Origin of the sequence: Litoreibacter sp. (genome assembly GCF_039974535.1) — a bacterium.
Lineage (GTDB): Bacteria > Pseudomonadota > Alphaproteobacteria > Rhodobacterales > Rhodobacteraceae > Litoreibacter.
On record NZ_JBDWIU010000011.1, the window covers coordinates 1 to 227428 of the forward strand.

Genomic DNA, 227428 nt, shown 5'->3' on the forward strand with positions numbered 1-227428 from the left:
GCATCGCGGATCAGGTCGCGGTTGTCGTCATAGGCCAGCACCTTGTCCGCGACGAGGTAGCCGACCGGACCAGCGCCCGCGCCTTTGCCGTTGCGGAAGAACTTGATCAGCATCGGTGGGACGCCTCGATGATCTGGGCAAGCTGACGCTCGATGGTCAGCAAGCGGCGGGCAACGGTGAGGGCATCGAGGTCAACGCGCCCCGCCAGCATCGCACGGTTCAGCCAGCGGGCGATCTGGTTGAGGTTGCCGCCGATGCGCCCGACGGCCAGAACCAGCGCCGGGTCGACGCGCGGGATAGGCTTGCGACGGCGGGCTTCGGTCAGGCCAAGCGCCTCGCGCAGCAGAGTCGCGGCGGGCAGGCCTGCGGCCTCCGCTTTGGCGCGCAACTGGGCCTTTTCTGCGGCGCTGCACCGGAAGACAAAAGTCTCGGTCAGCGGCTCTTTGGTGCGGGCTTTACCCGCACCGGTGGGGTTCGAAGGGGAGGCTTGCCGCCCCTCGCAAGGTCCCGTGTCAGCAGCGCCAGCGTATGACATGGGTCGCCTTGCTGTTTGCTCTTCAGTGGGATCGGTAGCGGTCATGATCTGAGGCCAGCGGCTTGGATTTGGGCCTGCGTCACCAGCTTCGACGCCAGCAATCCGTCGATCTGCTTTGCCGTGATGTGTTTGCACATCGGGCTGCGATCACTGATCCAGCAGGCCAGACGCGCGTGGTGATCAGCTTGCAAAGCTGCCGCCTTTTCTCGGTCTTCTGCCTGTTTCTCGACATAGCCCTGCCAACGCCGCGACTGAAACCAGTTGTCCGAAAAACAGACCTTAGAGCGGGTGAAACCTGCGCTTTCGTTCGCGTAGGCTTGGACCGCCTGCCGCAAGTCCTCCGGTGCGATCCCTTCCTTCACGGCCTTTTCGATATCGGCACAGCAGGCTGCTCTACCGCGTACCCGGTCTGGTGGATACGCCGCTAAAATCTTCTCATCCGCCGCCGCCTCGCGCTCGCGCGAAGGAGGTTCTTTCTTAGGTTCAATGGTAAGGTTCGTGTCCCGATTTGAGACTACCCCCGTCTCACCCTTGGGACTTTTCCCCCTGTTTTTTGAGACGTTTCCCCCCGTCTCATTTTGAGACACAACCCCATTGGGACCGCTCGCCCCGCCCTTCGGGCGCGAACTGGGGCCAAGGGTAATATCGAGGTGCAGCTCGTATTGGTTAGACCCTCGCCCGCCATCACCATCTCCACGAGCATGGCGCGTGACAAGCCCGCACTCCTCCAACGTCGTCATGTGACGAAACAGCGTTGCGCGGCCCATCTCACATTCGTCCGCCAACCTCTTTGCGCTTGGGTTACACTGACCAGTCTCTTTGTTGTGGAAGTCTGCCAGTTGGATCAGCACGATCTTCGCGGCAGGTTTCAAACCTTTGACATTCGCGGCCCAGATCAATGCCATGCCACTCATGGCTTTGAACCGCCGAACGAATGCGAAAAAAGGTTCGTCACATGTCGAATAATCGCAATGATATCAAAGGCCGTGTTTTTGCAGTTCGTCAGCCTAACATATTGTTCTCGTGAATTTGTGCTCTGCCTGCCGGGCCTACCACTCACCCTATCGCGGAAGCACCAACTCCGCCTTTAGGCCGCCCAGCTCCTTACTATCGCCCAATCGCAGCGTCCCGCCATGCGACCGCGCCACATCCGCCGCTATGGCCAGCCCAAGCCCGACGCCCGAGCCCGCGTTCTGATTTCGCGACGCGTCCAAGCGTGAAAATGCCTTAACCGCCTGCTCCCGCTGCGCGGCGGGAATTCCGGGCCCGTTGTCTTCCACGCTAATCCGAAGGGCCGTTTCAAGAACTGCCACCTCCACCTGCGCCTTTGAGCCATAGCGCACGGCATTGTTTATCAGGTTCTCGATCGCGCGTTGCAGGGATAACGGGCGCAACTTCATCGTAACTTGCTTTGGAAGCCCCCCAACAATTTCAACCGCCTTGCCCGCCCGTTGAGCGTTGGCAACAAGGTCTTTCAACAAGGACACTGGATCCGTTTCTTCCAACTCTTCCAGCGCGTCAGCCTTGGAAAAATCCAAGAAGGCCTCAATTAGACGCTCCATCTCGTCAACATCACCAATCAAATCTTGGGTGTCATTGCTATCAGGTTGCATCGACAGGCCCAGTTTCAGGCGTGTCAGTGGCGTACGCAAGTCGTGGCTTACACCGGATAGCATAAGCGTGCGTTGCTCAATTTGGCGCTCAATGCGCGCGCGCATATTCAAGAAAGCCGAGCCGGCAGAGCGCACTTCGGTAGCGCCACTGGGGTGATACGGCTCGTTGCGTCCTTTACCAAAGGCCTCAGCTGCGCGGGCGAGCCTACGAATTGGCCGGATTTGGTTGCGTAAAAATAGATACGAGATGATTGTCATCAAAATGGCCGTGAACAGCATCAAAACCAAAAGCTGATGTGGGTTCGTCGCCGCCACGCGCCTGCGCGAGAATGAGACGTCCAACACCCCCTTCGATGTCCCCAAGCTGGCTTGCACGGTCTTGTCGATGCTGACCAAATCAACTGCGAGTAGCGTATCAAATTGCTCCGCCAAGGTTTCGCGTATGGCTTTGCCCGACAGATCGGCAAACCCCACACGCGCCTCAACCTGCCCTCCGGGCAAGGTCGCGATCATGTCTAAGGCCTTCGCCGTTTGCAGCACTTGAACGCGCGCAACCTCTTCCCCTTCGGCCTCCTCGATGACGTCCAAAAGCAACTGTAATTCCACCGAGATGTTTTGCGTCATCTGCGCGGTCACGTCTTCGTAAAGACGTTGAATAAAGGCGAAGGAAACCACAAGCTGGATGGTAATGATCGGCACCAACAAGATCAGGGCCGCCCGCCCGTAGAGGCTGCGTGGTAGGTAGCGCTTGATTGAGAACCGTGCCATGTTTGAGACCGTAACCCTGCTTGCGCAAAAGGAAAAGAGCGATGGCACCTAAGAAGCCCGACACCCGCAAAACGGGCAAGCCTATTTCCCTAGCCCCCGGACTGCGGTGCATACTTGCGCCCAATGCCTCGCCAATGACCTATACAGGGACGAATACCTATCTTTTAGGGACCCGCGACATTGCCGTCATTGACCCCGGCCCGCCTGACGAATCCCATATGGAAGCGATCATCACGGCCTTGGAAGCCCATCAGCGCATCAGCCACATCTTTGTAACCCACTCCCATGTAGACCACTCGCCTTTAGCCATGGTCCTTGCGCAAGTCACCGGCGCGAAAATTCATGGCTTTGGCCCCAGCACCTCAGGTCGTGCGCCGATCATGAGCTCCTTTGCGGATTTGGGCGGCGGCGAAGGCATTGACGAAACCTTTATGCCCGATGTCACCCTTGCCCATGGTGACCGCGTGGATGGCACGGATTGGAGCCTGAGCGCCCTACACACCCCCGGACATATGGGGAACCATCTGTGCTTTCACTGGCATCAAGGCGATGCGTTGTTCAGTGGGGATTTGGTGATGGGATGGGCCACATCGATGGTCTCGCCTCCTGACGGGCATTTAACCGATTTTATGGCCTCCTTGGAGATGCTGTCGCTGCGTAAAGGGGATGCGACCTTTTACAGCGGACACGGGCTCCCCATCGATGCCCCCCTCGTGCGGGTCCAAGAGCTGCTTGCTCATCGCCGAATGCGCGAATCTCAAATCCTCAAAGCCCTGACCAACAGCCCCCTAACCGCAAAAGAGCTTACGGCGCGGATATATACCGACGTCGCGCCCGCGTTACTGCCTGCGGCGCAGCGAAATGTCATTGCCCATTTGATCGATCTTGCGGGCCGAAATCGCGTAAAATCAGAGGAAATGTTAAGTGCCACCAGCCGGTTTTCAGTTATCTGAATTATTTGCACAAAACCCTCTTTACGACCGGAATCGCGCTTGCTATACGCCCATCACCGTTCCGACGTAGCTCAGCGGTAGAGCAGTTGACTGTTAATCAATTGGTCGTAGGTTCGATCCCTACCGTCGGAGCCATTTCCACCACAGAGTGATAAAAACAAGGCTTATAGGAATTAGCTTCCATTGCTTTGCCTAGACGGTGAACGTCCGACGAATTTGACCTTCACATTATAAATTAACTCGACATGGCAAACCTAACCTAGGCACAGGATGCAGCGAATGGCGGCAATGAACCCGTTGTGACCGAATTTCTGCAATGCAGTGAGCGCCTTGTGTGGAGGCATGGCCAAAAACGTTAACAACCACTTGGGTTTTGAACGAGGTTTGTGGGAGCATCAAACGAGGACTTTTACAGCCCTTCCAAAAACGAGGGTTTTTGGAAGGCATACCAATGGCCGTTAGCTTTAGAGTGATTGTGAAGGCTTCATAAGCTGCGACGCTTGTACAAAAACTAACGTGTATATTCCCAATTGACTTTATTCGGTGACCTGAGCGGTTGCAGCCCAATTGCGGCCATCGCTTCTGAGATAGATACGTTTACTCGGGGTGGCATTTGCTGTGGGAACGCCCCTCTTCCCTGAAGGCGCAAAACGTCTCCATCTACAACTTCATCAGCAAGTAACGTCAAAATAGCCGGTGTACACTCCCAGTTTCCGCCTTTGCGACGTGTCACAGGGTTATACGAACCCGTACCATATAGGTAGCACATCTGCGGCTGCCCGTTTGAAGATTGAAGCTGCCATTGTCCCTGAACTGCGCGCGTGTTCCCTGGATAAACCAACCAAGTTCGACCGTCTGTACTGTGATATTCAATCTGAGTGCCATGACGATCATCCCAGTCTTTAATTGTTGTATTTGAAAGAAAGCGCGAAAGCTCTTCAGGGTTTTCGAGTAGAGACTGAACTCGTGTCTTATCATCTTCGACCATAAACGTTGTCAACGTTGAGTTTAAAGCAGCTCCACATGCAGAGATTGTGGTTAGGGTCAGACCCAACATCAAAAGCCTTTTCATTAATAGGTTCTCCATTTTAAAGGTCGATCTCTGCGTATTCAGTCAATGCAATTGTCAGTAAAAGACCTGTGGTCAGGCGGTCCTTGTTTTCAATGTAAAGCTATTTGCCGTGGTTTGCACTGCAATAAAAAGTGGTTCAGGTTCGAAACGAAGCTATCCCGCTCTCTCCCAAAAACCACCGTTTTTGACAGAGTTAACTTCACTCATTCAAGCGTGTTACACGAGACTTTCAAAAAAGGTTTTACCTCTTTCCAGCGCGACGATTAAAAGAGTGAGACCGAATGCTTGAAGGTAAGCTTTGAGTTTCACGTCACGCCACTTCGTTTCAGTTGGACAAAAATGTAAACCTAAAGAGGTTGCTGCCTGCCAACATGCAAATGCTCCAATTAGAAACCCTACGGATGCGGTAGCGTAAGAAATGGCATCAAGTGAACCGGTCCAGACAACATAAACACCCGAAACAAGCATTACTGCGACAGAGGCTTTTGCTAAACCAGTGCCTCTGACGGCAAATTTCGATGTGCGAACTTCTGCGGACTTGGTGTCCATGCCTCGAACAACACCAAGTATCAAGGCCAACCAGCACACATAAAACACAAGGCAGAGGCTAGATACTACAGCGGTGAGAAACACTATTTCAGTCATTTTTACGCGATACAGGAGGGGTAGTTATACAGTCAATAGGTCAGGCGAACCGTTCACCCCACTGAAACGACCTTTAGACGGGCAAACGCTTAATCCCTACTCTCAAGCAAGTCTTCGCGGACCTCATCAGTTGGGGTGCGCTTAACCACCCTTGCGACGAATTCTTTGACCTTCACCGATTTCCGGACCAGAAATCTTGCGATCTCCCATAAGGGCGCGAAGTAAATTGTCTTGAGGTCTGTCGCAGAATGCCCCTCAGATTTGGTCAGGCCAAACTTGAAGTCCCCCTGCCCCTCCGAGACATGCAAAGACCCGAATATCCAATCCCACACGGCCAAGGCCCCCCCGAAATTTTTGTCATAATGTTTGGCAGCGATGGAATGGTGAATTTGATGTTGAGCGGGCGAGATGAATATATGCTCCAACCAACGCGGGTAGCGGATGTCGATATGTGAGTGTCGCAGGTTTGACCCCGTCACATGGAAGATGAACACGATCACATTGACCCCTACGACGGTGTAGAGGTCCACCTTGCTGCCAAACAGGAAGAAGAACAGCGATATCACCGATCCCTGCGCCACAACCCCGCGCATGGCGTAAAGCACGCCCTCTAACGGATGGACGCGGTACACGGTGATGGGCGACATCGTCTCGGCCCCGTGGTGGACCTTATGGATAAACCACAACATGGGCCAATTATGCATCCAGCGATGCACCAAGTATTTGGTGAAATCATCAACCACGAACATCGCGACCGAGAACAGCGCTATGACAACCGGCTTGGAGACCCCTGCCATCCCTCCCCACGGGATAATGTCACTTCGGACCAGCGCCATATAGACGGCGGTCGCGATGGTAACTTGCGTCAATAAAAGTGGGGAGATGAACCCAGTGAACACCCGGTTGATCACGAAGATCTTGTAGTCCGCGAAGGCGGATCCGGAGAACAGGATTTTGGGGTCAAAAATACGGCGAAGCGACGATCCAATGGAGGCTCTGCGCACGATCACAAGCCAGCCAAAGGCAATAAGCGCTGAGATGCCGATGTAGCCTAGGAAAATCCGCTTCTTCGGGTTGGAGAAGTCAGAGAACAGGCCAAAAAACTGGTCTAGCAGGTCCATGAAATCCTCAATTCCTCAGGAATGGTGGCGCCCAAAAAGAGCGCCACCAAAGTATTTAGTCAGTTTCTGCGCCACCGCTATCGGTGTCCAGCTCTTTAACCAAGTTGGCCAAGTCCTCGGTTGCGTCGTTTGCACGGGCTTCGACTTCAAACTCTTTGATCAACAGGTCTTGTACCTTCAGCATGTTCAGCTGGTACGCGTTCCACGACATTTTAGCGTCTTTTACGAATTTGCCATCCGCATCAACACCAGTGACCACTGTCTCGTCCATAGTGACTGGGCTAAAGCCGATCAGGCGGTTCAAACGCACCGCTGTGCCGCCAAGGTTTTCCCGCCCCGTTTGCAAGGCCAGCGTGAAGCCTTTCAGCTCGCTCCAGTGCTTTGCGTAGTCTGCATAAGCCTCAGCATCATCGTCGCTGTCGTCTGCACGCAATGTGGTGATGTCTTTGTAGACAGAACCCGCATATTTGAATGCCGCTTCAGCCAGAACTTTTGTCCACTCGGTTTCAATAACCATTGCGTAGGCTTGCAGTTGTTGCCGTTGCGCGTCTGTCAGTGCTTCGCCGTCAGCGGATGTGATCAACTTACGACCCTCGATGAAGGCCGTAGTGATTGTCACCATGTAGTCGGTTTTGCCGCTACGGTCTGCACCGGCAGCGTAGTATGCGTTGCCGAAAACCATTTCGGTTTTCAGATCAATTACACCATCGCCATTCGCGTCAGCTGCTGCGCCATCTTTTTTCTTGTTGATGTTATACGCTTGATCAGGCGTCAACGAAGTACCATGTGCCGCGACACCGAAGTAGCCGAATGCCTCATCCCACGAGTGCTCTTTGCCCGTGTAGGCCGCACCTTCGCTATAGGGTTGGTTGTTAGGCTTTTTGTCTGCGCCCAAGTTTTCGTCGAGGTAATTGTCGACAACTTGATTAAAGCCCATCGCGCCCAGCGAGAACTTTTGGATCAACTGGCCCCATACCATCCCAGTGTCAGCGTCGAAGCCTCCGTTGGAGACGGACGCGCGTGTGATCATGTCTTCCAGAACCTCTGGCCCCGTCAGGTTGCCGGGCCAGCCAGGAACCAAACCTTTGTAGGTTTTGCCCTTAACATTCTTGCCGGAAGAGATTTCATTGATAGTGGTTTGCTTGATGTCAAAGCCGTCTTTGTCTGTGACAGCGATGATCGGCAGGTCTTCTTCGGAACCTGCGAAATACGCCATCATCTGCGCTTTCAGCTCTGCCGCGTTGCCACCGCCATCGCCCTTGCCTGCAAGCGACTTCAGGCTTTCGACCAGTACGTTGCGTGCAACTTGACCAGAGTAGGAAACGGAGTCGGTTTTATCACCGGAATAACTTTTCTCAGTGATCGGGAATGGACCGTAGGAGTCGGCAAATGCCATGCTCGACAGCAAGCCAGCCGCCAATACAGTTGACCCAAGTTTCAAGGAACGTTTCATTTTCACCCTCACAAGATTGATTTCCGATAGAAACAATCGGAATTATTGATGTCGCTATATGCACTGATAACTATGAGGGCTGTCAAGGGCGTCAGTGATGAAAAAAATACATTAAACAAACACATTAATCATCGGAATATAAACAAATATATAGAAAATCAAACAAGCCATCCAACTTTCCATTCCGCAAAAGTTGACAATTTTTATAGGAATCAAGTTGAGACCGTCAATCAACCTGAAAAAATAAGGCCCGCTAAGTTGCGGGCCTTACCTTGTTCTTAATACCAACCAACTTGGTTGAAGATTTTCTGCGCCAAGGGCACGTTCTTCGCGACCTTACTTAAGTCCACGGCATCGGGCCGAAACAGCCCTAACTGAGCGACCGACGCGCTCAACCCGACACCCGGTACGGACGGATATTCATCATTGCCGCCGCTGAAGTGCTTTTGCGCTGAATCGCTGGCAAGATACTCCAGAAATTTGATCGCGTTTTCGCGGTTAGGCGCATGGGCGGTCACCCCCGCACCGGACAAGTTCATATGTGCCCCTTCCGCGTTTTGAGCAGGAAACACCCACCCAATGTTAGGCAATGCTTCCGCAGGAATGCCTTTGACCCCTTCACGCAACGCCCGCGCAAAGTAGTAGGTGTTTGCAACCGCTATGTCGCATTCGCCCGAAACCAAAGCCCGCAGCTGGTCGGTATCCCCGCCCTGCGGTTCTCGGGCAAAGTTGATAACCATTCCGTCAGCCCACTTACGCGCCGCTTCCTCACCGTGGTTTTCGATTATCGCCGACAGCAATGTTTGCGAATACGCGTTGGATGAGGATCGATGACAAACCAACCCTTGGAATTCGCTATCCGCAAGGCTCAGGTAATCCAGCGGCGGTTTTGTGACATCCGCCTTATCATAGAAAATGATCCGCGCTCGCTGCGAGAACCCGAACCACTGGTTTTCAGAATCTTGCAAGCTCGCTGGCACGCGGGCCTCAAGGACTGGGCTATCAATGCTCTGTAGAATTCCGGCCGTCTTGGCACGCTCCAAACGTGACGTATCGACGGTGACGAAAATATCGGCAGGCGAATTGCGCCCTTCCGCTTGCAGGCGTGCGATCAACTCATCGCCCTTGCCTTCGATGCGGTTCACTGTGATGCCGGTTTGCTCTTCAAAGTCCGAATACAGCCGCTCGTCGGTGTCGTAATGTCTGGAGGAGTAAATGTTCACCTCCCCATCCGCAAAAGCGCTTGAAACGGATGCAATGCATACTGCCGCGCATAGGGCCAATTTTGTGGTCACGTTCATTCTTTGGGCTCCTAACTGATGGCGCAGCTCAAACACCTTGTGCTGCTAGCGCCGCTCAGTTTCTGACTTTTTCTATCGGGTTTAATTAATCCTCTGATAGGACATTGGCAAGGCCATCTTGTGCATCAGAAAATAGCCCCGCCAGCTTGAGCGGGTCGGCAACGGCCTCGATTAGCTCAAACTGAAACTACATTCTTTAGAGGGGAAAACCCTGCACCAATCTGCAAAACATGAGCACCTTTGCAGGAAAAATCTATATATAGTGGCGCTGCAGGCAGAAACTGCTCGATGTCGATTTTTATGCTGTTGCCCAAAATCCCCGACATATTTTCGCCACAATTAAGTCCCCTCTCCGACACTATTGAGTGGTGGCCTGAGGCTGTAACGAGCAACAAATCCATAAAAGGAGGTCAACAAAATGGCCTATGAAGCACCTGCCCCTACACCACAGGACACCAAGTCTCCTCATCCAACACCCCCAAACGGATTTTCCGACTGGGCGAGCCTGTAGAGGCTTCCACACCATAAGACTTTGCGGCTAATACTGTGGCATGGCTGATCCCGTCTCCTCTATCCGCAATCTAGGCCCCGCCTATGAGAAAAGTCTTGCCCGCGTTGGCATAAACTCCGCCGATGAACTCAGAGAAATTGGCGCAGACGCCGCCTACGCAAAACTATTGGCTGCCGGTGACCGCCCGCATTTCATCGGTTATTACGTTTTGGTCATGGCACTTCAGGGCCGCCCTTGGAACGACTGCAAAGGGGCCGAGAAAGATGCATTAAGGATCACCTTTGACGCGTTGAAGTCTCGCCATGTCAATCACGACATGAATGCACTGGAAACCGTGCTAGATGTCATTGGCACCGGCGTGCGCAGATAACACAGATCGAGTAGAAACAAAAAAACCCGCACCGGATTACTCCGACGCGGGCTCTTTAATTGTCTGGTTAAAGACTTAGCCTACCAGCTCAAGACCGGAGAAGAAGAACGCGATTTCTTCTGCTGCGGTCTCAGGAGCGTCGGAGCCGTGTACCGAGTTTTCGCCGATCGACAGAGCGAACTCTTTACGGATTGTGCCCGCGTCAGCGTCTGCTGGGTTTGTTGCGCCCATAACTTCGCGGTTTTTCGCGATGGCGTCTTCGCCTTCCAGAACCTGAACAACAATCGGCTCGGAGATCATGAATTCGCACAGCTCGCCAAAGAACGGACGCTCGGAGTGCACACCGTAGAACTGCTGAGCTTGCGCCAAAGTCAGCTGAATACGCTTGGATGCAACGATGCGCAGGCCAGCTTCTTCGAATTTAGCGGCGATTTTGCCTGTCAGGTTACGCTTAGTTGCGTCTGGTTTGATGATCGAGAACGTACGTTGGATAGCCATGATGCTGGTCCTTAAACTAGAGTGAATTTGGGGCGCACCTAACATGGGTTAGACGACATGGAAAGCGCCCAATTGACACCCCTGCCCGCATAGGCGACACGCATACGCATGTTAAGTATCTCAGAACTCCGCTACGCCGTCGAAGGTCGCTCTCTCTTTGAGGGCGCTTCTGCCAATATCCCCACTGGCCATAAGGTTGGCCTTGTCGGGCGCAACGGCACGGGAAAAACCACACTTTTCAAGTTGATCCGTGGAGAATTGCAGCTTGAGAGCGGCAATGTCACCATGCCGGATCGCTCCCGAATTGGGGGGATCGCGCAAGAGGTGCCGTCCAACGAAGTGTCGCTGCTGAACACGGTTTTGGCCGCTGACAAAGAGCGCGCAAGCCTGATGGCCGAATCTGAGACCGCAACCGACCCCAACCGCATCGCAGACATCCAAACCCGTTTGGCCGATATCGGCGCATGGTCCGCCGAGGCGCGGGCGTCCTCCATCCTTGTCGGCCTTGGCTTCACCACCGAAGAAACCCACCGCCCCTGCTCCGACTTCTCGGGCGGGTGGCGTATGCGAGTGGCTTTAGCGGCGGTCCTGTTCTCGGAGCCTGACCTGCTGCTGCTCGATGAGCCGACCAACTATCTGGACCTTGAAGGCGCACTTTGGCTGGAGCACTACCTGACCCGCTACCCGCACACGGTTATCATCATCTCGCACGACCGCGAATTGCTGAACCGCTCGGTCAACGGCATCCTGCACCTCGAGGACAAGCAGCTTACCTTCTACTCCGGCAACTACGACCAGTTCGCCCGCCAACGCGCCGCCCGCCGTGCGGTGCAAGCGGCCGCTGCCAAGAAGCAAGACCTGCAACGTGCGCACCTGCAATCCTTCGTTGACCGCTTCAAGGCCAAGGCCTCTAAAGCCAAGCAAGCCCAGTCCCGCGTCAAAATGCTGGAAAAAATGGAGACCATCACGGCGCCCGAAGATGCCGCCCGCGTGGTCTTCACCTTTCCCAAACCCGAAGAGCTGTCGCCACCCATTATCAGCACCGAAAGCGCGTCCGTTGGCTATGATGGTACCGAGATTTTAGGCAAGCTGAACCTGCGCATCGACCAAGATGACCGCATTGCTTTGCTGGGCCGAAATGGCGAGGGTAAATCCACTCTTTCCAAGATGTTATCGGGTCGTCTTGAAGTGATGGGGGGCCGTATGTCAACCTCCAGCAAGCTGCGTATTGGCTTCTTCGCACAGCACCAAGTGGACGAGCTGTTCGTGGACGAGACCCCACTGGAGCACCTCATTCGTGAGCGCGCTCATGAAGGCCAAGCCAAGCTTCGCGCACGCCTTGCCAGCTTTGGTCTTGGGCCTGATCAAGCAGACACAGAAGTCGGACGTCTATCTGGTGGTCAAAAGGCGCGTCTGTCGCTGCTGCTGGCCACCCTGCCCGCGCCGCATCTGCTGATCCTCGATGAGCCGACCAACCACCTTGATATTGAGAGCCGCGAAGCACTTGTGCAGGCCCTGACCGCGTATTCCGGTGCGGTCATACTGGTGTCGCACGATATGCACCTTCTGTCCTTGGTGGCTGACCGCTTGTGGTTGGTCAAAGATGGGCGTGTAAACCCGTATGACGGCGACTTGCCAAGCTACCGCAAGTTGTTGCTGGCCCCGCCGGACAAGCCCGCCAAGGACAAGCCGAAAGCCAAGGCCAAAGTGGTATCGCGCGATGACATCCTTTCGATGCGCTCCGAGGTTCGCAAATGCGAGGCCCGCGTCGCCAAGCTGTCCGAGATGCAGGATGAGCTTGCCAAACGCTTAGGTGACCCTAAGGTTTATGAAGACCACATGGCCGACAAACGCGCCGTCTGGCAGAAAAAGTATTCCGAGGTCATGGACGCAATGGACCGCGCCGAGTCTATGTGGGTCAAAGCCCAAGAAAAGTTAGAAAAAGCAGAGCGTTAACGCATGGAACTCGACGTCGCCATCACCGCATTTGTCACCCTGTTCGTGATCATTGACCCCATCGGCATGGCGCCGCTGTTTTTGGCAATGACCGCTGGCACCAGCTTCAAACATCGTTTGCGCATCGCAATCCGGTCTTGCCTCGTGGCCGCAGCATTGTTGACCCTTTTTGGCTTGGCTGGCGAAGCTTTGCTGGACTTTATCGGCATTTCGATGGCCGCTTTTCGCATCTCGGGCGGGGTGTTGTTGTTCATCACCGCACTCGACATGCTGTTTGAACGCCGACAACAACGCCGCGAAGACCAAGCCGACGGACCGCAGGAAGACGACCCTTCCGTATTCCCCCTCGCGATGCCGCTGATTGCGGGTCCTGGCTCCATGGCCACAATGATCTTGTTGACCGGCGCACCGGATGCGGATTGGACCTATGTAGCGGCTATTCACGGCGTCATGTTTGCAGTGATTGCGGTCGTGTTCACCTTTTTCTTGATGGCTGGCTTGATGGAGCGGGCGGTCAGCGACACTGGCATCAAGGTGATCACTCGACTTTTGGGCATGTTGCTTGCCGCCCTATCAGTGCAATTCATTCTCGATGGCCTGCGCGAATTTGGGGTGGTGGCAGCGAGCTAAACCTGCCCCTATATGTGACTTATGGATAGCGAAGATACAGCCCGCCTCATTTACCTCGTTTTGCTTGGCTCCGTCATTGGCGGGTACTTTTTAATCTCAAACCGAGACCGCATGGGGGAAATGACCCGTCAGGCCGCCTTGTGGGGGTTCATCTTTGTAGGCGTCATCGTGGCTTACGGGCTATGGAACGACATCTCACGCACCGTTTTGCCAACCCAAAGCGCCTTCGAGAATGGCCGCGTTGAAGTTCCGCTTCGTAATGACGGGCACTTTCACCTGACGCTTCACGTCGACGATGTGCCTGTCCAATTTGTGGTAGATACCGGTGCAACAAGCGTGGTCCTGACCAAGGATGACGCCGAGCGTGTGGGTATAGACACGGACGCATTGATCTTTGGCGGACGCGCCAGCACCGCAAATGGCGAGGTCCGTACCGCGCGGGTAACATTGGAAAATGTCAGCCTAGGCGAGTTAGATGAAGGTGATTTACGAGCCTTCGTGAATGAGGGTGAGCTGAGCACATCCCTGTTGGGCATGTCCTATCTGCGTCGCTTTGGCAGTGTAGAGCTCACGCCGGATCTTTTGATCCTCAAACGCTAAGTCAGCTCTCAGCTTTCTTTTCCCATCGCCCGCTTTCTTGCGACCAATACTGCGCTGAGCATCCGGCGTCGGTCAGCGCCTTCCATTGCACACGCGCCCGCGCGACGGCCTCGCCATCATTCCCGTCAAACAGGATCATCGTGCGATCAGAACCGTTGACCTCGTCCGCGCCGATGTCAGCGCCATCAAGGCTAACAAGACAGCTTGCCCCATTCGCCAGCGCGTCCTTATCAGTCAATAAGATCGGTTGGTCCGCATCATGCGCCCCGCCCGCGCGACCATGGGCAAGAAAGCCGTCGCCTTCCCACAATTTCAGATCAAGATGATCCAACCGCGCGGTATCGCGGCCCCTAACAGCCACACGCCACCCAGCCCCACGCGCCTTGCCCAATAGCATGGGCAAGGTCACCTCCACGGGCTGCGTGGTCATGTGGTAGAAAAAGGCCGCACCCACGGTTATTCGCCCTCGAAGTTGTCCGCGATCAAGCGGTTAAGCGCGCGAACGCCCCACCCTGTGGCTCCTTTGGGTGCGAAGTCAGTGGGCGATTTCACCGACGCCACACCGGCAATATCGAGGTGGATCCACGGGGTTTCAGGCTTCACGAAGCGCTGTAGGAACTGCGCGGCTGTGATGGAGCCGGCAGGACGCCCGCCCACGTTCTTCATATCCGCAATGCGGGATTTCAGCTGGTCATCATAGGCCTTGCCCATCGGCATCCGCCACGCGCCCTCGTCCTCGACACTCGCCGCTTTCAAGAAGGCATTGGATAAAGGATCGCTGTTGGAGAAGACACCCGCATTCTCGTGGCCCAAACCAATGATGATGGCACCTGTCAGTGTTGCGAGGTTGATCATGCCCAATGGTTCGAAGCGTTCTTGGGCGTACCACAGCACATCCGCCAACACCAAACGGCCCTCGGCGTCGGTGTTGATTACCTCAATGGTGTCGCCCTTCATCGACGTCACCACGTCGCCCGGGCGCACCGCGTTGCCCGATGGCATGTTCTCGACTAGCCCCACAAGGCCCACCACATTGGCCTTGGCTTTGCGCATCGCCAGCGCCTTCATCACGCCCGCGACAACGCCCGCGCCGCCCATGTCCATGGTCATGTCTTCCATGCCGCCCGCAGGTTTGAGCGAGATACCGCCAGTGTCAAACACCACGCCCTTGCCGACAAAGGCGAACGGTTTCTCGTCCTTGGCACCGCCCTCCCATTGCATCACCACAACCTTGGATGGACTGTCGGAGCCTTGGCCCACACAGAGCAGGGACCCCATGCCAAGCTTCTCTAAGTCTTTTTCCTCAAGAACCTCGACCTTTAGGCCTAGTTTTTCTAGGTCGCTCAATTGCTTGGCGAATTCGGTAGTAGTCAAAACATTCGCAGGCATGTTGACCAGATCGCGGGTGAAGAACACGCCTTCGGCCAATGCATCAAGCCCGTCGAACGCGGCTTTTACGTCGTCAGGGGCATTGACCATAAGGCCTAAGCCGTCATGCGCGGTATGCTCCGCCGTCTTTTGGTCGGTGTACTCATAGGCCCGCAATGACGCGCCATAAGCCACCTCTTCGGCACGGCGAAGGTTGCCGCAAAGAGCCGTGATCTTTGACTTGCCGCCAGCCTTGATCAACGCCGCACCAGCTTTGCGTGCTTCAGACACGGTGGGGCGACGCGCGACTTTCACGATAATCACGGCTTCGGCTGGAATGTTCACAGGGAAGGACAACACAAGCGTGCCGCCATCTTCCAGTTTCTCAAATGTCTCGCTGTTCACCGCCCGCGCGATGGAGCCACGGGTCAAACGGTTCACGCGCTTGGCTGTTGTGTCCAGCGTGCCCGCAGGTGGCACGAAGATGGCCAAACGCCCCTCCAAATCCTTGATGGCGTCGATGTCGGTGGCGGCGAAGTCTACGGGGATCAAAGCGGTCATGTGTCTGCCTGTTCTATGTGGTTTCCCTATTGCTAGCGCGGCACGAGGGTAATGACCAGAACCCCCTGTTCCACCCCCACATTTTGCGTTAAAAAGCGGGGCAATAACTAAGGAGGACAGGGCGTGGCACGATTCGACAGATACATGCTGTCGCAATTGTTGATCCTGTTCGGCTTTTTCTCCCTTGTTTTGGTGTCGGTTTACTGGGTCAATCGCGCAATTGGACTGTTTGATCAGCTGATCAGTGACGGCCAATCCGCCTTGGTGTTCTTGGAATTCACGCTGCTGACCCTGCCCTACGTCATTTTAATTGTCCTGCCGATCTCGGCCTTTGTGGCGGCGGTTTACGTAACCAACCGCCTGAGCGCGGATTCGGAGATGGTCGTTTTACAAACCGCTGGCGCATCCTCCCTTCGTATCGGGCGGGCTGTGATATTTTTCGGCGTGCTCGTTGCACTATTAGTCGCCATTCTGGCACATTTCCTTGTTCCAGCAGCGCGGACAGAGCTCGCGAACCGCAGTCAGGAAATATCAAAAGACATCACCGCCCAGTTCCTCAAAGAGGGTCAGTTCCTGCATCCGACCTCCGATGTCACCGTCTACATCCGCAACATCACCGAGCTGGGCGAGCTGGAGGAAATGTTTCTTGAGGATAACCGAGATCCGAGCGCAAAGGTGACCTACACAGCCGAACGCGCCTTTCTAGTGCGGGCCGAAGGCGGCCCCAGACTTGTGATGAACGACGGCTTGGCCCAAACCTTTCAGCCCGAGACCGGACGGCTCTCAACCGTCGCGTTCGAGACCTTCGCCTATGACATTGGTGCCTTGATCAAAACGGACAATGGCCGAAACCGCGATCTACGCGAATTGCCCACCACCACACTCTTGGCCCCCTCCGAAGCTGATTTGGCCTCTGCATCAGGGGAGCTTCCCGATTTCTTGTTTGAGGCGCATGACCGTTTTGCAAAATCACTTCTTGCGATTGTAGTTCCCCTGATGGGCTTCGCGACTTTGATGTTGGGCGGATTTTCGCGCTTTGGGGTCTGGCGGCAAGTCATCATCGCGGTGGTTTTAATCATTCTGGTTCAAATGGTGTCAAACGTCGCCGAGGAAACCGCCCGAAAAGACGCGACCTTGTTTTGGCTGGCCTATGCTGGACCGGCCTTTGGCGCAGTTATTGCGGCAGCCCTGCTTTATTCAACATCTATGAAGCGTTTGCGCGGGCGCACACCTAAAGGGGTGCCCGCATGAGGTTGGACCTTTATTTCGCCCGTCGCTTTATCTGGTCGTTCACGCTGGTCTTCGGCGTATTCTTTGGCATTGTTTTACTGATTGATTTGGTCGAGCAAATGCGGCGCTTCGACAGTGAGCAAGTTGGGGTGGCCGAGGCGGCGCAACTTGCCCTTTTGAACGCCCCAGACACCATGTACCGCATGCTGCCGCTGCTTGTCGTCTTGGCCACAATCACCTTGTTTTTGGGGCTTGCCCGCACATCGGAATTGGTGGTCACACGCGCCTCCGGCCGCTCGGCTTTGCGCTCGCTCGCGGCCCCAGTTTTGACCGTGTTGGTGTTTGGAGCATTCGGGGTTGCTGTTTTAAACCCGATCGTTGCCGCAACCTCCAAGCAGTTCGAAGTCGTTTCCAGCGAATACGCCAACACCGGCGGCTCAATCAGCTCGGTGTCTGACAAAGGCCTGTGGCTGCGCCAAGCCAGCGCCGAAGGACAAGTTGTCATTCGCGCGGACCGCTCCAACCTCGACGGAACTCGATTTTTTGGGGTCACCTTTTACGGCTTTAGTGCAAACGGCGCGATTGATTACCGGATCGAAGCCGCTGAGGCCCTGCTTGGGGACGGGAACTGGGTCTTATCGAAAGCCAAGCGCTGGACATTCTCAGACCTAGAAAACTCCGAGAGCGGCGCGGTAGAGCATCCCCAACTCAACATCCCATCAGATCTGACCCGCGACCAAATTCGCGACAGCTTTGGGAACCCATCTGCAATTTCCATCTGGGAGCTTCCTAAGTTCATTCGCCAGTTGGAGCACGCAGGATTTTCCGCCCTACAGCACCGCGTTTGGCTGCATATGGAGCTCGCAAATCCGGTCCTTTTGGCTGCAATGGTGCTCATCGGCGCGGGCTTTACAATGCGCCACACCCGCTTTGGGCGGACGGGGCTTATGGTGCTCTTTGCCGTTTTGATGGGCTTTGGCATTTTCTTTTTACGAAACTTCGCTCAGGTCCTTGGCCAGAATGATCAAATTCCGGTACTTGTCGCGGCATGGGCCCCACCGCTCGCGGGAATATTCCTATCGTTGGGCCTATTGTTGCATACGGAGGACGGCTGACATGCGTGCGGCCCTGTTTGGTTTACTATTGGCGGCGACACTTGCGGCCCCCAGCTTTGCCCAAGACGCGAGCGGCACGGCTAGCCTTGTCGCGGACGACGTTACCTTTGCCAATGGCACGCAAGAGCTGCGCGCCTCCGGCAATGTGGAGATACTGCAAGATGGGACCCAATTGCGAGCCCAGTCCATCACCTACAACGGGGCGACCGACACTTTGGTCGTCACTGGTCCTATCTATATCAAAGACGGCAGCGACACATTGATTGCGGCGGATTTCGCCGAGCTTTCGGGCGATCTGCAAACTGGTGTTCTCAAAAGTGCCCGTGTCGTTTATGCACGCCAGCTGCAACTCGCGGCCACTCAGATCAAACGCACGGAAGGCCGCTACACCCAGTTCTACAAAACGACGGCCTCCAGCTGTCACATCTGCGAAAATAATCCAAATCCACTTTGGGAAATTCGCTCAAAACGGGTGGTTCACGACGCACAAGAACGCCAGATCTACTTTGACCACGCAACCCTGCGCGTCTTGAATGTGCCAGTATTCTACACCCCCTACTTGCGCCTGCCCGACCCCTCTGTTGAGCGCGCAAGCGGCTTCCTGTTTCCCGAACTGCGGTCGAACGGTGACATTGGTGTCGGGATACGTACGCCGTATTTCTTCACATTGGGCGATCATGCCGACCTAACCTTGACGCCTTGGCTTACAACAAAAGGCGCAAAAACGCTTGAAGCACGGTATCGCCAAAAGTTCGCCAAGGGCGAGATCGAGATCGAGGGCGCAGTTACCGACGACAACGTAACCGACGCCGACTTGCGCAGCTACTTGTTTGCGGACGGGACATTTGCTTTGGGTCATGGCTTCACAGGCAAGTTTGACGTCGAGTTAGTTTCTGACCCGGGCTACCTGCTGCTCTATGGGTATTCCGATAAGGACATCCTTGATAGCGCAATCTCTGCGGATCGGGCCAAACGCGACGAATACATCGGCGCCGAGCTTATTCACTTCAACTCTTTACGTGATAGTGATGACAACTCGACCCTTCCGTCCATCGTCGGGGATGCCACATATATCAAGCGCTTTGCACCATCCCACATTGGCGGCCTTGCGACTTTAAGTGCAGAAGTACACGGTCATTATCGCCGCGCAGATACGGATCCAACTGATGAGGGGCTGTCTCGCGATGTGGTCCGTGTAACAGCTTCGGCGGAATGGCGCAGGGATTGGGTTTGGCGCAACGGCATGGTTCTCGCGGCCGAAGGCGCCTTGTTTATTGACGGCTACAAAATTCGGCAGCCCCGCCCTACGGCCTCATTGGCCTTTGACGACACAATTGAAGTTACCCCATACGCCGTACTTGAGTGGCGCTGGCCAATGTTGCGCCAAGGGGTGCTGGCCAACCACCTGCTCGAGCCTGTTGTTCAAGTCGTTCTATCCAAGAGCAGCGACAGCGCAGACGTGGACAACGAGGACAGCCAGTTGGTGGAGTTCGACGAGGCGAACATCTTCGAGTTCTCCCGCTCCCCCGGTGCAGACGTCCGTGAATTGGGCAACCGCGTGAACCTTGGGCTTACCTACACCCGTGAAAGCCACTCGGGCTGGCATCTTGGGCTGACGGTCGGGCGCATTCTACGGTCCGAGGATTTAGGTCAATTCTCAAACTCATCTGGACTGACAGGCAGCAAATCCGATTGGCTTTTGGCCACGCAACTGAAGGTCGGGGAAAACTTCGACCTGATCAACCGCGCGCTATTCGACGATCAATTCTCCTTCGCACGCAATGAGATGCGCATGGCTTGGACCACGGACACCTACCAGCTGTCCTCGACCTATGCGTGGCTGGAGGCTGATATTAGCGAGGGCCGCGACGAAGACACCTCCGAGTTTGGATTTGACGGGGCATACCGCGTGTCCCGCCACTGGACAATTTCCAGTGAACTTATTTACGATTTCGTGAATGATCGTACAACCGAGGCGGGCCTTGGGGTAAGCTACCAAAACGAATGCGCGAAAATGGATCTTTCGGTCTCGCGCCGCTTTACGTCTTCGACTAGTGTGTCGGCGACAACGGACCTTAATCTATCAGTCCAGCTGGCGGGCTTCGGCGCGCGAGGGATTGGCGGAGACAGCTTCGCAAGACAGTGCAACGGATAAGAACAGAGCAGATAATATGATGCCGATACATGCGCGCCTGACACGATTTTTCGCCCTTTCACTTGCGGCCCTTGCCTTAACGGCCCCCTCCGCGAGCGCTCAGCAACAAGGGTTGTTTCAAACGGCGATCACCGTGAACGATATGGTGATCACCAATTACGAACTGCAGCAACGCGAATTGTTCCTGAACCTGCTTCGCGCCCCCGGGAACCCAAAAACCGAAGCGCGCAATGGCCTAATCGATGACCGCCTGCGTCAACAGACAACTCAACGCGCTGGCATCACCCCGTCGGAAGACCAGATTGTGCAAGGCATGGAAGAGTTCGCCGCACGTGCGAACCTGTCAGCTGAGGAATTTATCACCGTTGTTGGCCAAGCAGGCGTAGCGTCAGAAACCTTCCGCGATTTCATCAACGCAGGTCTGGCTTGGCGTGAGTTCGTGCAAGGGCAGTTTGGCCCACGTAGTCAGGTCTCTGAGCCTGAGATCGATCGCGCAATTGCGCTTCAAGGATCAATCGGTGGCGCACGTGTTCGGCTGGCGGAGATCATCCTGCCTTTGGCCCCACGTACCGCTGAGCGCAACCAAGCATTGGCGCAGCGCCTATCAGATACAATCAGCACGGAAGGCGCATTTAGTGCCGCCGCACGCCGTTACTCGGCCTCTCCAACGCGCAACAGGGGCGGTCTTCTGGAATGGATGCCGCTGGGCAACGTACCGCCACAAGTTCGCGCGACCCTGCTCACCCTTGCCCCTGGTGAGGTTAGCGCGCCGCAGAACCTAGGGAATGCCGTCGCGGTTTTCCAACTCCGGGATTTGGAAGACAGTGCTGCCGTATCGCCCGAAACCCAAGCTTTGGACTACGCAACTGTGTTGTTCCCCGGCGGTCGCACCTCCGAGACACTTGCCCAAGCACGTGCCTTTCAAGCCGAACACGACACCTGTGACGATCTCTACACCACAGCCAAAAGCCTGCCGCCCGAGTACTTTGAGCGTCAGGTCCTCCCAGCGGCCGACGTCCCAGCCGACATTGCACTGGAATTGGCCAAGCTCGACAGCAATGAAGTGTCCACCACTCTGACACGACAAAATGGGCAGTTCTTGGTTTACGTCATGCTGTGCGGCCGCACCCTAGAAATCCCGCTCGACGAGAATGGTGAAGAAATTGATCAACGCGCCAGAGTGCGGGATAGCCTGTTCAACCAACGCATTTCCTCGTTTGCCGACAGCTTCCTCGACGAACTGCGCGCCGACGCGATCATCATCGAGCAATGAGCCCCCTTCCCCCCGTAGTGATGAGCTGCGGCGAGCCTGCGGGGGTTGGCCTAGAAATCGCACATACGGCCTATGATGTGTTGCGCGGTGAGGTCCCAATGGTACTGCTTGCGGACCGCCGCCATGTGTCGGGTCCCGTGGTCGAAGTTGACCACCCCTCGCAGGTCACAGGCCAAGAAGCCAACCTGCCTCTGCTGCACCATGAATTCGCAGGCGACGCCGTTCCGTCTCAGCCCGACCCACGAAACGCCCAAGGGGTGATCGACGTGATTGCCCGTGGTGTCGATCTTGTGACGAGCGGTCAGGCCTCGGCCCTGTGCACCCTGCCCATCCATAAGAAAGCACTGAAAGACGGCGCTGGCTTTCAATACCCTGGCCACACGGAGTACCTAGCGGCGCTCGCAGGGGTGGAGCGCGTCGTCATGATGTTGGCCTGCCCGGAGTTACGCGTGGTTCCCGTGACCATCCATATCCCCATCAAGGATGTCCCGCGTGAACTGACGCCAGAGCTGTTGGAAGACACCTTGCGCATCACCAAGGACGCGTTGATCCGCGACTTTGGCATACCCGCGCCGCGCATGGCCGTGGCGGGTTTGAACCCTCACGCCGGCGAAGGTGGTGCCATGGGAATGGAGGAAATCGACATGATTTCCCCATTGCTGCAAAGGCTCGCGAATGAGGGTATGCAACTCCTCGGCCCCATGAGCGCGGACACGATGTTCCACGCCCAAGCCCGTGCAGGTTATGACGCGGCGATCTGCATGTATCACGACCAAGCCCTAATCCCGATCAAGACGATTGATTTCGCAGGCGGGGTGAATGTGACCTTGGGGTTGCCGTTCATCCGAACCTCCCCTGATCATGGAACGGCCTTTGACATCGCGGGCAAAGGCATCGCTGACGCGACCTCAACCATCGCGGCACTTCGCATGGCTTGGGATATGGCGGGCAAGCGCCAGTGACGTTCACCGTGACACGCAAGACAATGGAGACTGAACAATGGCACAAATAGACGGGCTGCCACCGCTCTCTGATGTGATCCGAAAGCATGAGTTATCCGCAAAGAAAAGCCTTGGGCAGAACTTCTTGTTGGACCTGAACCTCACTTCCAAGATCGCGCGGCAAGCGGGGGATCTTACCGGATGTGACGTGCTAGAGGTTGGCCCCGGCCCCGGCGGCTTGACCCGTGGGCTTTTGGCCGAAGGCGCGCGCAAGGTGCTGGCCGTCGAAATGGACCCGCGCTGCCTTCCCGCCTTGGCCGAAATCTCGGACGCCTACCCGAACCGCTTGCAAGTGATCCAAGGCGACGCCCTGCAAGTGAACGCACTGGAGCATTTGACGCCCCCCATCCGCGTGGCCGCCAACCTGCCCTACAACGTGGGCACGGAACTGCTGGTGCGATGGTTGACCCCCAAGGAGTGGCCTCCCTTCTGGCAAAGCCTGACCTTGATGTTCCAACGCGAGGTGGCGGAGCGCATCGTGGCCGCCCCCGGCACCAAAAAATACGGGCGCTTGGCTTTGCTGGCGCAATGGCGAGCCGAGGCGCGGATTGTTATGGAATTGCCGCCCGAGGCCTTCGTACCTGCCCCAAAGGTGCATTCCGCCGTGGTGCATTTGACTGCGTTGGAAAAGCCGCGCTTCGAGGCGGACGCCGCCATCTTGTCGCGCGTGGTGGGTGCTGCCTTCAATCAGCGCCGCAAAATGCTGCGTGCTGCCCTGAAGGTCATGGGCCCCGATATCGAGGACCGCCTGCGCGCGGCAGGTATTCCGCCCACGGAGCGGGCGGAGCAAGTCTCATTAGAAGCGTTCTGTGCGTTGGCGCGTGAGATGGCCCGCGACTGATTACTCAGCCGCTGGCTTTTCGTCCTTAGGCGCCTCATCCGTAGGCTTTGCCTTGGGCTTGCGCGTGCGTGGCTTGCGGGCAGGCTTTGGCGCGGCTTCAGCCGTCTCGACCAGATCGCTGCCAGCGTTGTCGCGACCTTCGTTCAGGTCGATTACGTCGGGTTGCTCACCACTGCCAGCGCGGGCTTCTGCGGCGGCTGCAAGCGCGGCGGGCGACATGTCATCCACGGCAACGATTGGCTGTGAGTCTTCCTTGCGCTCGCGAGGTTGGTCGCGGTTTTGGTTTTGCTCGCGTTTCTCGTCACGCTTTTGCTGCTGCTCACGCTGGGCTTGCTGCTGCGCCTCATGGGCCACGCGGCGGGCTTCTTGTTCTTTCATCGCCTCGCCTAACATGCGGGCGTAATGCTCTGCGTGTTGCGCGAAATTCTCGGCGGCAACGCGGTCATTGGCCAGTTGTGCATCACGGTGCAACTGCTGGTATTTCTCAATAATTTGCTGCGGGGTACCGCGCACCTTGCCCTCTGGGCCGGAACTGTCGAACACTCGATTGACGACGTTAACGCCGGACCGGTTGTTGTTGTTATTACGGTTCTTACCGCGCGAGCGGGACTTCGATGATCTCATGAGTTTTGGGTTCCAGCCATTAGCGCTTTGGTCTTGCTTCGATCCTGACCGCTTCTTAGCTCGCGGCGTCCCCATGACATTAGGATCGAGACCTTATTTTGGGCTTAAGCGTAGGGGGCGATTATCGCCTGCGTCCTACTGGGGATGACAAAAGCAGCCAAGCCCCAGTTTTGCAAGATGATTCTACGAATTATCGGCAAAAGCCGCACAAAAAAGTGACTATCTCGGCGCTTTCGCCCGTATGACACGGTCTTTGCCATTCAAGTCTGGGATGCAGGCCACATCCCTCCAGCCCGTCGCTTTGAATATTTGTTGCACGCTGTCCCCCTGATCGAAGCCTATTTCAAGCAAGACGTAGCCGTCATCGGCCAAATACGCCGCCCCATCGCGCGCGATCAAACGGTAGGGCGCTAAGCCATCCCCACCGGGCGTTAAGGCGATGCGTGGCTCAAACCGCTGAACCGTGGGGTCCAGCTCGTTGTAGGCCTCTTCAGTTATATAGGGCGGGTTAGAGGTAATCAGGTCGAACCGCCCCTCAATTGCGCCAAACCAATCGCTTTCAACCAACTCAAGGCGATCCAGCGTTTCGGTGACAACAGCATTGCGCGCAGCGACGCTCAAAGCCTCGGGCGAGATGTCTGCCCCTACCCCGCGCGTCGTTGTGCGCTCCGCCAATAGCGAGCAGATGATGCAGCCAGATCCAGTGCCCAAATCCAACACCGTGTCGAACGGCAGGCTCAACGCCGCCTCAACCAAGGTTTCCGTGTCAGGGCGCGGGTCCAAGACGTCCGCCGTTACCACGAAGTCATGGTTCCAAAAGGCCCGACGTCCCTTGATGTGCGAGAACGGCTCATGGGTGGCACGCCGCGCCACAAGCTCCTCAAAGTCGCGGCCCTGCTCGATGGCCAAGGCCTCCAGCCGCCTTGCCTCGTTGCTTGGGTCGGGAATGCCCGCTTCATGCAACCGAACGACAGCAGACGACAGCGGGTCGCTCATAGGCCTTGTTCGGCCAGCATCTGAGCCTGTGCATCAGCCGTAAGCGCATCGATAGTTTCGTCCAAGTCGCCCTGCATCACCTGATCAAGCTTGTAGAGCGTCAGGTTGATCCGGTGGTCCGACATGCGGCCCTGTGGGAAATTATAGGTGCGAATACGCTCCGAGCGGTCCCCGCTGCCGATTTGGCTTTTGCGGTCAGCAGAGCGTTCATCGTCAAGCTTTTGGCGCTCCAAATCATACAAACGCGCGCGCATGACTTGCATCGCGATCTCGCGGTTGCGGTGTTGGGATTTCTCGGCGCTGACAACGATGATGCCGGTTGGAATGTGGGTGATACGCACGGCGGAATCCGTGGTGTTAACGTGCTGCCCGCCCGCCCCTGACGCACGCATCGTGTCGAGGCGTAGATCGCTTGCGGGAATGTCGATGTCGACCTCTTCCGCTTCGGGCAACACCGCAACTGTTGCAGCCGAGGTGTGAACCCGTCCGCCACTTTCGGTCACAGGCACACGTTGCACACGGTGCACGCCGCTTTCAAACTTCATACGGGCAAATACGTTTTGCCCCTTGATATGGGCCGTCACGGCCTTCACGCCGCCCAGCTCGCTTTCCTGATATTCAATCAGATCAAAGGTCCAGCCACGCCCCTCGGCGTAGCGGCGGTACATGTTCAGCAAATCGCCTGCAAACAGCGCGGCTTCGTCCCCGCCAGTACCCGGGCGTATTTCCAACATCGCAGGTTTGGCGTCAGCCGCGTCGCGCGGCAGCAAGGCCAACTTGATCGAGGCCTCAGCGTCAGGCAGGCGTGCCTCCAAGAGGGGCAACTCGTCCACCGCCAACTCGCGCAGCTCAGGGTCGTCCATCATGGCGCGGGCTTCATCTACATCCGCTATAAGCTGGACATAGGCCGTGACCTCATCCGCCACGGGTTTCAACTCGGAGTACTCGCGCGAGATGCCCGCGAAGTCTTCCGTGTCGCCAGATGCAAGCCGTGCCTCAAGATACTCAAAGCGCTCGGTGATTTGTTGTAGTCTGTCTAATGGAACCATGCGGTGTTGATGGACATTTGGTGCATTGGGGTCAAGTGTGCTAAGCTCGCGGCATGTGGAAATATGCAGCGGCTTTTACCGTGCTGGCCCTACCAATTAGCGCGGACGCGACATCGGCGTCGGTAAAGACTGTCGAATGTTACTGTACTGATAAGGCTGGCGGCCGCGTTGAGTTGGGCGAAAACCGATGTCTGAACGTCGGCGGGCGTGTCTTTATGGCCCGCTGCGAGATGTCGCAAAATGTGCCGATGTGGCGCGAGGCCGAAGGTGGCTGCGTAACCGGTTAGCACTATTCACGAAGGTCGCTTGATCGGGTTGCCGAAGCTATCCTTCATGGGCAGCGCATAAAGTTGGTCAATCCAGTCCTCAATACGCGCCTTGTTCACCCCCATATCCGACTTGCCATAGATTAACCGTCCATAAATACGCACATATGCGCCCATGTTGGTTGTCTCGACCTCAATCGTGGTCACATCCGGAAAGCCCCACAACGCTGAACGGGTCACATAGGTCGCATGGCTCACCAGCGGGTTGCCCCCCTCAACAAGCGATCCTGAAAGGCGCGTCGTGCGCGGGGTTCCCTCGACCACATCAGCAATATTTTTCGCAATGTCCCCTGCATTTACTGCAAGTGACAGGGTCTCATAATGCCCCGAGACACCGGCGCTGAAGTCATCAGCCCTCACCAGCTCGCGTAGATTGATGTGGTGGGTGTCCGCTGCCAAAGGCCGCAACCGCACGATGGCAGCAATGCAAATCACCAATGCCAGCAGGATCAAGCCGATGGCTTTACCCATTTACTCAGCGGCCTCGGTTGCCATTTCAGCCTCAATGGCGCTGGCGCGTTCTTCAACTTGCTCGACGATGTGATCGACCATCTGATCATTGCTCAGCTTATGGCTTTGCTTGCCCGCCAGATACACCATGCCGGACCCCGCCCCGCCGCCGGTGAAACCAACATCTGTCATCAAGGCTTCGCCGGGGCCGTTCACCACGCAACCAATGATGCTCAGGCTCATGGGGGTTTTGATGTGCTCGAGGCGTTTTTCCAGTGCTTCCACGGTTTTGATCACGTCAAATCCTTGGCGCGCACAAGATGGGCAAGAGATGATGTTCACGCCGCGGTGGCGAAGGCCAAGTGACTTTAGGATTTCATAGCCGACCTTCACTTCTTCCACTGGATCGGCAGATAGGGACACGCGAATGGTGTCGCCGATGCCGCTCCACAGCAGATTGCCCAAACCGATGGCAGATTTAATCGTGCCTGCGGTCAGCGCGCCCGCCTCAGTGATGCCAAGATGGATCGGTGCGTCCGTGGCTTCGGCCAAACCTTGGTAGGCGGCGGCGGCAAGGAAAACGTCAGAGGCTTTGCAGCTGATCTTGAACTCGTGGAAGTCGTTGTCTTGCAGAATACGGATGTGATCCAAGCCGCTTTCGATCATCGCATCGGGGCAAGGTTCTGCATATTTATCAAGGAGGTGCTTCTCTAAAGAGCCAGCATTCACGCCAATCCGAATGGAACAGCCGTGATCTTTCGCGGCCTTGATCACTTCGCGCACCCTTGAGGCGTCACCGATGTTGCCCGGATTGATCCGTAGGCAAGCGGCCCCCGCTTCGGCAGCCTCAATGGCACGCTTATAGTGGAAGTGAATGTCAGCCACGATAGGTACGGGGCTTTCCTTAACCACTTCGCGCAAAGCCTTGGTGGAACTCGCGTCGGGGGTCGATACACGAACGATGTCAGCCCCCGCCTCGGCACAGGCTTGCACTTGCGCCACCGTCGCGGCCACATCCGAGCTGTCCGTGTTGGTCATCGTTTGCACGGTAATCGGCGCATCGCCCCCTACAGGTACGTTTCCAACCATAATTTGGCGGGACTTGCGGCGCTCGATTTGGCGCCAAGGACGGATCGAATGAAGGGAGGACATGGGCGACAAGCCTTATGAAGCATTGCTATTGGTTGGAGATATACCCCTCAAGGAAGCGGGTCGCAATGAGCGGGTCGAATTAATCCGCCGCCTACTCTGTCGCAGGGGCGTCAGGATCGACGACTGGCGCCGAGGCCATTGCGGTCAACGTCTCGGACAGCAAGCTGTCTGTCGTATCGGCGACCGCATAGTTTTCTGTAATTATATCAACGCCCAGTGCCACGTTCTTAGCAACCGATGTACCTGGTCCAGCTGGGCCGTAAGTTTCACCCTTCACATTAAAGAACAAGGATCCAGAGTTGCCTGCCCGCAAAACGGGGACTTCGTCGGTTTGTGGCAAGACATATGTCTCCCCCGCGTCGAGCACCTTCTCAAACAACACACTGCCGTCGGCGTTGGAAATACGGATCCAAGCGGGGCGCGTTGCGAAGAGCACGACATCGGGCGCATTCTCGGCGAACACTTGAGGTGTATCTAGCGCCGAGGCATCATCGGTTGCGCTATTAATCACTGCCGCGGCCAGACGATAATCCGGCTCACTCACAAGCGCACCGATCGAGTTGGGATCAAGCGCTGCAATAGGTCCATCCCGCGCAGTAAGCACGGGCGCGTCAAGAGCTTGAGGGCGATACAATCTATCCAACGAATCCGGTGCCGGTGCGACATAACCGGTTGCGGTCTCGCCCCCGCCCGAAGGTTGCTCGATCGTCGAAAGAGAGGCAACTTCGCTCGATATGCTTGGCGACTGGTCTACAGGTGCGAACTCTACGCGTTGAATTTCTTGCAACACGGAGTAGCCGCCATAGCCTATAAGGCCAATGAGGCCGAACAACACTGCGACGGAGCCAATTGCACCCGGTTCGATCTTCGAGAAAATGCTTTCCCCAGTTGGCGCATAGGGGGCAACGGGCCGTATAATCGCCTCTTCCCCTACGGCCGGCTTGCTGCGCGCTTTGTTGGCCTTGGCAGTCCCAGCGGAGGCGCCGGACAGCCCTTCAACACCAGAAAATCCGCTCTCGTTGCAGAACCGCTCAAAAGCCCAATCGGGGTCCATCCCCAAATAACGCGCGTAGGAGCGCACGTAGCCCGCAATAAAGCCTGGTGTCTCAAACACGGATGGATCGGAATTCTCGACAGCGGCAATATAGGTGGCTTTAATCTTCAACTCTCGTTGAACGTCCAGCAGCGACTTCCCAAGCGTCGCACGCTCGCCGCGCATCATGTCGCCTAGGCGCATTTCAAACGCGTCAAAACCCCGAGTTTCCTCGGTTTTTGTAGATTTGGGCTGTTTATTTCGCCCCAACATACACGCCTGCCTGCTCGTTCAATTTGTCCCAAATGTGCGCTGCCGATTCGTCCCCACAGCGCCGCATTGGATGCACACTAACACATCACGACAAAGTAATGCAGCGCCGAAAAACGGTTAACCCGCTAAGTCGGCACGATTCAGCGCACAATGGGACCACAGCCCGTCTAAAGCATCTACCAACGCATCAACCTGTTTGGGGCCGTGCACGGGAGATGGCGTAAAGCGCAATCGCTCCGTGCCGCGCGGAACAGTCGGGAAATTGATCGGCTGGACATAGATGCCATGATCATCAAGCAGCCGGTCTGAGATCATTTTGCACTTCACCGGATCCCCAACGTGAACCGGCACAATATGAGAGCCGTGATCAATCAACGGCAGCCCAAGCCCCTTCAAGCGCAGCTTCAATGCCGCAGCACCTTCTTGATGTTTCTTGCGCAATTCAGTGTCGGTTTTCAGATGCGCAACAGAGGCCGCGCCCCCTGCCGCAACGGCGGGGGGAAGCGACGTCGTAAAGATAAAGCCCGGCGCGTAAGATCTTATAGCATCACACATTTTCTCAGATGCGGCGATGTAACCGCCCATCACGCCGTAGGCTTTTGCCAACGTGCCATTGATAATGTCGATGCGGTCCATCAAGCCATCACGCTCGGCCACGCCTGCGCCGCGAGGGCCGTACATGCCAACCGCGTGAACTTCGTCGATGTAGGTCAGCGCGTTATACTCGTCCGCGATGTCCAAGATCTCCTTGATGGGGGCAAAATCGCCATCCATCGAATAGATGCTCTCAAAAGCAATCAGCTTTGGAACATTCGCAGGCACCGCTTCGAGTTGGGCACGCAGGTCATCCAAATCATTGTGTTTGAAGATGCCTTTCGCTCCGCCGTTGCGGCGAATGCCTTCGATCATGGAGGCATGGTTCAGGCTATCGCTCAGGATCACCAATCCAGGGAAAAGTTTAGGCAAAGTCGACAGAGTCGCGTCATTGGCGATATACGCAGATGTAAACAGCAGCGCCGTGTCCTTGTGGTGCAGGTCGGCCAGCTCGGCCTCCAGGCGCTTATGATACACTGTCGTGCCGGAAATGTTGCGCGTCCCGCCGGAGCCTGCCCCTGTTGCGTCAATCGCTTCATGCATGGCAGCCAAGACAACCGGATGCTGCCCCATTCCCAAATAATCGTTGCCACACCAAATAGTTACGTCCTGCTGGCTACCGTCAGTTTTCGTCCAAACCGCGTTAGGGAAATTGCCACGTGCGCGTTCAACATCAATGAAGGTTCTGTAGCGTCCTTCGTCGTGGAGGCGTTGAAGGGCGATATCAAGTGCAGATTCGTAAGTCACAGGTTTAACAGCCTTTATTGCGGGGCATTAGAACAGTTCTATCGCATGTAACGCGTTTGTGCCAACCAGAATAGGTTACAAATTGACGCCCCACGAAATTGTTAGACGACCGTCGGTCAAGCATGCCTCTCATCAGAAACAATGATGTTTAAGCTGTGTTAATCCGCAACGACAACTGTGCAATCAGATGCGCCCTCGCCCGCTTTCGCGCAGGCATCTAACGCTCTCGCCCCATCACCGCCTGCAAAACCAAATGTACCTTGGCTCTTAGATATAGCGAAAGCTTTTGGGCTTCCGAGTTTACGGTACTCTTTTCGAAAGGTGTCCGTCGCGTCGGCTGACAGGCTTAAGATGGCATCTGCATCGTGGCCTTTCGGCGAAACTTCCAAAACCACCACACAGCCTGCCGATTCCGCTTTGCGGTTCGCGTTACAATAGTCGAGCGCTGCGGTTCGTGCCGCATCCAACGAATGGTGCTGCCCAGAGGCGCTTAACCAGTCCACGAACAGCCCCTCATCAGCCGTCAAAGCCAACGCGCCGTAAAATGGGATAGTGTCCTTCAGCGACAACACAATGGCTTGCTGCTTTTCATCAAGAAACGAGGTGTCGGGCAGCTCGGCCACGACACGTGAACCTTTGGGCAAAATCTTGCGAACCTCTTTGAAAGTCAGCGACTCGGCGCTGGCGATTCCCCCAAAAGATGCGACTAAAATTGCGAGTACGCTGCTACGCATAGTGTAATTCATGCAAATTACCCCAATATACAGATGATTGTTCACCGACATTACGCGTCAAATCGGCCTCAGTCTCAAGGGGGAAATATCATTGTTTCGATACCGGCGAAAGCGGGCGCTTGACGCTAGACAGTGCCTGCCCGCCTGTTAACTTAGTGCCCACATAACTCAGCATGGGGGCTGACACAGAATGACACTGAACGCAGTATTGGATCAGGTAGATGGAGATTTGGAATCATCCGTCGCCCGCCTGTTGGAGCTTCTCCGCATCCCATCAATCTCCACCGATCCCGCCTATAAAGGGGATTGCGACACAGCCGCTGAATGGCTGGTGGATGACCTGCAAAGCATTGGGTTTGACGTCTCGAAACGCCCGACCACGGGTCATCCGATGGTTGTGGCCCATGCCGAGGGCGAAGGCCCTCACGTCCTGTTCTATGGCCATTATGATGTGCAACCTGTGGACCCGCTTTCCCTATGGGATAACCCGCCGTTTGAGCCACGCTTGGAAGACACCGACAAAGGTCCAGTGATCCGTGGCCGCGGCTCGTCCGACGACAAGGGGCAGCTGATGACCTTCGTTGAGGCCTGCCGCGCGTGGAAAACCGTTCATGGATCACTGCCCGCCAAGATCTCCTTGTTCTTTGAGGGTGAAGAAGAAAGCGGCTCGCCATCGTTGGTGCCCTTCATGCAAGACAATGCGGATGAGCTGAAAGCCGACATCGCGTTGATCTGCGACACGGGCCTATTTGGCGAAAGCACGCCCGCCATTGTGACCCGCCTGCGCGGCTTGTTGGGCGAGGAATTGACCATCACTGGCCCCAACAAAGACCTCCATTCCGGCATGTATGGCGGGATTGCACGCAACCCGGTTCGCGTTCTGTCCAAGATCATCGCCAGCCTGCATGACGCCACGGGCAAGATTATGGTGCCAAACTTCTACGACGGCGTCGAAGAACTGCCCACGAATATCGCGCAGCAATGGAATGATTTGGGCTTCGAGGACGCTGAATTCCTTGGCGAAGTTGGCTTAGGTGTCCCTGCTGGCGAGGACGGGCGCACGGGGCTAGAAATGATCTGGTCGCGCCCCACCTGCGAGGTCAACGGCATCTCTGGTGGCTACCAAGGCGACGGCTTCAAAACTGTCTTGCCGTCCGTTGCGAGCGCCAAAATCTCCTTCCGCTTGGTCCCAGGACAAGACCCGCTCAAACTCCGCGAGAGCTTCCGTGCCTTCGTCCAAGCGCAATTGCCTGAGGATTGCACGGTTGAGTTCAAGGCGCACGGGGCATCCTCGGCATCCGAGATGTCGACCCAGCACCCAGCGTTCGAGCAAGCCCGCGCCGCCCTGTCCGACGAATGGCCCAACCCCGCAGCTTTCGTTGGCTGCGGCGGCTCCATCCCGATTGCGGGCCACTTCAAGGACATCTTGGGCATGGACGCCATGTTGGTGGGCTTTGGCAAAGACGACGACCAGATCCATTCGCCGAATGAGAAATACGACCTGTCGAGCTTCCACAAGGGCATCCGCTCTTGGGTGCGCGTGCTTGACGCCATGTCCAAGTAACCAATGGGCGGCGGCTATCTAAGCCGCCGCTTATTCTTACTGCGTACAACATCAGAGTTTTCCATCTACGACAAAAAACCGTCGTCACCGACGGTTTTTCAACCATCATGGAAGTCAGCTACACGGATTTAATTGCCATTCACTGCGACTGCGAGAACGGCCGATTTCTGCACTTTGCAGCGTGAACGGGCATCTCAAATGCAATTCATCTTTTTGTGGATTGCCATTTATAGCGAGTTGCTTATCATAAGGCATGTCTTATGATAAGCAACTGAGCGCCTTCTCGCATCCATTACGTCAACAAATTCTGACTCACCTCGCATTGCGTTCGATGTCTGTGCGCGAGCTAACCGATGCAACCAACGTGTCGCAGCCTGTTATGTCGCAGCACCTCAAGGTGTTGAAAGAGGTTGGATTGGTTGCGGCCACATCTGTTGGCGCAAGCAATATCTACGGTCTAGAGGGCGAGAAACTTGAAGAATTGCGCGCGCACTGGACCGCGCATTGGGCGAACTTGCTCGCATCGCTCAACAACTCAAAGGATTAGCACCATGTCACTTGAACCAATCAAAGTTGAAGCGGTTATTAACCGTTCTCCTGCGGAGGTTTTCGAAGCGTTCATGTCAAACGCCACCGATTGGTGGCCGCTGGAAAGCCACTCCATTGGCCCTCATCTTGGGGAACCAGTGCCCGAGGAGGTCGTAATAGAGCGACATGAGGGAGGCCGAATCTTTGAGGTATCTCCTGCTGGAGAGCACCGACTTTGGGGGGTAATTCATGAATTCAAGGAAGGTACAAAGCTATCGTTCTCATGGCATCCAGGAATGGACGAAGCACTTGCTACTCAGGTTACGGTTGAGTTTCAGGCAATAGATAATCGGAAAACTCTTGTTACTTTAATCCACAAGGGTTGGAGCGCTCGTGGTGATGAAGCTACTGCAATCCGGGAAAACTATGTCTCAGGCTGGAAGGACATTATCGAAGTTCGCTTTAGCAATTTCGTGAATAGAAACTAGGGAGTATAGTGTTTTCTCACGTCGACTGGATGGCAGCTTCGCGCAACTTGTGACTGTTAACGGGCCGCGCAGCATCGGTCACTTTGAGCTCGAAGCCTTCATTCGCCCCGACTTCAGCAGGCAGAACGCCTGCGCGTTGTTTACGAAATATAGCACTTGCTGGCGTCAAACGATCATCCCTGATGGCTTCGCCCGTAGCCCCATGTTGATCGAGCGGGCACTCCGCATTCTACAGCGGCAAGGACGTGGTGGATTTGATCTCCTCCATGGACAGCAAGGCCGTCACGTTGAAGATCCGCACCTCAGTGATCAACGCTTGGTAGAACACATCATACGCACGCGCATTGGCCACGCGCACCTTCAAGATGTAGTCGATGTCGCCCGCCAACCTATGGGCCTCCAACACTTCTGGACGCGCACGCAACGCGTGCAAGAACTTGTCCTGCCAATCGCTTTCGTGCTCCGACGTGCGCACCAAAACGAAGAAACACGCTTCCAAACCCAGCTTTTCAGGATCAAGCACAACCGTGTCCTGCTTGATAACCCCAGAGGCGCGTAATTTCTTGATTCTGTTCCATACTGGCGTCTTGGAACTGCCTGTTTTTCTAGCAATTTCATCAAGACTCTGTGAGGCGTCCTCTTGCAGCTGCGCGAGGATGTTCCGGTCCATCGCATCTATCTGAACTTCCATTCCTATATTCCTTCCATTTCAAAACGTCCGTTCTGAATTCACGCTCAGATAGAACAATATTCCTTATCTGTCCAAATGGATAGGCAAAATTGGGAAATTTTCCTATATATTGTTGCAAGCAAACGAAGGACGCCTCTTATGAAGCACTTTCCGATCTTTATGGCCCTAGAAGGCCGCCGCGTTGTCGTCTCCGGTGGAGGCGAGGCAGCGCTTGCGAAATTGCGCCTGCTTCTGAAGACCGAAGCGAACCTTACAGTCGTTGCCGCCGACCCCGCCGCCGAGATCGTATCTTGGGCCGCCGAGGGCCGCGTGGCGCTGATTGAGCGCGCGATGGAAACTGGCGACGCAATCTGCACAAGCCTATTCTACGCCGCCAATGAGGACGACGTCGAGGACGCACGCGTCGCCGCGATCGCCAACCGTGAAGGCGCCTTGGTCAACATCGTCGACAACCTTGCTGACAGCCAATTCATCACCCCCGCCATGGTCGACCGCGATCCGGTGGTTGTGGCCATTGGCACCGAAGGGGCGGCACCTGTGCTGGCGCGCGCCATCAAGAAAGACATCGAGGAGCGCCTGTCGCCCCGCCTTGGCCTGATGGCACGTATCGGCAAAGCCTTCCGCGCTAAAGCCGACGCCCTGCCCTTCGGCGTGAAGCGTCGCGAATTTTGGGCCGACTACTACGCACAAGACGTAGGCTCTGAAGCTGAGGCCTCCGCGACATTGGACACTTTGCTCGACCAACACCTGTCGGCACACGCCAAGGAAGGCCGCGTGGACCTCGTCGGCGCAGGCCCCGGTGATCCGGAATTGCTGACCTTAAAGGCGCGCAAGGCGTTGGACGCTGCCGATGTGGTCATTTACGACCGCCTCGTCGCCCCTGAAATCTTGGAGCTGGCGCGCCGCGAAGCCATCATGTTGTCCGCTGGCAAGGAAGGCTTCGGCCCCTCCGTCACACAAGACACGATCAACGAAATGATCGTCAGCCACGCCCGCTCAGGTGCGCATGTTGTGCGCCTCAAGTCTGGTGATCCAACCGTCTTTGGTCGCCTCGACGAGGAAATCGAGGCCTGCGACGCGTCCGGCATCACTTGGAACATCGTGCCGGGCATCACTTCGGCCTCTGCTGCGGTGGCGGCTTTGGGTCAAAGCTTCACCAAACGCGGACGCAACTCTGGCGTTCGGTTCCTGACCGGCCACGACACCAAGGGCTTTGCCGACCATGATTGGAAAACCCTAGCCCGCGAGGGCGAGGTCGCTGCGATCTATATGGGCAAGAAATCCGCCCGCTTCATCCAAGGCCGCCTGCTGATGCATGGCGCCGACCCGCTGACACAGGTGACGGTGATTGAAAACGCCTCCCGCCCCGAGCAACGCATCCTCGCCACGACACTAGGCGAGCTGGAGCCAACATTGACACAAGCCAACCTGTCCGGCCCCGCGCTGGTCTTCCTTGGCCTTGCCCCACGAGCGGCCCTGAACGCCGCACAACAACAAGAAGAAATGGAGGCTGCGATATGAGCAAGCCATTCACCCCAAAAGTCGTAACGGCAAATGCTTTGCTGGAAGGCGACGTTGTTTACCTGATGGCCAACGACCAATGGTCGCGCCACCTGAGCGAGGCCGAAGTCATCGAAGACGAGGCCCACGGCGACCTGCGCGTTCTACAAGGCAACTCCGAGCCTGACCTCGTTGTTGGTGTCTACCTCGCCGATGTGGCGATCGTAGACGGCAAGCCGCAGCCCACGCACTTTCGCGAAGAGTTCCGCACACGCGGCCCATCCAACTACAACCACGGCAAACAGGCGGAGCTGGTTTAATGTATCAGTATAATGACTTCGACCGCGACTTCCTCGCGGAACGCAACGCACAATTCCGCGCCCAAGTAGAGCGCCGCATTGACGGCTCCCTGACCGAGGACGAGTTCAAGCCTTTGCGCCTGATGAACGGGTTGTACCTGCAATTGCACGCCTACATGCTGCGTGTGGCTATTCCTTACGGCACGCTCAATGGCGGGCAAATGGATGTGCTGGCAGACATTGCCGACAAATGGGACAAGGGCTACGGCCACTTCACCACACGTCAAAACATTCAGTACAACTGGCCAAAGCTGAAAGACGTGCCTGACATGTTGGACGCTTTGGGCGAAGTTGGCATGCACGCCATCCAGACCTCGGGCAACACCATCCGCAACGTCACCGCCGACCACTTCGCCGGTGCCGCCAAGGATGAGATCGCAGACCCGCGCCCAACGGCCGAGCTGTTGCGCCAATGGTCCACGGATCACCCTGAGTTCCAGTTCTTGCCCCGCAAGTTCAAGCTGGCGGTCACAGGCTCCGCCAACGACCGTGCCGTAATCAAGGCACATGACATTGGCATCCGCTTGCTGTCGCGCGACGGCGAAGAAGGCTACGAGATCGTTGTGGGTGGTGGCTTGGGCCGCACGCCAATGATCGGCAAAGTGCTGCGTGAGTTCCTGCCAAAAGCGGACCTACTTCCCTACTGCGAAGCCATCGTCAGCGTCTACAACCTGCTGGGCCGCCGCGACAACAAATACAAAGCCCGCATCAAGATCACCGTGCATGAGAACGGCATCGAGACCATCCGCGACTTGGTGGAAGAGCGCTTTGCGCTGCTTAAACCTCAGTTCGGCGGCGTTGATCAGGAGATGCTAACAGGCATCGAGGCGCAATTCGCCCTGCCCGAGTTCACAACCGGCGCAACTGACAGCTTCACCGCTGCCTATGATGCTGATCCAGTGTTCCGCTCTTGGGTCGACACCAACCTGACCGCGCATAAGAACGATGACTATTCCATCGTGTCGATCTCGATCAAAAAGCACGGCGAAACACCAGGTGACGCGACATCTGCGCAAATGCGCGAGATGGCAGCGATTGCCCGCGAGTTCGGCCACAATGAGCTTCGCATCAGCCACGAGCAAAACGTGATCCTGCCGCATGTGCACAAATCGCACCTGCCAGCGATCCACGCGCGCCTGAAAGCGGCTGACTTGGCGACGGCAAACATCGGTAAGATCTCCGACATCATCGCCTGCCCCGGCATGGACTACTGCGCCTTGGCAACAGCACGCTCAATCCCAGTTGCGCAGCAGATTGCGATCCGCTTTGACGAGCTGAAGCTTGAGCACGACATCGGCGACCTAAAGATCAAAATCTCGGGCTGTATCAACGCCTGTGGTCACCACCACGTGGGCCACATCGGCATCCTTGGTTTGGACCGCGCGGGCGTGGAGAACTACCAGATCACTCTTGGCGGCGATCACACCGAGACGGCCGAAGTTGGCAAGCGCGCAGGTCCGGGCTTTGCCTATGACGAAATCGTGCCTGCAATCGAGCGCCTGATCGGGGCCTACCTTGAGGTCCGCAACGACGAAAATGAACGCTTTATCGATGCCTACCGCCGTCTTGGCTTGGCACCGTTCAAAGCGGCTCTTTACCCGGAGGCTAAAGCAAATGCCGCTTAAGGAACTGGCCGAACGCCGCGCTATTTTGCACGGCAAGAGTGACCCGCAAACGGTCATCAAGCATGCGTTGGACGATGTACAGATTGGCAAGGTTGCCATGGTCAGCAGCTTTGGCGCGGAAAGCGTCGTGTTGCTGCACATGATCTCTCAGATCGATCCTGACGCGCCGATCTTGTTCATCGACACCGAGATGCTATTCCCAGAAACGCTGCAATATCAAAAAGATGTGGCCAAGCACCTTGGGCTGACCAACGTGCAGGTGATCAAGCCATCCCGTGAGAAGTTGCTAGAGAACGACGTCGACAGCATCTTGCACACCATTGACACAGACGCGTGCTGTAACCTGCGCAAGACGCAGCCCCTTGATAATGCGTTGAAAGATTACGACGGCTGGATCACTGGGCGCAAACGTTTCCAAAACGGCCAACGCGCCAGCCTGCCGGTCTACGAGATGGCCGACGGGAAGATCAAAATCAATCCGCTTGCCGGTTGGGACGCGTCGAAGCTGGCCGCCTACATCAAAGAGCACAAACTGCCCAAACACCCGCTGGTTGAGCGTGGGTTTCAATCTCTTGGTTGCGCACCGTGCACAACCAAGACAAAACCCGGCGAAGATCCACGTGCAGGCCGTTGGCGCGGTCAGGACAAATCCGAATGCGGCATCCACATCGTGGATGGCAAAGTCGTTAGACAAAGGAACGCAGCATGAGCGTTATCGTAACCGACACAGGCTTCGCGCCCGACACTTGGGACCGTGGCTTTACCGATCTAGCCGAATTGCCGGCGAACGACACGCCTTGCTGTGTGGACGTACCCTCGGACGCTGATCCAGCAGGCCTGTCGAACCGCCTGAGCGACATCGAGATGATCCGCATCGACTTCCCCAGCTCCGCTGACGGTCGCGGCTTCACCATCGCGCGTCGTTTGCGCTTGATGGGGTTCGCAGGACAATTGCGCGCCAAGGGCCATGTTTTGGCCGACCAATACGCCATGGCGCGTCGGTCCGGCTTTGACGAAGTTGAAATCGATGATGCGCTAGCCGCCCGCCAGCCAGAAGACCAATGGTTGGCCCGCGCGGATTGGAAAGCAAACGACTATCAAGCCCGACTGCGCGGCTGAACGTCCTATTTAACAAACGATCTAAGATCATTAGAAAGGCCGGTGAGGGACACCCCTCGCCGGACAATTGCAATGAATGAAGTAACCAACATGAACGCTCCCGTTAAAGCTGTCCCCACTCTGCCTGACGCGCAAACCGTCACGGAAGTGAAGCACTGGACAGATCGCCTATTCTCTTTCCGCGTCACGCGCCCCGCCTCCTTGCGGTTCCGCTCGGGCGAGTTCGTGATGATCGGCCTTATGGGCGACCCACACCCCGAGACAGGCAAGCAAAAGCCACTGCTGCGCGCCTATTCCATCGCGTCCCCATCGTGGGACGAAGAGTTGGAGTTCTACTCGATCAAGGTGCAAGACGGCCCGCTGACCTCCAAGTTGCAACACATCAAGGTCGGCGACGAGGTCATCCTTCGCCCAAAACCTGTTGGCACCTTGGTTCACGACGCGCTGCTGCCGGGCAAACGCTTGTGGTTCTTCGCCACTGGCACGGGCTTCGCGCCCTTCGCCTCCCTGCTGCGCGACCCGCAGACGTTTGAGGATTACGACGAAATCATCATCACCCACACCTGCCGCGAAGTGGCGGAGCTGGAGTATGGCCGCAAGCTGATCGAAGACATCCGCACCGACGAAATGCTGGTTGAGCTGTTGGGCGAAGAGAACCTTAAGAAGCTGGTGTACTACCCGACGACCACCCGTGAAGAGAGCCCCAAGATGGGCCGCGTTACAGACAAGCTGCGCTCCGGCGATATCTTCGAGGATCTGGGCATCCCACCAATGAGCGCCGAGACAGACCGCGCGATGGTGTGCGGCTCCATGGGCTTGAACACTGACCTTAAAGAAATCTTCGAGGGCTTCGGCCTAGAGGAAGGCGCTAACAGCGACCCTAAACACTATGTGGTTGAGAAGGCGTTTGTGGGTTAAGCCCCTCCCCCAACTGACAAATTAAAAACGCCGCGTCGGATGATCCCGACGCGGCGTTTACTTTTTCGTGCAATGCTTGGGCCGGTTGGGCCCAAGCCACTTGCTTAAGTCTTACAGACCCATAGCCGATTTGATTTGGTCAAGTACGCCAGACAGAAGCTCTGGGTTTTCTTGAGCTTTGCTCAGGCCAGCCTTCAACGTGGTCTTGGTGATCGCGCCCATCTCGGAGCCGTCAACCATCTCAACAACCTGATCGTAGTTGAAACCATCAACCGACAGCAGATCGCTGATACCGGATGTTGCCGTGTCAGTCGCAGCTTCAACAGCTGTATCTGTCGCAGCTTCAACGGCTGTATCTGTCGCAGCTTCAACGGCTGTGTCTGTCGCAGCTTCAACGGCTGTATCTGTCGCAGCTTCAACGGCTGTGTCTGTCGCAGCTTCAACGGCTGTGTCTGTCGCAGCTTCAACGGCTGTGTCAGTCGCAGCTTCAACAGCGGTAGATGCTGCTTCTGTAGCTGTCTCAGTCGCAGTTTCGGTTACAGCCTCGGTCGCAGTCTCAACCGCAGTGGATGCAGCTTCGGCTGCTGTGTCAGCAACTGCAGCAGTCGTGTCAGTCGCAGCTTCAACCGCAGTGGATGCAGCTTCAGTTGCTGTATCGGCAACTGCAGCAGCCGTGTCAGTCGCAGCGTCAACCGCAGTGGATGCAGCTTCAGTTGCTGTGGCGGCAACTGCAGCAGTCGTGTCAGTCGCAGTCTCAACCGCAGTGGATGCAGCTTCGGCTGCTGTGTCAGCAACTGCAGCAGTCGTGTCAGTCGCAGCTTCAACCGCAGTGGATGCAGCTTCAGTTGCTGTATCGGCAACTGCAGCAGCCGTGTCAGTCGCAGCTTCAACCGCAGTGGATGCAGCTTCAGTTGCTGTGTCGACTGCACCTTCAACAGTTTCGGTTACTGCGTCTGTCGCGGTGCTTGCTGCATCGGCTGCGGCCTCAGCGGTCGCTTCAGCTGCGCCTTCAACTGCAGAAGCGGCTTCGCTGGATACTTCCTTAGCAGCTTCCATGACGTCGCTGCCATTGTTCTTCCAAACATACCCACCGACACCAATCAGTGCGATCACGGCGACTGCTATAATACCAGGTTTCATAATTCATCTAGTCCCTATGATTATGCAGGAAAGATCTTCCCTGCTGATGGCGATGAGCTATGACAAAGAATTAGCAGTTACAACGGGGTTTCGTTATTCATTTTCCCCGTCTATAGAAAACAGGCGGAAAACCGACTTGTAGGACGCCGCTCCGCCCTTTAGTTTAGCGTCCTGATACTGTTGAAACCAAAGAAGGACTTCAGGCCATAGCCCGCAGACCACATAATGCGCCACCCGTGCGCGAAACCGGACCGCGCGTCAACGACCGCATCCGCTCAGACGAAATTCGCCTCATTGGCGCAGAAGGTGAAAACGTAGGCGTTGTGACGCCTGCCCGTGCGATGGCCATGGCTGATGAAGCCGGGCTTGATCTGGTAGAGATCTCGCCAAACGCCAACCCGCCTGTTTGCAAAATCATGGATTTCGGCAAGTACAAGTACGAGACCCAGAAGAAAGAGGCCGAGGCCCGCAAGAAGCAAAAGATCATCGAGATCAAAGAGGTCAAGTTCCGCCCGAACACTGACACCAATGATTACGATGTGAAAATGCGCAACGTCTTCAAGTTCTTGGAAAACGGCGACAAGGTGAAAGTCACCCTGCGCTTCCGTGGCCGCGAAATGGCCCACCTGAACTTGGGTCGCGAGCTGCTGGAACGTGTTGCAGCCGACATCGAAGGCTCCGGCAAGGTCGAGAACTTCCCCAAAATGGAAGGCCGCCAGATGATCATGCTGATCGGCCCGCTCAAGACCTAAAGTCACGCAGTCTTACTGCTCCGAATACATTGCCCCGATAGCCGTTTGGCCGTCGGGGCTTTTTGTTTAATTCTCGTTGTTCGGTCGGGCCGAACTCCGTTAAGCCCCCCGCAATGCCTGAACGATTTGCGCCATGATACTGATGGCAATTTCGGCCGGCGACTTCGCGCCAATGTTTAGGCCCACCGGTGCTTGAATACGGGCAATGTGGTCGGTGCTGAACCCAGCCTCTTCCAGCCGCGCGACCCGTTTGGCGTGGGTGCGAGTGGACCCAAGGCTGCCAAGATAGAAGCAGTCCGACCTCAGTGCTGCTTGTATCGCCGGATCGTCCAGCTTGGGGTCATGCGTCAAGGTCACGACCGCCGTGCGTGCGTCAATGCCGAAACTGTCCAACGCCGCATCTGGCCATTCATGCACCAATGCGGTGTCGGGAAACCGCGCGGCACTGGCGAAGGCTTCGCGCGGGTCAATCAACACCGGCGCAAAGCCCGCCGCACGCGCCATAGGGATCAGGCTTTGCGCAATGTGAACGCCGCCGATCACCGCCATACGCAGGGGCGGATTATGGATGCCAACGAATGTGTTGCCCTCAAATCCGGATTTATCAGAGCGGAAACGGGCAAGATGCGCCTCAACCCCTGATAAATCCCTCCGCCAATTTTCAATATCCACCGTATAGGCAATGGGGGTGCTAGCCGAGCGTGCCGCGACCAAATCTGCCAACATGCTCTCTGGTATCGCGGCACCGACAGGTTCCACCAACACGCGGATGGTGCCGCCGCAAGCCAGCCCAACCGCGAAGGCCTCATCATCGGAGACGCCGTATTCCAACAGGCGCGGTTGGCCGTCGTCCAAGGCGTCCATCGCCTCGACCACGACCGCGCCTTCAACGCAGCCGCCCGAGACGGACCCCATGATGTCCCCCTGCCCCGATATGGCCAAAAGTGATCCGACGGGGCGAGGTGCGGAGCCCCATGTCTCCACCACTGTGGCCAAGGCAGCACCCCTCCCGTTTCGGTGCCATTCAAGGGCGATGGAGGGGATATCATTATGGTCAGTCGTCACGGATATATCCTTATTAAAACGCAGGCATGTTTGGCGGAACCAACTTTTCAATGGTAGCAGCGACCCAGTCAAAGAACATGACCCATTCCATCAAATTAGCGCCATCAGGCGTGCCTTCTCGCCCGCATCATCTGGTTGTGAGATCGCATCGGCCAAAGCTTCAAGTGCCGCGATATTATGGCCCGCGCGAAAGCTGTCGACATGGGGCAACATCGCTTTGATGCCACGGGCTTTGGGCGCGAATTCCTCCCAACGCAGCAAAGGATTAAGCCAGATCACCTTTTTGGCCGTCAATTGCAGACGACGCATCTCGGCCACTAGTGCGTCAGGATCATCACGGTCCAAACCATCCGTAATAAGAAGCACCACCGCCCCGCCCCCCATCACGCGGCGCGACCAATCGCGGTTGAATTGATGCAGGCAAGTGCCAATCTGCGTCCCGCCCTCCCAGTCTTGCGCCTGCGCCCCTGCGGCGGCCAACGCGGCGTCCACATCACGGGTCGCCAGATGGCGGGTAATGTTGGTCAACTGCGTGCCAAAGGTGAACGCATGAACCTTAGCCCAACCCGCGCCCTTCTCGTTACTGACCGCATGTAAGAAATGCAGCACCGCGCGGGAGTATTGCGACATGGAGCCGGAAATATCGCAAAGCGCCACCAGATTAGGCCAGCGCTCGCGGCGAGCTTTGGGCGCGAATTTTTGTATCTCCCCACCTTGGCGCATGGCCGCGCGTAGGGTTTCGGGACCGTCAATCATGCGCCCGTTGGCAGTGAGATGCGTACGGCGCGATTTCAGCGGCTTGATCGGCAAGCTCAGTTTGGTCAGCATCCGTTTGGCGGCGGCCATTTCCGCATTGCTCATCAACTCAAAGTCCAATGAGCGAAGGCGCTCTTCGCGCGACATCGTGCGCGAGGCATCGATTTCGATTTCGGTCTCGCCTTCGCTTTCCTCCACCTCCGGCACATCCCGCTCCACCCCGTCTAAAAGGGCTTCGGCGGCACGCTTTTGGGCTGGCTTGGCCTTTTGCTCGTCTTGCACGCCGCGGATCATTGGGCTGAGCGCTGCAATCATATGTTCCAAATACTGCGGATCGCGCCAGAACAGCTTGAAAGTTTGCGCAAATATAATGCGGTGCTCTGGGCGTGAAACAAAGCAGGCTTGCAGAACGTAAAAGAAATCTGGTTTGTGGGTGAACCCGACAGTCTCCACCGCGCGGATGGCGTCGATCACCCGCCCCGAGCCGACTGGCAGACCCGCGGTGCGCAACGCCCGCGCGAACCATGTGATATTGTCGGCGAGCTTGCCGTCTTCGGGGATTTCTAAGGGGGGGAGTTCTACCATAGGTCCGTTGATTGGGGGCCAGCCCCCAAGCCCCCGAGGTATTTTTGAAGCAATGATGGGGACAGACGGATCATGCGAGTTCTGCGCGGACCTCTTCGAGGATACGTTTTGCCTCCGAGCCTTGGATTTTTTGGATGTCGTCTTGGTATTTTAAGATGGCACCAAGTGTGTCTGCGATCACCTCTGGGCTCATGGTGATTGCATCGAGCGCAAGCAAACATTTGGCCCAATCGATGGTCTCCGCCACACCGGGGGCTTTGAACAGATCTTCTTTGCGTAGACGTTGTACGAAGCCTACGACTTCGCGGCTGAGGGCGTTTTGCGCCTCGGGGGCGCGGGCTTGCAGGATTGCCATTTCGCGGTCGAAATCAGGGTAGTCGACCCAGTGATAGAGGCAGCGCCGCTTGAGCGCGTCATGGACTTCGCGGGTTCGGTTAGAGGTCAGAATGACAATTGGGGGTTCTGGTGCTTTTATCGTGCCCAGCTCTGGGATCGTGACTTGGAAGTCCGACAGGGCCTCCATGAGGTAAGCTTCGAAGGGCGCGTCGGTGCGGTCCAATTCGTCGATCAGCAAGACTGGCGGCCCGCCGTCTTGGGGCTGCATCGCCTCCAGCAAGGGGCGCGCGGTGAGGTATTCGTCGCTAAATAACTCCGATTGCAGCGCCGCGCGGTCGGTGGCGCCTGTGGCCTCCGCCGTGCGGATGGCAACCATTTGAGCGGGGAAGTTCCATTCATAGACCGCAGAGGACGCGTCCAGCCCCTCATAGCATTGCAACCGGATCAGACGGCGACCAAGTGCGGCCGCAATGGCTTTGGCTATCTCGGTTTTCCCAGTGCCTGCCTCGCCTTCCAAAAACATCGGGCGCCCCAGCTTAAGCGACAGGTAAACCACCGTCGCCAAAGACCGCCCACAGATGTAGTTTTCTTGGGCAAGTAGCGCGATGGTCTCGTCAATGGACTGGGGCAGTTTTGGCATTAAGGTCTCCTCTGTGGCCCATAGCTGCATCTACACCGCGCGTCGTCAAGCATTGCCCACAAACAAAGCGCGACTATAGTCAAATGCGAATCCTGCATTTGGAGCCTACCTATGAACGTGACCACCCCGATTTCCGCCAAAGACGCGCCAGACATGGCCCGCTTTGACTGGGAAGACCCCTTCCGTCTTGAGGATCAGCTTAGCGAGGACGAGCGCATGTTGCGCGACGCGGCCCGCAGCTTTGCTGAAACCACGTTGGCGCCGAAAGTCATCGACGCCTACCGCGAGGAAACCGTGGACCCCGACATGTTCAAAGCAATGGGATCGGCGGGATTGTTGGGTCTGACCGTGCCGGAGCAATACGGCGGCTTGGGTGCGTCCTATGTAACCTACGGATTGGTGGCGCGCGAGATTGAGCGTGTGGATTCGGGGTATCGCTCCATGATGTCGGTGCAATCGTCGCTGGTGATGTACCCGATCTATGCCTATGGCTCCGAGGAGCAACGGCAAAAGTACCTGCCCGGCTTGGCCTCAGGTGACTTGATCGGCTGCTTTGGCCTGACGGAGCCTGACGCGGGCTCCGACCCTGCGGGTATGAAGACGGTCGCGGTAAAAACGGACACGGGCTATGTGCTCAACGGCTCGAAGATGTGGATTTCAAACTCGCCCTTCGCAGATGTCTTTGTGGTTTGGGCCAAATCCGACGCCCATGGCGGTAAAATTCGCGGCTTCGTTCTGGAGAAAGGCATGGAGGGGCTGTCTGCGCCCAAGATTGGCGGCAAGCTGTCGTTGCGCGCCTCGACCACCGGCGAGATCGTTATGAAGGATGTGGCGGTGGGTGACGACGCGCTGCTGCCCAACGTAGAGGGTCTGAAGGGACCGTTCGGCTGCCTTAACCGTGCGCGCTACGGCATCTCGTGGGGCGTTTTGGGGGCGGCAGAGTTCTGCATGCACGCCGCGCGCCAATACGGGCTGGACCGCAAGCAGTTCAACAAACCCTTGGCGCAAACCCAGCTGTATCAAAAGAAGCTGGCGGATATGTTGACCGAGATATCATTGGGATTGCAGGCATCCTTGCGGGTTGGCCGCTTGATGGATGAGGGCCGCGCCGCGCCTGAGATGATTTCGATAGTTAAACGCAACAATTGCGGCAAGGCGTTAGACATGGCGCGGGTGTCGCGGGACATGCATGGCGGCAATGGTATCCAAGAGGACTACCAAGTCATGCGCCACATGGTGAACCTTGAGACGGTGAACACCTATGAGGGAACGCATGATGTGCATGCGCTTATTCTTGGGCGGGCAGTGACGGGTTTGCAGGCGTTTTTCTGAGGAAATCCACATATCTGTTCTGAAGTCGGGCGGCCATTTGGTCGCCCTTTTTCGTAGCGGTTAGTGGTGCCCCATGTTTTCTGATTTTTTTAGTCAGATATACTTGCATCTCTCATAAATTACTTTATCAAACTAAAACAGTAAGAATAAGAGAGCTTTGCTGAAAACAGGTCTCCCGACGAGTTTCCAGCAACGACGGGAAAGGCGCAGTGGGCAACCTCTGCGTCTTTTCTTTTGGATATTCTAGAACTTCAAATGTTTCAAAAGAAACTTAACGACTTTATAGACCCTTAATTCGCAGGTGTTTGCTTGGGCTGCGCTCAATAAACTCATCCTCGATCCAACTCAGAACACGTCGCTGGCCGCCGAATGCAACCATCTCGGCAGCTTTATCAAAACTTACCCAGTGATAATCGCTGTGCTCATGATTCAACGACACCTCAGCTGTGGCTTTGACGAAGGCAACAAAGACAGGTGCGATCGTAATAGCATCGCGATCTTCTTCATAGAATTGCTCGCAAATATCCGCAGAATACAACGCTTCCGGCATTAAGCCCGTCTCTTCTTGAAGCTCACGCAAGGCGGCTTGCCAAGCCGTCTCCCCTTCCTCGACTTTACCCGCGACCTGACACCATTCCCCTACTAGGGTTTGCGTTCTTTTAAGCAAAAGAACCTCGTGTCGCGTTTCCGTTTTGCGCAAAGCCACAAGCGACACTATAAATGCGCGTATTGGAATTTCTGCCATGATACAGCTCCCCTCCCGTCAAAATATGTAGAAATCAAATCGCGGGCGATAGCCTGCAACTTAACGCCGGCGCACCTGTCGGCAAATCAGGACCACGGGCAGCAGGCCAATGGCCACGATCACCAAGGAGGGCACCGCCGCCCCCTCTAACCGCTCGTCCGAGGCGAGGCGGTAGGCCTGCACCGCCAATGTGTCATAGTTGAAGGGGCGCAAGATAAGCGTCGCGGGCAGCTCCTTCATCACGTCAACAAAGACGATCAGCAAAGCCGTTAGCAAGCTTGGCCGCAGAATGGGGAAATGCACGCGGCGCAGGGTGCCTAAGGCGGTTTGCCCCAAAGCCCGCGACGCCATATCCATATTCGCGTTTACCGCCACCTGCCCGCCTTCATATGCGCCCAAAGCGGCTGCCAAGAAGCGGATCATATAGGCCGCGACCAGCAGCCAGATAGAACCGGTGACCAGCAGTCCCGTGGACACATCGAACGTCTCGCGCATCCATGCGTCCAGCGCATTGTCGAAATTGGCGAAGGGCACCATCAGCCCCACCGCGATCACGCCACCTGGAACCGCGTAGCCCAAGCGGGCGATGGAGGTGGAAATCTGCGATAATGGCCCGTCGTCGAGCCGTTGCAAGTACCCCAACACCACCGCAGCCGCGAGGGTCACCATCGCGGCCACCGCCGCCAGAGTGACCGAATTCACGGCGAAGGAGATATAACGTGACGAGAACAGGTTTTGCTCACTGCCAAAGCTCATGATCAGCAAGGCCAGCGCGGGAAGGACCCCGCCCAAAAGCACCGGAATGACGCACAGCGTTGTCGCCCCCCATTTGGCCCAGCCTTTCAGCTCTATCGCGGCCATCGGCTCTTGGCGTTTGGAGCTGTCGTGGTATTTTGCCCGCCCACGGCTCGTGCGCTCCAACACCGCCAACACCAAGGCGACCATCAAAATGCCCGATGCCAATTGCGCCGCCCCTGCCCGATCCCCAAGCGAGAACCAGCTGGTGTAGATGCCCGTCGCGAAGGTTTGCACACCGAAGTAAGCGACTGTGCCAAAGTCGGCGATGGTCTCCATCACCGCCAGCAACACGCCCGAGGCAATCGCTGGGCGTGCCATCGGGATCGAGACCCGCAAAAACGCTTGCCACGGGGTTTTGCCCAAGGCCCGCGCCGCCAAGAACGACGTGGCACTTTGCTGCAAGAAGGCCGCGCGCGCCAACAGGTAGACATAGGGGTATAGCACCAAGATCAGCATCGCCGCCGCACCACCGACGGAGCGTATCTCGGGGAACCAGTAGTCGCGCGCGCCCCACCCCGTCACATCGCGCAGGGTCGACTGAACTATGCCGGGGTGATCCAGCAGATGGGTGTAGGCGTAGGCCAGCACATAGGCTGGGAATGCCAAGGGGATCACCAATGCGATCTCTAGCAGCTTGCGCCCGGGGAATTGGGCCATCGTGACCAGCCACGCGGCCCCCGTTCCGATCATCAACGTGCCGACTGACACCAACAACACCAACAGCACAGTGGTCTTGGTGTAGCGGCTCAGGACCGTCTCGGCGAGATGCACCAACGTGTCGCCGCCCCCCGTCAGTGCCGCAATCGCCACGGCAACCATCGGCAGCAAGCAGATGGCGGCCAAGACAACCGCCGCTATGCGCAGGGTTTTGGGGCCTTTCGCGGCCGGAGGGATGACTAATTTCGACATTTCCCTGTCTCTACAAGGGCCGCCCGCTGATGGGAAGGCATGGCCGACAAAAACACTCACCAATAACGTGGCTGTCAGTGGGTGGTTTTTACTTTCTCAACGGTGAAGAAGAAGTCCTCCGGGATGTCCTCTTGCAGGGCCACCTCGTCAGGCACCACGTCTGGGCCTGCCAAAAACACATTCGCGCCGAAGTGGTTGTGCATACGCGCCAAGCGCTCCATCCGCGGGCCAGTGAGATCGCGGTAGAAGTTGGAGTAGTTCTCCGTGGCCTTCAGCTCCTCGATCTTCTCGCGGTGCTTGCCCACGGAATATTCATGGGCCGCACGCAATTCAGGATCAGACATCAAGCGGTCAAACTCAGCCTGCAACATCGGCAACTTCGTTTGTGCGGAATCGTTATGCTCCCAGTTGTTGTTCATGCGGAACCAATAGCTTAGCCCCTGATCGCGGTCCACGTGGTTCACCCGCCCCCGGTCGCGCTTCACAAGGAAGCTTTCGGCGGAGCGCACGGCGTAATGGTTCAGCGATACCAAATCGTAACCATAGCTATCCGTGGTTGAGCGCCAACCGTTGCGGATCAGCTTCTTCGGCATCGGCTTGCCCGACCCGTTGACCCATTTGATCTTATCCCACAGGTCCGGCTTCAAACCTTTAGGGCGGTGAACCCCCATCTTTTTGTAGATGCCAATGTTGCGGAACAGCGTTTTGAAGCCCCACGCCTGATGCGGCTTGCGGCACAGCTCGGGCGCGCACTGGGTGAATTGCGTGACAAGGAAATCATCCGCATATTCATGCACATCCCCATTACCATAGAGCCGCCACGTCAGGGAGATCATATTCGCGTCGCCCACCGCCTTATAAAGGTCGTCCAGCTTACCCTCGCCCACGTGGATGTTGATGAATTCGTCCACATCCATCGAAATCGCCCAGCCCGCGTTCTTGAACACGTCTTCGCGCCCTGCGGCGTCCAGCGCCCAGTGTTGCGGCTTCAAATCGGTGCCCGCAAACTTGTTGTCGCGGCGTTGCAGGATGCCGCGATCTTGCAGCAAGTCCAGCAGCTCGTCCGTGCCGTCGTTGCAGTCGTTGGTGTAGACAAGGAAGTCGTCTACGCCGATGGCCCGGTGGTAGGCGATCCATTCCAGAATGAACGGCCCCTCGTTTTTCATGCAGGTCACAATGGCCGTGCGTCCGCCGTCAATGGCCTTGCCCGACGGCTCCTCCATCTTACTTTCAGGGGGGCGCACCGGCTTGTGATCCCAGACGTCACGCGCCATGGCCAGCAGGTGTTCATCCTCGATCAACGAGGTTTTCGGCACCAGCTCCGCCGCAGAGTTTTTCGGGTGCCGGATCGCCATTGCGCGCAGGAAAGGCATCGCCTCCTCTGGCTTCGGCTCCGCATCGATGATCCGCACAAACCGCCAAACCTTGTCGCTGCCAACCCGCGAAGGGGCCACGCACCAACGGCGGTTCGCACGCGGATTTTCAAATTGGCGGCAAATGTGATCGCCATAACGAGGCTTCTTCTTCGGGCGCACCCGCCAAGGGTAGATGCGTTGCCCCACCAGCGGGATGACCCCGACCGACGAGTTATGCACTGCCTCAAACGGATTGGCGTCTAGTGCGACCAAATCGGTCAGATCAATGTTCATCACCGCCCGCGCACGACCCAAGAACCGCCACTTCGCCCATTCGTAAAGCGACAACTCCGCCAACGGGGACACTTGCGGGTCTGTGGGCAGGTCATCCATGCGATCCTTGCCCGGCGCATCCGGCGCGTTATAGGGATGGTCCGCCGGCGGCAGGGTCACGTCACCAAGAGGCACTTTAGACTTCACATGCACCAGACGTCGCAGACCAACTTCGGCGCTTAGGGCTTTAAGTTTTCGCTCAAACCCTTTCTCATTATTGGGTTTTTCGCGGTCAATCATCAAGACAGCCTGCAATCCATGCCCAACCACATGGTAACGCAGCCACTCCTCAATCACCTCGATGCTTTCGCCGTTTCGCTCCAGCATGCAGACGTTCATGTCCTCGAACAAGTCCGTCTCTGGTTGCTGCACGGGCAGCTTCAACTCGCCCTCTTTCAGCGCCATTTTGATATGGCCCGAAGGCTGCTCTGCAGTGCCGACAAACATCGGCCCGCCATTAATCATCCGCGCCTCGGAGAACTTGGCGCGGCCCTGGCGCGCCTTGGGGTCGAACGGATCGTAGGAGGTGCCGGTCTTGAAGAACACCCGCAAGCCCATGCCCCCGATAGGATCTTCCCATCCGATACAGTCAAGCGCCACAAGCCCTTGATCTTCAACAACATTCAATTCGCGCTTTAGGTAGATGTCAGTTTGAGCCATGGACCTGTCCATAACGCTTGACCAGCTCCAATGCCACCGCATCCGGCAATTGCGCCGATCCTTCGGCCAACAATAATCGCCCGTATAGCTTCAATGCATCAGGTTCACGCATCAATTCACCAAACCGCGCACGGTGCCAATCACGGCACGTCGTCTGCGCTTGCGCCACCCCATCCAGCGCTAGATAGCCCTGCAAAACCGTCTGCGTTGCGGCGGACATATGCGCGATGGAGCGCTCCTCCACCGTGTTAAAATTCCGCTCCACCCAATAGGTCAGGTCGATTTGTTTTTGCTGGTGGTTTGGCAGACCGCGCCCGCGTTTCAGCATGAAATCCGCAGCAGAGCGCACCGAGTAATGGTTCAATTGCACCAAATCACGCGCGATGGGCTTGCCCCAAAGCATGATCTGCCCGTCATTTTCCGCCACAGCCTGCGGCACCGACATGCCCGAGCCATCGACGACACGCGGCACACCGTGGCGTTCCACGTTCTTCTGCTTAGGCCGATGAACCCCCAACTGACGGAACGGGCCGTCGCGGCGAAATAGGGATTTGAAGTAGCTGCCGATTGCTGGGTACAGCAGGTTTTCGGGGGCCGCCTTGGTAAAGCGCTCTGTTGTGGGATCACCCGACAGCGACGCCTGTCCGCTATGGCCAAACAGCCGCCACGGAAGAAGGATCAAATCCGCGTCAGCTCTAGAAATCAGGTCAACAATGGATGACAAGCCATTGGATAGGTTTAAAAATTCATCACAATCCGAACACATCACCCAATCCGCATCAACGACCAACGGGTGCTCCCAAGCCGCCTTTAGCGCACGCCATTGCGGTGGCTTTTTGCCCTCATCCAGCGGCACATGCACCACATCGGGCAACAGCTCCAACAGCGCTTCCGTGCCGTCTTCGCAATCATTGGTGTAGACAAGAAAGTCGGTAATCCCAGCTGCGCGGTGATGAGCGATCCATTCCAGCAAATGCGGCCCTTCGTTGCGCATGGTGGTGACGAGTGTGATGTTCATATGACGCCTTATGCCCTTACCGCACATTTTCCCCGTGAAACGAATCGGTTTTCCTTGCGTTTTAACCCCTCCTTTGCGAGAATCGAAACAATCATAAAAACGAGCGGAGATTGAACTCGCTCATGAGAGGCAAATAACGTGTCCAAAGACTATGCCATTGCCCAGCTGTGGATCGGCGGCAATCTATCCTACATGGAGCAACTGTGCGCCGTGTCATTCCGCGATGCGGGCCATCATGTCAAAATGTACACCTACGGCGACGTGGGCAATATCCCCGACGGGATCGAGATTTGCGACGCCAATGAGATCATGCCCCTTGGCAATGTGATTGCACACAAGCGCACCGGCTCCCCCGCCCCGCAGGCGGATAAGTGGCGCTACAACATGCTGGCCAAGACCGATGACCAGATTTGGGCCGACACGGATGCTTATTGTGTGAAACGTTTCACCTCCTCCAACGGACATTTTCACGGCTGGGAAAGTGATCGCCATATCAACAACGGCGTCGTAGGTCTGCCCGCAGACAGCGACACATTGGCCGGATTGATCGACTTCACATCCGATGAATACGCCATCCCCGATTGGTTCTCCGAGGAGCTAAAAGAAGAGATGCGCCAGAAGAAGGCCGCAGGCGATCCCGTGCACGTGGGCGAGCAGTCTTGGGGGGTTTGGGGCCCGCAAGCCCTGACCCACTTCTTGCACAAAACCGGCGAGCAGAAATACGCCATGCCAATTGAGTCCCTGTTTCCCGTGAGTTTCAAGAAGCGTCGCATGATGCTGAAGCCGAACATGGACCTGAGCCATTACATCACAGACAACACGCTCTCGATCCACTTCTGGGGCCGCCGCATGCGCATGCGCATCATCGAGCGTGAGAACGGCGAGCCGCATCCAGACAGTCTGATCGGTAAGCTGCTGAAGAAGCACAAGATCGTGCCCTCAGATGCGCCGTTGCCAAAGTCGAACCCGCATAAGCCTAAAGAACCGACTATGATCCCCGGCACCTCGATCCCCGAGGTCACCAATGCAGACCGCAAGGGTCGCGGCATCGTCAATTTGACCGATCTGGCCGATGATCGTGGCTTGGATCAAGGCACGGGAAAGCACCGCTTTACCGAGCTGTACCAAATGCTGTTCAACCCCTTTCGTAGCCGCGCCATTCACATGGGCCTTCTAGGGTTAAGTGAACCAGCCAGCGTTGATATGTGGTTGGAGTACATGTCTAAGGCCAAGCTGACAGGGATCGACGCAGACGCCTATTCGGGCGACACCCATGAGCGGTTGAAAACCATCCGCGCGACGTCAGATAGTGTCTCGACGTTGGAACGGGTGGCCGCCAACTCCGAGGCTTTTGATGTCATTCTCGATGACGCCTCACATGCGTCTCATCACCAGCAACATGCCTTCACAGCGCTCTTTCCGAAGCTGAAGTCCGGCGGGCTCTACATAATTGAGGACCTCCGTTTCCAACCCAAACATTTGGAGAAATTTGGGTATCCGCGTACCGCCTTTCTCTTCCAAGCGTATCTACGCGAAGGTGGATTTGCTCATCCTGAAAAAGAAATCCAAGATGCGCTGAACGAAATGCGGGCTGACTTTTCCGGCTGCTTCATATTCCAAGCCAAATGGCACAAAGATAAGCGCGACCAAGTATTGGTGGTGCAAAAACGATGACCCAGAAACACCTGATCCTGACATGTATGAAGAATGAAGGCCCCTACATCCTTGAGTGGGTAGCCTACCACATGGCGATCGGGTTCAACCACTTTCTGGTCTACACCAATGACTGCGAAGACGGCACCGACAAGATCCTGCGCCGTCTTGAAAACATGGGGATCGTCACCCACCGCCGGAACCCTGCACGTGTTGGCGCACGTGCGGCTCATCACGTTCGCGCATTTCGCAAAGCCACCAAGGAGCAGGTCTACAAAGACCACGATTGGGTTGCCGTCATTGACGCAGATGAATTTGTGAACATTCACACCGGTGCGGGCAAGATCACCGATCTGACCGCTGCCGCCCCCGACGCGAAATGCATCTCGCTGGCGTGGCGCCTCTTTGGCAGCGCGGATGTAACATCCTTCCACGACGGCTTTTTGACGGAAACGATGCGCCGTGCGGCCCCTCAACATTGCCCAAGCCCTGCACAGGCCTGGGGCATCAAGTCCATTCACCGCACGGATGCGGTTGATGTTGTGGGCTGTCATCGCCCGAAATCTGTCCCCAACGATGATTGGAACGCGCTCAACTGGGCGGGTCCGGCCGGCACCCAAATGCCCGATAGCTACCACAAGGGAAGCTGGCGTTTGAACCGCGCAACAATCAGTTACGAATTGGGCCAAATCAATCACTACGCCGTACGCACGCGGGAAAGCTTCTTGCTAAAATCTGCCCGAGGTTGCGCCATTGACGAAGCGATGCGCGGAGCGGATTACTGGGCCGATATGAACCGGAACGAGGAATATGATGCCTCAATCCAGCCCAAGCTTAACGCGATGAAAGACATCTACGACGAGCTGATTTGCGACCCTAAGTTGGGGCGTTTGCATGACCGAGCGGTGCAATGGCACCGCGACCAAATTCAGGCGCTGATCGAGACCGAAACAGGCCGCGCCTTGCTCGATGCAATCTCGCCAAAACTAGACCTATTCCCGGGCTTACGCAAAAGGATCGCAGCATGAGCAGCGAAATCGACCTGAAGGCCCCGACAGACAAGATGGGCCGCAAAGCCTGGAATGCCGAGTTGCGTGCCATGGGCAAGGAACATGGGTTTTTCGAGGAGTTGGGGAAGGATCACACCGCCCTATTCGTCAAATCCGGAAAGACCTTGATCGTCACCTTCGAGAACCTCGACCACGTCTTTGAGCACGGCAACCGTTTGCCTTGGGGCTTTGACTTCGTGCAAAAGCAAGGCTGGTCGATCCTTGGCCTGATGGCGCATGACTGGACATGGTACCGCGACGGGGATGTCATCAAATTCTTCAACCGCCTGAAAGATGAAGATTTTTTCGCACAGTTTGACACGGTTGTCTTCTATGGCGCCTCTATGGGGGCCTATGCCGCTTGCGCTTTCTCCGCCGCCTGCCCCAAAGCCACGGTGGTTGCAATCTCCCCGCAGGCAACGCTGGACCGCGACGTGACCTCATGGGAAAAACGCTACCAAAAGGCTTGGAAGCGGAACTTCAACAACGATTACGGCTACGCCCCCGATATGGTGGCCAAGGCCCGTGAGGCCTTCATTTTCTATGACCCGCTGGAACCTGCGGACGCTATGCACGCAGCGTTATTTCGCGGCGATAACATCACTAAGCTGAAATGCCGCTTCCAAGGACACCGCATCGCATCCGGCTTGATTCAAATGGGCCTTTTGAAGCCCGTAGTCGGTGCTTGCGTTGATGGCACACTGACACGCACCAGCTTTTACAAAATGCTACGGGCGCGACGCCAGTTCCGGCGCTATTTGCGTGAGCTAATCCTCCGCATTCCCGAAAAGAAACATCCCCTGCTCATCGCCTTTCTGGCCGAGCGGGTACTAAGCACTGGTAATGGCCCAGTGTTTCGTCGCAGATTAAACGCGGCAAACACGCTTCTAGAGAAGCGTGGCATAACGCCTCCCGGCAAACGAGGGGGCCACAAATGATAAATCAAGGCAAGGCGAGCAGCACACATGGGACAGATTTGGCTTCATATCGGTTCACCTAAGACAGGAACCACATCGCTTCAGAACTTCCTGAACGACAACGCTGACACGTTGCGCAATTCTGGTCGGCTGAACTTCATGACAACTGGGCGTGCGCATATTGCGCACAACCAGCTTGCGGCTTCGGCACGCACCGGCAACGCCACCAAACTGATGGAGGAGATGCTGCGCGAGGCGGATAAAACGCCCGATATGACACAAGTCGCCTCATCCGAGATGCTGTTTAATCTGCATACGGCTCGCAAGCTCTCAAATGCCGCGCCCGAAGAATTCAAGCAACGTATCAAGGTCATCTGCTACATCCGCCGCCAAGACAGCTATCTAGAGGCCTTGTATAAACAACTGCTTAAGAACAGCCGCATCCCGCCAGATCGCCAAGCCTTCTTGGATGATGCCAAGCGCCGCCTGCACTATCTCAACACGTTCAACACCTATGCAGACATGTTTGGTGAGGAAAACGTTATCGTGCGCCCCTTCGGCCCCAAATGGCTGGTAGATGGCGACGTCGTACGTGACTTTGCGCATTATCTTGGCATGCCCATCACCCGTGACCTGCGCGTGGTGGAGGGGTTCTCGAACAAGACATTCTCGGCCGAGATGTCAGAGTTGCTGTCCCAGATGGGCGATCTTACAGATTTCAATACCCGAGAAGTTATTCGCGAGCTAATTGCGATCAATCATCCCGGAACGATTAAGTCCCGCGATGTCTTTTCCCGCTCTGAACGCTTGGGTCTAATGAACCAAGTCAACCGCGAGAACCGCCGTCTCGTGAAGCGCTTCATGCCTGAATACAAAGAGTTTTTCCAAACCCCCGACCTAGAAGGCGAAGACACATCGGAAAGCTATGAAGATCGGTTATGCACCCAGCTTGCGGACCGCGCAGCCGCAACCGAAGCCCTGATGATCGCAATGGGCAACCTACAAAACCGTCGCAAACAAGAGGCCGAACTGGCCACCGCTGCGGAAGAAATTCCCGCGCCAAGCCCTGCCAACGATGCACTAGAGGAAACGCTGGCACCCCCAACGTGGTACCGCGAAATTTATCCAGGCGGCGATAAACGCGGTTGGTTCCACTCTCACGGCAGCTACGCCGCATCCTTCGTGGAGCGCGATACCGACCAACTGGTCGTATCTTTCGACAACCTGTCCCAAGCAGGCAATGACGCCTATGCCCGCGAACCATGGGCCCAGAAATTCTGTGCAGATCGCAACTACTCGCAACTCGGCATCTATGCTCAAAAGCCAACATGGTTCCGCGACGCAGACCTAATTGCTCATCTGGAGCAGCTGCGCGACGATGGCTTCTTCAAAGGCTTCAAGCGGGTGGCCTTTGTGGGCACATCCATGGGGGCATTTGGGGCGCTAACCTTCTCATCTCTCGCCCCTGGGGCAACTGTGGTTGCATTCTCTCCGCAATCCACATTGGACGCATCGAAGGTTCAGTGGGAAAACCGCTTCGGCAAGGGCCGCGCCGCCGATTGGTCCCTGCCCTATTCGGATGCAGCCGAGCAGACCAAAGAGGCCTCCAAGGTCTATGTAGTCTACGATCAATTCCATGAAGGCGACCGCAAGCATGTTGACCGCCTAAATGGCGAAAACATCATACGCCTCAAGGGAGCCGGCTTGGGACATAAGTCCGCCTTGGTGCTCAGCCGCATGAATGTCCTCAAGGAAGTTATGGAAGGCGCAATCGCTGGCACGTTGAAAGAGCTGGATTTCTATCGCGCCATCCGCGCCCGCAAGGACATCTACCTCTATCGCCAAGCCATGGAAGGCTACCTAACCGAGCGCGGTAAAGAAAAACGAGCCGAGCGTTTCGGAAATGCATTCAAAAAGCGCCGCAGACTGCAATCCGCCTGACAATGTAGCAAGATATGCTGGCAAACACGAAAAAGGGCGCGGTAAGCGCCCTTTTATGTTGGATAATGGAAAGGCGTTTTCAGCCAACCATTTTTTAAATGTGGTAAATATCGCGGAAAACGTAGCGCGCGATGTCTTCGCGGCGAAGGCCGATCGCTTTCAGCTCCTCGTCGGATTTAGCGTTAAGTTTATCCATTTGCGCCACACGCGCGTTCACGCTGGCGGACAGATCAATCTTACCAAACATCGAAACGAAAAAGTCACCGACGCGCTCGAGAATGGAATGTGTCTGAACTTGAGTTTGAGTAACATAGGCCATGATATGTCTCCATCTGGGTGCGATGCCCTCTGGCTCGCTATGAAATAAACATAAGTCATGCTGACCTATATGAGCAGTCCTCAATTGCGCATTGCCGCAATGCAGCAAACGCAACCCTCTGTATCAGCAGGAATAAACCTGTGCGGGCAGATCTGTGATGACTTCTGCATCTGGCACCGGATCAAAGACCACTGTGTTGCCCCCCACCTCCTTGGCCCTTTCTTTCGCCGCACGCCGCGCGTCCTTCAAGCCAATGTCCTTCAAGGCGCCAAAGACCCCGGGGATGCCGTGAACGCGCCCTAAATCGGTGCATCCTGCCACTTCCGTCGCATTGCGCTCCACCACGCCTGGAACTTCATAAATAGCGGGGGTACAGGCCGTTAAAACGGCGAGACCAAGGATTGCTACTCTCATGAATTACCTCATACTTCTTATTCTAAGTTGTTTGTTCGCGCTCTAGCACAACACCACGCAAGTCGCTTGGGTTTTCTCGTGAAAGCAGATGTCGCGCTAAAACCCGCCTGCTAATTGCACAAAACGCGCGCCCCCCCTCTGGCCATGCCCGCGCCAAAGCGCTAATCAACCCCGCAGACACCGAGAAGGGCTCCCATGACCAGTTTGACCATCACACGACCCGACGATTGGCACCTACATTTGCGCGATGGTGACATGATGAAGGCCGTGCTGCCCGAGACGGCCCGCCACTTTGGCCGCGCAATCATCATGCCAAACCTGATCCCTCCAGTGATCACCGCTAAGGACGCCGCCGAATACCGCGACCGGATCATGTCGGCCAAGCCGGACAACTCCAAATTCCAACCGCTGATGACGCTCTACCTGACCGAAGACACCGAAGTGAAAGACCTGCGCGCCGCCGCCGAGATCGGGTTGATCCACGCGATCAAGCTCTACCCCGCAGGGGCCACGACGAACTCTGCCTCCGGCGTCGCAGACTTCTCCAAGGTCCAGCGCGTGCTAGAGAACATGGCGCAAATCGGCCTGCCACTTTGCGTGCACGGCGAGGTCACGGACGCCGACGTCGACATCTTTGACCGCGAAGCGGTGTTCATCGACAGAGTCCTCGACCCCATTCGCCGTGCCGTCCCAGAGCTGCGCGTCATCATGGAACATATCACCACCAAGCAAGGTGCGGACTATGCACGCAGCGGCGGCGACAACCTCGCGGCCACCATCACCACGCACCATCTGGTGATCAACCGCAACCACATCCTCGCCGGTGGTATCAAGCCGCATTACTACTGCCTGCCTGTGGCCAAACGCGAAGAACACCGCCTAGCGCTGCTCGAAGCCGCGACATCCGGCGATAAAACCTACTTCCTTGGAACCGACAGCGCGCCGCACACCGACGAGAACAAGCTCCTCCCCTGCGGATGCGCCGGCTGCTTTACCGCAACCAACACAATGTCCATCCTCGCCGAGGTGTTCGAGAAGGAAAACGCGCTCGACAAGCTCGAAGGTTTTGCCTCCCTACACGGCCCCGCGTTCTACCGCTTGGAGCCCAACAAAGACACGATCACACTCACCAAGGGCGATCCTGTCACCTACCCCGACCGTATCGAGACCGCGCAAGGCGATGTCACCATGTTCGATCCGCAGTTCCCGCTGCATTGGCGCGTGACGTAAACCTTATCATTGCTTCCAAAATACCTCCTCCGGAGGATCCGACACTGGCCACAAGGACCGTATCATGATCCCGACCACCTACCCCAGCCGCGAAGAAATCGCCCGCCTGTCCGCCTCGATGCTGCTGGAGGTTGGCGCGATCCACTTCAACGCCCGCGAGCCGTTCACTCATGCCTCTGGCAAGAAGGCCCCTACTTATGTGGACTGCCGCAAGCTCATCTCTTTCCCGCGCATCCGCACGACCTTGATGGATTTCCTCGCCTGCACCGTCATGCGGGACGCGGGCTTTGAGGCTTTCGACAATATCGCCGGCGGAGAGACCGCAGGCATTCCTTTCGGCGCGCTGGTGGCAGAACGCCTAGAGTTGCCCATGACCTATGTGCGCAAGAAGCCCAAAGGCTACGGTCGCAATGCCCGCATCGAGGGCGTGATGACCGAAGGCCAACGCGTGCTTTTGGTCGAGGATATGACCACCGACGGCGGTTCCAAAATTAGCTTCGTCGAGGCGATCCGCGAAACCGGCGCCACATGTGGCCACACGGCTGTGATCTTCTTCTATGACATCTTCCCAGACACCCGTGACGTCTTGGGCGGGCACGGCATCCAGCTGCACTCACTATGTACTTGGTGGGACGTTTTGGCCGTGGCTAAAGAGCAGCAGACCTTCGATGCAGAAACCCTCGACGAGGTGGAAAAATTTCTACGCGACCCTGCCGGTTGGCAAGCCAAGAATAGCTAAAGAATCAAATCTGGTGCGCGAAATTCCGTCCGCGCGCCAGATTTCAACTTACCCGCGTTCATTACGTTGTCGTGGCGTAAACTGTTTTCACTGAGCCAAGATTTTTTATCTAAATATTGACCTAGGCCTTAACCAAACCACAATATAAGCCAACATTTAGCCAACCAGAAGTTACCCACAGGATATCCAGATTGATCCGCCTCGCGTGATCCGTCATTGATCTTGGACGGGGACAAAGGCTGGAACAAGGGGATTGCTATGAATGATTTGAGCGCGGCACCATATGGCGGGCCAGATGCGGAGCCCGATCGCGGTCCACACTCCGGGCCCCACTCAGGTCCGGGTGCCTCTGTCTACGTCGACACGGCCAGCGCTCTTCCCCATAACATCGAGGCAGAACAGCAGCTTTTGGGCGCGATCTTGACCAACAACGACGTGTTTGACCGCGTGGCCTCCGTGATCACCGCCGAACATTTCTACGACCCCGTTCACCGCCGGATCTACGAGACCTCCGCCACCCGTATTCACAAAAACCTGCTAGTCTCTCCCGTCACCTTGAAGCCCTACTTTGAGGAAGACGAAGGTCTGCAAGAACTGGGCGGAGCCGCCTATCTGGTCCGCCTGCAAGGCGCGTCGATCTCGGCTTTTGCGGCGCGTGACTACGCGCAAATGATCTACGACCTCGCCATCCGCCGTGAGTTGATCGAGCTGGGTCAAGAAATCGCCCTGAAAGCCGGTAAGGTCGAAACCGACAGCGACCCTGCCAGCCAGATCGTCGATGCGGAGCAACGCCTCTATGCGCTGGCGGAGGCTGGTCAGGCCGAAAGCGGGTTCCAAAGCTTCCTTAAAGCCGTGACCGAGGCCGTGGAGGTCGCCAACGCCGCTTACCAACGTGAGGGCGGGCTGGCGGGCATCTCCACCGGTCTCATGGATATGGACAAGAAGCTGGGGGGCTTGCACCGCTCTGACCTTTTGATTCTCGCTGGTCGCCCGTCCATGGGGAAGACCTCGCTCGCGACCAACATCGCGTTCAACGTGGCCAAGGCCTATAAGAAAGGCCAAACCCATGACGGCACCGAAGGCGCTGTTGAAGGTGGCTCGGTCGGGTTTTTCTCCCTTGAGATGAGCGCCGAGCAGTTGGCCGCACGTGTGTTGTCCGAGGCCGCCGAGGTCCCGTCCGAGCAGATCCGCAAAGGCGATATGAACGAAACCGAGTTCCGCCGTTTTGTGGAGGCCGCAAAGGCCTTGGAATCCTGCCCGCTGTTCATTGATGACACCCCCGCCCTGCCCATCTCGCAACTCGCTGCCCGCGCGCGTCGCCTGAAGCGTAGCCACGGGTTGGACGTGCTAATCATCGACTATTTGCAGCTGGTGCGCCCCGCGACCGCCAAAGACAGCCGCGTGAACGAGGTGTCGGAAATCACCCAAGGCCTGAAAGCCATCGCCAAGGAGCTAAACATTCCGGTGATCGCGCTATCCCAGCTGTCGCGTAACGTGGAGAGCCGCGAAGACAAACGCCCGCAGCTGTCAGACCTTCGCGAATCCGGCTCGATTGAGCAAGATGCGGACGTCGTGATGTTCGTGTACCGCGAGGAGTACTACAAAGAACGCGAAAAGCCTGCCGACCACGAGCTGGAGAAAATGGCGAACTGGCAAAACGAGATGTCCCACTGCCACGGCAAGGCCGAAGTCATCATCGGCAAGGCGCGTCACGGGCCTATTGGTTCTGTAGAGCTATCGTTTGAAGGCCGCTTCACCCGCTTCGGCAACCTAATCAAACCTTGGCAAGAAGGCGAAGGCGGCGGTGGTGGCGAGTTTTAATTCGCGGTGAGATAGGCGTTGTCTATCAAGTTAACCCGACGCCGGAGCCAGAGTCTGGGCCAGAGCCTATGGGCAACAAACCTGCTGCCCATAGGATTTATTGCTTAGCCGATGTGCTCTTTAACCTTCGCGATCACATCTTCAACGGAAATGCCCAAGCCTTCCAGCATAGACAGATCGATGCCCTTCTCGGCCAACATCGACGTCACGCCCTCGGCATCCAAGGATGTCAACGCGGACAGATCAATGCCGCTTTCCGAGATTTTCGAGACGATATCATCCGCACCGCCCATAGAGCCAAGCGCACCGCCAAGCATGTCACCAATTCCCATAGTTTTTCTCTTTCTGTTAAGTTCTAAGTTTATCTCAGAGCTGAACCTGCCATCGAACAGAGCCGAAAGGAAGGTAGAAACTAGGGGGAAAGCACGGCCAAAATACTCCTGCACCGATCTGTATGCTCGATCATCATATGTGGCCCCTTAACACCATCAGGCCATATACTTCATAAGTGACGTGCAGTTGTTCTTATGTTATCGCTGCGAATGGCAGATTTGGGCCCAACCCGATGGATGCTGCGCGCTGCGCAGGCGGTGGCTTCAGAGTACCGAGCGGATGAGAAAAGTCATCAGTCCTCTCGGGCTTGGCTAACGTAGCCAGCCCTTTCTTGATCCATTGCGGAACGCCAACGTGTGCGTAAAGTCAGCGCAGTTTCTGGTATCCCTTGCTCAAGAGTATCCGCAGAAATCATACGGTCGGTGCGAAAGTAACGAAAGCCATTTCGAAGTTCACACCAAGCCGCCAGAATGCGGCCTGCATCCCGATAACCAAGTAGAATTGGCCAGACGACGCGCTCCGTGCGTATTCCTGAACCGCCTTCGTATACCAACGTTATCTTTCGATGCCTACGGATTGCATTTCTAAGGGATGAGGAATTTACAACCTCAAAGGCTGGAACAACAGGTGCGATACTCGTCGCGGGTTCCAACACGTGTGCCCGTAGGCGTTCGGGTACGACAACTTCGATCTTAGCAAGTAAGTTAAGAGCGGCTTTTGCCAAATCTGGCTCGCCTCGACTTGCAACCCAATGCGCACCCAAAACAGCGGCATCCAGTTCATCGGACGTCAACATCAACGGCGGCATATCAAATCCCTTTTCAAGGACGTAGCCGACGCCAGCCTCTCCTCGGATGGGGACGTCTTGTGCTTTTAATGCTGCGATATCACGATATACGGACCGTTTAGATGACCCCAGCTCATTTGCGATATGCTGTGCAGAAATCGGTTCTCGCGCAAGACGGAGAAGTTGGACAATTTCGAATAATCGCTCGGCTTTGCGCAAAAACAATACCTCATGTTGAATGCTGCCATAATGCTGTCAGCATGCCATATTAATATCTCCACGCAAACGTGTGAGTAAGGTCGTTGAAACAAGAGAGGAACGACTATGATAAAGGGAAGTTGCTGCTGCAAAGCTGTCCAATTTGAGTTAACGAATGAGCCCTCATTTGTTGGTACGTGTCACTGCTCAAGGTGTCGCAAGGTTGGCGCAAGCACCATCGCATTTGTGAAAAAGGAAGACCTCAGGTGGATTGCAGGTAAAGACTGCGTTCAGGTTTTTGAGCCGACCGCTCCGTACATTTATGCACGATGTTTTTGCAAAGTTTGTGGCTCGTCACTTGGCGAGATACTATCCACTGAAGACAGTTTCCCAATCGCGGCAAATGCCCTTGATGGAGATATCGGTCTCACGAACCAATCCCATGAGTTCGTTGGTGAAAAACCTTCATGGTATACGATCTGTGACGATGCGCCCCAGAACCACGGGCATCCAGAAGAGGCCTAAGCGAACACTAAAACGGCCTTATGGGAGGCGCGCTTCGTCCCACAAAGCCCTCACTCACTTGTGTCCCCAATCCTCCGGATCATCCGAGTTGTTAGGCGAAAGCCCCAGCACATCGCCCTTTAATGAGCAGCCCAATCCCAAAACAGTCCGGTTGGCGTAGTTGAAATAGGCCGTCACTTGGTTGATCTCCAATATCTGCCCATCATCCCACCCCGCCTTTCGCAATGCGGACACATCCGCCTCGATCAAATCCGCTGGGGCTTGCGTCAACTTCTGTGCGTAGGCCAAAGCGTGATGGTGAACCTCCTTCAAAGGTGTGTCTTGAGGTGCGCGTGCCTCCAGCGCAGCGCGAATTTCATTGGCATGCAAATCGTCAGCCAACAGGCGTCGCAGCCCTGTGAAATGATGCTCCACACAGTAGTCGCACCCGTTCAATGAACTGATGTACACCCCAATCGTCTCCAAAAACCACTTCGGCACGGTGTTCGACGCATGGTGGATGCAGTTCTTATAGAGAAGCATATGCCCCTCCATCGAATGCGGCCGCAGGGAGTGGGACATCATGATGTTGTCGACGTTGCCATCCGGCCCCGTCACGCGATCATATAGGGGTTTTAGGCGGGCATCAGCCTCGCCGTAGGGGATGGTTTTGATCCAGCTCATCGCGGGGTTCCTTGCATGGGTCATGCAAGCATCCTCAATTCGAGGGCGCGAATCTAGCCAAAATGTGTTATGATGATCCCAGAGACCGGTCCGTCCTGCTCTAATTCCAGGAAAACCCTCTTAACATACAGCAGGTGTGAGGTTTCCATGAACCGCCGCGAACCCAGCGGCGGTTCTGCTATATAAAACCTAGTCCTTGCGCCCGTCGATATGTTTGCGCAGCTTGGAGCGTCCAGGCTTCTTACGCCCCTTAAACGGATTCGCCTCGCTTTGAGAGCGCATGAACAAACGGATCGGCGTGCCGGGCATGTCGAAATCTTCACGCAGTCCATTTACCAGATAGCGCGAGTAGCTCGCGGGCAGCAAATCGGGGTGCGACGCCATCACAACGAATCCCGGTGGGCGGGCCTTCACTTGCGTCATGTAGCGCAGCTTGATGCGTTTGCCTTGGGGCGCGGGCGGCGGATGTTGCTCCAACATGCCAACAAGCCAGCGGTTCAGCGCGGAGGTGCTGACGCGGGTGTTCCACACTTGGTGCGCCTCTAGAATGGCGTCATGCAGGCGCTCTAAGCCCCTGCCCGTCAGCGCGGACACGGTGATCAGCGGCGCGCCGCGAAGCTGCGGCAACAGGCGGCCAAATTGCTCTTTGAGCTGCTTCAGCTTGTCCTGCTTCTCGCCTTCCAAATCCCATTTGTTCACCGCCAAAACCACCGCGCGGCCTTCGCGCTCGGCCAAGTCGGCGATGCGCAAGTCTTGCTGCTCGAACGGGATATCCACGTCCAAAAGCACCACAACAACTTCGGCAAATTTCACCGCACGAAGCCCGTCGGATACCGACAGCTTCTCCAGTTTTTCTTGCACCTTGGCCTTCTTGCGCATGCCCGCGGTATCGAAGATTCGCATCGGTGTGCCGGACCATTCGGTCTTCACCGAGATCGCGTCGCGGGTGATGCCAGCCTCTGGGCCGGTAAGCAAACGCTCCTCGCCAAGGATCTTATTGATCAACGTGGACTTGCCCGCATTCGGGCGACCGACAACGGCAATTTGTAAAGGTTTTGAAGAGGTTGGCGCGATGTATTCAGGTACCTCATCCTCCCCCAGCTCGTCGTCTTCGTCTGTCAGGTCGACGTCAATCTCTGGGGTGTGGTCCTCGGTTGTCTGCTCGGCCAGATCGATCAACGGGCGCAAGGCTGCGGCCAAGTCGGCCATGCCTTCGCCGTGCTCTGCGGACAGGCCAAGTGGTTCTCCCAGACCCAATGAATAGGCCTCGAACAAGCCCGCCTCGCCCGCTTTGCCTTCCGCCTTATTGGCAGCAAGGATCACATGCGCGTTCTTCTTGCGCAGGATGTCGGCGAAGATCTCATCGGCGGGTAACACGCCCGAGCGCGCGTCAACGACGAACAAGCAAGCGTCGGCCATTTCCACTGCGCGTTCCGTCAGCATTCGCATACGGCCTTGCAGCGACTCATCGGTGGCCATTTCCAGACCAGCGGTGTCGATAATGGTGAACTTCAGGTCCCCCAGCCGCGCAGCCCCTTCGCGCAAGTCACGGGTCACGCCGGGTTGGTCGTCGACCAGCGCGAGACGCTTGCCCACCAGACGGTTGAACAGCGTGGATTTACCCACATTAGGGCGGCCCACAATGGCGAGGGTGAAAGACATGACTATTGCTCCGAAGGTCGGTCAGAGGCGCGTCATACAGGCAAAAGCCGTCAACGGAAAGCGGCGAGTTGCCCTTTGTTCGTCACAACGTACATCGTCCCGTTCACAACCACCGGTGCGGTGGCCGCGCCACCCTTCAATTCGGTGGTCCCGACAAGTGCGCCAGAGGCCGGATCATAGCTGCGGATCAGCCCATCGCCGGATGCCACCACAAGGCGGCCCCCTGCCAAGATCGGCCCGAAGTGGGAATAAATCTCGTCCCGCTTCGCCAGCTTACGTTTGGTGTAATAGGGCAGCTCTATGCCCCAGATACGCTCTCCGGTTTCGCGGTCAAGACGCAGCAGCTCATTCTGGTCCGAGACAAGGAACACGCTGTCCGCAGATGGCCATACAGGCGAGTACGTGCCTTCGCGTGCCGTCCACAACCGCTGACCAGAGGAGGCCTGCAACGCCACCACACGGCCCGATTGGTTGCCCGCATAGATAACGCCGTCCATGATCACCGGATCGCCAGTGACGTCAGACACGTTTGAATAGGCAACCCCTTGGCGTCGCCCAGCAACGGAAGACCCCCAAACGCGGATGCCCGATTTCTTTAACGCCCCTGACAACTCTCCCGAGCTGAATGGGAACACCACCAAACGCGACGAGATCGCGGGCCCTGCCCCCCCAGAAATGACCGAATTAGACGGCGTGCCGGGCAGTTGCCACTGAATGCGGCCCAACTTGGTATCAAGCGCCCATGCTTGGCTGTCGCGGCTAACCACGTAGACCATACCGTCATCAATAGTCGGGGCCGACGTCAGCGGTGCGTCTAGTTTTTGACGCCACTCAACCGTGCCTGAAGTTGCCTCAATGGCAAACAGCTCACCAAAGCCCGTGGTTGCGAAAATTTTGCCATCCGCGAAGGCCAACCCGCCGCCACTGGCATCGCCGTCCTTGTCTGTCGCGGGAATTAGCGCGCGGCTCCATAGCGTGGTGCCATCAGAACCGGTGGCCACCACGTTGGAGGCGCTGTCCATAGTAAACACGCGGCCACCCGCCACAATCGGGTCAGCGGTAATCCGCGACTTGCGGCTGTTGCCCTTGCCGATAGCAGAGCTCCAGATCGGCGTTAGCGTCGCATTAAGCGCGGGATGCGTTGTCTTATGGGTCGTGCTGCCACCACGGTGGGTCCAGCTGGTGTGGTTTTGTTGGGCCGGTGCGCGGAACTCCTTGGACTGGTTCACAACCGCGCCGTCTACGCCGGCAACGCCTTCGGATCCGGGCAAGCCCCCACGAACGTCAAAGCGTTCGCCGTCCAGCACCAGCTCTTCTTCGCCGCATGCCGATAAGGCGAGCAAGGCGCATAGTGCGGCACCCGTCAGTGAAGTCTTGGAAAATTTCATGCCCATAGCCTCTGCTGATCCTCTTTTGTCCTGCAATGCCGAACTGTTAGTCGTCCGATCATCTTGTCTTCTTGTCGTCGTTCAAATCAAAGGTGATTATTGCGCGTCGGCAAGCTCGCCACCCAGTGCCACAATCAACTCTGAGGCGCGACGTTGCAACCCTGCAGTGATCTTCGACGATGCCAGCACCCCTTGAAGGGTTGCAATGGCCGCTTCGGAATCACCTTCCTCGATGGAAATCAAGGCAAGCTGCTCTTCCGCCAAAAGCTGGAATGGGGCACCGGAGACGGCCAATGCGTCAAAGGCAGCACGGCGCTCCGCGATTGCGGTCTCCGGTGGCAATGCCAAAGCTCGCTTCAATTGGGCCAACTCGGTGTAAATCTCAGGCGCATCTTGCGAGGCGATAACTTTGTCCAATTGCTCGATGCCAAATTCCGTATTGTCCCCAGCCAGCGCATCTGCGGCGGCCAAATGGCCAACGATTGCAGCTTGTTGCGGCCCAACAGCTGCGATCTGAGCCAAGGAGGCACCATCGTCATCGGCGTCGATACCCGCAAGTAGGGAATCGCCAAAGCTCTCGGCCTCGGCACGTATGTTGGCCTTGCGATATTCGTTGAAGGCAGCTCCGCCCACAATCAGCAGAACGGCCAATATGGCCACCCAACCCCATTTCTTAATAACTGCGAACAGGCGGTCGCGTTGGACCTCTTCGGTTACTTCTTCGATGAAGCTGTCAGTTTGGCTCACAGGGTCTCTCCGTGTATCTGTTGCGCGAGGCATACCCCGAAGGGCTAAACCTTGCCAAGAGCAAAGGCACATGGCAAATTTTACCGCATCACAACCCATCACCACAACTTGCGCACAATTGATGCGCATATCTGTGACGTCGTGCCACTTGCAGTGTCTGTTTTAAGTTGTAAATTGAACTGGTCGGTTTAGTAATTCTAAACTACAACACGACTAGTTTGGCCGATGACGGCACAGGGAATACAATAATGCGCTTTTTTTCGATCATCACCGCAATCGTGGTGACACTCGCCCTTTACCTTATCGTGTTTGAACGCGACCGCTTGTTGTCCTTCGCCTCTGGAGAGACGCCAAACACTGAAGCCGCGATCGAATCCGAACCCGCAGAGCCTCAAGCCCCCGCTTCCGCACAAGCCGCAGATGCTGATGCCGAACGTGTGGTATCCATCGTCGCCATGCGCTCCACCGAGCAAGCAATTGACAACGCGGTGCTGCTGCGCGGGCGAACCCAAGCAGCCCGACAAGTTGATGTCCGCGCCGAGACCTCCGGCCTTGTTCAGACAGAACCTTTGCGCAAAGGGGCCTATGTCGAGAAGGGCCAGCTTTTGTGCGAAATCCAACCCGGCACACGTGAGACCTTATTGGCTGAAGCCAAAGCCCACTTACCCGAAGCCAAAGCCCGCCTACCTGAAGCCGAAGGTCGCGTCCTAGAGGCCGAAGCACGCCTGAAAGAAGCAACCATTAACGACAACGCCGCCAAACAGCTCTCAGCGGACGGTTTTGCGTCCGACATTCGGGTTGCAGGCACTCAAGCGACGGTACAATCCGCCCTCGCCGCCGTAGAAACTGCCCGTGCGGGCGTTGAAAGTGCTCGTGCTGGCATCATCGGTGCCGAGGCCGCAATCGCTGCCGCTGAAAATGAGATCGGCTATCTACAGATAAAGGCCCCGTTTGGCGGCCTCCTTGAAACAGACGCGGCTGAGGTCGGGGCTTTGATGCAACCGGGTGGGCTATGTGCCACGATCATACAACTCAACCCGATCAAACTGGTGGCATTCGTGCCTGAGACCGACGTCGCTAAGGTTAAAGTCGGCGCACGAGCCGGCGGTCGCACAACAGCCAATCAAACCGTTGAAGGCCGTGTGACCTTCCTGTCGCGCTCCTCCGACCCTGAAACCCGCACCTTCCGCGTAGAAATCACCGTGAACAACGATGACCTAGAATTGCGCGACGGCCAAACCGCCGAAATCCTGATCGGGGCCGAGGGCGAGAAAGCCCACCTGATCCCAGCCTCGTCGCTTACTCTGGACGATCACGGCACCCTAGGGGTCCAATTGGCCACCTCCGACAATCGGGCCAAGTTCAATGCCATCACAATCTTGCGCGACACGGCAGAGGGCATGTGGGTATCCGGCTTGCCGAAAGAAGCCGCGGTCATCATCACCGGACAAGAATATGTCACCGACGGGGTAGCGATCGAAACCACCTATGCGGAGTCGAAATCATGACTGGCATGGTGGATTGGGCAAGTAATCACGCCCGCATGATCATCGCTTTCATCGTGATGTCGGTGGTGATCGGGGCCTTCGCCTACACGGGCCTTCCTAAGGAAGGTGAGCCTGACATCGAGATACCGGCGCTATTCGTATCCGTCCCCTTCCCCGGCATCTCTGCCGAGGACAGCGAGAAGCTGCTTGTGAAGGTGATGGAGAACAAGCTGCAAGACCTCGACGGGCTGAAAACCCTGTCGGGCACCGCCTCAGAAAATTACGCCGGTGTGGCGATGGAATTCGAATTCGGTTGGGACAAGACCAAAATTCTGGCCGACGTGCGTGACAAGATGGGTCAAGCTCAGGCCGAATTCCCCGACGGGGCCGAGCAGTACAACCTCGTGGAAATTAACTTTTCCGAGTTCCCGATCGTGATCGTGTCCCTCTCTGGCGACCTGCCTGAACGCACCCTCACCAAGGTCGCCAAAGACTTGCAAGACGTCCTTGAAGGCCTGCCCCCCGTCCTAGAGGCGGGCCTCGCTGGCCACCGCGACGAAATGCTCGAAGTGATCATCGACCCATTGGCGCTGGAGGCTTACAACGTCTCGGCGGGTGAACTGATCAGCGTTGTGACCAACAACAACCTGCTGATCGCGGCGGGCGAAGTGGAGACGGAGCAAGGGGCGTTTTCGGTTAAAATCCCCTCCTCCTTCGACGAGCCATTGGATGTCTTCGAACTGCCTATCAAGGTCAACGGCGACCGCGTTGTGACCTTGGGCGAGTTGGCCGACATCCGCCTGACATTTGAGGATCGCACCGGCACCGCGCGCTACAACGGCAATGACACCGTGGCGCTGCAAGTCGTGAAGCGCAAAGGCTTCAACATCATCGACACCGCCCAATTGGTGCGCGACACCGTGGCGGAGGCTCAAACGAAATGGCCAGACGAGTTGCAAGACTCCATCCGCGTCGACGTGACCTTGGATCAATCCAGAACAGTGGGCAACATGGTGCAGCAGCTTGAAGGCTCGGTCCTGACTGCGATTGCACTGGTTATGATCGTGGTCTTGGCGTCGCTTGGCACCCGCTCCGCCCTTCTGGTGGGCTTCGCCATTCCCACGTCGTTCTTGCTGTGCTTCATTTTGCTGGGGTTGATGGGGATCTCAATCTCCAACATCGTGATGTTCGGCCTGATCCTAGCGGTCGGCATGCTCGTGGACGGTGCCATTGTTGTGGTCGAATACGCCGAAAGCCAAATCGAGAAAGGCGACGGTCCGATGACCGCCTATACTGGCGCGGCAAAGCGCATGTTTTGGCCCATCGTGTCGTCCACAGCCACAACGCTTTGTGCCTTCCTGCCCATGTTGTTTTGGCCCGGGGTTCCTGGTGAATTCATGGGAATGTTGCCGGTTACGTTGATTTTCGTCCTAACCGCATCCTTAGTGGTCGCACTTATCTACCTACCCGTCATGGGTGGCGTCGCAGGTCGACTGGCAGGGTTCATTGAAGTTCAGGCCCTGTTTTTCGCCAAAATGCACCTACTCTGGCATGCGGTTAGCGTTGTGCTTCTGGCGCTTTTGTTGGGCGCGGGTTTCGTGACCGCATCTATGCTATTTGGCAGCTTACCCAGTGTATTCGCAAATCTAGACGGCTCCTCCATACTTGGCTCGGTGGTACCCACGATGCTGATGGCATTGGCCGTCATCGCGGTTGGTTTGATGGGCGTCGGGCTGGCAGTGGCGGGGCTCATTTTCTTCATGTGCTCGATCATTGGCTTCAAGTACCGCGTATTGGCGTTCTGGGCGCGGATCACGGGGCGTGAAGCATATGAAGCGCGCAAAAAAGTCAAATCAGGGTATCGCCGTTCCCTCTTTGGCAAATTCATCGCCTTGATCGCAGGGAACCCCGTTATGCCGCTGGCTGTCATTGCGGCTGTGGTTCTGTTCGTATCTTCGACGTTCTTCATCTTCTCGGCCAACAACAACGGCGTAGAGTTCTTCGTCGAGTCCGAAACCGAGCAGGCCATCGTCTACGTCCGTGCGCGCGGTAACCTCAGCCTGTCTGAGAAAGACGAATTGGTTCGCAAAGTCGAAACTCAGATTGCGTCCGTTGACGGCATCGTATCCATCTTTGCCTTTGCGGGCGAAGGCGGGTTGGACACCAACAACGGCGGCGCAACCGGCCCCCTAGACACCATCGGACAAATCCAGATCGAGCTGGCAGAATGGGGGCATCGCCGCGATGACACGGTGATCTTGGAAGAGATGCAGGCCAAGATGGATGCCATCCCGGGTATCTACACCGAAATCTTGAGCCAAGATCGTGGTCCATCAGGTGGCAAACCGGTCAATTTGCGCCTCAAAGGGGACAATTGGGCCGATCTGCAAGAAGCCACGCGCATTGCACGGGCCAAATTTGACGAAACCCAAGGCCTCATTACCATCGAGGACACCCTGCCCCTGCCCGGCATCGACTGGCAAATCGACGTTGACGTCGAAGCCGCTGGCCGCTTCAACGCCGATGTGGCCACGGTTGGGGCCATGGTGCAACTGGTGACCCGTGGGCTGTTGCTGGATACTATGCGGGTTGACAGCTCCGACGAGGAAATCGAAATTCGCGTGCGCCTGCCCGAAGAAAGCCGCGTGTTGTCGACATTGGACAACCTCAAGGTCCGCACCCCTGACGGGTTGATCCCGCTGTCGAATTTCATCTCCCGCAAACCCGTCTCAAAGCTGGGTCAGATCGACCGAATTGATCAACAACGCTACTTCGATGTAAAGGCGGACGTCGCTCCGGACCTCATGAACGAAGACGGCGAGGTTATGAACGCCAACGAGCGCATCTTGTTCCTCACCAACTGGCTAGAGACCGAGGCCGAGCTGCCCTCATCCGTGTCCTTTGAATGGGCTGGCGACACCGAGGAAGAAGCAGAATCCCAAGCCTTCCTAGGCAACGCCTTTCTGGCCGCACTTGGGCTGATGTTCGTGATTTTGCTGGCGCAGTTCAATTCCTTCTACAACTCCGTATTGGTGCTTCTGGCGGTGGTCTTGTCCACCACCGGTGTGCTGATCGGTATGCTGGTCATGGATCAAGCCTTCTCGATCATCATGACAGGCACAGGTGTTGTGGCACTGGCGGGGATCGTGGTGAACAACAACATTGTGTTGATCGATACCTACCAAGAATACTCGCGCTATATGCCTCGCCTAGAAGCCATCGCGCGCACCGCCGAGGCGCGCATCCGCCCTGTGCTACTGACCACAATCACCACCATGGCGGGCCTTGCACCGATGATGTACGGCCTGAGCCTAGACTTCTTTGGCGGCGGCTATTCCATCGACAGCCCAACCGCGCTTTGGTGGAAGCAATTGGCAACGGCCGTGGTCTTCGGGCTAGGTGTAGCGACCGTGCTGACACTGGTTTTGACCCCTGCGCTGCTGGCGCTTCGTGTTTGGATTTCAACAGGGGCCTATGCTTCCGTGCGCCAGTTACGGGCATTAGCTGGACGCCGTTCTCAAACAGCGCGCGATTTGGCGCTCAGCCGCACAGCGCGTAAGGTTCGTGACCCGCTGATCTTGTGGTCGGACCCAGACCAGTCCGAGGAGTTGGGCACCCAAAGTGTCATCGACGACGCCAAGAAAACCCTAAAGGCTGCAAAGTCCGCATTGACGGAAACTTTAGGCAAGGCTGAAGACGACGTGAATGCCCAAGATAACGTGACAAAGGATGAGCCAAAGGACGGCCCCAAACCCGGTCAACTCAGGGCAGCGGAATAGGGCTTGGCAGATCAAGGGGGCGTGAAACCCCTTGACCTCCCCGCCCCCATGTTTCACCCGTAACTTATGGGAACTGGAAACCTACATATCGACCTAAGTGCGCTGGTGGAAAACTGGCAAGCGCTGGACCGCCAATCCGCCACGAACACCGGCGCGGTTGTCAAAGCTGACGGCTACGGGCTTGGTGCGGGCCGCGTCTCGAAAGCACTGGCCACGGCGGGTGTGCGCACCTTCTTTGTCGCGGCTGTCGAAGAAGCGACGGCCTTGCGGGCCTCGCTTGGACCCGACCCCGTAATTTATGTCTTTTCCGGCCATATGGCGGGCGACACGCAAACCTTGTCCGATCTCGGGGCTGTCCCTTTGCTGAACTCCCCCGAGCAGGTCGCGCGCCATAGCGCCGCGCTGCCCGACCATCCGTTTGGTTTACAATTAGATACCGGCATGAACCGCCTCGGCATCGAGGCCTACGACTGGTCCCCCGAGATGAGCCAAGATGCCTCTTTGGTGATGTCCCATCTCGCTTGCGCGGATGAACCGGAGCACGCGGGCAACAAGGCGCAACTCAAAGCCTTCCTCGACATGACCGCAGGCATTTTGGCCCCCCGCTCACTTGCGGCGACGGGGGGTATTTTGCTTGGGCCGGAGTACCACTTCGACATGACCCGCCCCGGCATCGGCCTTTACGGCGGGCTGCCCTTTAAGGGCGCGAAACCTGTGGCCCATCTGGACCTGCCGGTCATCCAAACCCGCAAAGTAAACGCTGGTGAGGCCGTGGGCTACGGCCATGCCTTCATCGCGGACACCCCGCGCGTGATCGCCACCCTATCGGGGGGCTACGCCGACGGCCTGATCCGCGCCATGTCCAGCACAGCCATGCTTTATGCAGGCGACACGCCCTGCCCCTTGGTAGGTCGCGTCTCCATGGATTTGCTCACGGTAGACGTGACCCATTTGGATGAGGTCCCCGACCACCTGACCATTCTCGGTGCGCATCAAAGCGTTGACCAATTGGCGGATGCGGCTGGCACGATCGGCTATGAGATCCTGACCTCGCTGGCCCATCGCTACAAACGGAGCTACGCATGAACCGTGCCCTTGCCCCAATCGCGCTTATTGGTGCCTTAACCCTGTCAGCCCTTGCGGCATTGGGCCGTATCGCCATTTTCGCAGGCCAGACGTTTTCGCATATGCTGCGCCCGCCGTTCTACCTCAAGGAGTTCGGCGCGGCATTGATGAACGTCGGCTACTTCTCCTTGCCCGTGATCGGGCTGACCACGCTGTTCACCGGCGGCGCATTGGCGTTGCAAATCTACGCAGGCGGCGCGCGCTTTAATGCCGAAGCCGTGGTCCCCCAAATCGTAGCCATCGGCATCGTGCGCGAATTGGGTCCTGTCATGGTGGGCCTGATGATCGCCGCGCGCGTGACCTCCTCCATCGCGGCGGAAATCGCGACCATGAAGGTGACCGAGCAGATCGACGCCCTTGTGACCCTGTCCACCCACCCGATGAAATACCTCACCGTGCCGCGTGTATTGGCGGGCATCATCGTCGTGCCAATCCTCGTGGCTGTGGGCAATATCATTGGCATCATGGGCGGCTATGTGGTGGCTGTGGGCACGCTGGATTTCAACTCCGCCAGCTACTTGCAGAACACGTCTAACTTCCTAGAGGCCTCGGACATCATGTCCTCGCTGGCCAAAGGCGCAGTAAACGGCGGCATCGCCACGTTGATGGGCTGCTACTACGGAATGAATTCTGGGCGCGGCGCGATGGGCGTGGGCAAGGCCACCAAAGGCTCGGTCGAGGCGGCGGCGGTGCTGATCTTGGCGGCTAACTTTATTCTCACAGGGATCTTCTTCACATCATGATCCGCTTTGACAACGTACATAAGTCCTTCGGCAGCAACCAAGTTTTGCGCGGTGTTGACCTGCATATCCCCAAGGGCGAGAGCATGGTCATCATCGGCGGCTCTGGCACTGGTAAATCCGTGGCACTCAAGTCGGTGCTTGGGCTGGTGACGCCCGATAGCGGCACAATTCTGGTGGACGGCAAGGATGCCAGCCTTGGGGACCGCGACGCGTTCCTTGCGCGCTTTGGGATGCTGTTCCAAGGGGCGGCGCTGTTTGACAGCCTGCCCGTGTGGCAAAACGTGGCCTTCCGCCTGATGCGCGGCTCGCTGAAACGCCCCGCCGAGGAGGCCCGCGCCATCGCCGTCGACAAGCTGCGGCGCGTCGGCTTGAAAGAAGACGTCGCGGACCGCTTTCCCGCCGAGCTATCGGGCGGCATGCAAAAGCGCGTGGGCCTCGCCCGCGCCATTGCCGCCGAGCCGGAAATCATCTTCTTTGATGAGCCAACCACCGGCCTCGACCCGATTATGTCAGGGGTTATCAACGACCTTATCCGCGAAATTGTTGTAGAGATGGGCGCCACGGCCATGACCATCACGCACGACATGTCCTCGGTGCGCGCCATCGCCGACAAGGTGGCGATGTTGCATGATGGGGTGATCCAATGGACCGGCCCTGTGGCCGACTTGGATGCCTCCGGCGATCCTTATGTGGCGCAATTCATCTCGGGCAGCGCTGAAGGGCCAATTGAGGCCGTGCGTTAGTTTCCCTTAACCGGAGCACGTGTTGGCAATGACCAAGGTCCACCCTTCAGACCGTCTCCAGAGATGATTCACCCGCATAAACAGCTGGTAGTGTCTCCCCCAGACAAGAAACGCCCGTGTCCTTATCATTTTTTGGAGGCGATGGTGCCTCATTGTTTCCATCCACTGAACAATCTCAATTTTGTCGACCGAAACAGAATGGATTTGGAGTAAATCACGCAAACTTTACAGAAAAATTCCCCGTGTAGTGTCGGCGGAATTCCGCTAATGTGTATAAAGATTTTGTAAACGGTACCTAATTGGAGGGTGTCCAAATGACTGGTGCAAACCAAAGCTGGCTGCAAGTGCAGCAGTTTTTTCAACGCATTGCTCTTGTCGCGGTTGTCTTGTTTTCAATCGTTGTCGTCGGCGCCACGCTTGCCGCGGTCATAGGTGTTGCACCGTGGTTGAGCTTTACTGCCAGTTACGGCGAAACCGTCGTGCCTTACGCCGGTATGATCACTCAGTTGTTCCTTGCAGCGCTCGCCGTGTCGCTGATTTTCTACCTGCCCTCCAACCGCCGCATTCTGGAGCTGGAAAAATCGCACCGCAGCTTCCACATGTCGATGGAAGACGTCACCCGCGCCTATGTCACCGCCCATAAGGCAGATAAGGAAGAGTTGTTCTCGCTATCTTCCGAGTTTGACGCTGTGCGCGAGCGGATCATGCATTTGCGCGACCATCCTGACCTGCACACGCTGGAGCCGTCCGTACTAGAGGTCGCGTCCCAGATGAGCCACGAATCCCGCGACTTGGCATCCGTATACTCCGAAGAAAAAGTCGACCGTGCGCGCACCTTCTTGCGCCAACGTCAGCGCGAGATCGAAGACTACCGCGAACAAATTTCCTTGGCTCAACAGACATGCGCCGACCTGAAGCGCTGGTCCCAGCAAGTTAGCGTTGAGGACAGCGTTGTTTCTGCGCAGATGCAACGTCTAGAGGCCGACTTGGCCGAGGTTCTGCCGTTGATCGGCTACGAAATTGCCGAGCAAGTAGAGCCGGAAAACGTCGTGGCATTGCCCCAAAAGCCGACAGAGAAAACCACAGGGTAACCTCAAACTCCGCTTGAGCTTTTCGCTTTGGCGGAGTTGACTGCGCCTATGTTTTTGAAATTAATAAACCTGTCCCTTTTGGTGCTGTTCCCCATCGCGTGGGTGGCGCCGCTTTTGAAGGCGGGGCTGCTTCCCTTCTTCGCGCTGTCCGAAATCTCCGTGCTAACTGGCGTTCAATCGCTTTGGGAAAAAGACGTGTTTCTAGCCTTGGTGGTGACCTTCTTTGCGTTGGTCGCCCCCTACCTGAAAACCATCGGCTTGGCATTGATCCACTTCCGCCTCGCCTCCCCGCGCTTGCTGCCTGCCATCACGTTGATGGGCAAGCTGGCCATGGCCGACATCTTCTTGATCGCTCTCTACATTGTGCTGGCCAAAGGTGTCGGTATTGGGCGGTTAGAAACCGGATGGGGCCTATATATGTTCACCGCCTGCGTCATCGCCTCGCTCGGCGTCTCCTTCATGAGTGCGCGAAAATGACCGACACCTTGCAACTCGTCATGGGTGTTGGCTCACTCATCCTATTTACAGCCGTCGTTTTGGGTCAAATGGGGTGGCAAGCCTACCGCATTTACTCCGGCCCGCCGATGATAAAGCCCGTGGCCTTCTTTATCATTCTGACCACCCTTGTGATCGCCGCCCCACCCTATGAATACGCCTATCTTGACCGCGCCATCATCGCGACGTTGCTGCTCTTCCCGCTGTGCTTGGTCACATTGTTTGCCGACCCTGGCTATTGGAAACTGCTGTCCTTGGCCTTCTTGATCGCAGCTGGCGTGGCTCTATCTGCATTCGCTTTGGCCACTATTTGAGATCGCCTGAATGCCCTACACATTGATCTTGCTAAGCATCGCAGTCTCCGCCCTGATATTTTGCGCATTACTTTGGCAGATCTACCGCGCCGTGACGACAACAGGCATGATCCGGTGGAATGCAGTCGGGCTTTGCATTGGCACATTGGCCTTTATGGCAGCCGTACCTTTGAAAAACGATTTTTTGTTCCTTATTGGAACCGGCCTGAACCTGCTGTGTTCTCCGCTCGCGACCATCAAGGATCCAAGATGGTCCAAACTGCTGCCACTGGTCCAGCTCGCCATGGCTTTGATCATTATATATCTACTATTTTTCAGTTCCAACTTGCCCGTTGCTGTCACCTAAGCCACAACACCGTCTATGGCCAAGCAACCCACCCATAAATGCACCGAGTGCGGCGCGACCTCGTTTAAGTGGTCGGGCCAATGTGAATCCTGCAAGGCGTGGAACTCCATCGTCGAAGAGTCCCCCCTTACCACCGGCCCCGGCAAGAAGTCCTTGGGCGCCATGCGCGGCAAAACGCTAGAGCTTTCCGACCTTAACGCCAAAGACGACCCACCTGCCCGCACGCCCTCTGGCGTGGCCGAGTTGGACCGCGTGTTGGGCGGCGGCTTGGTCGAGGCTTCCGCCATCCTTGTGGGCGGTGATCCGGGCATCGGGAAGTCCACGCTGTTGCTGCAAGCCGCCGCACGGTTCGCGCGCAACGGGATGGATGTGATCTACGTCTCGGGCGAGGAATCTGCCGAGCAAATCCGCATGCGCGCCGCCCGTCTGAAGCTATCAGAATCGCCAGTGCGCCTCGCCGCCGAGACCAATTTGCGCGACATCCTCACCACCTTGGACAAAGAGCGCCCCAAGCTGGTCATCATCGATTCCATCCAAACCATGTGGTCCGATCAGGTCGACAGCGCGCCGGGCTCCGTCTCTCAGGTTCGCGCCGCGTCTCACGAGCTGGTCACCTTCGCCAAACGCACCGGCACCGCGATCATCCTTGTGGGGCATGTCACCAAGGAAGGTGCCCTCGCGGGGCCTCGGGTTGTGGAGCATATGGTCGACACTGTCCTCTACTTTGAGGGCGACCGTGGCCACCAGTTCCGTGTGCTGCGTGCGGTGAAGAACCGCTTTGGCCCCGCCGATGAGATCGGGGTGTTCGAGATGACGGGGCGCGGCTTGGCCGAGGTGACCAACCCCTCCGCCCTGTTCCTAAGCGACCGCGACAAGCCCGCATCAGGATCGGTGGTGTTTTCCGGCATTGAGGGCTCGCGCCCCGTGCTGACCGAAATCCAAGCGCTGGTCTCCCCCTCGCCCAACCCGCAGGCCCGGCGCACGGTGGTGGGGCTGGACAGCCAACGACTGGCGACCATTCTGGCGGTGTTGGAATCGCGCTGCGGGGTGCCTTTTGCGGGGCTGGATGTGTACCTAAACGTGGCAGGCGGCATGCGTGTGAACGAACCTGCCGCCGATCTGGCTGTTGCCGCCGCGCTACTTTCGGCTCGCGAGGACGTCTCTTTGCCCCCTGAATCAGTGGTTTTTGGTGAAATTAGTCTCTCAGGTGCGCTAAGGCAGGTTACACAGGCCGAAAACCGGTTGAAAGAGGCCTCCAAACTGGGGTTTACCTCCGCCATCGGTCCCGAGCAGAAGAAGCTGCCTAGGGTTGATGGTATGACACTGCGCACGATGCCAGACTTGGCGACCTTCGTGCATGAATTATTCGGCACCGATCCGGCGCCCTAGGAGAGAGACGAGTATGGAAGGTTTCACCATTGTAGACGGCGTAGCGGCTGGGATTATCGTAATCTCGGCAATTCTTGCCTACTCGCGTGGGGTTGTTCGCGAAATCCTGTCCATTGTGGGCTGGGTCGCGGCAGCGGTTGTGGCGTTCATCTTCGCCCCGCAAGCCGTTCCACTTGCAAAAGAAATCCCATACCTCAACACATTGATCGAAGGCTGCGAGCCCGCGACGATCACCGCCTTCGCGCTGGTTTTTGCCGTCGCACTTGTCGTTGTCTCGATTTTCAGCCCGATCCTGTCCGGCGCGGTTCAGCGCTCTGTTTTGGGCGGCTTGGACCAAGGTCTTGGCTTCCTGTTTGGGGTGGCGCGTGGGGCCTTGCTGGTTGTGGTTGCCTTCGTGATCTACGACCGCGTTGTCGCTGATCAGGCGATTCCGATGGTAGACGATTCGCGCACAGCCAAGGTTGTGGCGCAGATGTCAGGCTCGGTTGATGACGTCATTCCGACAGATGCACCCGGCTGGATCGTTGGCACATACGAAGATTTGATCGGCCATTGCACCGAAGCCCCTACTCAGTCTGACGCATAACGACAGTTTTACCTCAATAAACTTGCGTTAACCCACCAGTGCTATATCGCTAGTGGGAACCGCCACATACAGAAGACGGACAGAGCAGTATGTTCCAAGATCGCGTAGCGCCAGAAGCGCTTACCTTGTCAGCCGACGCCCCCGCAAAAGAGTGGATTCGCCATTTGGCAAAGTACCGCGACCCAAGCTCCGCCCGCTCGGGCTTCGAATTGGTTGCGACGCTTCTTCCCTTTATCGGCATCTGGGCCGCAGCATGGGCCATGCTGTCCGTCAGCTACTGGCTCGCTGTGGCATTGGCCTTGGTCAACGGGTTGTTCCTCGTTCGTATCTTCTGCATCCAGCATGATTGCGGGCACGGATCCTTCTTCTCGAACTCCACCCTATCCGACTGGGTTGGTCGTGCGTTGGGCATCCTGACCATCACCCCCTATGACGTCTGGCGCAAAAGCCACGCCACCCACCACGGTGCTGCTGGCAACCTGGACGCGCGCGGCTTTGGCGACATCGATACGCTGACTGTGGCCGAATACGAGGCCCGCTCTCCTTGGGGCCGCTTCAAATACCGTCTGTACCGCAACCCTGTGACATTGTTCCTAGTCGGGCCAGCTTACGTGTTCTTCTTCGAGCAGCGCTTGCCCTTGGGCTACATGACGCAAGGTGCCAAGTACTGGCTGTCCGCCATGGGCACCAACGTCGGCATCGCCATTATATTAGGCCTAATCGTTTGGTTTGGCGGCATCATGCCCCTGCTGCTCGTGTTCATCCCCTCCACCATGATGGCCGCAGTTTTGGGTGTGTGGTTGTTCTATGTGCAGCACCAATTCGAGGAAACGCACTGGGACCACCAAGACGACTGGCAGGTACATGAGGCGGCTCTTCACGGCTCCTCGCACTATGTGTTGCCACCAGTTTTGGCTTGGTTTTCCGCCAACATCGGCATCCACCATGTGCATCATCTTTATTCACGCATCCCCTTCTACCGCTTGCCAGAGGTCCTAAAGGATCATCAGCAGCTGGCAGAATCCAACCAGCTGTCTATCCGCGAAAGCATCAAGACCGTTGGCCTGCAATTGTGGGATGAAAAAAGTCGTCGCTTGATGTCATTCCGTGACGTGCACAAGATGTTCTCAACTGCGAAATAAGCGACAACGGCGGATGCATCTGCTTTAACGCGGCATCCGCCTATAACCGGTAGACCGCGCTCTAGCCGCGTCAAAACTCCATCGTTCGAGATTGGCACCCACGGGCTAAGCACACTTGGATTGCTGACACGAAACACCGAAACGGTTTCAGCGCCGCTTCAAGCGTCCCGCCACTGCCCCTGCTCAATCCCCGCGAGGGACCACTCTCCTACCTGCACACGGATCAGCCGAAGACATGGGTGCCCCACCGCTGCGCACATGCGGCGGACCTGGCGGTTCTTCCCCTCATTGATGGTCATTTGAAGCCAGCTGTCGGCCACTGTTTTTCGCACACGCACGGGCGGATCACGCGGCCAAAGCCAATCCGGCTCGGGCACAGCCCCCACCTTTGCAGGGCGCGTCTTGCCATCCTTCAACACCACACCTTCGCGCAATTGATCAAGCGTGCCGACTTCAGGCACGCCTTCGACCTGCACCATATAGGTCTTGGCAGCTTTAAATTTCGGGTGCGCAATCTTGGCCTGTAATTTCCCGTCATCGGTCAAAACCAGCAGACCCTCGCTGTCTCGATCCAACCGGCCAGCGGCGTAAACCTTTGGCACATTTATGTAATCCGAGAGCGTCGCACGAGATTCACCGTCAGTAAACTGCGACAATACCCCATGCGGTTTGTTGAAAAGTAGGATGCGAGACATAGCACACGACATGCCACGTTCAACTTCTCGTCGCAACGGGGCAATGTCCCGTGACTTCCCCAAGTAAACCCCGTAACAGGTGGCAGATACCTGTCACGCGGATACGGAGCTGCCCAAATGTCGCAAGCGGACCTTGACCAATGTCCTGAGCCTTGGCTCGAAAACCCATTAGATGATGACAAACTCAAAGAAGAATGCGGTGTATTTGGCGTGATCGGCGCGCCAGAGGCAGCAAACTTCGTGGCCCTCGGCCTGCACGCTTTGCAGCACCGCGGCCAAGAGGCAGGTGGCATCGTCACCTACGACACAGACGCAGGCTTCCAACAAGCCCGCCGCTTTGGATATGTCCGCGACAACTTCACCTCCAAGAAAATGATGGAAACGCTTCCCGGTAGCCTTGGCATCGGGCATGTGCGCTACTCCACTGCCGGCAGCAAAGGTCAGACGGCCATTCGCGACGTGCAGCCCTTCTTTGGGGATTTCTCCTTGGGGGGCGCAGCCATCGCGCATAACGGCAATATCACCAATGCCGATGCCCTGCGCAAAGAGCTTGTTGAGCGCGGCTCCATTTTTCAAAGCTCATCGGATTCCGAGTGCATCATTCATCTGATTGCCCGCTCGATGGGGCGCAACATCCCTGACCGCATGAAAGAAGCCCTGCGCCAGATCGAAGGCGCGTTTTCTATTGTGGCGATGACCCGCACCAAACTTATCGGTGTACGTGACCCGCGCGGCATTCGCCCTCTTGTGTTGGGCAAGGTTGGCGACAACGGCCATGTTTTGGCCTCGGAGACCTGCGCGCTTGATATCATGGGCGCTGAGTTCGTTCGCGAGATCGAACCTGGTGAGATGGTCGTCATTACTGAGCAAGACGGCGTCAAAAGCTACAACCCGTTTGAAAAGGTACGTCCGCAGCCTTGCATCTTTGAACTGGTCTACTTCTCTCGCCCTGACAGCATGGTTGGTGATCGCTCCGTCTATGAAGTGCGCCGCGAGATTGGCCGCGAAATGGCTCGCGAAAACCCGATTGAGGCCGACATGGTTTGCCCTGTCCCCGATAGTGGCACCCCTGCCGCCATTGGGTATGCTCAAGAATCTGGTATTCCCTTCGAGATGGGCATCGTGCGCAACCAATATGTTGGTCGCACATTCATCGAGCCCTCCGAGCAGATCCGCAACATGGGTGTGCGCTTGAAGTTGAACGTCAACCGCTCCTTGATGAAGGGCAAGCGGGTCATTCTCGTCGACGACAGCGTTGTGCGCGGCACCACCTCACGCAAGATCAAGGACATGGTTTTGGAAGCCGGTGCAGCCGAAGTGCACTTCCGCATCGCCTCCCCACCCACTGTTTGGCCCTGTTTTTACGGCATAGACACACCCACACGCACGGAACTTCTGGCCGCGAACATGAGCGAAGAAGAGATGCGCGAGTACATCGGCGTCTCCTCCTTGAAGTTCATCTCCATTGACGGCCTCTACCGTGCATGTGGCCAGCCAAATGGCCGCGACCCCAAGCAGCCTGCCTACTATGATGCGGTCTTCACGGGCGATTACCCAATCCCCCCGAAAGACATGATCGCCAAAGGCTTCAAGATGAAAACAGCCGCAGAGTAGCGCCACACTCACACGGACAGTATCTTTACAAGGGACGGGCTTCATCGCCTGTCCCTTTGTCTTTCTGCGAACGGTGCCGCTACGTGGCCTTAACCACTGGGCCGTAAAACCTGTCCTCGGATCCAAACTGAAAACAGTGACCTCACGCTTGAGCGGCCCTACACCCCGCCCAAGTATCGATGCGTCACCGGTGATATGAAGCGCAAGGGTGACCCCCTTGCAAGATGCGCCAAGTGTCGTCTTGGCGTCGTGGGCCACATCGCTTTTCAAGGCGGCCGCCTCTTTTAATCACGTAGAGACAAACGGAAAACGCCGCCCCCAGTTAAGGGAGCGGCGCTAAAATTCGTCGTTGTTAGCAGGGCTTAGGCTTCCTTGGAGAAAGCCTTCATGCCGCCAGCAACCAGCAGGGCCGCGATAACCGCTTTAACAGCGTCGCCCAGCAGGAACGGGCTAACCCAGTACGTCCAGATGGAGGATGCCGAGGAGCCAACCCATTTGCCTTCGATTGCAAACAGCTCTGCGCCGAACATCGGCCAAGCAACGCCTGGGATGTACAACAATGCGGACGCCAGCAGCGCGCCGCCAGCCATGACAACGACGCTCTTGGAACGCTCAGCAGCCAAACCAGCCACATAAGCCATTGCGATGAAGCCGAAGAGGAAACCAGCGGTTGGGCCAACCAACGGCAACAAACCAAAGCTGCCATTTGCGAAAACTGGCAGACCAGCAGCACCCTCAACGAGGTATGCAATCACGGTTGCTGCCCCTAGGCGCGAACCAAAAGACAGGCCAACAAACAAAATGGCCAGCGTCTGCATGGTCAAAGGCACAGGGAAGAAAGGCACGGAGATTTGCGCCGCAACTGCGATCAGAGCGGAGCCGCCCAAAACCAGCAAGGCCTTCTTAAGAAGTGTGTCGGTGCCGAATGCGGCTTGTGTCAGTGTCATGGCTGTTCCTTCAGCGTTAAAACTTTGTGCCGTTTTCGGCAGCGCGGCGAGGTTTGTCAAGCAATCTGCGCTTGAAAAATAAGGGCTGCGGTGAAAGACACTAGCATATGAGCCACCCTATTCACTACCGCCCCCACCACTTCCTTTGCTCGCTAGGCTTTGAGAACAAAGGCTACTCCGACGCCTTTATCGCTAACATGGCGAGCATCGTTGAAGGACAACTGCGTGCGCCTTCGGGGGAAGACAAAAAACTAAAAATCACCTTCCAAGCCGACGACATTTGCGCCCCCTGCCCCAAACGACGTGGAACGGGGTGCTCCGAACAAGCCAAAATTGATACCCTAGACGCCGCCCATGCCAAAGCCTTGGGGTTGTCCGAGGGCGACGTGATCACATGGGGCGAGGCATTGGAGCGCATAAAATCGCGCATCACTCCGCCAGACCTTCATCGCATCTGCAAAGACTGCGCATGGCTGGAATACGGCATGTGCGAGGCCGCCGTGGCGCGGCTGCGTGACGCGGAGGTGCAATCCCCTCTTGATCCCCGAGCACCGGAATGACACCAGAGGCCCCATGACAAATCAACCTACCAAAATTGCGCTGGTCACTGGCGCGTCGCGCGGCCTTGGGGCTGCAATGGCTGAAAACTTGGGCGCGCGTGGCTACCACGTCATAGCCCTCGCCCGCACCGTGGGCGGGCTGGAAGAGCTGGACGACCGTATCACCGCCAAAGGTGGCAGCACGACCTTGGTGCCTGTTGATATCAACGACGACGACGCGATGGCGCAGATTTGCCACTCCATTCACCAGCGGTGGGGCCATGTTGATCTGCTGATCCACGCGGCGGTTCACGCCCCGCCCTTGTCACCGATGGAGCATGTCGACGCCAAAGACCTCGACAAAACGCTGGCAACCAACATTCGCGCCACCGCGCGGTTGATCTTGAACACCACGCCTTTGCTGAAAGCCGCTGAGGCTGGCCATGCGGTGCTGTTTGACGACCCAGAGCAAAGCGACAAATTCCACGGCGCCTACGGGCTGACCAAAGCGGCACAAATGCGCATGGCAACCAGCTGGCGGGACGAAGTCGCCAAATCCGGTCTTAGCATCCACATGCTGACCCCCGCCCCAATGCCCACTGCCACCCGCGGGCGCTTTTATCCAGGCGAGGATCGCAGCAAGCTGGCCGATTGCCACGAGGAGGCCACACGCCTTCTTGATCAATTGCCCCTCTGAGCGCCCTATTCCTGCCAAAATGGGTGCGTAACTCTCGCCTCCATGAAACGAGTTCTCTTTTCCCTATTGTTCATTTGCGCCTCGGCGCAAACCCCGTTGCAGGCGCAAAACGCCGCCTCTCCTCATCAACCATTGGATACGGCCTCAGAGGTTTTGCCTTGGCAGGCTGTTGGCCGTTTGGACTTGGGGCGTTCGGGCTTTTGCACAGGGGCGATGATCTCTCAAAAGCTGGTGCTGACCGCGGCGCATTGCGTCTACGACAAGGGCACAGGCGAGTTACGCGACGCTGAAGAAATCTTATTCAGGGCCGGCTACCGCAATGGCCGCGCCGCGGCAGAGCGCAAAGGCAAGCGGATCGCAGTGCATCCTGATTACACCTACGGTGGCGGCACCAGCACTTACTCCGAAATCTCGAATGATGTGGCCGTGATTGAGCTGTCGCACCCCATCAACAACGCAGCCATTCAGCCGTTTCGCACACACCGTCAACCCACGGCCAATGATCCTGTAACTGTGGTCTCCTACGCGCGGGGTCGCTCGGAAGTCCCCGCTCTTGAGGACGGTTGCAAAATGACCCACGCCGCGCGCGAGGTTTTGCATTACACATGCGACATCGACTTTGGAGCCTCCGGCTCGCCCGTTTTTGTGGCAACAGACCAAGGCCCGCAGATCGCGTCCGTGATGTCATCGGTTGGAACAAGAGGCAGCAACGACATCGCACTTGGCGCCGCGATGGGGCCGTCAGTGGACCGTCTGGTAAGGCAGCTTCAAACATCCAACCCGACCTCCAAATTCGTAACCGTTGGCAATTCAGCACGTGCAACTGGCGTCGTCACCTCCCGCTTACCGCAAATTACGAATTAGCGCTTTCCTCTTTATACCCGCGCCATTTTCTGCTTTGATGTGCTCATTGTAGGAGACGCATTATGACCGATTTGAACACGAAATCACCGCTCGACATCAGTTACGACCAATCCGAGGGACGCCTTGTCATCACGACACCAGGCGGTCTGGTTGTGCATATCGAGGACCCGCGAGAGGCCAAAGCGCCCTCCGACACCCCTGATCTGGTGATCACCCCCGACCAAGACAGCCTGCGCATCAACGCCTCGCAGTCCTTGTCGCTGAACTCCATGGGCCATTTGAACCTATCGGGCCAAGAGGGCGTGACCATCAACAGCGGTGGCGACGTCACATTGGTGGCCGACAACAATGTGACCGCCGCAGCAGCCGAGACCCTGACCTTGAACGCGACCGACATTTCTGCGGACGCGACCAAGACATTCACCGGTTCCAGCAGCGAGGAATCGACATTGATCTCAGACGGCGAAACCATCGTGCGCGGCGCGATGATCCGCATCAATTAAGGAGGCGTTGATATGCCCCCCGCAGCCCGCCTTGGCGACAACCACGTCTGCCCTATGGTCGATCCTGGCCCGAAGCCGCATGTCGGCGGTCCAATCTCCGGCCCTTGTGCCCCAAATGTCCTGATCGGCGGCTCGCCCGCTGCGGTGGTTGGCGACATGTGCGTCTGCGTCGGTCCACCTGACACGATCACGCAAGGCTCCGGTAAGGTCATGATCAACAACAAACCCGCCGCGCGGATGGGCGATGGCACGGCACATGGCGGCAAGATTGTCGTTGGCTTTCCAACAGTCATTTTCGACTGATACGCCATCAGCCTATGAGTTCAGGGGCAAACCAAGCAGGCATTGAACACTGCTCAGTTTGGCTCTGGCTCCTCAAGGCGGGCATCAAACCAGTCAAGCACCCTCGGGGCCCAATCAGAGGGCGAGCCGTGACCACCCGAATGCAGCATCAAATCAATGCGACCAGAGGTGCAGTCTTCCCAATGCTTGAACCACCGCTCACCTTCAACTGCGGAGCGTGACGGCTGACGGCTCGTGCATCCGTTTGCCTCGCGCAGGATTTGCATACTTTGCCACACATCACCTTGCGCCACCGCCCCGTCCCATAACGGCCTGCCCTCTAAGGGGACCGTGCGATCGTTCCAGCCGTGCGTATGAAATAGGTCCACAGGGCCTTCACAAGATGCGGGCAATGTATCCCAGAACGCGCCAGCAGATGGCGCATATGCACGCGCGATTTTTGGGGCGAAACAGGCGACGTCCCAGACCATGGATCCCCCTCGGGAGAACCCTGAAAGTAGCATCCGTGATCGGTCCACACCTTGGGTCTGCGCGACGTGATCCATCACGTCATTCAGAAACGCGATGTCGTCTTTCTCATGACCAAAGTTATCCGCGCGCACGGCCCAATTGTTGGGAAAGCGCGCCGTAGGATGTTCACCGTTCGGTGCAACAAATACGAAGCCCCGCGCCAAAGCCCTACGGGCCATATTCGTCTTGAGCAAACCGCGACCACGCCCACCTCCACCATGCAGCAACACCACTGCCCCCCGAGGTTCCCCCTCGGGCAGTGACATGTGGTAAGTCCCACTCTCAATCTCGCAAGGATTATCCGCCGCGCCGCACGTGTCGGCCTTGGCCTCGAACGCAAATGACGACAGCGCAAGCGTGAAGGTGATTGCGCTGGTTTTAACTGTCTTCGTCATAGTTCTACTGGTCCCTACTTGCGGCTTTATAACTTGTGCCCCGTTTAGGCGCCCACATAGGTTTAGGTTCAAGACACGTTCGCGAGAGCGCATATTTTGATCGACATGGCGTCCTCAGCTCCGCGCGACTATCTAGGCCGCGTCAGCATCCTCTGCGAGTTGGCGGTGCCAAAGCGACGCGTAGCGCCCATCGCGTGCTAACAACTCCTCATGCGTCCCCTGCTCCGCCACCACCCCGTTTTCCAAAACCACAATCAAGTCCGCGTCAGCAATCGTAGACAAACGGTGCGCGATGGTGATCGTCGTGCGGCCTTGCGACATCTCTTGCAATGAGGCTTGGATGTCGGCCTCGGTCTCCGTGTCCAAGGCAGATGTGGCCTCGTCCAGCAGCAATATCGGCGGATTTTTGAGCAAGGTGCGTGCGATGCCCACGCGCTGCTTCTCGCCCCCCGATAGCTTCAGGCCACGCTCGCCCACGGCGGTCTCATAGCCTTCGGGCAGCTCCATGATGAAGTCGTGGATTTTGGCCGCCTTGGCCGCCCCTTCGATCTCGGCGCGGGTGGCCCCTGCTTTGCCGTAGGCGATGTTGTAGAGGATCGTGTCGTTGAACAGCACCGTGTCTTGAGGCACCACGCCGATGGCGTCATGCAGGCTTTCTTGGGTCACGTCGCGCACATCTTGCCCGTCAATCGACAAGCCGCCGCCGTTCACGTCATAAAAGCGGAACAACAGGCGCCCGATGGTGGATTTCCCCGAGCCGGACGGCCCGACAATGGCAACAGTTTGCCCCGCTTGGACCTCCAGCGACACGCCTTTCAAAATGGGGCGTTCCGCGTCATAGCCAAAATGGACGCCGTCTAGACGCACCGCCCCGTCAGTGACTTTCAAAGGCTTGGCGTCGTGGCTGTCGTTTACTTCGGCGGGCTGCTCCAGCAGGTCAAACATTTCAGCCATGTCGACCAAGGATTGGCGAATTTCGCGGTAGACCGTGCCAAGGAAGTTCAGCGGCATGGTAATCTGGATCATATAGGCGTTCACCATCACAAAGTCGCCCACCGTCAGGGTGCCGTCTTGCACCCCCATGGCCGCCAGCACCATCACCGTGACCAAGCCTGCGGTGATCAGCACCGCTTGCCCGAAGTTCAGAAACGCCAGCGAATAGGAGGTCTTCAGCGCCGCCGCCACATAGCCCTCCATCGCGCCGTCGTAGCGCGCCGCCTCGCGCTTTTCCGCGCCAAAGTATTTGACCGTCTCGAAGTTCAGCAGGCTGTCGATGGCCTTCTGGTTGGCGTCCGTGTCTTGATCATTCATCTGCTTGCGGATTTTCACCCGCCATTCGGTGACCGCGAATGTGAACCACGAATACAAAGCTATCGTGACAACTACGGCGACCAAGTACCAGATACTAAACACAAAAGCCAAAACCACTGCGATCATCAACAGCTCTAAGATCAGCGGCCCAATTGAGAACAGCAAGAAACGTAGCAGGAATTCGACACCCTTCACCCCGCGCTCCACAATGCGGCTAAGGCCGCCAGTTTTGCGGGTGATATGGTAGCGCATGGACAGGCGGTGAATATGCACGAAGGTCTCAAGCGCCAGCATCCGCAACGCCCGCTGGCCCACAAGGGCAAAGACCACATCGCGCATCTGCTGGAACCCGATATTCATAACCCGAGCGACGCCGTAGGCCACGGTTAGCCCCACTGCGCCCAAGGCCAGCATCCAGCCCGCGTCACTTGCATCGCCGGATAGCGCATCCACCGCACCCTTGTAGAACACGGGCGTTCCCACCGCGATGATCTTGGACGCTACAAGGAACATCACCGCAATCACCACGCGTCGCTTCACCCATGACTGATCCTCGGGCCAAAGGTAGGGCACGACTTTGCGCACAACATGGAAGCCATCTTTGCGTAGGTCTTGCTGCATTCGGGCGTCGGATACTTCGGTAACCATTGATGGAGGGCTTTCTTCTCAGGCTAGGATCACAACTTAGAGAGCAGCCTGCGGAAGAACCAGTACCCTAAACGCATAAACACCGTTTTCTGGCGCACAATGCGCGCTGGTGGCCCTATCGAGATGGCTATGCCCCAATTTGAAGCGCAATCCCCTGGAAAAACGCCCAAGCTTTCAGCTGCATCACCGCGACCAATCAGCCAGCCATCGTCCCAAACACTGACATAAGTTCACAAACAGATACGAGAGGTTGACCGCTCCTCAATTTGGCGCTCAGCTACGTCTTAGAATGCAACGATAGGACGTGAATATGTGGCGTAATCTTCTCGACAGGTTTCTAACCGAAATGATGGTGGCTGATCGGTTGAGCGTCACCTACCCTGACGGCGACACCTGCGACTATGGACCAGACACTGGCGCCCATGCGCATCTCGTCATCTCTGACCCAGAAATCATGCGTACCCTCATCCTGAACCCCGATCTGGGACTCGGCGAAGGCTACATGGATCAGCGGATAGTGCCAAAAGACTGCACCTTGGACGAGGTGTTGGAGATCATCATTCGCAACCGCTTCATGGGCAGCTTGCCCTCATGGATGCTAACGGCCAACCGCGCGCGGTTTCACCTTCGCCGGTTCATACAACGCAACGCCCCACAAGCTTCGCGCAAAAACGTGGCCCATCACTACGACCTGTCCGACAAGCTTTACGCGATGTTTCTCGACGATGACATGCAGTACTCCTGCGCCTACTTTCGCGAACCCGACATGACGCTGGAACAGGCGCAAGCCGCCAAGAAAGCGCATATTGCCGCCAAGCTGCGGTTGGAGCCAGGAATGCGCGTCCTTGATATCGGCTGCGGCTGGGGCGGCATGGCCCTGACCTTGGCCCGCGATTACGGCTGCGAGGTCACAGGCATTACATTAAGTGAAAACCAACTGGCCACAGCCAAAAGGCGTGCAGAGGCCGAAGGGCTTTCAGGGTCAGCGCAATTCCACCTCGAAGACTATCGGCACACCAAGGGAACATTTGACCGGATCGTATCCGTGGGGATGTTGGAACATGTCGGCGTTCCCAACTTTGACACCTACTTTGGGCGCGTGGCCGAGCTGCTGGACCCTGACGGCGTGGCATTGATCCACTCGATTGGACGATCAGCGCCGCCGATGGCGCATTCCTCTTGGATCAATAAATACATATTTCCAGGCGGCTACGTGCCCTCATTGTCCGAGTTGGCCCCTGCGATGGAACGCTCCGGCCTTTGGCAAACAGACATCGAGGTTTGGCGGCTACATTATGCCAAGACCATTCGGCACTGGCGGGATCGGTTTGAGGCAAATATCGACGAGATCCGCGCCACCTATGACGAGCGGTTCGTTCGCATGTATGAGTACTATCTGACGGTGTGCATCCTCGCATTTGAGCACCAGATGCAAGCGGTCTACCACTTTCAACTGGCCCACAAACGCGACGGCGTCCCGCTGACGCGCGATTACATGACCCAAACCTAATGTCTGGGATGGGGCGATAGAAGCACCGCCCCTCCCCATGCCGCTTATTCAGCCTTCAGGCAACGCGAAGACCTGACCCGGATAGATCAAGTCGGGGTCACGGATCAGGTCACGGTTGGCCTCATAGACCCGCACATATTGCTCACCGGACCCAAAGCGATCACGGGCGATCGCCCAAAGCGTGAAGCCCGGCTGAACAGTGACCGCAGTCGCAGTTTGCGGGTTGGCCGTCGCCACCTCCGGCGCTTCCCGTTGGAACGGTGTCTCCACGCGGCTGGTTACAACACCATCCGCATCGACTTCATCCACGCGCAACCGGTAGACGCCGGCGTCGACGTTCGGCAATGGAGCCTCCCAAGCCCCATCATCCTCGATGCGGCTTGTCTTCACCGGTTGGTCGTTCAAATAGACCCGCACAAAGCCTTGCGAGGCCCCGCGTCCCGCCAGGGCGACATCGCCAATTGCATCATAGGTGATCGTGTCGATCACCACATTCTCCACAACCGGCGCGCCTTCTTCTAGCTGAGGCGCAGAGGGGCGCGGCGCAGGCTGCAACACCGAAACACCAGTGTTGTCTGCTAAAACAACGGCTGGGGCATCGGGGGCGCGTTCGGGCTCAGCCTCGGGTTCAGGCGCGACCTCCGCAGTTTCGACTTCCACCGGTTCGGCTTCAGCCTCGGACACCGGTTCGGCTTCAGCCTCGGAAGCAGATTCTTGATCTGGCGTCGCTTCTACTTCGGGCTCAATCACGGCTTCCGCTACAGCCTCTGGCTCAGGCTCAGGTTCGGGAACCCTAACCGGAGAAATCAAAACCGTCGCTTCAGAGGCAACTTGAGTTCCATCCGCAGCCTCAGCAACGATGGATAATGCGCGCGGGGTGTCAGATGCAGGGAAATCCAGCAAAATGCCAAATTTACCGGACGCGTCGGCCTTCCCACGCGCAATCTCGGAGCCATCGAGCAAGAACACGACATCATGACCTGGCTCAGCGGTTCCTGCGATGACACCGCCGCCATCGGGGGCGACCTGAACGACATCAAACGCCGGAGGTGTCACGGATGGCACATCAGGTGTATCAGGTGTATCAGGTGTATCAGGTTCAGGCGCGACCTCCGCGGTTTCAACCTCCTCCGGTTCGGCTTCGGCTTCGGCTTCGGCTTCGGCTTCGGCTTTGGAAGCTGGTTCTTGATCTGGCACCACTTCAACTTCGGACTCAATCGCGGCTTCCGCTACAGCCTCTGGCTCTGGCTCGGGTTCAGCCACTTGCTCAGCCTCGGCCAATTGCTCAGCCTCAACCACAGCACCCTCATCCACCGCGCCCTCTTGCGGGGATGGCGTCGCAACACCTACCGCGACGCTTTCGTTTGCGGCTTCATTGGCAGCGTCAGGTTCTGGTGCGCCTTGCTGCGTAATCAAATATGTCCCGCCAATTATGACGATAACGGCTGCGGTTCCAGCCGCGGCAGCGGGGCCACTGAGCCCCATTTTAGACCAAATGGCCATGTCTTAGAATTCCTTCTCCCCCAGCCTCGCTAAAAAGGCGTTGTCGCAACGTAGCAGCAGCCATAGAACAAGGCAAAGCCACATATCCGTTAGGAGCTTACAATGTCCTCCACCAAATCCGTCTGCGTCTACTGCGGATCCCGCTTCGGAACAGATCCGGCCTATAAGCAGGCAGCTCTAGACTTAGGGACGTCCTTGGCCAAGAACCATTGGAGACTTGTATACGGTGCCGGCGACGTCGGCTTGATGGGCGCTGTGGCACAAGCGACGCAAGAGGCCGGCGGCGAGACCTTTGGCGTCATCCCCACTCACCTGTTCGAGCGCGAGGTTGGCAAGCGCGACCTCGATACCTTCATCATCACCGAGACGATGCATGAGCGTAAAAAGGTTATGTATATGAATTCCGACGCCATTGTGGTGATGCCAGGCGGTGCGGGCTCGTTGGACGAATTCTACGAGGTCCTGACATGGCGGCAACTTGGACTGCACGACAAACCTATCTACCTGCTGAACACAAACGGCTATTGGGACCCTTTGGTGACGTTAAATACGCATGTCGTGGATCAGGGATTTGCAGACCAAAGTCTGCTTGATTTCGTGACCGTCGCTCCCACCGTCACGGAGCTTACCCAACACTTAAGTGGCGCGTTTCGGTAATCCCATCACTGCTTCATAAATACCTAAATCCCCTGCCCTCCCTCATAATTTGACATCTGAACAAGATGTGATGCCCTCACTTGGTCCATTTTTGCTAGGCTGAGACTAAGGAATCATCACAGGACAGGTCTCATGAAGCTCACCACATTACTCTCGGCGCCGCTGATCGCGTTAGGTTTGGCAGCACCCGCCAGCGCGTCTGAAGGCGAACGCATCCAGATCACCGGCGAAATCATCGACACTTGGTGCTACTTCTCCGGCGTCATGGGTGGGCCAGACGCGGTAACGGGATCTGCACATCACACCTGCGCGCTCTGGTGCTCGGCCGGTGGCATCCCTGTGGGGCTTCTGGGCGAAGACGGTGAGGTCTATATGGTCCTCAAGATCAATGGCGATGACCAAAATGCGTCCGGCAACACCAACCTGAGCCTTGCCTCTCACGAGATCACTGCCGACGGCATGCTCTACAAGCGCGACGGGTTGAACTACCTGGTCGTGGAAGAGGTGATCACAGATCACGGCATCACCAACCTGAACCACGAAGATTATGGCGTCGTGCCAAACTTCGCTGTTCCAAAAGCTGCACGATAGGAGCCGGATAGATGAAACGCATTATTGCAATGGCCCTGATGGCCGCCAGCCCTGCCGCCGCCGCCGACTTCTCTGAAGGCTCCACCGCCAAAAGCTGGAACCTATATGCCGAAAGCCCCGCGTTTTTCGAGGCCAAGGTGGTCGACATAACCTGCGAAATCACCGGCGATTGCGCTGACAACTGCGGAAACGGCCACCGCCAACTTGGCCTGCTGCGCGCCAAGGATGACGTTCTGATCTTCCCGAACAAGAACACCCAAGGCGGCTTCCAAGGCGCGTCGATTGACCTGCTGCCCTACTGCGGGAAAGCCGTCGAGGTGGACGGCCTGTTGATTGAAGACGAAGACATCAAAGGTGCGACAAACATTTACCAAGTCCAAAAGATCCGTGAAGCCGGCGCCGAGGAATGGGTGAAGGCCAATACATGGAGCAAGGATTGGGCGGTAAAGTATCCTGAAGCCAAGGGTAAGGGCCCGTGGTTCCGCCGCGATCCACGGGTTAACGCGATTATCGCGGAATCCGGCTACTTCGGCCTTGGGCTTGAGACCGACGCCGTGGCCATTAAGCAGGCTTACGAATGATGCGTTATGCCCTAGCCGCTCTGGCGACGGCGTTTTGCGTTCCTGCTCTCGCGCAACAATTACCGCTGCCCTTTAACTTGGGCGGCGACTTTGAACTGGTCAATCAGACCGGCGAGCTTCGCACGCAAGCAGACCCCAAAGGGCAGCCACAACTGCTGTTCTTTGGCTACGCAAACTGCCAAGAAATCTGCTCTGCGGTCCTGCCCTTGATGGCGCAGGTCGCCGATGCGGTGGCAGATCAAGGGGTCGCGGTAACGCCGGTCATGATCACCGTCGATCCGGTCCGCGATACGGTCGACACCATTGGCCCTGCGTTGGTTAAGCACCACGAAGATTTCATCGGGCTGACAGGCTCCGCTGAGCAGTTGCAAGTTGCCTATGACGCCTATCAGGTCGAAACCGAAGAGGTCTTCTTTGACCCCGAATATGGCCCCGTCTATTCCCACGGCAGTTTTTTGTACCTGCTGGACGAGAACGGCAAGCTGTTGACCTTGGTGCCCCCGATTGTCTCACCCGAGGTTGCGGCCGAAATCGTCGCTAAATATGCCCTAGGAGAAAGTTAATGGCCAAATTATCCAGACGTAAGTTTCTGACAGGCGGCGCAATCGTTGTCGGCGGCGGCGGCGCACTCTATGCCGCTGGTGGTCAGAACGTCTTTTATTCGATCATCACCGAGGCGTCTGCGGCGACCGCCCTCGATGCACCAACGGCGCACAACCAAGCTGTGGCTGGCGACATCACGTTGATCGACATTCGTCGCCCTGATGAGTGGAAAAAGACCGGGTCTGGTGAAGGTGCACAACGCTTAGATTTGCGTCGCAAGGACTTCACCGACGCATTGCTGAAAATCACCGGCGGCAAAACGGACGTTCCCGTCGCATTGATTTGTGCGCGCGGCGTACGCTCCGCTCGAGTGAGCAATCAGCTGCAAAAAGCGGGCTTCACCAATATCATCGATGTCCCAGAAGGCATGCTTGGCTCCGCAGCCGGCCCTGGTTGGTTGAAACGAGGTTTACCTGTCGTAAAATGAAGTACATTGCCGCTGCGCTTTGCGCTCTGACATCCCCCGCATTGGCTTGCGGGGATGCTGAAACCCCCTGCGAAATTGATCAGGGAAGCTACCACATCAACACCCCAGACAATGCCGAAGGCCCTGTTCCGGCCGTGCTGTTCTTGCATGGCGCTGGCGGCAAAGGCACTGGCATCTTGCGAATGGGTGGCCCAATGCTGGAGCGCGGCTACGCGGTAATTGGTCCCAACGGCATGGATCGGCCCGGCCGGTTTGGCACAGGCTGGTCCTTCCACCCCGACCGCCCACAACAACGAGACGAAATCGAATTCATTCGCGCGGTGATCGATGACGCGGTGGAAAACCACGGCATTGACCGCGACCGCATCCTTCTGGGCGGCTTCTCCATCGGCGGCTCCATGGCGTCCTATCTTGCCTGCGACGCGCCTGATGTGGCCCGTGCCTACGCGCCTGTTGCTGGCAGCTTCTGGCGCCCCCACCCTGCGATGGATTCCTGCGAAGGTCCCGTTGACCTGCTGCACACCCACGGCTGGCGCGACAAAACTGTGCCCCTAGAGGGCCGGCCCTTGCGCAACGGCGTGATCCATCAAGGTGACGTGTTCCAAGGCATGCAAATATGGCGCGAAACCAACAATTGTGCTGGCATGCGCGCGGACACTTTTGAGACGTCCGGCGACTTTTGGCGGCGTAAATGGGAAACCTGCGAGAACGGCAGCCTAGAATTCGTTCTGCACCAAGGTGCGCACGGCATTCCTAAAGGGTGGTCAACGATGGCAATGGATTGGTTCGAGAGCCTCGAGTAGTACCTACTCCGCTGGCATGCTTTCAGCATCTTCCAAAGCCGCGCGCATACGGGAGCGCTCACGCTTGGCGTTGGTAATGATCTCAGGGGCGTTGAACACTTCGGCAGTTCCGAGCTGTCGAGAGGTCCATTTGAACCGCGTGAGCTTCGCCCCGCTGATCAACGACAACGGCACCGCAAAGAGCAAGGATATGGTGATCGGCATCAGCCAAAGCGTGATCAGCCCCTCATAAGCACCCGCCATCAACAACAGGCCAACGGTTGTTTCCACCGCGTGGAACTTCATGACCGTCCAAAACGAGTAGTGGCCCCCTTGTCGCGCTTGCGGGGTCCAGCTTTCCGTATAGCCAATCCAAGTTCGCGCCACGGCGATGCTCTGCTGCACCATCAAAATGGGGGCATAGAGCACCGAGACGATGATCTCAGTCACAAATGATAAAGCAAACTGCGCCGCCCCGCCCAAGTCGCGCAAGGACGGACCTGAACTTAACAGTGCAACCGCCCCCAAGACCTTGGGTGCCAGCAACATCCCATACATGAAAACAAGGATCGCGACGTTGCTAACATGGCTCATTTCCGGCCAAGAAACCTGCGGATTTTCACCGGTGAAGTAGCGGATGACGTTGGCTTCCTCCCCCTTACCGATCAGCGCCCATACTGTCAGAAGCGCGAACCATGCGGGCGACAACAAATACCCCATAGCCCCATGAAACAGATGAAAGCGCGTCACCGGATGAAAGCCCTTAGAGCCCAGAATTTTCAAATGCTGCAAGTTGCCCTGACACCAGCGACGGTCCCGCAGCACATAGTCGATCAAGGTCGCGGGGACCTCCTCGTAGCTGCCTTTGACTTGCGGCACAAACCGCACGCCCCAACCGGCACGACGCAAAAGGCCGGCCTCAACAAAATCATGGCTCAGGATCAGCGCCCCTTTGGAGCGGAAGCCATCCAACCGCGGCAACCCTGCGCAGCTGGCAAATGCAGCCGTGCGGATGATCGCATTGTGGCCCCAGTAGTTGCCATCATGGTCAACCCACCTTGCCAAACCTTCCGCCAAAGCGGCACCGTAAATCGTGTTGGAAAACTGCTGCACACGGCCAAACAATGTCTCCGCACCGAACAGTTGCGGGAAGCTTTGGATCAACCCAGCGGAGGGGTCATGCGCCAATTCGTCCGTCAAGCTGATGATCGCCTTGGCGGACATCAAGCTGTCGGCGTCCAGCACCAACATCGCATCATAGCCCCCACCCCAACGCTCTACCCAATCGGCAAGATTGCCGACCTTTCGATCCGTGTTCTCAAGGCGTCTTCGGTAGTGAATGTGGATGTGATCCGGCAGGTTGTCGCGCAAGTTGGCGAAGGCGCGCAATTCTTGCTCCGCGATCTCGTCGGATCGGGTGTCTGACAGCACAAACAATGTATAGCTGTGTGGGTGATCTGCGCCGTCCAACTGCTCCAACATGGCGTGGGCGTTGCCGAACACATCCCAAGGAACCTCGTTATAAATCGGTGCGACCAAAGCCACGTTCTGGCGCGGCGCGGGCTCATTGGAGCTGACGGCGCGCGGGCGCATCATGTTAAACAAACCCACCGTCACGGTCGAAACTGACAGCGAAATCCAGAAGAATGTGCAGGCAATCAAGGCAATCAAAAGCCCCTCGAAAATAGACAACCCCCCCATAGCGAACCAATCAGTGAAGGCCGCGATCAGCCCTCCGGTTGTGATCAGCGCGGGTAAAAACGTGGCCAGACGCCACATCCGTGTTTTGGGGTTGGAGACCAATTCCGGCGCTGAACCATCAAGGTATTTCGACGACAAATCCTGCACAGGAAACGCCAAAGGTTGCTGCGGCGGCATGAGCGCTATGTTTCCATGAGCGGTCAAGCAGTCCACCTGTACAGCCACACTTCGGTTAGCGACTTCCCGTCTTTGACCAGTTGCACGCGCAGCTCCGCGGAGCCCACATCACCGGGCGTGAACCTGAACGCCAAGCGCACCCCGCCAGTGCCCGGGTTGCGTTGCAACACGCCCTCACTCACCGTGCCACGGTTGGCGCTGATAAAGCGGGTAATGTCGTCTAGGTTTCCGTTGAACACCTCGTGGTCGGCAAAATCAATCGCCATGATCACATAGGCTGTCTTTTTGTCGTAACCTTTACCGATACGGCTGTTGAGAACCCGCGACACAGAGCGCTTATCTTCAGGCTCACCGCCCCATCTCATGTCATAGTTAAAACTATGCTCGGAGCCTGCGGCCATCGGCTCGCGTGGGCGCCAATAGGCCACGATGTTGTCGTAAATTTCCTTGTCAGACGGGATCTCCACCAAGGTGACAGCGCCTTTGCCCCAGCCTTCCTTCGGCATAATCCAAAGCGACGGGCGGTTGTGGTAAAATGCCTCTAGGTCTGCGAAGTCTTCGCCGTGGCGGGCGCGTTGCATCAGACCGAAGCCGCGTGGGTTTTCGTCAACAAAGCTCGACACTTGCAATTCAGCCGGATTGGCCAATGGCCGCCACAGCATCTCTCCCGCGCCGTTCCAGACCAGCAAACCTTCGCTGTCATGCACGGCATCGCGAAAGTCGTCGAAGCGGCTGCGGTTGGTCTGGTCGAACAAAAACATCGATGTCAGTGGCGCAATGCCCACGTGATCCAACTCGGTGCGTGGGTACAGCGTTGCTTCAACCCTTACCTCAGCAGGCAGGCCCGGCGTGATATAGAAGCTGTAGGCCCCAGTGGTCGAGGGGCTATCGAGCAATGCATGCACAATGATTGTTGTGGCGTCGTCCGTCGGGGTTTCGACCCAGAACCTTGTAAACTCGGGGAACTCCTCCCCATCAGCATCAGCCGTATTCAGCGCCAAACCACGCGCAGACAAGCCGTAGTTTTGCCCCGTACCAATAGCGCGAAAATAGCTCGCACCTTGGAAAACCATGAACTCTTCGAATTTCCCAGGCTTGGTCAACTCATGACGCAAACGTAGGCCGGAATAGCCAAGGGCGCGATCATCGGCCCCATCCACCAGCTCTGCGGGGAACTGCTCAAACCGGGTAAACAACGACAGATCGAACCCTAAGGTGCGGGCGCTATCACCCTCGACGATGTTGATTTCAATCGGGCGTGGAAAGTAGAGCCCCGGATGGAAGAAATCCATCTGAAACGCGCGATCTGTGTCGGACCACAATGCCTTGCCAGTATCGAAGACCAACGCTTTGTATTGGTCGTAGCTGAGGTTTTTCCATGACTCGGGCACTTCGGCCATTGGTGCATAGGTCTCTGCGGCCAGCCGTTTGGCCTCTGATTTGAACCAATCGACCGAGAACGGCACGGCCTCGCTTTTGAACACCGGCAATGCAGAGGCAGGACCAGCAATCGCAGCTGCGCCGAGCATCGTTAGAAAGGAGCGGCGAGACAGGCTCATTTAACGGCACCTTTCTTAGGTTTCCAAGGTGCCCCTTTGATCCAGCCTACAAAGTAAGCAACCGTGATCAATGCTCCGACGCCAACAAAGTTAACCAATACTACAGTAGCGGTTTCACGTCCAATCTGGTCCATCACAAAGCCGGAGATGCGTGCGAACACCATAGAGAACACAAAGACTGCAAGGCTTTGCTGCCCTACCCGCATAATGATCTTGACCAGCATGCCCCATGCGTTCGACAGCGCGGAGCCTCCTGATGCGATAAGACGGTGCCCACCGACACCCGCCGCGACCCATGCCAGATAGGCCACCGCCAAGAAGTGCACATAGCGCAGCAACCCGAACGACGATTTATCGATGAACGGCTTATTCGCCACCCGCCATTGAATCACTGGATTGCCGTCGAAGGCTCCGAACCATTCACGGTTGACGGCCCGAATGCCGATGCTCGACAACGGCACATTCGCCAACACAATCACGACGGCCACCGCAATGAGCCACACCTTAACCGGCGGGGCCGGTATCCAGCCGCGCATGAAGGCAAAGCCGGTAAAGAAGACCAATTGCCAGCCAAAAGGGTTGAAGAACCAGTGACGCTCCGACCATGGCTCCGCCGGAAGGCTTAGCCACAGATGTTCCACGCCCATCCAACCTAGCACCCCGCGTTGCGCGAAGAACCAAACGGTGGCAATCACAACCGCCATCAACCACAGGTTAATACGGCTCAGCGCCATGACCGCAGGCATCATCACCAAGATCACCATATACATAGGCAAAATGTCGAAATAGTTCGGCACGTAGCGCAGCGAGAACAGGCCGACCAAATTGTCTGCCGTGGTGGTCACGATGCCCGTAGCGTTGCCAGTGCGCCCCTCAAAGAGCGGCACAAGATTCAGGGAGTTGATGTAGGTTTTCTCAAAAATGCCGAAGCTATCCCACCATGCCATCATCATGGCGATGGTGAAGAACATGCAAATATGCGCCCAATAGACCTGCCAGACGCGGTAGAACACCCGTGCAGTGCCAAGCACCCAACCGGCCCGATCGAATGTCCGCCCAAAGGCAATAGCCGAGGCCATGCCAGAGCAGAACACAAAAATTTCCGTCGCGTCAGAGAACCCCCACCGCGCCGGAATCCAGCTGGTAAAGAAGTTGCCCGGCGTGTGGGCAAACAAGATGATGAACATGGCAATGCCGCGATAGAAGTCCAAGCGCGGATCACGCGTCGTGACCCCAGACGTGCCAGACGCCGCAGGGCTTGCGGCATAGCTTTGTGAGGCCTGCGATAAAGGGGAGGTTGAGTCCATAGTCATATTCTTTGCGCCAGTTCTAATGCGCGCTTATTCCGCAGGGACGCTTGTCACGCAAGAGCTAGCGTCGCGACCTTGCGAAATCAGCGAGAAACGAGCAGCAGCATAGCTGTCTTCCCGCCCTGCCCGCTTGCCCATCCGGTCTTTCAAAATGGTCTCGGCCTCGTCCAAGAAGCCTGCACGAATCCCAGCGTCAATTGTCAGGCGCTCAAACACATCACGTTGGGCGTGCGAGCCGCCAGCGCTTTGCATGGAGTTCCGTGCTCGCGCCAAATTCACGAATGCAGATTTAAAATCTGCCTCGCCAAAGGCTTCCAGTCCAGCGGCCGCATTAAGCCCCGGAGAGGCCATGATCCGATCCATCTGGCTGCGGCAAGACTTGGCATCACGGTGCATGCGCCCCATCAAGGTTGTAATCGCTTGCTTGCGCGACCCGCCGATCAGCGCCAACAAATAGTGCAGGTCGGCAAAGATCAGACAGCCATCCTCGGTTCTGTTGGTTGAGATGTCCGCCAGCTCTTCCCAGCGGTCGCCCACATTCACGCCGTTCAGCTCCAACCTAGACAGCAAGGATGTGGCGTTGGAGATATCGCGGTAATCGTCGGTTTTATCCGCGCGAATTTCCGTATCATAGAGCGCCAGAACTTCTTTGTTCTGCCCCATGTCCAAATGCATCAGGGCTTTGTGCCACCACACGTGGTAGCGGAAGTTGTTGCAATGCGCCCAAGCGGCGTCGCGCCCCTCAAGCCACTTCAATCCACCTTCTGCGTCGCAGGTCATATCATAGACGTGGGCCACGGCATGCAGGCCCCATGCATCGTCAGGACTAACAACCAAACCCATGCGCCCAACAGTCTCGGCACGGGCGTACTCACCTGTCTCCTCCAAGGAAAAGGCGTGGCAGCCCATCAAGTAGCCGCGTCCGGGGTGATCTGGGCCATAGGCGCCCATGACGGCCTCAACAGATGCGCGCATGCCTTCGCCGTCCCCTAGGACGAACCGGATTGCATGGCTTAACTTCATCGCCAACGTATCGGCGGGATGCACCGCTAGAATATCTTCCAGATGCCGAATAGCTTGGGTTAGTGTACCTTCATAAAAAGCCTTCAAGGCGTTTATAAAAGATTGCTCACGGGCTGTAACCGCATTGGACAGCGCTGCGGCTTCTGCCAGCCCCAGTGCTTCGCGCGCGGTGTCGGTCAGTTCGCGACGCCCTAGCAGAAGGTAGAACATCCCCTTCACTGCGTGGCCCAAGGCAAAGTTTGGGTCAAGCGTCAGCGTTTCGCCCAAATGGGTGGGCGTTGAGGCACCATGCGACATGAACGCCATCAGCGTATTGTTCCACGCCCCAAGTGCGTCACGGGAGTTGATGGTGGTGTCTTGCCCGAATACGTCTTGATACATGCGGATACCTTCTTTGATTCTGCCACGCGGGAATTTACCCGTAGCTTCCGTGATAGCGATTAGATGCCACCCGTAAACGGTTCCATCCACACAATAACGCATACGTGAGCGCACGTGGGTCATAGGTGAACAGAAAAGCATCATTCAAGGGGAAAATAGGCGAAATCTCGCTATATTACGGTAGGTTAATTAACCACTTGATTCATGATCCCTAAGTATACACTACGCTCTCATCACGAAAACCCGCATGGATCGAAGAGCCATCTTTTTTCGGCGAAACTTAGCTCAAAAATACAGGGATATTTCAGCAACATGTTTGGCCCATGGACACTCACCGCCATAAGCGCAGGCTACCTTTTGTGGTACGGCTGGCGCGTCTTCGTCAAAGACAAAGGAAGCTTAGGCGGTTTGGGCCTGAGCTTGGCGACGGTTGCTATTCTCGAGATATTTATGTCGCTTATTGATCTTTAGACTGGCGCATTAGCCATCCCAATACGGCCTCTGTGTCTTCGCCAAAATGCGGGGGTGGGCGTCGATAGGTCACTGGCGTCTTCGACAGCTTCAATGGGTTCCCGATCAACGTCACCGCATCATTCGCGACATCATCACGCGACATCTCAATCTTCATCTCGCGGGCCTTCACCTGATCCGAGGCAAACATCTGCCCTAACGTATTCACCGGCCCTACAGGCACTTTACGCGCCTCCAACCCGTCAACGATCTCTTGCGTTGTGCGTTCAACCATCAGACCTTCGATGATCTTCAGCAATTTAACACGGTTGGTGATCCGCGCGGGATTGGTTGCGAAATCGGGGTTCTGCGCCAAATCAGGGCGACCAAGGAACTCGCAGAACCGCTCATACTGACTGTCATTGCCCACCGCGATCAGCACATGGCCGTCCGCGGTCTCAACCGTTTGGTAAGGTACGATCGTCGCATGCTCGTTGCCTTGACGCTTGCGCTCTTGTCCAGTGGTTAGATACGCCACCCCTTCATTGATCGTCCAAGCGATGGAGCTGTCGACCAAAGCCAAATCCACATGCTGCCCCTCGCCCGTCGCATCGCGATGCTTTAACGCGGCCAAAATCCCGACGGTTGCATACATGCCGCACATCACGTCCGCGATGCCCACGGCCACCTTCATCGGGCGCCCTTCAGGCTCTCCTGTTAGGGACATAATGCCGCCAAACCCTTGCGCCATCAGATCATACCCCGGCTTGTCGCGGTTCGGCCCCGTTTGGCCATATCCCGTGATCGAGCAGTAGACCAAATGAGGATGCGCTTTTAGCAGGCTGTCATGATCAAGCCCGTACTTCTTCAACCCATCCGGCTTGAAATTTTCAACAACAACATCGGCTTGCGCTGCCAGCTCATGAATGGTCGCCTGCCCTTCCGGCGTAGAGATGTCTATCCCCACAGACAGTTTGTTGCGGTTAGCGCACATAAAATATGCCGACAAATCTGTGCGCGCGCCATCGGCATCCTCGGCAAACGGAGGTCCCCATTTGCGCGTGTCATCCCCGTCAGAGCTGGGGTTTTCGATCTTCCAAACCTCAGCCCCTAAGTCACCCAATAGCTGCGAACAGGTCGGTCCTGCCAAAATCCGGCTCAGGTCCAAAACCTTCACCCCGTCCAATGCACCTGCCATAGGATCCCTCATCATTGCTTCACAAATACCTCCGCCGGAGGCATTAAAATCTAAATTCTTCGGTCCTAAATGCGCCCGTCATAGGCCTTTCGGTCAATCACTGCTGCGATCACAGTAAACGTGTCGGCCCTTTGCGCCGCCGTCAACGCGGCACGCAACTCCGCGCGCGTCGTCACGGTGTGCCCCTGCCCGCCAAACGCCTGACCGATTGCCGCAAAGTCGTGATCCATAAAATCCACGCCCGCATTTTTCATCTGTCGTTGGCGTTGCTTCAACTCAATCAACGCCAAGGAGCGGTCAACAAACACGACAAAAATTGTGTTCAGCCCATGCTCCTTCGCCGTGGACCACTCGCCCGCGACCATCAGCGCGCCTGCGTCGCCTGAAAAGCTAACCACCGTGCGCTCAGGCGAGGCATATTTGGCCCCCATCGCCAAAGGCATGGCGCAGCCCATCGTGCATAGGGCGGATGATTGCAACAAACTGCGCGCACTGCCACATGTCCACATCTGGGACAGCAAAATCCGATGCGCGCCACTGTCCACCGTGGCAACAGTATCCGCAGGCAGCATATCACGACACTCAGAGATCACCGCTGCAGGACCCCATTCGTCATCTGTCGGGAATGCCTTCCCAAGTGCGGCTTTCACCGCCTCCACTTCACCATCCACCCAACTGCTCCGCGCCACACCTTGCGCCACACCTTGCACCGTCAAGGCCTGCAAAGCCGCGCCTGTGTCACAGATAAAGCTCAAGCCTGCTTGATGCATGTAGTGGTGGTTCGGCTCTGACGTGATGTCTATCACCCGTACCTCATCAGGGCACCAAACTTCGCGCCAGCCCGGGCGCATCTCAATCGGGTCGTAGCCTACGCAAATGATCAAATCAGCTTGGCGCACCAACGGCAAAAGATGCTTGTCCGCCAAGGGCGACAGCCCCGCGCCACCAAGAGACAACTCGTGGGCCTCAGGTATCACGCCCTTGGCTTTGTAGGTCGTAATTACCGGCGCGCCATAGGTCTGCGCGAAATGCAGAAGTGCGCCTTCACTTTCGTCGTAAATAACGTCCAATCCCGCGATGATAACTGGCCGCTCCGCCGCCTCAAGCCAACTCTGCGCCAATGCCAGATCTCCGTCCGAAGGTGCTGTTTTGCTAGCTGGCACACGGCGGCGCAGCTTGGGTGCGGCCATGGTATCAGCAACCGAAATCGGCACGTCAATATGCACCGGCCCGCCGCGACCTTCGCAGGCAATCCCCACAGCCTTATCCGCCACAATATCCGCGCCCTCGGCGGTGAGGGTAAACGTGGCCTTAGTAATTTCATCAAACACACGGCGATGATCCAAAACTTGATGCGTGTAGGTCAAAGCCTCATCTGGGTCGACGCAACCGGTCAGAACAATCATCGGCACACGCTCTTGATGCGCGTTGGCGACCGAATTTATCCCGTTCATCGCCCCGGGCCCAACAGTTGCGACCAAGATAGCTGGCGCACCATTCATGTGGTGCACGCCTTCCGCCATGAAGCCCGCGGCGTTCTCATGTTTGCACAAAACAAACTCGATCCCTGCCTTCTCCAACGCATCTACAATCGTCAGAACTTCACCACCCGGCATACCAAAGGCATGACGGCATCCGGCCTCATAAAGCCGCTCGGCAAGTAAGTCGGCGGCGCGTTTTGGGCTCGTCATAAATGTCTCCTTGAGGCGTAGTTAAGCTGCTATCAACCAGCGGCCGCGTCGGCAATGGCTTTGAACACCACGTCCAATTCTTGCGCGGCCACGCCCAAATCAGGACCGGCTTCTTCCATATAGGGTGCAAAGACAAAGGAGGGTGTTTTGTAGCTCAAAGTCGCACCGGCGTCGGTTTCGGTCACATAAATGCGGATCGGTGCTTCAATCATCGCCGCGGTAGACAGCCCCAAAACGCGCACAGCATAGACGTTGTTAAATACGCCAATCACTCGGTTGCCCGGAATGGTGATCCCACGGCTCCGTGCAGCCCCCGTTGGACCTGCTTGCGTCACCACGCCCATCTTGTTCGCTTTCACGGAGGCCTTAACGTCACTCACCAGCTGATCATAGGACTTTGACGTCTCCACCACGACCCAGCCTTCGCGGGCAACAACATCCGCCTGCACAACTCCAGCCCACAGGCTCAAAACAGCACTCAACAAAACGCGCATGGTCAATCTCCATTTGGTTACAAATACTCAAAAAACTCATGCCAGAGACCAACCCACTCCACCAATCACGTCTTCGCCAACATTTGCAACAAAGCCAAAGGGCCTCCAAGCGTCAGCTTGTAGGCCCTTTTAAATCATCACGCGCGCAGGCATCGCCTGCGCACATTGAGATCACGTTCACTTACATGCGCGAGGCGACGTTTTCCCAGTTCACCAGGTTGTCCAGGAAGTTGGTCAGGTACACAGGGCGTTTGTTGCGGAAGTCGATGTAGTAGGAGTGCTCCCAGACGTCACAGCCCAGCAATGCAGTTTGACCAAAGCACAGCGGGTTCACGCCGTTCTCGGTCTTCGTCACTTTCAAGCCGCCGTCTGTGTCTTTCACCAACCAGCACCAGCCGGAGCCGAATTGACCAGCACCCGCAGCGGAGAATTGCTTGTTGAACTCTTCAACGGAACCAAAGCTGTCTTTCAACGCCGCTTCCAGCTCGGATGGCATGGAGGATTTACCCGGGCTCATCATTTCCCAAAACTGGTTGTGGTTCCACAGCTGGGAGATGTTGTTGAAGATGCCATTTTGCGCAACGGACGAAGCATCATATGTGCCGGTGATGATCTCTTCGAGGGATTTGCCCTCCCACTCGGTGCCCGCGATGGCGGCGTTGCCATTGGTCACATAGGCGTTATGGTGCAGGTCGTGGTGGTATTCCAACGTCTCTTTAGACATGCCGTTGTCGGCCAATGCGTCATGAGCGTACGGAAGAGCTGGAAGTTCAAAAGCCATTATGTGGGCCCCCTTTTGGACGTGAGAAATCTATGCGCCATAAGTGAGCGCACAGCGGCTCGGGGTCAAGGCTGCATTGAAAACTATGTCACATCATCCCTCAGTGCTTAAAGAAATCCACCTCGGATCCAGAGCTTGCCGACATGCTCAGCACATCGAACACATATTGCGCCTCCGAGCGGAAGCAAATCAACTCGAAACGCGTCTCACCCCGCGCCCAGAACGCCACTGCGGCCTGCGCCAATCGGGTGCGGCGGAACATGCCGATGGTGAAAACCTCCTGCGACAGATCAACTGGCGATAGCTTGGCGAGCACCTCGCGCGCACCCTCACCTTCAATGGCGAAAACAGCACGGGCGTCGGAGACGTTGACCGCCAGGGCGTGCTCTGCGGCCAGTGCCTGTGCGATGTTTGAGGTGACCTTAACCGCCTCCTCATAGGGCAACATAATGAGCAACTCATCCGGTGACATCCATGCGACATCGCCATTGCACATGCGTGGCGCGGGGACATCCGCGCCGACGGCGGCCTTCACCGCACCCGCGACCTTGGCCGAGGACAAATCCCCACGCAGCGTGATCATACCGCGCAATCCCATCTCTGTGACCGTGGCAAAACCTACTGAAGATACGCCCTTCAAGACGCTGACTGCATTAGACATTTTGCTTCTCCCCTTCGGCATCATAGAATACTGGGCTGACGATTTTGGCATGTTTGCTGGTCCCATCAAGCATCGGGAATTCGACCAGCTCGCCCATGCGCGCCGGCCCGTTCAGGATCAGCCCCATCGCGATGCCCTTGTTCAGCGTTGGCGAATGGTAGGTGGAGGTCACCCGCCCTTGTGTGTTGCGCTGCCCGTTGGCGTTCTCGCCCTCGGCCACCGCGTAGGCCCCATCCGGCAGGGTTGAGCCATCGGTGGTCTCCAAGCCCACCAATTGCCAACGGTTCGGGTCGGTCATGTGGATACGCTGCTGTGCGCGCTTACCTAAGTAGTCGTCCTTCTTCTTGGACAAGGCCCAGTTCAGGCCAAGGTCTTGCGGGATGATGGTGCCATCCGTCTCGTCCCCGATCATGATAAAGCCCTTCTCGGCCCGCAGGATGTGCAGCGCCTCGGTGCCATAAGCGGTGGCGTCAAACTCCGCCCCTGCCTCGTGTAGCGCATCCCAGAAGGCGCGGGTTTGGCTGGCGGGCACGGCGATCTCGTAGGACAGCTCCCCCGAGAAGGAAATACGGAAGACCCGCGCGTCAAATTCGCCGATCTTGCCCTCCTTCCACTCCATAAAGCCAAGCGCGTCTTTGGAGACATCCATGCCGCCCAACTTCTCCAACACCTTGCGCGCATTGGGGCCAACCACGGCGATTTGGCCGTATTGCTCGGTGGCGTTGACGGTGTAGACCTTCCAGTCCCACCATTCGGTTTGCAGCCACTCCTCCATATGCCCGTGGATGCGCGACGCCCCGCCGGTGGTGGTGTGGCAAAGCCATGTGTCGTCATCAATCCGCGCCACAACGCCGTCATCTGTGAGGAAGCCGTTTTCCGTGCACATTAACCCGTAACGGCATTTGCCCGGCTTCAGGTTGGACATCATGTTGGTGTACATCATGTCGAGGAACTTGCCCGCATCAGGCCCCTTCACGATGATCTTTCCAAGGGTCGAGGCATCCAACAGCCCAAGGCTGTTGCGCACGGCCAAGACCTCGCGGTGGACCGCTTGCTCAACGCTCTCATCGCCACGCAGGTAGCAATAGGCGCGGCGCCAATGGCCTACGGGTTCCCACTCGGCGCCGTTGTCTTCGCCCCATGCATGCAGCGGGGTTTTGTTGATCGGCTGGAACAACTCGCCTGAGGCCTCGCCACCGATAGAGCCCATGGAAATGGGCGTGTAAGGCGGGCGGAAGGTCGTTGTGCCAACCGCTGGGATTGGGGAGTTTAAACTATCAGCAAGGATCGCGAGCCCGTTGATATTGCTCAACTTCCCCTGATCCGTCGCCATGCCGATGGTGGTGTAGCGCTTGGCGTGCTCGACGCTCTCGTAGCCCTCTTGGGCTGCGAGCTGTACGTCTGAAACCTTCACGTCGTTCTGATAATCCAGCCACATTTTGGAGCGCAACTTGTAGCCCGCCCCTTGCGGCATTTTCCAAACCGGCATCAGGGGGGCCATCGCGTCATCAGTGGCATTTGGTGCGGCGGTGCGCTTGGGCAAGCTCCCGAGCTTTGTGATGACCTCATTCGTGCGCTTCACGGCGTTGCTCAGGCATGCGCCTGTGCTCAATTCGCCGTCCGCGGTGCCGACGACTGACACGAAGCCAGTCCCATCTGCGCCCAGAGGAGGCCGCTCATGATCTGGCCTGAAGTGCGCTTGTGCGTCGTCCCAGACCAGCTTGCCGCCGCAATGGGACCACAGATGCACCACCGGCGACCAGCCGCCTGACATGGCGACCGCGTCACATTCAATGGTCTCAAGCGTGCTCCCCTCGCCCGCGTGGTCGCAGATTTCCACGGCCGTGACGCGCTTGGAGCCTTTGACCTTGGCGATGGCTTTGCCGGTCTCGACCCGAATGCCCAGCGCACGCGCCTCATCCGCCAAAGCGCCGCCGCCTTGCGGACGGGCATCTAGGATGACGGGGACGTCTAGGCCCGCTTGCTTCACCGTGATGGCAGTGCGGTAGGCATCATCATTGTTGGTAACCACCACCGTGCGGTCCCCAGCGCTGACGCCGAAGTTGGTGGCATAATCGCGAACGGCCGAGGCCAGCATCACGCCCGGAATATCGTTGCCGGCGAAGGCCAACGGGCGCTCTATTGCGCCAGTAGCGGTGATGATTTGCCCAGCGCGAATGCGCCACAGGCGGTGACGCGGCAGGTCTTGGGTCGGGGCGTGATCGGTAAGGCGCTCATACGCCAGCGCATAGCCGTGGTCATATATCCCAGCGCCCATTGTGCGTGCGCGGATGGAGACATTGTCCATACCCTCAAGTGCTTGCAGCGTGTTGGTGATCCAGTCTTCCGCTGGAATGCCGTCAATTTGAACCCCATCGACTGGCGCACGTCCGCCCCAATGGGCGGTTTGCTCCACCAATAGAACTTTCAACCCAGCCTCGCCCGCAGACTTGGCCGCCTGAAGCCCCGCGATGCCGCCACCGGTGATGAGGACATCAACAAAGGCGTAGAAATGCTCGTAGCGATCCGCGTCGCGCTCTTTTGGGGCCTTACCCAAACCGGCCGCGCGGCGAATGAGCGGCTCGAAGACATGCTTCCATGCGGGAGCCGGAGCCATGAAGGTTTTATAGTAGAAACCAGCGGGCATCATCCGAGAGGCGTAGTTGTTGAGCACGCCCACGTCGAATTCCAGCGACGGCCAGTGGTTTTGGCTTTCCGCCGTGAGACCCTCGAACAGCTCGGTGGTCGTGACGCGGGCGTTGGGCTCGAACTGACCCCCTTGGCCGAGGTTCACCAAACCATTGGGCTCTTCCGCCCCCGAGGCCACCACCCCACGCGGGCGGTGATACTTGAACGAGCGCCCCATGAGCATTTGGTCATTGGCCAGCAACGCGGAAGCGAGCGTGTCGCCCTCAAAGCCTTTGAGGGTCTTGCCATTGAACTGGAAGGTGACCTGCTTGGATTTATTCAGCAAGCGGCCGCCTGAGGATAGTCTTGTGCTCATGTATTCAGGCCTTGGTCTGCGCGGATGGGTTGGACCCTCCGGGGGAGGTATTTAGGAAGCAATGATAAGCTCATGACGTGCCCAGCCAATCTTCATAGCGCCAATTGGGGTGTTTGGCCGTTATGGCGTCTAGAATGACTTTGGGTGGCTCGGTGGTTTGCGCGGAGTAAGTGCCGTAGACTTCGAGCGTTGTTGTGCTACGCGCCGCATGGAACCACTTGCCGCATCCGTTTGCGTGGCGCCACCGCTCCAAATGAACCCCGCGCGGGTTTGCGCGGGTGAAAAGGTATTGCTCGAAGGCATCATCGTCCGAGCCTACGGTTTCGCGCGTCACATGGGCTTGCCCGCCTGCCTGCAGTTCAGTCTCTTCAGCCTTCACGCCGCAATAAGGGCATTCTAGGATCAGCATGGGGCATTCCTTTGGTCAAACGCAAAAAGAGCGGGCGCCATAAAAGACACCCGCTCAGCTTTATGGGAGGAGATTGTATTGGTCGTGTTAGCGATCGTCCTCAGCAGGCACGACGATAGGCGCATCAAGGGGTTCTGGGACGGCCATTGTAGCGCCCTCATCAACTGTGCCGGAGCTAAGCATAGCCAGCACGATGACAAACAGGCCGATGAGAACAACAACGACCACGAGGCCCGTTGTACTGAGACCTTCGTTTTGAGTGGTATAGTCAGACATGGTAGTACCTCCTTTGGTGAGGCCTTCATGTTGACGGAACCCTCATACGGTTCAACATAGGTTGATTTACCCACTGGAGTTCGGCGAGTGCTGGCCGAAATGCGGGCCCAGCTTGCGCCAGTTTGTGCTGAGAGTGCCGTATTCATACTAGTGCGCCACCCCTGCGGCGACGCTTTCGTCGATGAAGCGGCCCTCTTTGAAGCGGTCCAGCCCGAACTCGGCCGTGAGGGGGGAATGGCCAGTCGCCACCAATTCGGCCATGGCCCAACCAGATCCCGGGATCGCCTTAAAGCCCCCCGTCCCCCAGCCCGCATTAATGAAGCAGTTGCCAAGCGGCGTTTTGGACAGGATGGGAGAGCGGTCGCCTGTGACATCTACAATCCCCCCCCACTGGCGCAGCATCTTGAGGCGCGACAAGATCGGGAAGGTCTCATTGAGCGCGCGCACCGTTTCCTCCACATGGTGGAAGGAGCCGCGTTGGGTGTAGTTGTTATGGCTGTCCGTGCCGCCGCCTATGACCATCTCGCCCTTATCGGATTGGGAGAGGTAGCCATGCACGGTATTGGCCATGACCACGATGTCCATGCACGGCTTGATCGGCTCGGACACCAGCGCTTGCAGGGCCACGGATTCAATGGGCAGCCGGAAGCCCGCCATTTCGGCCAGATGACTAGAGTTGCCCGCGACCACGATGCAAAGCTTGTCGCAGTCGATCTCGCCCTTGGTGGTTGTCACACCTTTGACCTCGCCCCCGTCTCGTCGGACGCCCGTGACCTCACATTGCTGGATGATGTCCATCCCCATGTCAGAGCACGCCCTCGCATAGCCCCATGCCACAGCATCATGGCGCGCGGTGCCGCCGCGTTCCTGCCACAGCCCCCCCATGACGGGATAGCGTGGGCCATCGATATTCATGATCGGGCAAATTTCCTTGACCTTTTGAGGGCCGATGAATTCCGTCTTCACCCCTTGCAGCGCATTGGCATAGGCCGTGCGTTGGTAGCCGCGCACCTCGTGGTGGGTTTGGGCCAGCATCAGCACCCCGCGCGGGGAGAACATGACGTTGTAGTTTAAATCCTGCGACATGGTCTCATAGAGGGAGCGCGCCTTCTCATAGATCGCCGCCGACGGGTCTTGCAGGTAGTTGGAGCGAATGATCGTGGTGTTGCGCCCTGTGTTGCCGCCCCCAAGCCAGCCCTTCTCGATGACCGCCACATCGGTGATGCCGTGGTTCTTGCCAAGGTGGTAAGCCGTCGCCAGCCCGTGCCCACCTGCCCCGATCACGATGACTTTGTACTTCTTCTTAGGCGTAGGCGAGCGCCACGCGCGTTCCCAGCCCGCATGAAAGCGAGCGGCCTCGCGGGCGATGGCAAAGGCGGAATAGCGTTTCATAGCGAATGGTCCCTTTGGGCGGCAGTATTGCCTTCTGTTTTGCGACAGGTTGGCGTGCAGCGTCCCGTCGGTTTCGGCATATCTTGGCCTAGTTGCGACACGCAAGCAAAAGGGTGTGTGAAAAGCGCAGGCCAAACGGTGGACTTTATGGTGCCTCTCCCCCTATCTGTGGCTAGGAAACAGGCAGGCTGCACAGGCAATATCCACATGGGCGAGATTTTCGACGATATCACCGAGTTTGTAAGCGCCCTGCCCCCTATGCAGCCGGTTGTCGGGCTGGATCTTGGGACAGTGACATTGGGTGTGGCGGTGTCTGACAGCTTTATGTCCGTGGCCACCCCCCTAGAGACCATCAAGCGCAAGAAGTTTGGCGTTGATGCGGCGGCCCTGCTGGCAATCATGGAAAAACGCGCCATTGCCGGCATTGTGCTGGGGCTGCCGTTGAACATGGACGGCTCCGAGGGGCCGCGTGTGCAATCCACCCGTGCCTTTGCCCGCAACCTGTCACGCCTGACCGACGCGCCGATCACCTTTTGGGACGAGCGCCTATCCACCGTCGCCGCCGAGCGGGCCTTACTGGAGGCGGATACATCACGAAAACGTCGCTCAGAGGTTATTGATCACGTCGCCGCAGGGTTTATCTTGCAAGGAGCACTGGACCGCATCCGGCATATAAAGGCAAACTCATGAGCGACGACATCTGGAAACGCGACGAGGTGCAAAGCCCATGCATCAACATATGCGTCGTCCACCCGGCCGAGCGCATCTGCACCGGCTGCCTGCGTAGCATTGAGGAAATCGGGGCTTGGGGGCGCATGTCCAATGAGGAACGCGCAGAATTGCTAGAAGAACTCCCTTCACGCGCGAGCCGCTTGAAGAAACGCCGTGGCGGGCGAAAATCGCGTATAGGCTAGCGCCCGCGCGCAACTGCCCCTATGGACGGGGCCATGACTGATACACCTTTAGAGATATTCGCCGTTGCCCCCCCGGGCTTAGAGCCTGCCTTGCTGCCGGAGTTCCGCGCCTTGGGCTATAAGGACGCCCGTTATGGTCCTGGTGGCGTCACCATGTTGGGCAGTTGGGCAGATGTCTGGCGGCTTAATCTGGAGCTGCGCGGGGCCACCAAGATTTTGGCCCGCATCGGCTCCTTCCGCACCATGAGCCTTGCGGGGCTGGACCACCGCGCCGATGAATTCCCTTGGGATGAGACCTTCTATTCTGGCACCACCGTACGGGTGGAGGCCACATGCAAGCGCTCCAAAATCTACCACGCAGGTGCCGCGATTGAGCGGGTGGAGCGTGCGCTGAAGAAACACGGGATGAAGCCTGCGGCAGACGGCGAGGTCACCCTTAAGGTCCGCATCGAGCAAAACATCGTCACCCTCAGCGTCGACACCTCTGGCGAGAGCCTGCACAAGCGCGGCCACAAGGAAGCGGTTGGCAAGGCGCCCATACGCGAAAACATGGCAGCCCTTTTCTTGCAGCAAGCGGGCTATGACGGGGCCGAGCCGGTGCTGGACCCTATGTGTGGCTCTGGCACATTCATCATTGAGGCCGCCGAGATTGCGCAAAACTTGCAGGCAGGCCGCTCGCGCAGCTTTGCGTTTGAGGTTTTGGCAAGCTTCGACGAGCAAGACTACAAGGCGCTACACCGCTCCGTCAGTGTGGTTAAGGGCCCTGCCCGCTTATATGGCTCTGACCGTGATCAAGGCGCTATCAAAGGAGCCACCTCGAACGCGGCGCGCGCGGGGATTTCAGCTTTGTGCGATTTCCAGTGCAAACCCTTGGCGGAACTTACTCGCCCCGACGGGCCTGCGGGGCTGATCATCGTGAACCCCCCTTATGGCGGACGCATCGGCGACAAGAAGCAGCTGTTCGCACTGTACGGGACCATGGGCAAGGTTCTGAAGGAACGCTTCAAAGGCTGGCGGGTGGCTTTTGTCACCTCCGAGCCTGGGCTGGCGAAGGCCACGGGCCTGCCGCTATCGCAAGGGCCTGCCGTTCCTCATGGGGGCTTGAAGGTGTGGCTCTTTCAAACCCCGCCGCTGAAGTAGCCGCTGATTGCTTTTACGGACAACACCTACGCGCGAATAGAGGTTGATCCTGCTCGATCCCGAGCATCTTCTGACAACGCATCACACAGTGCGATGTCGTCTGACAGAATGTCGTGCAGCATATCGCTGTATTTTTCGAAGGTGTCGCGGGCCGCGTCCTGACGGGGACTTACATTTTGGGATTCAGTCCGCAGGTCAGGAACACCCAATGCGTCAACTAGTACTGTGTAGTCTTGGTCGAATTGTTCCGTTCGTCCGATAAAATCAATGTTTCGCCGAGCGCTTTCGATGGTCACATCTAAGGGTGCGTTCGTAAATGGGCGCATATAATCAAACTGCTTGTTCATCTCACCCGTGTTTTTGCAATAACTTTCGAACGATGGGTAGCTTGCAACAAATGCATCACGCCCCTTATGACGCGGCGATGAACTGTAAAGGTAATCTGATATTGTTCGCTTGATCGGATCGCGCAGGAATGTCACCAGCGAGACTTGAGGCCGTAAAGCTCCGAGAACGGGTGCAATATCACGATATCTAAAATGCCCATTCATGACCTGAAAACCTGGCGAAAGAAGTTCGGGTAGACGTTGTTCGGCATGTCGTGCGAGGCCCTCAAAGTAGGGCAAGTTGGCAATAGGGAAATCAATACTTATTGTGCCCTTATCGTTCCCATGGATGGCGCCTCTTGCCCACGATAGGTTGGCCTGCAATGACGAACCGGCCGTCTTGGGAATATGGATGACAATGACTTTGTTGTACATGCGCGGGCATTTCCAAATAGCGATGTGGTTGACCGTAGCGTGCTGATGATCATCTGCAAGATGAAGATTCAATGGAGATAGAAGAAATAGGTGTTGACGTAACACGTTAACGCTTGTTTCCTGACCGTTCAGCGCGGCGTTCTCAAAGTTAAAAGTTAGGTGCTAGGTGAAAATTTTAGTGACGGGAGCGGCAGGGTTTCTGGGGTCACATTTATGCGACTCGCTATTGGGTCAGGGCCACCGAGTTACCGGTTTGGACAATTTTCGGACCGGGTACGCTGAAAACCTGGAACTGGCCAATACCAACCCGAACTTCGAGTTTATAGAACACGATGTGCAGCTGCCGTTTTCGGGGTCCTACGACCGCATCTTCCATTTGGCATCGCCTGCATCCCCACCTATGTACCAACTTGAGCCCATCGAGACAGCCAAGATAAACTTCCTTGGCACTCTGAACGCTCTGGATCTAGCGCACAGCACAGGCGCACGTTTTCTACTCGCCTCCACATCCGAGACATACGGGGATCCAGCTGTGCACCCGCAAACCGAAGACTATTGGGGTAATGTTAACCAAATTGGGCCACGCGCTTGCTACGACGAAGGCAAACGTATTTCAGAGACATTGGCGTTTGATTTTCACCGCCAGCACAATGTCGATATCCGAGTGGTACGCATCTTCAACACCTATGGACCACGCATGAACCCTAACGATGGGCGTGTGGTTTCCAGCTTCATCGATCAGGCGATTTACGGTCGTAACATCACGATTTTTGGGAATGGTCAGCAAACGCGGTCGTTTTGTTTTTATTCTGACTTGGTGAACGGACTGATGCGGATGATGGAGACAGACGGCATCTTGGGGCCGATCAATCTGGGTAATCCGAGCGAAGTGACAATGCTGGAACTGGCGCAACAGATCATTGCATTGACTGGTTCGAGCGCCGAGTTGGAGATGCAACCTTTGCCAATTGATGATCCGAAGCGGCGCAGACCGGATATCACCAAGGCGCAAAAAATTCTTGGTTGGAACCCAACGGTATCATTGCGCGATGGTTTGGCGGAAACGATCGCCTACAATGCTAAGGCGGCAGGCCTCAATACGCTTTGCGAAACGAGCGCGACGGGATGAGCAAAGTTATTGTCTTCGGGGGGGCTGGATACATTGGCAGCCACACATGTAAAGAGCTGAAGGCCAACGGCTTTGATCCCGTCACCTTTGACAATCTAAGCGAGGGTCACGCCGAGTTTGTCAAATGGGGGGATTTGATCCAAGGGGATATCTGCGACCCAGCAGCCGTTGCGGCGGCAATCGAGCGCGTCAAACCGGTGGCAGCCATCCATTTCGCCGCCCATGCCTATGTAGGTCATTCTGTAACGGACCCCGCCAAGTACTATGAGAATAATGTAGTGGGCTCGCTATGCGTCCTGCAGGCATTGCGTGCAGCTGGAAACATCCCGATTGTCTTTTCTTCGACCTGCGCGATCTATGGGTCACCAACGTTGCCTATAATTTCCGAAAACTTACCGAAGGCCCCAATCAATCCGTATGGGCGGACAAAACTGATGGTCGAACAGATCTTGCAAGATTTTTCGACAGCATATGGTTTGAAATCCGTAGCCTTGCGGTATTTCAACGCAGCGGGTGACGATGCAGCTCTGGAAACGGGCGAAGCACATCGGGAAGAAACACATTTGATCCCGCGCGCGATACTCGCCGGGTTAGGGCTTATCGACGACTTCAGCGTATTTGGCAGCGACTACGACACGCCAGACGGATCAGCGGTGCGCGACTACATTCATGTTACCGACCTTGCCCGCGCGCATGTAGCGGCTTGTCGGTATTTGCTGGATGGGGGGGCAACAGAACAGTTCAACGTTGGCGTTGGACAGGGGTATTCTGTATTCGAGGTTGTAGAGGCCGTAGAGCGCCATCTGGATGGACCTGTGCCTCATACCATCGAAGCACGACGTGCAGGGGATCCGCCCAAATTGGTAGCCGATGCAGCCAAGATCCGCGAAATACTAGGGTTTGAGACGGTGCATTCGAGCCTCGACAACATCGTAAGCAGCGCCGTGGCATGGCACCGCATTGCACCAATGCTCGAAAAAAACGGTTTCTGAAAATGGCGGTATTCCTATGACCTTGGCCAAGCTACTTAACCGGCACCGCAGTTTTTTTGATCTCGACTATGTGCGTCAAAACAACCTTCAAGCTGTCAAATTGTCTGACAAAGAGCTGCTCCAAGCTTTGATGAATCCGGACGAGGTAAAACCGTTTCCTCCAAATTCCGTGTTTGATCCTGAGCATTATACAATGATGCGAGCAGCGGTTGCGTCTGAGGGATCGATCAATCCGATCTTGCACTACCTTGAGGTCGGCTCTTCCGAGGATATCTCGTTCAACCCGCTTTTCGATCTTTCATATTTCCACCACTATAGTGATCTGGATCTTACAAATTACCCGTCTCCTGTCGAAGGTGTTCTGGCGCATCTGAACGGGTCGTTGGGGCCCTTTTCGCCCTTTGTTGATCTTGATTTTATTGCGGCAACCCATCCCAAAGTCGAAAGAGCAAAACTGGCAAAACTGCTGCTGAGCGGTGCGTTAAATGTGGACCAACCGCACCCTTTGTTTGATGTGGCTTTCATTCGCGCACGGGCGTCGCGTGAAATCGAAAACCTAAGGGACGCGGTGAACTACTACTGGACCTGTGGAACCGACCTCGCGACACACATTCTGTTTAATGTGTCTCATTACAAGCAAGCCCAACCGACGCAAACCGACCTGATCTTTTCCGTGTTTCACTACTTGATGACACCGAATCCAGTCTCGCCGCATGGCCTTTTTGATGACGAATTTTATTGCGAACAGGTGGTGGCTCAAACAGGCCGCATACCTTCACGCCCGCTGGAGCATTTCATCGCTACCGGTCAGGCACTGGGATTGTCCCCGTCTCCGTTTTTTGACGTCTCATTTTATAGGGAACAATCGGGATGTGGCGTGGACGCAGTGCAACATTATCTGTCAGATGGCCATCGACGCACCCCACCCCACCCGATGATCGCGCAGCGCGACATGATGATGATTGAACGCACCATACAATCAACTGGTTTGTCTGTCGCTGAACGCTTGGCAGTGATACCCGACACTGTCCCAATGGCATTGACCCCGGAGTTTTCGCCGAGGTTTCACAGTGAGTCGAATCTGAACAAAACCGCCACTGCAGAACAATTGCGTGCTGACTATTTCACCCGAGGGTTTCTTGAAGGTCAGCGACCGAACGATTTGCTGTCCATTCCTTATATCAAAGCGCAGGCGCGTGCATTGGGCATAGCGCATGACGACGAGACATCAGTTCGATGTTACTTCACTCAAGGCTGGCACCAACGTACGCGCGTTATCCTTGCCCTCACGCACCTTGACGATTGTGCGGCGAACCGCGCTTGGCTTGCTTTGTGTAGAAGCCAATTGACCAATTCGAACATAGAGATTGTTTTGATCGCGGGGCAAGCGGGTGTGTTGTCATCTGCGTTTTGCGAGGTGGCCCATGTGTGGGACCTGTCACAAGATCCGTCGATGCAGACGGACACGAAAAAGCTGATGGGGTCGACCGGTGAATTGAATCGGGTTTTGAAACCGCGGCCAGGTGATGTTGCACTGCTGGACGCCAATTCAGGGGTGCAACTTGTGACAGCCCTGAGTGGGCTCGATGTGCCAAAGATAGCTTTTGGTGCGGACGCATTGGCAGACATGGACCCCGACGACATTGACGCTTTCGCGCGACGTGTAGACTTGATCTTATGCCAGTCAAAGGATCGCATGGAGATCATTCAAAGCGCGATAACGCCCCCTGCTCCACTCGTTCGAGCTGGGTTCCACACGCGTGTTCAACATGCCGCAAAAAGTGGCGTGCGCAGTATGCAGGTTCGTCTGATGCTGGGATTGCCCGAAAGTGCAACTTTGGTCGTCGCGAGTGGGACCCAACATATTGAAGCAGGGTCCGATCTATTTGGATCCTTAGCCGCACGCTATCTTGCACAACCGGATTTTAATGGTGACGTTTTCTTTCTTTGGCATGGTCAAGGAGTTCAATACAGAAATACTCCAACATTCTACGCTCAGCACTTTGTCCGCACAGTGTCAGAACCGGACCGGCTATTGATGACGGACAATATGCAGCTTGAAACCCTACTAAATGCCGCAGATATCTACGTCAAAATTTGCCGCGATGGCAGCGATCTTGACGATGTAATCGCAGCACAGTCGGCGGGTGTCCCAGTGATCCTGTCTAGCAATCATCACAGCGCCAAGGTTTTGGCACAGGCTGGCGGTGTTAGTCTTGTTGAGGCTTTTGATCTTAGTGCGGCAAACGCAGCCCTGAATGATCTTGTCGATCATCCTGAAAAACGTACCGTGTTGGGGACTAACGGTCGGGGTGCGGTGCAGACGGGGTCCGATCTGATGGCATTCGTGCAGCGCGTGAATACAGCCATCAGCGACGTGGGAGCCAAGGTCAAACTAAACGAACCAATTGAGGTCAGGCACGGTGAAATCTTGTTGGTTCTTACTGATGAGGCCATGTTCGGCATCCTTGCCACCCTTGATCAAAAGAACCCTGAGGAGTGCGATCAGGTGACGCTGGATTGGGATCATCTTGACGCGGACATCTTACCGGATTCCGTCTTGGAAATCATTCACAAGACCCAATGCGCCAAGTTGACTGTTCTCCGTTCTGCCAAACACGTTACCCTCGAAACGGTTTTAAACTTTGACTACGCGATCTGGTTGGCAAAGGGTGATAGAGGCGAATTGAACGATCTGTATCTGAAGGGTCAATTTTTCAATGACATCTATCTGGCAAAGGCAGGTCTGTCTGATGATCTCGCTCGAATGAACCCAAAACTTGCAGATGCTTGTGCCGTCTTAAACTGGAAGCAGACATGAAAAAGGTTTTTCGAAAATTACTGCCTGCTTCACGCATCGCCCCCTCAAAGGGTGAGGATGGCCTGTCTTTACGCGACTCAACAAAGACCGTTCTGGACCAAGCATTTTATCGCGCAAGAAATCCCGATGTCGTGAAAGCGGGAATTGATGTTCCAACACACTATATCCGCTATGGAATTCGTGAGGGGCGCGCATCAAATCCATGGACTTCTTTGAGCTACATACGATCTGCACTGCACCAAGACACCCACAAAAACGTGCCAGAAAAGTTGACTTATTTGCGGTCAAACCTGTCACAAAAACCACGGTTGATTTTCGTAAGCCATGACGCAACACGCACCGGTGCGCCGGCCATAATTTTGCGCCTTCTGGACATGTTCAGCAAAAGCGGCGCGTTCGAATGTTTCACTATTCTAGATCAAGGCGGCGAACGGTTGCCGGAGTTTGAAGCGCTTTCACATACATATGTCATGTCGCGTTCGAGACGTGACAGAGGCTTTAGTGATGCGCAGGCAATAGCTGAAATCTCAGCTTTTTTCGGGGCAGAGGGGATTTTTGAAGATAACAAACCTGTTTGCGCGTTGGTCAATTCCGCGGAGTCCATTCGTATCGGACAAGCCCTGTCCTCAGTCGGAATCCCCATCATTTCGCTTCTGCATGAAATTGCAGCGTATTATCCTACAAACGTGTTTGAACAGTTTTCGGAGTTTTCTAAAAAAACGGTTTTCCCATCGCAGTTTGTCAGCGATGCCGCTGAACGTCACTGTAAGCCGGACATGACGAAAACCACGGTGCGTGGTCAGGGGTTACTTGAGGATGGTTTTGGCGAACTTGATCGCGAAACCTGTCGCACCCTACTTCGTGATGCATTGGACCTCCCCGAAGATGCATTTATTGTTTTGAACGTAGGGACCCGCGACATTCGCAAAGGGGCCGATTTATTCGTTGATCTGGCGAAATTATTTCTAGATCAGAATGAAAACCAACGGCCTGTCTATTTTGTCTGGTTTGGGAATCCGGATAAAACCTTCGGCTACCCAGCCGCATTCATTGCGCGTCACGGTCTACAAGGTCGGGTACGGATGATGCCTGGAACATCCCAGATCGAACAGGTCTTTATGGGGGGGGATCTATTCCTGCTCACGGCCCGCGCAGACCCGTTTCCCTGTGTCATCCACGAAGCAATGGCGTGCGCCTTGCCTGTGGTTGCGTTTAACAACGGCGGTGGAGCGCCCGAGTTAATCGGTGATGACTGCGGCGCGACTGTCGAGATGAACGACCTCGCGCAGGCGTCACGCATCATTCAGAACTACGTTGACGATCCAGACTTGAGCATTCAGCAAGGTCAGAAAGCCAAAGCAAAGATTGCCGAGAACTGGGATTACCTAGCGTATCAGCGCGATATTTATACGATGATTAAGGAGTGCGCAGGCACTACGCCTGATGGCGGTTGGCCCAAGGCTGATCCCCCGCAACCCGTCGAGCATTTGGTGGTGATGAACGGCCTGCAACGTGACCTGGATATTCTGAACGCTTTGGATATCGAGCTGAATGCGCCGGGATGTGAAGTCATGTTAATAGATGGTCGTTTTGGACAAGACGTGGACGCTGTTGTCGAAACCTTGCGCGAACAAGATGTTGTATTTCGTGTTTGTCAGCCCATGGAAGACACCGAAGCGGCCCGTAGCACGCAACTTTTAGACCATTTACACAATCCTAAACCCTATCGCCTGACGTTGATCAACACGTTGTCTTATCTTGATGCCGACCGGTTGCAGGTCATGTCGATCCCAACAGAAGCTATAGTGACCGCTGAGGCTTTGGAGCTACAGCAGCTATACGCACGCATCCCATATTTGAACCGCTTACACCTTGCCAACAATAATCTCGCGCGGGCGCTTTTCGCCGCCAACCCCGCATCAACTTCAAAGGTTGAATTAATATGAACGGACAACGACACTCCTAATGAGGCCAGACCGTCGATTGCATTTACGTGAAAGTGAAGAACGGCATGAAAACCAATGCACAACTGATCGAAGAGATTGACGCACTTGCGCCGTGGCATCACAATTTGCTCTTGCGCGATGGCATCACGACGAAATCAGCGACCGGGGCCGACAAGACCGGACAACCTGTTTCTGTCGTTGATGTGGAAAAGGTGTTTGAGCACAGTACCGCAGGGTTGTTTCCAAATGGCCTAGAAGGCAGATCATTTCTTGATTGCGCCTGCAATTCTGCCGGTTACAGCTTTGTTGCCAAGGACTTGGGCGCAGGGCGCGTCTATGCGTTTGATGCGCGCGAACACTGGATCAATCAGGCGCGTTTCGTGGCAGAACACAGAGTAGCCGACAGTTCGAACATGACGTTCAACGTGGCCACGGTAGATCATCTTGCCAACTTGGATGACAAGTTCGATGTCACTTGGTTTAGTGGAATTTTCTATCATTTACCCGACCCTGTTGCGAGCTTGAAGCTTGCGGCGGATCGCACAAATGAATTGTTGATCCTCAATACGGCCTGCCTGCCCCACAATCCCGACAAGGACGAAGAACCCGCATTGTCTTACCGCCAAGAGGGCACCAAACAATTGATGTCGGGTATCGACGGGCCCAGTTGGTTGCCGTCGGGCCCTAAGGTTTTAAAAAATCTGTTGAACTGGATGGGGTTCTCCGAAGTTAAAGTATTCTTCTGGTCTAATGTGTCAAACCCCAACAACAATGAAATGGGGGGGCGCATCGGGATGATTGCCGCACGCCAAGCGGGTCGTTTAGATGCTATGACGGAACTGACAGCCCCAACCACGATGACACCGCAAAAAACGCCCGCAAAAACCACCCAACAGGTCAAAACCGTTCAGGCTGCCGGCCGTCCATTGCTTTGGGAAGATGATATTTCTTCGAATGCAGCAGATACTGCGCCGTTTGAAAATGCTGGACCTCCGTGCAATTGGACAAAAGAAGAATTTGTCCAATTTAACAGCGGAAGAGCCCCCGCTGAAGTGAAAGAAATGGACGTATGTAAACTGGCCAAGCGCGACACATTGCCAATTCCGAGCGGCAAAGACCGCGAGGGTTACAACCCTGGCTATGATGAACAGTTCTGGCTGACGGGGTTAAGAGACTATCAAAACGTCCTAACTCAATTGGACACCCATAAGATCAGCGTCGATCGTATGTTGGAAATGGGGTGCGCAACAGGACGCGTGCTACGCCATTTTGCTGTTCAGTCGAGCATTCCAGAAATTTGGGGAACAGATATTAACCACCGTCACGTGCGCTGGCTGATCGACCATATGCCAGCACACGTCCGTCCGATGGCAGTTCCGACACTTCCCAGCCTTCCGGTAGAGGACAACTATTTTGACCTAATCACCGCATTTTCTGTTTTCACCCACATCGACACGTTTGAAACGTCCCATATCGCCGAAATCCGACGCGCGCTTAAACCAGGTGGGATGGCTTATCTGACTATTACAAACGAAAATACATGGGACGCTATGCGAGGCCCGTCGGATAATCCGGCCAAAAATCTGGCGAAACGTCTATTAGGTTCAGTTCCTGATTTCGCAACGGCGCTAAAGCACCCTCTTTCATCTGGTCGTAGCGACTTTCGACATTTACAGGTCGGCCCGTATCGGGGCATTTCATTTCATTCCACGGATCATATCGAAAAGGTGTGGGGCCGGTTTATGACGATCGAGGATATAATCCCCAATGGACACGGTATCCAGACAGTTGTTGTACTGCGAAAATGACTCCAAACTGATCAGGCTGCAAAACGTAGCCATTAGCGCAACCACCGTGAAGCTAGGCTAGGTTCGCGTAGAAGACCTTTGGTGTGACGCTTCGAAGGTCTGGGTTGGGTCGACATTGCGCGGTTCGGCTCCTTGAAATAATTCAGAAAATCCGCCCCATCGGGTCAGAGGTCCGCGACGGTCCACATCACTTTACACTCACCCGCCCTGTTTGAGCCAAGGCGCTGGATAGCTCCTCACTAAAGACATCCCAGAGGTTGCGCAGACCTTCCTCGCCTCCAGCGGCAATTGCAAAAAGCAATGAGCGCCCGAAGAACGTGAAATCTGCTCCTGCTCGGACGGCTTTCAACACATCCTCCCCCGAGCGCAGACCGGTATCAAAGAACACCGGAAAGTCCTTGCCGACCGCACTTCGGATCAACGGCAAGGCGTCAATTGGGGCCGGTGCGCTTTCCAGCTGACGTGACCCATGGCTAGACACCTGAATGGCATCCACCCCCGCCCCCTTCAAGGCGAGCGCATCATCTACATTAAGCACGCCCTTTACGACCAAATTTCCGGGCCACATATCCCGAAGACGCGAAAGCGTATCCCATGTCGCACGCGCACGGCTTTCCGTCCGGTCAAAATCAAAGCCGTCCATATCGAAATTGGCCATATCCGGCTTGCCCGCCGCCAGTTGGGATAACGACCACCGCGGGTGCAAAGCGAAGTCCACAAATTGGCGCGGACCAATGGAGAACGGCATCTTGAAGCCATGCCGCAACTCGCGTGGCCTGCGTCCCACTTCCGGCACATCCACAGTCATCACGAGGGTCTTATACCCCGCCACCTTGGCCCTTGTCGCCAGCTTGAACGCCCCTGCCCCATCCCCTGAAAAATAGAGCTGGAACCACGCATGACCGCCCGCCACCTCAATGATCCTCTCCAAAGGGGTTGAGGCGACAGTGCTGACCCCATGGGGCACGCTAAACTCTGCCGCCAAGCGCGCCAGCATCAGGTCTGCACCCGGCGCACTCAAGTTGCACATCCCCATGGGGGCGATGCCAAAGGGCCGCTGCGCAGTGGTGCCAAACACATCAGCCGAAAGGTTGCGGCTCGACACATCTCTTAGGATGCGCGGCTCCAACGTCAGCGCCTCAAAGGCGGCTCGATTGCGTCGCGCCCCCGCTTCTCCCCCCGCGGACCCGTCAATGTAATCGAACACCATCCAAGGCAGTCGCCGCTTGGCCAGCCGCCGCGCGTCATCGCTAGAGTGGATATGCGCAGCGGCTGACAACATTCTTAGGCCTTCACCGCCTCCATGAAGCGATGTCTGATCACGACAGGGTCAAGCGTGATCACCGGCAGCTTGATATTGCCGCTGTCACATTTGCACACGATGATCGTCATCTCATCGCTCTCGATCGCCGCTTGTAAAACAGGGGCAAGGTCCTTGTCTTGGACCTCGATCACCGTGTCACAACCACACGCCCGCGCAACATCCGTCAGATTGGTTTTCTTACCCGCGTAGGTCGGCTGGTCGCCGGTAGATCCATAAGAGCCATTGTCGATAATCAACAAAGTGTAATTGCCCGTCGCGTTGTTCGCGATGGTGGGCAATGTGCCAAGGTTTGTTAAAACGGAGCCGTCCCCGTCGATCGAAATAACCGGCTTGGGCTGCGACAATGCCAAACCGAAGCCGATGGAAGACGACAAGCCCATGGTGCCAAGCATATAGAAATTTGTTGGCTGATCATCGATCATATGCAGCTCTTGGCTGGGGAGCCCGATGTTGCAAACAACAAGGTGATCACGAATGATCGGCGCGATTTCTTTTAAGATTTCTGAACGGATCATTGGTCCCCATAGCCTCCCCAAAAATTGGCGTCCGTCAGGATCGCCACAGGTTTGTTGCACATGAATGTGTATTTCAGGATGTTGTCGAATTCCTCGACGTCCTTTTGCCAATGAAAGTGGTAGGTTGGGATGTTCATTTGGGCCAGAAGTGCCTTGGTGTGCACGGCCATCTCCACCTGACAGGCCACCGGCTCGCGCAGCTCACCACGATACGAGATGATCATCGGCAAGGGCATGCGGTAGAATTGCGTCAAAGTGGCGAGCGTATTGATGGTCACCCCAATGGCGGTGTTCTGCATGATAATGGCGGACCGCTTCCCCCCCATGAATGCCCCCGCACATAGCCCCATGCCTTCGTCTTCTTTGTTGGATGGGATGTGAAAGATTTCGTCGCGCCGCTCAACCTCATCGATGACACCGGCCAGCTGCTTGCAAGGAACGGTGGTCACAAAAGAGACGCCATTGGCGACAAGATCGTCCGTGATCTTCTTGTCGATATTCATAGGAAGAAGGCCTTTCAGTGTTAACGCATGTATTACATTATGGTGACCAAGCGCACCGCAGTTCTGGTCGTGATAACCCCTAGAGCCACCTCGCCCGCATTCCGCGACCCCGTCTTCATGGCCATGGGTTCAGTATGATTTTTGGCGCTGCAACAACCCCATTCAGGATGTCCTTGAAGGCACCCCCGCCCTCCGCAAGATCGCGGGTTTCGGTCCAATCAAGCGCGCCAAGACGGCCGTCGAAAATCGCCGCCGCCGTGTCGCGAAAATCTTGAGCCGTATAGGTGTATGTGCCAATGAACGTGATTTCTTGCAGTGTGACGCGGCGCACATCGATGCCGCCAGAATCCTCGCCCAAACCCACATGCGCAATGACGCCGCCCGGTGCTGCGCAAGCACTGGCAACGGCACGGGTTGCAGCATAGCCAACAGCGTCAATCACAATGGAGAACTGCCCTTCGGCCTTGGCAACAGCATTTTGCATACAGGTCTCCGCGAGATAGGCACGCCGCGTGTCGTTGGGCTCCACAATTGTGACCGCGTCGATCCCCATCGCTTTCAGAGCCAATGCCCCTGCCAAGCCGATGGCACCTCCACCGACGACCAAGGCCGTGCGCTCCATCGATGGATGCAAGGCTTGCGTCGCCAAACGAGCGGCATGCCAACTTACGGCCAAAGGCTCCGTCAACGCCGCCTTGGCCATGGACACATTCGCGGGAACCTCGACCAAGTTGCGCGCGGGCATTGAAATATACTGCGCGAAAGCCCCTTCGCGTGGGAGCATCGAAATGATTTGGCGCGTTGGGCAAAGGTTCTCGCGGCCCGCGTTGCAAGCACGGCAGCTTCCACATGCCACAAGTGGGTTAACCGTCACGCGTGTCCCATCAAGTGGGCCACCAACGACCGTGCCAGCGGCCTCATGCCCAAGTATGAGCGGGGCTGGACGCCGGGCGTCATGGCCTAGGTAGGCATGCATGTCGCTGCCGCAAATACCCACAGCCTCGACCTTAATCAAATGCTCGCCCGCGTTTGGCACAGCGTCCGGCACATCGCGGTAAGTCAGCGTTTCATCGCCCTCGTAGACTACAGCCTTCATTTCGCAGTGAACCCCCCATCAACCATTAAAACCTGCCCCGTCACATATGAGGATGCGTCCGAGCACAGGAACAACACCGGCCCGTCAATGTCCTCTAGGCGGCCATTTCGGCCCGCACAGGTTTGGGCCGCATTACGTGCTGCCCGCTCTTCGTCATCAAAGACCGCTGCGGTCAACTCAGTCGGGAAGAAGCCCGGCCCGATGGCGTTGGCTGTAATTCCATGAGGGGACCATGCTTCCGCCATCGCGCGGGTCAACTGAGCGATACCGCCTTTGGTCGCCCCATAGGCAATACCTCCGGGAAAGGCCCGCGTAGTCTGTAGTGAGGCAAAATTCACGATCCGCCCCCACCCCTTTTCCTTCATGGCGGGCACCAGTTTTTGAGACAAAAAGAACGGCGCGCTAAGGTTCAGGGCCAGCGTTTGATCCCATCCTTGCGGTGTCACGTCATCTGCGGCTTCTCGGGTGTTCACACCTGCCGCATGCACCAAAATATCCGGCGCGCCAAACGGCATCGAGATGTCCGCGACCAGTTGGGATAGCTGCGCGCGATCCGCCACATCAGTGGTTACCGCTGCCGCCCGCTCGCCAATATCTGCGCAAAGGCTATCAAGCGCGTCTTGCCTGCGTGCCACGCCGACAACCTTAGCCCCCGCCGCAGCAAGAACCAACGCCGCCCTTCGGCCCAAGCCGGAACTGGCGCCTGTCACGCAGGCGACCTTGCCTCGCAGATCAAAGGAGGGGCGCGGGTCAACCATTGGCGGTCAAATCAAAGGTTTCATCGGGAAAGTACTTTGCAAGCCGGACGTCGGCTGCGCGTGCGTGACCTTCCATACCTTCAAGACGCGAAATCCGCGCTGTTGCAATTGCCACATCCTTTGATGCCTCTTGGGTCGTGCGCTGCCACGTAACGATTTTCATGTATTTGTGAACCGACAGACCGCCCGTGTAGCCCGCAGCACCCGACGTGGGCAGCACGTGGTTCGTGCCCGAAGCTTTGTCGCCGTAGGACACTGTGGTTTCTTCTCCCAGGAACAAGGAGCCATAGCACGTCAGGTTTTCAAGCCACCAATCCAGATCATCCGCTTGCACGGTCAAGTGTTCGGGCGCGTATTCATCGCTGCATTTCGCCATGTCTTCACGATCTTCGCAAAGGATCACCTCGGCGTAGTCGCGCCATGCCGCGAATGCATTTTCCCGGTTTAGGTCAGGCAAGTCTTCGATCAGCCTAGGAACGATATCCAATACCTTTTCGGCCAAAGAGCGATCGTCAGTGACCAACCAAACGGGGCTGTTGTAGCCGTGCTCCGCTTGCGACACCAAATCTGTGGCAACGATATGAGCGTCCGCGTCTTTATCTGCGAGGATCAGACTATCAGTCGGCCCTGCAATCATGTCGATGCCAATGCGCCCAAACAGGATACGCTTGGCTTCCGCGACGAACTGATTGCCCGGCCCCACAAGAATGTTTGCCTCGGGCAGTCCGAACAGGCCGTAGGTCATCGCAGCCACACCCTGCACCCCGCCCATTGCCAGTATTTTGTCCGCACCACAGATATGCGCCGCATAGACAATCGCTGGAGCCACCCCAACATCGGGGCGAGGTGGAGAGCACGCCGTGATGTGTTTACAACCCGCAACCTTCGCTGTCGTCACGGTCATGATAGCGCTGGCAATATGGCTATAACGCCCTCCTGGAACATAGCAGCCGGCGGCATCAACGGGGATGCTCTTTTGGCCCGCAATATAGCCAGGGGAGAGCTCCATCTCCACATCCGCAACTGTGCCCTTTTGCAGCTCCGCGAACCGTTTAACGTTGTCATGGGCAAATCGGATGTCTGCTTTCAGCTTTTCCGGCACCAAGGCGCAAGCCGCCTCGATTTCATCGGCGTTGAGCAGGATGTTGCCATCATAGCGGTCGAATTTGACCGCGTATTCCATAGCTTTGGCGTCCCCGCCCTGCTCGATGTCAGACAGGATCTCCACCACAGTGTCATGAACATCGGACGCGCCGGAAGCGGATGTTAGCGTTGCTTTCTTGAGGTATTCGCGGGTCATAAGGAAACGGTCCTAATTGTAAGTTTAGTGTAGAGGTGTCGTCGAAACCGCTGGCAATTTGGCTGCAACCAGCGCGGTAAAAAGCAAGTTCAATTCAAGCGCGAAAGCGTGCCTTTAGGAGGAGCGAGCGATGCGCCAACAAACCCACGTGCGCGCACAAGATTTGGAGAGTTGCGACACTCTAGCCTAGCAAGTTCTTTGCGGTTTTCATTGTCCATATGTGCCCCCTCCCAGAGCGATTAGCGCTGACGCGAAAACAGAGCCAGCACCCCCAAAGGATTGATGCGTCCGCATGAGCCCACGACGCTGTGCCCGTAAAGAACCTGGCGTGGAGTGAGCTGAATTGGAAACACCAAGGGAGTTTCGCAGCTTATGATTCGATGCCGAGTGTAAGCGCTTGCATTCCACCCATGCAAGCGCTTACATTTACCAAGCCACCATATTTCAATTTTTCAGAATTGTGATATTGGCTTCCGTTCAAACAGGTGCCCTTCGCTAATGCCCAAGTCGCTTTCAATACCAACACTCGACGACGTCGCACGTGCAGCTGGCGTATCCACCGCCACAGTTTCGAGGTGTTTGAATGCTGAAAAAAAGGTCTCGGAGAATACCCGCGAAAAAGTAATGAAGGCTGTGGACGCGTTGGGCTACGTCCCGAACTTCAGCGCGCGCGCCATGGCCGCAAAGCGGACCTATACGATCGGGGCCATCATACCCACCATGGAAAACGCGATCTTTGCGCGCGGCCTTCAAGCCTTTCAAGAAACCCTACACGAGCAAGGTTACAACCTACTGGTCTCAAGCAGCGCCTACCGCCCCGAACTTGAGGCAGAACAGATACGAGCACTTGTCGCGCGCGGTGCCGATGGGCTTTTGCTAATCGGGTATGAGCGAGAGCAGTCCGTCTACGACTACCTCGAGAAACGTGGCACCCCCACCATACTGGCATGGGCTTATCAGTCGAATAAAACGCATCCCTCGATCGGGTTTGATAACCGCGCCTCCATGCGCATGCTTGCAGATCGCGTGATCTCTATGGGCCATCGCCGCATTGCAGTAATTTCGGGCATTACTGATGGCAATGATCGTGCAGAAGAACGCTTAAACGGCATCAAAGACAGCTGGGCCGCCAATGGGTTCAATTTGGATGATTTACCAATCATTCAAACACCCTACGAGATCGAAAGCGGCGGCGCCGCCTTCGCCGACCTCATGGCAGCGCCGCAAAAACCCACTGTCATCATGTGCGGCAACGACGTCCTAGCTACAGGCGCGATATCACGCGCCAAAGAACTCGGATATGATGTCCCAAGCGACGTGTCCGTAACCGGATTTGACGACATTGAGCTGGCTAAACATCTGCACCCTCCGTTGACGACTGTTCATGTTCCACATGGTGAAATGGGACGAACTGCGGCAGAAGAATTGATCAAACTTATCGACGGGAGGACCACTTCAGTGCGGCGGCAACTGAACGTCTCCATTGTCATGCGCGGGTCTCTTGCGCGACCTTAACCCACTGATCTAGAAGTGTTAACACCATTCATAACCGTGCAGAAAGCCTAACAGCTACATCAACAATGCACCTGCCGAATGCTCAGTAAAGACGCGGATGTAGTCGCCCGGCGATGACCCCGCCCAATAGACCCACAGGCGGTTCGGATCATCAGGATCGATCGATATCTGATCCCCCGGCTCCAACCCCCGCAGATCGGTGCTGATGTAATTGATCGACGTGTTTGCAAGGTAATCCGTGTCGTTCATCGACTGCGGCAAGGCCGCTATGCCCAATATCGGGGCATCGAAATCTACATACCCTAGGTGGATACCATTCAGGCTATCAAAGAATACATAGTGGCTGGCGATAACGGTGCCCGACGGTATCTGCCCGTCTATCCCTCCGATATCGACGTTGATGTCTTCCTCAAGTTCGATGTTCTGGTCCTCGTCAAAGGCGTAGAGGTTGTCATCATCGAACGTGTCGAAGCCGACGGAAAAGGGTTGGTCCGTGTCCAATATGACAAACTGCCCCTGCCCCGATTGGCGCAAGATTTTCCCGTCAATGACCGTCGCGTTCCCGACGCTGGTAAGGGCGCACAGAAGGCTAGAGAAAAGAATTCGGTGGATCATGTTCGCGTCCGTTAGCCTTTGGTGATGCCCAAAGCCTACTGCGTCCTATATCTTGGGCATAGCAGCAGTTTCAGTCTCACGCGAACGTTACGAGCACGGGTTTGCGCCCTTCATGGCGCAACACTGCGATGCCAGTAAATTAAACAGGGTTAATCTCGGACAATGATGTCTCCGCTAGGCGTGCGATCAAGCTTTGCTCCACGTCCTCCAAGATCGAGGTCACCTTGGTGTGCAGCCCATGCTCCAAAGAACAGGTTGGCACGTCTTCCTTCTTGCTTGCCGCAACCAAACTTTCCTCTAGCGCGACATAGACATCCGCGAGCGACACCAGCTCAGGTTTGCGCGCAAGGCGCCATCCCCCCGCATGGCCCTTCTCGGCGGTGAGCAGCCCTGCGTCTCGCAGTTTTCCCAACACGCGCCGCACCACAACTGGATTGGTGCCAGCGTGTCCCGCGATCTGGGCAGAGGTTTGAACTTTCTGGGGGTCCGCTGCCATGTGAGCAAGCGTATGTAGGGCCAACGATAGCCGCGATTTACGTTTCATAGGCGAAATTCCTCCAAGGTGCAGTTCATCTGTAACTTTACTTGTTGCATTTATCTAGTAACTAGTTCAGTTACATTGCCCAACCAGCCAATATGGAGCCAGCTATGCCAGATACCCGCCTTCCCGTCACCGTCCTTTCCGGCTTTTTAGGAGCAGGTAAAACAACCCTCCTCAACCGCGTGCTAAACAACCGCGAAGGTCGCAAGGTTGCGGTTATCGTGAACGATATGTCCGAAGTGAACATCGACGCGGATCTTGTACGCGCGGACACCGAGCTTAGCCGCACGGATGAAACACTGGTTGAGATGTCAAACGGCTGCATATGCTGCACCTTGCGTGACGACCTGCTCGAAGAGGTGCGCAGGCTTTCCGATGAAGGGCGCTTTGACTACCTGTTGATCGAAAGCACCGGCATCTCCGAGCCGTTGCCAGTGGCTGCGACCTTCGACTTTCGCGATGAGGATGGCGAAAGCCTGTCAGACGTGGCGCGCCTAGACACAATGGTTACCGTGGTGGATGCGGCGAACCTGCTCAATGACTTCTCGTCCCACGATTTCCTGCGCGACCGCGGCGAGACGATGGGCGAGGAAGACGAGCGCACCTTGGTTGACCTGCTGACCGAGCAAATCGAGTTTGCCGATGTGGTTATCCTGAACAAAACAGACGACGCAGGCCCCGAAAAAGTCGACGCCGCCCGTAAAATCATTCGCAGCCTGAATGCTGACACCGAGATCGTTGAGACAAACCAGTCGGTCGTGCCCTCGGACAAGATCCTCGACACCGGACTGTTCGACTTCGAGAAGGCGCATCAGCACCCGATGTGGGCGAAAGAGCTTTACGGCTTTGCTGACCACGTGCCCGAAACCGAAGAATACGGCGTGGCCTCGTATGTGTACCGCGCGCGGCTGCCATTCGTACCTGAGCGCATCATGGAGTTCTTGGAGGGCGAATTGCCGGGCGTCATTCGCGCCAAGGGGCACTTCTGGATTTCCACGCGCCCTGAATGGGTTGCCGAATTTTCGCTGGCCGGATCATTGTCCAGTGTGAAGCCGCTTGGCACATGGTGGGCCTCCGTCCCCAAAGAACGCCAACCAACACATGAAAGCGCACAAGCCTACATGAAACAGCACTGGCAAGAGCCTTGGGGTGACCGTCGCCAAGAGATCGTCTTCATCGGCGCAGGCATCGATTGGGACACCCTCAAGGCGCGCTTGGACAAATGCCTTGTCCCCGCACTTGCCGCTTCAGGCCCTGACAATCTGCCGGACTTCCCTGACCCGTTCCCGAATTGGCGTCGAGCGGAGGAAGCGGCGTGAACGCAATACAGGAAATCGTCCAAGAGACAGTGGCCGGCGTTGCCATCACAGATCAAGTGGAGGGCCTTTCGGCCTTCCTACACCCCGACTGCGCTGCTGCGATTTGGCAAAGGCAAGCTGATCGCGACCTTCTAAGTTGGTTAGACAAACTTCCGGTGAACGAGTTGCCGCAAGGCCGTGTTGTCTTGCAGCCCTCCGCCGTAAGATCGGCCGTGGCCGAACTTTTCGAAATCGCGAACACGCCCGACTGCCCAGAGCGCGACCAGTTTGAGGACGACATTGTTCAACTCGCCAACTCCTTTGCAGAGTTGATGAAGACGTCCTTTCTACGTTTGAAACTTCTGGTGGTGGACAACAACGCCTGCCGCAAGTTCCATGTAGATGCGCTCACGGGGCGCTTGGTTTGCACCTACCGCGGAACCGGCACTCAATATGGTAACTCGACCGATGACGCCGACCCAGCCCGCGTTTTCACCGTTCCCACCGGCGCACCTATATTGTTGCGGGGCTCTTTGTGGCCCGAAGAACCTGCGTCTGGTCTACTCCACCGCTCCCCCCCGATTGAGGGCAACGGTGAAACTCGACTTCTGCTCGTGTTAGACGCAATCGCCGAGCCCGATGGCGCTTGATAGATGCGAAGGCCATTCGCCTTTGGAACGTCACTGATCTTTGACGCAATGCGGCGGATGTACTGAGTCCTTCCATGGGGCCGCATCACGTAACACTGCCCCCAACATCAAGCATTTCTGACCTAAACCGCCCTTTCGCGGCGGCCGCGCCAAGGTCCGCTTCGACGTAACTGAGAGCAGCGCAGACGGTTGAGTTTTAGCGTAAGCCATCAATCTTTGCTCAAAGACAACAGTTTGGAGAACACGACAGGGGCAAGCGCGATCCCGATCTTGTAGCTTCTCAGCGCGTCGTCCGGCTGGGTGAGCTGATCTCGACGGGCCAAGTTTGACAGTTCGACCTGAACATCGCGCAAACGCGCCAGAATGTGTTGTGCTGTTTTTTGCGTCATCCGGCGTGTTTGGGTCAAATAGGCCGAGTGTTCTGTTTCCGGCGCGAGATATACGGCGCGCAGAAAATCCATGTTCAACTTGAGTAGTCTTTGGTGCAGTGGACCATCACGGCGAAAGAGAACGGGCGCTTGCACGGTCAACCGGACGCGATTGTCTGGCATCACCACCGCAAGCCCCAGCTTTTCGAGCCTCAAACCCAACTGGAAAAGCCTATTGGCCTGTATCTGATACTGCTTTTGAATCTCTGCTTCTGTCATGCCGTCAAGCAGCAGGAGCAAGAAGTGAAACGCGGGCCAATCATCGGCAAGTTGCGATTCTAGCCTGTCCCCGAGTTCGGAAGGGCGCACGTCGACGCGGTTTGCCTCGGACACCAAATCATCAAGAGTCAAATCGAGTACAGAGCAAATCTCAGTCATGCGGCTGAGCTTGCAATCACGCTCTGCAAAGATGCGTTTGATCGTGGGCTCGGACAAACCCAACCGATCAGCCAGCGCAGCATAGGTCATGCTGCGGGCTTTCAGAACGGTTTTCAAAATCTCAAAGAGTTCAGCTTGCATACCCACCTCGGAATACTGAAATGATAATTCGGTATCATAATTTGATACTAAAGATCGACCTTTTGCAAACCTGGTATTTCAAAAATAGCGGTTATTGCAACAAAGGAGAAGACCATGAAAAATTCTATCGCATCAATCATGACTGTTTTGGCAGGTCTAGCAGGATCTGCATCCGCTGATCCGGCAGACTGGACAGCGGGTCCGTTCGATATGCCTGAAAGTGCAATTTTTGACCCGACGCATGATCGCATCCTTCTGAGCGTCATCGGTGGGCATCCCGGTGAAGCGGATGGAAAAGGAGCCTTGGCCTTGCTCTCACCCGAAGGCACCGTACTGGATGCGGCCTGGGTCACGGGACTGGATGCGCCGAAAGGCATGGCCATCATCGACAATACGCTACTTGTCGCCGACCTCACCCGGTTGCATGAGATCGATCTCACAACAGGGGTCCTTTTGCGAAGCGTTGCCGTCGAGAGCGCGGCTTTTCTCAATGATGTTACTTCGGATGGTGAGCAAGCTTTTGTCAGCGACTTCATGACCAATCGCATCTGGCGCTATGCGGCGGGGGAAATGACCCTTTGGCTTGAAGATGATGCACTTGCGCACCCCAACGGCCTCCTTATAGACGGAAATCGACTTGTGGTTGGGTCCTGGGGCCAAGGCCTAAGAGACGATTTCTCGACTGATCAGCCAGGCTCGCTGCTCGCGGTTAATCTTGACGATCAAGAAGTGAGTATCCTTGCACCGGATCTAGGTAATCTCGATGGTGTTGTGCGGATCGGAGCGGCGCTTTTGGTCAACGACTGGATCACTGGTCAGCTCTTTGAAGTGAGCGAGAATGGCACGGCAAGCGTGGTCGCAGAATATGATGCTGGACTTGCCGACATCGCTGCATATGGGAATACGCTGCTGCTTCCTTCCATGCTCAACGGCACCGTATCAGCTCAGTCCTATCCCTGACATTTAACGAAAGGATCAAAACATGGAAAATGCATACGAGCGTGGCAAAGCTCTTTCGGAAAGACATAACCCCGGGCTGGAAGAGACATTGGAAGCGCGTTACGGCGCGCTTCTGCCAGGGATGCCACAGGATCTGATCAGCTTCGTCTATGGCCAACACTACGACCGGTCAGGGTTATCCTTGCGAGATCGTAGCCTCGCAACAATTGCAGCACTCACAGCCATGGGTGGGCAGACAGCCCCGCAACTTCGCATACACATCGCTGGTGGACTGAAGGCTGGTCTTACCGAAACCGAGATCGCCGAAGCGATCTGGCAAATGTCTCTGTATGGCGGGTTTCCAGCGGCAATCAACGCGCTCAATGTCGCTTTGGAGGTTTTCAAAGAAGACCGTTATGGCGGCGATTGACCCCTTGTCACAAATCCTTGGTCAAACTCTGTTTGATGTTGGCGGGTTTTTGGCCGACACGCTAAAATCAGACGTTCGCACTTAGCGCAACATCCGACATATTGGGCTCAATGCCGACATTCGCCGCGATCAGCACGAAGGCCGACTATGCCGTTTCAATGAAACTGGGTCAGTTGTTGACGTAAAGGTCAAATTTATCTGGCATTTCACACTTAGGCGGATGGCTCGAAGCTCTCGGCAACAGCGTCATCGCCGCTAAAGGTCAAGAAGGTGCCGCTGTCGATCTTCTTCCAGTTCCCGCATTCGGCATAGGGCTCGGACACCACCGTCCAGCCCTGCCCGACGATGCTTTTGCGGTAATACAGCGATGGAGCCTGATCATCGGAGGCGTAGCGCACAGCGTATAGTTTCTCGCCGTCTGATATGGCGGCGGTCATTCGGATATGCGGTGCGCTGCCTCTCTCCTTGGACATTGCCTCGAACTGCCCGACGGTGCGTTCCAACGCGGCTTTGGGATTGTCTTCCAGCCCATACCCCATCGCGACCAAAAACAGGGATTCACTGTCGGTGGAGCCACGGCGGCGCGAGAAAATCTCCTCAGGGATCAACATGTCAGCCGATTTGCGGATTGTCTCAAATCCACCCACCTGACCATTATGCATGAAAGACATCTTCCCGCTGACAAACGGGTGGCAATTATCGCGGCTGGTCGCCGTGCCGGTGGAGGCGCGAACATGCGCCATGAACAACCGTGAAGAGACTTGATCAGTGACCGAGTGCAGGTTTGCGTCCGCCCAAGCCGGATGCACATCCTTGTAGATGCCCGGCTCCGCGCGTTGATCGTACCACGCCAGCCCAAAGCCATCGGCGTTGGTTTCGGTAATGCTCTCGCGGGCGGCCTGCGCCTGCTGAATGAGGGAATTCACCGGAGAGGTGACAATCTCCGACATAAACAACGGCTCACCTAGGTATGCGGCCCAACGGCACATGGCACTCTCCCCTGATTTAACAGGTGATAGGCTAGGTGAAGCCTTTCAAATTCAAAATGCACGTCTGTGTTATGAAATGTGTCACTTAATCAGCCATCTACGAGGGCGGCAGGTCAAGTCTCAAGTCGTCTCTGGGACGTGCTGCACAGCTTCCAAGGCTTGCAGTACCAACGCCCTACCCGCACCCTCGCGGTGTGCGCCATCGGACAATGTGCGTCGCCAACCCCTTGCACCCGGTTGGCCCGCGAAAATACCCAACATATGACGCGCGACTTGGCCAAGCTTGCCGCCCCCCTCCACATGCGCCTCGATGTAGGGCAGCATCTCGTGGACCACATCCACACGGGTTTTCGCTTGCGGGGCCGCGCCGAAGACCAATTCGTCCACGTCGCGCAAGATATCCCAAGGCTGGTGATAGGCCGCGCGCCCATACATCAGGCCATCAAGCTTATCGAGGTGCGGCAACCCCGCCTCCAACGTATCCAAACCGCCATTCAGCGAAATATGTATGTCAGGGAATGCCGCTTTCATCTGATGCACGATGTCGTAATCCAGCGGCGGAATATCGCGGTTCTCCTTGGGGCTAAGCCCTTGAAGCCAAGCCTTGCGCGCATGGATGGTCACGCGGGACACACCTGCATCGCGGACGCGGCTCAGGAAGTCCGGCAAGATCACCTTCGGGTCTTGGTCATCCACGCCGATGCGGCATTTCACTGTTACCTCAACCGGTTGTGCTTTGATCATGGCCGCGACGCATTTCGCCACCAAGGGCGCGTTCTCCATGAGGACAGCGCCAAAGAACCCGGATTGCACGCGGTCCGAGGGGCAGCCAACGTTCAGGTTAATTTCATCGTAGCCCCGCTCCGCGCACATACGCGACGCCTCGGCCAACTCGTCGGGATCGGAGCCCCCAAGCTGCACAGCCACCGGATGCTCCGCCTCGGAATAGTTCAACAAATGCACCGCACCACCACGCACCAACGCAGGGGCCGTCACCATCTCGGTGTAGAGCAAGGCGTTCTGGGAAATCAGGCGATGGAAATAGCGGCAGTGCCGATCCGTCCAGTCCATCATAGGGGCGACGCTCAGACGCGCATTCTTTTGAGGGTTTGAATTTGGCATCGATTGTAAAACATCCACTTGCATCATTGTTACCAAAACAGAGTTAGGCGGGCCATGTCCCACATGAACCTGTCCACGCTTTTCCTTGGCAATGTAGCACCTTCAGAAATTGTGATCGTAGTCCTCAACAGTTCTGGGCCGGGCCAATATGGATCATGGTAGAAAAAGACAATCTCAATTTCGCGGATTGCCCCCAACTCTGTTTCAGATTGAAAGCCGCGCAAAGCAGGCCGAACAGAAGCTCTTTGAGTATCAACACAGCGGCCCAAGCGGTTGCTGGTCAACTCAAAGCAAAGTTGCCTCCGCTCAGCCAAATACCGTTCTTGTCGCGAAGGGAAATTGCCAAGATTGTATGGCGCAATTACTTCCAATCGCGCAACAAGACCGCCTCCACACGTTATGCAGGTATAGTCCACACGGGTGTCTGAAACCTCAATCTCCCATTCACCGTTTCTTATGTATCTTTCAAAATAGTCGGTGCTGGTAAAGATATGTGTTCGTGCTTCTTCGGCTGACACAGCATTTGCAAAGCTGACTACGAACGCAAACAAAAGTCTCGAGATACCGCACAACAAACCGTCAAAATCGGCTGCATGCTTCGCTTTAGCAGTATGACTTTCGCATGAACTCTTGAACCTTATTTCGATTAAATTATTGATTTTAAAAAGTAATGATGATCCCTTCGTCCAACCCATCATAGGTGCGACGGAGAACCGTGCGCATTGGGTCGCTTGTGATGTCACCGCATATGTCAATGATCTGCTCCGACTTCTTGCCAACTGGCGCCCTGCGATTCCTTACCGCATGAACACCTGCTATAAACTAAGCCCCATCACGTCAAATGCCACCTGCCGTCTAGGGCGCTATACGAACCATCAGCTCGGGCAAACCATCGATGTGAGCGGCCATGAGGTCACCTTTGCCCACTGCGGACACCCCTGCGGGGGTACCCGTCATGATCAAATCACCCGGCTTCAGCTCCACCAATGTCGACAGATGCGCCACGCAGTCGGCGGCGGACCAGATCATCTCTGACAAGTCACCAGTTTGGCGCGTCTCCCCGTTCACCTTCATGGTAATCGCGCCTGACGTCAGCGCGCCAGCGTCGGCCAATGGCAGCAATGCCCCCATCGGCGCGGATTGATCAAAGCCCTTGGCCATATCCCACGGACGCCCCGCCTTCTTGGCCACCGATTGCAAATCTCTGCGTGTCAGATCGATCCCCACGGCCACCCCCCACACGTGGTCCATCGCGTCCTTAAGGGCGATGTTGGAGCCGCCTGCCCCAACGGCCAAAACCAACTCCACCTCGTGGTGCAAATCCTCCGTGGCCTTTGGGTAGGGCATTTCCTCCCCGCTAGGAACAATCGCATCTGCGGGTTTGGTAAAATAGAATGGCGGATCACGCTCATCATTGCCCATCTCGCGAATGTGCTCGGCGTAGTTGCGGCCGACGCAAAAAATGCGTCGAACAGGGAAGCGATCATCACTGCCTTGTACCGCGAGAGACGCCTGAGGCGCGGGGGGAATGACGTAGCTCATGAAGGACCTCAGCGGGTAAGCTTGGGGGATAAAGAAATGGTCACCCATGACATAACCGCGGGCAACGCGGTTGGGCAAGGTGCATGACGCCAACTGGCTCGCATATGACTTTAGCTTACGAGTGCACAAACAAGCCCTCCGCCCAATATATCCCACCAAGAAAAGGCGTCATGTCCACGGTGCGACGATAACTTAACGCCGCATAACCTTACGAATTAGAAAGAAAATTCGACATGACATCTTTTCAACTTCCTAAAGCGCCTCTCCTTCTGGCTGCCGTGATTATGTTTGGCACAGTTGGTGCCGCAAACGCGGACGATCCAGTTGTGATAGACCCGACCACCGGCGAATATGTCTCTGTCAACGCGTTGGCATTTAGCGATCTAACCGATGACGAGCGTCGCGAAGTTGGCGGCCAACTGGCGGAGCAAGGTTACAGCGCACGCTCTTCCTCGGAGGCCGTGGAGATTGACACATCCGAGGTCACGGTCACCGACCCAAGCACCGGCGAGAGCACTACTCTCGACACTGTAGACGTGTCGAGCCTGTCCAGCGTTGAGCGCCAAGAACTTGGCGACGAATTGGCTGAACAAGGCGTTGGTCATGGCAGCAACCCAGCACCCGAAGGATCGGGCCAAGGCGGCAACCGTGGTGGCGGCGGTCGCGGACGCGAATAAGCTCCCAACCTCTCTCGTCTTCGCGCCGTAGTTGACCACGGTGCGCGGGCATTCTAACCATCCTGCATAATTTAAGGATTGTACCCTAAATGCGCTCCAAACTCATGACCGCTGGCTTGATGTCACTTTTGCTGTGGCACTCCCCTGCCCATGCGCAAGTCACACGAACCGATGAAATCGTCGCCCAAATCGAAGCGCAAGGTTTCACGATATCGGATATCCGGAAGTCATGGTTTGGGCGCATTGTTATTACCGCCACAAGCGGAGACATATTGCGTGAAATCGTTTTGAACCGCACTTCGGGGGATATCCTTCGCGATCAAGAGTTCAAGCATCGGGTTAAAAACAACAACGAAGAGGCGTCACCGCCTCCTTCCCTCAGCGAAGGGGCTGGTGGTCCACAAGGGCCAGACAGTTCAGGAGGTGCAGGAAATCCTGGCGGACCGGGTAATTCCGGTGGGGCAGGCAACTCCGGACCCTCCGGCGGGAAACCCTAAGATGGGTAAATGGCCTTCACCTCCTACACCCCTACTCTTTTCATGGGGCAAAACGTGCTGAAACGTATTTGGCTGGTTTGGGTGCTAGTCGCCATTCAATGCCTGTGCGGGGCATATTTCCTATGGGAGATATTGTCCTCCATCCTCGGCTTGCCACCATTGCCACTGCGTTGGGACATGCGCGAGCTCTTGGAAGCCGGTGCCAGCATCGGCTTGATCCTAGGTGCCATTCTTGGCGTCCGTTTGGCCCTCATCGCCCAGAAAGCCACGACGCGAGCAGAAACCGCGCGGCAGTTGACCTCTGGCGAGTTCAATCAAGTGGTGGATCGCTACTTTGCGGGCCTAACCCTAACGGCTGCCGAGACCGAAGTGGCGTGGTTCGTCCTAAAGGGCATGTCACTGTCCGAGATCGCCGACCTGAGATCGACACGCATCGGGACCGTGAAAGCTCAATGCACCGCAATCTACAAGAAGGCGGGCGTGTCGGGCAAAAGCCAGCTATTCTCCCAATTGGTGGAAGACATCCTGCTTTAACGCCCCACCTCGGTTTTAATGGACACGTAGCAACACCTTACGCTAGCCTCATTGCATGAGACATTTGGCACTTTGCGCGACCATACTCCTGTCCCTTACCGGCATCGGCGATGCTGACACTCTTCGCCTTGGTGAAGACGCAAGATTGAGGGCCGCTGCACGGCAGGTTTTAACTGGACTGCAAAGCCGCAGCTTCAACACCGGCCGAGAGTATTGTGGGCTGCTTGGGCGCAACGAGGATGGGGCGATTGTCTCCACTCGCCCGCGCAAAGGGAATGCCGACAGCTGCCGTCCACATGAGTTTCGCGGGCGCGGGATTGTGGCCCTTGCCTCCTACCATACCCACGGATCCTATGACCACGACGCCGACAGCGAAGTGCCATCCTTCTCGGACTTATCGGCAGATATTGATGAAGGCCTAATCGGTTTCGTCGCCACCCCGGGCGGGCGCTTTTGGGTGAACCTTCCCGACCAAGCCATCAGCCGCCAAGTCTGCGGCATCAGGTGCCTGCCCCAAGACCGTCATTTCCAGCAGGGCGACTGGGGCTTGATCAACACGCAGTACACCCTGCGCCAGCTTCAGCAGCGGCGGCAGTTGTACTAATTGCGAATGGCAAATCAGCGGTGCTGGATCTTGGGTGTGGCACGGGGCTTCCCTTTGCTGGGGACTTAATCCAAAACGCGGGGGATCATTCTTGGAACCGCGCCATTCACCTCACGCCAGAGGATCAATGGCCAAGAGTTAGCGAGGCTTCAGGGGGACACCCTTTGCCATGGCTACCTGCCCTCCACCGAGTACAGCGAATTGCCGAATATGCTGGCAATCTCATAAACCAACACGCTTGATCCTCAAATTTGATCCTGCTGCAGCATTGAACGTCGACACCAAACCCGACATCCAACTTTGGTAGCCGTCATGAAGGCAATGTGGGGCAAAGCTTCCGATCGCTGGTCGGGTCCGAAGGTCAGCTTTGCTTTGAATTTGCGGCAACGTCAGTGCGCTTGATTGGATCATCGAGGCGCTTCTCCATCAGAAAGTTCGTCAGTGTAACGCTAGCTCTTTTGATCCGTTGCTCACGAACGACCTTCCAACCCTGTTGCTCAAAGAGACCTCGAACGAGATAGCTCGCTTGCGAATGAAGGCGCACGATATTTGCCTCACGCGCCAACGCCTCGATCTGGGCGCAAAGCTTCCCTCCGATACCCTGCCGTTGGTGTCCAGGTGCGACGAAAGCAAGGTCAATATAGCCATCGCCATCTAGCGTCATGAAGCCAACCGGTAGGCCTGCCTTGCGTGCAACTACGGTTTTTTTGGCGGCCAGCCTTGATAGCCAACTCGGCCCCGAAGGTGTCTCTGGCACCCAAGCCTGTCGCTGCTCTAAGCTGTAGAATTCAGTCGCTCCATCGCGCACGGCATCGAAGAATATGACACCGAGCTGATCTGCTTCTGATGCTTCGAAGCCACCAATTTCCATGGAAGAGTTCTGCATTTCTGTGACCCAATTGGTAGCGTTTCAAAGAGTGTGATCAAATCCAAACTTAGTGAAGCAGACCTTCGTGCGCAACGCAGCATCGGTAATTCGGGCTCTCAGCAGACCCTCCCTGCATTTGTTGCCGACGCCCGCTCTGGCGTTCGTTTGAAAACCGAGGTCGATTGAGGTTGATAAGCCTTGTCGGTTTTCCTTGATTGCCGGTGGTGGGTTAGGTGCGATCCAGCAGATACCCATGAGTTCGCCGGAATTGAACATCTGCATAAACGATACAAACTACGGCGGGGCTGCAATTTGACTGGCGATGAAAACCCTCGCCTCACCTTTTTGCGATTAAGTCGCAACTGGGTTGACTCTTTTGCAAACGACTCGCATATAGGGCGCAACCAGCCTTAAATGACAGGACCCTTGCTCATGCGCATTGCCCTAACAGCCCTAATTGCGATTGCACTCAATGTGTTGCCAGCGTCCGCTGCCGACAAGTTCAAGGCCGTCACCACCTTCACCGTCATCGCCGATATGGCATCACGTGTGGCGGGCGACGCGGCAGTGGTGGAAAGCATCACCAAGCCGGGTGCGGAAATTCACAACTACGAGCCGACCCCGCGCGATATCGTTCGCGCACAAAACGCCGATCTGGTGCTGTGGAACGGGCTAAACTTGGAGCTGTGGTTCGAGCAATTCTTCCGCAACCTGTCTGATGTGCCCTCCGCCGTGGTCTCTGACGGGGTGGAGCCTATGGGCATCGCCAAAGGTCCCTACTCCGGCAAGCCGAACCCCCACGCCTGGATGTCGGTGGACGCCGCATTGATATACGTCGACAACATCGCCGCCGCCTTCATTGAGCATGACGCAGATAACGCAGACGCCTACCGCGCCAACGCAGACGCCTATAAGGCCGAGCTTTTGGCCGCCCTTGGACCCTTGAAAGCCCGCATCAACGCGGTGCCGGAAGACAAACGCTGGCTGGTAACTTCGGAGGGCGCGTTCTCCTACCTTGCGCGTGATCTTGGCCTCAAAGAGCTGTATCTGTGGCCCATCAACGCCGACGCCCAAGGCACGCCTAAGCAAGTGCGCGACCTGATCGACGACGTGCGTGCCAATGACATTGGCGTCGTCTTTTCCGAAAGCACCGTGTCTGCCGCCCCCGCCGAGCAAATTTCCCGCGAAACCGGAGCGGCTTATGGCGGGGTCCTTTATGTGGACAGCCTAAGTGCAGAGGATGGCCCTGTGCCGACCTACTTGGACCTGCTGCGCGTCACCGTAGAAACCATCGCCGAAGGTCTTGATAAGTGAGCTTTGGCCCCCAACCTGACGACACCACCGCCGGCATTCGCGCCGAGGGGATAACCGTCACCTACCGCAATGGGCACACCGCCTTGCGCGATGCGTCCTTCTCCCTTCCCAAAGGCACGATTGCGGCCTTGGTGGGGGTGAACGGCTCGGGAAAATCTACGCTGTTCAAAGCATTGATGGGGTTTGTGCCCGCCTCATCTGGCGACATCTCAATCCTTGGCGGCACCGTGCGCGACGCCCTGCGCGCCAACACCGTCGCCTACGTCCCACAAGCCGAGGAGGTCGACTGGACCTTCCCCGTCTTGGTCGAAGACGTGGTGATGATGGGCCGCTACGGCCACATGGGCTTCTTCCGCATCCCCCGCGCGGAAGACCACAAGATGGTCGAGAAGGCGCTGGAGCGGGTCAACATGCTCGACTTCCGCCACCGCCAAATCGGCGAGCTGTCTGGCGGCCAAAAGAAGCGCGTCTTCCTTGCGCGCGCATTGGCCCAAGACAGCCGCGTGGTGCTTCTGGACGAGCCGTTCACCGGCGTCGACGTGCAAACCGAGGACGCGATCATCGCCCTTCTGCGCGAAATGCGCGACGAGGGCCGTGTGATGCTGGTCTCCACCCACAACCTTGGCTCCGTGCCGGAGTTCTGCGACCGCACGATCCTGATCAAAGGCACCGTGCTGGCGCATGGGCCAACGCAAGACATCTTCACTCGCAAAAATCTGGAGCTGGCATTCGGCGGCGTGCTGCGCCACTTCGTGATGCAAGGCTCTGACCTGCATGATGACGAGGAAGACAAACGCCGCCTCACGGTTATTTCCGACGACGAGCGCCCCTTCGTCATCTACGACCACCACGACGAGGACGACGAAGAAGACGCAAAGGCCGACGCCCCATGATCGAGGCCATGTGGGAACCTTTCACCTATACCTACATGCTCAACGCCATGTGGGTGTCTGCCTTGGTCGGCGCGGTCTGCGCGTTCCTGTCGTCCTACCTGATGCTCAAAGGCTGGTCATTGATCGGCGACGCGCTGAGCCATTCCATCGTGCCCGGTGTCGCCGCCGCCTACATGTTGGGGCTGCCCTTCGCCCTTGGTGCGTTTTTCGCGGGCGGGTTGGCGGGGGCGTCAATGTTGTTCCTGAACCAACGCACGGGATTGAAGGAGGACGCCATTATCGGACTGATCTTCACCTCCTTCTTTGGGCTTGGGCTGTTCATGATTTCGCTGTCGCCCGCCTCGGTGAACATCCAGACCATCATCATGGGCAACGTCTTGGCCATCTCGCCTGCGGACATCTTACAACTCGCGCTGATCGGCGGCGTATCCCTTATCGTGCTGCTGGCCAAGTGGCGCGACCTAATGGTGACCTTCTTTGACGAGAGCCATGCGCGCTCCATCGGGTTGCGCCCCGAGCTGTTGAAGGTAATCTTCTTTACCCTGCTGTCCGCCTGCACCGTGGCCGCGATGCAAACCGTGGGTGCCTTCTTGGTGATCGCCATGGTCGTCACCCCTGGGGCGACTGCCTACCTGCTGACCGACCGCTTTCCCTCGCTGTTGATGATCTCGGTGGCCATTGGCACGCTGACCTCGTTCTTCGGGGCCTATGCGAGCTACTTTTTGGACGGGGCGACGGGCGGCGTGATCGTCTGCTTGCAAACGCTACTGTTCTTATGCGCGTTCATCTTTGCCCCCAAGCACGGAATGCTCGCCGCGCGCGCGCGTGCAAGGCAGGCGCCATAATGGAGTGGCTCCTCCCCTTCCAATTCCCGTTTATGGTCAATGCGTTGATCATCTCAGTCATGCTGTCGGTGCCTGCGGGTTTGCTGTCATGCTTCTTGGTTCTCAAGGGGTGGTCACTGATGGGCGACGCCATATCGCACGCCGTCCTGCCCGGTGTGGTGCTGGCCTATGTGCTGGGCCTGCCGCTGGGGATTGGCGCATTCGCGGCGGGTATGGCCTGCGCGGGGCTGACCGGCTGGATTGACGAGAATTCCCGCGTGAAGCGCGACACAGTTATGGGCGTCGTCTTCTCAGGCATGTTCGGGCTTGGGGTGGTGATGTACACCAAGATCGAGAGCGACGTGCATCTCGACCACATCCTGTTTGGCAACATGCTGGGCGTCGGGCCAGAGGATCTATGGACCACGGGCGTCATTGCCGTGTTGGTCACCGGATTGATCGCGGTCTTCTGGCGCGACTTGCTGCTGCAAGCCTTTGACGAACAGCAAGCCCGCGCCCAAGGCCTGCCCGTGCGCCTGCTGCATTTTGGCACCTTGGCCGCGATTTCGCTCACGGTGGTCGCCGCGTTGCAAGCGGTGGGCATCATCCTTGCGATTGCCTTCCTTGTGGCACCAGGGGCGATTGCCTTTCTGCTGACCAAACGCTTCGGGGTCATGCTGTGGCTGTCGATGGGCATCGCCGCCGCCTGCTCATTCATCGGGGTCTACGCCAGCTTCTTCCTAGACAGCGCGCCCGCCCCCACGATCGTTCTACTGATGACCATAGCCTTCATCGCCGCCTTCATCCGCGCTTCGGTAAAACAGCGCCAAGTCACACTTTAAGCGACCTTGGTTAGGCCGATGCAAGCCAGCAACATGGCCACTCCACTGGCGACCGTGCGGGTCTGGTTCCAGAACTGCCACTTGGTGGAATATGTGTCCCAGATCACCTGAGCTTGTGCACTGTCACTCGGGATGCTCACCAACGCCAAGGCTTCATTCATCGGGACGTTCACGGCCATGGTTAGTCCCATTCCCAGCACCAAGTATGTCAACGCGGCGGTTGCAAACCAAACGCCCGCCCCTCGCCTGTTAGACTTTACCAACAATATTGCCGCTAACCCCAGAACGAGAGGCGTCCCAAAGAAAGCGGGCGCAAAGACTGCGTTGCGAACAGAGCCGTTCATGGCATTCATGGCCTCAATCGCAATACGTGGGTCCAACCGATCCAAGCCCCACATGGTTGAGCAAACCCAAGCATAGAAAAAACCGAATATTGCACCTGACACCACCGTCGCGCCGATGGCCGCTGGCTTTATAATTTGTTGCAAATCGCACCTCCAATTAGTGTACATATATGTACGGGTTTACATGGCTTTACAGATGTGTTCGATACTCCGCAATATTTTTATTGAGGACATTGTGCGCTCAGACAGAAAAGATAAACGTCGATTAGAGATAGAAAACATTGCCTTAGAGGTCATGCGTCAGCGAGGTTATGAGGGCGCATCCATGCTCAACATCGCCAAGGCAGCCAAAGCCTCTAATGAAACCATGTACCGTTGGTATGGGGACAAACAGCGTTTGTTTCTCGAAATCGTCAAGTCAACCGCTTCGGAAACGGATATGGTTTTGGACAAAGCTCTGCAAGAATCCAATCCCCCAGAAGACATCTTGCGTGAGGTCGGGCGGTTGCTTTTGGGGCTACTTATGGGCGAGCGGTCAGTCTCATTAAACCGTGCGGCGGCCTCGGACGGCTCGGGGACCCTTGGAGCTGCAATTGCGCGTGGCGGCAGAGAGCGCGTTTTCCCTAAAATCGTCTCGTTGATGGGACGGCTTCGAGAGAATGGCCAAATCAATCCACCAAGCGATGAACAAGCGGCCCAGTGGTTTTTGTATCTACTTGTTGGGGACCTGCAAACGCGCCGCATTATCGGGACCTTGCCCCAACCAACGCGCAAGATTGTCTACGCGCATGTCGACGCAGCTCTTCTTGCCTTCTATCAACTGTGCGGCAACCCCAAGATCGAATGAAGATTAACTAAGCCTCTGACAGGCGTGTTCTTGGGCTCTAAACCCTGCAGCTTATGCTTCGGCTAGCGTGGCTCGAACATCCGGAACTCTCTCAAAACAACACGCTGCCACTTCAGATTTTTTCATGCCAAAGTGTGGTTGCACCTTACACCTCACTGCTCGCTAGAATGACCATCCCCTGCTGCCACAGTCAAAGGCCGAAACTCTTTCAAATTAATTTTGAAACACTGCACCGTTTAAATGATGTAGCCATAAGCTCAAGGAGACTACCGATGCAACGCTACGCACGTGATATGCGCGGATACGGAGCCACCCCGCCGGAAGCCAATTGGCCAGGCGGCGCTAAGATTGCTGTCCAAATTGTCGTTAATTATGAAGAAGGTGGCGAGAATTGCGTCCTACATGGTGACCCGGCCTCCGAGGCCTTCTTGTCCGAAATCGTAGGGGCTGCCGCGTGGCAAGGCCAACGCCATTGGAACATGGAATCAATCTATGAATACGGCGCGCGCGCAGGGTTTTGGCGCCTACATCGTCTTCTAAAGGACATTCCGGTCACGGTTTATGGCGTCGCCACTTCTTTGGCCCGCTCGCCCGAACAAGTCGCCGCCATGAAAAGCGCGGGTTGGGAAATCGCCTCCCACGGATTAAAATGGGTTGAGTACAAAGATTGCGCCGCCGAGGATGAGCGCGCCGATATGGAAGCAGCCGTAAAGCTGCACACCGAGGTTGTCGGACAGCCTCCCAAAGGCTGGTACACGGGACGCTGCTCGGAAAACACCGTTCGTCTGATCGCGGAACATGGTGGCTTTGACTATGTCGCCGACAGCTACGCCGACGACCTGCCCTACTACGTGCGCCATGACGGACGTGACCAGTTGGTCGTCCCTTATACGCTGGATTGCAACGACATGCGCTTTGCCACCCCGCAAGGGTTCAATTCTGGTGACCAATTCGAGGCCTATCTGCGCGACAGCTTTGATGCGCTCTATGAAGAAGGCGGTGACGGTGCACCTAAGATGTTATCGATTGGCCTGCACTGCCGCCTTATTGGACGTCCGGGTCGTATTCAGGCGCTGAAGCGTTTCTTGAAGTACGTACAAGGCCATGACGATGTTTGGTTCGCCACTCGTGAGCAAATAGCACACCACTGGTTGACGCAACATCCGCCCGTTGTCTCCGCCCGCCCCACGGCGATGGATAAAGACATGTTTGTGAATGCCTACGGCGGCATCTTCGAGCATTCCCCTTGGGTCGCGGAGCGCGCTTGGGATCTGGAACTGGGCCCAGCACACGACAGCGCCGAAGGCCTATGGAATGCAATGGCACGGGTCTTTCGCGCTGCAAGCCCAACCGAACGACTGGAAGTTCTCGATGCCCACCCTGACCTCGCAGGCAAGCTTGCCGCGGCGAAGCGGTTGACGGCGGAAAGTACCACCGAGCAAGCCAGCGCAGGGTTGGATTCTTTGACAGATGATGAACGCCAGTCCTTTATTGAGTTGAACGAGGAATACACTGCAAAGCACGGATTTCCCTTCATTATTGCCGTTCGGGATAACGACAAACCCAGCATCCTTAAGGCCTTCAATCACCGTATCCGCAACGACAGCGAGACCGAATTTGTTGAGGCCTGCCACCAAGTAGAACGCATCGCGCAATTGCGCCTTCAGGAGCTTTTGCCATGAGTTACGCCCTCCCCCCTGCGGGCCTTCCATCGCAGTCAGACAAGCTAACGGGGACATCCGTCTTTACCGAGGCCTACGCCTTCATGCCCGCCGGCGTGATGCGCGATATCGTGACCAGCTTCTTGCCGCATTGGGCGCAAACCCGCGCGTGGATCATCGCGCGTCCATTGTCGGGCTTCGCGGAAACCTTTTCGCAATACATCGTGGAAATAAGTGCGGGAGGTGGCTCGGATCGCCCTGAGGACAACCCTGAAGCCGAGGCGGTGTTATTCGTGGTCGAAGGCGAGGTTGAGCTGCGCAATAGCATGGGCACCTACACGCTTGGAGAAGGTGGCTACGCCTACTTACCAGCGGGCGAAGGCTGGACCCTGCATAACCGCCGCGACAAGCAGGCAACCTTCCATTGGGTCCGCAAACGCTACGAGCCCGTGGACGGCATCCCCGCGCCTGAGGCCTTCGTGACCTCGGATGCGGAGAACACGCCGATTGCGATGCCAGACACGCAAGGCAAATGGGCCACCACCCGCTTTGTGGAACCAAGCGATCTGCGCCATGACATGCACGTCAACATCGTGACCTTCCAGCCCGGTGGTTTGATCCCGTTTGAGGAAACCCATGTGATGGAGCATGGCCTCTATGTGATTGAAGGCACTGCGGAGTACCTTCTGAACCGCGATTGGGTTTCCGTTGGCCCCGGTGACTTCATGTGGCTGCGCGCCTTTTGCCCGCAAGCCTGCCGCGCCACGGGTGATGGGCCGTTTAGATACTTGCTTTATAAGGACGTGAACCGTCACGCGAAGCTGCCATGGTGATCCGCACCCAACCTCTGACCGTCAAAGCTTTCGCGCCTTATGGCGACGTGCTTGATTGCGCAGGCTCCCCTGACAAGCTGATAAACGAGGGGATGTGCAGCCGCTTCCATGACCGTGCCGAATTAGATTTTGAAGATGGCCGCGCAGGGGTCAGCATCTTCCACGCAGTCCCCCGCGCCCTGCCCTATGATCTGACATTACTAGAGCGGCACCCGCTCGGCTCGCAAACTTTCATTCCGATGAGTTTTGATCCGTTTTTGGTCATCGTTGCCCAAGATTTAGGCAATAAGCCCGGTAAGGTTACGGCATTTTTGTCCGCGCCAGGACAAGCCATCAACTTTCACAAAGGGACATGGCATGGGGTTCTAACACCCCTCGCGGCACCAGGCCTATTTGCGGTTGTCGACCGCATCGGGGATGGCGCGAACCTAGAAGAATTCAGGCTGGATAAACCAGTCATGATCGAGCGTGGCTAACGCGCCAACAAACCTGACCCTTCAATGATCGGTCAGTAGGATAGTAGAAACGGGGAAAAACCAAATGACAGATACCAACCTAGGGACCTATTCGGATCCCAATAGCACGCCCCCCATGGGGCAGACCGTCCCGCTGGGGCTGCAACACGTCTTGGCGATGTTCGCCTCCAACGTAACGCCTTCCATTATCGTCGCAGGTGCCGCCGGCCTTGCCTTTGGCTCGGCTGAGCAAGTTTACCTAATCCAAATGGCCATGCTGTTTGCAGGCATCGCCACCCTGTTCCAAACCGTAGGCATGGGCCCTGTTGGCGCGCGCTTGCCGATCATGCAGGGCACATCCTTTGCCTTCGTTGGGGTTCTTGCTGGCGTCGCGGCAACCCAAGGTCTGGGCGTGGCACTGACCGCCTGTATCATCGGCGGTACGATCCACTTCTTGCTGGGCTCCGTCATCCAGAAGCTGCGCTTCTTGTTCCCGCCGCTAGTCACTGGCTTGGTGATCCTTGCTATCGGTCTGTACCTGATCCCAGTGGCGATCAAATACGCCGCTGGTGGTGCCGCGAAGTTCCAGATGGAGGCCGAAAGCTTCGGCTCCTTGATGCACTGGTCCGTGGCTTTAACCGTTGTGATTGTGTCCTTGGCCGTGAAGTTCTTCACCAAGGGTTTCTTGTCCAACGCCGCGATCCTGATCGGCCTGCTGGCGGGCTACGCGCTGGCTTTCGCGCTTGGCATGGTCAACTTCGGCGCTGTCGGTAAAGCCTCTTGGATCACCGCGATCAAGCCGCTGCCTTACGGGTTCGAGTTCTCGCTGGGGGCCGTCATCGCCGTGACCTTGGTGTCCATCGTGTCTGCGATTGAAACCGTGGGCGACGCCTCTGCCACCACCAAGGCGGGTGCTGGGCGTGAAGCCACCGACGAAGAGATCGCCGGTGCGACCTACGCTGACGGCTTGGGCACTGCGATTGCGGGCGTCTTTGGCGGCTTGCCAAACACATCCTTCAGCCAAAACGTGGGCATCGTCGGCATGACCGGCGTGATGAGCCGTCACGTGGTGACAGTTGCAGGTATCATCATGATCCTGTGCGGCTTGATCCCTAAGGTGGGCGCGGTCATTGCCTCCATGCCTTTGCCAGTGCTGGGCGGCGGCGTGATCGTGATGTTCGGCATGGTGGCATCAGCCGGTTTGAACATGTTGACAGAAGTGAACATGAACCGCCGCAACATGATCATCATCGCGGTATCTTTGGCCGCAGGCCTTGGCCTGAACTTGGTGCCTGAGGCCGTGCAATACGTGCCGGGTGTGATGAAGACACTGATGACCTCCGCCGTTGCCCCAACAGCGATCATCGCGATCGTGCTGAACTTGGTGCTGCCAGAAGAAGGCTAAAAGGTTTTGGAATAAAAATGACAGGCCCCGTGTATGACATGGGGCCTGTTTTTGTTTGTGTAGGTGTTGGCTATGAGACCAAAGCAAACGATGCTTCGCTTCATTCCAATGCCCCCACAACAACATTCTACTAGCAAACCATCGACCAACCTCAAATTTTCGGCTAATTGAAAATCCAAAAACGACGAGGCAGAACAATGAAGCTAATTTTTGGCCTGATTATTTGGACGTTCCAACTGATCTATCTCCTTGCGGCCGCAATTTTTAAAATAATAAGTCAACTATTTTCCAATGTATCTTCTGCGACACTAGGGCATTTGAACGAAAATGCGGAGCGCGGGAGAACCTATGTCAGAGCATATTACTACCTCGAATCCTTAGAGAGTGGCGGAGCGGACTCTCCTGAAACTGCGAACCGCATTTCGTCTAGCTTATTTGAACCATGGTCCGACCCCGATGTTGATAACAGAGTAATAAGACGAGCCATGGCTTACGCGAAGCAACAGCACGGAGGCAATCAACTGCCAATTATTGCACAAGCACGGGAACAAGGTTTCAAGGGTTAAGAGCTGACGTGTCGCCTTTGCGCGACCGCAGAAATCCGAATGGAGCCATTGGCGGAGCCGAACCGAAAGATAATTTCGCCCAACAGTGCGAACATCCAACCAATCTACCAGGCACAACGCCCCCTTGGACGCCCGCGCAGTTCGCTGTAGACGTTGTGGTAACAACACGAGGCGAGATTATGGAAAAACTGACCTGTTTCAAAAGCTACGACGTACGCGGCCGTTTGGGCGACGAATTGAACGAAGACATTTGCTACCGCATCGGGCGCGGGTTTGCGCGGTCCATCGACCCTGTATCAGTGGTGATCGGCTATGACATCCGCCCGACCTCCAAGGCGCTGGCGCATCAGCTGGCCGAAGGGCTGCGCGACGAAGGGGTGGATGTGATCGACCTTGGCCTCTGCGGCACCGAGGAAGTCTATTTCGCCACCACCCGCTTTGTCAGCGACGGCGGCCTGATGGTCACCGCCTCCCACAACCCGATTGACTACAACGGCATCAAAATGGTGAAGGCTGGATCGCGGCCAATCTCCTTAGCGGACGGGTTGGGCGAAATCCAAGCCTTGGCGGAGGCCAATGATTTCGGCCCCGCGAAAACCCGCGGCTCCTTGAAGCAAGAAAACCCCCGTCAAGCCTATGCCGAGCGAGTGGTCAGCTTCGCGGATACCTCCACATGGCGGCCCATGAAAGTCGTGGTCAACGCGGGCAACGGCGTGGCTGGCCCCGCCTTTGAGGTCATCGCCAAAGAGCTGGACGCCCCCATCGAGTTCATCCGTCAACATCTGGATCCCGACGAGACATTTCCGAACGGCATCCCTAACCCGCTGCTCGAAGAAAACCGTGCGCAGACCGCCGATTTGGTGCTGGCCGAAGGCGCTGATTTGGGCGTTGCATGGGACGGCGACTTTGATCGCTGCTTCTTCTTTGACGAAACAGGTGCTTTCATTGACGGTGAATATGTCGTGGGCCTTTTGGCTGGTGCCTTCCTTGGGAAGAACGAAGGGGCCAAGATCATCCACGACCCCCGCGTGATCTGGGCGCTACTTGATCTGGTCAAGACAAGCGGCGGCGAGGCCGTGGCCTCCCAATCCGGCCACAGCCACATCAAGGCAAAGATGCGCGACGTCGATGCGGTCTACGGCGGCGAGATGTCCGCGCACCACTACTTCCGCGACTTCATGTATTGCGACAGCGGCATGATCCCTTGGTTGCTGCTGATTGAGCATATGAGTGCGTCAGGCAAGAAGCTGTCGGAGCTGGTCGCCGACATGCAGGCCCGCTTCCCGTCGTCAGGCGAGATCAACTTCAAGTTGGCGGACAAGCAACCCGCAATAGATGCCTTCGAGGCGGCATATCTGGGCGGCGCTAAGGCCGTGGACCGTCTGGACGGGCTGTCACTGGACTACGGGGACTGGCGAGTGAACCTGCGCCAATCTAACACGGAACCCGTGCTGCGCTTGAACGTAGAGGCGCGCGGCGATCGTGCATTGTTGGCTGAGAAAGTCGCTGAGATCAGCGCGTTGATCACACAAGCGTAAGACAACGCCCGCCTAAAAATAAACCAACGGTCGCCCCGCGAATTAAAGCGGTGCGATCAATGCCACCGCTTCAAACTTGCGCAAGAAACGGCGCGCAGGTTGGTGTACGGGATGATCTACATCCATCAAATCCGGAAACAGGTTTGAGAGCTCTTCATACGTGTCTCTATCGGCTTCACAGTGCTGGTCACCAACAAAGAAGCTCTCGGTGCGAGCCCCGTTTGAATACACGATCTGATGGCGATCAAACATGATGTGATAGTAGATCACGCGCGAGCAAGGGGCACGGTAGATGGTCATGCCGTCACACAAATGAGTTGCGGCGCAAAGAACCTCCGCTTCCCCCAGCAACAGATCGCAATGCCAGCCATCGATCAACATGCGGTGCTGAGGAGAGACATAAAGCGGGGCATCATTGCCAACCGTCCCCGTCTCGAAACATATGGGGGAATACTGACCCTCCCCCGGCACCGAATGCGCACCGACCCAACGCAGTGGTTGGGGGCCATCATCAACTGTATCAATCAGCTGACCCGCAACCAAATCTTCAACCGCAACATCCCCCGTGGGCGTGCGGATACACGTGCCAGCCGCAAAGCACGCGACAGAGATGCCAGCCGCAGGCACCCCGAGGTAGGTTAGGGTATTTCCGTTAGCGAGCGTTATAAGCCCGTTGGAGCTTCCCGGACTAAAGGGGGCGAATGTGGCACCAGGAGGAAGAACAAGCGAGTCATTGCCGTTACCCGCATTGACGAAAGTGGTGTTCTCACCGACAAAAATAGTGTCGTCACCGTTGCCACCGTTCAAATTTCCCGAGCTGGTGCCACCGATTAGGATGTCATCGCCATCCCCGCCGTTGAGGTTGTCGTTCCCCCCGCCACCAATCAAGGTGTCGTTACCAGCGTCGCCGGAAATATTATTATTCCCAGTGCCACCAGTTAGGGTGTCATCCCCGCCTCCACCGCGGATAGTCCCCCCGATTGCCCCGCTATCTGTGAGCGTGTCATCGCCGTCCCCGCCGACGTAGCCAAAGCTGTTTAGCCCAACGCTTCCGCTGATATTGTTGCCCGCATCATTCGCGCGGTACCCAACAAAGTTGCTGAACGATCCGCTGCCAAGATCGGCATCCGTAAAGCTGGTAACTGTCCCTGTATCCGTGTCCAGAATGGAGACCCCAGAAGCAGTCAGTGTAATTTCAAAGGCATCATCGACACCTCTGGCATCAAAGGTGCTATTATTACTAACATTCAATCCGGCCCAAAATGTCGAGTCAAACAGATCAGAGCTGGATGGTGAAATAAATACTGGCATGGTGGGACCGGAGGGGCTCTATCGCTGATCTTCTGCTTACTTAAAAGCAGACGTTGGAGGTGAGGATATATCAATAACTAATTGATATCAATGGGTTCCAATTAATCCAGCCCACCGTCTTTCATGATGAACCGTAAAACCCGCATTTTTACCTGATCTTTGTTTGAAAGCACAAAAGGCGCCTCAACTTGAGGCGCCTGATTACTCACTTCATTGAAAGTGCCTAGATAACACGGACCTGCGTCCCAACGGGGCAAAGGTCGAACAATACCGCAATCTGCTCGTTATACAGCCCGATGCAGCCCGAGGATGACCGACGCCCGATCTTGCGCGTGTCATGAGTGCCGTGGATCAGATACGCAGGCCACGACAGATACATCGCGTGAGTACCAAGCGGGTTGCCCGGACCAGGAGGCATATAGGCAAGATCAGGGTCTTCAGCGATCATCGAGGCGGTTGGTGTCCAATCCGGCCCGATACGCTTGCGTACGATCTTGGTGTAGCCACGTTTGGTCAGGTCTTCTCGGCGCGGAACGGATGTCGCGAAAACGCGGTAATCGCTGCCGTCTGCGTTCCAGAAGTGGAGCGCACGGGATGTCGTGTCAGCCACAACGGTCGCAACACCAAGCGTGTCGAAGTGGTCTTGCCATTGCTGGTATTGGAAACTGGATGCGTTGCGCGTCACCCCAGATGAGGCTTGCGGCGCACCGATTTCGTCAACCGGAGTTTCGATGCTTTGCGCACGCAACAATGTTGGCGTCGCCAAAGCTGCGGTGGCCGATGTCAAAAACAGACGGCGTGATTGTTTATTGCTCATAGGTTTATGGCCTTTGACTGCGTTGAGTATCACCGGTGAGTTAACACTTCATGCGAGCTGCGCAAACTCACATCTATGTCATTCGCCCTGCCAGATTGATCATCCGGTTTGAGAAACCCCATTCATTGTCATACCAACCAAAAACCCGCGCCATGCCCCCCGACTGCGTCACATGCGTCTCGGGCAGCGCCATCACGATACTTTCTGGACGGGCACGTAGATCAGACGACACCAATGGCTCGTCCGTTGTTCCGATAATCTCATTTCGCGCGCCCATCAGGACATCGTTGATTTTTTCTTCTGTAAAAGGCCGTTGCGCCTGAAAGCTCATGTCGATGGCCGACACTGACGCCGTTGGAACCCGTACCGATGTTGCAAAAATTCGCCCCGCCAGATCAGGCAGGACCAAATCCGTCAGCTTCCCCGCAGAGGTCGTTGTGGGCACCATAGACAGTGCCGCCGCCCTTGAGCGCACCAAATCACCGCGTGGCGCATCGACTGTTGGCTGTGACCCTGTGTAGCAGTGAATTGTTGTCATATGTGCAGTCATCAGACCAAAAGCATCATCAATCACCCGCGCCAAGGGGGCCAATGCGTTGGTCGTGCAAGACGCGCAAGACACGATGGAGTGCTCACCTAGCGCCTCATCATTCGCACCCAGCACGATTGTTTGATCCGCTGACGGGCACGGCCCCGAGATCAAAACCTTCGACGCCCCTGCTCTCAACCCGCGCTCCGCAAAGTCGCGCGTGTTGGCTTTGCCGGTACATTCCAGCACAAGCTCAACCCCGCTTAGATCAAGCGAGGACAGATCAGGCGTGCCCGTCAAAGGGTAGCGAACGCCATTGATCGTGAGGGAGGCGTCATCATAGCTCACATCGCCATTGAAGGGTCCAAATACGCTGTCATGCTTTAGCAAATACGCGCACAGTTCCGGCTTCGCGATGTCGTTGAGTGCCACAATCTCCAACCCCTCACCCGCAGGGGTCGTGGTCAATAAACGCAATATCGAGCGCCCGATGCGCCCCAAACCATTGATGGCAATTTTCGCCATGAGCCCACCTCTTGGCCATATGTTAAGGTATTGTTAGCCCGCGTCGCGGCTTTGCGCCACTAGTGCTTGCATTTGCTCCAGCTCAATCGCACCCGGAACCAATTGCGAGCCGAAGATGAAGGCAGGCGTGCCGTTCAGGTTCAGTGCTTGCGTCAATTGCATGCTGGTCTGGATATGAGCCACAACTTCTGGCGCTTCCATGTCGCGCTTCAGCTGGTCAATATCAATGCCGAGCTCCACCGCAATAATGCCAACGCTGGTCTCATTGGCGCGGCCCTCAAAGCTCATCATGGCATTGTGAAATTCTTCATATTTACCCTGTGCGCGGGACGCCAAGGCAGCGCGTGCAGCATAGACGCTCTCTTCACCCAAAATCGGCCACTCACGCATAACAACCTTCACATTGCTGTCGGACGCCACCAATGCATGCACGTCGTCAAAGCTGCGTCGGCAGTAGCCACAGTTGTAATCGAAGAACTCAACCACAACCACATCCCCGTCCGGATTGCCCAGCACCGGCGCGTTTGGATCATTATCAAGTGCCGCGCGGTTGGCGGTCAACATGGCCTGCGCCTGATCTGCCTGAGCTTGCTCTTCGCGCGACTGCAATACCTGAATAGCTTCCATAACGATTTCAGGGTTGTCGCGGATAGTTTGAAGAACCAATTCTTGCATTTGCGCTTTGGACAATTCTTGCGCAGTCACCGCCGGAGCAGCAAGACACAAAGCAAGAGCAGTCGACATGGCTAAACGGATCATTGGGCAGGTTCCTTGGAAACTTGAAAGATTTGACAGGACCGTGATCTGCTGCGAGCGGATTGTCAAACACTTGACCATCACGAGGCGGTGAAACACCGCAAAACCCCTTGCGTTTGGGGGGCGCACGGGGGACCAAAGCTCTATGAAAACACTTGCCTCACTTTTCCTCGCTTGGCTGCTTGTGGCCTTATCCCCCGCAATGGCCGCATCCTCCCTTGCGTATCAAAGCGAGCGGATCACCGCACGTCTGATCACCGCAGAAAACGCCATCACCCCCAACGCAGGAACCATTTCGGCCGCCTTGCAAATAGAGCTGGCCGATGGATGGAAAACCTATTGGGAGGCCCCGGGATCAGTAGGCTACGCGCCCGAATTGAACTGGGACGGCTCGGCAAATGTCGCGCAAGGCACAATCCTTTATCCCGCCCCCACGCGGTTTGTCGCCTTCGACATTGAGAACTACGGCTACGAGAAACAGGTCACCTTCCCAATCCAGTTGGAGCTGGATCAGACAGGCGGCACCACGGTGATGAACATGTCGGCCAATGTGCTTGTCTGCGAGGAGCTGTGCATCCCCGAGTTCTTCGAATTATCGCTGACGGTCTTGGCTGGCGAAGGCGGCATCGATACGGCCTCCGCAAACACCATTGCCAATGCTGCCGCCAAAGTTCCCACGACCTTGGACGCCGCAGGCATGAGCAACGCCCGCTACTGGATTTCGCCTGACAAAGCCGAGTTGCAAGTCGCCTTGGACAGTGGCGCGCCATTCGGGCAAAATCTGCAAATCTTCCCCAACATGGGGTCCGACGCCTCGTTTGGCGCGCCCAGCTTTGCTTTCTCTGGCGACCGGACCTCTGTGGTGGCCAGCCTCCCTTTACTCACCGCCCCGCCAACGATCAAATCGGCCAAAATCACGGTCCGCGATGGTGAGCGCGCGGTAACATTCGACGCCGTCACCCCCAATGCAGTCGCCTTAAGTGCGGATAGCGAGGCCACCAGCCTGTGGTGGATCGCCGTCATCGCGTTGATCGGCGGGTTGATCCTGAACATCATGCCCTGCGTCTTGCCGGTGCTGACGATCAAGTTTGCCTCCGCCCTGAAATCCCACGATCAAAGCCTTGGACGCATCCGTGCGGGCTTCTTGGTCTCGGCTTTGGGCGTGCTCGCGTTCATGTGGGCCTTGGTGGCCATCTTGCTGGCGATCCGCGCAGGCGGCGGTCAAATCGGCTGGGGCGTGCAGTTCCAGAACCCGATCTTCCTTGGGGTGATGATCACCTTAATCGCGGCCTTCGCCGCCAACATGGCGGGTCTGTTCGAGATCACCCTACCCCAGCGGCTGAACAGCAAAATGGTGCAAGCCGAAAGCGGCGGTGGCCTATGGGGCGACTTCGCGACGGGTGCCTTGGCAGCCGTTCTGGCCACCCCCTGCTCCGCCCCGTTCTTGGGCACTGCCGTAACCTTCGCCTTAGCGGGCAGCGGGTTTGAGGCCTTCGTGATTTTCACCGCCCTTGGGCTAGGCTTGGCCCTGCCCTACCTTGCCATTGCCCTGCGCCCAAGTTGGGTGAAGGCACTGCCCAAACCCGGCGTTTGGATGGTGCGGGTCAAATGGGTCATGGCGGCCCTGCTCGCGCTAACCGCCCTATGGCTGGCGTCGGTTTTGGCCTTGGTCGCGGGCTGGGTTGTCACCTTTGTGCTGCTTGGCCTGATCGTGCTGTCTATCGCCGCGATGTTGCTGCCAAAACGCCAGCCGCTTACCAGAGCACTCCCCGTAGTGCTCATGATCGCTGCGGTCCTGACCCCAGTGCTGATCGCCTCCGCCCCACAAGCGTTGGAGCGCAGCGCCAATTGGCAATCATTCGATCAAGCAGCCATCGAAAGCCATGTGGCCAACGGCGAGATCGTCTTTGTCGACATCACTGCCTCCTGGTGCCTGACCTGCAAGGCCAACAAGGCCCGTGTGCTGGACCGGGATCAGGTGGCGACTGCACTGTCAGCGGACGGCGTGATCTCCATGCAAGGGGATTGGACGCAGCCTGATCCGTTGATCCTAGCTTACCTAAAAGCAAACGGGCGCTTTGGCATCCCGTTCAACATCGTCTACGGACCAAACGCGCCGGAAGGCATCGCATTGCCCGAGTTCTTGACCAATGACGCGGTCCTAGAAGCGCTGGAAATGGCCGCAGCCAAATCGTAACAGCGGCGAATGGCGGAAATGGAGCCCACTTCGACCGGTACTGCAGAAAACAGGAGCGTCCGCTCTTGTGGTTGGTGACGTCGCTGCCAGCTTTTTGTACAGAGTTTCTGAGTGGGAAATTTTCACCTGACCGTTACAAAACCGTCATTCCAACGTTATGAAACAAACCAATGATGCGCGCGAGACCGTTCACATTGGGGAATCCAAAATGTTACTAAAACTACTCGGAATGTCGTCAGCCGTTGCGATCACCGCGACAGGCGCTGCGGCCGAAATGAACTTCAACCGCATCAGCAGCTTCGCAACCTTTGCCAATAACCAAGACGCGTCGGCGGAATCCTCCGCTGAGATCATCAGCGCATCGGGTGATGGCATGACACTGGTTTATTCTGACAGCCCCCTCGGCGCGATCGGACTGATCGATATCACGGATCCAACTGCGCCGGTGGCAAAGGGCAACATCGACGTTGGCGGCGAACCGACAGCCGTGTCCGTTTTAGGCAACATCGCCATGACGGGTGTGAACACATCACAAAGCTACACAGCGCCTTCGGGCGTATTGAAGGCGTTCGATCTAACAACAATGCAAGAAGTTGCTGCCTGTGATTTAGGCGGTCAGCCCGACAGCACCGCAATTGCACCCGATGGCAGCTTTGTCGTTGTCGCGATTGAAAATGAACGCGATGAAGATTTGGATGAAGGTGGCCTTGGTCAACTGCCTGGCGGATTTGTTGTGACCATCGGCATCGAAAACGGTGCCCCGGCCTGTGACAGCATGGTGCAGATAAATGTTAATGGGTTGGCCGACATCGGCGCCGACGATCCCGAGCCCGAGTTCGTGGACGTAAACAACGCGGGCGAAATCGTCGTAACGATGCAGGAAAACAACCACATCGTTGTGATGTCCCAAACGGGCGAGATTTTAAGCCACTTTTCAGCCGGTTCTGTTGATCTCACAGAAATCGACACAACAGACGAGCGCGGCGCGCTACTCTTCACTGAATCCCAAGAAAGCCGCTTGCGTGAACCAGACGGCGTTCAATGGATCGACAACGATCACTTCGCGATCGCCAATGAAGGCGACATGGACGGCGGCGCACGGGGTTGGACCATTTTCCACAAAGACGGCACCGAAGTTTTTGAAGCGGGCAACAGTTTTGAACATGCCATTGTCCAGCTTGGCCATTACCCTGACAAACGCTCGGACGCCAAAGGTGCAGAACCTGAGGGTATGGAATTCGCCATTTTCAATGGCACACCCTACGCCTTCATACTGGCCGAGCGGGCCTCTGTTGTTGGCGTATATGACGTAACCGACCCCAATGCCCCAATTCTCAAGCAGTTGCTCCCGTCAGGTATCGCGCCAGAAGGTGCCATCGCGATCCCATCGCGTGGTCTGTTTGTCACTGCAAACGAAGCTGATTTAATCGAGGATGGAGGCATCCGCAGCCACGTGATGATCTATGAATACCAAGACGCACGCGCCACGTATCCACAGCTTACCTCTGCAGGTGCGGATGAATTGATCGGATGGGGTGCAATCTCGGGCATGGTCGCCGGTGAGAGTGGTATGGTTTACGCCGTGAACGACAGCTTTTACAGCTACCAACCCACTATCTTCACCATCGACACAACCGTAACGCCCGCACAAATCACCGATGCTTTGCCGATCACGCGCGGTGGTTCTCCCGCGCAAAAGCTTGATCTCGAAGGTATCACGCTGGATGGCAAGGGCGGGTTCTGGCTCGCGTCGGAGGGTCGGACAAACCGAATGATCCCACATGGCATTTACCACGTAAACAGTGACGGTGAGATTGAAAAAGAGATCAGCCTGCCAGCAGACCTTCTTGCTGTTGAACGGCGTTTCGGATTTGAAGGCATCACATTGATCGACGGGACGCTTTGGATGGCAGTTCAGCGTGAATGGGCAGACGACCCTGCCAATCACGTAAAACTGGTCGCTTACAATATAGAAACCGGCGAATGGGGCGCGGTTCTTTATCCAAAAGCATCGGCCAGCACAGGCTGGGTCGGGCTGTCAGAAATCGTGGCACATGATGGCGACGTCTATGTCATCGAGCGTGATAACCAAATCGGCGAGAATGCCGTGATCAAGATGGTCTACCGCATTTCCGGCGATCAAATGGTGCCAGCGGCACTCGGTGGTGATCTGCCGATCGTTACCAAAGAAGCGGTGCGCAATCTTATCCCTGACTTGCAAGCTGGCAACGGGTATGTCGTGGACAAAGTCGAAGGTCTGGCAATTTTTGCAGATGGCGCAGCCTGGGCCAGTACGGACAACGACGGCGTCGATGACAGTTCAGGCGAGACCTTCTTTTGGTCCATCGGCAACTTTTAATCCGACTTATCTTTGACAATACAGTGCGCAGTTTTTCACTGCGCACTGTTTGCGATTGCAGGCCGTGCAAAATGACGGCCAGCTCCTAACTCAGTCACACCAATTTATTGATTACGCGCCCTTGGTTCTTTTCACTGGGGGGGCCGCCGATCGAAAGCGGGTATTGATCCTCTGGCCCTCAAGGTCCGTTACGTCCCACGCGATCAACTTTGGCCCAGCTCGCGGCGAAGGTCCGGTCTGGGTCAGAAATACCTGACGTTTGGGACAGGATTGCGTGGCGCGGCTCATTGGCTTGCCTCAAGAGGGTTACCGTATCGGGGCAAAGCTGCGCCACGCTCCACATCCTAATTCTTGAGTGCGGCCAACCCTTGCTCCACCGCTGCGCGGCGTGGGTCGTCTTGAGGCAACGTATCGGTGATCTCCTTGGCGCTCTCGAAGGCGGAGCGGGCGTTATCAAGCTCGCCCAATACGCCATATGCACGGGCCAGTTGCAGCCAGCCTTCGAGGTTGTCCGGCTCCTCTTCCATACGCTGCGCAAGATTGCTGACCATAGTGCGCACGAACTCTTGGCGCTCTTCCTCCGTCATCTCGGCGGCGGCGTCCACATCTTCGACGGACGGGCCACGCGGGGCATCAGGGAAGTCAGGCAGCGACGCAGGCTCAAAGCCCAGAAGGCCACCCAAACGGTTCACCTCCTCCATGAAGAACGGCATCCACGGGGCGGGCGTTGCCTCTTGAGCGACACGGTCCAGCAGCGCTTGGCGCGCCTCTTGGCCGCGCCCGTCTTGGGCCATGGCCACCGCACGGTAGTAGGTGCCTGCGGGGTTTGACGGGTCCATCTGCACCGCGCGGTCAATCGCGTCCAGTGCAGGTTTCGTGACTAGCCCGTTCTCGGCGGTGATCAATGCCTCCGCATATTGCGACCACGTGGAGGACGTTGCGTCCTCGCGCTCCACAATACGCGAATAGGCGTAAGCCGCATCCGCGTAACGCCCCATGTTGCCGTAGGTCGTGGCAAGTAACTGCCAGCCGCGCGTCTCGCCGCCGTCCGGCTCACTTTCCAATTTCAACCGCAGCTGAGTGGTTAACTTTTGCAGGTTCTGGGCTTCGCCTATCTCTTCGCCGCGCTCTGCATAGGGAACAGACGGAGTGCCCGGCACACCAAGCAGCGAATAAACCGCCGCCCCCGCAATCGGAGTGGCCAAGGCAAAGGCGATAAGGACCCCGCGACCAGCCACCTTCGAGGCATCAATCGAGCTGCGCGATTTATCGGCGGAGATCATCCGTCGCTTGATCTCGGTGCGGGCGGCGTCAGCCTCCACGCCTGAGATAATGCCGCGTTCTGCGTCGCGGTCGACTTCGCCGAGCTGGTCACGGAAGATCGCAATGGCCCCGTCCGCACGGTCCACAGTGTCCTCTTCCCGCCGCACCAATGGCCATAGGAATGCCAAGGCCGTAAGCACGGCGAAGGCCGCGGCAAGTACCCAAAAGATCATAGGGAAGTGTCCTCTTTCATCAGCTTGGCCAAATCGGCCTCCTCTTCGGCACTCAACTGAAGGTCATTTTTAACCGGTGCGCGCGGGCGGCGCGCCAATGAGACGGCCACCGCCGCGCCCCCGATGAACAGAATTATGAACGGGCCAAACCACAAGGCGTAGGTGGACGGCTTGAAGGGCGGCTTGAACAGGACGAAGTCGCCGTAACGCACCACAAGGAAGTCAAAAATTTCTTGATCGCTATCGCCTGCGACCAAGCGCTCGCGGATCAAAATCCGCAAGTCACGGGCCACGCCAGCGTCGGAGCTGTCAATCGGCTCGTTCTGGCAAACGACGCAGCGCACATTGGCCGAAATCGCGCGGGCCCGTTCCTCCAAAACCGGATCGTCCAAAATCTCGTCCGGCTCCACCGCCCATGCGGGGCTGGCGAGCAAGGCAAGCGCGAGCGCCGCCGCACGTATCATTGGCGCACCTCGTCCAAGGCCTCAAGGAAGCGGCGCAAACCATCGCCGACCACAGGGCCTGCGAAGCGGTGACGAATGATGCCGTCCGCGTCGATGATGAATGTCTCCGGCACGCCAGATATCCCCAACTCGATCCCCCCGCGTCCTGAATAATCAGAGCCAAGGGCCACATATGGGTTGCCCAGCTCTTCGAGCCATTTGGCAGCCGCCTCGGGTTTATCTTTGTAGTTGATCCCGATGAGGGTCACGCCCTCCTCCTGCCCCAAACGGGTCAGGTTGGGATGCTCCGCGCGGCACGGACCGCACCACGAGGCAAAGAAGTTCAGCAGCTTGATGCCGTCCATATCGTTGATGTCGGCGGTGCTCAGACCGGGGCGCTCCACACCCTCAATCGCGGCCAAGTCGATTTGCGGCACCGGCTTCGAGATGAATTCCGACGGCAAGGACGATGGATCACGCCCCCCCGACAGCCCCCAAATTGCAAAGCCGCCAATGATCATTGCCACCACCAAGGGCAGCGCGAATAGCAATCGTTTCATAGGTTCATTCCGCCGGAGTGGCGCCGATGGGCGCGGCTTTGGATTTCGATTTCCGAGGTGCGCCAACGCGCAACCTTCGGTCGGTCAAGGACAAGCTGCCCCCAAGCACCAAGAACATGGTGCCGATCCATAGGAAGTTCACCAATGGCTCGTATAGCACCCGCAAAAGCCAGTCGCTTTTGGCACCCTCAGCCGCCGGCTCCGCGATGGAGGCATAAAGATCACCCGCCAAGGTCTGCCGGATCGAGCTTTCCGTCGTGGTAGAGCCTGCGGTGGGGTAGAAACGGCGCTCTGGGTAAAGGGTGGTGACGAACTCGCCGTCGCGGGTCACGCTCAAGGTGGCGACATCCGCGATGTAGTTGGGGCCACGTTGACGCTCGACGCTTTCAAACGTCAGCTCAAACCCCGCAATGTCGATCTTCGCGCCGGGGTCCGCAAAGGCCACAAGATCTTCCTTCCACGCCGAGGAGCCTGTCGCCCCCAACACCAGCAACGCCACGCCAATATGCGCCAATGTCATGCCATGAGAGGCCCGCGGCTGACGCCGGATACGCGCCCACGCGCCGTCCTGAAACAGCTTGACGCGTCGCCCCCATTCTTGGACCGAGGCGACCAGCACCCAAACACCGATGCCCATCATGATGATCGCCAACACGGGCCCACCAGTGGTCACATACCAAACGATCAGCGACGTGACGACTGCAGCGGCCAACGCTACTTTCAACCGCGACAACACGCCCTGTAGGTCCGCCCGCTTCCACGACATGAAGGGACCTACCCCCATGACCAGCAACAACGGCATCATGATCGGGATGAAGCCCGCGTTAAAGAACGGTGGCCCGACGGATATTTTGTCGCCGGTGATGGCCTCTAAGAACAATGGGTAGAGCGTGCCGAACAGAACGGTGGCCGTGGCCGTGGTCAACAGCAGGTTGTTTATCAGCAGACCGGCTTCACGCGACACCGGTGCGAACAACCCGCCGCCCTCCATCGAGGGGGCGCGCCACGCAAACAACGCCAGCGAGCCGCCAATCGACAAAATCAACAGACCAAGGATGTAAATACCCCGCTCTGGATCCACCGCAAAAGCATGCACCGATGTCAGCAAGCCAGAGCGCACGATGAACGTCCCCAGCAATGACAAGGAGAACGTTAAAATAGCCAGCAGGATGGTCCAGCTTTTGAAGGTGTCGCGCTTCTCGGTCACGATGGCGGAGTGCAGCAATGCGGTGCCTACCAGCCACGGCATGAAGGACACGTTCTCCACAGGATCCCAGAACCACCAGCCCCCCCAGCCCAGCTCATAATACGCCCACCAAGACCCAAGGCCGATGCCCGCCGTCAGCGATGTCCACGCCGCCAACGTCCAAGGGCGCACCCAACGCGCCCATGCGGGGTCTACGCGCCCTTCAATCAGCGCGGCAACCGCGAAGGAGAAGACGATAGAGAAGCCAACATAGCCGACGTAAAGCAGTGGCGGATGTATCGCGAGGCCCACGTCTTGCAGCAACGGGTTCAGGTCATTGCCATCCAAGGGCGGCGGAAAAACGCGGGTAAACGGGTTCGAAGTGAACAGCATGAAGCTGATGAAGCCCACGGATATCCACGCCTGCACCGACAAGGTCCGCGCCTTGAGGGCCATTGGAATGTTGCGCCCGTAGAACGCCACCGCCGCGCCAAAACCCGCGAGGATGAACACCCAAAGCAGCAAGGACCCCTCGTGGTTGCCCCATGTGCCCGCAATTTTATAGAGCATCGGCTTCAGGGAATGGGAATTGTTCACCACATTCTCGACCGTGAAGTCCGACACGACGTAGCTGCGCATCAACGCCCCAAAGGCGAAGGCGATCAATACGAATTGGGCCAAAGCGCTGGCTTGCGCCGACTGCATCCAAAGCGCATTTCCACGCGCCGCCCCAAGCATCGGTAAAACGCTTTGCACAACGGCGGCGATAAGGGCCAGGGAAAGGGCAAATTGTCCAAGTTCGGGGATCATGTGGCAGCCTGTATCTGTAGAGTTATCCTAGATGGGGCCAAGCATACACCAAGGTCAAGCAAACGTCCCGCGACCCAATGACCAGTCCGATCACAATCCGGCTATGTTTGTGTCTATGAGCGCGTAAATCGCAGCAATATCACACCAACTAAGGTGATCATGGTTGAGACCACTTTGCCAAGGCTAAGCCGCTCCCCCATCAGCATCACGCCGATAAGCAGCGCAAAGATGATCGACGTCTCCCGCAGCGCGGTCACCAACGCAATCGGAGCCTGCGTGAAGGACCACATCACAAGGCTGTAGGCGACAAAGGACGCCCCGCCCCCGATCAAGAAGACCCGTAGCCCCTTTGTGGGCAAATCGCGCAGGACCTGCGGCGTGGTGGCCCCCATGAAGGCCGCAAAGATCACCGCATTCGCAATCCCCAGCCACGCATAATAACCGAGCGCCGAGCCACTGATCCGCGCCCCAGTCCCATCGACCAAAGAGTATGTGGCAATGAAGCACCCTGTGGTTAATGCCATCCATGTGGCCTTACCGTTGCGAAGCCCATCCGCCCCACGCACGAGCGAAATGCTAAGGATACCCGCCGCGATGGTGCCAATCGCGATCAGCTCCAGCCCTGATAAATCTACCCCGAGAAGCAGCACCGACCCGCCAGCCACCAGCAATGGCGCAACCCCGCGCGCAATCGGGTAGACTTGAGTTAGATCGCCAATTTTATAGGACTCCAACAAGAACCACTGGTAGCCAAAATGCAGCAATGTTCCTGCGACAATGTAGGGGTAGGACGCCGGATCCGGTGAAGGTGAAAGCACCAAAGCCACCAATGCCAACGGGATATGGCCGATGACCACACCTGCCATATTCAACCGCTTGTCGGCCCCACCTTTCACCAAAGCGTTCCAAATCGCATGCAACATGGCCGCAGCAATAACGGCGAGAAATACCAATGGGGTCATGGGCACACGCTATTTGTCTCACGCAGCGGCAGCAAGACGCAATTCAAAGGGGGGAAGAATAGTGTCGGGCGGGCGCATCAACGCCCACCCCAATTTGTTTCTATTTCAACGCCGCGTCCGTGATCTCGGATGTCCAAGCGCCTACCGGTTCTTTGGAAATCACAGGATCAGACCCACCCGCAAGCAGGGTTGCCACTGTGCGCTTGAAGTCCGCCTCGTCCAACGCCCCGTTGGAGCCGGCTGTCAGCTTGGCGATCTCACCCATCATGCGTTTTTGATGTGCCTCGGTTTGTGCACCGGATTCGTCGTTCTCTAGCACAATATCGGCCGCTTCATCAGGATGCGCCTCGGCGTATTTCCAGCCCTTCATGGAAGCGCGCACAAAACGGACCATCTTGTCCTTGAAGGCAGGGTCTTTGAGGTTGTCTTCCAGCGCGTAGATGCCGTCTTCCAACGTCGCGACGCCTTGGTCCTCATATTTGAAGGTGATCAATTCATCCTCAGAGACCCCCGCATCCAAAACTTGGCCAAATTCGTTGTAGGTCATGGTCGAGATGCAGTCAGCTTGGCGTTGCAGCAGCGGGTCGACGTTGAAGCCTTGCTTCAAAACGGTCACGCCATCCTCGCCCCCATCGGTGGAAATGCCTTCTTGGCTCATCCAGCTCAGGAACGGGTACTCATTGCCAAAGAACCAGACGCCGATGGTCTTGCCCTTGAAGTCTTGCGGGCTGGTGATGCCCGTGTCTTTCCAACAAGTCAGCATCAGGCCAGACGTTTTGAACGGCTGGGCGATGTTCACAACTGGCAGACCTTTTTCACGAGCCGCCAATGCGGAAGGCATCCAGTTCAACATGACGTCCGCACCACCGCCTGCCAGCACTTGTGGCGGGGCAATGTCAGGGCCGCCCGACAATACGGTCACGTCGAGGTCCTCTTCCTCGTAGAACCCCTTGTCCTTGGCCACATAGTAGCCCGCAAATTGCGCTTGGGTGACCCACTGCAATTGCAGTTTAACCTCGTCGGCGGCGTTCGCTGCCGTGGCCATAGCAAGGGCTGCGGCGCTAAGTAGTAGCTTTTTCATTATGTCGTCCTCCAGGTTGATTTTATTTAGTTTCTTGTTGTTACTTTCGTTGTGATGGATGCCAGAACGTCAGGCGTTTTTCCGCCATGGCAACCACGCCGTAGAAGGCGGATCCCGCAAGGGCCGCGACCACGATCTCTGCCCAAACCATATCAAGCGCCAACTGCCCCACCGAGGTGGAAATGCGAAAGCCCATGCCCATGGTGGGCGAGCCGAAGAACTCGGCCACAATCGCGCCAATCAGCGCCAGCGTTGTTGAAATTTTAAGCCCATTGAAAATGAACGGCATGGCTGCTGGCAAGCGCAACTTGGTCAGGCTCGGCCAATACCCTGCCCCGTAAGTGCGCATCAGATCGCGCTGCATTGAGGTGGTTTCCTGTAAGCCCGCCACCGCGTTCACCAGCATGGGGAAGAACACCATGACCACGACCACGGCCGCCTTGGAGTGCCAGTCAAATCCAAACCACATCACCAAAATCGGCGCTGTGCCCACAATCGGCAAGGCCGCCACGAAATTGCCAACAGGTAGCAACCCGCGTTTCAAGAAATCGTAGCGATCTACCAATACGGCCATCATCAACGCCGCACCACAGCCGATAATGTAGCCGCTAAGCGCCCCTTTCAGGAAGGTTTGCTGGAAATCGAGCCAAAGCGTGGGAATTTCAGAGAAGAACGTCGCGATCACCTGACTGGGAGCCGGAAGGATCACCAGCGGCACATTGAGACCGCGCACCAACAGCTCCCAGACAACCACGATTGTTAACCCAAATATGGCAGGAACCAGAAGCTGAATGATCCGCGTCTTAGCACCGCGCCCGTTGGCGAGCCGCGCATTCAGCGCCCACATGGATGCCCAGATAACAAATGCCAGCACGACAAGGATCATGACAGCCCCATCCGCTTCAGCGCTTTACCTTGTATAAACCCAATAATCAGGACCAGTGACGCGGCCAATATCGCGGCCAACACCAACGCGGACCAAATCTGCACCATTTGCCCATAGTAGCTACCTGTTAGCATTCTGCCGCCCAAACCTCGGGCACCGCCAGCTGGCAGTTCCGCCACGATTGCTCCAACCAAAGCTGCGGCCACGCCGATCTTAAGCGAGGCAAACAGATAAGGCATGGAGGCCGGTAGACGTAACTTCCAAAACCCCTGCCCTTGGGAGGCATTGTAGGTTTTCAGTAAATCCGTCTGCATCGCGTCCGGCGCACGGAGGCCTTTGACCATCCCAACAACCACGGGAAAGAAACTAAGATAGGCCGAGATGATAGCCTTGGGGATCAATCCTTGAACACCAATCGAATTCAAAACAACAATGATCATCGGCGCAATCGCGAGGATTGGAATTGTCTGAGATGCGATTGCCCAAGGCATGACGCTCATATCCATGGCGCGACTATGTACGATACCAACAGCAAGCAAAATTCCCGCCCCTGTGCCAATGACAAAGCCAAGCAAGGTCGCACTCAAAGTTATCCATCCATGATAAACCAACGAGCGTTTGGAGGTGACCTTCTTCATCACGGCCGTGTCCCACAAATCATGCGCTACTTGATGGGGCGCAGGCAACCGGGGGCGGTCTTGAGAATAGGTCGCGGGGATCGCAAAACTATTGCCCAACACCAAACCAATGTTGGAGGCGTCTCGGCGCTCAATTGGATTGTCAGGCACCACCACCGCCCCTGCTCGCTCCAAACCTGTCAGTGTTTCCTTCACGTTCATGAAGGGAACAGCCGCGTACCAGAAGGCGAAAATCGTTGCGATAACAGTAAGAACAGGAATGAGTTTAGACATGCAGCACGCCCTCCCCCATCATTGCTTCAAAAATACCTCCCGCGGAGCGTCCAGAACTTTCAACCCGCACGAACGGGGAGACGGTAGTCATTAGGTATTTATAAAGCAGTGATGCTAACGGGTTGTTTACCCAATCAGATGTAGTTTCGGTTTGCGGAACAGGCTGAGGAGCCGATGGCCGTAAGCGGTGATAAGATACATCTGTATCATCTCTCCAGCGTCTCGGTTCATTGGGCCGAGACGCGTTTGTTGCAGCCTTGTCGCGCAATTCATTCATCCGCATGCCCCGCTCGCAATCCTTCACGTACACGGTGGGCGATCTCAATGAATTCCGGCGTATCGCGAATGTCGAGCGGGCGCTCTTTTGGCAAAGGGCTGTCGATGACATCTGTAATCCGACCCGGGCGCGGGCTCATCACCACGATCTTCGTCGACAGGTAAACCGCCTCGGGGATTGAATGCGTCACAAAACCGATGGTCTTGTTGGTTCGCGCCCAAAGCTCCAGCAGTTGCTCATTGAGATGATCGCGCACGATTTCGTCCAATGCCCCAAAAGGCTCGTCCATCAGCAAAATATCTGCATCAAACGCCAAAGCCCGCGCAATGGATGCGCGCTGCTGCATACCGCCCGACAGCTGCCACGGGAACTTCGCGCCGAAATCGGACAGCTCAACCAAGTCCAGCACCCGCGCGACACGCTCATTCTGATCGGCTTTCGAGTAGCCCATGATTTCTAGGGGAAGCTTGATGTTTCCAGCGATAGTGCGCCATGGATAGAGGCCTGCCGCTTGGAAAACATACCCATATGCACGTGCACGCCGCGCATCATCCGCGCTCATTCCATTGACGCTTAAGGAGCCGCCTGTGGGGGTCTCTAGACCTGCAATACAACGCAAAAACGTTGTTTTTCCGCACCCTGACGGCCCAATAAAACTAACGAAATCCCCCTGATTGATATCCAGAGAGACGTCTTTGAGGGCATGGATCGGCGCATCATTGGTTTGAAACGTCAAATCCAGCGCCGAAGCGCTGATGACCGGTGGGTGTGTCACAGTAGATGAGGCCATTCAGAATGGCCTCGCTGCACAGCTTAGCCCGCGGGCAATTCCTCTGCCAGATCCGGCGAGGCAACTTCGTTGGTCTCTGCGGCCGAGCTGTATTTGGACCAGACGCCGCCAATTGAGAAGGCCGCGAAGATGAACATAGCATCCGCGATGGCTATATCGTTGATCCATGTTCCGACGGCCAGCAACCCTAGTGCCACGACCAATAGAACCTTCGTTAAAAAAACTTGCATGAGTTAACCCCTGTACCATTCCCGTTCTCGAGAAGAGGTTTTTCAGGGCAATCCGGCAATTCTGTGACATGATCCGGGCAATTCCATCTTTATTAACCATATTTTAGCGCCTTAGATCCCAGCAGGAATATTGAGTGGGTCACGCTTAATCTTGCGTGGCGTATTAAGTGATTTCCATTTGGTGAGCGCTTGGTTCGCGCTGGCAAAGGCCGGTCGACGCACGAATTTACCGCGCCCTGGCTGGGGCTGGGAGTTCTGACCATAAGCCCAAACCACATCACCACGCGACAGCGTGTAGCGAGCCTGCGCGGTGACAGTCATCCCCTCAAACACGTTGTAATCGATGATCGACTTTTGCGTGCTTACCGCGATTTCGCGGCTAATCGTTGGGTCCCACACCACCACATCGGCGTCACCGCCAACCGCAATCCCGCCCTTCATTGGGTAGATATTCAAAATCTTGGCAATATTGGTAGAGGTGGCCGCAACGAACTCCTCCGGTGTTAGGCGTCCGGTTTCCACCCCTGTGGTCCAAAGCATCGCCATGCGTTCTTCCAAGCCGCCGGTTCCATTGGGAATTGTGGTGAAATTGTCGAGGCCCATTTGCTTTTGCTTGTCGGAGAAGGCCGCATGATCAGTGGCAACGACCTGCAACGACCCCGACGACAGACCCGCCCAAAGCGAGGCCTGATGCTCCTTGGAGCGGAACGGCGGCGACATCACACGGCGCGCGGCGTATTGCCAATCCTTGTTGAAGTATTCGGTCTCATCCAGCGTCAAATGTTGGATCAGTGGCTCGCCGTAAACCCGCATTCCTTTTTGGCGCGCGCGGCGAATGGCCTCATGGGCCTGCTCGCAAGACACGTGAACGATATATAGCGGCGTGCCAGCTGCATCCGCGATCATGATCGCGCGGTTGGCGGCCTCTCCCTCCACTTCAGGGGGGCGCGAGTACGCGTGGCCTTCGGGGCCAGTGATGCCTTCGGCCAGATATTTTTGCTGCAACTCCTGCACGATGTCGCCGTTCTCGGCGTGAACCAAGGGCAACGCGCCCAGCTCGCCGCAACGTTTGAAGGAGGCGAACATCTCGTCGTCCTCGATCATCAGCGCGCCTTTGTAGGCCATGAAGTGCTTAAAGGTGTTGATGCCACGCTCTTTAACGACGGCTTCCATCTCATTGAAAATATTCTCATTCCAGCCGGTGATGGCCATGTGGTACGAGATATCCGTGCAAATCTGGTCGCGCGACTTTCGGTCCCACTCGTCAATTGCATTCAGCAGCGACCCGTCTTCTCCAGGTAGGCAGAAGTCCACCAACATCGTAGTGCCACCTGCCGCCGCCGCGAAGGTCCCACTTTCGAAGGTTTCCGCCGCAGTGGTACCCATGAAGGGCATTTCCAAGTGGGTGTGCGGGTCAATGCCGCCCGGGATCACATAGGCCCCCGACGCGTCAATGGTTTCGTCACCTTTTAGGTTCTCGCCAATCTCGGCGATCTTCTCACCTTCAATCAAGACATCAGCCTTCCAGCTGCGATCTGCGGTAACGATTGTGCCGCCTTTGATGACTTTACTCATGTGCGTCTCCCTTGATGTCTAATTGACGTTGCACGCCTTGCCGCCTGCCGAAATATCGTAGTCCTTGAGCAAAAGGTGCATCCCCAGCTCATTCGCTTTTGTGCAGATGGTATCCCAATCGAGGCCCGTCTCGGTGTATTCCACTGCCAACACGTCCTTGCCCGCATCCAAATAAGGCTGCGCTTCTTCGCAGAAGTCATAAGCAAAGCATTGCTCCAACATCAGCAAATCCATCTCCCCCACCAGATCGGGGATCAGCTGGGGCGCATTTTTCTGGGCTACGAGCAGCCCTTGGTCCTGCGCATATCCGGCCAGAGCGCGGATGTATGTGAGGCCATCGGCTTTCGTGAGATCGAAGCCACTGTCGTTCTCAAACAGGTCGATATTGTCAGGCTCAACCCCCGCAAACCCCATGGAGGCACAGCGGTCGATGCGGGCTTTCATAATGCTCAGAATTTCAGGGGCGCGGATGTCGATGTAGACTTCGTCGGGCCAGTCCCCCAATTGCTTGCCAAGCACATGTGCGGGGAACGCATCCACATCATCGCGGTAATCCTCACGCGTGCCGACGCTCACATAGCAAACACTACGAACGCCCCGCGCCGCGAGCTCGGCGATTTGCTCCGATGTGACGCCGTCCATATCCGTCACCAACAAAGTGGCACGGATGGACAGGTCCAACGGCTCGGTCAATTGCCAATCCCAATATGTCGGTTGCTCTCCACCGATGACAAACAGGGCCATCGGCAAGCTGAGAAATGACATTGGGTAAGCCATTCTACTTACTTCCTCTTTATCGCAAATTCGCTGCGTCCCGCGCCCGAGTTGCGCAGGATATACATGTCGATCAGCACCCCGTTTTTGTCGATTGAGAAAACCGAGCGTCGGGTTTCATTCGGCAAGTCAGGGTTCTTCGCCCTTGGATCCAGCTTGGTTCGTGAGCGCCAGACACCGTTTTCCTCGGTTGTCTCAGAGATCAGTGATACCGCAACGCCACTGCTGTCGATTGCCTTATACCGGCAGGTTCCCAGAACCGCGAAACAGTCGTGCGGGGTGTATCGCGTAACATCTCCGGTAATGTCGGACTTGGTTGAGCGGAACCGGTTGTCAGCGGTCAGCCCAACCGGAATGAACAGCTGGTTGCCCTGCACACGAATGCTGCTTTTCCCCAAGATCCCTTTCAAAACCTTCGTGATCTCCTCAAGGTTTTCTGCTTGGGGCAACGAGACAACCATCTGGCCATTATAGGTGTAATTATTCGCCCCGCGTCTGCGCGACGTCAGCCTCATCTCGATCGGCACTGGCGCGCCTGCATTCTCCAAAATAAAGTTATACGTCACACCCGTTGGGGGGCGCAGCGCGTCCAGATCAACATCCGAGCCAATGCCCGGACGTATCTCAATCGGCGCAGTTGTTGTTGCACAGCCTGCAAGGGCAAGGCCTGCCACCAATATTAATGTGGCTTTGAATTTACTCACCCAACGATCTCCGCTTTCTCTACTACGGCGTGGAACAAAACATTCGCGCCCGCCTCCGCCCACTGAGGGCTAATTTCTTCTGCTTCATTGTGGCTCAAGCCATCCACGCAGGGGCACATAACCATCGCAGTTGGTGCCACTCGATTGATCCAACAGGCATCATGACCCGCCCCAGAGATCAAGTTGATATGGGAATACCCCAAGCGGTCCGCCGCATCCCGCACCGCACCGACGCATCCTTCGTCAAAAGCCACCGGATCAAACCCGCCGACTTTTTCCAACTCAAGGCCCAAGCCCATTTCGTCACAAATTACTTTTGCGCCTTCAGCCAGACGTTTCTCCATGTCTTCAATCACTGACAGTTCAGGGGACCGGAAATCTACGGTAAACACCACCTTACCTGGGATCACATTTCGCGAATTCGGATACACATCAATGTGACCCGCCGCACCCACCGCATGGGGGGCGTGAGACCACGCAATTTCGTCCACCAGCTCCAGCACTTTGGCCATGCCAAGGCCCGCATTTTTGCGCATCGGCATAGGGGTCGAGCCTGTGTGGCTGTCCTTGCCGGTAATGGTCACCTGCGTCCAACTTAGACCTTGGCCATGGGTGACGACGCCGATTTCTTTCTCCTCGGCCTCCAAAATTGGGCCTTGCTCGATATGCAGCTCGAAGAAGGCATGCATTTTGCGCGCGCCCACCTCTTCGTCACCGCGCCAGCCGATGCGCTTCAGCTCATCGCCAAAGGCTTTGCCGTCTGCATCCTCGCGTTCATACGCCCAATCCTGCGTGTGAATCCCCGCGAAAACCCCAGACGACAACATGGCGGGCGCGTAGCGCGTGCCCTCCTCGTTGGTGAAGTTCGTAGCCACAATAGGGTGCTTCGTCTTGATGTTTAAGTCATTGAGAGTGCGAATAATTTCCAAACCACCGAGCACCCCCAACACGCCGTCATACTTGCCGCCCGTGGGTTGCGTATCAAGGTGGGAGCCGACGTAGACGGGCAGCGCATCCGGGTCCGTGCCCTCGCGACGCGCGAACATGTTGCCCATCTGATCAAGGCCCATGCTACACCCTGCCGCCTCGCACCAGCTCTGGAACAACGCGCGCCCTTCGCCGTCCTCATCGGTCAGCGTTTGACGGTTGTTGCCGCCCGCCACACCGGGTCCAATCTTGGCCATCTCCATCAGGCTGTCCCACAGCCGAGCGCCGTCTACTTTCAGGTTTTCGCCAGGTGCTGCCATTATAAAATCCCCCAGTATTTGACCAGTCGGTCAAAGGAAGGCTAACAGTGGTCTAGGGGCTGTCAAGGATTCCCCTTTGAATTTCCGCCATGCATCGTGGCAATTGCTAATGAAAGAGGCATTTTTTATGCCAAAAATAAATGAGCCCGATCGCCCACGTACACGCATTCAGCAGCGCAACCGTGACCTGATCCTTGAGGCCGCCCTTGAAGTGTTTTCAAACAACGGCTTCCGAGGTTCCACGCTAGATCAAATTTCAAATCAAGCCGGGCTCTCGAAGCCCAACCTTTTGTACTATTTTGCCTCCAAAGACGCCATTCACGAAGAACTTTTGTCGGGTCTGATGGACACTTGGTTGGACCCGCTACGCACCCTGAATCCGGACGGCGAATCGATTCCTGAACTGTTAGCTTACGTGGAGCGAAAGCTGGAGATGAGCCGCCTTTATCCGCGCGAAAGCCGTCTGTTCGCAAATGAAATCGTGCAAGGTGCGCCGCGAATGCTGGACGCCTTGAAGGGCGATTTGAAGAACCTTGTTGATGAGAAGGTCATCATCATTCGTGACTGGAGTGCACAGGGTAAAATCGCCGACGTGCACCCCTATCATTTACTGTTCTCGATCTGGTCGTTGACGCAACATTACGCCGATTTCGACGTGCAGGTGCGTGCGGTTCTGGGCGACGAAGAGCCGTTCGATCAAGCCCCCGCCTACCTTCGCGATGTCTTCGTAAAAATCTTAACGCCCTAAGCTATTCCGCCGCACAGCTTCCCGGATTGTTGGGATGCGTGGTCCAATTGGCGTATTCTTCCTCGACGACCTTGCCGGTTCGCGGATCAACCTCGCCCGGTGTCATTGGCAACATCGAGATACAATCCTCGATGGGACAAACATCCACGCAGAGGTTACACGCCACGCATTCCGCGTCGATCACCTCAAACACACGCTCCGCCGACATGGAAATCGCTTGGTGCGATGTGTCCTCGCAAGCCGCGTAGCAGCGACCGCATTTGATGCAGGCGTCTTGGTCGATCTTGGCCTTGGCGATGTAGTTAAGGTTCAGATATTGCCAATCGGTGACGTTCGGAATTGCCATACCGATGAAGTCTTGTGTGGAGGTGTAGCCCTTCTCGTCCATCCATTCGGACAGGCCAGAAATCATCTCCTGCACCACTTTGAAGCCGTAGGTCATTGCCGCTGTGCAGACCTGCACATTGCCGCATCCAAGCGCCATAAACTCCGCCGCATCGCGCCATGTTGTTACCCCCCCAATGCCCGAGATCGGCAGACCGTGGGTCTCTGGGTTACGGGCAATTTCGGACACCATCGACATCGCAATCGGCTTCACCGCTGGGCCGCAATAGCCGCCATGAGAGCCTTTGCCATCGATGCTTGGCTCGGGGCTCATGCTGTCGAGGTTCACGGATGTGATCGAATTGATCGTGTTGATCAGCGACACCGCATCCGCCCCACCGCGCATCGCGGCGGCCGCAGGCTTGCGCACATCGGTGATGTTTGGGGTCAGCTTCACGATGACCGGCTTGGAGTAATATTGCTTACACCAACGCGTCACCATCTCAATGTATTCAGGCACTTGGCCCACCGCCGCGCCCATACCGCGCTCTGACATGCCGTGCGGGCAGCCGAAGTTCAGCTCGATCCCATCCGCGCCTGTGTCCTCAACCAGCGGCAGGATGTCCTTCCACGCCTGCTCCTCACAAGGCACCATCAAGGACACGATGATGGCGCGGTCAGGATAATCGGCTTTGACCCGCTTGATTTCCTCAAGGTTGGTTTGCAGCGGGCGGTCGGTGATCAGCTCAATGTTGTTCAATCCCAACAGGCGGCGATCCGCGCCATAGATCGCGCCGTAGCGCGGCCCGTTGACGTTGACCACAGGTGGTCCTTCCATGCCGAGCGTCTTCCACACCACCCCGCCCCATCCGGCCTCAAAGGCGCGGCGGACGTTGTATTCTTTGTCAGTGGGCGGCGCAGAGGCCAGCCAAAACGGGTTGGGGCTTTTAATGCCCAAGAAATCTGTCGTGAGATCGGCCATGAGTTACTTGCCCCCCATCAATGTCGCATGAATATCTTCGGCTGCGTCGCGCCCTTCGGCCACTGCCGTCACCGTCAGGTCATCCCCGCCTGAGGCGCAATCGCCCCCTGCCCAAACGCCGCCCAACGACGTGGCACCTGTATCTGAAACCGCGATTTTGCGGCCCTCAAGCGTCAAGCCCTCTGGTGCGCCCTCAAGCGACTGACCGATGGCTTTGAACAGTTGATCCGCTGAGATGCGGAAAGTCTCGCCGGTGCCGGCAAGCTTGCCATCAGAAGTGGTCGTATATTCAAACTCCACCTCTTTGACGGCCCCATTGCCATGCACCGCAACGGGTTGCGCGTTTGGCACGATGTGCACACCTTTGGAGCTTGCAAGGTCTTGCTCAAACTTCGACGCGCCCATTTGGTCCAGCCCACGGCGGTACACAATCGTCACGTTCTGCGCGCCCAGAAGCTTGGACTGCACGGCGGCATCAACAGCCGTCATGCCGCCACCAATCACCACCACATTGCGGCCCACAGGAAGGGCGTTCAGATCACTCGCTTGGCGCAGGTCAGCGATGAACGAAACTGCGTCGGATACGCCGTCTCTTTCTTCGCCGTCGGCGCGCAGGGAGTTCACGCCGGACAGCCCAATGCCCAAGAACACCGCGTCATGGTCGCTTTTCAGCTTATCTAAACTCAGGCTCCCCCCAAGCTTTTGGCCAGTCTCAACAGTGATCCCGCCAATCTTCAGCAGCCAATCGATTTCTTGGGCCGCGAAATTGTCGGTGGATTTATAGGCTGCGATGCCAAACTCATTCAGCCCGCCCGCTTTGGCGCGCGCGTCAAACAGCGTCACGTCATGGCCATGCATTGCCAAGCGGTGCGCGCAAGACAGCCCCGCAGGTCCTGCCCCCACGACTGCAACTGATTTTCCGGTGCTGGCCGCACGAGTGAACGGGTGCTTGCCTGCCCCCATCAATGTATCCGTGGCGAAACGCTGCAGGCGGCCGATCTCTACCGGTTTACCCTCTGCGACTTCCCGCACGCAGACCTCTTCGCAAAGGGTCTCCGTCGGGCAAACCCGCGCGCACATGCCGCCAAGGATGTTTTGCCCAAGGATGGTCTTTGCCGCCGCTTCCGGCGTGCCAGTTTGAATTTGGCGAATGAACAACGGGATGTCGATATCCGTCGGACAGGCCGTCATGCAGGGCGCGTCATGGCAAAAGTAACATCTGTCAGAAGCCACCGCCGCCTCGTGGGGCGCGTAGGCTGGGTGCAGATCATCAAAGTTCTCTGACAAAGTGTCAGCGCTCAAACGACCGGATGTAATACCGGGTGTCAGTGGCGTGGCTTCGGGCATGGTCTCTCCGGGCTGCGTCTACATTTGCGCCCAGAGTGGCACGTTTCAAAATTTTATCAACTGGTAAAATTTCAGCAGTTTGAGAACTATTACACCTTAATCGGTTGATCCGGGCCAAGGTCCAATCGCCAACAATACTCGGGGCCATCAACCGGAAACAACTTGGTCACCAGGGGGTCATGCCCCGGTATGATCAGGCTGCGCTCGGAGGCAAGTTCATGCAAACGCGCGAAACCATCAAGCATATTCTGTAGATCAACAACGATTGGGAATGGCTTATTTTCAAACACATTTTCGTAATAATGCGTGGCGTCTGACGCAAGGCACAGCCAGCCCGCATCTGTGCGCACACGGACCGCCTGCAAACCTCTGGAGTGTCCTCCGATACAATGCACAGTGACCCCATCGGACACTTCACCGTCTCCGTCATAAAATACGCATCTGCCTTGATAAACCCGCTTCACGGCCTCGCAAATATGATCCGCAGAGAAGGGCATTTTTAATGCCTCATGGCACATGCATGGGCCCGTGGCGTAAGCCATTTCAGCCTCTTGCAAGTGAATCGTCGCGTTGGGAAACAGGTGCAAGCCGCCTGCGTGATCATAATGCAGGTGGGTTACGATCAGCTGCGTAATATCCTCAGCCCGCAAGCCAATCCCCGCCAGAGCCTCCCTTGGGTCGCGCAAAATCGGGCGATCTCGTGACGCAGCCTCTGCCTCATCGTAGCCGGTGTCGACAAGGATCACCTCTCCTTCGCGGCGCAGCACCCAGATAAAGTAATCCATCGCGTGCGGTGCATCATGATTGTCGTCAAAGATAAAGCTATCGGCGCGGGTACGGCTGTTCCGATCAGCGTATTTTAGGGCGTGAACTTGCCAATTGCTCATTGATGAACCTCCGAAAAAACTCTGACGGATTTGTCTATGACCATGCCTTCAATCGTCTCCTGAAAGCTCGCGTAGTGAGGGCTTTCCATATGCACCTTGAACGCGGCCTCGTCGGTGTAGAGTTCATATAAGAACACCACGCTTGGGTGATTTGGGTCACTGCAGACATCAAATTGACGGCACCCGTCCTCATGCGACAATGAGGTTTGTGCGTTTTGCACAATGGCAGATTTAAAGGTCTCGATATGTGCGGGATTAATTTCGACGGTTACCGTGACGGCAAACATGATCTGCTCCTAGGTGCGATTGCAAAAAACAACGTATACATTAAAGTATACGCACAGGACCCAACCATTTAGGCTTAAACTGATCCTTATGACAAAGACTTTTAAAATCGCCGTATTCGACGGCGACGGCATCGGCCCCGAAATCATGCACCCCACGGTGGCCCTTCTAAAAGCGATCTCAGCCAAATCGAAGTCCTTTGATTTCGCATTTAACACCCTGCCCGCTGGTGCCGCGCACTATGCTGAGCATGGTGAAAGCCTGCCCGAAACTTCCTTGGAGGCAGCCCGCGCCTCGGACGCTATATTACTATCAGCCATGGGGCTTCCGTCCGTCAGGTACCCCGATGGGACGGAGATTTCCCCGCAAATCGAAATTCGCAAAGCACTACATCTATACGCAGGTGTTCGCCCCGTCCGCCTCGCCCCCGGACAACCCACGCCGCTGGCGTTAAGCGAAGGGCAACCCGTTGATTTTGTTTTAATCCGTGAAAGCACCGAGGGCCTGTTCCACTCGCAAGGAACCCGCGATGTGCGCAATGACACCGAAGCTTACGAGACTTTAAAGATCACACGGGACACCTCGGAAAAGCTGTTTAACTTCGCCTTCAAGCTGGCGCAGTCTCGCAAGCGTGCGGGCCGCGGCGCGGGGGCTGTCACTTGCGTTGATAAGGCCAATGTTTTCGCCGCCTTCGCCTTCTTTCGCAAGATTTTCGATGAAGTCGCGATGAAGCATCCCGAAATCCAAACCAATCATGCCTATGTGGACGCGACAGCCCTATGGATGGTGGAGAAGCCGTGGGTGTTTGACGTCATGGTCACCGAAAATATGTTCGGCGACATTCTGTCCGACCTAGGGGCGGGATTGATGGGCGGTCTTGGCCTTGCCCCTTCCGCAGACATCGGGGACGAGAATGCGGTCTTTCAACCTTGCCACGGCTCCGCACCAGACATTGCAGGACAAGGCGTCGCCAATCCATTTGCGATGATCTTGTCGGCGGCGATGATGCTCGACTGGTTGGGGGAAGCCTTTGGCCTCGATGAGATGATGAGCGATGGCATAAGGCTGCGCGAAGCCGTTGAAGCCGCGATTGATGAGCGCCAAGACGTCACCCCTGATCTAGGTGGCACCGCCAGCACCAGCGAGGCCGCAGCGGCCATCGCAAGGCGCCTGCTTTGAAGGTTGCATGCCTAGGGGCCGGATACTTCGCCCAATTCCATTATGACGCGTGGAGGCGGATGAAAAATGTCGAACTCGTCGGCTCTTGCGACACTGATCGAGGCAAAGCCGTAGCGACCGGTGCTCCGGCATTCGCAGATCTTGGGGACATGCTGCGGAGTGCCTCCCCTGACATCTTGGACATTATCACCCCGCCCCAGACGCATGCAGCGGCCATCGAGGCGGGCATTGCCGCAGGGGTGAAGTTGATCATTTGTCAAAAGCCTTTCTGTGCCTCCCTGACAGAAGCCCGCCGCATGACTACGCGCGCGTCAGAGGCAGGTATTCCTTTGATCATACATGAGAATTTTCGCTTTCAACCTTGGTACCGTACGGCAAAGTCGCTCATAGACGACGGCAAGATCGGCACCCCGATGCAGCTTACATTCCGGCTGCGCACAGGGGACGGTCAAGGGCCCGAGGCCTACCTGGATCGCCAACCTTATTTCCAAAATATGGAACGGCTATTGGTGCATGAGACCGCGGTGCATTGGATCGATACTTTCATGTATTTCTTCGGGCGCCCTACTGCGGTCTATGCGGATCTTCGCCAGCTCAACCCCGATATAGCCGGTGAAGATGCAGGCCATATCTTGTTCGAATTTCCCGATGGAAGGCGCGCACTGTTTGACGGCAACCGGCATTTGGATCACGCAGGGGATAACCCTCGGCTGACCTTGGGCGAAGGCCTGTTTGAAGGGGCCGAAGGCTCTTTGTTGCTGACCGGAAATGGGGAGCTGTATTTGCGCAGGTTTGGCGAAACGGATGCGGCATGTGTGCTTCCCGCAACCTCGTACCAAGGCTTCGCAGGAGATTGCGTCTATGCGCTCCAAAAGCACGCCTTGATGTGTTTAGAAAGCGGACAGGCCTTCACCAACCCTGCCGCCGACTACCTGCTTGTTCGTGAAATCGAGGACGCTATATACCGCTCAAATGCGACCGGTGCGCGGGTGGAAGTTTGACAATACCAAAGTCCCAGACAGAGCAAGCATTGTGCAAAATGCGTTGCATGGTTTTCTCAGGCGAATTGCCTCCGGGATCGAACCACTTTGAAGCGGACTTAGCGCAGACCCTAGGAATGTCACGAACCCCTGTTCGTGAAGCCGCTTTGACCATGCAGGCCCAAGGGTTGGTGCAAGTTCAGCCCCGTCGTGGCATCCGCATATTACCCCTGTCCGCTGACGACATGGCCGACATCTATGAGATGTTGGGCGAGTTGGAGAGCCTCGCCGCAGGTCGTGCTGCCAAGCAAGGCCACACCAAGAATGACTTACGCGCAGCCGAAACCCACCTTAGCAACATGGACGCGGCGGTGGGCAAAAATGATCGCCATACCTGGGCCAAGGCTGATGAAGGTTTTCACAATGAATTAGTGCACTTAGGCGGCAATAAGCAAGTAATCGAGGTCGTAAACCGCTACACCGACCAAGTCAGGCGTGCGCGGATGATGACGTTGCCTCTGCGCCCTTTGCCGAGCCAATCGAACGAAGACCACCGTGCCGTGCTTTTGGCCATTGAACAGGGTGACGCACAACGCGCCCGCGACCTGCACCGCGCGCACCGTCAAAAAGTAGGGGCCTTGTTAATCGGCTTCATTCGCGAACTTGGGTTAACGCGCCTCTAGGCAAATGCTCTCCGCCCGATCCCCCGCAGCGCACATCAAACGAAAAAGGCCCCACCAAAATGGCAGAGCCCCTCTCGAATTTAAATCAGGCTTAGGACGCCGCGTCGACCGCACGTTTCGTCATGACGGAAACCAAATGCGCGCGGTACTCGGCAGAGCCGTGCAGATCGGAAATCATGTCATCCGCACTGACGTTCACCCCATCCAAGGCGCTAGGCGAGAAGTTGCCGTTCAAGGCATCCTCCGCCGCCGTCCAGCGATAAACCCCACCGTTGGAGGCACCTGTCACGGCCACCCGAACGCCACCAGATGCTTTCGCCACGAACACACCCACAAGCGCAAAACGGGACGCGGGTTGCACGAACTTTTGGTAGCTCGCCTTCTCTGGGATCGGGAATTTGACGGCAGTGATGATCTCGCCTTCGTCCAATGCGGTCTCAAATAGATCGACGAAGTAGTCGTCCGCCGCGATCTCGCGTGTGTTGGTCACGATCGTCGCACCGGAGGCCAGCGCCGCCGCCGGATAGCACGCCGACGGGTCGTTGTTGGCCAATGAGCCACCAATGGTGCCGCGATTGCGCACCGCAGGATCCCCAATGTGAGACGCCAGTTCCGACAGCGCCTTATAGCTGCCGTCCCCAGCCACATCGCCGTGGACTGTCGCCCCGCCAATGCTGAGGACCCCGCCCGCCGAGGTGATGCCCTTCATCTCGGACACGCCAGATAGCGAGACCAGTTTTTCAGGGCTTGCCAGACGCTGCTTTAGCGTGGGGATCAGGGTTTGCCCGCCCCCCAGTGCCTGTGCCTCGTCCCCGCCAAGGGCGGCCGCTGCCTCGGCCACGGTTGCTGGACGTTCTATGTCAAATGCATACATGTGCTTCTCTCCCTCAAACGTTCTGCATGGCCGACCACACGCGATGTGGGGTCATTGGCATGTCGATATGGGTGACGTTTTTGCCGCCCGATTGCAGCGCATCTATCACCGCGTTCACCACCGTGGGAGGAGAGCCAATAGCCCCCGCCTCGCCGCAGCCCTTCACACCCAATGGGTTGTGCGTACACGCATTCCCCTGAGAGTGATCGACCGTATAGAACGGCAGATCATCCGCGCGTGGCATCACGTAGTCCATGTAGGACGCGCTTAGCAGCTGGCCGTTCTCGTCGTAGGTGGTGTTTTCCAACAGCGCCTGACCGATGCCCTGGCCCAAACCGCCATGCACCTGACCTGTCACGATCATCGGGTTGATAACGTTGCCGAAATCATCGACCGCCGTCATGCGCTCCACCGAGACTTTGCCGGTGTCGGGGTCAACTTCGACCTCGCAGCAGTAGGCCCCAGATGGGTAGGTGAAGTTGGCCGGATCGTAGAACGCGGTCTCCTCCAAGCCCGGCTCGATGTCCTCAAGCGGGAACTCATGCGGGATGTAGGCCTTCAGTGCCACCTCACCGAAAGTCACCGACTTATCCGTGCCCGCAACCGAGAACACACCGTCGTTCAGCTCGATGTCCCCATCGGAGGCTTCCAACATGTGGGCCGCGATCTTCTTGGCTTTGTTGATGATCTTCTCGGTGGCACGCACCACCGCAGAGCCACAAACCGCCAAAGAACGCGATCCATACGTCCCCATCCCAAACGGGATTTTGGACGTATCGCCATGTACGATGTCAATGCTTTGCGCATCAATACCCAGCATTTCGGCCACCACTTGCGGGAAGGCCGTCTCGTGGCCTTGACCGTGAGAGTGCGCACCCACCATGACCGACAGATTGCCAGTCGCGTTCACCCGAACCGTCGCGGCGTCATACAGACCCACGCGGGATCCAAGCACGCCCACAAGGTTCGACGGCGCGATGCCGCAAGCCTCGATATAGGCGTTCACGCCGAAGCCGCGCAGCTTGCCTTCCTTCTCGGACGCCTTGCGGCGCGCCTCGAAGCCAGCCACATCGGCGACCTTTTCCATCTGGTCCATCAGCGCGTCATAGTTGCCGCTGTCATATTCCAGCCCCGCCGCACTGGCGAAGGGGTATTGGTCCGGTTTGATGAAGTTTTTACGGCGCAGCGCAATCGGGTCCATGCCAATTTCGCGGGCCGCTTTGTCGATGACGCGCTCCAGCGAGAAGGTCGCCTCTGGACGCCCTGCCCCGCGATACGCGTCAACCGGTGCCGTGTTGGTGAAGACCGCCTTCACGTTCACATAGACATTGGGCACCGTGTAGTTGCCCGCCATCAATGTGCCGTGCAGGAACGTCGGCGTCGCGGTCGAGAAATTCGACAGATACGCCCCAACATTGGCCATGGTTTCGGTACGGAACGCGAGGAAGTTGCCCTCAGCATCCAAGGCCAGCTCAATCGTGGTGACGTGGTCACGACCATGCGCATCCGTCAGGAACGCCTCCGAGCGATCAGCCGTCCATTTCACCGGACGCGCCAGCTTCTTGGCCGCCGCCAGAACCAAAGCTTCCTCACCGTAGTGATAAATCTTGGAGCCAAAACCACCGCCCACATCAGGGGCAATCACAGTTAGCTTGTTTTCGGGAATGCCCAACACGAACGCCGAAATCAGCAGGCGCGTGAGGTGCGGGTTCTGCGACGTCGTGTGCAACGTGTATTCGTCATTGGCACGGTTGTACTGCGCCATCGAGCAGCGCGGCTCCATCGCGTTGGGAACCAAACGGTTGTTCACCAGCTCCAAGGTCGTGACGTGATGCGCCCCCTTGATGGCGGCATCCGTGGCGGCGCGGTTGTCTTCTATCCAACCCCAGTCAAAACACTGGTTGGTGCCAATCTCGTCGTGCACGAAGTTGGATGACGCCAGCGCGTCCTTCATGTTTACAACGGCCGGCAGCTCCTCGATATCGGCCTCGATGGCCTCCACCGCGTCTTTGGCTTGCTCAACTGTCTCGGCGATCACCGCAGCATAGGCGTCGCCTACGTGACGGACTTTGCCATGTGCCAGAACCGGTCGCTTCGGCTCCTTCATCGGCTCGCCGTCGCGCGAATTGATCAACCAGCCTGCTGGGTTGCCGCCGACTTCGACAAAGTCCTCGCCAGTAAAAATGGCCAGAACACCTGGCATAGCTAGTGCTGCTGATGTGTCGATGCTTTTGATTGTACCGTTGGCGACCGTTGAGCGGGCGAACACCGCATAGGCCTGACCAAATACATTCATATCGTCTGTGTACTGACCGGTTCCGGTCAAAAAGCGGACGTCTTCGCGGCGCCGTGTTGGCGCGCCGATGCCTCCATCTTTTGGCATGTCATCTCTCCCGTCGTTCAAAAAGTATCATTGGTACTCGGCCCGATTATCGGGCCGGTCCTACAGATTACATTGGGCCAGTCGGCCTCCACCGCCTTTGGCGGCCGCAATTCGTAGCTTCCAGCCTTTGTCAAACTTGACACCGTCACCACGCAGCGTGCTTACAATGGTCTTGCAGATGTCGTTGGCATCACTTTTGCTCGTGTCCATTCTCACATCCACAGCTGACGTCTTGTGAGCAACGACACATTTCCCCGACAACAGATCGAGAGAATCCAGCCACTTACACATCAAGGTGGCATTCACCACGCTATCTTCTTTGCTTGCATGTGCCGCCATAGGTGACGCCATCGCCACCAAAAGTACCAAAACTAAACGCATAAGTTATTCCGCCGCTACTGCTGGGAGATCCTGACCGGATGCTGCCATGATTGATTTGATGATATTGTGGTAGCCGGTGCAGCGGCAGATATTTCCCTCAAGGTATTCGCGAATTTCAGCCTCGGAGGGCTTGGGGTTGTCTTTCAACAATGCCGCAGCAGACATCACCATACCCGGCGTGCAGAATCCGCATTGCAGGCCGTGATGTTCTTGGAACGCCGCTTGGATCGTGCTGAGCGAGCCATCCTCATTGACCTGCCCTTCGATCGTGGCCACATCTGCGCCGTCAGCTTCGGCGGCAAACATTGTGCAAGACTTGACCGCTTTGCCATCCACATGCACGACGCAAGCGCCACACTGAGATGTATCACACCCGATATGAGTGCCGGTCAGGCGCAGGTCTTCGCGTAAGAAAGTGGCAAGCAGCGTTCGCCCCTCCACCTCACCCGAAACAGCCTTGCCGTTTATGGTCATCGTAACTTTGGTCATTGGTATCCTCCCATGGATATCTTGATCGTAAGGGTTTTAGGCCTCAGCTGACAAGTCGCTTGAACCATCCCTTTTTCTTGGTCTCGTCGTTGCCACCGGCTGTAGCGTCTTCGTCCCCGACCTCCGGTATACCAACAGCATCTTGAAAGTTATTGAAGAACTGGTCAGCCATTTTCTTCGCAAACCCATCAATTATCCGTGATCCAAGCTGCGCCAACTTCCCCCCAACCTTGGCCTCCACCTCGTAATGCAGAACGGTTTTGTCGCCTTGCGGCTCTAGGCGAACATTCGCGCCGCCTTTGGCAAAGCCAGCAGCACCTCCCTTGCCCTCGCCCGAAATGGTCATGCTGGATGGCTCCACCATCTCGCTCATTTGCACTGTGCCTTTGAAGGTCGCCTTCACGGGCCCTACCTTTTGAACCACAGTGGCCTCAAAGCCCTCATCAGCAGAGCCGGCCATCTCTTGGCACCCCGGAACGCAGGACTTCAGAACCTGTGGGTCCAGCAATGCCGCCCAAACGGTTGCCACATCAGCGTTAATCTCTCGATTATCGTCTAGCTTCATAGTAATGTCTGCTCCTTGCTCACGGGGACGAGGGCTCGCTCCTCAAGGTAGACTAGCCTCGACTTTGCGATGAGTCTTGGAATTAATGAGGAAACCACTTTCAAAGGTCCGCCAGAGGGCCATGTGACCGCGAGGCCTAGTTGAAAAAGATAATCATCACCGGAGCGAACGGCGTTGGGAAAAGCCATTTCGCGAAAAGGCTGGCGTTGGCTCGGCCAGAAATTCCTGTGATTTCGTTTGATGCAATCAAGCTTCGGACAGGTTGGCAGCAGCACCCACGCCCTGAGATCGATGCAGAGTTGTCGAGGCAGTTAGGGAAAGAAGAATGGATACTTGAAGGCGGCCCAAGTCTTTTGCCTAAGGCCGTCGAGAGAGCTGACGCGCTGGTTTGGCTTGATCCTCCGGAACACATCAGGGCTTGGCAGCTGGCAACGCGCCCTTGGAAAAACCTTGGGAAAAATAGACCTGAACTGCCAGAAGGCAACATCGATTGGCCTTGGCAACAATATGGATTCGCCTTCCGCAGCCTTAAGAATAGGGCAAAGTTTCGCAGATACATCTCAGAAGTCTTCCACAATGCGGATGGGTTGGAAAAGCGGCGGTGCAGCAATGAAAAAGACCGTCTCGCAGTTATTAACAATTGGAGCAGAATTCTTCTCTAGGGAACACTACGAGCACGCTTCTACAGTCGGGTCACACCGCCTCAATGCGAGCGGGCGACACGGCAGGCCCCTTATCCCAAAGCTTTAGTCGCAAATGAAGAGCGCTGCTTTTTCTTCTGGTAAGTCCAAGCAATAAAACGACTAACTTTCTGCCCTTGCGCCATTTCGACGACTTTATAGTCCGCTACCTTTGCTTTTCCCAGAACCCGAGATAGCGGCTGTAAGTTATCCTTCTTCGACACCAGCGAGGTGAACCACAAACACTGCTCGGCGAATTCCTTGCTTTGCTCAACCATGCCCGCGATGAACTTCACCTCGCCCCCCGGGCACCATAGCTCAGCATTCTGACCGCCAAAATTTAGCTTCGTTGATCGCCCCTTACCAAGGTTCGCCCACTTCCGTTGCGTCCCCTTGTTTGCGTCCTCACCAGACCTATGAAAAGGCGGATTGCACATGGTTGTGTGAAAAAGATCGTTGGGTTGGATCACACCGCGAAAGGTATCCTCACGCCTGCCCTGCGGCCTAAGCGTGACTGCCAAGTCGTTCGCTTCACAAATCTGACCCGCTGATTTCATCGCACCTGCGTCGATATCAGAGCCTGTGAAATGCCAACCGTATTCACTTTGGCCCACAAGAGGGTAGACCAAGCTTGCACCAGTGCCGATGTCCAAAACCTTGATGCTGTCCCCACGTGGGATGTCTAGGGAATTGCTGCCTGCGAGCAAATCCGCGAGGTAATGGATATAGTCGACACGACCAGGAATTGGCGGGCACAAGTACCCCGCGGGGATGTCCCAATGCTCGATGCCGTAATGCGCCTTCAGCAACGCCCGATTGAGCATGCGGACTGCGTCTACGTTTCGGAAATCAATCGTCGTTTGCCCCGATGGATTACGAGTTGTGAAGCTCTCAAGCTCAGGTGTCTGCGCGACTAAGCGCACAAAGTCGTAACCGTCGGCGTGTTGATTGCGGGGGTGTAACTTCGATTTTTTGTCCATTGGGACGCCTTCGTTAAAATTTCGGTGGACGTCTGTATGACGTCAGCGCTTATGGGTCCAAATAGCATTATTTGATAAGAGAGTATTCTTGGTTCATCGTAACCACTGTGGGGTGGAAGATGAGACAGGCAACTGGAACACGCAAGAGCCCCGGCGAGAAGATCGTCAAAGATATCAAACGGGCGACCCGCATGCATTATTCATCTGAAGAGAAGATCCGCATCGTCTTGGACGGCTTGGCCCGACATCAGCAATGGCTTCTTTCGGAGTAGTTTTCGCACTTGGTGCGCTGAAGCGACCGACAGTCAGGCCGAAACTCTTCTTCGATAGTCTTTCTAAAGAATCTTGGCTGATTTGTTTTGACGGACGACAGCTCATCTACCAGCAACCAAAAGAGGTTTCAGAGGTGGATTGAAAACAAGTCAAGCACGCCAACTTCTTGTAAATATTACAGATCTTACAAATCAATGACCCACACGGACCCACATTTGGTCGGTACCATATTGATAATATTTGATTTGAAATAGTATCATATGTGAAATACCCCCAAAACCATCTGAGTGAAGTGAATTAGGCGATCCACCGCGGATATCTGAGGCTGAAACGTAGCAGCCCGATTTCACGAAGTAGTCATCTTAAAATCATTGCAATGTCCGTAACCGGCCCGAAGCAGACCTTGACCTGCCATCGCATGCCGCGCTGCAACTTCCCGGAAGCAGACATTAAACTGGTCTTCCAATTTTCCATCCAAAAAGCGGCTCTCTGTGCGCGGTTGCACGACCCGCTCACTGCATGTTAGCCGGGTCTTAGCCATTCCTGGGTATGCTGCTCAGGTGTCGGTTAGGGCTGGCTTGGTGATTGCACACCTTGTCAGCCTGAACAGGGACGGCTCAAACCGGACCTTCACCAATTGGTCGGGTTTTGCGACGCAGGTACCCCGAAGTGGAAATTGGCAATGGAACGCAGCATTTCGAAAGTTTCCAGAAGCGCGATACTGGGCTTGTTACAGTGCGCGAGATCAATGCTAAATCATGCGGTGTTTAGAACATGTCTTCTTCGCGATGAGTTTGGGCGTTCTGGCAAAGATAGCGATGCGTCAGCCCGCGGTGTTTGACTGATGATACGGCCATTTGCGATAACACATAATCGGGTGGCGCGAAGTCTTAGAGCTTCGATTGGATCGTTGGCATCAAGAACCACCAAAGAAGCCTTAGCGCCGACATGAAGTCCGTAGTCTTTCAAACCCATCGTTTTAGCGTTGTTTACCGTAACCATATCGAAGCATGTCCGCATCTCGGCTGGGCTGGTCATTTGTGCGACATGCAGCCCCATGAAGGCCACGTCAAGCATGTCGGCGGTGCCCAGCGAATACCACGGGTCGAGCACGCAATCTTGACCCCACCCGACATTGATCCCCATGGCCAACATTTCTTTAACGCGTGTCAAACCGCGACGTTTTGGAAAGGTATCATGCCGCCCTTGCAGGACAATGTTAATCAAGGGGTTTGGGATCACGTTGATTTCAGCTTCGGCAATCAGCGGAAGTAGTTTCGACACATAGTAGTTGTCCATCGAATGCATCGAGGTCAGATGCGATCCTGCGACTCTGCCATTGAGGCCTAACCGCTGTGTCTCAAATGCGAGCGTTTCGATGTGGCGTGAATGTGGATCGTCAGATTCGTCGCAATGCATATCCACTTGCAAACCACGCGCAGCTGCTATTTCGCAGAGTTCTTTCACCGACGCTGCACCGTCCGACATTGTGCGTTCAAAATGCGGGATGCCTCCTACAACACCGACCCCCATGTCTAGGGCACGAATGGTGTTTTCACGCGCAGTGGGATCGCGGTAAAAACCGTCTTGGGGGAAGGCAACAAGCTGTAGGTCGATGTAGTCTTTGACCTGCTCTTGTACTTCAAGCAGCGCTTCGACCCCCAACAGCCGGTCGTCACAGGTATCGACGTGGCTGCGGATTGCCAACAGCCCCATGCTTGCTGCCCAATCGCAATAAGTCAGCGCGCGCGCGATGATATCGTCTTGGGTCATGACCTGCTTGAGCTCACCCCAAAGCCCAATCCCTTCAAGCAGCGTGCCTGATGCGTTGATCCGCGGCAGGCCGTAAGAAAGTGTTGCATCCATGTGAAAATGCGGATCGACAAAAGGTGGGCTAACCAAGTCGCCAGACGCGTCAAACACTTGACCCGCTTGCGCCGTATCAAGTGAACCGATTGCAGTAATCTTATTTCCCACAATTCCAATGTCTGAGACTTGCCCATCTGGCAGCGTGCCACCTTTGACGATCAGATCAAACATCAGCGTTCTCCTTTATTGAACGGAACCATGAGAGCTGCAGGCACTTCAGCGCGCCGCGACATCAAAATAAGCGCGAATATCGATAGGAAATAGGGCATCATAAGAAAGATTTGGTAAGGGATGTGTGTGCCTAAACTTGTTTGTTGTACACGAATTTGGAGCGCGTCAAAGGCTGCGAAAAGAACCGCACCCAGCAAGGCCTTACCAGGTCGCCACGACCCAAAGACAACCAATGCAATACAAATCCAGCCACGGCCATTGACCATCTCAAAGAAGAAGCTGTCGAATGCCGACATGGTTAAGAACGCACCGCCGACTGCCATCAGACCGCTGCCAACCACAACGGCCCCCATGCGGATCGCAGTGACAGATAGACCTTGTGCTGCGACTGCAGCGGGGTTCTCACCAGCGGCGCGTACAGCGAGACCAAGGGGTGTGCGGTAAAGGACCACGCCAACGCCCCCAACAAGTATGAAGGCGAGATACGTCAGTGGTGTTTGTGAAAACAATGCGGGTCCAAGTAACGGGATGTCCGATAAGATCGGAATTTCATATGGCTGGAATGCTTCGATTTTTGGTGGACTTGTTACTTCGGGTAACGCCAACCGATAAGCGTAATAGGTGGATGACGTCGCCAGCAACGTAACGCCAAGGCCCACAACATGCTGAGACAGCCCGAACGGCACCGTGAGCGTGCTGTGGAGCAAACCAAATAGCATCCCCACCAGCATCGCGACGCACACACCAGTCCAAAGTCCTGTGCCAGAATAAACCGCCATCCAACCTGCAAATGCACCCGCTACCATGATGCCCTCGATACCAAGGTTCAACACGCCCGCGCGTTCGCAGATCAACTCTCCCAATGTGGCAAAGATCAACGGGCTAGCGATGCGAATTGCTGCGGCCCAAAAACTTGCGGTGAAGAGGATTTCGATAATTTCCATGACGTTAATCCCTCACTACACGAAACCGCGTTAGCATGATGGCCAGCACCATCAGAAGGAGTGCTGTCGCAAGCATGATGTCCGCTAGGTACGTCGGCACATCAGCAGCACGGCTCATACTGTCAGCACCCACAAAAACGCCAGCGACAAACAACGCAGCGACGATCACGCCAAGCGGGTTGAGCAAAGCCAACATCGCCACGATGATCCCTGTGTAGCCAAACCCCGGCGACAGATCGAGCGTAAGACTTCCCTTTAGTCCTGCAACTTCTGAGAACCCAGCAAGCGCAGCAAGTCCGCCTGAAAGTAGCGCGGTTTTCACAATCACCACATTGACTGGAATGCCAGCGAAGGCAGCCGCATCCTTGTTTAAACCAACCGCGCGCATTTCGTAGCCTAAAGTACTGCGTGTTTGGATTATCCAAATACAAACAGCCGAGAAGATCGCAAGGCCGAAACCCCAGTGCAGGCGCAGCCCATCCACAATTCGCGGCAATCGGGCCTCTGGTATGAGACGGGCAGATTTCGGCCACCCCATGCCCATCGGGTCTTTGAGCACTCCTTCAAGCAACATTGAGACAAACAGCAGGAAAATGAAGTTAAACAGCAATGTCGTGACGACTTCATCAACGCCAAAGCGGGTTTTAAGGAGCGCGGGAACCAATAGGACAATGGCCCCAGCTAAGATGGATACGACAATGATCAACGGTAGGATCGCGAAGCTGGGCCAAGGCAAAACTCCGGTCCCCAGTAGCACTGTCATAAGGGCACCTGCATATAGCTGTGCCTCTGCACCGATGTTCCAGAACTTTGCACGGAACGCGACCGCAACTGCGAGGCCGGTGAAAATCAAAGGTGTTGCGCGGTTTAACGTTTCAAGGATTGCGAACTGCGACCCAAACGAACCTTTAAGGATCAATCCAATGATAGAAAACGGGTTTGCACCTGCGACCATCGCCAAAAGCGATGCGATCACTATCGTCGAGATAAGAGCAATAGCGGGTGGGACCAATTTGCGGGCCAGTGTCGGGTTCTTGATAGGTTCAAGACGCATGGACACTGTCCGTTTCAAATCCTTGACCAGCCATCCAAAGCCCCAGTTGGGCAGGTGTCATTTCGCCTCGCTTAAATTCCGGCGAAAGTCGCCCATCTGATATGACATAGATCACATCAGAAAGCGCCATAACCTCATCCAAATCTTCAGAAATCAATAGCACCGCAGCACCGCGGTCCCGTGCCGCCAGCAATTGGCTGTGCACATAGTTAACCGCGCCGATATCAAGCCCGCGCACCGGTTGGTTTGCTAGAATGATCTGTGGATTAGCCTCAATCACACGCCCGAGGATCAGCTTTTGCATGTTGCCGCCAGACAGAAGCCGGATCGGTGTGTCTGATCCTGGGCAACGCACATCGTACTTATCGATAATGCCGTCCGCAAAGGCCCTTGACTTACGCCAGTTCAGCCAACCGCCATTGCTAAATTCTGGGGATTTATATCGTTCTAATATGGCGTTCTCAACAAGATCAAAGTCAGCAATGGTGCCGGTCTTGTGTCGGTCCTCAGGGATACGCGCGATACCGCTTTGCACCGCGATACGGGGCGTCCAGCTCTGAACCGTTTCGCCGCCCATAACCACTTGCCCGTCCTTTGGGTAGAGCAACCCACCAACGACGTCGGCCATCGCGGCCTGTCCGTTTCCAGACACACCCGCAAGACCGACGACCTGACCTGCCTTCAGGGTCAATGAAACTGACTTCAGACCGGGAACGCTGCCAACATCAACAGTCGTAACATTGTGCAACGCAAGCAAAGGCGCACCGGGTTTCGCTGGCGAGACTTCCGGCGCTGTGGCGTCAGTCCCCATCATCATCGCGGCCAATGCGTTTTTATCGGTATCTTTTGTATCCACGCCGCCTGCTACCTTCCCGTGGCGCAACACAACAACCCGATCCGAGATAGCCATAACCTCATGCAATTTATGCGATATGAAGATGATCGAAAGCCCTTCTTCGATTGCAAGTCTCAGCGTTGCGAACAGGTCATCCGTCTCTTGGGGCGTCAAAACGGCTGTCGGTTCATCAAGGATTAGAATCCGTACATCGCGGTAGAGAGCCTTAAGTATTTCGACCCTCTGACGCTCTCCCACAGACAAGGTTCCGACACGCGCATCTGGCGCAACCGCGAGGTGGAACTTCTTTGACAAAGCCGCAATCCGCGCCTTTGCCGCTGCCCGCCCCAAGCTTGGCTTCATCAGAGAATGGACGCCCAACGTAATGTTCTCTTGGACGGTCAGATTATCGGCTAGCGTAAAATGCTGGTGCACCATTCCAACACCGGCATCTAGGGCTGCTCGCGAATTGCCAGGTGGCAATGTATCGCCGAATACGCGCACAGTTCCGCTATCGGCCGTGTATTGGCCGAACAGAATATTCATGAGAGTGGTTTTCCCCGCCCCGTTCTCTCCCAAAAGAGCGACAACTTCACCAACTCTCACAGAAAGGCTGACCGCATCATTTGCGGTCAGCTCTCCAAATCGTTTGGTTATGGCACTAAGGGAAAGTGCCTCAACGGCGTCCTTGGACATGTTCGATTAAGACGACGATGGTTCGTTGTCGTTGATCGCGACCGAGAACGTGCCTGATTTGATCTCAGCCTCACGCTGGGCAACCAAAGCAAGTGCCGCTGCCGGAACTTTGCCGCCAAATGTACCCAAAGGCGCAAGACTTGTACCGCCTTCGTTCATAAACGAATAAGCACCGTAGTCCGCAGCCGAAAAGCTACCCGCTTGAACTTCAGCGATTGCTTTGTCTAACGTCGGTTCAAAATGCCAAATCGCAGAAGCAACAACCGTGTCAGGATAATCGGCTTGCGTATCAATGACGTTACCGATGGCTAAAATACCTTTTTCCTGCGCTGCGTCAGAAACACCAAACCGTTCCGCATAAAGTACATCCGCACCGTTTTCGATCATTGCAAACGCAGTTTCCTTTGCCTTGGGTGGGTCGAACCAGCTGCCGATAAAGCTGACTTGGAACTTGATATCTGGGTTCATCTCAAGTGCACCGGCCATGAAAGCATGCATCAGGCGATTGACTTCGGGAATTGGGAACCCACCAACCATGCCGATATTTCCAGACTTAGTCATCGCACCTGCAATGATGCCTGAAAGATAAGAGGCGTCTTGAATATAGTTGTCAAAAACCGAGAAATTCGGCAGTGATGCCTCTTCTTTAAAGCTTGAGCCCATCAAGAACGCCACGTTTGGATATTCAGCGGCGACTTCACGTGCTTCCTGTTCCGCGCCGAAGACTTCGCCGATGATCAGTGTATTACCTGCCTCAGCATATTCTCGCATCACACGTGCATAATCAGTATTGCTGACGTTTTCCGAGAACGAATAGTCAATGTCGCCGCGATCCTGCGCCGCAAGTGCCGCTTTATGAATGCGGCTGACCCACTGCTGTTCGACAGGTACGGTATAGATACCCGCCGTTTTTATAGGTTCTGCAGCCATGACCCGCCCGGCTCCAAGTATCAGCGAAGTTGCTGCGGTCGTCGCCATGAAGTGCCGACGGTTAACATTTATTGTTTTCATCATCAGATTTTCCCTAACAGAGTTTTGAAGAAAGTAACTGATTTTTTGATCAATTGGTCAAGAAAAATTTCCGGTTTTTAGATATGTAACCCTCATCTACCTTTGCCTGATTGATTGTTTTATAGGCTTAGCCTTAAAATAAGGCAGACATCCCGTTTCCACAGATAGTCACGTCCATTAGCTCGCGCTCAATCTGCGTTGCACCGCTCGATCGCAGTGAACGTCCAATTCCACTTCTGCATCGAAATTCACTCGCAGTAGCAGCTAAAGTTCGGTTTCTGCCCTTGGTGTCCATCAACGCGAACGGCCCAAAGGCAATGATCTGTTTCCACTGATCGACGTTGGCAACCCCTTTGCCGTTGGACTTGCGCCACCCACGGCTAACCCATCCTGTCAGATACTTTTCAAAGCCATCTTTAACGTATGCGCTAACAAGGTAAATCATCACAGATGCGCCCTCAGGGGCTGCCTTTAGGGCGTCAATGGCGGCCACCATTTCAGCAATGTTGTTTGTGGTGCTTAGCTGCATCTGTGAACGCCTGATAGCGTCCCTGCTCTTGTTCAAAGTCTACTGGGCCAATTTTCGTATCTCTCGGCGTCGCTAGTCCATGTTCGATGACAATTTTCTGCGCCATCTCCCACTTGGCTTGATCATTTGAGACTTTTGATCGCCGCGCCGCCATCGCCTCAAACCTTGCATGAGCAATGTTCCAAGCCTCAATTATTTTGGCGGGGTCTTTCGTTTTCAAAGACCATTCGACAACCTTACTGCCGAACACCGCCCTCAAATCATCGGGCACACGCCGTCTATACTTTGCGTTTACGGTAGATGTGGCGGGTTTCAAGTGCGGTAAGTTCACGGCAATCCTCATGCTCGCCACCATGAATTGTGTAGCGTTTGTGTAGTGGTTTGACCACCAACTCCATGAAAATACAGTGATTTCAATATTGAATGGTACCCCCACACGGACTCGAACCGCGGACCTACTGATTACAAATCGAGACGAGCGCTATAATCATGGTCAATTCTCGCCAATTCAGGGCGTACGAACCCATATAGACAAGGCAAAATACCTCCTACGGCTCACTCAGCATCATCCGAGTTAAGCCCAGAAACAGTACTCAGGACGGTATTTATCAATGACAATATTCAAGTTCACAGAGGCACGCGTGCGTGACCTCGAATTGGGTTCAGGCATCCACCGAGATACGGACGTCAAAGGCCTACTATGTATCTGCCACAAGACGACAAAGACCTTTGCCGTTCAGGGAGATGTAAGGCGTCAAAAACGCCATGTCCGCACTGTTCGGATGAAAATCGGTCGAACAGATTTGGTTCGCTTGGGGGAAGCCCGCATCGAGGCCAGAAAACTGATGGCCACGATCCAATCTGGTATCGACCCTACGGCTGGACCCGAAGCAACTGGTATGACGTTAGAACAGGCCTTGGCCACGCACCTGAACGAACGAGACCTGTCCCCTGCGTCGGTGAAAAACTATCAATATCACATGGATCAATATCTTAGTCGTCTTCGGCGTCGTGCCGTGGCTGACATATCACGCCAAGACTGCCGAGAACTCTTGGACACGCTGACGAAGCGACACGGACGCACAACGGGCGGCTCAGTTATGCGAACAGTTCGAGCAATCGTCAACACAGCTCGCAGGCACGATGAAACTATTGAGGGCAATCCCGTCGATGCAATTCGTGTGCCGGCAACAGCCAGACGGCAGGTTGATGAGTTGGACGTTTCTGCGTTCTGGAAGCAGGCCGCAACATCATCCAACGTGATGCGTGATTTGCATCGGACCTTCTTGCTGACGGGTGCACGTCGTAGTTCTTTGTTGGGCGTAAAACGAGCAGACTTTGATCCTGATCGTGGCATTCTCACATTTACACATATGAAGGTCGGTGGCAGTTGGTCATTCCCAACAGGGCGTTGGTTGACCGAAACCCTGAAGGCCCGAATGGATGATGACGAGTCTTTGGCGTCTGAATGGCTGTGGCCATCGCCAACTTCTGCCACTGGACGGATTGCCGAACCAAAACGACAAGGCATCCCCTCCCCTCATGCGCTTCGTCACCATGCAAGAACCTTTCTGATTGCTGCTGGTGTTACGTACGCCGAGGGAGCCTTGCTTTTAGGCCAAAGGCTTCCCGGGGCATCTGGTGGGTACGTCCACCAATCTCACCTTGTTGAAGCTCTGAGACCGCACGCTCAAGCGTTAGAAGATCACATTCTGGCATTCACAAAGTGATGGCACGAAGCCCTAACTCGTTGGCATATCAAGGCCTTGCAAACTGATAATCTGATTTCATCGCTGCCCACTTGGGCGCACCTGAATTATGGAGTTATCATTATGACAAGCTTAGGAAATGACACCCCTTGGATGACAACAGAGGCTGCAGCCAGTTATCTCACCGTCTCACCTGGGACGATGCACAATTGGCGTAGCAAAGGCGTCGGCCGACTTATAGAACTGCTGGTCGCATCGTCCGCTATCACCGCGACGACCTTGATGTCTTTTTGATGTCGGGCGCAGCATGAGTTACCGTATCGAGAAGGCTCTTTCAGCCGCTAAAAATTGGCACGGCAAGAAGGTTTCGGTCGAACATGCCGCAATGATTGAGCAAGCAGTTTTATTGGCATGTTCGGACAGTTCAATAGAGATTTTCCAACGAGACCTCAGCGCAGCTTGCGAGAATATTGGGTGGGGACACGATCACCCAATGGCACTATGGACTGTGGCACTTTACGCAAATGTGTTTCCGACCCACAGAACTGCGCCTGATTTCTACCGATACGAAGGTAAATTGATCTTTGCATGCCCCAATGTGGCGTTACAAACTTCGGCAATCGATTTGTTCTGGAATGACGTGGACCTAGTTGCACTTGCCCTAAATCGCGGCGATGCCCCCGGCATTCCAATGCGACCGACCGGAAGGCGCCCGGGTCTTCGACCCTATCAAGGCCAATAACTTACCAAAATTTCAATGGGTTGAGGGTCGAACCTTTCTAGTGCCAGCGTTTGTCGCGCGGAGGCCAAACGTTAGGTTACAGGCAAATTTGGGCGCGATATATTTGGTCTGAGAGACTAACCGGACTGTCTGGCAATGACAGTCCGGCCCTCATTTCAACACTCAAGAGGCCTACATGACCATGACTGAAAGTAACACACCCGCTGCGAGCAGCACGCCATTGAATGACCTTCTGACCACACGGGAAGCTGCGGCTTTAACAGGCCATCCACCAACCACGCTAATGAATTTCCGCAATCGACGGAAGAATACCAAATACAAGAACGCAGGACCTGATTACGTGAAACTTGGCACTGCCGTGTTTTACGAGCGTTCGGTCCTTGAGACATATGTCGCCAATCGCGCGGGGACCTGAAATGACTGCACAAACTGATGCGTCACAACTGGCGCCCCTGCTGGCCAGCGGATACCAGCTTCTTCCCCTGCACCACTTCACCAAAGAAGATCAGTTCAAAGGCAAAATCCGGAAGCGCGGTAAATCCCCTATCGATAACGCGTGGATGAAAAAGGTCTATCGCTCAGACCTGCAAGTTCCCTACATGAAAGACGGCTATAACGTCGGCGTGCGTCTTGGGCATGGTGACCTAGTGTTGGACATTGACCCTCGCGCATTCCCAGAAGGCGAAACGCTTTCAACTGACAACCCGTTCAAACGCCTCTGTGTAGATGTTGGCTTGGACGTCTATAAGTACCCAAGGGTCGAAACCGGCTCCGGGGGATTGCACATCTACATGAGCAAGCCAGAAGACGTCTCAACGCGAGACAGTATCAACGACCAATATCCGGGCGTCGAGTTCAAGTCGTTTGGCCGCCAAGTCGTATCCGCAGGTTCCATCCATCCTGACACAAAGCGAACGTATTTATGGGATTTCCTGTATCCTGAACTTGATGCTCTCGGTGCTGATGCTGCACCCAAGGCACTTGTCGATCTTATCCGTCGTCCAACGGGCTCAGGCGAGCTGATTGGCGACTGTGTTGCCCGTGTCTGCCACGAACACAACCGTTCTGATCCTCGCTAAGGGAAGCTCAAGCAGCATAAAAGGCAAATGCCCCGTTCAGCTATCATCTGGATGGGGCATTTCTTAGTCCCGAGGCTCGCAAAACAGTTTTAGATACGGTGTTTTGTAAGTCCATACTTGGAAGACATGTTTGATTTCAGAGCTTTGAGGGACTCAGGCCATCTGATTGAATATCAGTTGGGTAGAAGCTAAGCGGGAGCCGCACTTGTGGGGCGACACATAGGTTTGCCTTTCCCCAAAGGCCAAGGCATTGATTTTGTTTCAGCTTGATCTTGGCTGACGCACCATTTTTGCCTTTTGCGACTCATAGGATTGCCTTTTGAATCGTCTGAACCGAGCGCGACCATTGGCGTAGAATACAGCGAATGATGGGAGCGAATACTTATGCACCAATACTGTGCTATAAACGAAGTCTACTTATTCAGCGCCTAGCGCCTGACCAGTTAGGCTACGCACCTTTGTTGGACCAATTGGTGACACTTAGTATGTGGAAGTCGCTTCTTGCGCGAAAGGAAATGAAACAGTCTTGATTTTCTTTTACCAGGCAGACCCCATGCTGGACTGCCCATCTGTGTAGATCTTTGGCAAACACTGCGTGATGCACTGAGTCGATCAAGGCCAAGTACCTTATACCATTTGGGCAGCCTACCAGCGCTTGCTGATCAGCCTTCAAGGCTAGCATAAGCACGCCTCCGCGGCCTATCCGGTTGCCAAGCCGACTATATCCTTCAGCTTCGTCCTCGTTGAGACTAACCCAGAGAGCTTGATTGTCGTTTAGGCTTGGTTGTTCACCTTGGAAGCCATGATACAGAATAAGGCCTTCCTGAATGTCTTGTTTTTTAGCGTGGGCATATTGTGCATCAAAGAAACGGTTTGCTGACATCAATCGGCACCCTAGGGGACAACTTCGATTTGCTGGCAAACCCTGAAGTCTTTCGCCCAATCGAAAGCGACATCGCCATAGATACGACTGTCCAATTGCGAACGTGACCAAGAGGCACAGAGCTGAAGGATAATCGGAATGCGGTCTGATTGTAAAAGCTCGGCGGGGTATTCAAGACCGATACCATAGCTCCAACTTTTTCCGGGCGCGAGCGTGATCAACTCTGGCTTGAGCGAGGGCGGTTCGCCGATTGTGAAGCTTTGAACATTCCCCGAGCGGGTGTTGCGATACTCACGTACAGTACTGCGAACGATAGCAAGGCCTGGAAACGTTTTGGGCATTGAAGTGGGGTTCGAAAAGCTGAGGCGAACATTGTATTTTACCGGGTTATAATCCGGGCTATCGGGGGTGATTGCCATGAGGGGCGCCGTCATGGGGGCCTCAAGTGCGACGGTGAGTGTCATATTATCCCTTTCTTCTTCATTTGCTGAGACCTGGTAGACGCAAGCGAACGTTGCGGTCAGCAACGCAATCGCAGTTAAACGACCTCGCATGTGACCCCCGTCCTTCCCAAACCTGTTGCTGAGCGCAAGAACTTCTGGGCCTCAATCTCGACGAACCAGAAAAGACGCGCCTCAAGGTTATGGCTGCGCGCCGACATGAGATTTGGATTGGTGTGCGGGTATGTGATTGTTACGGAGGTTCCATCGGCTCGATGATATTCAGCGCTGGCCGATGTTCCGCTGCCATACATGTACTCGTCGACTTGCCCGAACGTGTGCATCAGCTCGTGCGTCAGGGTGAAATTGTTTTCCTGAGTGTCGTGAGTATCGAGGTTCATCACGGTTCCGCTCGCGGTAGACCGAGACGGCCCAGGCAATAGATTGACCCTTATAGAAGGCGTTCCCGACCAAGAAATCTCAAAGCGGATTGGCAACTCCTTAAAGCCCGGGGCGCAACTTGGATCAGTTACTTTCAGTTTATAGTTGTTAGACAAAAAAGTGGGCACCGCAGACGCAAGCGCCTGTTGCACAGCGTCTTTGTCGGCCTGAGATATGCCAGGATCGACGCTACCCCATCCAAGGATGCGTGAGACAACGACCTGATTTGCGATGAAATCAATTTTCAGCTTGTAAGACAGATTAAAATTAGGGTGTTGGGTCGACAGGACGTAAGTCGATCCGTGGGCGTTTACATCGGTATTAAAGACCCTGCACCAGCAGCACGGAGCGGCGGTGAGCACAGGGCCGCTGGGCGCCGTCGCAGAAAGTGTCTGAGGCTGGACAACAGGTAGAACTTGGGGCGTTACAGGCTTAACCATACTAGCTTAATCCTATCGTAGAATTCCAAGCGGTATCAACGGCCTGCTCGGGGGGAAGGTGGGACCATGGCTTGAACGGGTCTTCAAAAAAGCGTGGCCCTAGCATAAGAGAGAGCACAATCGCTCTGCCCTCTTGTTGCTCGCCCGAAAGCCCGATGTCGCGCAATCGCGTGATCGTTGCGCTGAAGGTGCCAGACAGGTCCGGTGCTTGATCCTTCAAGAATTCCGTCCGAAACGTGCCAAAGCGCTCAGCCGTGATGCGTTCTGCTGCGGGAAGTGCTGCAAGATACTCGCGCACCTGAGGCCACTGACGCATCAGCTCTGCTTGCGGCGTTGTTTCGTGATGACCAAGACACGTGTCCTCAAGGCGTTTTGCCTTCTTCGGCTCGGAATCCCGTAAGATATGCAAGAGCGCGACGTGATTGGCGTCCTGCAAGAACCAGCCCCCCATCGCCATCATCATCTGAGCCAAATATGAAAAGTCTTCCTTCATTGGTAAATTGAACGTGCGCCCAACCGACACAACGTGTTTCGCTATGGCATCCATATCAACCCTGGAAAACCGTTCGAATTCAGATGGGTAGGCGGCGTTTAGCCAGTGCGCGATCTCGTTCGAGAGCGCATAATAGCTGACATTTTTCATTAAATGATGATCATGCTCTTCGAAGATGAGGGGTCTACGCTGTCTGTTCGATGCGTCCGAGTGTGGTGGCGTTAAGTGTAACGTATTATGAAAAGGGTCAACGACTATGAGCTCAATTGAAGTGCCGGAAGGCAACCTAAAGAACTGCTCGATCCGCGCTTGGTTGGCGCGTATTCCCGAGAAATACACCCGCGCCGTCACCGCATCCCAAAACCTGAAGATCGCCCGCGTTTCGTCACTAGACTTCACCTTGGTGAACTTCCTGAAGTGTCTCCACGTTTCATCCAATGTCCCGCGTGACCTCAGATAGATCCCCGGCTCCTTGTCGCACAGATGCCAAGGCGCATCTGAGCGGGTGAACAGATTGCGGGTGAAGCTATTCCCATCCTCCAGCTGGACGATCCACGGGGCCACCTCTGCGAGTTCCTCGAACGCCTCCCCCTTGAACAAACAGCTGTGCTCCAGCCCTGACGCGGCCAGCAGTTCCGGCAGCCCCCCCACCTTTGCGGCATCTAGGATGGCGTAGGTGTGCATCGGCGGCACCGCTGCGGGGTCGCCCCCGGCCTGCTCCAGCTCGGCCTCTCTCGGCTCTGGCTGCCCGAACAACGGCCCGTAGAGCGCATCTGGCACGGTCTTTGGCTCCACGACGCCAAACTGCGCATCTAGCGGCTCAACACCTTCGATGGTCTCAATGTTCAGATGCGGCTCTGACGGCGTTTCTGGGGGGCTATATTGCTGGGTCCAGTAGTCGTCTAAATCGGTACTCGTGTTCAATGCTGTCGCCTAGGGAATGCTACGAAATATAATCCGCGTAGGATACAGCATGCGAAGCGTAGCACAACCGTTGGACGTGTTTATTTCGGGTGTTTCCAAACAAAGGGCCACCCCAAAATGCAACACACGTAAGCGACCCCGGATACTGCGCAGATCACAAACGGCGGCTTTGTGGTGCTTAGGCTGCCGTACCACCAGTCGTAAAGTAACCAGATCTCACCACGCTTTCAGTCTCGGAATGACCGGGTAGAACCGTTGCAAAACCTTCGATCACTTGGTCTCTGAACTTTGCTAACTCGGTCATTTCAGGTGAGTGATAGAATTTCAAAGCCGCTTCGAACTATCGAATTTGTACACTACCATACTTGAGTAAGAGGTTGACCCAATGACCGTTTTGACGGGACTCGCTACGATCAATTCACCTTTGTACTTTTCCACAATAGGAAGTGACATTGGACCGAGTTCGTCGATACGAGATCTATCAATAATATTGTAGTGGTGGAGCACAAAACCATCCATTTGACATTCCCTCAAGCTATACGATCACTCAAGGCGTATCGCAGTTCTCCTAACATTCAAACCGGCCATTCATGTCGACGAACCCAATGAGCGAAAAGTCCGCAAAGCAGACAACCACTTTGAACGATGCGCATGTCCGCTCAAGGAAGTACCAACATGTCTGACGTCAGCACCCGTTGGACAGGTTTCGGCTACTCCTAAAGGGGCAAGGTATTGTTGTTGAGCCTGAAAAACAGATGCAAGCGGCCACGAGATGCGACATAACTTTCACAAAGATAATCGACAATGTTCGAAAGCTGCTAGTGGTCGAAGTAAAAGGTCAATGGCATAAAGAACTTTACACCGCCGCCGCTGCGCAGCTCCATGAGCGCTACTCGATTCACCCAGATGCTGCAAACCAAGGCATTTACCTTGCCCTATGGTTCGGGCCGGACGAAAAGGTAGCAGCACTGAAGAATACCGAGATTACGAGTGCGCAAGGTCTCAAAGAGAGTATTCAGAAGCAAATGCCAACTGAATTGATCCCCGTTATCGATGTATTTGTTCTCGATGTTTCAAAGGCTTAGTTCGAACGGAATATCACGTCGTCCAAAACTGTGACCCAGAAGTTTCCCCATCAGGCGCAGTGTTCGGCATAGTTTCTGTGCTTATTCTGTACTCGACGAATGCCACACGCCAATTGATCGGCTACGCGACGCACAAATCGTTGTTTTCATTGTGTAAAATGGTGCCCCCACACGGACTCGAACCGCGGACCTACTGATTACAAATCAGTTGCTCTACCAGCTGAGCTATAGGGGCACTGCGGGGCTTATAATCTCAGAATCTCATGCTTCGCAAGACCGGAAATGCAACAAATTCAACATCAGTTATCTTTCCCCTTTGATTGGGCGCATATCGCTGGGTAAATAGATGGAAATTCTTATATTGACGTAAGGCCCTGCACGCATGGAAATCGTTCTACACGTTGGTGCTCATAGCACGGATGAAGATAACCTTCTGAAATGCCTATACAAAAACAAAGATGCGTTGGAAGCCCAAGGAATTCTCATTCCAGAACCATCCCGCTATCGCCCCGCCATCCGTGAGACTTTGCAATCGCTGTCTGGCGATCAAGCACCGGTCGAGACACAAGAAGCGTTGCTCGATAGCATCATCGACCATGATCACGCCGAACGGGTTGTATTGGGGCACGAGAGTTTCTTCTGTGTGCCCGGTCGCAGCATCCACAATTCGGAACTCTATCCAGGTGCCAGCTTCAAGGCCGCCAGATTACGCAACCTGTTCTCAAAGCAAGACGTTCGCTTTTGTATCGGGGTGCGCAACCCTGCGACCTTCATTCCTGCCATCTTTGAGCGTGCAAAGGAGCCGAACTTCGAGACCTTCCTTGATGGGGCAGATCCAATGGTCCTGCGCTGGTCCGAATTGGTTAACCGCATCAAGACAATGGTTCCCGACGCCCCCATTACGGTCTGGAGCAATGAAGACACCCCTCTCCTTTGGCCTCACATCCTGCAAGCCATGGCGCGCACCGATGACGGGTTCCAATTTGAGGGGGTAAACGACTTTCTGGGCGTCATCATGGGGCAAGGCGGCCTAAACCGCTTAAACTCCTACCTAAAAACGCACCCGCCGCAGTCGGAAAGCCAACGTCAACGCATCACGGCGGCCTTCCTTGACAAGTTTGCCTCGGAGGCGATGGAGCAAGAGATCGACCTGCCCGGCTGGACCGATGCCTACGTCGACCAACTGACCGAGCTATATGATCGGGATTTGGACCTGCTGGAGAAGATGCCCGGCATCACGTTCCTGACGCCGTAAGCACCTCGCCTCGGCAAATCACATGCCAAGCGCTTCTTTGTAGAGTTCCAACACCGCTTCTTCCTCGGAAATATCCTGAGGGTCGCGCTTGCGCAACGCCATAACCTTGCGAAGCACCTTGGTGTCATAGCCACGGCCTTTGGCCTCGGACATGACCTCTTTGGCAGCCTCAGCGATGTCTTTCTTTTCCTGATCAAGGCGCTCTAGGCGCTCTACGAATTGGCGCAGCTCATCTGCGGTAACACGGTAGCTGCTATCGACATCGTTGTCAGACATGGGGGCGGTTCCTTAGCGCTTGGATGGATCAGAACCCACGGGATACTAAGCCAAGCCCCCGCCTTCAAGGTCGAAACGGTTGCGACAGGCGACTGACTGAGCTACGCACCGCCTGATAACCCCGAAGGAGCCTGCATCATGTCCAACCTTATCCCCCTAGGCGCCGTCATCACCTTGATGGGGCTGGCCGGTTTAATGTGGTGCATCATCAAGGTGGCGCGCGCCCGCAAACAAGGTCTCAACGACGAGGAGCTGCGCGCAGTGATGCAAACCACCGTTGGATTAAATCTAGGCGCATTGTTCCTATCAGCCATCGGGTTGATGATGGTCGTGTTGGGTATAATCCTCGGCTAAGGCTTAGGCCTTATTGAGGTCCGCGAACCTTTGGCGTTCTTGTGCCAACATCGTCAATACCGGCGCGGCACCCCAAATATTCGCGTCCTCATGGGCTAGAACTGACATGCGAGACGCAATGATTGACGGAGTCGTGGCATCGGCATCCATCATCGGGCCGCCTCGGCCACGCGGGTAGCCAAAGCCATGGATCATCACGGTATCGATATCGCTTGGACGGGCCGCGACGCCCTCCCCTAACAAGCGCGCACCAGCGTTCACGATAGCCAGCAAAATTCGATCCCGGATATCACGATCCGAGAACTTACGTGGGGTGATCCCCTTTTGCGCGCGGTATTCCGCAATCATCTTCAGCACATCGCCATTGGGCACCCCATGACGGTGCCCATCGGTGTAGATGTAGTAACCTCGGTTGGTCTTTTGCCCAAGCCACCCTTGAGCGACCATGTTGTCCGCAATTTCAACATACCGAGAATTGCCATCGCGCGGCGTAGATTGACGGCGCGCATAGGCAATATCTAGGCCGGACATATCCGCGACCTGATATGGCCCAAGCTGGAACCCGAAGGCCCGCATTGCGCCATCGATTTGTGGCGGCGTAGCGCCATCTTCCAGCATGATGTCTGCCGCTTGGCGGTAGGCCGTCAAAATGGCGTTTCCAATGTAGCCAGCCCCGAACCCGCCCGACACGCGCGCGCGAACCGCAACTTTTCCCAAGGCTTTCACAAAACCCAACCCGGTCACTACGGATTGCGCGCTTGCCGCGTCATGCACCCCTACCTCGACCAGTTTGTTAACCTGTGCTGGTGCGAAAAAATGCAGCCCAATGGTGTCAGATGGTCGGCCTGTGGAGCCCGCCAAAGCATCCAAATCCAAGTAAGATGTGTTCGTCGCGATCACCGCGCCCGCCTTAGCCACGGCCCCTATTTCCGCCAACATACTTGCCTTCAGGTCAAAATCTTCGGCCACGGCCTCAATGATCAGGTCGGCTTCATTCAAGGTATCAAGTTTGTTGGTCAACTGCAGATGGGTCAAAGCGGCGGCACCCTGTGCCTCCGACAAACGTCCTTTGGCAATGGAGCGCTCGTAGAACTCCCCAATCCGCTCTAGTGCTTCATTCACACCACTTTCGCCCTGCTCGACCAGCGTCACCGCAAACCCGCTTTGCAGCGCGGCGATAGCGATCCCCGATCCCATCAGCCCGCCGCCAACAATCGCAACGCGGTCCACTTGGGCCGGCTTGACCTCCGCCGCCTCCGGAAATTTAGCTGCGGCCCGCTCGGCAAAGAATGCGTGACGCAATCCAGCGCTTTCGCGCGAGGCAAGGCAGTCCTCAAACGCCGCGCGTTCAAGATCCAGCCCGCCGTCAATCGGCAGCAATAACGCCGCCTCAACGCAGTCCACAATCTTCAAAGGGGCCAAGGCGTTCGCCCCCAACTCCAGCTTAATTTTCTCGCGTCGCGCATTGACACTGGCCATATATGTCGCGCCGTCCACCAGATTGCTCCGGTTGAGCGAGGTCGGGCGCGCTGCATTCAAGGCACGCGCGTAGGTCACAGCTTCCCCTCGCAGATCCTCTTCGCAAATCTGGTCAACAAGACCGATTTCCAACGCGATAGGCGCGCTAATCTGGTTACCGGACAGCATTATATCCAACGCCAACTCAGGCCCGATCAAACGCGGCAAGCGCTGCGTCCCCCCCGCACCAGGAAGAATTCCCAAATGTATTTCAGGAAGCCCCATCCGCGTGTTTTGCGTGGCGATACGGTAGTGCGACGCCATCGCCAGCTCCAAGCCGCCACCCAACGTGGTGCCATGGATCGCCGCTATAACGGGCTTCGAGGCGTTCTCAACCAAGGAACACAGCTGACCCAGCGAAGGCTCTTGTGGCTCCATGTCGAATTCACGGATGTCCGCGCCCGCGGGGAAGGTGCGCCCGTTGGCGGCAATGATGATTGCATCCGTCTTCTCATGAGCCACAGCCGCGTTCAGCGCAGCAGCAATCCCACGGCGCACAGCCGCGCCCAGCGCGTTCACCGGAGGGTTTTCAATCACGATGAGCGCTATGTTGCCTTGGCGCTCAAGCCTGACGGGATGTTTTTGGGCCTGTTTCATAAGGCTTTTTCGCTTGGATCATTGGCTATGTCCACAGCCTGTTTGATCAATACCGGAATGGCAGCCGCGTATTTTTGCGCCGTTTCAGGGTTTGAAGCGTTCCCGCCTTGCGCCCGCGCAACCACCCCTTGCAGAATTGCAGCCAGCCGGAAGGTACTGAATACGAGGTAGAACGCCCAGTTTTTCGGTGTATCTATACCCCGCGCGGCACAGTAGCGGGCCACATAGTCTTGCTCACTCGGCAGCCCCAGCGCCGCACGATCCAAGCCGCCCAGCCCTCGCATGCCTCCATCATGGGGCAACCGCCATTGCATACACTGATAGGCCAAATCCGCCAAAGGATGCCCCAAGGTCGACAACTCCCAATCCAGCAGGGCCACAACCTCAGGCGTGTCAGCAGCGAACATCATGTTGTCGAGACGGTAGTCTCCATGCACCAAGGCCACCTGCCCATCATCCTGCGGCAAATGAAGTCCCAGCCAATCCATTACCCCTGTCATCGCGCGATCAGGCGCATCAACTGAAGCCATATATTGCCGTGACCAAAGGTCTATCTGTCTGGCGAAGTAATCGCCTGGCTTGCCAAACTCAGCCAAGCCAGCCGCGGACACATCAACGCTATGCAGTGCTGCCAAAGTGTCTGCCATGGCCTCGTAGATTGCACCACGCTCCTCACCTTCCAATTCGGGCAAACTAGGGTCCCAGAAAATGCGACCCTCCATATGCTCCATAATGAAGAATGCTCGCCCTAGCGGCGATATCTCGTCTCGCGACAAATGCAGCATCTTGGGCACCGCTACGGATGTATCCGCCAGCCCTGACATCACCGCAAACTCCCGTTCCACCAGATGCGCGGACTTTAGCAACACTCCCGGCGGCTTGGCCCGCAGCACAAAGCAGCCCCTCTCGGTGGTCATCTTATAGGTGGGGTTGGATTGGCCGGTTCCAAACTTATCAAGACGTGTGATAGCCCCCAGCTCCGGCGCATGCGTCGCGAGGTAAGGGTTCAAACTGGCAATCATTAAATCCGAGGTACCGCCCATATCCCGACATTACCCCGCTTTGCGTAATTGACAAGCACCGCTGGGGACGTGACCCTCCCACAACCACAAAGGGAGGAACATCATGGACCTAGGGATCAGCCCCCGCTTGCAGCCCATTCGCGAGATCGTTGCCGCGATGGTGCGCGACGAGATTGCACCTTTGGACGCCGAGTATTTTGCCGAAGTTGAGGTGGGCGATCGTTGGGAATTCACCCCCCGCCAACGCGACATCGTTGAGGGGCTTAAATCCCAAGCAAAGGCCGCAGGCCTGTGGAACCTCTGGTCCTCGGTCACCGGACACGCTCTGTCCACCGTCGAATACGCCTATCTGGCCGAGGAAATGGGCAAGGCCCATCTGGCACCCGAAACCTTCAACTGTAACGCGCCTGACACTGGCAACATGGAGGTGTTCGAGAAATACGGCACCGACGCCATGAAACAGCAATGGCTCGCCCCCCTGCTCGCGGGCGAAATCCGTTCCGCTTATCTTATGACGGAACCTGATGTGGCCTCATCCGATGCCACGAACATCGCGCTAACCTGCGTGCGCGACGGCGACGACTACGTGCTGAACGGTGAAAAATGGTGGGCAACCGGTGCGGGCGATCCGCGCTGTGCGGTCTACATCGTCATGGTGCGCACGCCCACGGACGGCCCCAAGCACCAGCAGCATTCGATGATCGTTCTGCCCTCAGACACGAAAGGCATCGAGAAGCTACGCGCAATGCAGGTCTACGGCGATGACGAGGCCCCGCATGGCCATATGCACATCCGCTTCACAGATGTCCGTGTCCCCGCTGAAAATCTGCTCCTTGGGGAAGGACGTGGCTTTGAGATATCCCAAGGCCGCCTTGGGCCTGGCCGCATCCATCACTGTATGCGGGCCATCGGCATGGCCGAAAAAGCGCTGGAGCTGATGACCCGCCGCTCCCTTGCCCGCGAGGCGTTTGGCAAACCGCTGGCGCAACTGGGCGGCAACTTCGACTACATCGCCAACGCGCGGATGCAGATTGAACAGGCCCGCCTGCTTTGTCTCAAGGCCGCGTGGATGATGGATCAAGGCGACGCACGCGCCGCCGCACCGTGGATCAGTCAGGTCAAGGTCGAGGCCCCGCGCATCGCCCTTGAGATCACCGACCAAGCGGTGCAAATGTTCGGCGCGCAAGGCATTTCCCAAGACACGCCGCTCGCCCGCCAATGGGCACATCTTCGCACGCTACGGCTGGCCGACGGCCCCGACGCCGTGCACCGCCGCCAAGTGGCCCGCGCAGAGCTGCGCAAATACACGCAGGAGAAAATCTAGATGACCGAAATTCGCTACACCGCCGGAGACACGGAATGCATCGGCTACCTCGCCCAGCCCAAAGGTGACGGCCCGCATCCAGTGGTCATGGTCGCCCCCGCTTTTGCCGGCTTAGGTGACTTTGTGAAAGAGAAAGCAGATTGGCTGGCAACCTTGGGGTACATCGGCTTCGCGGTGGATTACTACGGCAACGGTCGCCTCGCCAGTGACATGGATGAAGCCAGCGCCATGATGCAAGCGCTCAATAATGACCGCCCCAGCCTACGCGCCCGCATGCTCGCAGCACTTGTGACGGCGCGAGCATTGCCGAACGCCGACCCTACCCGCATCGCGGCCATCGGCTTTTGTATGGGCGGGAAGGCCGTTTTGGATTTGGCGCGCTCTGGCGCCACACTTTCCGGTGTCATTGGCTTTCACGGCGTGTTCGACGCCCCACCCGAAGGCAGCGAGACAATGAACACCTCCGTTCTGCTCCTGCATGGCTGGGACGACCCGCTTGCCACACCGCAACAGGCCGTAGATTTGGCGGCGGAGCTGACCGCGCATTGTGACGACTGGCAGATGCTGGCCTTTGGTAACACAGGCCACTCCTTCACCAACCCAGCAGCCCAAGACCACGCGACACATATGGCATACGACCAACGCGCCAATGACCGCGCCTTCGCCGCCATGCTGGCTTTCCTCAAGGAACGCTTCGCACAAAGCTAGACGCATCCCCCTTCTCGCAGTAATTGGTAGTCATGGACATTCGCACACTCTCCCCCGACTTCGCCGTAACGCCTCAAATTCATGCCGCTGACATGGACGCCATCTTGGCCGAGGGCTTCACCCACATTCTATGCAACCGCCCCGAAGGCGAAAGCATGCCCGGCGACAAGCCGCAAGACATTGAGGCCGCCGCAAAGGCTGCGGGATTGGGCTTCTCAAACAACCCCGTCGTGATGGGGCAGCTCAACATGGACAATGTCACCGGTCAAAAAGTCGAGGGTAAGGTCTTGGCCTATTGCGCGTCGGGCACACGTTCGGCCATAGTTTGGGCTCTATCAGTCGCGGGCACCCAGCCCACCAAGGAAATTCTGGCGGCATTGGACGCCGCAGGCTTCCCGATGCCGCAGCTGGGACCGCAAGTCGACGCACTCGCAAAAGGATAACCCATGGACGATCCAGAACACCGTTGGCACGATATGGGCGGCGACGCCGCTGGCCCCGTCCCTATGGACGGGCACGACTTCGCAATCTGGGAAAAACGCGTTGATGCGCTGGTTATCCTTGGTCAACAACGCGGGCATTTTACCGTCGACGGGTTACGCCGCGCCCTAGAGGACATGGGCGAGGCCGCATTCAACGAAATGACCTACTATGAGCGTTGGATCGCGTCCCTGAACCAAAATCTGGTCGAGGCAGGCGTCTACTCGCTCGAAGAGCTTGGCGCGAAGATGGAAGAGATCAAAGCCCGCGGCGACACCTACGGCGCGGTGCAATCATGAGCCTTGCGGTAGGGGCAACCGTGCGCATCAAATCCATGGCCCCCTTGGGCCATATCCGCACGCCGCATTACCTGCGCGGCAAAACCGGTGTCGTGGAGCGGGTGCTTGGCCCCTTCAACAACCCCGAACAGCTTGCCTATATGGTCCCCGCCTCCCCCCGCACGCTGTACCGTGTGCGCTTTGAGATGGGTCACATATGGCCCGACGCCGAGGCCCCGCAAGACACGTTGGACGCAGAAATTTACGAGCATTGGATCGACCAAGATGCCCCATGATCATCACGACCACGACCACCTTTCCCCTTCGGGCCACCCGTACCGCAAGGATAACGATCAGGCTCTAAGCTATTGGCAAACAATGGAAGTCGCGATCCGTGAGCTGATGATCGAGAAAGGCGAGCTGACGCCCGCCCAAATCCAAACGCAGATCGACGCGATGGACGCGCGGTCCCCTGCGAACGGTGCGGCGGTGGTGGCACGTGCTTGGACCGACCCCGAATTCAAGACCCGCCTGATGGCCAACGGCTCCGACGCCGCGCGTGAAATGGGCTTCGACATCGGCCCTATGCATTTGGTCGCCGTCGAGAACACGCAAGACACGCATAACATGATCGTCTGCACCCTGTGCTCGTGCTATCCGCGCAACCTGCTGGGCCTGCCGCCCGATTGGTACAAAACCCGCGAATACCGCTCCCGCGCGGTGCGCGAACCTCGTGCGGTCTTGCGCGAATTCGGCGTGGACTTGCCCGAGGACACAACCCTGCGTGTCCACGACAGCACCGCCGACATGCGCTACATCGTGATCCCTGCCCGTCCCGCAAACACCGACGCCCTCACCCCCGACGAATTGGCGGCCTTGGTCACGCGCGACAGCATGATTGGCACCGGTCTGGCAAAGGCACCTTAGTGGCCGAAAACAACATCGCTCGCGGTATCGCGTTGATGGTCGCGGCCACGCTGATGTTTACTCTCATGGACGTCTTCGCCAAGGCCCTCTCCACGCGCGTCGATACCGTGCAGACGTTATGGGCCCGCTACCTTGTGCAGATGATCGCCGTTACGCTCATCGTCTCCCCGCGCCTGCGCCGCGTTGTCCATACGCGGCATCTTGGGTTGCAGATCTTTCGTGCGATTGTTTTGCTGGCCACGACAGGCTTTTTTTTCTTTGGCTTCAAGAAGATGTCCCTGATTGAGACGACGGCGCTGATGCAGATCAGCCCGATCTTTATCATGGTGGGCGCGGCTGTCTTCCTTGGCGAAAGGTTTGGGGTTCGACGCGCCCTCGCGGCTGTCGTCGCATTAATCGGCGCGATGATCATCCTGCGTCCGGGAACAGAGGCCTTCACCCCCTACGCGCTGCTAACTCTTTGCGGCACCATTTGCTATTCGACCTACGCATTGGCCACCCGCTACGTGGGCCGTGACGAGGACGTCTGGACCTCTTTGTTCTATACTGGATCGGTCGCGGCCTTGGTCTTATGCGTGATGGTGCCCTTCTTTTGGCAGCCTTTAGAGATGTCAGATGTGCCCCACCTTCTGGGCGTAGGCTTATTTGGCACCATGGGGCAGCTGCTTCTCATTCGGGCCCTCTCCATGGCGCCCGCCTCGGTGCTTGCGCCTTTCACGTATGTTGCGCTGATATTCTCCAGCATTTGGGGCATTGTATTCTTCAGCAATTTCCCCGACGGCCCTGTCTACATTGGGGCGCTTGTTATCGTCGGGGCGGGGCTTTATGTCTGGCACCGAGAAACTCGGATAAAAATTAGCTAGCACATGGCACTCGGTAACACAGCAAAAGGGCGTCGCGGATTTGGCGAGTTCGCCTCCTACATTGCCATTCGCGGCATCATTGGGCTGGCTTTGGCCGTACCTTACAAGTGGCGCGTGCCATTGGCGGGTTGGATCGTCTCAAGGGTCGTGGCCCCTTTGGCCGGATACTCCAAGCGTGTGCGCGAAAACCTTGCCTATGTCCGCCCTGACCTCTCTCAATCCGAAGTAGACCGCTTAGCGCGCGCAGTTCCAGACAACGCGGGGCGAACCTTGATTGAAATCTATTCTGGCAAGGATTTCACGGACCGCTTCAAACACGCCCCCCTCACAGGGGACGGCGTCGAGGCATTGCGCCAAGCCCACGCAGAGGGCCGCCCGGTGGTCTTGGTCACCGGTCATTTTGGGAACTACGACGCCCCACGCGCAGCGCTAATCGCTGCGGGCTTTAACGTCGGAGCTCTCTACCGCGAAATGAACAACGGGTACTTCAACCCCCATTATGTCGCCGCGATAAGCCAAGTTGGCACGCCAGTCTTCCCACGCGGGCGACAGGGCTTGGTCCGTTTGATCAAGTTCCTGCGTGCAGGCGGCATGGCTGGGTTCTTGATGGACCAGTACATGTGGGACGGCGAGGATTTAACCTTCTTCGGCAAGCCCGCCCCAACAGCGCTTTCCGCAGCGGAATTGGCGTTGAAATACAACGCCCTCGTCGTGCCCATCTACGGTATTCGCCAAGCCAACGGGCTGGACTTCAAGGTGATCTGTGAGGCCCCGATCGAGCACACAAACCCGATCGAGATGACACAAGCCCTCAACGACTCGTTAGAGGCGCTCGTTCGTGAAAATATGGATCAGTGGTTTTGGATTCACCGCCGCTGGAAACCCGAGCAGGCGGCGATGCGTCACTCCACCCGTGCGGCGGCCAAGATGGCGCCAAAAGGCCCATCCTGAATGAGAACCACTGCAGGATAATCGCCCGGGGCATCCGCTTTGACCTTCAGGTCGGCATCGCCATTCCATGTGCCAATCGGCGTCACGCTCTCAACCACATTGTGATAGGTAATCGTTCTGCCGGCATTCTCACCACGGCGAATATCCACCTTTTGCTCCGCTATGTACCGAATAACTTGGACCTGCATCTTGCTAGGAACGTCACCCGTTCTGTGTGCTGCGATTGAAAGCTTGCCCGACGCATCGCGCTTAACCTTCAGCGATACGCTGTCGGCCTTGCTCTTGTGGACATCAATTTTGCTGGCCAGCTCCATACCCTTTGTGCCGATAATATGATCTTGCCCAGCAACGACCATTTGAGGGGTATAGATCATAGTGCTTTGCGCCTGTCGGGCATACCCACGTTGGCGCGTCGTGTTCTCAGGGCTTGCGAACTCATCGACCCAGCCCAAATAATCCCAGTAATCCACGTGCATGCTCAGCGCGATAATGTCGTTGCGCTTGGCAATTTCACCCAACAACTCATCTGCGGGAGGGCAAGATGAACACCCCTGCGAGGTAAACAGTTCTACAACAACCGGACCACCTGCGACGGCAGGAGCGGCTGTAGCCATAGACAGGGCGGTGATGGCGGCGGCGGTTAAGGATTTGATCATGCTATACTCGGAATTCGTGCTGCGTTGATACCTCTCTAGGCTGTCAGCTTGCCGTATGCCAATCAAGCCTTTGCGAGCAGCCGTCATAAACAAGCTGACATTCCATGCAAAAATGGCTCGTCCCGCCACGCTCCTGCCCTGACCTAAAACGGAAAAACAGGGTGAAACCTTATAAAAAAGACCCGCCGTGTATGTGTCACAGCGGGTCACATTTACGATGTGGTGCGAGTTTACGACGCGGCCAAGTCACGCAAAACGTAATGCAAGACACCGCCGTGCTCGATGTATTCCTTCTCGATTGCCGTATCGATACGGCATTTCAAAGAGACATTCTTAACTGTGCCATCGGCCATCGTGATCGAGCACGGCACTTGTGACAGTGGCTGCAAGTCACCCTCCAGCCCCGTGATACTCACGGTCTCATCCCCCGTCAGACCCAGCGTTTTACGGCTGTCGCCATTCGTGAACTCAAACGGGATCACGCCCATGCCCACAAGGTTGGAGCGGTGAATGCGCTCAAAGCTCTCCGCAATCACGGCCTTCACGCCCAGAAGTGCGGTGCCTTTCGCCGCCCAATCTCGCGAAGATCCAGCGCCGTATTGCTCGCCCCCGAAAATCACCAACGGCGTGCCTTGCTCTTGGTGCGCCATGGCCGCGTCGAAGATCGAGGCCTGTTCGCCGTCCGGCCCTTTGGTGTAGCCGCCCTCAACCCCGTCCAGCATCTCGTTCTTGATACGGATGTTCGCAAAGGTGCCGCGCATCATGATCTCGTGGTTACCACGACGCGACCCGTAGGAATTGAATTCGCGCGGGGCAACTTGGCGATCGATCAGGTACTTGCCCGCAGGGCTGCTTTGCGCAAACGCCCCCGCAGGAGAGATGTGGTCGGTGGTGATCATGTTGCCCAGAACGGCCAAGACCTTGGCCCCCTCAACGTTAGAGATCACACCCGGCTCCGCCCCCATCCCCTGGAAATACGGCGGGTTTTGCACATAGGTAGAGGACGCAGGCCAATCGTATGTCAGGCTGTCCGTGGTCTCCACGCCGCGCCATTTCTCGTCGCCTTTAAACACATCCGCGTATTTCTCTTGGAAGGACGCACGTGTGACCGTCCGCTCCACCATTTCCGCGATTTCTTGCGTCGAGGGCCAGATATCCTTCAGGTAGACGTCATTGCCGTCCTGATCCTGCCCGATCGCGTCCGTGGCCAAGTTAATGTCCAACGTACCGGCCAGCGCATAAGCCACAACCAAGGGGGGTGACGCCAAATAGTTGGCACGCACATCAGGGCTGATCCGCCCCTCAAAATTGCGGTTCCCCGACAGCACAGATGTCGCCACCAAATCGCCCTCAGCAATCGCTTCTGACAACTCCTTTTGGATAGGGCCGGAGTTGCCGATGCAGGTCGTGCAGCCGTACCCCACAAGGTTGAAGCCAATCGCGTCCAGATCGTCTTGCAGCTCGGCCGCTTCCAGATAAGCCGTCACCACCTGTGACCCCGGTGCCAACGACGTCTTCACCCAAGGCTTTCGGTTCAAGCCCAAGGCTCGCGCTTTACGCGCAACAATGCCCGCGCCGATCATCACATAGGGGTTAGATGTGTTGGTGCACGACGTGATCGACGCGATCACAACCTTGCCGGATTCCAGCGTGTAATCCTCGCCCGCGACGGCGACTTCCTTGCCCATCGGGCGCTTGAATGTCTCCTCCATCTCGCGGCGGAAGGCATTTTGTCCTTCGGTCAACGCCACATAGTCTTGCGGGCGCTTTGGGCCAGAGATCGCAGGCACGATGGTGCCCATATCAAGGCTCAGCGTGTCCGTATAAATCGGCGCATAATCCGCATCACGCCAGAAGCCGTTCTCCTTGGCGTAGGCCTCAACCAGCGCAACTGTTTCTTCCTCGCGGCCCGTGTTGTTCAGGTAGCGTAAGGTCTCATTGTCAATCGGGAAGAAGCCGCAGGTCGCCCCATATTCCGGCGCCATATTCGCGATGGTCGCGCGATCCGCCAGCGGCAGCGTGTCTAGGCCCGCGCCGTAGAACTCTACGAATTTGCCCACAACGCCCTTGGCCCGCAGCATTTCCACGACTTTCAACACAAGGTCAGTGCCCGTCGTGCCCTCCAACATCGCGCCCGTCAGCTCAAAGCCGATCACTTCGGGGATCAACATGGAAATCGGCTGGCCCAGCATCGCAGCCTCCGCCTCGATGCCACCCACGCCCCAGCCCAAAACAGCCGCGCCGTTCACCATCGTGGTGTGGCTATCGGTGCCAACCAATGTGTCAGGATAGGCCACCATTTCGCCGGATTGATCCGTGTCTGACCAAACCGTCTTGGCCAAATACTCAAGGTTCACTTGGTGACAGATGCCCGTGCCCGGCGGCACCACGCGGAAGTTATTGAACGCGGATTGCCCCCATTTCAGGAAGGTATAGCGCTCTAAATTACGTTCATATTCGCGGTCCACATTCATCTGGAAGGCCCGCGGGTTGCCAAACTCATCGATCATCACCGAGTGGTCGATCACCAAATCAACGGGGTTCAGCGGGTTAATCTTTTCGGGGTCGCCGCCAAGGTTTTTCAACCCATCGCGCATCGCGGCCAAGTCAACCACCGCAGGAACACCCGTGAAGTCCTGCAGCAAGATGCGCGCAGGCCGGTAGGCAATCTCCTTGGGATTTTTGCCACCATTCTTGGCCCACTCAGCGAAGGCTTTGATGTCCTCAACATGTACGGTTTTCCCATCCTCAAAACGCAGCATGTTTTCAAGCACCACCTTCAGAGCTGCAGGCAGTTTGGAGAAGTCACCCAAACCGGCCTCTTGCGCCGCTTTGATCGAGTAATAGGCAAATGATTTACCACCCGCACTCAAAGTGCGGCGGGTTTTGGCTGTGTCATGTCCGACGACGATTGGCATTGCTTTGGCTCCCTAATTCGTTTGAAAACTGATGTCTGTGTAGGTGATTATCCGAATGTTACTGCGAAACTTGGATCAAACCTATGCTCATAACGGTAATTTCATAATGGTTCGCGCGCCTATTTACCTGTTTTCGCCGCCCAAGTGATGCGCTACTCGTAAATCCATGAATTTTGGCGTGGAAAATTTGACCTGCCGTCGCGGCGAGGTAACGGTGCTTGCAGGCGTAAACTTTGACGTCGCCGCTGGGGAGGCATTGATCCTTCGCGCCCCAAACGGTGCGGGCAAAACCACCCTGTTGCGATGCCTTGCAGGCCTCACTCCGCCGGTTGCCGGACGCTTGAAATTTTCAACCGAGGACGTCGCCTATGCCGCACATGCCGATGGCTTAAAAGCGCAACTCAGCGTTGAGGAAAACCTGCAGTTTTGGGCTGACATCTTCGGCACCAAAACCATCTCTCCTGCTGTAGAAACCTTTGAGCTCCAAGACCTTCTATCGCGCCGTGCACAAGACTTGTCCGCGGGGCAAAAGCGCCGCCTCTCTTTGTCGCGCCTTATGCTAACGGGCCGCGCAATCTGGGCGTTGGATGAGCCTACCGTGTCTTTGGACGCCGATAATGTCGCACGCTTCGCCGCAGCCGTAACGCAACATTTGCGGCAAGGCGGATCCGCGATCTTGGCCACGCACATCGATCTGGGCTTACCCACCGCACGCACGCTCGACATCTCGCCATTTCGTGCGATCTTACAGGACACCCCGTCCGACGATCCCTTTCTGGACGAGGCATTGTCATGATTGCCCTCCTGCGTCGCGATTTAATCCTAGCCATCCGCGCCGGTGGCGGCTTTGGTTTAGGCTTGGCCTTCTTCTTGATCCTCGTTGTATTGGTGCCCTTCGGCGTCGGCCCTAACTCCGAAATATTGTCACGCATCGCACCGGGCATCCTTTGGGTCGGCGCATTGTTGTCCTGCCTGCTGTCACTAGATCGCATTTTCCAACTCGATTATGAGGATGGAACGCTAGACCTGCTGGCAACCGCCCCACTCCCCCTAGAGGCTGCGGCCTCCCTCAAAGCCTTGTCCCACTGGCTGACCACGGGCTTACCACTCACACTTGCCGCGCCCTTTCTTGGGGTGCTGCTAAGCATGCCAACTGAGGCTACTATTTGGCTCGTGACGTCCCTCGCACTCGGCACGCCCGCCCTATCGATGCTGGGCACCTTCGGCGCAGCGCTGACCGTAGGGTTGAAACGCGGTGGCTTACTGGTGTCTTTGCTGGTGTTGCCCCTCTACATGCCAACCTTGATTTTCGGGGCCGAGGCCGTGCGGCGCGGCGCGGAAGGCTTGCCCACATCTTCTGCTCTTTTGTTCCTCGCAGCTATCACCGCAGGTTGCGCAGCACTGCTTCCTTTTGCGTCGGCGGCGGCGCTGCGAATGAACCTGCGTTAGCGTAAGCCCACATAGACGTGACGTATGGCCCGAGGTTAATGCATTGCCCCATCCCTAGGCATACAATAACAGTAGCTTATGTCACTCTGGGAATACGCAAATCCGACCCGCTTCATGCAGACCTCTGGCAAGCTACTGCCGGTGGTGACTGTGTTATCTTTGGCATGCCTGATCGTGGGGTTGATCTGGGGGTTTTTCTTTACTCCTGACGATTTCCGCCAAGGCTCCACCGTCAAAATCATCTATCTGCATGTGCCCAGCGCGCTTATGGCGATCAATACTTGGTTAATGATGCTCGTGACCTCTCTGATTTGGCTAATCCGGCGCCATCACGTCTCTGCACTTGCTGCAAAAGCTGCGGCGCCCGTTGGTATCGCCATGACGGTGATCGCCCTTGTGACAGGTGCCATTTGGGGGCAACCAATGTGGGGGACCTATTGGGCTTGGGATCCGCGTTTGACGTCTTTCTTAATCCTTTTCCTGTTCTATCTTGGCTATATGGCCCTTTGGGCGGCGATCGAGAACCCAGATACCGCCGCCGATCTGACCTCTGTGTTGTGCCTCGTGGGCTCCGTCTTTGCCCTGTTATCACGCTATGCTGTGAATTTCTGGAACCAAGGACTGCACCAAGGCGCGTCGCTCTCCTTGGATAAGGAAGAGCATGTCGCGGATGTGTTCTACTTCCCGCTGCTCGTCTCCATTGCCGGGTTTGTATTGCTTTTCCTTGCGCTTGTTTTGCTGCGCACCCGAACTGAAATCCGCAACCGGCGCGCGGGCGCACTTATCTCGCGCGAGCGTCTGGGCTAAGTTCTACACCGTAATCGTATAGGGAATTGTCATGCCTGATCTTGGAAAATACGCCGACACCGTCTTGTCTGCCTACGCGATCTCCATTGCCGTCCTCATTGGGTTGGTTGCCCTGTCGATCTGGCAGTCCAGACGTGCGCAAGCCCGCCTCGCCGAGATCGAGGCACGCAGCAATGCGGCGAAATCCACCTGACGCCACGCTAGTAGATGTACCTAATTTGATCGGACCAATATCGCTCCATCCGGTGTAGAGAGTGATTGATCGTGTCTATGCCATCATGGCCAAGGATACCCTTCTCCTCCAGACCTATAGCGTGATTTTCGAACAATTCGGTGACATGATTGCGAACCTCGCGCCCACGCTCGGTCAATCGGACCCTCACGGACCGGCGGTCAATTTCGCAGCGCTGATGGTGCATATACCCCATCTCAACGAGCTTCTTAAGGTTGTAGGACACATTCGAGCCTTGGTAATAGCCACGCGATTTCAGCTCACCGGCTGTGACCTCATTCTCGCCAATGTTAAACAGCAATAGCGCCTGAACCGAGTTGATGTCCAAAATTCCTAGGCGCTCAAACTCATCCTTGATCACATCCAGCAACAACCGGTGTAGCCGTTCCACCAACGCGAGGCTTTCCAGGTAGCCTGCCATAAATACACGCGCCTTTGGGCTGGCGACTGGTTTGTGCATGCTCATTATAATTCTCCAACTGCAAATACTCGCATGTCGGAAATAGACGGAGAATCACCAATAAACGGTTAAATGAGCCGAAGTTTCGTCAAAGCTGTCCTAAAATATCTTCGATTCCTTGACTGCCTTCGCGATCAACCCCGCAAATTTTTCAGGGGCCGCGGAATGACCGGACGCCCATTGGTACATGTCATGGTCGTTCTCGCTCAGCATCTCGTCGTACAGCGACAGATCATCATCAGACAGCGCATCCAGCCCGTGTATCGCGAAGCCGCCCAAGATCAGGTCCATCTCCTTGATCCCGCGCCGCATCGAGCGCAACTTCAGGCGTCGCAGCTTAATCTCGCGTGCCTCGCCCGCAGGCCCTACTTCGTTCATTCCGGAGTCCTTAAGATTTTACCCAACTGCTTTTCCAACCGGCCAAGGTGGTCCGACAGGCGGCTAAACTCGGCTTTGGTGCGGCGCAACTCCATCAAGATGCTTTTCACGTCGCCTGACAGTTCCTGCTCGCCTTCAGGCGCGCTCATTTCGTCGCCCTCGCCGGTCAGCAACCAACGCATGGAGACATTCAACATTCCCGACAGCATCGACAGCTTGTTGGCCCGCGGCTCGTCCACGTCATCTTCCCAACCACGGATGGTCTTCAGCTTCACGCCCAGCTTTTTGGCCAGCTCTTCTTGATTCAATCCCTGAGCATCCCGCGCAGCTGCGACCCGATCCCCGAAAGTGGCATTGTCGTTGCTAAAGTAGGTGTCTTCGTCGTCCATCGTGAACTCCTGGCCTTTGGGGCATTATCGCTTGAATGCGTCGGTTGCTATCCGTAAGACCCTCATGTCCATTATTCAACCTGACGAGGCGTCACATGTCTTTCCTCTCCGACACTCTTTCCCGCGTAAAACCGTCCCCGACTATCGCGGTCACCCAAAAAGCTGCGGAACTGAAGCGCGCAGGCAAGGACGTCATCGGCCTTGGCGCAGGTGAGCCGGACTTTGACACGCCGCAAAACATCAAAGACGCGGCCGTGGCCGCTATCGCTGCAGGTAAGACCAAATACACTGCTCCAGACGGCATCCCAGAGCTGAAGGAAGCCATCTGCGCCAAGATGAAACGCGACAACGGGTTGGAGTACACCCCGTCCCAAGTGTCCGTTGGCACCGGCGGCAAGCAGATCTTGTACAACGCGCTAATGGCCACGATGAACGAGGGCGACGAGGTCGTGATCCCTGCCCCCTATTGGGTCTCCTACCCTGACATGGTGCTGCTGGCTGGCGGCACACCCGTTGTGGCCGAGGCATCGATCCAAACCAACTTCAAACTGACCGCAGACCAGCTTGAGGCTGCCATTACGCCGAAAACAAAATGGTTTATCTTCAACTCGCCGTCCAACCCGACAGGCGCGGGCTACACACGCCAAGAGCTCAAAGAGCTAACGGACGTGTTGATGCGTCACCCCCATGTTTGGGTGATGACGGACGACATGTATGAGCACCTCGCCTACGATGGCTTTGAGTTCTGCACCCCCGCGGAGGTTGAGCCCGCTTTGTACGAGCGCACTTTGACCTGCAACGGGGTCTCCAAGGCCTATGCGATGACAGGCTGGCGGATTGGGTATGCCGCAGGTCCGGAAAAACTGATCGCGGCTATGCGCAAGATCCAGTCGCAATCCAC

The 227428-nt window shown here is 56.4% G+C and carries 231 protein-coding genes and 2 tRNA genes (1 of these 233 cut by a window edge); 115 read left to right on the forward strand and 118 right to left on the reverse strand.

What is annotated here, in order from left to right; all coding sequences use genetic code 11:
• Positions 1-106: 106 nt before the first annotated feature.
• From mobC to ABJN86_RS10435, 3 genes are all read right to left on the reverse strand, one after another.
• Positions 107-580: a plasmid mobilization relaxosome protein MobC gene (mobC, locus tag ABJN86_RS10425; protein ID WP_348432269.1), complete on the reverse strand. Its 474-nt coding sequence runs from the start codon at positions 578-580 to the stop codon at positions 107-109.
• Positions 577-1440: a helix-turn-helix domain-containing protein gene (locus ABJN86_RS10430; RefSeq protein WP_348377642.1), complete on the reverse strand. Its 864-nt coding sequence runs from the start codon at positions 1438-1440 to the stop codon at positions 577-579. Before ABJN86_RS10430 ends, mobC begins: the two co-directional genes overlap by 4 nt.
• 156 nt (positions 1441-1596) lie before the next feature.
• Positions 1597-2916, reverse strand: a complete 1320-nt coding sequence (locus ABJN86_RS10435; RefSeq protein ID WP_348377643.1) for an ATP-binding protein — start codon at positions 2914-2916, stop codon at positions 1597-1599.
• A 41-nt stretch (positions 2917-2957) separates the two neighbouring features.
• Between ABJN86_RS10435 and ABJN86_RS10440 the strand changes: the two genes are divergently transcribed.
• Complete coding sequence (locus tag ABJN86_RS10440; RefSeq protein WP_348377644.1) at positions 2958-3869, forward strand: MBL fold metallo-hydrolase; 912 nt, start codon at positions 2958-2960, stop codon at positions 3867-3869.
• A 60-nt stretch (positions 3870-3929) separates the two neighbouring features.
• Positions 3930-4004 (forward strand) — tRNA-Asn (locus tag ABJN86_RS10445).
• A 376-nt stretch (positions 4005-4380) separates the two neighbouring features.
• Here ABJN86_RS10445 and ABJN86_RS10450 read toward each other — a convergent pair.
• From ABJN86_RS10450 to ABJN86_RS10470, 5 genes are all read right to left on the reverse strand, one after another.
• The gene (locus ABJN86_RS10450; protein WP_348377645.1) at positions 4381-4941 is read right to left on the reverse strand and encodes a hypothetical protein; all 561 of its coding nucleotides are present in this window, start codon (positions 4939-4941) and stop codon (positions 4381-4383) included.
• A gap of 216 nt (positions 4942-5157) precedes the next feature.
• Positions 5158-5586 (reverse strand): hypothetical protein, encoded by a 429-nt coding sequence (locus ABJN86_RS10455; protein WP_348377646.1) that lies wholly within the window; start codon positions 5584-5586, stop codon positions 5158-5160.
• 89 nt (positions 5587-5675) lie between these two features.
• Entirely contained in the window at positions 5676-6707 is a 1032-nt protein-coding gene (locus ABJN86_RS10460; RefSeq protein WP_348377648.1) for a sterol desaturase family protein, read from the reverse strand.
• A 55-nt stretch (positions 6708-6762) separates the two neighbouring features.
• Positions 6763-8160: a DUF4856 domain-containing protein gene (locus ABJN86_RS10465; protein ID WP_348377649.1), complete on the reverse strand. Its 1398-nt coding sequence runs from the start codon at positions 8158-8160 to the stop codon at positions 6763-6765.
• Between the two features lie 278 nt (positions 8161-8438).
• Positions 8439-9461, reverse strand: coding sequence for an extracellular solute-binding protein (locus ABJN86_RS10470; RefSeq protein WP_348377650.1), 1023 nt, complete (start codon positions 9459-9461; stop codon positions 8439-8441).
• Positions 9462-10012: 551 nt separating this feature from the next.
• Here ABJN86_RS10470 and ABJN86_RS10475 point away from each other — a divergent pair.
• Positions 10013-10342 carry a TfoX/Sxy family protein gene (locus tag ABJN86_RS10475; protein ID WP_348377651.1) on the forward strand — a complete coding sequence of 110 codons (330 nt, stop codon included), beginning with the start codon at positions 10013-10015 and terminating at the stop codon, positions 10340-10342.
• A 75-nt stretch (positions 10343-10417) separates the two neighbouring features.
• On the opposite strand, the gene ndk is transcribed toward ABJN86_RS10475, so the two are convergent.
• Positions 10418-10840, reverse strand: coding sequence for a nucleoside-diphosphate kinase (gene ndk, locus ABJN86_RS10480; RefSeq protein WP_215960250.1), 423 nt, complete (start codon positions 10838-10840; stop codon positions 10418-10420).
• A 108-nt stretch (positions 10841-10948) separates the two neighbouring features.
• Here ndk and abc-f point away from each other — a divergent pair, with 108 nt between their 5' ends.
• From abc-f to ABJN86_RS10495, 3 genes are read left to right on the forward strand one after another with little or no spacing between them, the layout of a single operon-like run.
• Entirely contained in the window at positions 10949-12796 is a 1848-nt protein-coding gene (gene abc-f, locus ABJN86_RS10485; RefSeq protein WP_348377652.1) for a ribosomal protection-like ABC-F family protein, read from the forward strand.
• A 3-nt stretch (positions 12797-12799) separates the two neighbouring features.
• Positions 12800-13426, forward strand: coding sequence for a MarC family protein (locus tag ABJN86_RS10490; protein ID WP_348377653.1), 627 nt, complete (start codon positions 12800-12802; stop codon positions 13424-13426).
• 21 nt (positions 13427-13447) lie between these two features.
• On the forward strand, positions 13448-14026 hold the full coding sequence (locus ABJN86_RS10495) for a TIGR02281 family clan AA aspartic protease (protein ID WP_348377655.1): 579 nt from the start codon (positions 13448-13450) through the stop codon (positions 14024-14026).
• 1 nt (position 14027) lies between these two features.
• Here ABJN86_RS10495 and ABJN86_RS10500 read toward each other — a convergent pair whose 3' ends face one another.
• Together ABJN86_RS10500 and ABJN86_RS10505 are read right to left on the reverse strand one after the other, a co-directional pair.
• Complete coding sequence (locus ABJN86_RS10500; protein WP_348377656.1) at positions 14028-14480, reverse strand: DNA polymerase III subunit chi; 453 nt, start codon at positions 14478-14480, stop codon at positions 14028-14030.
• A gap of 2 nt (positions 14481-14482) precedes the next feature.
• Positions 14483-15955: a leucyl aminopeptidase gene (locus ABJN86_RS10505; RefSeq protein WP_348377657.1), complete on the reverse strand. Its 1473-nt coding sequence runs from the start codon at positions 15953-15955 to the stop codon at positions 14483-14485.
• Between the two features lie 123 nt (positions 15956-16078).
• On the opposite strand from ABJN86_RS10505, the gene lptF reads away from it, so the two are divergent.
• The 6 genes from lptF to rsmA are packed head-to-tail and all read left to right on the forward strand — an operon-like array spanning position 16079 to position 23570.
• A complete protein-coding gene (lptF, locus tag ABJN86_RS10510; protein WP_348377658.1) occupies positions 16079-17206 on the forward strand; it encodes an LPS export ABC transporter permease LptF in 1128 nt (375 codons plus the stop codon).
• On the forward strand, positions 17203-18300 hold the full coding sequence (gene lptG / locus ABJN86_RS10515) for an LPS export ABC transporter permease LptG (RefSeq protein WP_348377659.1): 1098 nt from the start codon (positions 17203-17205) through the stop codon (positions 18298-18300). The genes lptF and lptG overlap by 4 nt, the downstream gene beginning before the upstream one ends.
• Position 18301: 1 nt before the next feature.
• Complete coding sequence (gene lptD / locus ABJN86_RS10520; RefSeq protein WP_348377660.1) at positions 18302-20455, forward strand: LPS assembly protein LptD; 2154 nt, start codon at positions 18302-18304, stop codon at positions 20453-20455.
• Positions 20456-20471: 16 nt separating this feature from the next.
• Positions 20472-21728, forward strand: a complete 1257-nt coding sequence (locus ABJN86_RS10525) for a peptidylprolyl isomerase (RefSeq protein WP_348377661.1) — start codon at positions 20472-20474, stop codon at positions 21726-21728.
• Positions 21725-22690, forward strand: coding sequence for a 4-hydroxythreonine-4-phosphate dehydrogenase PdxA (gene pdxA, locus ABJN86_RS10530; protein WP_348377662.1), 966 nt, complete (start codon positions 21725-21727; stop codon positions 22688-22690). Before ABJN86_RS10525 ends, pdxA begins: the two co-directional genes overlap by 4 nt.
• Before the next feature lie 37 nt (positions 22691-22727).
• Positions 22728-23570, forward strand: coding sequence for a 16S rRNA (adenine(1518)-N(6)/adenine(1519)-N(6))-dimethyltransferase RsmA (gene rsmA, locus ABJN86_RS10535; protein WP_348377663.1), 843 nt, complete (start codon positions 22728-22730; stop codon positions 23568-23570).
• Here the strand turns inward: rsmA and ABJN86_RS10540 are convergent, their stop codons facing one another.
• The 3 genes from ABJN86_RS10540 to prfA all read right to left on the reverse strand — a co-directional run bounded on the left by ABJN86_RS10540 (position 23571) and on the right by prfA (position 26239).
• Entirely contained in the window at positions 23571-24194 is a 624-nt protein-coding gene (locus ABJN86_RS10540; protein ID WP_348377664.1) for a DUF4167 domain-containing protein, read from the reverse strand.
• A gap of 219 nt (positions 24195-24413) precedes the next feature.
• A complete protein-coding gene (prmC, locus tag ABJN86_RS10545) occupies positions 24414-25190 on the reverse strand; it encodes a peptide chain release factor N(5)-glutamine methyltransferase (protein ID WP_348377665.1) in 777 nt (258 codons plus the stop codon).
• Positions 25187-26239 carry a peptide chain release factor 1 gene (gene prfA, locus ABJN86_RS10550; RefSeq protein WP_348377666.1) on the reverse strand — a complete coding sequence of 351 codons (1053 nt, stop codon included), beginning with the start codon at positions 26237-26239 and terminating at the stop codon, positions 25187-25189. Before prfA ends, prmC begins: the two co-directional genes overlap by 4 nt.
• Before the next feature lie 53 nt (positions 26240-26292).
• Here prfA and ABJN86_RS10555 point away from each other — a divergent pair, with 53 nt between their 5' ends.
• Complete coding sequence (locus tag ABJN86_RS10555) at positions 26293-26526, forward strand: hypothetical protein (protein WP_348377667.1); 234 nt, start codon at positions 26293-26295, stop codon at positions 26524-26526.
• 6 nt (positions 26527-26532) lie between these two features.
• Here ABJN86_RS10555 and ABJN86_RS10560 read toward each other — a convergent pair whose 3' ends face one another.
• The 5 genes from ABJN86_RS10560 to ABJN86_RS10580 all read right to left on the reverse strand — a co-directional run bounded on the left by ABJN86_RS10560 (position 26533) and on the right by ABJN86_RS10580 (position 31560).
• A complete protein-coding gene (locus ABJN86_RS10560) occupies positions 26533-27036 on the reverse strand; it encodes a DUF1499 domain-containing protein (protein WP_348377668.1) in 504 nt (167 codons plus the stop codon).
• The gene (ispG, locus tag ABJN86_RS10565) at positions 27037-28167 is read right to left on the reverse strand and encodes a flavodoxin-dependent (E)-4-hydroxy-3-methylbut-2-enyl-diphosphate synthase (protein ID WP_348377669.1); all 1131 of its coding nucleotides are present in this window, start codon (positions 28165-28167) and stop codon (positions 27037-27039) included.
• Positions 28168-28258: 91 nt separating this feature from the next.
• Entirely contained in the window at positions 28259-29473 is a 1215-nt protein-coding gene (locus tag ABJN86_RS10570) for a RodZ domain-containing protein (RefSeq protein ID WP_348377670.1), read from the reverse strand.
• A 117-nt stretch (positions 29474-29590) separates the two neighbouring features.
• Positions 29591-30814 (reverse strand): 5-aminolevulinate synthase, encoded by a 1224-nt coding sequence (gene hemA, locus ABJN86_RS10575; RefSeq protein WP_348377671.1) that lies wholly within the window; start codon positions 30812-30814, stop codon positions 29591-29593.
• 158 nt (positions 30815-30972) lie between these two features.
• Positions 30973-31560: a 5-aminolevulic acid synthase gene (locus ABJN86_RS10580; protein WP_348377672.1), complete on the reverse strand. Its 588-nt coding sequence runs from the start codon at positions 31558-31560 to the stop codon at positions 30973-30975.
• Positions 31561-31738: 178 nt separating this feature from the next.
• On the opposite strand from ABJN86_RS10580, the gene ABJN86_RS10585 reads away from it, so the two are divergent.
• The 3 genes from ABJN86_RS10585 to ABJN86_RS10595 all read left to right on the forward strand — a co-directional run bounded on the left by ABJN86_RS10585 (position 31739) and on the right by ABJN86_RS10595 (position 34128).
• Positions 31739-33112 (forward strand): M20/M25/M40 family metallo-hydrolase, encoded by a 1374-nt coding sequence (locus ABJN86_RS10585; RefSeq protein ID WP_348377673.1) that lies wholly within the window; start codon positions 31739-31741, stop codon positions 33110-33112.
• A 253-nt stretch (positions 33113-33365) separates the two neighbouring features.
• Complete coding sequence (locus tag ABJN86_RS10590; RefSeq protein ID WP_348377674.1) at positions 33366-33659, forward strand: metalloregulator ArsR/SmtB family transcription factor; 294 nt, start codon at positions 33366-33368, stop codon at positions 33657-33659.
• A gap of 4 nt (positions 33660-33663) precedes the next feature.
• Positions 33664-34128: an SRPBCC domain-containing protein gene (locus tag ABJN86_RS10595; RefSeq protein ID WP_348377675.1), complete on the forward strand. Its 465-nt coding sequence runs from the start codon at positions 33664-33666 to the stop codon at positions 34126-34128.
• Between the two features lie 229 nt (positions 34129-34357).
• On the opposite strand, the gene ABJN86_RS10600 is transcribed toward ABJN86_RS10595, so the two are convergent.
• Positions 34358-34819 (reverse strand): Lrp/AsnC family transcriptional regulator, encoded by a 462-nt coding sequence (locus tag ABJN86_RS10600; RefSeq protein ID WP_348377676.1) that lies wholly within the window; start codon positions 34817-34819, stop codon positions 34358-34360.
• A gap of 138 nt (positions 34820-34957) precedes the next feature.
• On the opposite strand from ABJN86_RS10600, the gene cysG reads away from it, so the two are divergent.
• The 6 genes from cysG to ABJN86_RS10630 all read left to right on the forward strand — a co-directional run bounded on the left by cysG (position 34958) and on the right by ABJN86_RS10630 (position 40340).
• Positions 34958-36340, forward strand: a complete 1383-nt coding sequence (cysG, locus tag ABJN86_RS10605) for a siroheme synthase CysG (RefSeq protein WP_348377677.1) — start codon at positions 34958-34960, stop codon at positions 36338-36340.
• Positions 36337-36639 (forward strand): DUF2849 domain-containing protein, encoded by a 303-nt coding sequence (locus tag ABJN86_RS10610; protein WP_348377678.1) that lies wholly within the window; start codon positions 36337-36339, stop codon positions 36637-36639. Before cysG ends, ABJN86_RS10610 begins: the two co-directional genes overlap by 4 nt.
• Positions 36639-38303, forward strand: coding sequence for a nitrite/sulfite reductase (locus tag ABJN86_RS10615; protein WP_348377680.1), 1665 nt, complete (start codon positions 36639-36641; stop codon positions 38301-38303). Before ABJN86_RS10610 ends, ABJN86_RS10615 begins: the two co-directional genes overlap by 1 nt.
• Complete coding sequence (locus ABJN86_RS10620) at positions 38293-39012, forward strand: phosphoadenylyl-sulfate reductase (RefSeq protein ID WP_348377682.1); 720 nt, start codon at positions 38293-38295, stop codon at positions 39010-39012. The genes ABJN86_RS10615 and ABJN86_RS10620 overlap by 11 nt, the downstream gene beginning before the upstream one ends.
• Positions 39009-39422, forward strand: a complete 414-nt coding sequence (locus tag ABJN86_RS10625) for a DUF934 domain-containing protein (RefSeq protein ID WP_348377683.1) — start codon at positions 39009-39011, stop codon at positions 39420-39422. Before ABJN86_RS10620 ends, ABJN86_RS10625 begins: the two co-directional genes overlap by 4 nt.
• A 72-nt stretch (positions 39423-39494) precedes the next feature.
• Positions 39495-40340 (forward strand): ferredoxin--NADP reductase, encoded by an 846-nt coding sequence (locus ABJN86_RS10630; protein WP_348377684.1) that lies wholly within the window; start codon positions 39495-39497, stop codon positions 40338-40340.
• A gap of 111 nt (positions 40341-40451) precedes the next feature.
• On the opposite strand, the gene ABJN86_RS10635 is transcribed toward ABJN86_RS10630, so the two are convergent.
• On the reverse strand, positions 40452-41480 hold the full coding sequence (locus ABJN86_RS10635; protein ID WP_348432270.1) for a hypothetical protein: 1029 nt from the start codon (positions 41478-41480) through the stop codon (positions 40452-40454).
• Between the two features lie 236 nt (positions 41481-41716).
• Between ABJN86_RS10635 and infC the strand changes: the two genes are divergently transcribed.
• A complete protein-coding gene (infC, locus tag ABJN86_RS10640; RefSeq protein WP_348366960.1) occupies positions 41717-42232 on the forward strand; it encodes a translation initiation factor IF-3 in 516 nt (171 codons plus the stop codon).
• Positions 42233-42331: 99 nt separating this feature from the next.
• On the opposite strand, the gene ABJN86_RS10645 is transcribed toward infC, so the two are convergent.
• From ABJN86_RS10645 to ABJN86_RS10655, 3 genes are all read right to left on the reverse strand, one after another.
• Positions 42332-43297: an XdhC family protein gene (locus tag ABJN86_RS10645; protein ID WP_348366961.1), complete on the reverse strand. Its 966-nt coding sequence runs from the start codon at positions 43295-43297 to the stop codon at positions 42332-42334.
• A 90-nt stretch (positions 43298-43387) separates the two neighbouring features.
• On the reverse strand, positions 43388-44638 hold the full coding sequence (locus tag ABJN86_RS10650) for a VWA domain-containing protein (protein ID WP_348366962.1): 1251 nt from the start codon (positions 44636-44638) through the stop codon (positions 43388-43390).
• A gap of 70 nt (positions 44639-44708) precedes the next feature.
• Positions 44709-45614 carry a MoxR family ATPase gene (locus ABJN86_RS10655; protein WP_348366963.1) on the reverse strand — a complete coding sequence of 302 codons (906 nt, stop codon included), beginning with the start codon at positions 45612-45614 and terminating at the stop codon, positions 44709-44711.
• Between the two features lie 111 nt (positions 45615-45725).
• Here ABJN86_RS10655 and ABJN86_RS10660 point away from each other — a divergent pair, with 111 nt between their 5' ends.
• On the forward strand, positions 45726-46946 hold the full coding sequence (locus ABJN86_RS10660; protein WP_348366965.1) for an acyl-CoA dehydrogenase: 1221 nt from the start codon (positions 45726-45728) through the stop codon (positions 46944-46946).
• A 280-nt stretch (positions 46947-47226) separates the two neighbouring features.
• Here ABJN86_RS10660 and ABJN86_RS10665 read toward each other — a convergent pair whose 3' ends face one another.
• From ABJN86_RS10665 to ABJN86_RS10680, 4 genes are all read right to left on the reverse strand, one after another.
• Entirely contained in the window at positions 47227-47691 is a 465-nt protein-coding gene (locus ABJN86_RS10665; protein ID WP_348366967.1) for an NUDIX domain-containing protein, read from the reverse strand.
• Positions 47692-47751: 60 nt separating this feature from the next.
• Positions 47752-49398: an iron ABC transporter permease gene (locus ABJN86_RS10670; protein ID WP_348366969.1), complete on the reverse strand. Its 1647-nt coding sequence runs from the start codon at positions 49396-49398 to the stop codon at positions 47752-47754.
• Positions 49399-49472: 74 nt separating this feature from the next.
• Positions 49473-51746, reverse strand: a complete 2274-nt coding sequence (locus tag ABJN86_RS10675; protein ID WP_348366971.1) for a glycosyltransferase family 2 protein — start codon at positions 51744-51746, stop codon at positions 49473-49475.
• The gene (locus ABJN86_RS10680; RefSeq protein WP_348366973.1) at positions 51733-52764 is read right to left on the reverse strand and encodes a glycosyltransferase family 2 protein; all 1032 of its coding nucleotides are present in this window, start codon (positions 52762-52764) and stop codon (positions 51733-51735) included. Before ABJN86_RS10680 ends, ABJN86_RS10675 begins: the two co-directional genes overlap by 14 nt.
• A gap of 138 nt (positions 52765-52902) precedes the next feature.
• Here ABJN86_RS10680 and ABJN86_RS10685 point away from each other — a divergent pair, with 138 nt between their 5' ends.
• From ABJN86_RS10685 to ABJN86_RS10700, 4 genes are read left to right on the forward strand one after another with little or no spacing between them, the layout of a single operon-like run.
• A complete protein-coding gene (locus tag ABJN86_RS10685) occupies positions 52903-54438 on the forward strand; it encodes a hypothetical protein (protein ID WP_348366975.1) in 1536 nt (511 codons plus the stop codon).
• Complete coding sequence (locus tag ABJN86_RS10690; RefSeq protein ID WP_348366976.1) at positions 54435-55445, forward strand: glycosyltransferase family 2 protein; 1011 nt, start codon at positions 54435-54437, stop codon at positions 55443-55445. The genes ABJN86_RS10685 and ABJN86_RS10690 overlap by 4 nt, the downstream gene beginning before the upstream one ends.
• On the forward strand, positions 55442-56404 hold the full coding sequence (locus ABJN86_RS10695; protein ID WP_348366978.1) for a phosphoadenosine phosphosulfate reductase: 963 nt from the start codon (positions 55442-55444) through the stop codon (positions 56402-56404). Before ABJN86_RS10690 ends, ABJN86_RS10695 begins: the two co-directional genes overlap by 4 nt.
• Before the next feature lie 27 nt (positions 56405-56431).
• Positions 56432-58324, forward strand: coding sequence for a hypothetical protein (locus ABJN86_RS10700; protein WP_348366980.1), 1893 nt, complete (start codon positions 56432-56434; stop codon positions 58322-58324).
• 94 nt (positions 58325-58418) lie between these two features.
• On the opposite strand, the gene ABJN86_RS10705 is transcribed toward ABJN86_RS10700, so the two are convergent.
• On the reverse strand, positions 58419-58643 hold the full coding sequence (locus ABJN86_RS10705; RefSeq protein WP_348366981.1) for a DUF1127 domain-containing protein: 225 nt from the start codon (positions 58641-58643) through the stop codon (positions 58419-58421).
• A gap of 123 nt (positions 58644-58766) precedes the next feature.
• Positions 58767-59057 (reverse strand): hypothetical protein, encoded by a 291-nt coding sequence (locus ABJN86_RS10710; RefSeq protein ID WP_348366983.1) that lies wholly within the window; start codon positions 59055-59057, stop codon positions 58767-58769.
• Between the two features lie 195 nt (positions 59058-59252).
• On the opposite strand from ABJN86_RS10710, the gene pyrC reads away from it, so the two are divergent.
• The 3 genes from pyrC to ABJN86_RS10725 all read left to right on the forward strand — a co-directional run bounded on the left by pyrC (position 59253) and on the right by ABJN86_RS10725 (position 62847).
• Entirely contained in the window at positions 59253-60287 is a 1035-nt protein-coding gene (pyrC, locus tag ABJN86_RS10715; protein WP_348366985.1) for a dihydroorotase, read from the forward strand.
• Between the two features lie 64 nt (positions 60288-60351).
• Positions 60352-61026: an orotate phosphoribosyltransferase gene (locus tag ABJN86_RS10720; RefSeq protein WP_348366987.1), complete on the forward strand. Its 675-nt coding sequence runs from the start codon at positions 60352-60354 to the stop codon at positions 61024-61026.
• Positions 61027-61284: 258 nt separating this feature from the next.
• The gene (locus ABJN86_RS10725; protein WP_348366988.1) at positions 61285-62847 is read left to right on the forward strand and encodes a replicative DNA helicase; all 1563 of its coding nucleotides are present in this window, start codon (positions 61285-61287) and stop codon (positions 62845-62847) included.
• Between the two features lie 104 nt (positions 62848-62951).
• Here the strand turns inward: ABJN86_RS10725 and ABJN86_RS10730 are convergent, their stop codons facing one another.
• Both ABJN86_RS10730 and ABJN86_RS10735 read right to left on the reverse strand, forming a co-directional pair.
• The gene (locus ABJN86_RS10730; RefSeq protein WP_348366990.1) at positions 62952-63179 is read right to left on the reverse strand and encodes a hypothetical protein; all 228 of its coding nucleotides are present in this window, start codon (positions 63177-63179) and stop codon (positions 62952-62954) included.
• A 293-nt stretch (positions 63180-63472) separates the two neighbouring features.
• Complete coding sequence (locus ABJN86_RS10735; protein WP_348366992.1) at positions 63473-63988, reverse strand: WYL domain-containing protein; 516 nt, start codon at positions 63986-63988, stop codon at positions 63473-63475.
• A gap of 303 nt (positions 63989-64291) precedes the next feature.
• Between ABJN86_RS10735 and ABJN86_RS10740 the strand changes: the two genes are divergently transcribed.
• On the forward strand, positions 64292-64690 hold the full coding sequence (locus tag ABJN86_RS10740) for a GFA family protein (RefSeq protein ID WP_348366994.1): 399 nt from the start codon (positions 64292-64294) through the stop codon (positions 64688-64690).
• A 54-nt stretch (positions 64691-64744) separates the two neighbouring features.
• Here ABJN86_RS10740 and ABJN86_RS10745 read toward each other — a convergent pair whose 3' ends face one another.
• From ABJN86_RS10745 to ABJN86_RS10760, 4 genes are all read right to left on the reverse strand, one after another.
• A complete protein-coding gene (locus ABJN86_RS10745) occupies positions 64745-65353 on the reverse strand; it encodes an alkylhydroperoxidase (protein ID WP_348366996.1) in 609 nt (202 codons plus the stop codon).
• A gap of 189 nt (positions 65354-65542) precedes the next feature.
• Entirely contained in the window at positions 65543-67015 is a 1473-nt protein-coding gene (gene der / locus ABJN86_RS10750) for a ribosome biogenesis GTPase Der (protein ID WP_348366998.1), read from the reverse strand.
• A 50-nt stretch (positions 67016-67065) separates the two neighbouring features.
• Positions 67066-68403: a PQQ-binding-like beta-propeller repeat protein gene (locus tag ABJN86_RS10755; protein WP_348366999.1), complete on the reverse strand. Its 1338-nt coding sequence runs from the start codon at positions 68401-68403 to the stop codon at positions 67066-67068.
• 96 nt (positions 68404-68499) lie between these two features.
• Complete coding sequence (locus tag ABJN86_RS10760) at positions 68500-69150, reverse strand: hypothetical protein (RefSeq protein ID WP_348367001.1); 651 nt, start codon at positions 69148-69150, stop codon at positions 68500-68502.
• 248 nt (positions 69151-69398) lie between these two features.
• Here ABJN86_RS10760 and ABJN86_RS10765 point away from each other — a divergent pair, with 248 nt between their 5' ends.
• The 12 genes from ABJN86_RS10765 (at position 69399) to ABJN86_RS10820 (ending at position 82390) form a co-directional block, all read left to right on the forward strand.
• Positions 69399-70658 (forward strand): efflux RND transporter periplasmic adaptor subunit, encoded by a 1260-nt coding sequence (locus ABJN86_RS10765; protein WP_348367003.1) that lies wholly within the window; start codon positions 69399-69401, stop codon positions 70656-70658.
• The gene (locus tag ABJN86_RS10770) at positions 70655-74416 is read left to right on the forward strand and encodes an efflux RND transporter permease subunit (RefSeq protein WP_348367005.1); all 3762 of its coding nucleotides are present in this window, start codon (positions 70655-70657) and stop codon (positions 74414-74416) included. The genes ABJN86_RS10765 and ABJN86_RS10770 overlap by 4 nt, the downstream gene beginning before the upstream one ends.
• A 66-nt stretch (positions 74417-74482) precedes the next feature.
• A complete protein-coding gene (gene alr, locus ABJN86_RS10775; RefSeq protein ID WP_348367006.1) occupies positions 74483-75502 on the forward strand; it encodes an alanine racemase in 1020 nt (339 codons plus the stop codon).
• Positions 75499-76284: an ABC transporter permease gene (locus ABJN86_RS10780; protein ID WP_348367008.1), complete on the forward strand. Its 786-nt coding sequence runs from the start codon at positions 75499-75501 to the stop codon at positions 76282-76284. The genes alr and ABJN86_RS10780 overlap by 4 nt, the downstream gene beginning before the upstream one ends.
• Complete coding sequence (locus ABJN86_RS10785; RefSeq protein ID WP_348367010.1) at positions 76281-77027, forward strand: ATP-binding cassette domain-containing protein; 747 nt, start codon at positions 76281-76283, stop codon at positions 77025-77027. The genes ABJN86_RS10780 and ABJN86_RS10785 overlap by 4 nt, the downstream gene beginning before the upstream one ends.
• A gap of 314 nt (positions 77028-77341) precedes the next feature.
• Positions 77342-78118, forward strand: coding sequence for a DNA repair protein (locus ABJN86_RS10790; protein WP_348367012.1), 777 nt, complete (start codon positions 77342-77344; stop codon positions 78116-78118).
• Positions 78119-78166: 48 nt separating this feature from the next.
• The gene (locus ABJN86_RS10795; RefSeq protein WP_348367014.1) at positions 78167-78595 is read left to right on the forward strand and encodes a paraquat-inducible protein A; all 429 of its coding nucleotides are present in this window, start codon (positions 78167-78169) and stop codon (positions 78593-78595) included.
• Positions 78592-78927 carry a hypothetical protein gene (locus ABJN86_RS10800; RefSeq protein WP_348367016.1) on the forward strand — a complete coding sequence of 112 codons (336 nt, stop codon included), beginning with the start codon at positions 78592-78594 and terminating at the stop codon, positions 78925-78927. Before ABJN86_RS10795 ends, ABJN86_RS10800 begins: the two co-directional genes overlap by 4 nt.
• A gap of 10 nt (positions 78928-78937) precedes the next feature.
• Positions 78938-79273, forward strand: coding sequence for a hypothetical protein (locus tag ABJN86_RS10805; RefSeq protein WP_348367018.1), 336 nt, complete (start codon positions 78938-78940; stop codon positions 79271-79273).
• Between the two features lie 15 nt (positions 79274-79288).
• Complete coding sequence (gene radA, locus ABJN86_RS10810) at positions 79289-80662, forward strand: DNA repair protein RadA (RefSeq protein ID WP_348367020.1); 1374 nt, start codon at positions 79289-79291, stop codon at positions 80660-80662.
• A 13-nt stretch (positions 80663-80675) separates the two neighbouring features.
• Positions 80676-81248, forward strand: coding sequence for a CvpA family protein (locus ABJN86_RS10815; RefSeq protein ID WP_348367022.1), 573 nt, complete (start codon positions 80676-80678; stop codon positions 81246-81248).
• 89 nt (positions 81249-81337) lie between these two features.
• Entirely contained in the window at positions 81338-82390 is a 1053-nt protein-coding gene (locus ABJN86_RS10820; protein ID WP_348367024.1) for a fatty acid desaturase, read from the forward strand.
• Between the two features lie 158 nt (positions 82391-82548).
• On the opposite strand, the gene ABJN86_RS10825 is transcribed toward ABJN86_RS10820, so the two are convergent.
• A complete protein-coding gene (locus ABJN86_RS10825) occupies positions 82549-83085 on the reverse strand; it encodes a pseudouridine synthase (protein ID WP_348367025.1) in 537 nt (178 codons plus the stop codon).
• Between the two features lie 117 nt (positions 83086-83202).
• Between ABJN86_RS10825 and purF the strand changes: the two genes are divergently transcribed.
• Positions 83203-84699 carry an amidophosphoribosyltransferase gene (purF, locus tag ABJN86_RS10830; protein ID WP_348367027.1) on the forward strand — a complete coding sequence of 499 codons (1497 nt, stop codon included), beginning with the start codon at positions 83203-83205 and terminating at the stop codon, positions 84697-84699.
• A gap of 362 nt (positions 84700-85061) precedes the next feature.
• On the opposite strand, the gene ABJN86_RS10835 is transcribed toward purF, so the two are convergent.
• Positions 85062-85646 carry a biotin transporter BioY gene (locus tag ABJN86_RS10835; RefSeq protein WP_348367029.1) on the reverse strand — a complete coding sequence of 195 codons (585 nt, stop codon included), beginning with the start codon at positions 85644-85646 and terminating at the stop codon, positions 85062-85064.
• A 107-nt stretch (positions 85647-85753) separates the two neighbouring features.
• On the opposite strand from ABJN86_RS10835, the gene ABJN86_RS10840 reads away from it, so the two are divergent.
• The 5 genes from ABJN86_RS10840 (at position 85754) to ABJN86_RS10860 (ending at position 88552) form a co-directional block, all read left to right on the forward strand.
• Positions 85754-86206, forward strand: coding sequence for a DUF1284 domain-containing protein (locus ABJN86_RS10840; RefSeq protein WP_348367031.1), 453 nt, complete (start codon positions 85754-85756; stop codon positions 86204-86206).
• Between the two features lie 13 nt (positions 86207-86219).
• A complete protein-coding gene (locus ABJN86_RS10845; protein WP_348367033.1) occupies positions 86220-86882 on the forward strand; it encodes an SDR family oxidoreductase in 663 nt (220 codons plus the stop codon).
• Positions 86883-86924: 42 nt separating this feature from the next.
• On the forward strand, positions 86925-87746 hold the full coding sequence (locus tag ABJN86_RS10850; protein WP_348367035.1) for a trypsin-like serine protease: 822 nt from the start codon (positions 86925-86927) through the stop codon (positions 87744-87746).
• A gap of 62 nt (positions 87747-87808) precedes the next feature.
• The gene (locus ABJN86_RS10855) at positions 87809-88249 is read left to right on the forward strand and encodes a hypothetical protein (RefSeq protein ID WP_348367037.1); all 441 of its coding nucleotides are present in this window, start codon (positions 87809-87811) and stop codon (positions 88247-88249) included.
• A gap of 12 nt (positions 88250-88261) precedes the next feature.
• The gene (locus tag ABJN86_RS10860) at positions 88262-88552 is read left to right on the forward strand and encodes a PAAR domain-containing protein (protein ID WP_348367039.1); all 291 of its coding nucleotides are present in this window, start codon (positions 88262-88264) and stop codon (positions 88550-88552) included.
• A gap of 53 nt (positions 88553-88605) precedes the next feature.
• On the opposite strand, the gene ABJN86_RS10865 is transcribed toward ABJN86_RS10860, so the two are convergent.
• Positions 88606-89457: a polyhydroxybutyrate depolymerase gene (locus tag ABJN86_RS10865; RefSeq protein WP_348367040.1), complete on the reverse strand. Its 852-nt coding sequence runs from the start codon at positions 89455-89457 to the stop codon at positions 88606-88608.
• A gap of 132 nt (positions 89458-89589) precedes the next feature.
• Positions 89590-91416, reverse strand: a complete 1827-nt coding sequence (locus tag ABJN86_RS10870) for an ABC transporter ATP-binding protein/permease (protein WP_348367042.1) — start codon at positions 91414-91416, stop codon at positions 89590-89592.
• Between the two features lie 310 nt (positions 91417-91726).
• Here ABJN86_RS10870 and ABJN86_RS10875 point away from each other — a divergent pair, with 310 nt between their 5' ends.
• A complete protein-coding gene (locus ABJN86_RS10875; RefSeq protein ID WP_348367044.1) occupies positions 91727-92926 on the forward strand; it encodes a cyclopropane-fatty-acyl-phospholipid synthase family protein in 1200 nt (399 codons plus the stop codon).
• A 48-nt stretch (positions 92927-92974) separates the two neighbouring features.
• Here ABJN86_RS10875 and ABJN86_RS10880 read toward each other — a convergent pair whose 3' ends face one another.
• A complete protein-coding gene (locus ABJN86_RS10880; protein ID WP_348367045.1) occupies positions 92975-94429 on the reverse strand; it encodes an Ig-like domain-containing protein in 1455 nt (484 codons plus the stop codon).
• A 102-nt stretch (positions 94430-94531) separates the two neighbouring features.
• Here ABJN86_RS10880 and ABJN86_RS10885 point away from each other — a divergent pair, with 102 nt between their 5' ends.
• The 6 genes from ABJN86_RS10885 (at position 94532) to ABJN86_RS10910 (ending at position 98091) form a co-directional block, all read left to right on the forward strand.
• Complete coding sequence (locus ABJN86_RS10885; RefSeq protein WP_348367047.1) at positions 94532-95086, forward strand: TIGR00730 family Rossman fold protein; 555 nt, start codon at positions 94532-94534, stop codon at positions 95084-95086.
• Between the two features lie 132 nt (positions 95087-95218).
• Entirely contained in the window at positions 95219-95677 is a 459-nt protein-coding gene (locus ABJN86_RS10890) for a hypothetical protein (protein WP_348367049.1), read from the forward strand.
• Positions 95678-95688: 11 nt separating this feature from the next.
• The gene (locus ABJN86_RS10895; RefSeq protein ID WP_348367050.1) at positions 95689-96258 is read left to right on the forward strand and encodes a hypothetical protein; all 570 of its coding nucleotides are present in this window, start codon (positions 95689-95691) and stop codon (positions 96256-96258) included.
• A complete protein-coding gene (locus ABJN86_RS10900; protein WP_348367052.1) occupies positions 96255-96821 on the forward strand; it encodes an SCO family protein in 567 nt (188 codons plus the stop codon). The genes ABJN86_RS10895 and ABJN86_RS10900 overlap by 4 nt, the downstream gene beginning before the upstream one ends.
• A complete protein-coding gene (locus ABJN86_RS10905) occupies positions 96821-97288 on the forward strand; it encodes a rhodanese-like domain-containing protein (protein WP_348367053.1) in 468 nt (155 codons plus the stop codon). The genes ABJN86_RS10900 and ABJN86_RS10905 overlap by 1 nt, the downstream gene beginning before the upstream one ends.
• Positions 97285-98091 (forward strand): alpha/beta fold hydrolase, encoded by an 807-nt coding sequence (locus ABJN86_RS10910; RefSeq protein ID WP_348367055.1) that lies wholly within the window; start codon positions 97285-97287, stop codon positions 98089-98091. The genes ABJN86_RS10905 and ABJN86_RS10910 overlap by 4 nt, the downstream gene beginning before the upstream one ends.
• Before the next feature lie 3 nt (positions 98092-98094).
• Here ABJN86_RS10910 and mdoH read toward each other — a convergent pair whose 3' ends face one another.
• From mdoH to ABJN86_RS10930, 4 genes are read right to left on the reverse strand one after another with little or no spacing between them, the layout of a single operon-like run.
• The gene (gene mdoH, locus ABJN86_RS10915) at positions 98095-99975 is read right to left on the reverse strand and encodes a glucans biosynthesis glucosyltransferase MdoH (protein ID WP_348367057.1); all 1881 of its coding nucleotides are present in this window, start codon (positions 99973-99975) and stop codon (positions 98095-98097) included.
• The gene (locus tag ABJN86_RS10920) at positions 99972-101507 is read right to left on the reverse strand and encodes a glucan biosynthesis protein G (protein WP_348367058.1); all 1536 of its coding nucleotides are present in this window, start codon (positions 101505-101507) and stop codon (positions 99972-99974) included. Before ABJN86_RS10920 ends, mdoH begins: the two co-directional genes overlap by 4 nt.
• Positions 101504-102820 carry an OpgC domain-containing protein gene (locus ABJN86_RS10925; protein ID WP_348367060.1) on the reverse strand — a complete coding sequence of 439 codons (1317 nt, stop codon included), beginning with the start codon at positions 102818-102820 and terminating at the stop codon, positions 101504-101506. Before ABJN86_RS10925 ends, ABJN86_RS10920 begins: the two co-directional genes overlap by 4 nt.
• Before the next feature lie 27 nt (positions 102821-102847).
• On the reverse strand, positions 102848-104221 hold the full coding sequence (locus ABJN86_RS10930; RefSeq protein ID WP_348367062.1) for a tetratricopeptide repeat protein: 1374 nt from the start codon (positions 104219-104221) through the stop codon (positions 102848-102850).
• Between the two features lie 312 nt (positions 104222-104533).
• Between ABJN86_RS10930 and ABJN86_RS10935 the strand changes: the two genes are divergently transcribed.
• Complete coding sequence (locus tag ABJN86_RS10935) at positions 104534-104692, forward strand: hypothetical protein (protein WP_348367064.1); 159 nt, start codon at positions 104534-104536, stop codon at positions 104690-104692.
• On the opposite strand, the gene ABJN86_RS10940 is transcribed toward ABJN86_RS10935, so the two are convergent.
• From ABJN86_RS10940 to ABJN86_RS10980, 9 genes are all read right to left on the reverse strand, one after another.
• Positions 104679-105869: a CoA transferase gene (locus ABJN86_RS10940; protein ID WP_348367065.1), complete on the reverse strand. Its 1191-nt coding sequence runs from the start codon at positions 105867-105869 to the stop codon at positions 104679-104681. The genes ABJN86_RS10935 and ABJN86_RS10940 overlap by 14 nt on opposite strands.
• A 65-nt stretch (positions 105870-105934) precedes the next feature.
• Positions 105935-107560, reverse strand: coding sequence for a thiamine pyrophosphate-binding protein (locus ABJN86_RS10945; RefSeq protein ID WP_348367067.1), 1626 nt, complete (start codon positions 107558-107560; stop codon positions 105935-105937).
• 32 nt (positions 107561-107592) lie between these two features.
• Positions 107593-108054 (reverse strand): DUF302 domain-containing protein, encoded by a 462-nt coding sequence (locus tag ABJN86_RS10950; RefSeq protein WP_348367069.1) that lies wholly within the window; start codon positions 108052-108054, stop codon positions 107593-107595.
• A gap of 181 nt (positions 108055-108235) precedes the next feature.
• On the reverse strand, positions 108236-108835 hold the full coding sequence (locus tag ABJN86_RS10955; RefSeq protein ID WP_348367070.1) for a superoxide dismutase: 600 nt from the start codon (positions 108833-108835) through the stop codon (positions 108236-108238).
• Positions 108836-108935: 100 nt separating this feature from the next.
• Positions 108936-109496 (reverse strand): sarcosine oxidase subunit gamma family protein, encoded by a 561-nt coding sequence (locus ABJN86_RS10960; RefSeq protein WP_348367071.1) that lies wholly within the window; start codon positions 109494-109496, stop codon positions 108936-108938.
• Entirely contained in the window at positions 109489-112500 is a 3012-nt protein-coding gene (locus ABJN86_RS10965; RefSeq protein WP_348367073.1) for a sarcosine oxidase subunit alpha family protein, read from the reverse strand. Before ABJN86_RS10965 ends, ABJN86_RS10960 begins: the two co-directional genes overlap by 8 nt.
• A gap of 70 nt (positions 112501-112570) precedes the next feature.
• Positions 112571-112909 (reverse strand): sarcosine oxidase subunit delta, encoded by a 339-nt coding sequence (locus tag ABJN86_RS10970; protein WP_348367074.1) that lies wholly within the window; start codon positions 112907-112909, stop codon positions 112571-112573.
• A gap of 87 nt (positions 112910-112996) precedes the next feature.
• Positions 112997-113185, reverse strand: coding sequence for a hypothetical protein (locus tag ABJN86_RS10975; RefSeq protein ID WP_348367075.1), 189 nt, complete (start codon positions 113183-113185; stop codon positions 112997-112999).
• A 147-nt stretch (positions 113186-113332) separates the two neighbouring features.
• Complete coding sequence (locus tag ABJN86_RS10980) at positions 113333-114577, reverse strand: sarcosine oxidase subunit beta family protein (RefSeq protein WP_348367077.1); 1245 nt, start codon at positions 114575-114577, stop codon at positions 113333-113335.
• Positions 114578-114784: 207 nt separating this feature from the next.
• Between ABJN86_RS10980 and ruvX the strand changes: the two genes are divergently transcribed.
• The 3 genes from ruvX to ABJN86_RS10995 are packed head-to-tail and all read left to right on the forward strand — an operon-like array spanning position 114785 to position 116631.
• Entirely contained in the window at positions 114785-115267 is a 483-nt protein-coding gene (gene ruvX / locus ABJN86_RS10985; RefSeq protein ID WP_348367079.1) for a Holliday junction resolvase RuvX, read from the forward strand.
• Positions 115264-115491, forward strand: coding sequence for a DUF1289 domain-containing protein (locus ABJN86_RS10990; protein ID WP_348367080.1), 228 nt, complete (start codon positions 115264-115266; stop codon positions 115489-115491). Before ruvX ends, ABJN86_RS10990 begins: the two co-directional genes overlap by 4 nt.
• 33 nt (positions 115492-115524) lie before the next feature.
• On the forward strand, positions 115525-116631 hold the full coding sequence (locus ABJN86_RS10995; RefSeq protein WP_348367082.1) for a class I SAM-dependent RNA methyltransferase: 1107 nt from the start codon (positions 115525-115527) through the stop codon (positions 116629-116631).
• A gap of 26 nt (positions 116632-116657) precedes the next feature.
• Here ABJN86_RS10995 and ABJN86_RS11000 read toward each other — a convergent pair whose 3' ends face one another.
• Positions 116658-117392, reverse strand: a complete 735-nt coding sequence (locus tag ABJN86_RS11000) for a sulfotransferase family 2 domain-containing protein (protein ID WP_348367083.1) — start codon at positions 117390-117392, stop codon at positions 116658-116660.
• Between the two features lie 178 nt (positions 117393-117570).
• On the opposite strand from ABJN86_RS11000, the gene ABJN86_RS11005 reads away from it, so the two are divergent.
• From ABJN86_RS11005 to ABJN86_RS11025, 5 genes are all read left to right on the forward strand, one after another.
• Positions 117571-118521 (forward strand): UDP-glucuronic acid decarboxylase family protein, encoded by a 951-nt coding sequence (locus ABJN86_RS11005; RefSeq protein ID WP_348367085.1) that lies wholly within the window; start codon positions 117571-117573, stop codon positions 118519-118521.
• The gene (gene galE, locus ABJN86_RS11010; protein WP_348367086.1) at positions 118518-119513 is read left to right on the forward strand and encodes a UDP-glucose 4-epimerase GalE; all 996 of its coding nucleotides are present in this window, start codon (positions 118518-118520) and stop codon (positions 119511-119513) included. Before ABJN86_RS11005 ends, galE begins: the two co-directional genes overlap by 4 nt.
• A 16-nt stretch (positions 119514-119529) precedes the next feature.
• The gene (locus tag ABJN86_RS11015; RefSeq protein ID WP_348367088.1) at positions 119530-122334 is read left to right on the forward strand and encodes a hypothetical protein; all 2805 of its coding nucleotides are present in this window, start codon (positions 119530-119532) and stop codon (positions 122332-122334) included.
• A complete protein-coding gene (locus tag ABJN86_RS11020) occupies positions 122331-124280 on the forward strand; it encodes a glycosyltransferase family 4 protein (RefSeq protein ID WP_348367089.1) in 1950 nt (649 codons plus the stop codon). The genes ABJN86_RS11015 and ABJN86_RS11020 overlap by 4 nt, the downstream gene beginning before the upstream one ends.
• 65 nt (positions 124281-124345) lie before the next feature.
• Complete coding sequence (locus ABJN86_RS11025; protein ID WP_348367090.1) at positions 124346-126088, forward strand: class I SAM-dependent methyltransferase; 1743 nt, start codon at positions 124346-124348, stop codon at positions 126086-126088.
• Positions 126089-126275: 187 nt separating this feature from the next.
• Here the strand turns inward: ABJN86_RS11025 and ABJN86_RS11030 are convergent, their stop codons facing one another.
• From ABJN86_RS11030 to hisD, 6 genes are all read right to left on the reverse strand, one after another.
• Entirely contained in the window at positions 126276-127370 is a 1095-nt protein-coding gene (locus ABJN86_RS11030; protein ID WP_348367091.1) for an alpha-hydroxy acid oxidase, read from the reverse strand.
• A gap of 2 nt (positions 127371-127372) precedes the next feature.
• The gene (gene comE, locus ABJN86_RS11035) at positions 127373-127927 is read right to left on the reverse strand and encodes a sulfopyruvate decarboxylase subunit beta (protein ID WP_348367092.1); all 555 of its coding nucleotides are present in this window, start codon (positions 127925-127927) and stop codon (positions 127373-127375) included.
• A complete protein-coding gene (gene comD / locus ABJN86_RS11040) occupies positions 127924-128430 on the reverse strand; it encodes a sulfopyruvate decarboxylase subunit alpha (protein WP_348367094.1) in 507 nt (168 codons plus the stop codon). Before comD ends, comE begins: the two co-directional genes overlap by 4 nt.
• Positions 128431-128545: 115 nt before the next feature.
• Entirely contained in the window at positions 128546-129526 is a 981-nt protein-coding gene (locus tag ABJN86_RS11045) for an alcohol dehydrogenase catalytic domain-containing protein (RefSeq protein ID WP_348367096.1), read from the reverse strand.
• On the reverse strand, positions 129523-130284 hold the full coding sequence (locus ABJN86_RS11050) for an SDR family oxidoreductase (RefSeq protein WP_348367098.1): 762 nt from the start codon (positions 130282-130284) through the stop codon (positions 129523-129525). Before ABJN86_RS11050 ends, ABJN86_RS11045 begins: the two co-directional genes overlap by 4 nt.
• On the reverse strand, positions 130277-131584 hold the full coding sequence (gene hisD / locus ABJN86_RS11055) for a histidinol dehydrogenase (protein ID WP_348367100.1): 1308 nt from the start codon (positions 131582-131584) through the stop codon (positions 130277-130279). The genes ABJN86_RS11050 and hisD overlap by 8 nt, the downstream gene beginning before the upstream one ends.
• 498 nt (positions 131585-132082) lie before the next feature.
• On the opposite strand from hisD, the gene ABJN86_RS11060 reads away from it, so the two are divergent.
• Positions 132083-133099 carry a LacI family DNA-binding transcriptional regulator gene (locus tag ABJN86_RS11060; protein ID WP_348367102.1) on the forward strand — a complete coding sequence of 339 codons (1017 nt, stop codon included), beginning with the start codon at positions 132083-132085 and terminating at the stop codon, positions 133097-133099.
• A 54-nt stretch (positions 133100-133153) separates the two neighbouring features.
• On the opposite strand, the gene ABJN86_RS11065 is transcribed toward ABJN86_RS11060, so the two are convergent.
• On the reverse strand, positions 133154-133714 hold the full coding sequence (locus ABJN86_RS11065) for a hypothetical protein (RefSeq protein WP_348367104.1): 561 nt from the start codon (positions 133712-133714) through the stop codon (positions 133154-133156).
• A 139-nt stretch (positions 133715-133853) separates the two neighbouring features.
• Entirely contained in the window at positions 133854-134258 is a 405-nt protein-coding gene (locus tag ABJN86_RS11070) for an Rrf2 family transcriptional regulator (protein ID WP_348367105.1), read from the reverse strand.
• Between the two features lie 104 nt (positions 134259-134362).
• Between ABJN86_RS11070 and ABJN86_RS11075 the strand changes: the two genes are divergently transcribed.
• Entirely contained in the window at positions 134363-135574 is a 1212-nt protein-coding gene (locus tag ABJN86_RS11075) for a GTP-binding protein (protein ID WP_348367107.1), read from the forward strand.
• On the forward strand, positions 135571-136203 hold the full coding sequence (locus ABJN86_RS11080; RefSeq protein ID WP_348367108.1) for a DUF1826 domain-containing protein: 633 nt from the start codon (positions 135571-135573) through the stop codon (positions 136201-136203). The genes ABJN86_RS11075 and ABJN86_RS11080 overlap by 4 nt, the downstream gene beginning before the upstream one ends.
• A gap of 209 nt (positions 136204-136412) precedes the next feature.
• Here ABJN86_RS11080 and ABJN86_RS11085 read toward each other — a convergent pair whose 3' ends face one another.
• Positions 136413-137150 carry a helix-turn-helix transcriptional regulator gene (locus tag ABJN86_RS11085; RefSeq protein ID WP_348367110.1) on the reverse strand — a complete coding sequence of 246 codons (738 nt, stop codon included), beginning with the start codon at positions 137148-137150 and terminating at the stop codon, positions 136413-136415.
• Positions 137151-137264: 114 nt separating this feature from the next.
• On the opposite strand from ABJN86_RS11085, the gene ABJN86_RS11090 reads away from it, so the two are divergent.
• On the forward strand, positions 137265-138110 hold the full coding sequence (locus ABJN86_RS11090) for a hypothetical protein (RefSeq protein WP_348367112.1): 846 nt from the start codon (positions 137265-137267) through the stop codon (positions 138108-138110).
• A gap of 22 nt (positions 138111-138132) precedes the next feature.
• Positions 138133-138519, forward strand: coding sequence for a carboxymuconolactone decarboxylase family protein (locus tag ABJN86_RS11095; protein ID WP_348367113.1), 387 nt, complete (start codon positions 138133-138135; stop codon positions 138517-138519).
• Between the two features lie 212 nt (positions 138520-138731).
• On the opposite strand, the gene ABJN86_RS11100 is transcribed toward ABJN86_RS11095, so the two are convergent.
• From ABJN86_RS11100 to ABJN86_RS11115, 4 genes are all read right to left on the reverse strand, one after another.
• Complete coding sequence (locus tag ABJN86_RS11100) at positions 138732-139508, reverse strand: class II glutamine amidotransferase (protein ID WP_348367115.1); 777 nt, start codon at positions 139506-139508, stop codon at positions 138732-138734.
• A 120-nt stretch (positions 139509-139628) separates the two neighbouring features.
• Positions 139629-140630 carry a tRNA dihydrouridine(20/20a) synthase DusA gene (gene dusA / locus ABJN86_RS11105; RefSeq protein ID WP_348367116.1) on the reverse strand — a complete coding sequence of 334 codons (1002 nt, stop codon included), beginning with the start codon at positions 140628-140630 and terminating at the stop codon, positions 139629-139631.
• Between the two features lie 29 nt (positions 140631-140659).
• Positions 140660-141385, reverse strand: a complete 726-nt coding sequence (locus ABJN86_RS11110) for a hypothetical protein (RefSeq protein WP_348367118.1) — start codon at positions 141383-141385, stop codon at positions 140660-140662.
• A gap of 100 nt (positions 141386-141485) precedes the next feature.
• Positions 141486-142172, reverse strand: a complete 687-nt coding sequence (locus ABJN86_RS11115; RefSeq protein WP_348367120.1) for a fumarylacetoacetate hydrolase family protein — start codon at positions 142170-142172, stop codon at positions 141486-141488.
• Positions 142173-142405: 233 nt separating this feature from the next.
• Between ABJN86_RS11115 and ABJN86_RS11120 the strand changes: the two genes are divergently transcribed.
• From ABJN86_RS11120 to ABJN86_RS11135, 4 genes are all read left to right on the forward strand, one after another.
• A complete protein-coding gene (locus tag ABJN86_RS11120; protein ID WP_348367122.1) occupies positions 142406-142849 on the forward strand; it encodes a hypothetical protein in 444 nt (147 codons plus the stop codon).
• 89 nt (positions 142850-142938) lie between these two features.
• Positions 142939-143346 (forward strand): hypothetical protein, encoded by a 408-nt coding sequence (locus ABJN86_RS11125; RefSeq protein WP_348367123.1) that lies wholly within the window; start codon positions 142939-142941, stop codon positions 143344-143346.
• A gap of 9 nt (positions 143347-143355) precedes the next feature.
• Entirely contained in the window at positions 143356-143880 is a 525-nt protein-coding gene (locus ABJN86_RS11130) for a helix-turn-helix transcriptional regulator (protein WP_348367125.1), read from the forward strand.
• A gap of 55 nt (positions 143881-143935) precedes the next feature.
• The gene (locus ABJN86_RS11135; protein ID WP_348367126.1) at positions 143936-144484 is read left to right on the forward strand and encodes a DUF4329 domain-containing protein; all 549 of its coding nucleotides are present in this window, start codon (positions 143936-143938) and stop codon (positions 144482-144484) included.
• A 361-nt stretch (positions 144485-144845) separates the two neighbouring features.
• On the opposite strand, the gene ABJN86_RS11140 is transcribed toward ABJN86_RS11135, so the two are convergent.
• Positions 144846-145370 carry a GNAT family N-acetyltransferase gene (locus ABJN86_RS11140; protein WP_348367128.1) on the reverse strand — a complete coding sequence of 175 codons (525 nt, stop codon included), beginning with the start codon at positions 145368-145370 and terminating at the stop codon, positions 144846-144848.
• 33 nt (positions 145371-145403) lie between these two features.
• On the opposite strand from ABJN86_RS11140, the gene ABJN86_RS11145 reads away from it, so the two are divergent.
• The 5 genes from ABJN86_RS11145 to ABJN86_RS11165 all read left to right on the forward strand — a co-directional run bounded on the left by ABJN86_RS11145 (position 145404) and on the right by ABJN86_RS11165 (position 149225).
• The gene (locus ABJN86_RS11145) at positions 145404-145538 is read left to right on the forward strand and encodes a hypothetical protein (RefSeq protein WP_348367130.1); all 135 of its coding nucleotides are present in this window, start codon (positions 145404-145406) and stop codon (positions 145536-145538) included.
• 246 nt (positions 145539-145784) lie between these two features.
• The gene (locus ABJN86_RS11150; RefSeq protein WP_348367132.1) at positions 145785-146666 is read left to right on the forward strand and encodes a metal ABC transporter substrate-binding protein; all 882 of its coding nucleotides are present in this window, start codon (positions 145785-145787) and stop codon (positions 146664-146666) included.
• Positions 146663-147559, forward strand: coding sequence for a manganese/iron ABC transporter ATP-binding protein (locus ABJN86_RS11155; RefSeq protein ID WP_348367133.1), 897 nt, complete (start codon positions 146663-146665; stop codon positions 147557-147559). Before ABJN86_RS11150 ends, ABJN86_RS11155 begins: the two co-directional genes overlap by 4 nt.
• Positions 147556-148404: a metal ABC transporter permease gene (locus ABJN86_RS11160; RefSeq protein ID WP_348367135.1), complete on the forward strand. Its 849-nt coding sequence runs from the start codon at positions 147556-147558 to the stop codon at positions 148402-148404. Before ABJN86_RS11155 ends, ABJN86_RS11160 begins: the two co-directional genes overlap by 4 nt.
• On the forward strand, positions 148404-149225 hold the full coding sequence (locus ABJN86_RS11165) for a metal ABC transporter permease (RefSeq protein ID WP_348367136.1): 822 nt from the start codon (positions 148404-148406) through the stop codon (positions 149223-149225). Before ABJN86_RS11160 ends, ABJN86_RS11165 begins: the two co-directional genes overlap by 1 nt.
• Here ABJN86_RS11165 and ABJN86_RS11170 read toward each other — a convergent pair.
• Complete coding sequence (locus ABJN86_RS11170) at positions 149222-149713, reverse strand: anthrone oxygenase family protein (protein WP_348367138.1); 492 nt, start codon at positions 149711-149713, stop codon at positions 149222-149224. The two genes, ABJN86_RS11165 and ABJN86_RS11170, sit on opposite strands and share 4 nt — an antisense overlap.
• A 151-nt stretch (positions 149714-149864) precedes the next feature.
• Between ABJN86_RS11170 and ABJN86_RS11175 the strand changes: the two genes are divergently transcribed.
• The 7 genes from ABJN86_RS11175 (at position 149865) to ABJN86_RS11205 (ending at position 156874) form a co-directional block, all read left to right on the forward strand.
• Entirely contained in the window at positions 149865-150416 is a 552-nt protein-coding gene (locus ABJN86_RS11175; RefSeq protein ID WP_348367666.1) for a TetR/AcrR family transcriptional regulator, read from the forward strand.
• A 272-nt stretch (positions 150417-150688) separates the two neighbouring features.
• Entirely contained in the window at positions 150689-152098 is a 1410-nt protein-coding gene (gene puuE, locus ABJN86_RS11180) for an allantoinase PuuE (RefSeq protein ID WP_348367140.1), read from the forward strand.
• A complete protein-coding gene (locus ABJN86_RS11185; RefSeq protein ID WP_348367141.1) occupies positions 152095-152910 on the forward strand; it encodes a bifunctional allantoicase/(S)-ureidoglycine aminohydrolase in 816 nt (271 codons plus the stop codon). The genes puuE and ABJN86_RS11185 overlap by 4 nt, the downstream gene beginning before the upstream one ends.
• Entirely contained in the window at positions 152904-153386 is a 483-nt protein-coding gene (locus tag ABJN86_RS11190; protein ID WP_348367143.1) for an ureidoglycolate lyase, read from the forward strand. The genes ABJN86_RS11185 and ABJN86_RS11190 overlap by 7 nt, the downstream gene beginning before the upstream one ends.
• Positions 153387-153450: 64 nt before the next feature.
• The gene (locus ABJN86_RS11195) at positions 153451-154770 is read left to right on the forward strand and encodes a nucleobase:cation symporter-2 family protein (protein ID WP_348367145.1); all 1320 of its coding nucleotides are present in this window, start codon (positions 153451-153453) and stop codon (positions 154768-154770) included.
• 197 nt (positions 154771-154967) lie between these two features.
• Positions 154968-155336: a hypothetical protein gene (locus tag ABJN86_RS11200; RefSeq protein WP_348367146.1), complete on the forward strand. Its 369-nt coding sequence runs from the start codon at positions 154968-154970 to the stop codon at positions 155334-155336.
• Between the two features lie 179 nt (positions 155337-155515).
• Positions 155516-156874: a phosphomannomutase gene (locus tag ABJN86_RS11205; protein WP_348367148.1), complete on the forward strand. Its 1359-nt coding sequence runs from the start codon at positions 155516-155518 to the stop codon at positions 156872-156874.
• A 42-nt stretch (positions 156875-156916) separates the two neighbouring features.
• On the opposite strand, the gene ABJN86_RS11210 is transcribed toward ABJN86_RS11205, so the two are convergent.
• From ABJN86_RS11210 to ABJN86_RS11225, 4 genes are all read right to left on the reverse strand, one after another.
• Positions 156917-158185, reverse strand: coding sequence for a Hint domain-containing protein (locus tag ABJN86_RS11210; protein WP_348367149.1), 1269 nt, complete (start codon positions 158183-158185; stop codon positions 156917-156919).
• Positions 158186-158408: 223 nt separating this feature from the next.
• Complete coding sequence (locus tag ABJN86_RS11215; protein ID WP_348367151.1) at positions 158409-159002, reverse strand: L,D-transpeptidase; 594 nt, start codon at positions 159000-159002, stop codon at positions 158409-158411.
• Positions 159003-159075: 73 nt separating this feature from the next.
• On the reverse strand, positions 159076-160056 hold the full coding sequence (locus ABJN86_RS11220) for a glyceraldehyde 3-phosphate dehydrogenase NAD-binding domain-containing protein (protein ID WP_348367153.1): 981 nt from the start codon (positions 160054-160056) through the stop codon (positions 159076-159078).
• Between the two features lie 33 nt (positions 160057-160089).
• Positions 160090-160815: a DsbA family protein gene (locus ABJN86_RS11225; protein ID WP_348367155.1), complete on the reverse strand. Its 726-nt coding sequence runs from the start codon at positions 160813-160815 to the stop codon at positions 160090-160092.
• Positions 160816-160957: 142 nt separating this feature from the next.
• On the opposite strand from ABJN86_RS11225, the gene ABJN86_RS11230 reads away from it, so the two are divergent.
• Positions 160958-163009 (forward strand): protein-disulfide reductase DsbD domain-containing protein, encoded by a 2052-nt coding sequence (locus tag ABJN86_RS11230; RefSeq protein ID WP_348367156.1) that lies wholly within the window; start codon positions 160958-160960, stop codon positions 163007-163009.
• A 208-nt stretch (positions 163010-163217) separates the two neighbouring features.
• Positions 163218-165368, forward strand: coding sequence for an esterase-like activity of phytase family protein (locus tag ABJN86_RS11235; RefSeq protein ID WP_348367158.1), 2151 nt, complete (start codon positions 163218-163220; stop codon positions 165366-165368).
• Positions 165369-165712: 344 nt separating this feature from the next.
• Here ABJN86_RS11235 and ccmI read toward each other — a convergent pair whose 3' ends face one another.
• The 14 genes from ccmI to ABJN86_RS11305 form a co-directional block, all read right to left on the reverse strand.
• Positions 165713-166864: a c-type cytochrome biogenesis protein CcmI gene (gene ccmI / locus ABJN86_RS11240; RefSeq protein WP_348367160.1), complete on the reverse strand. Its 1152-nt coding sequence runs from the start codon at positions 166862-166864 to the stop codon at positions 165713-165715.
• Positions 166861-167328 carry a cytochrome c-type biogenesis protein gene (locus ABJN86_RS11245; RefSeq protein ID WP_348367162.1) on the reverse strand — a complete coding sequence of 156 codons (468 nt, stop codon included), beginning with the start codon at positions 167326-167328 and terminating at the stop codon, positions 166861-166863. Before ABJN86_RS11245 ends, ccmI begins: the two co-directional genes overlap by 4 nt.
• Entirely contained in the window at positions 167325-167867 is a 543-nt protein-coding gene (locus ABJN86_RS11250) for a DsbE family thiol:disulfide interchange protein (protein ID WP_348367163.1), read from the reverse strand. Before ABJN86_RS11250 ends, ABJN86_RS11245 begins: the two co-directional genes overlap by 4 nt.
• A 4-nt stretch (positions 167868-167871) precedes the next feature.
• Positions 167872-169863, reverse strand: a complete 1992-nt coding sequence (locus ABJN86_RS11255) for a heme lyase CcmF/NrfE family subunit (protein WP_348367165.1) — start codon at positions 169861-169863, stop codon at positions 167872-167874.
• A gap of 113 nt (positions 169864-169976) precedes the next feature.
• Positions 169977-170825: a DMT family transporter gene (locus tag ABJN86_RS11260; RefSeq protein WP_348367166.1), complete on the reverse strand. Its 849-nt coding sequence runs from the start codon at positions 170823-170825 to the stop codon at positions 169977-169979.
• A gap of 100 nt (positions 170826-170925) precedes the next feature.
• Positions 170926-171906, reverse strand: a complete 981-nt coding sequence (locus tag ABJN86_RS11265) for an ABC transporter substrate-binding protein (protein ID WP_348367167.1) — start codon at positions 171904-171906, stop codon at positions 170926-170928.
• A 40-nt stretch (positions 171907-171946) separates the two neighbouring features.
• Positions 171947-172792 (reverse strand): ABC transporter permease, encoded by an 846-nt coding sequence (locus ABJN86_RS11270; RefSeq protein WP_348367168.1) that lies wholly within the window; start codon positions 172790-172792, stop codon positions 171947-171949.
• A complete protein-coding gene (locus tag ABJN86_RS11275; protein WP_348367170.1) occupies positions 172789-173703 on the reverse strand; it encodes an ABC transporter permease subunit in 915 nt (304 codons plus the stop codon). Before ABJN86_RS11275 ends, ABJN86_RS11270 begins: the two co-directional genes overlap by 4 nt.
• A gap of 269 nt (positions 173704-173972) precedes the next feature.
• Positions 173973-174770, reverse strand: coding sequence for an ABC transporter ATP-binding protein (locus ABJN86_RS11280; RefSeq protein ID WP_348367171.1), 798 nt, complete (start codon positions 174768-174770; stop codon positions 173973-173975).
• Positions 174771-174793: 23 nt separating this feature from the next.
• The gene (locus ABJN86_RS11285; protein WP_348367173.1) at positions 174794-175000 is read right to left on the reverse strand and encodes a hypothetical protein; all 207 of its coding nucleotides are present in this window, start codon (positions 174998-175000) and stop codon (positions 174794-174796) included.
• Between the two features lie 111 nt (positions 175001-175111).
• Positions 175112-176575 (reverse strand): dihydropyrimidinase, encoded by a 1464-nt coding sequence (gene hydA, locus ABJN86_RS11290; protein WP_348367175.1) that lies wholly within the window; start codon positions 176573-176575, stop codon positions 175112-175114.
• Positions 176576-176593: 18 nt separating this feature from the next.
• Positions 176594-177340 (reverse strand): endo alpha-1,4 polygalactosaminidase, encoded by a 747-nt coding sequence (locus ABJN86_RS11295; RefSeq protein WP_348367177.1) that lies wholly within the window; start codon positions 177338-177340, stop codon positions 176594-176596.
• A gap of 17 nt (positions 177341-177357) precedes the next feature.
• On the reverse strand, positions 177358-178053 hold the full coding sequence (locus ABJN86_RS11300; RefSeq protein WP_348367179.1) for a hypothetical protein: 696 nt from the start codon (positions 178051-178053) through the stop codon (positions 177358-177360).
• Positions 178050-179300: a Zn-dependent hydrolase gene (locus ABJN86_RS11305; RefSeq protein ID WP_348367181.1), complete on the reverse strand. Its 1251-nt coding sequence runs from the start codon at positions 179298-179300 to the stop codon at positions 178050-178052. The genes ABJN86_RS11300 and ABJN86_RS11305 overlap by 4 nt, the downstream gene beginning before the upstream one ends.
• A 127-nt stretch (positions 179301-179427) precedes the next feature.
• Here ABJN86_RS11305 and ABJN86_RS11310 point away from each other — a divergent pair, with 127 nt between their 5' ends.
• On the forward strand, positions 179428-180048 hold the full coding sequence (locus tag ABJN86_RS11310; protein ID WP_348367183.1) for a TetR family transcriptional regulator C-terminal domain-containing protein: 621 nt from the start codon (positions 179428-179430) through the stop codon (positions 180046-180048).
• Between the two features lies 1 nt (position 180049).
• On the opposite strand, the gene preA is transcribed toward ABJN86_RS11310, so the two are convergent.
• The 4 genes from preA to ABJN86_RS11330 form a co-directional block, all read right to left on the reverse strand.
• Complete coding sequence (gene preA, locus ABJN86_RS11315) at positions 180050-181354, reverse strand: NAD-dependent dihydropyrimidine dehydrogenase subunit PreA (protein WP_348367185.1); 1305 nt, start codon at positions 181352-181354, stop codon at positions 180050-180052.
• 3 nt (positions 181355-181357) lie between these two features.
• Positions 181358-182701 carry an NAD(P)-dependent oxidoreductase gene (locus ABJN86_RS11320; RefSeq protein ID WP_348367187.1) on the reverse strand — a complete coding sequence of 448 codons (1344 nt, stop codon included), beginning with the start codon at positions 182699-182701 and terminating at the stop codon, positions 181358-181360.
• Positions 182702-182790: 89 nt separating this feature from the next.
• Positions 182791-183588 carry an N-acyl homoserine lactonase family protein gene (locus ABJN86_RS11325; RefSeq protein WP_348367189.1) on the reverse strand — a complete coding sequence of 266 codons (798 nt, stop codon included), beginning with the start codon at positions 183586-183588 and terminating at the stop codon, positions 182791-182793.
• Complete coding sequence (locus ABJN86_RS11330) at positions 183585-183875, reverse strand: putative quinol monooxygenase (protein WP_348367190.1); 291 nt, start codon at positions 183873-183875, stop codon at positions 183585-183587. The genes ABJN86_RS11325 and ABJN86_RS11330 overlap by 4 nt, the downstream gene beginning before the upstream one ends.
• Positions 183876-183963: 88 nt before the next feature.
• On the opposite strand from ABJN86_RS11330, the gene ABJN86_RS11335 reads away from it, so the two are divergent.
• The 3 genes from ABJN86_RS11335 to ABJN86_RS11345 are packed head-to-tail and all read left to right on the forward strand — an operon-like array spanning position 183964 to position 186715.
• Entirely contained in the window at positions 183964-185052 is a 1089-nt protein-coding gene (locus ABJN86_RS11335; RefSeq protein ID WP_348367192.1) for an isocitrate/isopropylmalate family dehydrogenase, read from the forward strand.
• Entirely contained in the window at positions 185049-186053 is a 1005-nt protein-coding gene (locus ABJN86_RS11340) for a Gfo/Idh/MocA family oxidoreductase (RefSeq protein ID WP_348367194.1), read from the forward strand. The genes ABJN86_RS11335 and ABJN86_RS11340 overlap by 4 nt, the downstream gene beginning before the upstream one ends.
• 29 nt (positions 186054-186082) lie before the next feature.
• A complete protein-coding gene (locus tag ABJN86_RS11345) occupies positions 186083-186715 on the forward strand; it encodes a GntR family transcriptional regulator (RefSeq protein WP_348367196.1) in 633 nt (210 codons plus the stop codon).
• Between the two features lie 91 nt (positions 186716-186806).
• Here the strand turns inward: ABJN86_RS11345 and ABJN86_RS11350 are convergent, their stop codons facing one another.
• The 5 genes from ABJN86_RS11350 to ABJN86_RS11370 are packed head-to-tail and all read right to left on the reverse strand — an operon-like array spanning position 186807 to position 191407.
• Positions 186807-187589, reverse strand: coding sequence for a xanthine dehydrogenase family protein subunit M (locus ABJN86_RS11350; RefSeq protein WP_348367198.1), 783 nt, complete (start codon positions 187587-187589; stop codon positions 186807-186809).
• Positions 187590-187602: 13 nt separating this feature from the next.
• On the reverse strand, positions 187603-189972 hold the full coding sequence (locus tag ABJN86_RS11355) for a xanthine dehydrogenase family protein molybdopterin-binding subunit (RefSeq protein ID WP_348367199.1): 2370 nt from the start codon (positions 189970-189972) through the stop codon (positions 187603-187605).
• 60 nt (positions 189973-190032) lie between these two features.
• Entirely contained in the window at positions 190033-190353 is a 321-nt protein-coding gene (locus ABJN86_RS11360; protein ID WP_348367200.1) for a hypothetical protein, read from the reverse strand.
• A gap of 3 nt (positions 190354-190356) precedes the next feature.
• Positions 190357-190842, reverse strand: coding sequence for a (2Fe-2S)-binding protein (locus ABJN86_RS11365; RefSeq protein ID WP_348367202.1), 486 nt, complete (start codon positions 190840-190842; stop codon positions 190357-190359).
• Positions 190843-190885: 43 nt separating this feature from the next.
• Positions 190886-191407 (reverse strand): carbon monoxide dehydrogenase subunit G, encoded by a 522-nt coding sequence (locus tag ABJN86_RS11370; protein WP_348367203.1) that lies wholly within the window; start codon positions 191405-191407, stop codon positions 190886-190888.
• A 140-nt stretch (positions 191408-191547) separates the two neighbouring features.
• On the opposite strand from ABJN86_RS11370, the gene ABJN86_RS11375 reads away from it, so the two are divergent.
• Positions 191548-192069: a DNA topology modulation protein FlaR gene (locus ABJN86_RS11375; RefSeq protein WP_348367205.1), complete on the forward strand. Its 522-nt coding sequence runs from the start codon at positions 191548-191550 to the stop codon at positions 192067-192069.
• A 71-nt stretch (positions 192070-192140) separates the two neighbouring features.
• Here the strand turns inward: ABJN86_RS11375 and rlmF are convergent, their stop codons facing one another.
• Positions 192141-193067, reverse strand: coding sequence for a 23S rRNA (adenine(1618)-N(6))-methyltransferase RlmF (gene rlmF, locus ABJN86_RS11380; RefSeq protein WP_348367207.1), 927 nt, complete (start codon positions 193065-193067; stop codon positions 192141-192143).
• Positions 193068-193186: 119 nt separating this feature from the next.
• Between rlmF and ABJN86_RS11385 the strand changes: the two genes are divergently transcribed.
• Positions 193187-193339, forward strand: a complete 153-nt coding sequence (locus ABJN86_RS11385; protein WP_348367679.1) for a hypothetical protein — start codon at positions 193187-193189, stop codon at positions 193337-193339.
• A gap of 757 nt (positions 193340-194096) precedes the next feature.
• Here ABJN86_RS11385 and ABJN86_RS11390 read toward each other — a convergent pair.
• The 7 genes from ABJN86_RS11390 to ABJN86_RS11420 all read right to left on the reverse strand — a co-directional run bounded on the left by ABJN86_RS11390 (position 194097) and on the right by ABJN86_RS11420 (position 200720).
• On the reverse strand, positions 194097-195380 hold the full coding sequence (locus ABJN86_RS11390; protein WP_348367209.1) for an amidohydrolase family protein: 1284 nt from the start codon (positions 195378-195380) through the stop codon (positions 194097-194099).
• The gene (locus ABJN86_RS11395; protein ID WP_348367211.1) at positions 195380-196324 is read right to left on the reverse strand and encodes an ABC transporter permease; all 945 of its coding nucleotides are present in this window, start codon (positions 196322-196324) and stop codon (positions 195380-195382) included. Before ABJN86_RS11395 ends, ABJN86_RS11390 begins: the two co-directional genes overlap by 1 nt.
• Positions 196325-196328: 4 nt before the next feature.
• Entirely contained in the window at positions 196329-197378 is a 1050-nt protein-coding gene (locus ABJN86_RS11400; RefSeq protein WP_348367213.1) for an ABC transporter permease, read from the reverse strand.
• The gene (locus ABJN86_RS11405) at positions 197368-198909 is read right to left on the reverse strand and encodes an ABC transporter ATP-binding protein (RefSeq protein ID WP_348367215.1); all 1542 of its coding nucleotides are present in this window, start codon (positions 198907-198909) and stop codon (positions 197368-197370) included. Before ABJN86_RS11405 ends, ABJN86_RS11400 begins: the two co-directional genes overlap by 11 nt.
• Before the next feature lie 6 nt (positions 198910-198915).
• Positions 198916-199920 carry a BMP family protein gene (locus ABJN86_RS11410; protein ID WP_348367668.1) on the reverse strand — a complete coding sequence of 335 codons (1005 nt, stop codon included), beginning with the start codon at positions 199918-199920 and terminating at the stop codon, positions 198916-198918.
• 133 nt (positions 199921-200053) lie between these two features.
• The gene (locus tag ABJN86_RS11415; protein ID WP_348367216.1) at positions 200054-200449 is read right to left on the reverse strand and encodes an RNase H family protein; all 396 of its coding nucleotides are present in this window, start codon (positions 200447-200449) and stop codon (positions 200054-200056) included.
• The gene (locus ABJN86_RS11420; protein WP_348367218.1) at positions 200418-200720 is read right to left on the reverse strand and encodes a hypothetical protein; all 303 of its coding nucleotides are present in this window, start codon (positions 200718-200720) and stop codon (positions 200418-200420) included. The genes ABJN86_RS11415 and ABJN86_RS11420 overlap by 32 nt, the downstream gene beginning before the upstream one ends.
• A 340-nt stretch (positions 200721-201060) precedes the next feature.
• Here ABJN86_RS11420 and ABJN86_RS11425 point away from each other — a divergent pair, with 340 nt between their 5' ends.
• From ABJN86_RS11425 to ABJN86_RS11440, 4 genes are all read left to right on the forward strand, one after another.
• Positions 201061-202179, forward strand: coding sequence for an integrase arm-type DNA-binding domain-containing protein (locus ABJN86_RS11425; protein WP_348367220.1), 1119 nt, complete (start codon positions 201061-201063; stop codon positions 202177-202179).
• Positions 202180-202281: 102 nt separating this feature from the next.
• The gene (locus ABJN86_RS11430; RefSeq protein WP_348367222.1) at positions 202282-202452 is read left to right on the forward strand and encodes a hypothetical protein; all 171 of its coding nucleotides are present in this window, start codon (positions 202282-202284) and stop codon (positions 202450-202452) included.
• A 623-nt stretch (positions 202453-203075) separates the two neighbouring features.
• Positions 203076-203315, forward strand: coding sequence for a hypothetical protein (locus ABJN86_RS11435; RefSeq protein WP_348367224.1), 240 nt, complete (start codon positions 203076-203078; stop codon positions 203313-203315).
• A 1-nt stretch (position 203316) separates the two neighbouring features.
• Entirely contained in the window at positions 203317-203979 is a 663-nt protein-coding gene (locus ABJN86_RS11440; RefSeq protein ID WP_348367226.1) for a bifunctional DNA primase/polymerase, read from the forward strand.
• A 448-nt stretch (positions 203980-204427) separates the two neighbouring features.
• On the opposite strand, the gene ABJN86_RS11445 is transcribed toward ABJN86_RS11440, so the two are convergent.
• Genes ABJN86_RS11445 through ABJN86_RS11460 form a run of 4 tightly spaced genes read right to left on the reverse strand, consistent with a single transcriptional unit; the run spans position 204428 to position 207600 of the window.
• Positions 204428-204862 (reverse strand): hypothetical protein, encoded by a 435-nt coding sequence (locus ABJN86_RS11445; protein ID WP_348367228.1) that lies wholly within the window; start codon positions 204860-204862, stop codon positions 204428-204430.
• Positions 204863-204873: 11 nt separating this feature from the next.
• On the reverse strand, positions 204874-205416 hold the full coding sequence (locus ABJN86_RS11450) for a hypothetical protein (RefSeq protein ID WP_348367229.1): 543 nt from the start codon (positions 205414-205416) through the stop codon (positions 204874-204876).
• Positions 205401-206183 carry a hypothetical protein gene (locus ABJN86_RS11455; RefSeq protein WP_348367231.1) on the reverse strand — a complete coding sequence of 261 codons (783 nt, stop codon included), beginning with the start codon at positions 206181-206183 and terminating at the stop codon, positions 205401-205403. Before ABJN86_RS11455 ends, ABJN86_RS11450 begins: the two co-directional genes overlap by 16 nt.
• Before the next feature lies 1 nt (position 206184).
• The gene (locus tag ABJN86_RS11460; protein WP_348367232.1) at positions 206185-207600 is read right to left on the reverse strand and encodes a DUF4123 domain-containing protein; all 1416 of its coding nucleotides are present in this window, start codon (positions 207598-207600) and stop codon (positions 206185-206187) included.
• An 821-nt stretch (positions 207601-208421) separates the two neighbouring features.
• On the opposite strand from ABJN86_RS11460, the gene ABJN86_RS11465 reads away from it, so the two are divergent.
• Positions 208422-208685: a hypothetical protein gene (locus ABJN86_RS11465; protein ID WP_348367234.1), complete on the forward strand. Its 264-nt coding sequence runs from the start codon at positions 208422-208424 to the stop codon at positions 208683-208685.
• Positions 208686-208844: 159 nt separating this feature from the next.
• On the opposite strand, the gene ABJN86_RS11470 is transcribed toward ABJN86_RS11465, so the two are convergent.
• A tRNA-Thr gene (locus tag ABJN86_RS11470) sits at positions 208845-208920 on the reverse strand.
• 147 nt (positions 208921-209067) lie between these two features.
• Between ABJN86_RS11470 and ABJN86_RS11475 the strand changes: the two genes are divergently transcribed.
• Positions 209068-209940 (forward strand): hypothetical protein, encoded by an 873-nt coding sequence (locus ABJN86_RS11475; RefSeq protein WP_348367235.1) that lies wholly within the window; start codon positions 209068-209070, stop codon positions 209938-209940.
• A gap of 18 nt (positions 209941-209958) precedes the next feature.
• On the opposite strand, the gene ABJN86_RS11480 is transcribed toward ABJN86_RS11475, so the two are convergent.
• Positions 209959-210216, reverse strand: a complete 258-nt coding sequence (locus ABJN86_RS11480) for a DUF2312 domain-containing protein (RefSeq protein ID WP_348367237.1) — start codon at positions 210214-210216, stop codon at positions 209959-209961.
• A 138-nt stretch (positions 210217-210354) separates the two neighbouring features.
• On the opposite strand from ABJN86_RS11480, the gene ABJN86_RS11485 reads away from it, so the two are divergent.
• On the forward strand, positions 210355-210570 hold the full coding sequence (locus ABJN86_RS11485) for a hypothetical protein (RefSeq protein WP_348367238.1): 216 nt from the start codon (positions 210355-210357) through the stop codon (positions 210568-210570).
• Positions 210571-210573: 3 nt separating this feature from the next.
• Here the strand turns inward: ABJN86_RS11485 and ABJN86_RS11490 are convergent, their stop codons facing one another.
• Together ABJN86_RS11490 and ABJN86_RS11495 are read right to left on the reverse strand one after the other, a co-directional pair.
• Positions 210574-212685 carry a 3-hydroxyacyl-CoA dehydrogenase NAD-binding domain-containing protein gene (locus ABJN86_RS11490; protein ID WP_348367240.1) on the reverse strand — a complete coding sequence of 704 codons (2112 nt, stop codon included), beginning with the start codon at positions 212683-212685 and terminating at the stop codon, positions 210574-210576.
• Entirely contained in the window at positions 212682-213728 is a 1047-nt protein-coding gene (locus ABJN86_RS11495) for a phosphotransferase family protein (protein ID WP_348367241.1), read from the reverse strand. The genes ABJN86_RS11490 and ABJN86_RS11495 overlap by 4 nt, the downstream gene beginning before the upstream one ends.
• Positions 213729-213810: 82 nt before the next feature.
• Here ABJN86_RS11495 and ABJN86_RS11500 point away from each other — a divergent pair, with 82 nt between their 5' ends.
• Genes ABJN86_RS11500 through ABJN86_RS11535 form a run of 8 tightly spaced genes read left to right on the forward strand, consistent with a single transcriptional unit; the run spans position 213811 to position 219238 of the window.
• Positions 213811-215031, forward strand: a complete 1221-nt coding sequence (locus ABJN86_RS11500) for an acyl-CoA dehydrogenase family protein (RefSeq protein ID WP_348367243.1) — start codon at positions 213811-213813, stop codon at positions 215029-215031.
• Positions 215032-215739, forward strand: a complete 708-nt coding sequence (locus tag ABJN86_RS11505; RefSeq protein ID WP_348367245.1) for a dienelactone hydrolase family protein — start codon at positions 215032-215034, stop codon at positions 215737-215739. It abuts the gene before it with no gap.
• Between the two features lie 32 nt (positions 215740-215771).
• On the forward strand, positions 215772-216182 hold the full coding sequence (locus ABJN86_RS11510) for a TIGR01244 family sulfur transferase (RefSeq protein WP_348367246.1): 411 nt from the start codon (positions 215772-215774) through the stop codon (positions 216180-216182).
• Between the two features lie 3 nt (positions 216183-216185).
• Positions 216186-216518: a ScnB-like protein gene (locus tag ABJN86_RS11515; RefSeq protein ID WP_348367248.1), complete on the forward strand. Its 333-nt coding sequence runs from the start codon at positions 216186-216188 to the stop codon at positions 216516-216518.
• Entirely contained in the window at positions 216515-216793 is a 279-nt protein-coding gene (locus ABJN86_RS11520; RefSeq protein ID WP_348367250.1) for an SH3-like domain-containing protein, read from the forward strand. The genes ABJN86_RS11515 and ABJN86_RS11520 overlap by 4 nt, the downstream gene beginning before the upstream one ends.
• Positions 216783-217424, forward strand: coding sequence for a nitrile hydratase subunit alpha (gene nthA, locus ABJN86_RS11525; RefSeq protein WP_348367252.1), 642 nt, complete (start codon positions 216783-216785; stop codon positions 217422-217424). The genes ABJN86_RS11520 and nthA overlap by 11 nt, the downstream gene beginning before the upstream one ends.
• Entirely contained in the window at positions 217424-218287 is an 864-nt protein-coding gene (locus tag ABJN86_RS11530; RefSeq protein WP_348367254.1) for a DMT family transporter, read from the forward strand. The genes nthA and ABJN86_RS11530 overlap by 1 nt, the downstream gene beginning before the upstream one ends.
• A gap of 3 nt (positions 218288-218290) precedes the next feature.
• A complete protein-coding gene (locus ABJN86_RS11535) occupies positions 218291-219238 on the forward strand; it encodes a lysophospholipid acyltransferase family protein (protein WP_348367257.1) in 948 nt (315 codons plus the stop codon).
• Here the strand turns inward: ABJN86_RS11535 and ABJN86_RS11540 are convergent.
• Complete coding sequence (locus tag ABJN86_RS11540; protein ID WP_348367258.1) at positions 219190-219894, reverse strand: DUF1223 domain-containing protein; 705 nt, start codon at positions 219892-219894, stop codon at positions 219190-219192. The genes ABJN86_RS11535 and ABJN86_RS11540 overlap by 49 nt on opposite strands.
• Before the next feature lie 230 nt (positions 219895-220124).
• Complete coding sequence (acnA, locus tag ABJN86_RS11545) at positions 220125-222812, reverse strand: aconitate hydratase AcnA (RefSeq protein ID WP_348367260.1); 2688 nt, start codon at positions 222810-222812, stop codon at positions 220125-220127.
• A gap of 166 nt (positions 222813-222978) precedes the next feature.
• On the opposite strand from acnA, the gene ccmA reads away from it, so the two are divergent.
• From ccmA to ccmD, 4 genes are all read left to right on the forward strand, one after another.
• The gene (gene ccmA / locus ABJN86_RS11550) at positions 222979-223608 is read left to right on the forward strand and encodes a heme ABC exporter ATP-binding protein CcmA (RefSeq protein WP_348367261.1); all 630 of its coding nucleotides are present in this window, start codon (positions 222979-222981) and stop codon (positions 223606-223608) included.
• The gene (gene ccmB / locus ABJN86_RS11555) at positions 223605-224261 is read left to right on the forward strand and encodes a heme exporter protein CcmB (protein ID WP_348367263.1); all 657 of its coding nucleotides are present in this window, start codon (positions 223605-223607) and stop codon (positions 224259-224261) included. Before ccmA ends, ccmB begins: the two co-directional genes overlap by 4 nt.
• A gap of 78 nt (positions 224262-224339) precedes the next feature.
• Positions 224340-225068, forward strand: coding sequence for a heme ABC transporter permease (locus ABJN86_RS11560; RefSeq protein ID WP_348367265.1), 729 nt, complete (start codon positions 224340-224342; stop codon positions 225066-225068).
• A 31-nt stretch (positions 225069-225099) separates the two neighbouring features.
• Positions 225100-225261, forward strand: coding sequence for a heme exporter protein CcmD (gene ccmD, locus ABJN86_RS11565; protein ID WP_348367267.1), 162 nt, complete (start codon positions 225100-225102; stop codon positions 225259-225261).
• A gap of 7 nt (positions 225262-225268) precedes the next feature.
• Here the strand turns inward: ccmD and ABJN86_RS11570 are convergent, their stop codons facing one another.
• From ABJN86_RS11570 to ABJN86_RS11580, 3 genes are all read right to left on the reverse strand, one after another.
• Positions 225269-225760 carry a winged helix DNA-binding protein gene (locus ABJN86_RS11570; protein ID WP_348367669.1) on the reverse strand — a complete coding sequence of 164 codons (492 nt, stop codon included), beginning with the start codon at positions 225758-225760 and terminating at the stop codon, positions 225269-225271.
• A 99-nt stretch (positions 225761-225859) separates the two neighbouring features.
• On the reverse strand, positions 225860-226138 hold the full coding sequence (locus ABJN86_RS11575; RefSeq protein WP_348367269.1) for a succinate dehydrogenase assembly factor 2: 279 nt from the start codon (positions 226136-226138) through the stop codon (positions 225860-225862).
• Positions 226135-226527 (reverse strand): helix-turn-helix domain-containing protein, encoded by a 393-nt coding sequence (locus ABJN86_RS11580; RefSeq protein WP_348367271.1) that lies wholly within the window; start codon positions 226525-226527, stop codon positions 226135-226137. Before ABJN86_RS11580 ends, ABJN86_RS11575 begins: the two co-directional genes overlap by 4 nt.
• A 95-nt stretch (positions 226528-226622) precedes the next feature.
• Here ABJN86_RS11580 and ABJN86_RS11585 point away from each other — a divergent pair, with 95 nt between their 5' ends.
• Positions 226623-227428 carry the 5' portion of a pyridoxal phosphate-dependent aminotransferase gene (locus ABJN86_RS11585; protein WP_348367273.1) on the forward strand. 397 nt of this gene lie beyond the right edge of the window, so the window shows 806 of its 1203 coding nt (coding positions 1-806); it begins with the start codon at positions 226623-226625; its stop codon lies off the right edge, out of view.

Coding starts and splice junctions, on each gene's coding strand:
- ABJN86_RS11130 (WP_348367125.1), top strand. CDS start 143,356: ATGGCCTTCACCTCCTACACCCCTACTCTTTTCATGGGGCAAAACGTG.
- ABJN86_RS11415 (WP_348367216.1), bottom strand. CDS start 200,449: ATGCAGCTAAGCACCACAAACAACATTGCTGAAATGGTGGCCGCCATT.
- ABJN86_RS11485 (WP_348367238.1), top strand. CDS start 210,355: ATGTCCAACCTTATCCCCCTAGGCGCCGTCATCACCTTGATGGGGCTG.
- ccmB (WP_348367263.1), top strand. CDS start 223,605: ATGATTGCCCTCCTGCGTCGCGATTTAATCCTAGCCATCCGCGCCGGT.
- ABJN86_RS11450 (WP_348367229.1), bottom strand. CDS start 205,416: ATGCGAGGTCGTTTAACTGCGATTGCGTTGCTGACCGCAACGTTCGCT.
- ABJN86_RS10860 (WP_348367039.1), top strand. CDS start 88,262: ATGCCCCCCGCAGCCCGCCTTGGCGACAACCACGTCTGCCCTATGGTC.
- ABJN86_RS11195 (WP_348367145.1), top strand. CDS start 153,451: ATGACAGATACCAACCTAGGGACCTATTCGGATCCCAATAGCACGCCC.
- ABJN86_RS10935 (WP_348367064.1), top strand. CDS start 104,534: ATGTTTGGCCCATGGACACTCACCGCCATAAGCGCAGGCTACCTTTTG.
- ABJN86_RS11190 (WP_348367143.1), top strand. CDS start 152,904: ATGGTGATCCGCACCCAACCTCTGACCGTCAAAGCTTTCGCGCCTTAT.
- ABJN86_RS10635 (WP_348432270.1), bottom strand. CDS start 41,480: ATGAAACCTGGTATTATAGCAGTCGCCGTGATCGCACTGATTGGTGTC.
- ABJN86_RS11350 (WP_348367198.1), bottom strand. CDS start 187,589: ATGTATGCATTTGACATAGAACGTCCAGCAACCGTGGCCGAGGCAGCG.
- ABJN86_RS11270 (WP_348367168.1), bottom strand. CDS start 172,792: ATGATCCTTGTCGTGCTGGCATTTGTTATCTGGGCATCCATGTGGGCG.
- ABJN86_RS10540 (WP_348377664.1), bottom strand. CDS start 24,194: ATGAGATCATCGAAGTCCCGCTCGCGCGGTAAGAACCGTAATAACAAC.
- ABJN86_RS11200 (WP_348367146.1), top strand. CDS start 154,968: ATGAAGCTAATTTTTGGCCTGATTATTTGGACGTTCCAACTGATCTAT.
- ABJN86_RS10815 (WP_348367022.1), top strand. CDS start 80,676: ATGGAAGGTTTCACCATTGTAGACGGCGTAGCGGCTGGGATTATCGTA.
- ABJN86_RS10470 (WP_348377650.1), bottom strand. CDS start 9,461: ATGAACGTGACCACAAAATTGGCCCTATGCGCGGCAGTATGCATTGCA.
- ABJN86_RS10900 (WP_348367052.1), top strand. CDS start 96,255: ATGATGCGTTATGCCCTAGCCGCTCTGGCGACGGCGTTTTGCGTTCCT.
- ABJN86_RS11135 (WP_348367126.1), top strand. CDS start 143,936: ATGAGACATTTGGCACTTTGCGCGACCATACTCCTGTCCCTTACCGGC.
- ABJN86_RS10825 (WP_348367025.1), bottom strand. CDS start 83,085: ATGTCTCGCATCCTACTTTTCAACAAACCGCATGGGGTATTGTCGCAG.
- ABJN86_RS11015 (WP_348367088.1), top strand. CDS start 119,530: ATGACCTTGGCCAAGCTACTTAACCGGCACCGCAGTTTTTTTGATCTC.
- ABJN86_RS11230 (WP_348367156.1), top strand. CDS start 160,958: ATGAAAACACTTGCCTCACTTTTCCTCGCTTGGCTGCTTGTGGCCTTA.
- ABJN86_RS11390 (WP_348367209.1), bottom strand. CDS start 195,380: ATGTTTGATCTGATCGTCAAAGGTGGCACGCTGCCAGATGGGCAAGTC.
- ABJN86_RS10755 (WP_348366999.1), bottom strand. CDS start 68,403: ATGAAATTTTCCAAGACTTCACTGACGGGTGCCGCACTATGCGCCTTG.
- ABJN86_RS11320 (WP_348367187.1), bottom strand. CDS start 182,701: ATGCCCGAAGCCACGCCACTGACACCCGGTATTACATCCGGTCGTTTG.
- ABJN86_RS11250 (WP_348367163.1), bottom strand. CDS start 167,867: ATGAAACGATTGCTATTCGCGCTGCCCTTGGTGGTGGCAATGATCATT.
- ABJN86_RS10805 (WP_348367018.1), top strand. CDS start 78,938: ATGCCCTACACATTGATCTTGCTAAGCATCGCAGTCTCCGCCCTGATA.
- ABJN86_RS10850 (WP_348367035.1), top strand. CDS start 86,925: ATGAAACGAGTTCTCTTTTCCCTATTGTTCATTTGCGCCTCGGCGCAA.
- comE (WP_348367092.1), bottom strand. CDS start 127,927: ATGATCCGTTCAGAAATCTTAAAAGAAATCGCGCCGATCATTCGTGAT.
- purF (WP_348367027.1), top strand. CDS start 83,203: ATGTCGCAAGCGGACCTTGACCAATGTCCTGAGCCTTGGCTCGAAAAC.
- ABJN86_RS10440 (WP_348377644.1), top strand. CDS start 2,958: ATGGCACCTAAGAAGCCCGACACCCGCAAAACGGGCAAGCCTATTTCC.
- ABJN86_RS10625 (WP_348377683.1), top strand. CDS start 39,009: ATGAGCGTTATCGTAACCGACACAGGCTTCGCGCCCGACACTTGGGAC.
- ABJN86_RS11125 (WP_348367123.1), top strand. CDS start 142,939: ATGCGCTCCAAACTCATGACCGCTGGCTTGATGTCACTTTTGCTGTGG.
- ABJN86_RS11070 (WP_348367105.1), bottom strand. CDS start 134,258: ATGAAACGTAAATCGCGGCTATCGTTGGCCCTACATACGCTTGCTCAC.
- ABJN86_RS10770 (WP_348367005.1), top strand. CDS start 70,655: ATGACTGGCATGGTGGATTGGGCAAGTAATCACGCCCGCATGATCATC.
- ABJN86_RS10460 (WP_348377648.1), bottom strand. CDS start 6,707: ATGGACCTGCTAGACCAGTTTTTTGGCCTGTTCTCTGACTTCTCCAAC.
- ABJN86_RS10880 (WP_348367045.1), bottom strand. CDS start 94,429: ATGGCCATTTGGTCTAAAATGGGGCTCAGTGGCCCCGCTGCCGCGGCT.
- ABJN86_RS11405 (WP_348367215.1), bottom strand. CDS start 198,909: ATGTCCAAGGACGCCGTTGAGGCACTTTCCCTTAGTGCCATAACCAAA.
- ABJN86_RS11510 (WP_348367246.1), top strand. CDS start 215,772: ATGGACATTCGCACACTCTCCCCCGACTTCGCCGTAACGCCTCAAATT.
- ABJN86_RS11430 (WP_348367222.1), top strand. CDS start 202,282: ATGACAAGCTTAGGAAATGACACCCCTTGGATGACAACAGAGGCTGCA.
- ABJN86_RS11455 (WP_348367231.1), bottom strand. CDS start 206,183: ATGGTTAAGCCTGTAACGCCCCAAGTTCTACCTGTTGTCCAGCCTCAG.
- ABJN86_RS11235 (WP_348367158.1), top strand. CDS start 163,218: ATGTTACTAAAACTACTCGGAATGTCGTCAGCCGTTGCGATCACCGCG.
- ABJN86_RS11280 (WP_348367171.1), bottom strand. CDS start 174,770: ATGGCCTCATCTACTGTGACACACCCACCGGTCATCAGCGCTTCGGCG.
- ABJN86_RS10930 (WP_348367062.1), bottom strand. CDS start 104,221: ATGTATCAAGACGTATTCGGGCAAGACACCACCATCAACTCCCGTGAC.
- radA (WP_348367020.1), top strand. CDS start 79,289: ATGGCCAAGCAACCCACCCATAAATGCACCGAGTGCGGCGCGACCTCG.
- ABJN86_RS10620 (WP_348377682.1), top strand. CDS start 38,293: ATGCCGCTTAAGGAACTGGCCGAACGCCGCGCTATTTTGCACGGCAAG.
- ABJN86_RS11075 (WP_348367107.1), top strand. CDS start 134,363: ATGCCAGATACCCGCCTTCCCGTCACCGTCCTTTCCGGCTTTTTAGGA.
- ABJN86_RS11325 (WP_348367189.1), bottom strand. CDS start 183,588: ATGAGCAATTGGCAAGTTCACGCCCTAAAATACGCTGATCGGAACAGC.
- ABJN86_RS11205 (WP_348367148.1), top strand. CDS start 155,516: ATGGAAAAACTGACCTGTTTCAAAAGCTACGACGTACGCGGCCGTTTG.
- ABJN86_RS10820 (WP_348367024.1), top strand. CDS start 81,338: ATGTTCCAAGATCGCGTAGCGCCAGAAGCGCTTACCTTGTCAGCCGAC.
- ABJN86_RS10495 (WP_348377655.1), top strand. CDS start 13,448: ATGGATAGCGAAGATACAGCCCGCCTCATTTACCTCGTTTTGCTTGGC.
- ABJN86_RS11520 (WP_348367250.1), top strand. CDS start 216,515: ATGAGCCTTGCGGTAGGGGCAACCGTGCGCATCAAATCCATGGCCCCC.
- ABJN86_RS11265 (WP_348367167.1), bottom strand. CDS start 171,906: ATGAAAAAGCTACTACTTAGCGCCGCAGCCCTTGCTATGGCCACGGCA.
- ABJN86_RS11310 (WP_348367183.1), top strand. CDS start 179,428: ATGCCAAAAATAAATGAGCCCGATCGCCCACGTACACGCATTCAGCAG.
- ABJN86_RS11395 (WP_348367211.1), bottom strand. CDS start 196,324: ATGGAAATTATCGAAATCCTCTTCACCGCAAGTTTTTGGGCCGCAGCA.
- lptG (WP_348377659.1), top strand. CDS start 17,203: ATGAGGTTGGACCTTTATTTCGCCCGTCGCTTTATCTGGTCGTTCACG.
- ABJN86_RS11295 (WP_348367177.1), bottom strand. CDS start 177,340: ATGTCATTTCTCAGCTTGCCGATGGCCCTGTTTGTCATCGGTGGAGAG.
- ABJN86_RS11490 (WP_348367240.1), bottom strand. CDS start 212,685: ATGAAACAGGCCCAAAAACATCCCGTCAGGCTTGAGCGCCAAGGCAAC.
- ABJN86_RS11515 (WP_348367248.1), top strand. CDS start 216,186: ATGGACGATCCAGAACACCGTTGGCACGATATGGGCGGCGACGCCGCT.
- ABJN86_RS10875 (WP_348367044.1), top strand. CDS start 91,727: ATGTGGCGTAATCTTCTCGACAGGTTTCTAACCGAAATGATGGTGGCT.
- ABJN86_RS10840 (WP_348367031.1), top strand. CDS start 85,754: ATGAGCCACCCTATTCACTACCGCCCCCACCACTTCCTTTGCTCGCTA.
- ABJN86_RS10885 (WP_348367047.1), top strand. CDS start 94,532: ATGTCCTCCACCAAATCCGTCTGCGTCTACTGCGGATCCCGCTTCGGA.
- ABJN86_RS11255 (WP_348367165.1), bottom strand. CDS start 169,863: ATGATCCCCGAACTTGGACAATTTGCCCTTTCCCTGGCCCTTATCGCC.
- ABJN86_RS10865 (WP_348367040.1), bottom strand. CDS start 89,457: ATGACGAAGACAGTTAAAACCAGCGCAATCACCTTCACGCTTGCGCTG.
- galE (WP_348367086.1), top strand. CDS start 118,518: ATGAGCAAAGTTATTGTCTTCGGGGGGGCTGGATACATTGGCAGCCAC.
- ABJN86_RS10920 (WP_348367058.1), bottom strand. CDS start 101,507: ATGAGCCTGTCTCGCCGCTCCTTTCTAACGATGCTCGGCGCAGCTGCG.
- ispG (WP_348377669.1), bottom strand. CDS start 28,167: ATGTCCTCCCTTCATTCGATCCGTCCTTGGCGCCAAATCGAGCGCCGC.
- dusA (WP_348367116.1), bottom strand. CDS start 140,630: ATGCCAAATTCAAACCCTCAAAAGAATGCGCGTCTGAGCGTCGCCCCT.
- ABJN86_RS11095 (WP_348367113.1), top strand. CDS start 138,133: ATGGAAAATGCATACGAGCGTGGCAAAGCTCTTTCGGAAAGACATAAC.
- ABJN86_RS11060 (WP_348367102.1), top strand. CDS start 132,083: ATGCCCAAGTCGCTTTCAATACCAACACTCGACGACGTCGCACGTGCA.
- ABJN86_RS11305 (WP_348367181.1), bottom strand. CDS start 179,300: ATGGCAGCACCTGGCGAAAACCTGAAAGTAGACGGCGCTCGGCTGTGG.
- alr (WP_348367006.1), top strand. CDS start 74,483: ATGGGAACTGGAAACCTACATATCGACCTAAGTGCGCTGGTGGAAAAC.
- ABJN86_RS11115 (WP_348367120.1), bottom strand. CDS start 142,172: ATGAGCTACGTCATTCCCCCCGCGCCTCAGGCGTCTCTCGCGGTACAA.
- ndk (WP_215960250.1), bottom strand. CDS start 10,840: ATGGCTATCCAACGTACGTTCTCGATCATCAAACCAGACGCAACTAAG.
- ABJN86_RS11090 (WP_348367112.1), top strand. CDS start 137,265: ATGAAAAATTCTATCGCATCAATCATGACTGTTTTGGCAGGTCTAGCA.
- nthA (WP_348367252.1), top strand. CDS start 216,783: ATGCCCCATGATCATCACGACCACGACCACCTTTCCCCTTCGGGCCAC.
- abc-f (WP_348377652.1), top strand. CDS start 10,949: ATGTTAAGTATCTCAGAACTCCGCTACGCCGTCGAAGGTCGCTCTCTC.
- ABJN86_RS11185 (WP_348367141.1), top strand. CDS start 152,095: ATGAGTTACGCCCTCCCCCCTGCGGGCCTTCCATCGCAGTCAGACAAG.
- hydA (WP_348367175.1), bottom strand. CDS start 176,575: ATGAGTAAAGTCATCAAAGGCGGCACAATCGTTACCGCAGATCGCAGC.
- ABJN86_RS10670 (WP_348366969.1), bottom strand. CDS start 49,398: ATGTCGAAATTAGTCATCCCTCCGGCCGCGAAAGGCCCCAAAACCCTG.
- ABJN86_RS10720 (WP_348366987.1), top strand. CDS start 60,352: ATGATCCCGACCACCTACCCCAGCCGCGAAGAAATCGCCCGCCTGTCC.
- ABJN86_RS10745 (WP_348366996.1), bottom strand. CDS start 65,353: ATGAGCTGGATCAAAACCATCCCCTACGGCGAGGCTGATGCCCGCCTA.
- ABJN86_RS11575 (WP_348367269.1), bottom strand. CDS start 226,138: ATGAACGAAGTAGGGCCTGCGGGCGAGGCACGCGAGATTAAGCTGCGA.
- ABJN86_RS11285 (WP_348367173.1), bottom strand. CDS start 175,000: ATGCAAGTTTTTTTAACGAAGGTTCTATTGGTCGTGGCACTAGGGTTG.
- ABJN86_RS10695 (WP_348366978.1), top strand. CDS start 55,442: ATGAGCAGCGAAATCGACCTGAAGGCCCCGACAGACAAGATGGGCCGC.
- ABJN86_RS10665 (WP_348366967.1), bottom strand. CDS start 47,691: ATGGCAGAAATTCCAATACGCGCATTTATAGTGTCGCTTGTGGCTTTG.
- ABJN86_RS10615 (WP_348377680.1), top strand. CDS start 36,639: ATGTATCAGTATAATGACTTCGACCGCGACTTCCTCGCGGAACGCAAC.
- ABJN86_RS10570 (WP_348377670.1), bottom strand. CDS start 29,473: ATGTTGGGGCGAAATAAACAGCCCAAATCTACAAAAACCGAGGAAACT.
- ABJN86_RS10455 (WP_348377646.1), bottom strand. CDS start 5,586: ATGACTGAAATAGTGTTTCTCACCGCTGTAGTATCTAGCCTCTGCCTT.
- ABJN86_RS10765 (WP_348367003.1), top strand. CDS start 69,399: ATGCGCTTTTTTTCGATCATCACCGCAATCGTGGTGACACTCGCCCTT.
- ABJN86_RS11025 (WP_348367090.1), top strand. CDS start 124,346: ATGAAAACCAATGCACAACTGATCGAAGAGATTGACGCACTTGCGCCG.
- ABJN86_RS10465 (WP_348377649.1), bottom strand. CDS start 8,160: ATGAAACGTTCCTTGAAACTTGGGTCAACTGTATTGGCGGCTGGCTTG.
- puuE (WP_348367140.1), top strand. CDS start 150,689: ATGCAACGCTACGCACGTGATATGCGCGGATACGGAGCCACCCCGCCG.
- ABJN86_RS10630 (WP_348377684.1), top strand. CDS start 39,495: ATGAATGAAGTAACCAACATGAACGCTCCCGTTAAAGCTGTCCCCACT.
- ABJN86_RS10905 (WP_348367053.1), top strand. CDS start 96,821: ATGGCCAAATTATCCAGACGTAAGTTTCTGACAGGCGGCGCAATCGTT.
- ABJN86_RS10970 (WP_348367074.1), bottom strand. CDS start 112,909: ATGCTGATCCTAGAATGCCCTTATTGCGGCGTGAAGGCTGAAGAGACT.
- ABJN86_RS10450 (WP_348377645.1), bottom strand. CDS start 4,941: ATGAAAAGGCTTTTGATGTTGGGTCTGACCCTAACCACAATCTCTGCA.
- ABJN86_RS11100 (WP_348367115.1), bottom strand. CDS start 139,508: ATGTGCCGTTGGGCCGCATACCTAGGTGAGCCGTTGTTTATGTCGGAG.
- ABJN86_RS11020 (WP_348367089.1), top strand. CDS start 122,331: ATGAAAAAGGTTTTTCGAAAATTACTGCCTGCTTCACGCATCGCCCCC.
- ABJN86_RS10780 (WP_348367008.1), top strand. CDS start 75,499: ATGAACCGTGCCCTTGCCCCAATCGCGCTTATTGGTGCCTTAACCCTG.
- ABJN86_RS11120 (WP_348367122.1), top strand. CDS start 142,406: ATGACATCTTTTCAACTTCCTAAAGCGCCTCTCCTTCTGGCTGCCGTG.
- ABJN86_RS11210 (WP_348367149.1), bottom strand. CDS start 158,185: ATGCCAGTATTTATTTCACCATCCAGCTCTGATCTGTTTGACTCGACA.
- ABJN86_RS11475 (WP_348367235.1), top strand. CDS start 209,068: ATGGAAATCGTTCTACACGTTGGTGCTCATAGCACGGATGAAGATAAC.
- ABJN86_RS10990 (WP_348367080.1), top strand. CDS start 115,264: ATGAGCGACGACATCTGGAAACGCGACGAGGTGCAAAGCCCATGCATC.
- ABJN86_RS10950 (WP_348367069.1), bottom strand. CDS start 108,054: ATGCGCGTTTTGTTGAGTGCTGTTTTGAGCCTGTGGGCTGGAGTTGTG.
- ABJN86_RS11560 (WP_348367265.1), top strand. CDS start 224,340: ATGTCACTCTGGGAATACGCAAATCCGACCCGCTTCATGCAGACCTCT.
- ccmA (WP_348367261.1), top strand. CDS start 222,979: ATGAATTTTGGCGTGGAAAATTTGACCTGCCGTCGCGGCGAGGTAACG.
- ABJN86_RS11440 (WP_348367226.1), top strand. CDS start 203,317: ATGACTGCACAAACTGATGCGTCACAACTGGCGCCCCTGCTGGCCAGC.
- ABJN86_RS10525 (WP_348377661.1), top strand. CDS start 20,472: ATGATGCCGATACATGCGCGCCTGACACGATTTTTCGCCCTTTCACTT.
- ABJN86_RS11050 (WP_348367098.1), bottom strand. CDS start 130,284: ATGGTTGACCCGCGCCCCTCCTTTGATCTGCGAGGCAAGGTCGCCTGC.
- ABJN86_RS10980 (WP_348367077.1), bottom strand. CDS start 114,577: ATGAAACGCTATTCCGCCTTTGCCATCGCCCGCGAGGCCGCTCGCTTT.
- ABJN86_RS10580 (WP_348377672.1), bottom strand. CDS start 31,560: ATGAATTACACTATGCGTAGCAGCGTACTCGCAATTTTAGTCGCATCT.
- ABJN86_RS10945 (WP_348367067.1), bottom strand. CDS start 107,560: ATGACGAGCCCAAAACGCGCCGCCGACTTACTTGCCGAGCGGCTTTAT.
- ABJN86_RS11435 (WP_348367224.1), top strand. CDS start 203,076: ATGACCATGACTGAAAGTAACACACCCGCTGCGAGCAGCACGCCATTG.
- ABJN86_RS11385 (WP_348367679.1), top strand. CDS start 193,187: ATGAGACAGGCAACTGGAACACGCAAGAGCCCCGGCGAGAAGATCGTC.
- ABJN86_RS11175 (WP_348367666.1), top strand. CDS start 149,865: ATGCGTCAGCGAGGTTATGAGGGCGCATCCATGCTCAACATCGCCAAG.
- ABJN86_RS10610 (WP_348377678.1), top strand. CDS start 36,337: ATGAGCAAGCCATTCACCCCAAAAGTCGTAACGGCAAATGCTTTGCTG.
- ABJN86_RS11215 (WP_348367151.1), bottom strand. CDS start 159,002: ATGAGCAATAAACAATCACGCCGTCTGTTTTTGACATCGGCCACCGCA.
- ABJN86_RS11165 (WP_348367136.1), top strand. CDS start 148,404: ATGGAGTGGCTCCTCCCCTTCCAATTCCCGTTTATGGTCAATGCGTTG.
- acnA (WP_348367260.1), bottom strand. CDS start 222,812: ATGCCAATCGTCGTCGGACATGACACAGCCAAAACCCGCCGCACTTTG.
- ABJN86_RS10730 (WP_348366990.1), bottom strand. CDS start 63,179: ATGGGAATTGGTGACATGCTTGGCGGTGCGCTTGGCTCTATGGGCGGT.
- ABJN86_RS11065 (WP_348367104.1), bottom strand. CDS start 133,714: ATGATCCACCGAATTCTTTTCTCTAGCCTTCTGTGCGCCCTTACCAGC.
- ccmI (WP_348367160.1), bottom strand. CDS start 166,864: ATGATCTTTTGGGTACTTGCCGCGGCCTTCGCCGTGCTTACGGCCTTG.
- ABJN86_RS10870 (WP_348367042.1), bottom strand. CDS start 91,416: ATGGTTACCGAAGTATCCGACGCCCGAATGCAGCAAGACCTACGCAAA.
- ABJN86_RS11335 (WP_348367192.1), top strand. CDS start 183,964: ATGACAAAGACTTTTAAAATCGCCGTATTCGACGGCGACGGCATCGGC.
- ABJN86_RS10785 (WP_348367010.1), top strand. CDS start 76,281: ATGATCCGCTTTGACAACGTACATAAGTCCTTCGGCAGCAACCAAGTT.
- ABJN86_RS10585 (WP_348377673.1), top strand. CDS start 31,739: ATGACACTGAACGCAGTATTGGATCAGGTAGATGGAGATTTGGAATCA.
- ABJN86_RS10965 (WP_348367073.1), bottom strand. CDS start 112,500: ATGAGCACAAGACTATCCTCAGGCGGCCGCTTGCTGAATAAATCCAAG.
- rlmF (WP_348367207.1), bottom strand. CDS start 193,067: ATGGACAAAAAATCGAAGTTACACCCCCGCAATCAACACGCCGACGGT.
- ABJN86_RS11370 (WP_348367203.1), bottom strand. CDS start 191,407: ATGAAGCTAGACGATAATCGAGAGATTAACGCTGATGTGGCAACCGTT.
- ABJN86_RS10475 (WP_348377651.1), top strand. CDS start 10,013: ATGGCTGATCCCGTCTCCTCTATCCGCAATCTAGGCCCCGCCTATGAG.
- ABJN86_RS10660 (WP_348366965.1), top strand. CDS start 45,726: ATGAACGTGACCACCCCGATTTCCGCCAAAGACGCGCCAGACATGGCC.
- ABJN86_RS10800 (WP_348367016.1), top strand. CDS start 78,592: ATGACCGACACCTTGCAACTCGTCATGGGTGTTGGCTCACTCATCCTA.
- hisD (WP_348367100.1), bottom strand. CDS start 131,584: ATGACCCGCGAATACCTCAAGAAAGCAACGCTAACATCCGCTTCCGGC.
- ABJN86_RS11275 (WP_348367170.1), bottom strand. CDS start 173,703: ATGTCTAAACTCATTCCTGTTCTTACTGTTATCGCAACGATTTTCGCC.
- ABJN86_RS10735 (WP_348366992.1), bottom strand. CDS start 63,988: ATGCCGCCGTTGATGTTGACGTCCGATGAACTGGATGCCGCTGTTTTG.
- ABJN86_RS11580 (WP_348367271.1), bottom strand. CDS start 226,527: ATGGACGACGAAGACACCTACTTTAGCAACGACAATGCCACTTTCGGG.
- ABJN86_RS11480 (WP_348367237.1), bottom strand. CDS start 210,216: ATGTCTGACAACGATGTCGATAGCAGCTACCGTGTTACCGCAGATGAG.
- ABJN86_RS10940 (WP_348367065.1), bottom strand. CDS start 105,869: ATGGCAGGTGCATTGGACGGGGTGAAGGTTTTGGACCTGAGCCGGATT.
- prmC (WP_348377665.1), bottom strand. CDS start 25,190: ATGAGCGACCCGCTGTCGTCTGCTGTCGTTCGGTTGCATGAAGCGGGC.
- ABJN86_RS10845 (WP_348367033.1), top strand. CDS start 86,220: ATGACAAATCAACCTACCAAAATTGCGCTGGTCACTGGCGCGTCGCGC.
- ABJN86_RS11330 (WP_348367190.1), bottom strand. CDS start 183,875: ATGTTTGCCGTCACGGTAACCGTCGAAATTAATCCCGCACATATCGAG.
- ABJN86_RS10505 (WP_348377657.1), bottom strand. CDS start 15,955: ATGACCGCTTTGATCCCCGTAGACTTCGCCGCCACCGACATCGACGCC.
- pdxA (WP_348377662.1), top strand. CDS start 21,725: ATGAGCCCCCTTCCCCCCGTAGTGATGAGCTGCGGCGAGCCTGCGGGG.
- ABJN86_RS10890 (WP_348367049.1), top strand. CDS start 95,219: ATGAAGCTCACCACATTACTCTCGGCGCCGCTGATCGCGTTAGGTTTG.
- mobC (WP_348432269.1), bottom strand. CDS start 580: ATGACCGCTACCGATCCCACTGAAGAGCAAACAGCAAGGCGACCCATG.
- ABJN86_RS10995 (WP_348367082.1), top strand. CDS start 115,525: ATGACTGATACACCTTTAGAGATATTCGCCGTTGCCCCCCCGGGCTTA.
- ABJN86_RS10700 (WP_348366980.1), top strand. CDS start 56,432: ATGGGACAGATTTGGCTTCATATCGGTTCACCTAAGACAGGAACCACA.
- ABJN86_RS11160 (WP_348367135.1), top strand. CDS start 147,556: ATGATCGAGGCCATGTGGGAACCTTTCACCTATACCTACATGCTCAAC.
- ABJN86_RS10555 (WP_348377667.1), top strand. CDS start 26,293: ATGTGGAAATATGCAGCGGCTTTTACCGTGCTGGCCCTACCAATTAGC.
- ABJN86_RS10435 (WP_348377643.1), bottom strand. CDS start 2,916: ATGGCACGGTTCTCAATCAAGCGCTACCTACCACGCAGCCTCTACGGG.
- preA (WP_348367185.1), bottom strand. CDS start 181,354: ATGGCCGATCTCACGACAGATTTCTTGGGCATTAAAAGCCCCAACCCG.
- ABJN86_RS11150 (WP_348367132.1), top strand. CDS start 145,785: ATGCGCATTGCCCTAACAGCCCTAATTGCGATTGCACTCAATGTGTTG.
- ABJN86_RS10910 (WP_348367055.1), top strand. CDS start 97,285: ATGAAGTACATTGCCGCTGCGCTTTGCGCTCTGACATCCCCCGCATTG.
- ABJN86_RS11220 (WP_348367153.1), bottom strand. CDS start 160,056: ATGGCGAAAATTGCCATCAATGGTTTGGGGCGCATCGGGCGCTCGATA.
- ABJN86_RS10960 (WP_348367071.1), bottom strand. CDS start 109,496: ATGTCTAATGCAGTCAGCGTCTTGAAGGGCGTATCTTCAGTAGGTTTT.
- ABJN86_RS10680 (WP_348366973.1), bottom strand. CDS start 52,764: ATGAACATCACACTCGTCACCACCATGCGCAACGAAGGGCCGCATTTG.
- ccmD (WP_348367267.1), top strand. CDS start 225,100: ATGCCTGATCTTGGAAAATACGCCGACACCGTCTTGTCTGCCTACGCG.
- ABJN86_RS11400 (WP_348367213.1), bottom strand. CDS start 197,378: ATGCGTCTTGAACCTATCAAGAACCCGACACTGGCCCGCAAATTGGTC.
- ABJN86_RS10895 (WP_348367050.1), top strand. CDS start 95,689: ATGAAACGCATTATTGCAATGGCCCTGATGGCCGCCAGCCCTGCCGCC.
- ABJN86_RS11535 (WP_348367257.1), top strand. CDS start 218,291: ATGGCACTCGGTAACACAGCAAAAGGGCGTCGCGGATTTGGCGAGTTC.
- rsmA (WP_348377663.1), top strand. CDS start 22,728: ATGGCACAAATAGACGGGCTGCCACCGCTCTCTGATGTGATCCGAAAG.
- ABJN86_RS11140 (WP_348367128.1), bottom strand. CDS start 145,370: ATGCAGAACTCTTCCATGGAAATTGGTGGCTTCGAAGCATCAGAAGCA.
- ABJN86_RS11570 (WP_348367669.1), bottom strand. CDS start 225,760: ATGCACAAACCAGTCGCCAGCCCAAAGGCGCGTGTATTTATGGCAGGC.
- ABJN86_RS11355 (WP_348367199.1), bottom strand. CDS start 189,972: ATGCCAAAAGATGGAGGCATCGGCGCGCCAACACGGCGCCGCGAAGAC.
- ABJN86_RS11445 (WP_348367228.1), bottom strand. CDS start 204,862: ATGTCAGCAAACCGTTTCTTTGATGCACAATATGCCCACGCTAAAAAA.
- ABJN86_RS11540 (WP_348367258.1), bottom strand. CDS start 219,894: ATGATCAAATCCTTAACCGCCGCCGCCATCACCGCCCTGTCTATGGCT.
- ABJN86_RS10725 (WP_348366988.1), top strand. CDS start 61,285: ATGAATGATTTGAGCGCGGCACCATATGGCGGGCCAGATGCGGAGCCC.
- cysG (WP_348377677.1), top strand. CDS start 34,958: ATGAAGCACTTTCCGATCTTTATGGCCCTAGAAGGCCGCCGCGTTGTC.
- ABJN86_RS11500 (WP_348367243.1), top strand. CDS start 213,811: ATGGACCTAGGGATCAGCCCCCGCTTGCAGCCCATTCGCGAGATCGTT.
- ABJN86_RS10560 (WP_348377668.1), bottom strand. CDS start 27,036: ATGGGTAAAGCCATCGGCTTGATCCTGCTGGCATTGGTGATTTGCATT.
- ABJN86_RS10925 (WP_348367060.1), bottom strand. CDS start 102,820: ATGACTATGGACTCAACCTCCCCTTTATCGCAGGCCTCACAAAGCTAT.
- ABJN86_RS10590 (WP_348377674.1), top strand. CDS start 33,366: ATGTCTTATGATAAGCAACTGAGCGCCTTCTCGCATCCATTACGTCAA.
- pyrC (WP_348366985.1), top strand. CDS start 59,253: ATGACCAGTTTGACCATCACACGACCCGACGATTGGCACCTACATTTG.
- ABJN86_RS11000 (WP_348367083.1), bottom strand. CDS start 117,392: ATGTACAACAAAGTCATTGTCATCCATATTCCCAAGACGGCCGGTTCG.
- ruvX (WP_348367079.1), top strand. CDS start 114,785: ATGGGCGAGATTTTCGACGATATCACCGAGTTTGTAAGCGCCCTGCCC.
- prfA (WP_348377666.1), bottom strand. CDS start 26,239: ATGGTTCCATTAGACAGACTACAACAAATCACCGAGCGCTTTGAGTAT.
- ABJN86_RS10955 (WP_348367070.1), bottom strand. CDS start 108,835: ATGGCTTTTGAACTTCCAGCTCTTCCGTACGCTCATGACGCATTGGCC.
- ABJN86_RS11085 (WP_348367110.1), bottom strand. CDS start 137,150: ATGCAAGCTGAACTCTTTGAGATTTTGAAAACCGTTCTGAAAGCCCGC.
- ABJN86_RS11410 (WP_348367668.1), bottom strand. CDS start 199,920: ATGAAAACAATAAATGTTAACCGTCGGCACTTCATGGCGACGACCGCA.
- ABJN86_RS10600 (WP_348377676.1), bottom strand. CDS start 34,819: ATGGAAGTTCAGATAGATGCGATGGACCGGAACATCCTCGCGCAGCTG.
- ABJN86_RS10975 (WP_348367075.1), bottom strand. CDS start 113,185: ATGTCTGACTATACCACTCAAAACGAAGGTCTCAGTACAACGGGCCTC.
- ABJN86_RS11505 (WP_348367245.1), top strand. CDS start 215,032: ATGACCGAAATTCGCTACACCGCCGGAGACACGGAATGCATCGGCTAC.
- ABJN86_RS11495 (WP_348367241.1), bottom strand. CDS start 213,728: ATGGGCGGTACCTCGGATTTAATGATTGCCAGTTTGAACCCTTACCTC.
- ABJN86_RS10675 (WP_348366971.1), bottom strand. CDS start 51,746: ATGGCTCAAACTGACATCTACCTAAAGCGCGAATTGAATGTTGTTGAA.
- ABJN86_RS11030 (WP_348367091.1), bottom strand. CDS start 127,370: ATGTTGTCAGCCGCTGCGCATATCCACTCTAGCGATGACGCGCGGCGG.
- ABJN86_RS10595 (WP_348377675.1), top strand. CDS start 33,664: ATGTCACTTGAACCAATCAAAGTTGAAGCGGTTATTAACCGTTCTCCT.
- ABJN86_RS10705 (WP_348366981.1), bottom strand. CDS start 58,643: ATGGCCTATGTTACTCAAACTCAAGTTCAGACACATTCCATTCTCGAG.
- ABJN86_RS10835 (WP_348367029.1), bottom strand. CDS start 85,646: ATGACACTGACACAAGCCGCATTCGGCACCGACACACTTCTTAAGAAG.
- ABJN86_RS11245 (WP_348367162.1), bottom strand. CDS start 167,328: ATGATACGTGCGGCGGCGCTCGCGCTTGCCTTGCTCGCCAGCCCCGCA.
- comD (WP_348367094.1), bottom strand. CDS start 128,430: ATGAATATCGACAAGAAGATCACGGACGATCTTGTCGCCAATGGCGTC.
- ABJN86_RS10690 (WP_348366976.1), top strand. CDS start 54,435: ATGACCCAGAAACACCTGATCCTGACATGTATGAAGAATGAAGGCCCC.
- ABJN86_RS10790 (WP_348367012.1), top strand. CDS start 77,342: ATGACTGGTGCAAACCAAAGCTGGCTGCAAGTGCAGCAGTTTTTTCAA.
- ABJN86_RS10795 (WP_348367014.1), top strand. CDS start 78,167: ATGTTTTTGAAATTAATAAACCTGTCCCTTTTGGTGCTGTTCCCCATC.
- ABJN86_RS11260 (WP_348367166.1), bottom strand. CDS start 170,825: ATGACCCCATTGGTATTTCTCGCCGTTATTGCTGCGGCCATGTTGCAT.
- ABJN86_RS11365 (WP_348367202.1), bottom strand. CDS start 190,842: ATGACCAAAGTTACGATGACCATAAACGGCAAGGCTGTTTCGGGTGAG.
- ABJN86_RS11225 (WP_348367155.1), bottom strand. CDS start 160,815: ATGATCCGTTTAGCCATGTCGACTGCTCTTGCTTTGTGTCTTGCTGCT.
- ABJN86_RS10490 (WP_348377653.1), top strand. CDS start 12,800: ATGGAACTCGACGTCGCCATCACCGCATTTGTCACCCTGTTCGTGATC.
- lptD (WP_348377660.1), top strand. CDS start 18,302: ATGCGTGCGGCCCTGTTTGGTTTACTATTGGCGGCGACACTTGCGGCC.
- ABJN86_RS10650 (WP_348366962.1), bottom strand. CDS start 44,638: ATGGTAGAACTCCCCCCCTTAGAAATCCCCGAAGACGGCAAGCTCGCC.
- ABJN86_RS11045 (WP_348367096.1), bottom strand. CDS start 129,526: ATGAAGGCTGTAGTCTACGAGGGCGATGAAACGCTGACTTACCGCGAT.
- ABJN86_RS10710 (WP_348366983.1), bottom strand. CDS start 59,057: ATGAGAGTAGCAATCCTTGGTCTCGCCGTTTTAACGGCCTGTACCCCC.
- ABJN86_RS11360 (WP_348367200.1), bottom strand. CDS start 190,353: ATGCGTTTAGTTTTGGTACTTTTGGTGGCGATGGCGTCACCTATGGCG.
- ABJN86_RS10855 (WP_348367037.1), top strand. CDS start 87,809: ATGACCGATTTGAACACGAAATCACCGCTCGACATCAGTTACGACCAA.
- ABJN86_RS11425 (WP_348367220.1), top strand. CDS start 201,061: ATGACAATATTCAAGTTCACAGAGGCACGCGTGCGTGACCTCGAATTG.
- ABJN86_RS10655 (WP_348366963.1), bottom strand. CDS start 45,614: ATGCCAAAACTGCCCCAGTCCATTGACGAGACCATCGCGCTACTTGCC.
- der (WP_348366998.1), bottom strand. CDS start 67,015: ATGTCTTTCACCCTCGCCATTGTGGGCCGCCCTAATGTGGGTAAATCC.
- ABJN86_RS10430 (WP_348377642.1), bottom strand. CDS start 1,440: ATGGCATTGATCTGGGCCGCGAATGTCAAAGGTTTGAAACCTGCCGCG.
- ABJN86_RS10740 (WP_348366994.1), top strand. CDS start 64,292: ATGATAAAGGGAAGTTGCTGCTGCAAAGCTGTCCAATTTGAGTTAACG.